The sequence below is a fragment of the Pseudomonas sp. ok272 genome (assembly GCF_900109995.1).
GTDB lineage: Bacteria > Pseudomonadota > Gammaproteobacteria > Pseudomonadales > Pseudomonadaceae > Aquipseudomonas.
This window is the reverse complement of the sequence record NZ_FOCB01000006.1, coordinates 1-230,686: the sequence shown is the minus strand read 5'-3', so window position 1 is coordinate 230,686 and position 230,686 is coordinate 1. Positions and strand designations below refer to the sequence as shown.

At 62.6% G+C, this 230,686-nt stretch carries 189 protein-coding genes, 2 tRNA genes, 2 pseudogenes and 1 riboswitch (1 of these 194 cut by a window edge); of the genes and pseudogenes, 95 read left to right on the top strand and 98 right to left on the bottom strand.

What is annotated here, in order from left to right; genetic code table 11:
- From BMW74_RS11810 to BMW74_RS11750, 13 genes are all read left to right on the top strand, one after another.
- Positions 1-1,113, top strand: partial view of a response regulator gene (locus tag BMW74_RS11810; protein WP_093419291.1) — the 3' portion only. 558 nt of this gene lie to the left of the window's left edge; 1,113 of the gene's 1,671 nt are visible here — the last part of the coding sequence; the start codon falls outside the window, past its left edge; it ends in the stop codon at positions 1,111-1,113.
- Between the two features lie 1,465 nt (positions 1,114-2,578).
- Positions 2,579-3,127 (top strand): methyl-accepting chemotaxis protein, encoded by a 549-nt coding sequence (locus BMW74_RS25715; RefSeq protein WP_371911751.1) that lies wholly within the window; start codon positions 2,579-2,581, stop codon positions 3,125-3,127.
- 277 nt (positions 3,128-3,404) lie between these two features.
- Positions 3,405-3,857, top strand: a complete 453-nt coding sequence (gene aroQ, locus BMW74_RS11800) for a type II 3-dehydroquinate dehydratase (RefSeq protein ID WP_093419268.1) — start codon at positions 3,405-3,407, stop codon at positions 3,855-3,857.
- 48 nt (positions 3,858-3,905) lie between these two features.
- The gene (gene accB / locus BMW74_RS11795) at positions 3,906-4,364 is read left to right on the top strand and encodes an acetyl-CoA carboxylase biotin carboxyl carrier protein (RefSeq protein WP_093419265.1); all 459 of its coding nucleotides are present in this window, start codon (positions 3,906-3,908) and stop codon (positions 4,362-4,364) included.
- A gap of 17 nt (positions 4,365-4,381) precedes the next feature.
- On the top strand, positions 4,382-5,740 hold the full coding sequence (gene accC, locus BMW74_RS11790) for an acetyl-CoA carboxylase biotin carboxylase subunit (protein ID WP_093419261.1): 1,359 nt from the start codon (positions 4,382-4,384) through the stop codon (positions 5,738-5,740).
- A 276-nt stretch (positions 5,741-6,016) separates the two neighbouring features.
- Positions 6,017-6,895, top strand: a complete 879-nt coding sequence (gene prmA, locus BMW74_RS11785) for a 50S ribosomal protein L11 methyltransferase (RefSeq protein ID WP_093419257.1) — start codon at positions 6,017-6,019, stop codon at positions 6,893-6,895.
- A gap of 30 nt (positions 6,896-6,925) precedes the next feature.
- On the top strand, positions 6,926-8,164 hold the full coding sequence (locus BMW74_RS11780) for a DUF3426 domain-containing protein (RefSeq protein WP_093419254.1): 1,239 nt from the start codon (positions 6,926-6,928) through the stop codon (positions 8,162-8,164).
- A 185-nt stretch (positions 8,165-8,349) separates the two neighbouring features.
- Positions 8,350-9,360: a tRNA dihydrouridine synthase DusB gene (gene dusB / locus BMW74_RS11775; protein ID WP_093419251.1), complete on the top strand. Its 1,011-nt coding sequence runs from the start codon at positions 8,350-8,352 to the stop codon at positions 9,358-9,360.
- A complete protein-coding gene (gene fis, locus BMW74_RS11770) occupies positions 9,357-9,677 on the top strand; it encodes a DNA-binding transcriptional regulator Fis (protein ID WP_003186237.1) in 321 nt (106 codons plus the stop codon). Before dusB ends, fis begins: the two co-directional genes overlap by 4 nt.
- Before the next feature lie 82 nt (positions 9,678-9,759).
- A complete protein-coding gene (gene purH, locus BMW74_RS11765; protein ID WP_093419249.1) occupies positions 9,760-11,367 on the top strand; it encodes a bifunctional phosphoribosylaminoimidazolecarboxamide formyltransferase/IMP cyclohydrolase in 1,608 nt (535 codons plus the stop codon).
- A 140-nt stretch (positions 11,368-11,507) separates the two neighbouring features.
- Entirely contained in the window at positions 11,508-12,803 is a 1,296-nt protein-coding gene (gene purD / locus BMW74_RS11760; RefSeq protein ID WP_093419247.1) for a phosphoribosylamine--glycine ligase, read from the top strand.
- 99 nt (positions 12,804-12,902) lie between these two features.
- Positions 12,903-15,680, top strand: a complete 2,778-nt coding sequence (locus BMW74_RS11755) for a hybrid sensor histidine kinase/response regulator (RefSeq protein WP_093419239.1) — start codon at positions 12,903-12,905, stop codon at positions 15,678-15,680.
- 61 nt (positions 15,681-15,741) lie between these two features.
- Positions 15,742-16,338, top strand: coding sequence for a MarC family protein (locus tag BMW74_RS11750; protein ID WP_093419236.1), 597 nt, complete (start codon positions 15,742-15,744; stop codon positions 16,336-16,338).
- Positions 16,339-16,443: 105 nt separating this feature from the next.
- Here the strand turns inward: BMW74_RS11750 and BMW74_RS11745 are convergent, their stop codons facing one another.
- The 7 genes from BMW74_RS11745 to cobG form a co-directional block, all read right to left on the bottom strand.
- Positions 16,444-17,130 carry a hypothetical protein gene (locus BMW74_RS11745; RefSeq protein ID WP_093419232.1) on the bottom strand — a complete coding sequence of 229 codons (687 nt, stop codon included), beginning with the start codon at positions 17,128-17,130 and terminating at the stop codon, positions 16,444-16,446.
- Positions 17,131-17,233: 103 nt separating this feature from the next.
- Complete coding sequence (locus BMW74_RS11740; protein ID WP_093419231.1) at positions 17,234-18,049, bottom strand: hypothetical protein; 816 nt, start codon at positions 18,047-18,049, stop codon at positions 17,234-17,236.
- A 107-nt stretch (positions 18,050-18,156) separates the two neighbouring features.
- On the bottom strand, positions 18,157-18,942 hold the full coding sequence (locus tag BMW74_RS11735) for a hypothetical protein (RefSeq protein ID WP_093419230.1): 786 nt from the start codon (positions 18,940-18,942) through the stop codon (positions 18,157-18,159).
- Positions 18,943-19,170: 228 nt separating this feature from the next.
- Positions 19,171-20,874: a precorrin-3B C(17)-methyltransferase gene (cobJ, locus tag BMW74_RS11730; RefSeq protein ID WP_093419229.1), complete on the bottom strand. Its 1,704-nt coding sequence runs from the start codon at positions 20,872-20,874 to the stop codon at positions 19,171-19,173.
- Positions 20,874-21,605 (bottom strand): precorrin-2 C(20)-methyltransferase, encoded by a 732-nt coding sequence (locus BMW74_RS11725; protein WP_093419226.1) that lies wholly within the window; start codon positions 21,603-21,605, stop codon positions 20,874-20,876. The genes cobJ and BMW74_RS11725 overlap by 1 nt, the downstream gene beginning before the upstream one ends.
- Positions 21,605-22,231, bottom strand: a complete 627-nt coding sequence (locus tag BMW74_RS11720; RefSeq protein ID WP_093419220.1) for a precorrin-8X methylmutase — start codon at positions 22,229-22,231, stop codon at positions 21,605-21,607. The genes BMW74_RS11725 and BMW74_RS11720 overlap by 1 nt, the downstream gene beginning before the upstream one ends.
- Positions 22,224-23,546: a precorrin-3B synthase gene (gene cobG / locus BMW74_RS11715; protein WP_371911749.1), complete on the bottom strand. Its 1,323-nt coding sequence runs from the start codon at positions 23,544-23,546 to the stop codon at positions 22,224-22,226. The genes BMW74_RS11720 and cobG overlap by 8 nt, the downstream gene beginning before the upstream one ends.
- A gap of 189 nt (positions 23,547-23,735) precedes the next feature.
- On the opposite strand from cobG, the gene cbiE reads away from it, so the two are divergent.
- The 21 genes from cbiE (at position 23,736) to ureC (ending at position 43,151) form a co-directional block, all read left to right on the top strand.
- Positions 23,736-24,953, top strand: coding sequence for a precorrin-6y C5,15-methyltransferase (decarboxylating) subunit CbiE (gene cbiE, locus BMW74_RS11710; protein WP_093419212.1), 1,218 nt, complete (start codon positions 23,736-23,738; stop codon positions 24,951-24,953).
- Entirely contained in the window at positions 24,950-25,675 is a 726-nt protein-coding gene (locus tag BMW74_RS11705; RefSeq protein WP_093419209.1) for a cobalt-precorrin-6A reductase, read from the top strand. Before cbiE ends, BMW74_RS11705 begins: the two co-directional genes overlap by 4 nt.
- 56 nt (positions 25,676-25,731) lie before the next feature.
- On the top strand, positions 25,732-26,061 hold the full coding sequence (locus BMW74_RS11700) for a type II toxin-antitoxin system RelE/ParE family toxin (protein ID WP_093419206.1): 330 nt from the start codon (positions 25,732-25,734) through the stop codon (positions 26,059-26,061).
- 9 nt (positions 26,062-26,070) lie between these two features.
- On the top strand, positions 26,071-26,394 hold the full coding sequence (locus BMW74_RS11695) for a helix-turn-helix domain-containing transcriptional regulator (protein ID WP_093419204.1): 324 nt from the start codon (positions 26,071-26,073) through the stop codon (positions 26,392-26,394).
- Positions 26,395-26,507: 113 nt separating this feature from the next.
- Complete coding sequence (locus BMW74_RS11690) at positions 26,508-26,909, top strand: DUF2946 domain-containing protein (RefSeq protein ID WP_093419202.1); 402 nt, start codon at positions 26,508-26,510, stop codon at positions 26,907-26,909.
- Between the two features lie 47 nt (positions 26,910-26,956).
- The gene (locus BMW74_RS11685; protein ID WP_093419195.1) at positions 26,957-27,436 is read left to right on the top strand and encodes a copper chaperone PCu(A)C; all 480 of its coding nucleotides are present in this window, start codon (positions 26,957-26,959) and stop codon (positions 27,434-27,436) included.
- Between the two features lie 72 nt (positions 27,437-27,508).
- Complete coding sequence (locus BMW74_RS11680) at positions 27,509-27,907, top strand: DUF2946 domain-containing protein (RefSeq protein WP_256562559.1); 399 nt, start codon at positions 27,509-27,511, stop codon at positions 27,905-27,907.
- Between the two features lie 92 nt (positions 27,908-27,999).
- Complete coding sequence (locus BMW74_RS11675; protein ID WP_093419192.1) at positions 28,000-30,132, top strand: TonB-dependent copper receptor; 2,133 nt, start codon at positions 28,000-28,002, stop codon at positions 30,130-30,132.
- Positions 30,133-30,275: 143 nt separating this feature from the next.
- Positions 30,276-31,658 carry a PepSY-associated TM helix domain-containing protein gene (locus BMW74_RS11670; RefSeq protein WP_093419175.1) on the top strand — a complete coding sequence of 461 codons (1,383 nt, stop codon included), beginning with the start codon at positions 30,276-30,278 and terminating at the stop codon, positions 31,656-31,658.
- Between the two features lie 224 nt (positions 31,659-31,882).
- Positions 31,883-32,305, top strand: a complete 423-nt coding sequence (locus BMW74_RS11665; RefSeq protein WP_093419172.1) for a hypothetical protein — start codon at positions 31,883-31,885, stop codon at positions 32,303-32,305.
- Positions 32,306-32,711: 406 nt separating this feature from the next.
- On the top strand, positions 32,712-33,977 hold the full coding sequence (urtA, locus tag BMW74_RS11660; protein ID WP_093419163.1) for an urea ABC transporter substrate-binding protein: 1,266 nt from the start codon (positions 32,712-32,714) through the stop codon (positions 33,975-33,977).
- A gap of 155 nt (positions 33,978-34,132) precedes the next feature.
- Positions 34,133-35,635 (top strand): urea ABC transporter permease subunit UrtB, encoded by a 1,503-nt coding sequence (urtB, locus tag BMW74_RS11655; RefSeq protein ID WP_093419153.1) that lies wholly within the window; start codon positions 34,133-34,135, stop codon positions 35,633-35,635.
- A complete protein-coding gene (gene urtC / locus BMW74_RS11650; RefSeq protein ID WP_093419149.1) occupies positions 35,635-36,714 on the top strand; it encodes an urea ABC transporter permease subunit UrtC in 1,080 nt (359 codons plus the stop codon). The genes urtB and urtC overlap by 1 nt, the downstream gene beginning before the upstream one ends.
- Positions 36,711-37,559 (top strand): urea ABC transporter ATP-binding protein UrtD, encoded by an 849-nt coding sequence (gene urtD / locus BMW74_RS11645; protein WP_093419146.1) that lies wholly within the window; start codon positions 36,711-36,713, stop codon positions 37,557-37,559. Before urtC ends, urtD begins: the two co-directional genes overlap by 4 nt.
- Before the next feature lie 336 nt (positions 37,560-37,895).
- Positions 37,896-38,594: an urea ABC transporter ATP-binding subunit UrtE gene (gene urtE, locus BMW74_RS11640; RefSeq protein ID WP_093419144.1), complete on the top strand. Its 699-nt coding sequence runs from the start codon at positions 37,896-37,898 to the stop codon at positions 38,592-38,594.
- A gap of 30 nt (positions 38,595-38,624) precedes the next feature.
- Positions 38,625-39,464: an urease accessory protein UreD gene (locus BMW74_RS11635; RefSeq protein WP_093419142.1), complete on the top strand. Its 840-nt coding sequence runs from the start codon at positions 38,625-38,627 to the stop codon at positions 39,462-39,464.
- Between the two features lie 157 nt (positions 39,465-39,621).
- Entirely contained in the window at positions 39,622-39,924 is a 303-nt protein-coding gene (ureA, locus tag BMW74_RS11630) for an urease subunit gamma (protein ID WP_093419140.1), read from the top strand.
- A 9-nt stretch (positions 39,925-39,933) separates the two neighbouring features.
- Positions 39,934-40,470: a GNAT family N-acetyltransferase gene (locus BMW74_RS11625; RefSeq protein WP_093419138.1), complete on the top strand. Its 537-nt coding sequence runs from the start codon at positions 39,934-39,936 to the stop codon at positions 40,468-40,470.
- A 3-nt stretch (positions 40,471-40,473) separates the two neighbouring features.
- A complete protein-coding gene (locus BMW74_RS11620) occupies positions 40,474-41,007 on the top strand; it encodes a GNAT family N-acetyltransferase (RefSeq protein WP_093419136.1) in 534 nt (177 codons plus the stop codon).
- Positions 41,004-41,309, top strand: coding sequence for an urease subunit beta (locus tag BMW74_RS11615; RefSeq protein ID WP_093419131.1), 306 nt, complete (start codon positions 41,004-41,006; stop codon positions 41,307-41,309). Before BMW74_RS11620 ends, BMW74_RS11615 begins: the two co-directional genes overlap by 4 nt.
- Before the next feature lie 141 nt (positions 41,310-41,450).
- On the top strand, positions 41,451-43,151 hold the full coding sequence (gene ureC / locus BMW74_RS11610; RefSeq protein WP_093419128.1) for an urease subunit alpha: 1,701 nt from the start codon (positions 41,451-41,453) through the stop codon (positions 43,149-43,151).
- Between the two features lie 5 nt (positions 43,152-43,156).
- Here the strand turns inward: ureC and BMW74_RS11605 are convergent, their stop codons facing one another.
- From BMW74_RS11605 to BMW74_RS11595, 3 genes are all read right to left on the bottom strand, one after another.
- Entirely contained in the window at positions 43,157-48,349 is a 5,193-nt protein-coding gene (locus tag BMW74_RS11605; protein WP_093419124.1) for a dermonecrotic toxin domain-containing protein, read from the bottom strand.
- A gap of 167 nt (positions 48,350-48,516) precedes the next feature.
- Complete coding sequence (locus BMW74_RS11600) at positions 48,517-48,819, bottom strand: chaperone modulator CbpM (RefSeq protein ID WP_093419109.1); 303 nt, start codon at positions 48,817-48,819, stop codon at positions 48,517-48,519.
- A 40-nt stretch (positions 48,820-48,859) separates the two neighbouring features.
- Complete coding sequence (locus tag BMW74_RS11595; RefSeq protein ID WP_093419106.1) at positions 48,860-49,804, bottom strand: DnaJ C-terminal domain-containing protein; 945 nt, start codon at positions 49,802-49,804, stop codon at positions 48,860-48,862.
- A gap of 297 nt (positions 49,805-50,101) precedes the next feature.
- Here BMW74_RS11595 and BMW74_RS11590 point away from each other — a divergent pair, with 297 nt between their 5' ends.
- The gene (locus tag BMW74_RS11590; protein WP_093419103.1) at positions 50,102-51,376 is read left to right on the top strand and encodes an Hsp70 family protein; all 1,275 of its coding nucleotides are present in this window, start codon (positions 50,102-50,104) and stop codon (positions 51,374-51,376) included.
- Positions 51,377-51,520: 144 nt separating this feature from the next.
- Here the strand turns inward: BMW74_RS11590 and BMW74_RS11585 are convergent, their stop codons facing one another.
- The 4 genes from BMW74_RS11585 to BMW74_RS11570 form a co-directional block, all read right to left on the bottom strand.
- Positions 51,521-52,534 carry an AI-2E family transporter gene (locus BMW74_RS11585; protein WP_093419081.1) on the bottom strand — a complete coding sequence of 338 codons (1,014 nt, stop codon included), beginning with the start codon at positions 52,532-52,534 and terminating at the stop codon, positions 51,521-51,523.
- Between the two features lie 226 nt (positions 52,535-52,760).
- On the bottom strand, positions 52,761-53,063 hold the full coding sequence (locus BMW74_RS11580) for a PsiF family protein (RefSeq protein ID WP_093419078.1): 303 nt from the start codon (positions 53,061-53,063) through the stop codon (positions 52,761-52,763).
- A 132-nt stretch (positions 53,064-53,195) separates the two neighbouring features.
- On the bottom strand, positions 53,196-57,476 hold the full coding sequence (locus BMW74_RS11575; protein WP_256562557.1) for a dermonecrotic toxin domain-containing protein: 4,281 nt from the start codon (positions 57,474-57,476) through the stop codon (positions 53,196-53,198).
- A gap of 319 nt (positions 57,477-57,795) precedes the next feature.
- Positions 57,796-58,578, bottom strand: a complete 783-nt coding sequence (locus BMW74_RS11570; RefSeq protein ID WP_093419075.1) for an AraC family transcriptional regulator — start codon at positions 58,576-58,578, stop codon at positions 57,796-57,798.
- Between the two features lie 95 nt (positions 58,579-58,673).
- On the opposite strand from BMW74_RS11570, the gene BMW74_RS11565 reads away from it, so the two are divergent.
- Complete coding sequence (locus tag BMW74_RS11565) at positions 58,674-59,561, top strand: DMT family transporter (RefSeq protein WP_093419072.1); 888 nt, start codon at positions 58,674-58,676, stop codon at positions 59,559-59,561.
- 116 nt (positions 59,562-59,677) lie between these two features.
- Here BMW74_RS11565 and BMW74_RS11560 read toward each other — a convergent pair whose 3' ends face one another.
- From BMW74_RS11560 to BMW74_RS11545, 4 genes are all read right to left on the bottom strand, one after another.
- Entirely contained in the window at positions 59,678-60,568 is an 891-nt protein-coding gene (locus BMW74_RS11560; protein ID WP_093419067.1) for an esterase/lipase family protein, read from the bottom strand.
- Between the two features lie 122 nt (positions 60,569-60,690).
- A complete protein-coding gene (locus tag BMW74_RS11555; RefSeq protein ID WP_093419057.1) occupies positions 60,691-61,437 on the bottom strand; it encodes a hypothetical protein in 747 nt (248 codons plus the stop codon).
- 71 nt (positions 61,438-61,508) lie between these two features.
- Entirely contained in the window at positions 61,509-62,327 is an 819-nt protein-coding gene (locus BMW74_RS11550; protein ID WP_139208402.1) for a hypothetical protein, read from the bottom strand.
- Between the two features lie 246 nt (positions 62,328-62,573).
- Positions 62,574-64,643, bottom strand: coding sequence for an AsmA family protein (locus BMW74_RS11545; RefSeq protein ID WP_093419044.1), 2,070 nt, complete (start codon positions 64,641-64,643; stop codon positions 62,574-62,576).
- A 386-nt stretch (positions 64,644-65,029) separates the two neighbouring features.
- On the opposite strand from BMW74_RS11545, the gene BMW74_RS11540 reads away from it, so the two are divergent.
- The 7 genes from BMW74_RS11540 to BMW74_RS11510 all read left to right on the top strand — a co-directional run bounded on the left by BMW74_RS11540 (position 65,030) and on the right by BMW74_RS11510 (position 70,281).
- Positions 65,030-65,485: a hypothetical protein gene (locus BMW74_RS11540; protein WP_093419042.1), complete on the top strand. Its 456-nt coding sequence runs from the start codon at positions 65,030-65,032 to the stop codon at positions 65,483-65,485.
- Between the two features lie 159 nt (positions 65,486-65,644).
- On the top strand, positions 65,645-66,277 hold the full coding sequence (locus BMW74_RS11535; RefSeq protein WP_093419040.1) for a TetR family transcriptional regulator: 633 nt from the start codon (positions 65,645-65,647) through the stop codon (positions 66,275-66,277).
- A gap of 288 nt (positions 66,278-66,565) precedes the next feature.
- Positions 66,566-67,066 carry an urease accessory protein UreE gene (gene ureE / locus BMW74_RS11530; RefSeq protein ID WP_093419038.1) on the top strand — a complete coding sequence of 167 codons (501 nt, stop codon included), beginning with the start codon at positions 66,566-66,568 and terminating at the stop codon, positions 67,064-67,066.
- On the top strand, positions 67,063-67,737 hold the full coding sequence (locus BMW74_RS11525; RefSeq protein WP_093419036.1) for an urease accessory protein UreF: 675 nt from the start codon (positions 67,063-67,065) through the stop codon (positions 67,735-67,737). The genes ureE and BMW74_RS11525 overlap by 4 nt, the downstream gene beginning before the upstream one ends.
- A gap of 23 nt (positions 67,738-67,760) precedes the next feature.
- Positions 67,761-68,375, top strand: a complete 615-nt coding sequence (gene ureG, locus BMW74_RS11520) for an urease accessory protein UreG (RefSeq protein WP_093419034.1) — start codon at positions 67,761-67,763, stop codon at positions 68,373-68,375.
- A 28-nt stretch (positions 68,376-68,403) separates the two neighbouring features.
- Positions 68,404-68,976, top strand: a complete 573-nt coding sequence (locus BMW74_RS11515) for a HupE/UreJ family protein (RefSeq protein ID WP_093419032.1) — start codon at positions 68,404-68,406, stop codon at positions 68,974-68,976.
- Between the two features lie 171 nt (positions 68,977-69,147).
- Positions 69,148-70,281 carry an AGE family epimerase/isomerase gene (locus BMW74_RS11510; protein WP_093419027.1) on the top strand — a complete coding sequence of 378 codons (1,134 nt, stop codon included), beginning with the start codon at positions 69,148-69,150 and terminating at the stop codon, positions 70,279-70,281.
- Between the two features lie 130 nt (positions 70,282-70,411).
- Here BMW74_RS11510 and BMW74_RS25205 read toward each other — a convergent pair whose 3' ends face one another.
- From BMW74_RS25205 to BMW74_RS11460, 9 genes are all read right to left on the bottom strand, one after another.
- Positions 70,412-70,573, bottom strand: a complete 162-nt coding sequence (locus BMW74_RS25205; protein ID WP_175479198.1) for a hypothetical protein — start codon at positions 70,571-70,573, stop codon at positions 70,412-70,414.
- 379 nt (positions 70,574-70,952) lie between these two features.
- On the bottom strand, positions 70,953-71,723 hold the full coding sequence (locus BMW74_RS11500; RefSeq protein ID WP_093419022.1) for an SDR family oxidoreductase: 771 nt from the start codon (positions 71,721-71,723) through the stop codon (positions 70,953-70,955).
- 831 nt (positions 71,724-72,554) lie between these two features.
- Positions 72,555-73,271: an ABC transporter ATP-binding protein gene (locus BMW74_RS11495; protein WP_093419018.1), complete on the bottom strand. Its 717-nt coding sequence runs from the start codon at positions 73,269-73,271 to the stop codon at positions 72,555-72,557.
- On the bottom strand, positions 73,268-74,140 hold the full coding sequence (locus BMW74_RS11490) for an ABC transporter ATP-binding protein (RefSeq protein WP_093419015.1): 873 nt from the start codon (positions 74,138-74,140) through the stop codon (positions 73,268-73,270). The genes BMW74_RS11495 and BMW74_RS11490 overlap by 4 nt, the downstream gene beginning before the upstream one ends.
- Positions 74,137-75,420 carry a high-affinity branched-chain amino acid ABC transporter permease LivM gene (gene livM / locus BMW74_RS11485; RefSeq protein WP_093419011.1) on the bottom strand — a complete coding sequence of 428 codons (1,284 nt, stop codon included), beginning with the start codon at positions 75,418-75,420 and terminating at the stop codon, positions 74,137-74,139. The genes BMW74_RS11490 and livM overlap by 4 nt, the downstream gene beginning before the upstream one ends.
- Positions 75,421-75,423: 3 nt before the next feature.
- On the bottom strand, positions 75,424-76,338 hold the full coding sequence (locus BMW74_RS11480; protein ID WP_093419008.1) for an ABC transporter permease subunit: 915 nt from the start codon (positions 76,336-76,338) through the stop codon (positions 75,424-75,426).
- Between the two features lie 278 nt (positions 76,339-76,616).
- Positions 76,617-77,750, bottom strand: coding sequence for an ABC transporter substrate-binding protein (locus BMW74_RS11475; RefSeq protein WP_093419005.1), 1,134 nt, complete (start codon positions 77,748-77,750; stop codon positions 76,617-76,619).
- A gap of 363 nt (positions 77,751-78,113) precedes the next feature.
- On the bottom strand, positions 78,114-79,397 hold the full coding sequence (locus BMW74_RS11465) for an L-pipecolate oxidase (protein WP_093418998.1): 1,284 nt from the start codon (positions 79,395-79,397) through the stop codon (positions 78,114-78,116).
- Positions 79,398-79,557: 160 nt separating this feature from the next.
- On the bottom strand, positions 79,558-81,048 hold the full coding sequence (locus BMW74_RS11460) for an L-piperidine-6-carboxylate dehydrogenase (protein WP_093418993.1): 1,491 nt from the start codon (positions 81,046-81,048) through the stop codon (positions 79,558-79,560).
- A 164-nt stretch (positions 81,049-81,212) separates the two neighbouring features.
- Between BMW74_RS11460 and BMW74_RS11455 the strand changes: the two genes are divergently transcribed.
- The 3 genes from BMW74_RS11455 (at position 81,213) to nadE (ending at position 84,381) form a co-directional block, all read left to right on the top strand.
- Positions 81,213-82,112, top strand: a complete 900-nt coding sequence (locus BMW74_RS11455; protein ID WP_093418990.1) for a LysR family transcriptional regulator — start codon at positions 81,213-81,215, stop codon at positions 82,110-82,112.
- A gap of 210 nt (positions 82,113-82,322) precedes the next feature.
- A complete protein-coding gene (pncB, locus tag BMW74_RS11450) occupies positions 82,323-83,549 on the top strand; it encodes a nicotinate phosphoribosyltransferase (RefSeq protein WP_093418986.1) in 1,227 nt (408 codons plus the stop codon).
- Positions 83,550-83,553: 4 nt separating this feature from the next.
- Entirely contained in the window at positions 83,554-84,381 is an 828-nt protein-coding gene (gene nadE, locus BMW74_RS11445; protein WP_093418982.1) for an ammonia-dependent NAD(+) synthetase, read from the top strand.
- A 145-nt stretch (positions 84,382-84,526) separates the two neighbouring features.
- Here nadE and azu read toward each other — a convergent pair whose 3' ends face one another.
- Positions 84,527-84,973, bottom strand: coding sequence for an azurin (gene azu / locus BMW74_RS11440; RefSeq protein ID WP_093418979.1), 447 nt, complete (start codon positions 84,971-84,973; stop codon positions 84,527-84,529).
- Between the two features lie 346 nt (positions 84,974-85,319).
- On the opposite strand from azu, the gene BMW74_RS11435 reads away from it, so the two are divergent.
- Together BMW74_RS11435 and BMW74_RS11430 are read left to right on the top strand one after the other, a co-directional pair.
- Positions 85,320-85,907: an LOG family protein gene (locus tag BMW74_RS11435; RefSeq protein WP_093418976.1), complete on the top strand. Its 588-nt coding sequence runs from the start codon at positions 85,320-85,322 to the stop codon at positions 85,905-85,907.
- A 68-nt stretch (positions 85,908-85,975) separates the two neighbouring features.
- Complete coding sequence (locus BMW74_RS11430) at positions 85,976-86,167, top strand: hypothetical protein (protein WP_093418972.1); 192 nt, start codon at positions 85,976-85,978, stop codon at positions 86,165-86,167.
- Positions 86,168-86,800: 633 nt separating this feature from the next.
- Here the strand turns inward: BMW74_RS11430 and BMW74_RS11425 are convergent.
- The 8 genes from BMW74_RS11425 to rnr all read right to left on the bottom strand — a co-directional run bounded on the left by BMW74_RS11425 (position 86,801) and on the right by rnr (position 96,581).
- Positions 86,801-89,107, bottom strand: a complete 2,307-nt coding sequence (locus BMW74_RS11425; RefSeq protein WP_093419414.1) for a YgiQ family radical SAM protein — start codon at positions 89,105-89,107, stop codon at positions 86,801-86,803.
- A 181-nt stretch (positions 89,108-89,288) separates the two neighbouring features.
- Positions 89,289-90,683, bottom strand: coding sequence for a replicative DNA helicase (dnaB, locus tag BMW74_RS11420; protein WP_093418969.1), 1,395 nt, complete (start codon positions 90,681-90,683; stop codon positions 89,289-89,291).
- A 134-nt stretch (positions 90,684-90,817) separates the two neighbouring features.
- Positions 90,818-91,264 carry a 50S ribosomal protein L9 gene (rplI, locus tag BMW74_RS11415; protein WP_027617542.1) on the bottom strand — a complete coding sequence of 149 codons (447 nt, stop codon included), beginning with the start codon at positions 91,262-91,264 and terminating at the stop codon, positions 90,818-90,820.
- Positions 91,265-91,283: 19 nt separating this feature from the next.
- Positions 91,284-92,177 carry a YybS family protein gene (locus tag BMW74_RS11410; protein WP_093418966.1) on the bottom strand — a complete coding sequence of 298 codons (894 nt, stop codon included), beginning with the start codon at positions 92,175-92,177 and terminating at the stop codon, positions 91,284-91,286.
- Between the two features lie 36 nt (positions 92,178-92,213).
- A complete protein-coding gene (rpsR, locus tag BMW74_RS11405) occupies positions 92,214-92,444 on the bottom strand; it encodes a 30S ribosomal protein S18 (protein ID WP_003171373.1) in 231 nt (76 codons plus the stop codon).
- 28 nt (positions 92,445-92,472) lie between these two features.
- Positions 92,473-92,895, bottom strand: a complete 423-nt coding sequence (gene rpsF, locus BMW74_RS11400) for a 30S ribosomal protein S6 (RefSeq protein ID WP_003217491.1) — start codon at positions 92,893-92,895, stop codon at positions 92,473-92,475.
- Between the two features lie 291 nt (positions 92,896-93,186).
- Positions 93,187-93,954: a 23S rRNA (guanosine(2251)-2'-O)-methyltransferase RlmB gene (gene rlmB, locus BMW74_RS11395; protein WP_093418961.1), complete on the bottom strand. Its 768-nt coding sequence runs from the start codon at positions 93,952-93,954 to the stop codon at positions 93,187-93,189.
- The gene (rnr, locus tag BMW74_RS11390) at positions 93,951-96,581 is read right to left on the bottom strand and encodes a ribonuclease R (RefSeq protein WP_093418957.1); all 2,631 of its coding nucleotides are present in this window, start codon (positions 96,579-96,581) and stop codon (positions 93,951-93,953) included. Before rnr ends, rlmB begins: the two co-directional genes overlap by 4 nt.
- Positions 96,582-96,806: 225 nt before the next feature.
- Here rnr and BMW74_RS11385 point away from each other — a divergent pair.
- The 4 genes from BMW74_RS11385 (at position 96,807) to BMW74_RS11370 (ending at position 99,913) form a co-directional block, all read left to right on the top strand.
- Positions 96,807-96,893 (top strand) — tRNA-Leu (locus BMW74_RS11385).
- A gap of 165 nt (positions 96,894-97,058) precedes the next feature.
- Positions 97,059-97,145, top strand: a tRNA-Leu gene (locus BMW74_RS11380).
- Positions 97,146-97,337: 192 nt separating this feature from the next.
- On the top strand, positions 97,338-98,348 hold the full coding sequence (locus BMW74_RS11375) for an extracellular solute-binding protein (protein ID WP_093418953.1): 1,011 nt from the start codon (positions 97,338-97,340) through the stop codon (positions 98,346-98,348).
- Entirely contained in the window at positions 98,348-99,913 is a 1,566-nt protein-coding gene (locus BMW74_RS11370) for an ABC transporter permease (protein WP_093418949.1), read from the top strand. Before BMW74_RS11375 ends, BMW74_RS11370 begins: the two co-directional genes overlap by 1 nt.
- 93 nt (positions 99,914-100,006) lie before the next feature.
- On the opposite strand, the gene BMW74_RS25710 is transcribed toward BMW74_RS11370, so the two are convergent.
- The 13 genes and pseudogenes from BMW74_RS25710 to BMW74_RS11310 form a co-directional block, all read right to left on the bottom strand.
- Positions 100,007-100,711, bottom strand: a complete 705-nt coding sequence (locus BMW74_RS25710; RefSeq protein ID WP_371911750.1) for a methyl-accepting chemotaxis protein — start codon at positions 100,709-100,711, stop codon at positions 100,007-100,009.
- A gap of 201 nt (positions 100,712-100,912) precedes the next feature.
- Positions 100,913-100,966: pseudogene (locus tag BMW74_RS25705) on the bottom strand (hypothetical protein); the annotation flags it as partial.
- A 1,112-nt stretch (positions 100,967-102,078) separates the two neighbouring features.
- Positions 102,079-103,368, bottom strand: coding sequence for an adenylosuccinate synthase (locus BMW74_RS11360; protein WP_093418940.1), 1,290 nt, complete (start codon positions 103,366-103,368; stop codon positions 102,079-102,081).
- Positions 103,369-103,422: 54 nt separating this feature from the next.
- Positions 103,423-104,610 carry an ATP phosphoribosyltransferase regulatory subunit gene (locus tag BMW74_RS11355; RefSeq protein WP_093418935.1) on the bottom strand — a complete coding sequence of 396 codons (1,188 nt, stop codon included), beginning with the start codon at positions 104,608-104,610 and terminating at the stop codon, positions 103,423-103,425.
- Positions 104,611-104,927: 317 nt separating this feature from the next.
- Positions 104,928-105,797 (bottom strand): protease modulator HflC, encoded by an 870-nt coding sequence (gene hflC, locus BMW74_RS11350; RefSeq protein ID WP_093418932.1) that lies wholly within the window; start codon positions 105,795-105,797, stop codon positions 104,928-104,930.
- Positions 105,797-106,963, bottom strand: a complete 1,167-nt coding sequence (hflK, locus tag BMW74_RS11345; protein ID WP_093418929.1) for an FtsH protease activity modulator HflK — start codon at positions 106,961-106,963, stop codon at positions 105,797-105,799. Before hflK ends, hflC begins: the two co-directional genes overlap by 1 nt.
- A gap of 96 nt (positions 106,964-107,059) precedes the next feature.
- Entirely contained in the window at positions 107,060-108,361 is a 1,302-nt protein-coding gene (gene hflX / locus BMW74_RS11340; RefSeq protein ID WP_093418925.1) for a ribosome rescue GTPase HflX, read from the bottom strand.
- Between the two features lie 12 nt (positions 108,362-108,373).
- Positions 108,374-108,634 carry an RNA chaperone Hfq gene (gene hfq, locus BMW74_RS11335; RefSeq protein WP_007902656.1) on the bottom strand — a complete coding sequence of 87 codons (261 nt, stop codon included), beginning with the start codon at positions 108,632-108,634 and terminating at the stop codon, positions 108,374-108,376.
- Positions 108,635-108,730: 96 nt separating this feature from the next.
- The gene (miaA, locus tag BMW74_RS11330) at positions 108,731-109,702 is read right to left on the bottom strand and encodes a tRNA (adenosine(37)-N6)-dimethylallyltransferase MiaA (protein WP_093418920.1); all 972 of its coding nucleotides are present in this window, start codon (positions 109,700-109,702) and stop codon (positions 108,731-108,733) included.
- Positions 109,702-111,597, bottom strand: coding sequence for a DNA mismatch repair endonuclease MutL (gene mutL, locus BMW74_RS11325; RefSeq protein ID WP_175479201.1), 1,896 nt, complete (start codon positions 111,595-111,597; stop codon positions 109,702-109,704). The genes miaA and mutL overlap by 1 nt, the downstream gene beginning before the upstream one ends.
- A gap of 8 nt (positions 111,598-111,605) precedes the next feature.
- Positions 111,606-113,048 (bottom strand): N-acetylmuramoyl-L-alanine amidase, encoded by a 1,443-nt coding sequence (locus BMW74_RS11320; RefSeq protein ID WP_218189036.1) that lies wholly within the window; start codon positions 113,046-113,048, stop codon positions 111,606-111,608.
- A 3-nt stretch (positions 113,049-113,051) separates the two neighbouring features.
- Positions 113,052-113,522 carry a tRNA (adenosine(37)-N6)-threonylcarbamoyltransferase complex ATPase subunit type 1 TsaE gene (gene tsaE / locus BMW74_RS11315; RefSeq protein ID WP_093418907.1) on the bottom strand — a complete coding sequence of 157 codons (471 nt, stop codon included), beginning with the start codon at positions 113,520-113,522 and terminating at the stop codon, positions 113,052-113,054.
- Positions 113,510-114,370: an NAD(P)H-hydrate dehydratase gene (locus tag BMW74_RS11310; RefSeq protein WP_093418902.1), complete on the bottom strand. Its 861-nt coding sequence runs from the start codon at positions 114,368-114,370 to the stop codon at positions 113,510-113,512. The genes tsaE and BMW74_RS11310 overlap by 13 nt, the downstream gene beginning before the upstream one ends.
- 63 nt (positions 114,371-114,433) lie before the next feature.
- On the opposite strand from BMW74_RS11310, the gene queG reads away from it, so the two are divergent.
- Entirely contained in the window at positions 114,434-115,498 is a 1,065-nt protein-coding gene (queG, locus tag BMW74_RS11305; protein ID WP_093418898.1) for a tRNA epoxyqueuosine(34) reductase QueG, read from the top strand.
- Positions 115,499-115,510: 12 nt separating this feature from the next.
- Here queG and BMW74_RS11300 read toward each other — a convergent pair whose 3' ends face one another.
- Entirely contained in the window at positions 115,511-116,122 is a 612-nt protein-coding gene (locus tag BMW74_RS11300; protein WP_093418893.1) for a trimeric intracellular cation channel family protein, read from the bottom strand.
- Positions 116,123-116,319: 197 nt separating this feature from the next.
- Positions 116,320-116,862: an oligoribonuclease gene (gene orn, locus BMW74_RS11295; RefSeq protein WP_093418888.1), complete on the bottom strand. Its 543-nt coding sequence runs from the start codon at positions 116,860-116,862 to the stop codon at positions 116,320-116,322.
- Between the two features lie 107 nt (positions 116,863-116,969).
- Between orn and rsgA the strand changes: the two genes are divergently transcribed.
- Together rsgA and BMW74_RS11285 are read left to right on the top strand one after the other, a co-directional pair.
- Entirely contained in the window at positions 116,970-118,001 is a 1,032-nt protein-coding gene (rsgA, locus tag BMW74_RS11290; protein ID WP_093418883.1) for a small ribosomal subunit biogenesis GTPase RsgA, read from the top strand.
- Positions 118,002-118,264: 263 nt separating this feature from the next.
- Positions 118,265-119,416 carry a sterol desaturase family protein gene (locus tag BMW74_RS11285; protein WP_093418879.1) on the top strand — a complete coding sequence of 384 codons (1,152 nt, stop codon included), beginning with the start codon at positions 118,265-118,267 and terminating at the stop codon, positions 119,414-119,416.
- Positions 119,417-119,608: 192 nt separating this feature from the next.
- Here the strand turns inward: BMW74_RS11285 and motB are convergent, their stop codons facing one another.
- The gene (gene motB, locus BMW74_RS11280; RefSeq protein ID WP_093418874.1) at positions 119,609-120,655 is read right to left on the bottom strand and encodes a flagellar motor protein MotB; all 1,047 of its coding nucleotides are present in this window, start codon (positions 120,653-120,655) and stop codon (positions 119,609-119,611) included.
- Between the two features lie 3 nt (positions 120,656-120,658).
- Entirely contained in the window at positions 120,659-121,510 is an 852-nt protein-coding gene (motA, locus tag BMW74_RS11275) for a flagellar motor stator protein MotA (protein WP_093418870.1), read from the bottom strand.
- 166 nt (positions 121,511-121,676) lie between these two features.
- On the opposite strand from motA, the gene BMW74_RS11270 reads away from it, so the two are divergent.
- The 16 genes from BMW74_RS11270 to asd all read left to right on the top strand — a co-directional run bounded on the left by BMW74_RS11270 (position 121,677) and on the right by asd (position 140,026).
- On the top strand, positions 121,677-123,209 hold the full coding sequence (locus tag BMW74_RS11270) for an HDOD domain-containing protein (RefSeq protein WP_093418867.1): 1,533 nt from the start codon (positions 121,677-121,679) through the stop codon (positions 123,207-123,209).
- A gap of 308 nt (positions 123,210-123,517) precedes the next feature.
- Positions 123,518-124,804 (top strand): lipopolysaccharide biosynthesis protein, encoded by a 1,287-nt coding sequence (locus tag BMW74_RS11265; protein ID WP_139208401.1) that lies wholly within the window; start codon positions 123,518-123,520, stop codon positions 124,802-124,804.
- Positions 124,805-124,972: 168 nt separating this feature from the next.
- Positions 124,973-126,022 (top strand): GDP-mannose 4,6-dehydratase, encoded by a 1,050-nt coding sequence (locus tag BMW74_RS11260; protein ID WP_093418858.1) that lies wholly within the window; start codon positions 124,973-124,975, stop codon positions 126,020-126,022.
- Positions 126,023-126,065: 43 nt separating this feature from the next.
- Positions 126,066-127,529 carry an exopolysaccharide biosynthesis polyprenyl glycosylphosphotransferase gene (locus BMW74_RS11255; protein WP_175479197.1) on the top strand — a complete coding sequence of 488 codons (1,464 nt, stop codon included), beginning with the start codon at positions 126,066-126,068 and terminating at the stop codon, positions 127,527-127,529.
- Positions 127,519-128,472, top strand: a complete 954-nt coding sequence (locus tag BMW74_RS11250) for a glycosyltransferase family 2 protein (protein ID WP_093418850.1) — start codon at positions 127,519-127,521, stop codon at positions 128,470-128,472. The genes BMW74_RS11255 and BMW74_RS11250 overlap by 11 nt, the downstream gene beginning before the upstream one ends.
- Entirely contained in the window at positions 128,469-129,308 is an 840-nt protein-coding gene (locus BMW74_RS11245) for an NAD-dependent epimerase/dehydratase family protein (protein ID WP_175479196.1), read from the top strand. The genes BMW74_RS11250 and BMW74_RS11245 overlap by 4 nt, the downstream gene beginning before the upstream one ends.
- On the top strand, positions 129,305-130,264 hold the full coding sequence (locus BMW74_RS11240; RefSeq protein WP_093418843.1) for a glycosyltransferase family 2 protein: 960 nt from the start codon (positions 129,305-129,307) through the stop codon (positions 130,262-130,264). Before BMW74_RS11245 ends, BMW74_RS11240 begins: the two co-directional genes overlap by 4 nt.
- Complete coding sequence (locus BMW74_RS11235) at positions 130,254-131,729, top strand: O-antigen ligase family protein (RefSeq protein WP_093418838.1); 1,476 nt, start codon at positions 130,254-130,256, stop codon at positions 131,727-131,729. The genes BMW74_RS11240 and BMW74_RS11235 overlap by 11 nt, the downstream gene beginning before the upstream one ends.
- The gene (locus BMW74_RS11230; RefSeq protein WP_093418833.1) at positions 131,726-132,961 is read left to right on the top strand and encodes a glycosyltransferase family 4 protein; all 1,236 of its coding nucleotides are present in this window, start codon (positions 131,726-131,728) and stop codon (positions 132,959-132,961) included. Before BMW74_RS11235 ends, BMW74_RS11230 begins: the two co-directional genes overlap by 4 nt.
- Complete coding sequence (locus BMW74_RS11225) at positions 132,958-134,082, top strand: acyltransferase family protein (protein WP_175479195.1); 1,125 nt, start codon at positions 132,958-132,960, stop codon at positions 134,080-134,082. The genes BMW74_RS11230 and BMW74_RS11225 overlap by 4 nt, the downstream gene beginning before the upstream one ends.
- A gap of 21 nt (positions 134,083-134,103) precedes the next feature.
- Positions 134,104-134,724, top strand: a complete 621-nt coding sequence (locus BMW74_RS11220; RefSeq protein WP_139208400.1) for a P-loop NTPase family protein — start codon at positions 134,104-134,106, stop codon at positions 134,722-134,724.
- Positions 134,725-134,769: 45 nt separating this feature from the next.
- The gene (locus BMW74_RS11215; protein ID WP_093418822.1) at positions 134,770-135,546 is read left to right on the top strand and encodes a polysaccharide biosynthesis/export family protein; all 777 of its coding nucleotides are present in this window, start codon (positions 134,770-134,772) and stop codon (positions 135,544-135,546) included.
- Positions 135,533-136,675, top strand: coding sequence for a glycoside hydrolase 5 family protein (locus tag BMW74_RS11210; protein ID WP_139208399.1), 1,143 nt, complete (start codon positions 135,533-135,535; stop codon positions 136,673-136,675). Before BMW74_RS11215 ends, BMW74_RS11210 begins: the two co-directional genes overlap by 14 nt.
- 12 nt (positions 136,676-136,687) lie before the next feature.
- Positions 136,688-138,205, top strand: a complete 1,518-nt coding sequence (locus BMW74_RS11205; RefSeq protein ID WP_175479194.1) for a GumC family protein — start codon at positions 136,688-136,690, stop codon at positions 138,203-138,205.
- Between the two features lie 125 nt (positions 138,206-138,330).
- Positions 138,331-139,146 (top strand): thiosulfate sulfurtransferase, encoded by an 816-nt coding sequence (gene rhdA, locus BMW74_RS11200; RefSeq protein WP_093418809.1) that lies wholly within the window; start codon positions 138,331-138,333, stop codon positions 139,144-139,146.
- Positions 139,147-139,165: 19 nt separating this feature from the next.
- Positions 139,166-140,026: an archaetidylserine decarboxylase gene (asd, locus tag BMW74_RS11195; RefSeq protein ID WP_093418805.1), complete on the top strand. Its 861-nt coding sequence runs from the start codon at positions 139,166-139,168 to the stop codon at positions 140,024-140,026.
- A 122-nt stretch (positions 140,027-140,148) separates the two neighbouring features.
- On the opposite strand, the gene serB is transcribed toward asd, so the two are convergent.
- The gene (gene serB, locus BMW74_RS11190) at positions 140,149-141,363 is read right to left on the bottom strand and encodes a phosphoserine phosphatase SerB (protein ID WP_093418801.1); all 1,215 of its coding nucleotides are present in this window, start codon (positions 141,361-141,363) and stop codon (positions 140,149-140,151) included.
- A 134-nt stretch (positions 141,364-141,497) separates the two neighbouring features.
- On the opposite strand from serB, the gene BMW74_RS11185 reads away from it, so the two are divergent.
- A complete protein-coding gene (locus BMW74_RS11185) occupies positions 141,498-143,042 on the top strand; it encodes an AhpA/YtjB family protein (RefSeq protein ID WP_093418798.1) in 1,545 nt (514 codons plus the stop codon).
- Between the two features lie 389 nt (positions 143,043-143,431).
- Here the strand turns inward: BMW74_RS11185 and BMW74_RS11180 are convergent, their stop codons facing one another.
- The 6 genes from BMW74_RS11180 to BMW74_RS11155 form a co-directional block, all read right to left on the bottom strand.
- The gene (locus BMW74_RS11180; protein WP_093418793.1) at positions 143,432-144,145 is read right to left on the bottom strand and encodes a PqiC family protein; all 714 of its coding nucleotides are present in this window, start codon (positions 144,143-144,145) and stop codon (positions 143,432-143,434) included.
- A gap of 178 nt (positions 144,146-144,323) precedes the next feature.
- The gene (gene parC / locus BMW74_RS11175; protein WP_093418790.1) at positions 144,324-146,588 is read right to left on the bottom strand and encodes a DNA topoisomerase IV subunit A; all 2,265 of its coding nucleotides are present in this window, start codon (positions 146,586-146,588) and stop codon (positions 144,324-144,326) included.
- 10 nt (positions 146,589-146,598) lie between these two features.
- Complete coding sequence (locus tag BMW74_RS11170) at positions 146,599-147,120, bottom strand: retropepsin-like aspartic protease family protein (RefSeq protein WP_093418785.1); 522 nt, start codon at positions 147,118-147,120, stop codon at positions 146,599-146,601.
- Positions 147,117-148,100, bottom strand: coding sequence for an esterase-like activity of phytase family protein (locus tag BMW74_RS11165; RefSeq protein ID WP_093418781.1), 984 nt, complete (start codon positions 148,098-148,100; stop codon positions 147,117-147,119). Before BMW74_RS11165 ends, BMW74_RS11170 begins: the two co-directional genes overlap by 4 nt.
- Positions 148,100-150,004: a DNA topoisomerase IV subunit B gene (gene parE / locus BMW74_RS11160; protein ID WP_093418777.1), complete on the bottom strand. Its 1,905-nt coding sequence runs from the start codon at positions 150,002-150,004 to the stop codon at positions 148,100-148,102. The genes BMW74_RS11165 and parE overlap by 1 nt, the downstream gene beginning before the upstream one ends.
- A 42-nt stretch (positions 150,005-150,046) precedes the next feature.
- A complete protein-coding gene (locus BMW74_RS11155) occupies positions 150,047-150,655 on the bottom strand; it encodes a YqiA/YcfP family alpha/beta fold hydrolase (protein ID WP_093418772.1) in 609 nt (202 codons plus the stop codon).
- 395 nt (positions 150,656-151,050) lie between these two features.
- On the opposite strand from BMW74_RS11155, the gene BMW74_RS11150 reads away from it, so the two are divergent.
- Positions 151,051-151,416, top strand: coding sequence for a DUF6124 family protein (locus BMW74_RS11150; protein ID WP_093418767.1), 366 nt, complete (start codon positions 151,051-151,053; stop codon positions 151,414-151,416).
- Between the two features lie 123 nt (positions 151,417-151,539).
- Here the strand turns inward: BMW74_RS11150 and cpdA are convergent, their stop codons facing one another.
- From cpdA to BMW74_RS11135, 3 genes are all read right to left on the bottom strand, one after another.
- The gene (cpdA, locus tag BMW74_RS11145; RefSeq protein WP_093418763.1) at positions 151,540-152,355 is read right to left on the bottom strand and encodes a 3',5'-cyclic-AMP phosphodiesterase; all 816 of its coding nucleotides are present in this window, start codon (positions 152,353-152,355) and stop codon (positions 151,540-151,542) included.
- Between the two features lie 99 nt (positions 152,356-152,454).
- Positions 152,455-152,907 (bottom strand): DUF1249 domain-containing protein, encoded by a 453-nt coding sequence (locus BMW74_RS11140; RefSeq protein ID WP_093418759.1) that lies wholly within the window; start codon positions 152,905-152,907, stop codon positions 152,455-152,457.
- The gene (locus BMW74_RS11135) at positions 152,898-153,515 is read right to left on the bottom strand and encodes an NUDIX domain-containing protein (protein WP_093418755.1); all 618 of its coding nucleotides are present in this window, start codon (positions 153,513-153,515) and stop codon (positions 152,898-152,900) included. The genes BMW74_RS11140 and BMW74_RS11135 overlap by 10 nt, the downstream gene beginning before the upstream one ends.
- A gap of 213 nt (positions 153,516-153,728) precedes the next feature.
- Here BMW74_RS11135 and BMW74_RS11130 point away from each other — a divergent pair, with 213 nt between their 5' ends.
- The gene (locus BMW74_RS11130; protein WP_093418750.1) at positions 153,729-154,469 is read left to right on the top strand and encodes an RsiV family protein; all 741 of its coding nucleotides are present in this window, start codon (positions 153,729-153,731) and stop codon (positions 154,467-154,469) included.
- On the opposite strand, the gene cytX is transcribed toward BMW74_RS11130, so the two are convergent.
- A complete protein-coding gene (cytX, locus tag BMW74_RS11125; RefSeq protein WP_093418745.1) occupies positions 154,438-155,730 on the bottom strand; it encodes a putative hydroxymethylpyrimidine transporter CytX in 1,293 nt (430 codons plus the stop codon). The two genes, BMW74_RS11130 and cytX, sit on opposite strands and share 32 nt — an antisense overlap.
- A gap of 151 nt (positions 155,731-155,881) precedes the next feature.
- Entirely contained in the window at positions 155,882-157,771 is a 1,890-nt protein-coding gene (gene thiC / locus BMW74_RS11120; RefSeq protein WP_093418738.1) for a phosphomethylpyrimidine synthase ThiC, read from the bottom strand.
- A 153-nt stretch (positions 157,772-157,924) separates the two neighbouring features.
- Positions 157,925-158,030: riboswitch (TPP riboswitch) on the bottom strand.
- A gap of 197 nt (positions 158,031-158,227) precedes the next feature.
- Here thiC and BMW74_RS11115 point away from each other — a divergent pair.
- Positions 158,228-159,661 (top strand): TolC family outer membrane protein, encoded by a 1,434-nt coding sequence (locus BMW74_RS11115; protein ID WP_093418732.1) that lies wholly within the window; start codon positions 158,228-158,230, stop codon positions 159,659-159,661.
- Positions 159,662-159,788: 127 nt separating this feature from the next.
- On the opposite strand, the gene waaA is transcribed toward BMW74_RS11115, so the two are convergent.
- Both waaA and BMW74_RS11105 read right to left on the bottom strand, forming a co-directional pair.
- Positions 159,789-161,069, bottom strand: a complete 1,281-nt coding sequence (gene waaA / locus BMW74_RS11110; protein WP_093418728.1) for a lipid IV(A) 3-deoxy-D-manno-octulosonic acid transferase — start codon at positions 161,067-161,069, stop codon at positions 159,789-159,791.
- Positions 161,070-161,092: 23 nt separating this feature from the next.
- Positions 161,093-161,983, bottom strand: coding sequence for a LysR family transcriptional regulator (locus BMW74_RS11105; protein ID WP_093418723.1), 891 nt, complete (start codon positions 161,981-161,983; stop codon positions 161,093-161,095).
- A gap of 103 nt (positions 161,984-162,086) precedes the next feature.
- Here BMW74_RS11105 and BMW74_RS11100 point away from each other — a divergent pair, with 103 nt between their 5' ends.
- The 4 genes from BMW74_RS11100 to BMW74_RS11085 all read left to right on the top strand — a co-directional run bounded on the left by BMW74_RS11100 (position 162,087) and on the right by BMW74_RS11085 (position 166,055).
- Positions 162,087-162,419 (top strand): DMT family transporter, encoded by a 333-nt coding sequence (locus BMW74_RS11100; RefSeq protein ID WP_093418719.1) that lies wholly within the window; start codon positions 162,087-162,089, stop codon positions 162,417-162,419.
- Positions 162,420-163,061: 642 nt separating this feature from the next.
- On the top strand, positions 163,062-164,237 hold the full coding sequence (locus tag BMW74_RS11095) for an NAD(P)/FAD-dependent oxidoreductase (protein WP_093418716.1): 1,176 nt from the start codon (positions 163,062-163,064) through the stop codon (positions 164,235-164,237).
- On the top strand, positions 164,234-165,046 hold the full coding sequence (locus BMW74_RS11090) for an aldo/keto reductase (protein ID WP_093418712.1): 813 nt from the start codon (positions 164,234-164,236) through the stop codon (positions 165,044-165,046). The genes BMW74_RS11095 and BMW74_RS11090 overlap by 4 nt, the downstream gene beginning before the upstream one ends.
- 43 nt (positions 165,047-165,089) lie before the next feature.
- Positions 165,090-166,055 (top strand): metal ABC transporter ATPase, encoded by a 966-nt coding sequence (locus BMW74_RS11085; protein ID WP_093418709.1) that lies wholly within the window; start codon positions 165,090-165,092, stop codon positions 166,053-166,055.
- Between the two features lie 72 nt (positions 166,056-166,127).
- On the opposite strand, the gene hldE is transcribed toward BMW74_RS11085, so the two are convergent.
- From hldE to BMW74_RS11070, 3 genes are all read right to left on the bottom strand, one after another.
- The gene (hldE, locus tag BMW74_RS11080) at positions 166,128-167,561 is read right to left on the bottom strand and encodes a bifunctional D-glycero-beta-D-manno-heptose-7-phosphate kinase/D-glycero-beta-D-manno-heptose 1-phosphate adenylyltransferase HldE (RefSeq protein WP_093418706.1); all 1,434 of its coding nucleotides are present in this window, start codon (positions 167,559-167,561) and stop codon (positions 166,128-166,130) included.
- A 186-nt stretch (positions 167,562-167,747) separates the two neighbouring features.
- Positions 167,748-169,556 carry a lipid A export permease/ATP-binding protein MsbA gene (gene msbA, locus BMW74_RS11075; protein WP_093418703.1) on the bottom strand — a complete coding sequence of 603 codons (1,809 nt, stop codon included), beginning with the start codon at positions 169,554-169,556 and terminating at the stop codon, positions 167,748-167,750.
- 15 nt (positions 169,557-169,571) lie between these two features.
- The gene (locus BMW74_RS11070; RefSeq protein WP_093418700.1) at positions 169,572-170,744 is read right to left on the bottom strand and encodes an O-antigen ligase family protein; all 1,173 of its coding nucleotides are present in this window, start codon (positions 170,742-170,744) and stop codon (positions 169,572-169,574) included.
- Positions 170,745-170,852: 108 nt separating this feature from the next.
- On the opposite strand from BMW74_RS11070, the gene BMW74_RS11065 reads away from it, so the two are divergent.
- On the top strand, positions 170,853-171,458 hold the full coding sequence (locus BMW74_RS11065) for a BUD32 family EKC/KEOPS complex subunit (protein WP_093418697.1): 606 nt from the start codon (positions 170,853-170,855) through the stop codon (positions 171,456-171,458).
- Here BMW74_RS11065 and BMW74_RS11060 read toward each other — a convergent pair.
- The 6 genes from BMW74_RS11060 to BMW74_RS11035 form a co-directional block, all read right to left on the bottom strand.
- Positions 171,444-172,544, bottom strand: a complete 1,101-nt coding sequence (locus BMW74_RS11060) for a glycosyltransferase (RefSeq protein WP_093418694.1) — start codon at positions 172,542-172,544, stop codon at positions 171,444-171,446. The genes BMW74_RS11065 and BMW74_RS11060 overlap by 15 nt on opposite strands.
- Positions 172,545-172,652: 108 nt before the next feature.
- Positions 172,653-173,609 (bottom strand): glycosyltransferase family protein, encoded by a 957-nt coding sequence (locus BMW74_RS11055; protein ID WP_093418691.1) that lies wholly within the window; start codon positions 173,607-173,609, stop codon positions 172,653-172,655.
- A gap of 84 nt (positions 173,610-173,693) precedes the next feature.
- On the bottom strand, positions 173,694-175,097 hold the full coding sequence (locus BMW74_RS11050; protein ID WP_093418688.1) for a PIG-L deacetylase family protein: 1,404 nt from the start codon (positions 175,095-175,097) through the stop codon (positions 173,694-173,696).
- Positions 175,098-175,104: 7 nt separating this feature from the next.
- A complete protein-coding gene (locus BMW74_RS11045; RefSeq protein WP_093418685.1) occupies positions 175,105-176,001 on the bottom strand; it encodes an antimicrobial resistance protein Mig-14 in 897 nt (298 codons plus the stop codon).
- Positions 176,001-177,131 carry a glycosyltransferase gene (locus tag BMW74_RS11040; RefSeq protein ID WP_093418682.1) on the bottom strand — a complete coding sequence of 377 codons (1,131 nt, stop codon included), beginning with the start codon at positions 177,129-177,131 and terminating at the stop codon, positions 176,001-176,003. Before BMW74_RS11040 ends, BMW74_RS11045 begins: the two co-directional genes overlap by 1 nt.
- Positions 177,115-178,872 carry a carbamoyltransferase family protein gene (locus tag BMW74_RS11035; protein WP_093418679.1) on the bottom strand — a complete coding sequence of 586 codons (1,758 nt, stop codon included), beginning with the start codon at positions 178,870-178,872 and terminating at the stop codon, positions 177,115-177,117. The genes BMW74_RS11040 and BMW74_RS11035 overlap by 17 nt, the downstream gene beginning before the upstream one ends.
- A 497-nt stretch (positions 178,873-179,369) precedes the next feature.
- On the opposite strand from BMW74_RS11035, the gene BMW74_RS11030 reads away from it, so the two are divergent.
- A complete protein-coding gene (locus tag BMW74_RS11030; protein ID WP_093418676.1) occupies positions 179,370-179,732 on the top strand; it encodes a DUF6124 family protein in 363 nt (120 codons plus the stop codon).
- A gap of 891 nt (positions 179,733-180,623) precedes the next feature.
- Here BMW74_RS11030 and BMW74_RS11025 read toward each other — a convergent pair.
- The 7 genes from BMW74_RS11025 to glnE form a co-directional block, all read right to left on the bottom strand.
- Complete coding sequence (locus BMW74_RS11025) at positions 180,624-182,066, bottom strand: lipopolysaccharide kinase InaA family protein (RefSeq protein ID WP_093418672.1); 1,443 nt, start codon at positions 182,064-182,066, stop codon at positions 180,624-180,626.
- Positions 182,066-182,818, bottom strand: a complete 753-nt coding sequence (locus BMW74_RS11020) for a lipopolysaccharide kinase InaA family protein (protein ID WP_093418669.1) — start codon at positions 182,816-182,818, stop codon at positions 182,066-182,068. The genes BMW74_RS11025 and BMW74_RS11020 overlap by 1 nt, the downstream gene beginning before the upstream one ends.
- On the bottom strand, positions 182,818-183,624 hold the full coding sequence (gene rfaP / locus BMW74_RS11015; protein ID WP_093418665.1) for a lipopolysaccharide core heptose(I) kinase RfaP: 807 nt from the start codon (positions 183,622-183,624) through the stop codon (positions 182,818-182,820). Before rfaP ends, BMW74_RS11020 begins: the two co-directional genes overlap by 1 nt.
- Positions 183,621-184,745, bottom strand: coding sequence for a glycosyltransferase family 4 protein (locus tag BMW74_RS11010; protein WP_093418661.1), 1,125 nt, complete (start codon positions 184,743-184,745; stop codon positions 183,621-183,623). Before BMW74_RS11010 ends, rfaP begins: the two co-directional genes overlap by 4 nt.
- Positions 184,745-185,806, bottom strand: a complete 1,062-nt coding sequence (waaC, locus tag BMW74_RS11005; protein ID WP_093418656.1) for a lipopolysaccharide heptosyltransferase I — start codon at positions 185,804-185,806, stop codon at positions 184,745-184,747. Before waaC ends, BMW74_RS11010 begins: the two co-directional genes overlap by 1 nt.
- Before the next feature lies 1 nt (position 185,807).
- Complete coding sequence (waaF, locus tag BMW74_RS11000) at positions 185,808-186,842, bottom strand: lipopolysaccharide heptosyltransferase II (protein WP_093418653.1); 1,035 nt, start codon at positions 186,840-186,842, stop codon at positions 185,808-185,810.
- A 303-nt stretch (positions 186,843-187,145) separates the two neighbouring features.
- On the bottom strand, positions 187,146-190,085 hold the full coding sequence (glnE, locus tag BMW74_RS10995; RefSeq protein ID WP_093418650.1) for a bifunctional [glutamate--ammonia ligase]-adenylyl-L-tyrosine phosphorylase/[glutamate--ammonia-ligase] adenylyltransferase: 2,940 nt from the start codon (positions 190,083-190,085) through the stop codon (positions 187,146-187,148).
- Positions 190,086-190,466: 381 nt separating this feature from the next.
- On the opposite strand from glnE, the gene aceE reads away from it, so the two are divergent.
- From aceE to msrA, 5 genes are all read left to right on the top strand, one after another.
- Entirely contained in the window at positions 190,467-193,112 is a 2,646-nt protein-coding gene (gene aceE / locus BMW74_RS10990; protein WP_093418647.1) for a pyruvate dehydrogenase (acetyl-transferring), homodimeric type, read from the top strand.
- Between the two features lie 11 nt (positions 193,113-193,123).
- Complete coding sequence (gene aceF / locus BMW74_RS10985) at positions 193,124-194,761, top strand: dihydrolipoyllysine-residue acetyltransferase (RefSeq protein WP_093418643.1); 1,638 nt, start codon at positions 193,124-193,126, stop codon at positions 194,759-194,761.
- 335 nt (positions 194,762-195,096) lie between these two features.
- A complete protein-coding gene (locus BMW74_RS10980; protein ID WP_093418639.1) occupies positions 195,097-196,470 on the top strand; it encodes an alkaline phosphatase D family protein in 1,374 nt (457 codons plus the stop codon).
- Positions 196,471-196,788: 318 nt separating this feature from the next.
- Positions 196,789-199,485: a sensor domain-containing phosphodiesterase gene (locus BMW74_RS10975; protein ID WP_093418635.1), complete on the top strand. Its 2,697-nt coding sequence runs from the start codon at positions 196,789-196,791 to the stop codon at positions 199,483-199,485.
- A 70-nt stretch (positions 199,486-199,555) separates the two neighbouring features.
- Positions 199,556-200,206, top strand: coding sequence for a peptide-methionine (S)-S-oxide reductase MsrA (msrA, locus tag BMW74_RS10970; RefSeq protein ID WP_093418630.1), 651 nt, complete (start codon positions 199,556-199,558; stop codon positions 200,204-200,206).
- Positions 200,207-200,390: 184 nt separating this feature from the next.
- On the opposite strand, the gene BMW74_RS10965 is transcribed toward msrA, so the two are convergent.
- The 8 genes and pseudogenes from BMW74_RS10965 to putP form a co-directional block, all read right to left on the bottom strand.
- Entirely contained in the window at positions 200,391-201,227 is an 837-nt protein-coding gene (locus BMW74_RS10965) for a 23S rRNA (adenine(2030)-N(6))-methyltransferase RlmJ (protein ID WP_093418625.1), read from the bottom strand.
- Between the two features lie 48 nt (positions 201,228-201,275).
- Entirely contained in the window at positions 201,276-202,028 is a 753-nt protein-coding gene (locus BMW74_RS10960) for a DUF4123 domain-containing protein (RefSeq protein WP_371911748.1), read from the bottom strand.
- A 46-nt stretch (positions 202,029-202,074) separates the two neighbouring features.
- Positions 202,075-202,467, bottom strand: coding sequence for a hypothetical protein (locus tag BMW74_RS10955; protein WP_139208395.1), 393 nt, complete (start codon positions 202,465-202,467; stop codon positions 202,075-202,077).
- A 74-nt stretch (positions 202,468-202,541) separates the two neighbouring features.
- Positions 202,542-202,928, bottom strand: a complete 387-nt coding sequence (locus BMW74_RS10950; protein ID WP_093418616.1) for a hypothetical protein — start codon at positions 202,926-202,928, stop codon at positions 202,542-202,544.
- A gap of 31 nt (positions 202,929-202,959) precedes the next feature.
- The gene (locus BMW74_RS10945; protein ID WP_093418611.1) at positions 202,960-203,349 is read right to left on the bottom strand and encodes a hypothetical protein; all 390 of its coding nucleotides are present in this window, start codon (positions 203,347-203,349) and stop codon (positions 202,960-202,962) included.
- A gap of 589 nt (positions 203,350-203,938) precedes the next feature.
- On the bottom strand, positions 203,939-204,166 hold the full coding sequence (locus BMW74_RS24770; RefSeq protein WP_139208394.1) for a hypothetical protein: 228 nt from the start codon (positions 204,164-204,166) through the stop codon (positions 203,939-203,941).
- A gap of 1,199 nt (positions 204,167-205,365) precedes the next feature.
- Positions 205,366-207,360 (bottom strand): annotated as a pseudogene (locus BMW74_RS10935) (type VI secretion system tip protein VgrG); the annotation flags it as partial.
- A gap of 236 nt (positions 207,361-207,596) precedes the next feature.
- Positions 207,597-209,081, bottom strand: coding sequence for a sodium/proline symporter PutP (putP, locus tag BMW74_RS10930; protein WP_093418596.1), 1,485 nt, complete (start codon positions 209,079-209,081; stop codon positions 207,597-207,599).
- 460 nt (positions 209,082-209,541) lie between these two features.
- Between putP and putA the strand changes: the two genes are divergently transcribed.
- Positions 209,542-213,495 (top strand): trifunctional transcriptional regulator/proline dehydrogenase/L-glutamate gamma-semialdehyde dehydrogenase, encoded by a 3,954-nt coding sequence (gene putA, locus BMW74_RS10925; RefSeq protein ID WP_093418591.1) that lies wholly within the window; start codon positions 209,542-209,544, stop codon positions 213,493-213,495.
- 240 nt (positions 213,496-213,735) lie between these two features.
- On the top strand, positions 213,736-215,538 hold the full coding sequence (locus BMW74_RS10920; protein ID WP_093418586.1) for an acyl-CoA dehydrogenase: 1,803 nt from the start codon (positions 213,736-213,738) through the stop codon (positions 215,536-215,538).
- 256 nt (positions 215,539-215,794) lie between these two features.
- Here BMW74_RS10920 and BMW74_RS10915 read toward each other — a convergent pair whose 3' ends face one another.
- Both BMW74_RS10915 and BMW74_RS10910 read right to left on the bottom strand, forming a co-directional pair.
- Positions 215,795-216,097, bottom strand: a complete 303-nt coding sequence (locus tag BMW74_RS10915) for a cell division protein ZapA (protein ID WP_093418581.1) — start codon at positions 216,095-216,097, stop codon at positions 215,795-215,797.
- A complete protein-coding gene (locus BMW74_RS10910; RefSeq protein ID WP_093418576.1) occupies positions 216,094-216,324 on the bottom strand; it encodes a hypothetical protein in 231 nt (76 codons plus the stop codon). Before BMW74_RS10910 ends, BMW74_RS10915 begins: the two co-directional genes overlap by 4 nt.
- 445 nt (positions 216,325-216,769) lie before the next feature.
- Here BMW74_RS10910 and BMW74_RS10905 point away from each other — a divergent pair, with 445 nt between their 5' ends.
- The 3 genes from BMW74_RS10905 to selO are packed head-to-tail and all read left to right on the top strand — an operon-like array spanning position 216,770 to position 223,409.
- The gene (locus BMW74_RS10905; RefSeq protein WP_093418573.1) at positions 216,770-218,512 is read left to right on the top strand and encodes a potassium/proton antiporter; all 1,743 of its coding nucleotides are present in this window, start codon (positions 216,770-216,772) and stop codon (positions 218,510-218,512) included.
- A 34-nt stretch (positions 218,513-218,546) separates the two neighbouring features.
- A complete protein-coding gene (gene mscK, locus BMW74_RS10900) occupies positions 218,547-221,897 on the top strand; it encodes a mechanosensitive channel MscK (RefSeq protein WP_093418569.1) in 3,351 nt (1,116 codons plus the stop codon).
- 48 nt (positions 221,898-221,945) lie between these two features.
- Positions 221,946-223,409: a protein adenylyltransferase SelO gene (gene selO, locus BMW74_RS10895; RefSeq protein WP_093418566.1), complete on the top strand. Its 1,464-nt coding sequence runs from the start codon at positions 221,946-221,948 to the stop codon at positions 223,407-223,409.
- A gap of 6 nt (positions 223,410-223,415) precedes the next feature.
- Here the strand turns inward: selO and BMW74_RS10890 are convergent, their stop codons facing one another.
- Both BMW74_RS10890 and BMW74_RS10885 read right to left on the bottom strand, forming a co-directional pair.
- Entirely contained in the window at positions 223,416-223,817 is a 402-nt protein-coding gene (locus BMW74_RS10890) for a helix-turn-helix domain-containing protein (RefSeq protein WP_093418563.1), read from the bottom strand.
- Positions 223,814-224,110 carry a type II toxin-antitoxin system HigB family toxin gene (locus BMW74_RS10885; RefSeq protein WP_093418558.1) on the bottom strand — a complete coding sequence of 99 codons (297 nt, stop codon included), beginning with the start codon at positions 224,108-224,110 and terminating at the stop codon, positions 223,814-223,816. The genes BMW74_RS10890 and BMW74_RS10885 overlap by 4 nt, the downstream gene beginning before the upstream one ends.
- Positions 224,111-224,730: 620 nt before the next feature.
- Between BMW74_RS10885 and BMW74_RS10880 the strand changes: the two genes are divergently transcribed.
- The gene (locus BMW74_RS10880; protein ID WP_093418554.1) at positions 224,731-225,252 is read left to right on the top strand and encodes an Hcp family type VI secretion system effector; all 522 of its coding nucleotides are present in this window, start codon (positions 224,731-224,733) and stop codon (positions 225,250-225,252) included.
- 133 nt (positions 225,253-225,385) lie between these two features.
- A complete protein-coding gene (gene trxC / locus BMW74_RS10875) occupies positions 225,386-225,820 on the top strand; it encodes a thioredoxin TrxC (RefSeq protein WP_093418549.1) in 435 nt (144 codons plus the stop codon).
- Between the two features lie 9 nt (positions 225,821-225,829).
- Here trxC and BMW74_RS10870 read toward each other — a convergent pair whose 3' ends face one another.
- Positions 225,830-226,600, bottom strand: a complete 771-nt coding sequence (locus BMW74_RS10870; RefSeq protein ID WP_093418545.1) for a ParA family protein — start codon at positions 226,598-226,600, stop codon at positions 225,830-225,832.
- Between the two features lie 212 nt (positions 226,601-226,812).
- Here BMW74_RS10870 and BMW74_RS10865 point away from each other — a divergent pair, with 212 nt between their 5' ends.
- Entirely contained in the window at positions 226,813-227,931 is a 1,119-nt protein-coding gene (locus tag BMW74_RS10865; RefSeq protein WP_093418542.1) for a cation:proton antiporter, read from the top strand.
- 4 nt (positions 227,932-227,935) lie between these two features.
- On the opposite strand, the gene BMW74_RS10860 is transcribed toward BMW74_RS10865, so the two are convergent.
- Complete coding sequence (locus BMW74_RS10860) at positions 227,936-228,826, bottom strand: LysR family transcriptional regulator (protein WP_093418538.1); 891 nt, start codon at positions 228,824-228,826, stop codon at positions 227,936-227,938.
- 119 nt (positions 228,827-228,945) lie between these two features.
- On the opposite strand from BMW74_RS10860, the gene BMW74_RS10855 reads away from it, so the two are divergent.
- The gene (locus tag BMW74_RS10855; protein ID WP_093418534.1) at positions 228,946-230,223 is read left to right on the top strand and encodes an MFS transporter; all 1,278 of its coding nucleotides are present in this window, start codon (positions 228,946-228,948) and stop codon (positions 230,221-230,223) included.
- Between the two features lie 36 nt (positions 230,224-230,259).
- Here the strand turns inward: BMW74_RS10855 and BMW74_RS10850 are convergent.
- Positions 230,260-230,686, bottom strand: a 427-nt coding sequence (locus tag BMW74_RS10850; RefSeq protein WP_139208393.1) for a type VI secretion system baseplate subunit TssF, incomplete at its 5' end; no start/stop codon positions are given.

The following is a 230,686-nucleotide window of genomic DNA, read 5'->3' as shown; positions in this document are numbered from 1 at the left end:
GCCGAAGCCCAGGCGGGGCTGGAGCAGAAACTGCCGCTGTTGTTCTTCAGCCTGCTGGAAACCGACACCCCGACCCGCCTGGCCGCCGTGCGCGCCGGTGGCCAGGAGTTCCTCACCGGCACCCTCGAAGCGTCGAGCCTGCTGGAAAAGATCGAGGTGCTGACCTGCGTCGCCCAGTACGAGCCGTATCGGGTGCTGATCATTGACGACTCCCGCGCCCAGGCCCTGCACACCGAGCGCCTGCTCAACAGCGCCGGGATCGTCACCCGCACCCTGACCGAGCCCATCCAGGCGATGGCCGAACTGGCGGACTTCCAGCCCGACCTGATCATCCTCGACATGTACATGCCGGCCTGCACCGGCACCGAACTGGCCAAGGTGATCCGCCACAACGACCGCTACGTCAGCGTGCCGATCATCTACCTGTCGGCCGAAGACGACCAGGACAAGCAACTGGACGCCATGAGCGAAGGCGGCGACGACTTCCTCACCAAGCCGATCAAGCCGCGCCACCTGATCACCACGGTGCGCAACCGCGCCGCACGGGCCCGCAACCTCAAGGCCCGGATGGTCCGCGACAGCCTGACCGGCCTGTACAACCACACCCACATCCTGCAACTGCTGGAAGACTGTAGCTTCCGCGCCCGTCGCGAGAACAAGCCGCTGAGCTTTGCCATGCTCGACATCGACCACTTCAAGCGGGTCAACGACAGCCATGGCCACCCCATGGGCGACCGGGTGATCAAGAGCCTGGCGCTGTTTCTCAAGCAACGCCTGCGCAAGACCGACTTCATCGGCCGTTACGGCGGCGAAGAGTTCGCTATCGTCATGCCCGATACCGATATCGAATCAGCCCACAAAGTGCTCGATGAGATCCGCCAGCGCTTTGCCGAAATCCACTACCCGGCCCAGCCCCAGGACCTGTGGTGCACCTTCAGCGCCGGCGTGGTGGACCTGCACGAGAATTGCGACAGCCTGATGATGGCCAGCCACGCAGACGAAGCGCTGTACCGCGCCAAAGATGCAGGACGCAATCGGGTGATGGCCGTGCGACAACCAAGGCAAAGTGCCAGCTTTTTAGCGGAATCCACTGAATCCGTCACAATGCTGTAACACCAACGCAATAACTTCAGGCGCTTACCATTCTGCCGTGGGCTGAACTGCGATGCGCCTGAAGTTGCTGACCAATCTCAATTCCCTGCTGTTAGTGGCGGTGTGCGTCGCACTCGGCGCCACCCTGTGGTGGTCGCAAAACGCCCTGGAGCGCCCTTACCGCTTGATGGAGCGCTACCTGGGCCTGGCGCAACAGTTCCAGAGCGAGGTGGCGCGCAACGTCGAGGACTATCTGGCCAGCGGCGACGCCCTGCGCCTGAGCAACGCGAGCCAGGCGCTCGCACGCCTGCAGACGGACCTCGACACACTGCCGCCCGAACTGGCAGCCAACCTGCGCCCCAGCCTCGCCAGCCTCGAAGCGTTCAGCAAGAGCGAACTGCTGGCCGCCGGCAAACTGGCGGGCGACCCGCAAGCCCTGCTGCTGTCGGCCGAGCGCGAGCTGGGCGCCAACCTCGACCAACTCAGTCAATACGCCTCGGGCGCCAACACCCCCGCGGCCACCGCGTACTTCCCGCCCCTGCTGGCGGCGGCGCTGCAGGTGGGCAAGCTGTCACTGGCCCGGGACAAGCTGGTCAGCAGCGGGCGCAGCGAACTGGCCGCCGATGTGGAACGGGAAGTGGCCAACATCCGCGCCCAGGCCGAGCGACTCGATGGCCTGCCGCTGCTGGGCGTCACCACGACCCAGGACGCCAACACCGACGACTTCGCCGCGCTGATGGGGCTGGAAAACACCGGCAACACCGTCCAGGAGGATGCCGGCACCGGCCTCAAGCGCGAACTGAACAGCCTGCTCAATCGCTACCCGGCGGAATTGGCTCGCACCCGCGAACAGATCCACAAACGCGCCGAACTCAGCGCCGCCACTCACCTGAAGATGGCCACCGTGCAACAGGCGATTGCCGGCCTGGAGCCGACGGTGCGGGCGCAGCACGGGAAAATCCAGCGTGAGGTGCGGTTGATGCAAGGGCTGATGATCGGCCTGATCCTGCTGATCGCCCTGCTGATCGACACCTTGCAACGGCGCCTGGCCCGCGTGCTGAGCAACCTCGCGCCGGCCCTGTCGACCTGGGCCGACGGTGACTTCGGCCGGGACATCCAACTGGGCGCGACCAACCGCGAACTGCATGACATCCAGGATTCCCTCAATCGCCTGCGCGCCTACTTGGTCGACCTGGTGGGCACCATCCGCCAGAACGCCGAGCACGTGGCGGGCAGCAGCCGCATCCTGGCGGACCTGAGCAACGACCTGCACCGCGGCGCCGAACACCAGGCCGGCGACACCGCGCTGATCCGTGACTCCCTGGGCGAGTTGGAGGCGACCATCCAGCAAGTGGCCGGTGACGCCAGCCAGGCCGCCGACGCCAGTCGCCATGCCGGGCTCGCGGTGGAACACGGGCAACACGTCATCGGCTTGAGCCTGACCGGCCTGCACGCACTGGTCGGCGAGGTCCAGGGCAACACCCAGATGATCGAGCACCTGGCACAAGAGTCGGCGACCATCGGTGGCGTCCTGACCGTGATCCGCGCCATCGCCGACCAGACCAACCTGCTGGCCCTCAACGCCGCCATTGAGGCGGCCCGTGCCGGGGAAATGGGCCGCGGGTTTGCGGTCGTTGCCGAAGAGGTACGCTCGCTGGCGCAGCGCACAGCAGGCGCCACCGCCGAGATCCAGACCCTGATCGCCGGCCTGCAACTGGCCGCCCGGCAATCGGTGGCGGGTATGCGCGCCCAGGTCGAGCACGCCGAGGCCACGGCCAACCAGGCCCAGGCGGCGGACGGCGCGCTGGACAAGATCGTCGGCGCAATCCAGACCATCGCCGACACCGCCGTGCGCATCGCCGCGGTCACCGCCCAGCAAAGTGGCGCGGTCAGCGAGATTCGCGATCACAGCGAACGGATCCATCAATTGGGCGGCGATAACCTGGTGCGCATCGGCGAAGGCCGCAGCCAGGGGGAAAACCTGCTGCTACTGGGTGGACAGTTGCGTACGGCGGTGCAGGCGTTCCGCGTCTGAGCTGATCCCAGTACCTGTGGGAGCGGGCTTGCTCGCGAAGAAGGCGGCACATTCAGCATTTGAGGCGGATGGCACACCGCCTTCGCGAGCAAGCCCGCTCCCACCAAGGTTCATGCCGAGTTCGCCCCAACACTGACCAAGCCCGGCCAAGCGGTCACATATCTAGCGCAATCCTCGGTCATCGTGCTGGCTATTGCAGAGAACTGGACAGTCACAAAGGCTTTGCGGCATAGTCGCCGGGTTCTGATAACTGCGCATAGATAACAAGGAACAGCCGATGGCGACCCTACTGGTTCTGCACGGACCCAACCTGAACCTGCTTGGCACCCGCGAACCGGGCGTCTACGGGGCCGTGACCCTGGCCCAGATCAATCAGGACCTGGAACAGCGGGCGCGCACTGCCGGCCACCATTTGCTCTACCTGCAAAGCAACGCCGAGTATGAATTGATCGACCGGATCCACGCCGCCCGCGATGAAGGCGTGGACTTTATCCTGATCAATCCAGCAGCTTTTACGCATACAAGTGTCGCATTACGTGACGCGCTGCTGGCGGTGAGCATCCCATTCATCGAAGTGCATTTGTCCAACGTGCACAAACGCGAAGCTTTCCGCCATCACTCTTACTTCTCCGACGTAGCGGTGGGAGTGATCTGCGGCCTTGGCGCCAGCGGTTACCGACTGGCCCTGGAGGCCGCGCTAGAGCAGCTCGAATTACAGGCAACAGCTTGAACAACAAGCGTTAAACGCCCCTGACCGACCCTTGGGAGTTGATGATTCATGGATATCCGTAAAGTTAAGAAACTGATCGAACTGCTGGAAGAGTCCGGCATCGACGAGCTCGAGATCAAGGAAGGCGAAGAGTCCGTACGCATCAGCCGCCACAGCAAGACCCCGGCCCAGCAGTACTACGCGCCGGCCCCGATGCAACAGGCTCCAGCCGCCGCTCCAGCCGCACCGGCTGCCGCTGCTGCACCTGCCGCGCCAGCCGCCCCAGTGCTCAATGGCACCGTGGCTCGCTCGCCAATGGTTGGCACCTTCTATCGCAAATCTTCGCCAACCTCGCCATCCTTCGTTGAAGTTGGCCAGACCGTGAAGAAAGGCGACACCCTGTGCATCGTCGAAGCCATGAAGATGATGAACCACATCGAAGCTGAAACCAGCGGTGTGATCGAATCCATCCTCGTCGAAGACGGCCAGCCGGTTGAGTACGACCAACCGCTGTTCACCATCGTTTGAACCGCGGAGAGCCTTTGATGACTGCGAAGTTGGAAAAAGTTCTGATCGCCAACCGCGGTGAGATCGCCCTGCGGATCCTGCGCGCCTGCAAAGAAATGGGCATCAAGACCGTCGCCGTTTACTCCAAGGCTGACAAGGAACTGATGCACCTGGGCCTGGCAGACGAATCCGTCTGCATCGGTCCGGCGTCGGCCACCCACTCCTACCTGCACATCCCGGCCATCATCGCGGCGGCTGAAGTGACAGGCGCCACCGCCATTCACCCAGGCTACGGCTTCCTCGCGGAAAACGCCGACTTCGCCGAACAGGTCGAGAACTCCGGCTTCGCCTTCATCGGCCCGAAAGCCGAAACCATTCGCCTGATGGGCGACAAGGTGTCGGCCAAGCACGCCATGATCGCGGCCGGTGTACCCACCGTTCCGGGGTCCGACGGCCCGCTGCCCGAAGACGAAGAAACCGCTCTGCGCATTGGTCGCGAAGTGGGTTACCCGGTGATCATCAAGGCCGCTGGCGGCGGCGGTGGTCGCGGCATGCGCGTGGTGCATAAAGAAGAAGACCTGATCTCTTCGGCCGCACTCACCCGCTCCGAAGCCGGCGCGGCGTTCGGCAACCCGATGGTCTACCTGGAAAAGTTCCTGACCAACCCACGTCACGTGGAAGTCCAGGTCCTTTCCGACGGCCAGGGCCACGCCATCCACCTGGGTGACCGCGATTGCTCGCTGCAACGTCGCCACCAGAAAGTTCTCGAAGAAGCGCCGGCACCGGGCATCGACGAGAAGGCTCGCCAGGAAGTCTTCGCCCGCTGCGTCAAGGCGTGCATCGACATCGGCTACCGTGGCGCGGGCACTTTCGAGTTCCTGTACGAGAACGGCGCGTTCTACTTCATCGAGATGAACACCCGTGTCCAGGTCGAGCACCCGGTATCGGAAATGGTCACCGGCATCGACATTGTCAAGGAGATGCTCAGCATCGCCGCGGGCAATAAGCTGTCGTTCACCCAGGATGACGTGGTCATTCGCGGGCACTCGCTGGAATGCCGGATCAACGCCGAAGACCCGAAGACCTTCATGCCAAGCCCTGGCACGGTCAAGCACTTCCACGCACCAGGCGGCAACGGCGTTCGCGTCGATTCGCACCTGTACAGTGGCTATGCCGTTCCGCCGAACTACGATTCGTTGATCGGCAAGCTGATCACCTACGGGGCAACCCGTGACGAAGCCATGGCGCGCATGCGCAATGCGCTGGACGAAATCGTCGTCGACGGGATCAAGACCAACATCCCGCTGCACCGCGACTTGGTCCGCGACGAAGGCTTCTGCAAAGGGGGCGTGAACATTCACTACCTCGAGCACAAGCTGGCTGCCGAGAAGCACTAAGCGCTCGTCAGCTAAACAAAGCCGCCTTCGGGCGGCTTTGTTGTTTTTGAAGGGCTGATTCGATGCAAATCACTGCAAACTCCTTGTGGGAGCAGCCCGCTCGCGATGACGGCGCCACCTCCGGCATCAATGGCGACTGACCTTGCGCCTTCGCGAGCAGGCTCGCTCCCACAATGCCTGCACCCTAAGCTCCCACAAGCGCCCTACTCTCGCGTAAACTTGCGCGCTTCTTACAGCCCGCTAGGCTGCAATCACTATTTTTCAAAGGTGCCCGCCATGCCTTGGCTGCAAGTCCGTCTCGCCATCAGCCCAGAACAAGCCGAAACCTACGAAGACGCTTTCCTTGAAGTGGGCGCCGTCTCGGTGACCTTCATGGACGCCGAAGACCAACCGATCTTCGAACCGGAACTCAACACCACCCCGCTGTGGGCGCACACCCACCTGCTGGCCCTGTTCGAAGGTGGCACCGAACCCGCACCGGTCCTGGCCCACCTTGAGCTGCTGACCGGCAGCCCGCTGCCTGAACACCACACTGAAGTGATCGAAGACCAGGACTGGGAACGCAGCTGGATGGACGGTTTCCAGCCGATGCGTTTCGGCCAGCGCCTGTGGATCGTCCCGAGCTGGCACGCCGCCCCTGAGCCGGACGCGGTCAACCTGCTGCTCGACCCGGGCCTGGCGTTCGGCACCGGTACCCACCCGACCACCGCGCTGTGCCTGGAATGGCTCGACGGCCAGGACCTCAAGGGCTGCAACGTGCTGGACTTCGGCTGCGGCTCGGGGATCCTGGCGATTGCCGCCTTGCTGCTGGGCGCCAAAGAGGCGGTCGGCACCGACATCGACGTACAGGCGCTGGAAGCCTCCCGCGACAATGCCGGGCGCAACCACATCGCCGAAGCGCTGTTCCCGCTGTACCTGCCCGAAGACCTGCCACAGGTCCCGGCTGACGTGGTGGTGGCCAACATCCTCGCCGGGCCCCTGGTGTCCCTGGCCCCGCAACTGTCGAGCCTGGTCAAGCCCGGCGGGCGCCTGGCGCTGTCAGGCATCCTCGCCGAGCAGGGCGAAGACGTCGCCGCGGCCTATGCCAAGGACTTCGACCTGGACCCCATCGCCAATCGCGATGGCTGGGTACGCATCTCCGGGCTCAAGCGCTAGAATGAGCGCCTGCCTAGACCGGATGGCCGCATGACCGACAGCTTCGTCACCCAGTGCCCGCATTGCCAGACCAGTTTCCGTGTCAGCCACGCTCAATTGAGCGTGGCGCGCGGGGTGGTTCGCTGCGGCTCGTGCCTGCAAGTGTTCAACGCTGCACGCCAGTTGCTTGAGCAACGCCTGGGCAAGGACGCTGTCGCGCTCACCACGCCACCGCCTGAGCAACTGCCGCCCGAGCAACGGGCGATCAGCCAGAAACAGTGGAGCGCCGCCGAGCTCGACCTGGACCACCTCGATCTCGATGAGGAACTGGCCAAGCTCGAACAGCGCGAGATCCAGCCCACCCAGGAATTCGGCCTGGAGCGCAAGCCCCGGGAAGACGCCCTGAGCGCCCATCGCGACAGCAGCGAAGGCGAAGAGCCATGGTCCGACAGCTTGTTCAGCGACTCGGCCACCGAGCGCGCCCAGGCCAGCTCGCAGGGCGAGCCGTCGATCGAGGAACCGTCCGGGTCTTCGCGCACCGAACCGTCACTGTCGATGGCGCCGGTCGATCTCGATGACGAGCCCGATGTGCCCTCATTGAGCCTCACGCCAAGCGCCGATGAACGGCAACCCGCCGGCCGTGACGAACGCCTCTGCGCGACCGCGGACGACCTCGATGATGCCGCGGACGACCCCGTCGAACCCACGCACAAAAAGCGTGCACGCAAAGACAGCGCCGCCCGTGACGAAGTGCTGCAGGAACTGGTCGACGACCCCCTGCAACTCGACTGGCAGAAGCGCCGCTCACCCTGGGGCCGCCGCTTGTTCTGGGGGCTGATGGTACTGCTGGCCGCCGCCGCGCTGGCCGGGCAATACATCGCCTATCACTTCGACGAACTGGCCCGTCAGGACCAATACCGCCCCTGGTTCCAACTGGCGTGCCCGCAGATCGGCTGCACGATGCCCTCCAAGGTCAACATCGCCTTGATCAAGAGCAGCAATCTGGTGGTGCGCAGCCATCCGGACTTCAGTGGCGCCCTGGTGGTGGACGCGATCATCTACAACCGGGCCGCCTTCTCACAGCCATTCCCACTGCTGGAGTTGCGCTTCGCCGACCTCAACGGCCACCTGATTGCCAGCCGCCGCTTCAAACCTGGCGAGTACCTCAATGGCGACCTGGCCAACCTGGTGGAAATGCCGTCGCAAACCCCGATCCATATCGCCCTGGACATCCTCGACCCCGGCCCCAAGGCCGTGAACTACAGCCTCAGCTTTCACTCGCCTGAGTGAATCGGTCAATCACGGGCCATTGACCGCGAATTCCGGCGACCCGGCGAGCCGAACCAAACTACTGGCAATAACCGATTAACTGTTCAGATTTTATCCAATTCAGCCTTTAACCCGTCATCGAGAGCGGGTATCATGCCAACCCTTTTTCGAACTCTCATGATCCGGCCCCACAACAGGGAAGTCCTATGTCGGCGGTACGCATCGGCCCATATACATTGCGCAACGGCTTGATCCTCGCCCCAATGGCGGGCGTCACCGACCAGCCCTTTCGTCAGCTGTGCAAGCGACTGGGCGCAGGGCTTGTAGTCTCGGAAATGGTCACCAGCGACATGAGCTTGTGGAACACCCGCAAATCGCGTCTGCGCATGATCCACGAAGGCGATCCCGAGCCACGCTCGGTACAGATCGCCGGTGGCGATGCCCAGATGCTCGCGGATGCAGCCCGGGCCAACGTCGAGTTGGGGGCACAGATTATTGACATCAACATGGGTTGCCCGGCGAAAAAAGTCTGCAACAAGGCTGCCGGCTCCGCTTTACTGAAAGACGAAGACCTGGTCACCGAGATCCTGCATGCCGTCGTGGCGGCAGTCGATGTGCCGGTGACCCTGAAGATCCGCACCGGCTGGGACCGGGCGAACAAGAACGGCTTGACGGTGGCGAAGATCGCCGAACAGGCAGGCATTACAGCGTTGGCGGTCCATGGCCGTACCCGCGCTGATCTGTACACCGGTGAAGCCGAATACGACACCATTGCCGCGATCAAGCGCGCCGTGTCGATCCCGGTATTTGCCAATGGTGATATCGATTCGCCAGAGAAGGCCCGGTATGTGCTTGATGCCACCGGCGTCGACGGCCTGCTGATAGGCCGGGCTGCCCAGGGGCGGCCATGGATTTTTCGTGAGATCGAGCACTTCCTGCTGACCGGTGAAAAATTGCCGGCGCCGGAGCTGATCGAGGTGGAACGTATTCTGCTTGAGCATCTGGCCGCACTGCACGCCTTCTATGGCGATGTCATGGGCGTACGTATTGCCCGCAAGCATGTCGGCTGGTATCTCGCAACCCTGCCGGGCGCCAGGGAGTTTCGCGCCCACTTCAATCGTTTGGATGGACCGCAAATACAATGCGCCTACGTTCGGGAGTTCTTCGCCGAACGTGACAAGAGCCTGACAGGGGACGGAAAAGGGGTGGCCGCATGACGATGATGACCGAGACTTTAGTGAGTGGAACAACACCCGTGAGCGACAACGTGAATTTGAAACAGCACCTCAATACGCCGAGCGAAGAAGGCCAGACCCTTCGCGGGAGTGTCGAGAAGGCGCTGCACAATTATTTCGCCCACCTTGAAGGCGCCGCCGTCACGGATGTGTACAACCTGGTGCTCTCCGAAGTCGAGGCTCCCCTGCTCGAAAGCGTGATGAACTACGTCAAGGGCAACCAGACCAAGGCCAGCGAGCTTCTGGGACTGAACCGAGGCACCTTGCGCAAGAAACTCAAGCAGTACGATCTGCTGTAAGCATTCAATCAAACCAGAAAGGCGCCCGCGTAAAACCGGTCGCCTTTTTTGCTGACTTCCTTTGCTTTTGATGGAAATTGAGATGACCGACCAGACTACCCGCCTGCCGATTCGCCGCGCTTTGATCAGCGTTTCCGACAAGACCGGAATCCTCGAATTCGCCCGGGAGCTCGAAGCCCTGGGCGTCGAGATCCTCTCTACCGGCGGGACGTTCAAGTTGCTGCAGGACAACGGCGTAGCCGCTGTGGAAGTCGCGGACTACACCGGTTTTGCCGAGATGATGGACGGCCGGGTGAAAACCCTGCACCCGAAGATCCACGGCGGCATCCTGGGTCGTCGCGGCATCGACGACGCCATCATGACCGAGCACGGCATCAAGCCGATCGACCTGGTAGCGGTCAACCTCTACCCATTCGAAGCCACCATCAACAAGCCGGGCTGCGACCTGCCGACCGCCATCGAAAACATCGATATCGGCGGCCCGACCATGGTCCGCTCGGCGGCCAAGAACCACAAAGACGTGGCCATCGTGGTCAACGCCAGCGATTACGCCGACGTCCTGCAGGGTCTCAAGGCCGGTGGCCTGACCTACGCCCAGCGCTTTGACCTGATGCTCAAGGCGTTCGAACACACCGCCGCCTACGACGGCATGATCGCCAACTACATGGGCACCGTGAACCAGGCCGCTGAAACACTCAGCACCGAAGGTCGCAGCGAATTCCCGCGCACCTTCAACAGCCAGTTCATCAAGGCCCAGGAAATGCGCTACGGCGAGAACCCGCACCAGAGCGCGGCGTTCTACGTGGAGGCCAAGCCTGCCGAAGTGGGCATCGCCACCGCGACCCAACTGCAAGGCAAGGAGCTGTCGTTCAACAACGTTGCCGACACCGATGCCGCACTGGAATGCGTCAAGAGCTTCATCAAGCCCGCCTGCGTGATCGTCAAGCACGCCAACCCGTGCGGCGTAGCCGTGAGCCCGGACGCTGAAGGCGGTATCCGCCAGGCCTACGAACTGGCCTACGCCACCGACACCGAGTCGGCCTTCGGCGGCATCATCGCCTTCAACCGCGAACTGGACGCCGCCACCGCCAAGGCCATCGTCGAGCGTCAGTTCGTCGAAGTGATCATCGCCCCGAGCGTCAGCGAAGAAGCCCGCGCCATCGTTGCCGCCAAGGCCAACGTGCGCCTGCTGACCTGTGGCGAATGGTCGGCTGACCGTGCACCGGCCTGGGACTACAAGCGCGTCAACGGCGGCTTGCTGGTCCAGAGCCGCGACATCGGCATGATCGGCAGCGCCGACCTGAAAGTGGTGACCAAACGCGCCCCGACCGAGCACGAGATCAACGACCTGATCTTCGCCTGGAAAGTGGCCAAGTACGTCAAGTCCAACGCCATCGTCTATGCCAAGAACCGCCAGACCATCGGTGTCGGCGCTGGCCAGATGAGCCGCGTGAACTCGGCGCGTATCGCCGCGATCAAGGCCGAACATGCCGGCCTGCAAGTGCAGGGTTCGGTCATGGCCTCGGACGCCTTCTTCCCGTTCCGTGATGGCCTCGACAACGCTGCCAAGGCGGGGATCACCGCCGTGATCCAGCCGGGCGGCTCGATGCGTGACAACGAAGTGATTGCCGCGGCTGACGAAGCCGGGATCGCGATGGTGTTCACCGGCATGCGCCACTTCCGTCACTGATCCAAATGTGGGAGCGGGCTTGCTCGCGAATGCGGTGTGTCATTTGACACATTCCTCACAGGCCCACCGCTTTCGCGAGCAAGCCCGCTCCCACATTTAAAAGCGCTCCTGCAGCGCCTACAGAATTTGAGGTTTATGAAATGAATGTTTTGATCATTGGCAGCGGTGGCCGTGAACACGCCCTGGCCTGGAAAGTCGCCCAGGACCCTCGCGTCCAAAAAGTTTTCGTCGCCCCCGGCAACGCCGGCACCGCCATTGAAGCCAAGTGCGAGAACGTCGCCATCGACGTCCTGGCCCTGGAACAACTGGCGGACTTCGCCGAGAAGAACGTCACCCTGACCATCGTCGGCCCGGAAGTGCCGCTGGTCGCTGGCGTGGTCGATCTGTTCCGCAGCCGTGGCCTGGACTGCTTCGGCCCGACCGCGGGCGCAGCCCAACTGGAAGGCTCCAAGGCCTTCACCAAGGACTTCCTGGCCCGCCACAAGATCCCGACCGCCGACTACCAGAACTTCACCGAAATCGAGCCCGCCCTGGCTTACCTGCGTGAAAAAGGTGCGCCGATCGTGATCAAGGCCGATGGCCTGGCCGCCGGCAAAGGCGTGATCGTCGCCATGACCCTGGCTGAAGCCGAAGACGCCGTGCGCGACATGCTCGCCGGTAACGCCTTTGGTGAAGCGGGTTCGCGCGTGGTGATCGAAGAATTCCTGGACGGCGAAGAAGCCAGCTTCATCGTCATGGTCGATGGCAAGAACGTCCTGCCGATGGCCACCAGCCAGGACCACAAACGCGTCGGCGATGCCGACACCGGCCCGAACACCGGCGGCATGGGTGCCTACTCTCCGGCCCCGGTGGTCACCCGCGAGGTGCACCAACGCGTCATGGACCTGGTGATCTGGCCGACCGTGCGTGGCATGGCCGAGGAAGGCAACGTCTACACCGGCTTCCTGTACGCCGGCCTGATGATCGACAAGGCAGGCAACCCGAAAGTCATCGAGTTCAACTGCCGCTTCGGCGACCCCGAGACCCAACCGATCATGCTGCGCCTGCAGTCGAGCCTGGTATTGCTGGTGGAGGCGGCACTCGCCCAGGCACTGGACAAGGTCGAAGCGCAATGGGACCCGCGCCCAAGCGTCGGTATCGTCCTGGCCGCTGGCGGCTATCCCGGTGACTACGCCAAGGGCACCGTCATTGCAGGCCTGGACGCTGCCGCCCGCCTGGAAGGCAAAGTCTTCCACGCCGGCACCGCACTCAAGGATGGCCAGGTCGTGACCGCCGGCGGCCGGGTACTCTGTGCCACGGCCATGGGCGCCAGCGTCGATGCCGCCCAACAGCAAGCCTACAAGCTGGCTGCCGAGATCAACTGGGAAGGCTGCTTCTACCGCAAGGACATTGGCTACCGCGCCATTGCCCGCGAGCGCGGCGAAAACCAGCAATAAGCTAGCCGTTCGGCCAGGCAAGGGCCCCAGGCCCTTGCCGTACTATTGCGGTGCCGCGCATAGTTACCATCTGGCACCAACCTACGAAGGGATTTCGCCGTGCGCTGGCTCAGGATTGCCGTAAGCCTCACTGTCACTCTGCTGACCCTGCTCTGCATGCTCCCGGCCCAGGCCGTGCAAGGCAGCGCGTGGTCCGTATTGCTCGACGAAACAGGTACCCTTCAACTGAGCGACCTTCGCTCGGCCCGCTACAACAATCAATTCAGCCCGATCGAACCCGACCAGATCACCGCGGCCGACCCAGGCGGTGCGCTATGGCTGCGCTTTCGGCTCAACCCGGGCCAACACGAACAACTGCTGCGCATCTTCGCCCCCGACCTGCTGCAACTGAACCTCTATGTGCTGGACGGCGATACGCTGGTCGAGCAAACCAGCAGTGGCAACGGCCAATCGCGCGCCGAACGACCACTGCCCAGCAGCGACTACATGCTGGCGCTGCCCCAAATCGACAAACCGCTCGACGTCTATCTACGACTGGTTTCCGAACACCAACTGCGCCCCTACATCACCCTGCAATCAGCCGTCATGGCGGCGGCCAATCAAAACCAGACCCTGATCTACGGCCTGCTGTTCGGCTTTATCGTGGTGCTGATCCTGCACAACCTCACACGCTACGCCTACTACCGTTCGCGAAGCTGCCTCTGGCTGGCAGCCTGCGAAGGGTTGCTGCTACTGGGCATGGCCCTGCTGCTGAACCTGGCGAATGATTGGTTGCCGGGCTGGTACGCACTGCGAACGCCTGGCGCCTACCTGGCGCTGCTAATGACGGCACCGTGCGGCCTGATGTTCGCCTACCGGTTCTTCGATCCGCTGGGCCCGCACCCCCTGAATAAACTGTTGCTGGGCGAGATCCTGCTGATCATCCTGTGCAGCCTGTTGCTACTGTTCGTCGACACCCTGCCCCTGAACCTCATGACCTACGCCCTGGTGGCACTGGCTGGCCTGAGCATGCTGTTCGTCGGCACCTACCATTGGCAAAAGGGTTACCGCCCGGCGCGCCTGTTTGCGCTGGCAATGGTGGTGTTCAACCTTGGCACGCTCATCATCCTGCCCGCCCTGCTGGGCCTGACCCTGGTCGCGCCGCACGTGCTGATCATGACCTTGCTGGCGTTCATCTGCCTGTGCGGCCTGTTGATGGGCGTCGCCTTGAGCGAGCGCCAGCGCGCCCTCACCGAAGAGCGCTTCAGCATCAGCCGCGACCTCGCCACCAGCAATGCCGAAATCAATGCCAAGGCCGAGTTCCTGGCCAAGATCAGCCATGAAATCCGCACCCCAATGAATGGCGTGCTGGGTATGACCGAACTGCTGCTGGGCACCCCGCTATCGGTCAAGCAGCGCGACTACGTACAAACCATCCACAGCGCGGGTAACGAACTGCTCACGCTGATCAACGAAATCCTCGACATCTCCAAGCTCGAGTCCGGCCAGATCGAACTGGACGATGTGCAGTTCGACCTCAACGCACTGGTCGAGGACTGCCTGAGCATCTTCCGCGCCAAGGCCGAGCAACAGAATGTCGAACTCATCAGTTTCATCCAGCCCCAGGTGCCGCGCGTCATCAGCGGCGACCCCACGCGCCTGCGCCAGACCTTGCTGAGCCTGCTGGAAAACGCCATGAAGAAAACCATGGAAGGCGAGATCCTGATCGTCGCCGCCCTGGATGAGCGCAGCAGCAAGCCGCGCCTGCGCATTTCCGTTCAGGACAGTGGCCAACCGATGAACGCGCAAGAGCGCGAGGCCTTGATGCACGCCGAGTTGCACAGCAAGAACTTCTTGTCTGCCACCCGCCTGGGCGGCAACCTGGGGCTGGTGATTGCCCGTCAACTGGTGCTGTTGATGCACGGCGAGTTCGGCATCAAGCAAGGCACCCACCAGGGCAACACCTTGTGGCTGACGCTACCCCTCGATCCGGAGCGCCTGGAGCACCCGACCTCCGACCTCGAAAGCCCGCTGCAGGGTGCCCGGGTGTTGGTGGTGGACGATAACGACACCTGTCGCAAGGTGCTGGTGCAGCAATGCAGCGCCTGGGGCCTGAACGTCAGTGCCGTGCCGTCCGGCAAGGAGGCCCTGGCCCTGCTGCGCACCAAGGCCCACCTGCGCGATTACTTCGACGTGGTCTTGCTCGACCAGAACATGCCCGGCATGACCGGCATGCAACTGGCGGCGAAGATCAAGGAAGACCCAAGCCTGAACCATGACATCCTGCTGATCATGCTCACCGGGATCAGCAACGCACCGAGCAAGGTGATTGCCCGTAATGCCGGGATCAAGCGCATCCTCGCCAAGCCCGTGGCCGGCTACACCCTCAAGACCACCCTGGCGGATGAGTTGAACCAGCGCAACAAAGGCCAGGCCAACAGCCACTCGCCGCCCGCCAACGTGCCTCCCGCCGTCAAGGTGCCCAGTGATTTCCGTATCCTGGTGGCCGAGGACAACAGCATTTCGACCAAGGTAATCCGCGGCATGCTGGGCAAGCTCAACCTGCAGCCGGACACCGCCAGCAATGGCGAGGAAGCCCTGAAAGCGATGAAAGCCCAGCGCTACGACCTGGTGCTGATGGATTGCGAGATGCCGGTCCTCGATGGGTTCTCGGCCACACAACAATTGCGCGCCTGGGAAGTCGGCAACCAACGCACCCGCACCCCGATTGTCGCCCTGACCGCGCACATCCTCGCCGAACACAAGGACCGCGCGCGCCAGGCCGGCATGGACGGACACATGGCCAAGCCGGTCGAGCTGTCGCAACTGCGCGAGCTGGTCGAGCACTGGGTCGCGGAGCGAGATAAGCTCAACCGGACAACGCGCCAACCTTCCTGAGCTGACAAGGGCAACCCCTGATAGACTCCAGGTCGACTTCCATCGCCAGCGAGCCCGCGCCATGCTCCACGTGTTGTTCAGCGTTTACCTGAAGATGTTGGTGCTCTACAGCCCGTTCTTCGTCTTGTCCTGCTTCATCAGCCTGACCCGTGGCTATTCCAACAAGGAACGTCGGCGCCTGGCCTGGAACGTCGCCCTCGCGACGCTCATTTCCAGCGTCCTGCTGTACCTGTTTGGCCGGGTCATCTTCAGCGTGTTTGGCATCACCGTGGACGCCTTCCGCATTGGCGCCGGCAGCGTGCTGTTCATCTCCGCCCTGGGCATGGCCCAAGGCAAGTCGGCGGTGCAGAGCGACAACGTGCAACAGGACGTGACCATCGTCCCCCTGACGATCCCGCTGACCGTCGGCCCCGGCACCATCGGCGCCCTGCTGGTCATGGGTGTCAGCCAGCCACATTGGGACGATAAACTCACCGCCATCCTTGGGATTGCCCTGGCCAGTCTCACGGTCGGCGTGGTGCTGTACCTGTCCAACCGCATCGAACGGATTCTCGGCGAACAGGGCTTGCAGATCGTCAGCCGGCTGATGGGCTTGTTTGTGTGTGCGCTGGCAGCGCAAATCATCTTTACCGGGATCAAGGGGTACCTGGTGCCCTGAGCGATCCGTAGGGCGACGACCGCCATGGCCAGCATGAACGGATAAGCGTTGCTTCAGCCTGATCAGCCGCTGGCTTTCTGTCCCGCGCCGAGGTTGAAGCACTGATCACTCAGGAAGCCTGGCGATTTCTCCATCCCCCCGACCTTCAAGGATCCTGAGCACCGTTTCTCTTTTAAACTCGGCATAGTCCTCATCCAGCCGAGCAACAAAATATTGCGTGGAGACCCCACCCCTGATATTGCCCAGCGCGAATTCCTGATTGAAGAAGTTGGACTCAATCGCGTCGCAGGTTGCCAGGTTGATTGTCACCATCTTCAATGTTGCGGGTTCGCTGACAATGCCGATGTGGACCCTGATGCGATTAACCGGCATTTCTCCATCAAGGGTTGCCTGCGCCAACTCGACTGAATGGCGAGTCAGTATTTTCAAGGCCGGGCTCTCAGCGCCCAGCGCCGAGGCCTGGCGCAGTAAAGACTCCAACATTGCCATTTCCGCAGGCGACAACAACGATGACAACTTAGCGTTGGCGAGGCCGCCAATGCTTACATATTGACTCGAGGATGAAGACGATTCCTTATCGCCCAGCCTGATTGAAAAGTCATATAGACAGAAGCGCAATACTTGAGCGTAACGCTCGTTCCACTCACTGAAATCCTTGAGCGCCGAGTATTTCGTACTCGAGGACATCTGTGCGTAGACCACCGATGACAGGATGTCTTCGCGACTCAAGGTCGGTAAGGATGTCGCACACGCCAACACACTGCCTGCGTTCACATAGCCCAGATGGGTCATAACGTCACTCCTTCAGTGGGCCAGGTGCCCAGCACCTGGCCCACAGCAAAATCAGATACCGAACTCTAGTTCCCGAGCGGCCTCAACCGCCGCATAAAACTGATCAGCTTCGGATACCGAACTCTAGTTCCAGGGCGGCGTGCACCGTGGCATAAAACTCATCAGCCTTGGCTTCTTTCCTCGGGGTGAAATCTTCTTCGGCAAACATGGTAAACACCCCATGTCCTTTGACCATGCTGAAGGAAGAGGTGGTGTGTTCGAAGAATGCATAATGCGCATTGCCGGACGCCATCGTGTAATGAACCGCGCCCACTACCAGATAAACATCATCATCCTTGCTTTCCGCCGCACTCATGACGCCGAAGTTGGAGCCATCGGCTTTCTTGCCATTTTTCTCATACAGCTTCAGGGCTTCCTTATTCTCCTTCAAACCTTTGATCGCCGCATCCGCACCCAACTTCATCGCGGCCCCCACCGTACCGCCTACACCGCCAATGGCCGCCCCGATAATATCCAGAACGACATTGGACATGGTCACGCTCGTGCTACTCGACGCTTCACTAATTGTCGGCTTGCTTAAGTGAGCCCAGCCCATGGCGTTCAATCCCTTGAGCATATAATCCAGCCGAAGCGCCGCGTCTTTTGGATGCGGATACTTAATCTGGGCAGTCAAGTCGGCAAACAGGAAGGTACGCTTGATAATTCTCTTGTGACGACGCTTCATGCCTTCAGGAAACGCGACCATCGTCGAATTCAGAACGGCCGCATTCAGCGTGTCTGTATCGGGAATACCGGCCGAACTCGAGCTGCTATACGCCGAAATCGGTTGGCGCAATACGGCCATGCTTTCATCAAAGCGCTCATTAATGAAGGCCATGCTTTCACGTTCATTCATTCGCGTAACAAATTCATGAGTCATCGTTTAATTTCCTTATATTGATTCAAGAGCCAACTCCGGCTCAGTGACAAACTAGTCAACCCACCTACGCACTTCAACAACCAAACCAATACAAAACACAACCTCCACTACGGCCGACTCAACAACTCAAGGCGCAAGTCGATTTCATTCATATCATCATCGTCAAGAATGCCTTCTATTTTTTCCCTGGTTTTCGCATAGGCGTCTCGATCCAGATTAAAACTCAGGTAGTTGTGTCGAAGCACCGCGGACCCTGCGCGCCATTGAAAGAACAGGAAGTCATCGACGTCCTGCTGGGCCTCTAATCGCGCATGATTAAACACCAGGGTAATCCGACCTTGACTGTCGCGCCCCGCCGGTATGGTTTGAAACGCTTTACCCCACAGGCTCGCCTTGGCGTATTCGAGCAACCCGGAGCGGTTTTTTTTCAGCGCTGTAAATGCCGCCAGACTATTGTCCAGCATCGGTTCACCGCCCAGCACCGCGACAGTATCGAGCATCTTCTGAGAAATATTGCTGGAGAAGTCCGTATAGCGTTTCTCACCCGGCTGACGATCCGTATACCAACCCACATGATTCAACGCCTTGCAGTACAGGTCCACCCAACTCGCTAAATCGCGACGTTCATCCTTATAACTGTCGCTCATCAACTGAGCGATTCTGACACTGTTTTTTATTTCTTTCTTTTCAGCCCGCGTCAGCCCCTCCATGTAACTCAAGAGCGTCCCGCCGAGTAAAACCGCACCGGCTGCACGGTCATCCGTTAAAAACGCCTGAACGCTGGCAGCCCGCTCTACTGGCTGACTGTTCGCCCCCGTCGCGGGCAACTTAATCGCGTCTAAAAACTCAAGCCGTTCTTTAACAGAAGGGACTATCCGCATGTCATAGGTCATGTCCAATCCTTTTATAATCCATCAGAATTAAATGATCTTTCCGCCGCCCGCCTGAATAACTTCCAGGCCCTCACGCGCGCAGACAAACTTGACATTAACTAATGAGGAACATCGCACAAACACAAAGTGTGTGTTATTTAGTAAACAACTCTCACACCCTGCCATGACGGGTGCCGGGGCGTTTGATCTTCCCCATAAAAAACGGCCTCAATCGAGGCCGTTGTTTATTCACGTCGCGGGCTTGGTTCCATACCACCGCGGGGTATAGACCCAACTACGCCCATCGGCACGCGGGAACACACAGGTGGTTGAAGAACCAATCAACACCATGGTGCGCATGTCCACCTGCTCCGGGGTCAATTGCCCAAGCGTTGTCACGCGTAGGGTCTGGCCTGGACGTCCGACATCACGCCCGAGCACCACCGGTGTCTCCGGCATGCGGTGGCGACGGACAATCGCCAGCGCCTGGCCCAACTGCCACGGCCGCGAACGGGAGATCGGGTTGTAGAACGCCAAGGCCAGGTCCGCCTGAGACGCCAGGTCCAGGCGCTTCTCGATGATCGTCCAGGGTTTGAGGTTGTCCGACAGCGACAGCACACAAAAGTCATGCCCCAGTGGCGCACCGGCCTGGGCGGCGGTCGCCAGCGAGGCCGAGACCCCCGGCAGGATCTCCAGGTCGACGCTGTGCCACGCCGGGTCGCTGGACTCATGCAGTGCCTCAAGCACCGCCGCCGCCATCGCGAACACCCCCGGGTCCCCCGACGACACCACCACCACCGAGCGCCCCGTGGCCGCCAGCTCAAAGGCGTGACGCGCGCGCTGCATCTCTTCGCGGTTGTCGGTGTTGTGCAGCACCTGATCGGCGCGGAAGGGGCCGGCCATGCGCACGTAGGTTTCGTACCCCAGTACGTCGTTGGCCCGGACCAACTCGGCCTTGACCGCAGGCACCATCAACTCGGCGGCGCCAGGGCCCAGGCCGATGACGGCCAGGCGACCCCGTGGACGGCCGATCCGCTGTAGATCGACGGGCTGCTGGGCCTGCGCAATGGCGAGCCCGTTATCCACCTGGACGCTCACTGACGACCCCAGTGCAGCACGCGCCCACTCACCGACCTCACCGGCACCCGGCGCAAACCGCAACGGTACGCCCAAGGCGTGCGCGGCCTCGTGCAACGCGGGGCTGGCCATCTGCTGCGCGCTGGCCAACAGGCACGCCAGCGACTGCACGGCGATGTTCGCCCGCTGCAGGGCCTGGCCGATGGCCGTGGCCAGGTCCGCCACCTCGGCGCTCACCGCCACCACCACGTTCTTCGGATAGATCAACAGTTCATGGGCCGCCGGCTCACGCACGTCACTGCCGATATGGATCGCCAGGCGCGCGTGGCCATCCTGCGGCAACTGCGCCTGGGCCAGCCACGGCGCATCGCCTTCGATCCGCACGGGCTCGCCGGCCAACAGGTCCGAGACGAAGCGCTTGCCCAGTTCCAGATCCCCCAGGGCATAGCCGCTGGGTGGATTGAGCAGACAGGTGCCAAACCGCAACTCGCCGCTGGTGGTGATCGCGGCATGAATGCCCAGGGCCTCGGCAATCTCCCGGGCCAGCCCATTGACCCCGCCCAGCCCACCGAGCAACGGCACCACCGCACTGCCATCTTCGGCCACGGCCAGCACCGGCGGCTCGGCGCCCTTTTCCAGTAGCAACGGCGCCAGGGTGCGGATGATGATGCCCGCCGCGCACAGCGCGATGATCGGCGTGTCCTGCTGATAGAGCGTACGCAGCGTCGCACCGAACTCAGGGTAAGTACGGTCCGCGCCGTCCACCCGCCCTGCCAGGCCGTGAATCAGGGCACCGGGATAACGGCGCTGGATCTGTTGCGCAGTCGCAAGGCTGCCATTGCCAAGAATGACAATCGCCGGAACGGGACGAGTCATCAGCCTTGCCACCTTTCGCCCGGGACGATGATCAACGAGAAGTAGGGCGACGACATCGGCTCGACCTGATCCAGCGGCACAATCTTCTGATTGGCCATGGTCGCGCGCTCGACGTACAGCGCTCGCTCGGCCAGGCCAAGTTCTTCGAGCACCTGGCGTACCTTGGGAAAGTTGCGCCCCAGCTTCATGATCACCGCCGCGTCGGCATCGGCCAGGCGTCGCTTGAGTTCTTCGTGGGGCAGCACACCGGACAACACCGACAGACTCTGGTTGCGATACACCAACGGCGCACCCAGCACCGAAGCGCCGCCCAGCATCGAGCACACGCCCGGCACGACCTGGGCCTCATAACGCTCGGCAAGGCGATCATGCAGGTACATGTAGGAGCCGTAGAAGAACGGGTCGCCTTCGCAGATCACCGCCACGTCACGGCCCGCGTCCAGGTGTTCGGCCAACTGCTCGGCGGCCGTGTCGTAGAAGTCGCTGATCACTTGCTCATAAGACAACGGCGGCGCCAGGGCTTCGGTGGTCACCGGGTACACCAGCGGCAACAAGGTTTGCGCGGTTTGCAGATGCGCTTCGATGATGCCGAAGGCATTGCCCTTTTTACCCTTGGCCACGAAGTACGCGACCACCGGCGATTCGCGCAGCAGGCGCAGGGCCTTGACGGTAATCAGTTCCGGGTCACCGGGGCCCACGCCCAGGCCAATCAAGCGTCCAGGTTGCTGCATCATTCAATCTCCATAGCGAGGGCGTTGACGGCGGCGGCGGCCATGGCGCTACCGCCCAGCCGGCCTTGCATGATGACGAACGGCACGCCACGGCTGTTGGCCGCGAGCGCGGCCTTGGATTCGGCGGCGCCGACAAAGCCGACCGGGAAACCGAGGATCAGCGCCGGCTTCGGGGCCCCTGCATCAAGCATTTCCAACAGGTAGAACAAGGCCGTCGGGGCGTTGCCAATCACCACCACGCTGCCTTCCAGGTGCGGGCGCCACAGTTCCAGCGCGGCGGCGGAACGGGTGTTGCCCAACTCACGGGCCAACTGCGGCACGCTGTCATCACGCAGGGTGCAGATCACCTGGTTGTTGGCCGGCAGGCGCGCGCGGGTCACGCCTTCGCTGACCATGCGCGCATCGCACAGGATCGGCGCACCGCCCGCCAGCGCCTCGCGTCCGGCCTGGCCGGCACCGGCGGAAAACTGCAGGCCATCGATGGCCTCGACCATGCCGCAGGCGTGGATCACCCGCACCGCGAGTTTCTCCAGGTCAGCCGGGATCCGGGACAGGTTCGCCTCGGCGCGAATGATCGCGAAGGAGTTGCGATAGATCTCCTGACCGTCGCGGATGTAATCAAGCATCAAGGGGGCTCCGTGGGTGGGCGTCAAGCAGTGCGCCAACCGCATCAATAGTGAGATTGCGTGCTCGCAGGGCACCGAAACCGGCATGGCCTGCATCGCGAAAATAGACGTCGTAGTGACCTGGACTGACCGCCAGCAAGGTCACGGGTGCGGTGTGTGCCGCCGCACAGGAACGCAAGCAGCCGGACAAATGAACCTGGCATGGCCCGCCGTGCACTTGCAGCCACGCGGCCAGGCGTTGCCCATCACCCTTGGTGTCCGCCAACCCCTTGGCACACCCCGCGGACCCGGTGCACGCCACCACATGGGCCAGGGCTTGATCGGTGCTGAGGATAAAGCCCAGATCGTGCAGCCGTTGGCTGAGGGCCGGGGCCTCTGCTTGGGCGATGTTCGGCAACAGCAGGCTTTGCCACGGGGTCAGGCGCAGGCTGGCGTCGCCATAGTCCTCGCTCAGGCGCGCCGCGCCCAGGAGCATCGACGCCTTCAGACGCCCCAGCGGCGGAACCGCCCCCACATGGACCAGGCCGTCCTGGCGCTGTGGATAACAGCCGATGTGCAGCCCCGACGGTGCCGGGCTGCGCTGCCAATGCTCGACGCCGTGCAACGGCACCCGCTCGGCCAGGGCCGCCAGCAGCGAACTCAATGAGCGCTCGGCCAGCACGTGACGCATGCGCGTCTGCTCCGGCCGTGCCAGTTCCAGAAACAGCTCCAGCACCGCCACCACCAGGGCATGGCCGTGCTCCAGCGGCACGGCAGCAGCCGGATGATCGGTTGGACAACCCGCCAGGCCGAACGCCCACCGCCACTGACCGTCACACTCAAACGCGCTCAACCACAGGTCATGGGGATGCTCAAGCATCGCCAGCGCCTCGCCGCCATCCAGTTGCACGGCGAACTTGGCCGACAGGTCATGCAAGCGCGCCTCCCCTTCAAGGGTGGCGAGCAAGCGTGCCGCGAGCGGACGGGTGTCCACGCGCATTTGCCGGTCGACCCCGGCCGCCGGGCTGAGCATCAGGTTGCGCACATCGTCGCCGGCCGCCGAACGCGGGCCCAATCCCGCCGCCAGCAGGCTTTCGATCAACGGGCGATGCTCACCGCGGATACCACGAATTTGCAGGTTGGCGCGGTTGGTCGCCTCGATCACGCCACCGGCAAACCGTTGAGCCGCGTCCGCAACCGCCACCGCCTGCGCCGCGCTGATCGAGCCACCGTTCAATTTGATCCGGCAGATGCCACCGTCGGCCGCCTGGACAATACGCAGCAACCCCGGGCAAGCCGAGGGGCGTAAGGCAGGGGATGGCAAGGGTGGGTTCACAGGCGCGACCGATGGCTGGGCGAAAGGCCGGTATTATGCCTGCTTTGCCGCAGCGCATGAAAAGCCTGCGTTGCCAGGCGAATCAATCCGACAGGCGTGCTACTCAATTCCCACGGCACGCTATCATGCGCGCCTTGGCCGACAGCGGCCCGCGAGAGAACTGGGATGGCAATCGAACAGAGAGGCAGCATGGAATCCTGGCTAACGGTCGTCGGCCTCGGCGAAGACGGCTTCAAGGGCCTGGGCAAACAGGCTCGACGTGCATTGCTGGGCGCCACCCGGATTGTCGGTGGCCAACGGCAACTGGACTTGCTGCCCGCCTGCATCCGTGGCGAGCGCCAGCGCTGGCCCAGCCCGTTTTCCCTGGAACCCGTGCTGGCGCACCGCGGCACGCCGGTGTGCGTCCTGGCCAGCGGCGATCCGATGCTGTTCGGCGTCGGCGCCAGCCTGGCACGCCAGGTGCCGAGTGCAGAAATGTCGATCATTCCCGCGCCCTCCTCCTGCTCCCTGGCCGCCGCTCGCATGGGCTGGCCGCTGCAGGACGTGGTCACGCTGTCCGTGGTGGCGCGCCCAGTCGCCGCCCTCAACGCCCAGCTGTTCAGCGGCGTGCGCCTGCTGGTGCTGAGCAACGACCGTCATAGCCCGGCCATGATCGCCGCCTTGCTGCGCGAACGGGGTTTCGGGCCAAGCCGCATCAGCGTGCTGGAACACCTGGGCGGCGACGCCGAGCGCCGGGTCGACGGGCATGCCGGCGACTGGTGTGATCCTCCGGTGGCGGACTTGAACCTGATCGCCATCGAGTGCCTCGCCGAACCCAACGCGCCGCGCCTGTCACGCCTGGCCGGCTTGCCCGACTCGGCGTTCCAGCACGACGGCCAATTGACCAAGCGCGACGTGCGCGCCATCACCCTCGCCCGCCTGGCCCCGGTGCCCGGCGAACTGCTGTGGGACGTCGGTGCCGGCTCCGGCTCGATTGGCATCGAGTGGATGCGCGCCCACCCCAGTTGCCGCACGCTGGCCATCGAGGCCGATGACGGGCGCCAACGATTGATCGAACACAACCGCGATACCCTCGGCGTCCCCGGCCTGCAATTGATCCGCGGCAGCGCGCCCCTGGCCTTGGCCGGGCTGGAACGACCCGATGCCATCTTCATCGGCGGCGGCGTCACCCGCGAGGGCGTGCTGGACGCCTGCTGGACCGCGCTCAAGCCGGGCGGCCGGCTGGTGGCCAACGCCGTCACCCTGCAAAGCGAAACGACCCTGATGGCCTGGCGCGAAACACACGGCGGCGAGCTGACGCGGATTCACATTGCCCAGGCGCAGCCGTTGGGCGACTTCGACACCTGGCGCCAGGCGCTGCCGATCACCTTACTGGACGTGGTCAAGCCACTGGACGCCGCACCATGAAACGCCTGCTGCTACTGGGCGGCGTCACCGAAGCCCTGGCGATCGCCCGCACCCTGGGCCCGCAGCACATCTACAGCCTGGCGGGCGTGGGCCGGGTGCCCAGCGACTTGAGCTGCCAAGTGCGCGTCGGCGGCTATGGCGGCGCCGAGGGCCTGGCCCAGTTCATCCAGGAACAAGGCATCGACCTGCTGCTCGACGCCACTCACCCCTACGCTGCGCAAATCAGCCACAACGCCGTCATCGCCGCCGACCGCTGCGCCATTCCGTGCTGGGCACTGCGCCGCCCGGCCTGGCAGCCCCAAGCCGGGGATGACTGGCGCGAAGTCAGCGACTGGGCTGAATTGATCCAGGCCTTGCGCGCGTTCCAGCGCCCGCTGTTCACCCTGGGCCGCGAACCACTGCAACACCTGGACGAAATTCCCCCCGAACAGTTCTGGACCCTGCGCGCCCTGGACGTTTACCCCGGCAACGCGCGCTGCGAAGTGATCGGCGCCCGCGGACCGTTCCACCTCGACGCCGAACGCGCCCTGTTCGAACGGCGCCGGATCGACGTCCTGATCAGCAAGAACAGCGGCAGCAGCGCGACCGAACCCAAGCTTGAAGTGGCCCGTGAACGCGGGCTGCCGGTGTTGATTCTCAAGCGGCCGGTGTTGCCGGGGGTTGGACGGGCGTTACAGACGCTCAACGAAACACTTGAAGCATTGGCAACCTTCCTTTCTTGAGGCAGGATCACTGGCTTGCATGATAAGTAACCTATTTGTTACCTTCAGGGCCGTCCGTGATCTCACTCGAAGAATACCTTCAGGACAACGACACACGTCCATTCGCACGCTGGTTCAACACCCTGGACACACAGGCGGCCGTGAAGGTGTCCAGCGCACTGATGCGGCTGGAGATGGGAAACACATCCAACATCAAATGGTTTGACGGCCTTGGTGAGTACCGCATCAACTGGGGACCGGGCTACAGAATCTACCTGGTGCAGGAAGGTAAGCGCCTGATCATTCTGTTTGGGGGCGGCAACAAGTCCACTCAGAAGAGGGACATCAAACAGGCAAAAATACTCTTGGCCGAATTTCGCGCCAGGAAAAGGCTGAAAGGAATATAAGGTAAGGCAATGGCTCTCACTCGAAGCTACAAGCATACGATTGCCGAGCGCGCTCAGCGCGACCCTGAGTTTGCCCAAGGTTTGTTGGATGAAGCTGCTACGCTGTTCCTCAATGGAGAACCGGAGATGGCTCGCATCATTCTTCGCGACTTGATCAACGCCACCGTCGGCTTCGAGGAGCTGGCCAAGGAAACATCAAAACCCAGCAAGAGCCTGCATCGAATGCTGTCCGCCAAGGGCAACCCGAGCATGGATAACCTGGCGGCTATATTTGCAGTGATACGAACCACGCTCGGTGTGGATATACAGGTGCATGCCGTACCTGCGCACTGACAACAGAACGGTTTGGGCTGCGTGCGACACCACACCGCACGCCGTCTTTTTACTTCTCCCACCCGATCAGGCTAAATACCCCACCTGATCATCCACCCCACCGGATATGTCCCATGTCCCGACAACGGCTCGCATTGGCCTGGATCGCCTGCTTCGCAGTGCTGTTCAATATGCTCGCCATGCCGTTGTCCGGTGCGATGGCCCAGGCGGCCAGTTCGGCGTCGGGCGAGCAGGTGTTGTGGGGCAGTTTCTGTACGTCCAGTGGCACCAAGATGGTGGCGATTTCCCTGGGTAAGCTTGAGCAGAACGCCCCCTCGAACGATGATCATTCCACCATGCAGCATTGCTGGTGCTGCTCGGGCTCCGCGCCCTTGGTGGCCTTGCCCGCGCATGTGCCGCAGTTGTACGTGGCCCACCTCCAACGCCAGCAAAGCCTGCTGCCCCCCAGCCTCGCCAGCCCCACGCCGCGCCAGCTATGGCCCAGCCTCAATCCTCGCGCTTCTCCCCTGGCCTGATTCGATTCGCACCTGAACTGCGCTTTCAATCACTCCGGAGAATTGCCATGTTGAAGCACCTCATCGTCCTGGCCGCGCTGCTGTTGCCTGCCTGCTTTGCCACTGCCCACGAATACAGCGTCGGCGAGCTGCAAATCGCCCATCCGTGGTCCCAGGAACTGCCTCCCAATGCCCCCACCGTGGCCGCGTACTTCGTGATCCACAACGCCGGCCAGGCCGACGACCGCCTGCTCAGCGTGACATCCCCCATCGCTGGCATTGCCCAACTGCACGAACACGTGATGCAAGGCGACCTGATGAAGATGCAACAGGTCGCCAGCGTCGAGGTCCCCGCCGGCGGCGAGCTCACCTTCGCACCGATGGCCTATCACGTGATGCTGCTGGAGCTCAAAGACCGCAGCCTGCTACGCGACGGCCAGCGGTTCCCGCTGACCCTGCACTTCGAGAAAGCCGGCAATGTGACCGTTGAGGTGGCCGTGCAAAAGCAAGCCCCCAGCGCCAGCGAAGCGCCCCAGCACGCTCACTAAGCCGGCCCTGAAACACCCGTGAACGCCCCGCGCTCACCCGGCGTCAAGCGCCCAGTTGCGCGCAGGACCTCATTGACGGTCGCCCGCGGCAGTTGGGTCAGCCTGTTCGCCATGCTGATGATCTTTATCGGTCCACTGATCTCTCAGTCGATGCCGATGGGTCAGCGCGCGCCCCTGTCCGCGACCCTGTCGATGAGCCTGGACATGGGCATGCCGGCCAGCGCCCATGCCGGACATGACGCGCCGGCCGCCGAACACTGCCCACCCCAGACCGATCACCATGCCCTCTGGGAAAAGTGCGGCTACTGCAGCCTGCTCTTCAGTTGCCCGGCACTGCCCGGCGGCCTGTCCCTGGCGACCTTCGCCACACCGCCCGGGCAGCCTTTCATCGGCGCCTCCCCCCACCTGGGCCACGCCCGGCAAACCGTCTTCCCCGGCGCCCGCTCCCGCGCCCCACCCATCGTCGCGTAAACACCCCCTCCACCCCACTGACACGGCCGACTGTTGAGAACGACAGCCACAGGCTGCTGGCCGTGTGTTGACGACTGACTGATGGAACCTTTATGTCCAGGTTTTCTGCTGACACTCGCCTGAGCGCTGCTCAGGCATCCTTTGCCCCGAGCGCACTGCGCGTTCGCCTCAAGCACGCCAGCGCCGTACTGTGCGGCGCCCTGCTTGCACCGCTGGCCTATGGGGACGATTCCTCGGCCGACCCTGGCCAGCACACCCAGGAACTGAGCCCGACGGTGATCACCGCCATCGCCCCGAGTTCGCCGCTGACCATCGTCACCAACCCCAAGGACCCGCGCCAACCGGTGCCGGCCAGCGACGGGGGCGACTACTTGAAGACCATTCCCGGCTTTGCCCTGGTGCGCAACGGCGGCACCAACGGTGACCCGGTGCTGCGCGGCATGTTCGGTTCGCGGCTGAACATCCTCACCAATGGCAGCATGCTGCTCGGCGCCTGCCCCGGTCGGATGGACGCGCCAACCTCCTACATCTCGCCCGAGACCTACGACACGCTGACCGTGATCAAGGGCCCGCAAACCGTGCTCTGGGGCCCCGGCGCCTCGGCCGGCACGGTGTTGTTCGATCGCGAGCCCGAGCACTTCGGTGAACTTGGCGCCCGGGTGAACGCCAGCGTCCTGGGGGGCTCCAACGGTCGTTTCGACAAGGTCGTGGACGCCGCAGCCGGTGGCCCCCGAGGCTACGTGCGGGTGATTGGCAACACCGCCCACGCCGATGACTACCGCGACGGCAACTACGACACCGTGCCGTCGCGCTATGACAAATGGAACGGCGATGTCGCCCTCGGCTGGACCCCCACCCCCGACACCCTGCTCGAACTGACGGCGGGCAAAGGCGATGGGCAAGCCCGCTACGCCGGACGCGGCATGGACGGTTCGCAGTTCCTGCGTGAAAGCCTGGGCCTGCGTTTCGAGCAGTCGAACCTCAGCGACGTGCTGGAGAAACTCGAAGCCCAGGTCTACTACAACTACGCCGATCATGTGATGGACAACTACACCCTGCGCACGCCGTCGGGCACCGGGATGATGGCCGGTCCCATGGCCTCCAACGTCGACCGTCGCACCCTCGGCGCCCGGGTCAAGGCCACCTGGCGCTGGGTCGACCTGCAACTGATCAGCGGCCTCGACGCGCAGACCAACGAACATCGCCAGCGCAGCGCCATGGGCGTGGACACCTACAAGGATGTACCGCGCACCCAGGACGCCGACTTCCACAACTACGGCGTGTTCGGCGAACTGACCTGGTACGCCGCCGACCGGGATCGCCTGATCAGCGGGGCCCGCCTGGACCGCGCCGCGGCCAAGGATTATCGGCAGACCCTCGGCAACGGGATGATGAGCAGACCCAATCCGACTGCCGACGACACCCGCGTCGACACCCTGCCCAGCGGCTTCCTGCGCTACGAGCACGACCTGGCCGACAGCCCGGCCACCCTGTACGCGGGCCTGGGCCATGCCGAACGCTTCCCCGATTACTGGGAGCTGTTCTCGCCCAAGTCCGGCCCGGCCGGTTCGCTCAACACCTTCGACGCGATCAAGCCGGAGAAAACCACCCAGCTCGACGTCGGCCTGCAATACAAGACCCGCGACCTCGAAGCCTGGGTTTCGGCCTACGTCGGTGAAATCCACGACTACATCCTCTTCGACTACACCCCGACGAGGATGGGCATGAGCACCTCGCGCGCGGAAAACATCAACGCGCGGATCATGGGCGGCGAACTGGGGGCGGCCTACAACCTGAGCGCCCAGTGGAAGGCCGACGCGACACTGGCCTATGCCTGGGGCAAGGACACCACCCACGACAGCGCGCTGCCGCAAATGCCGCCGCTGGATGCGCGCCTGGGCTTGACCTACAGCCAGGACAACTGGAGCACCGGCGCCTTGTGGCGAGTGGTCGCGGCGCAAAACCGCATCGACCCGAACAAGGGCAACGTGGTCGGCAAGGACTACGACAAGAGCCCGGGCTTCGGCGTGTTCTCCCTCAATGGCGCGTATCGCATCGACAAGCATTGGAAGGTCAGCAGCGGCGTCGACAACCTGTTCGCCAAGGCCTACGCCGAGCACCTGAACCTGGCCGGCAACGCTGGGTTCGGCTACCCGGCCAATGACCCGCAAGCGATCAACGAGCCGGGGCGTACGTTCTGGACCAAGGTCGACATGAGCTTCTAACGAGCACCGTCCTGTGGGAGCGAGCCTGCTCGCGAAGCGGTCATCACATTCAACATCCCTGTTGATGGATACAGCGCTTTCGCGAGCAGGCTCGCTCCCACAAGGGCTTCCACAACACCGATCCATGCCCTGCGGAGCACCTGATGAAACACCCCACACCGAACTTCTACAACCTGGCCTGGCGCTGGCATTTCTACGCCGGGCTGTTCGTCGCCCCGTTCATGGTGATGCTGGCCCTGACCGGGATCATTTACCTGTTCAAGCCACAGCTCGACCCGCTGATGTACGGCAGCTTGCTGAACGTGCAACCCGGTCATCACACCCTCGATGCCGACACCCTGCTGCGCCGGGTCGAACACGCCTACCCCAACGGCAAGGTCAGCCAATACTTGCCTGCGGTGAGTGCCGAGCGCAGCGCGCAGTTTGTGCTGAGCGATGGCGGACGCGAGCTCAACGTGTTCATCGACCCGTACCAGGGCGACGTCCTCGGCGAGCAGGATGCCAAGGACAACCTGCAAGCCATCGCCCGTGCCCTGCACGGCGAGTTGATGATCGGCACCCTCGGTGATCGCCTGATCGAGTTGGCCGCCGGCTGGGGCATCGTCCTGGTGGTGTCGGGCGTGTACCTGTGGTGGCCGCGCGGCAAGGGCGGTGCCGGCATTCTCTGGCCCCGCTGGCACACCCGCGGGCGGGCGCTGTGGCGCGACCTGCATACCGTCACCGGGTTCTGGGGCGCCGCACTGTTGCTGGTGATGTTGCTCAGCGGCATGACCTGGACCGGGTTCTGGGGCAAGCAATACGCCGCCGTCTGGAACCAGTTCCCGGTCGCGATGTGGACCGACGTGCCGCTCTCCGATCAGTCGGCCCGCAGCCTCAACACCGCCACCCGCCAGACCGTGCCGTGGGCGCTGGAAAACACCCCGCTGCCGATGTCGGGCGACCACGCCGAACACCGGGGCCACACCCCCGCCAGCACGGCGCCGGCAGCACCGGCCATCCGCCTGCAAGCGGTGCAAGACATCGCCCAGCGAGGCAACGTCGAGCGCGGCTACAGCATCACGTTCCCGACCACCGCCAGCGGCGTGTTCACCGTCGCCGTGTTCGCCGATGATCCCCGCAACGACGCCACGCTGCATGTCGATCAGTACAGCGGCAAGGTCCTGGCCGACGTGCGCTGGGAGCAGTACGGCAACGTTGCCCGCGCCACCGAAGTGGGGGTGATGCTCCACGAAGGCAAGATGTTCGGCACCGTCAACCAGATCATCGTGCTGCTGATCTGCCTGATGATCCTGTTCAGCGCCGTCAGTGGCGTGGTGATCTGGTTCAAGCGTCGCCCCCAGGGCACGTTCGGCATCCCGCCGCTGCGCCATGACCTGCCCACCTGGAAAGCCGGGGTGGTGATCATGCTGGCCCTGGCCGTCGTATTCCCCTTGGTCGGCGCGTCGTTGATCGTGGTCGGGTTGCTGGACCGATGGCTGCTGTCGCGCCTGGCTCGACGGGCCAAATCCGCGTCCGCTGCATCCTGAAACAACTAAGCAAAAGGCAGTGAGCGCTATACCGGCCGCTGCCACGCTTGATATCGACGGCACCTTGAAAAGTTTTGTTTTAAGTTAGCGCTGAATAGTCCGACCTATAAAACCCATACTGCCCACGCCCCGAATAGAGCACTTAGTTCCATTTGGAAACAGTAAGTAGTTTTATCTCCTACACACTATTCAATGCACTTCCTACAAAAACAACAGAGGTCACTATGCTGAAGAAACTCATCGCGTCCCTCGCGTTTATTTCGGCGCCCGCCTGGGCCCTCCAGCCGCCGTTTACCGGCCAGGACTACAGCGGCCGCTATACCTGCACTGGGATGGACAGCCATATCGGCGAGTACAAGGGCACGGTTGATATGAAACTGGTTCCTGAACAAAGTACCGGAGAATATGGCGCTTACGGTTTTACCCTGACCCTGGCCGACAGCTCACTCTATAACGGGTTCGCCGCCGAACACTTGAAGTCCCTGGCGGTCTACTTCGCCCATACCGATCCGGCATACAAGGACTATGGCGTGGGCATTGCGAAGATCAGTTCAACACCCGAAGGCAAAGTGTCCTTCAGCAAATACTATTACGGCCCTGAATATGAAGGCGGCGGTCATGGCATGGAGCACTGCATTAAGGATTGATCCAGCAGTGCCCATCTAACCCCACTCGGGTCCACGGCAAACACACCTCCGGTGTCAGGCCCGGATGCCTCGCTCCTACGGACTCAACCCAGGGCTCTGTGGGAGCGGGCTTGCTCGCGATGGCGTCAGCACAGTCAACATTGATGTTGAATGTTCCGGCTTCTTTGCGGGCAAGCCCCACCGTGTTGGGGTCTTGGCTCATGACTCGCCCCACGCCCTAATCTGAAGCACCCGCCCGCACCCACGCCCCCGATACGTCCCCTCATGGTGCGCCCTCCCCGGGCGCAGCCGCCCTGGCCTGATATTTCCCGCCGTTTGCCCAACCGGGCACAACCCTTGCTAAAGCCCCTTCAGTCGTCCGCATCTGCCTACCCAAAAAAATTCTAATGTTCATGGAGATCGCACAATGAAGCGTCGCAGCTTGATCAAGGCTTTCACACTCACGGCAGGCGTTGCCGCGATGGGCATGACCTGGACTGCCCAGGCCGCCGAGACCATCAAGGTCGGCATCCTGCATTCCCTGTCCGGGACCATGGCGATCTCCGAGACCTCGCTCAAAGACATCGCGCTGATGACCATCGATGAGATCAACGCCAAGGGCGGGGTCAACGGCAAGCAACTGGAGGCGGTGGTGGTGGACCCGGCGTCGAACTGGCCGCTGTTCGCGGAAAAGAGCCGACAGTTGCTGACCCAGGACAAGGTCGCGGTGGTGTTTGGCTGCTGGACCTCGGTGTCGCGCAAGTCGGTGCTGCCGGTGTTCGAAGAGCTCAATGGCCTGCTGTTCTACCCGGTGCAATACGAGGGTGAAGAACTGTCACCCAACGTCTTCTACACCGGCGCCGCGCCGAACCAGCAAGCGATCCCGGCCGTGGAATACTTGATGAGCGAGGAAGGCGGCAGCGCCAAGCGCTTCTTCCTGCTGGGCACTGACTACGTCTACCCGCGCACCACCAACAAGATCCTGCGTTCGTTCCTGCACGCCAAGGGCGTGGCCGACAAGGACATCGAAGAGGTCTACACCCCGTTCGGCCATAGCGACTATCAAACCATCGTCGCCAACATCAAGAAGTTCTCGGCCGGTGGCAAGACCGCCGTCATCTCCACGGTCAATGGCGACTCCAACGTGCCGTTCTACAAGGAACTGGCCAACCAGGACCTGAAAGCCACCGACGTACCCGTGATGGCGTTCTCGGTCGGCGAAGAAGAGCTGCGCGGCATCGACACCCAGCCGCTGGTGGGCAACCTGGCGGCGTGGAACTACTTCCAATCGGTGGAGAACCCGGTCAACCAGAAGTTCGTCGCCGACTGGAAAGCCTACGCCCAGCAACACAACCTGCCGGGCGCCGACAAGGCGGTGACCAACGACCCGATGGAAGCCACCTATGTCGGCATCCACCTGTGGGCGCAGGCCGCCGAGAAAGCCCAGTCCACCGACGTCGACAACGTCCGCGCAGCCCTGGCCGGGCAGACCTTCGCCGCGCCGTCGGGCTACACCCTGACCATGGACAAGACCAACCACCACCTGCACAAGCCCGTGATGATCGGCGAGATCCAGGGCGACGGTCAGTTCAATGTGGTGTGGCAGACCGAAGGCCCGATCCGCGCCCAGCCGTGGAGCCCGTACATCCCGGGCAACGACAAGAAGCCCGAGTATGCGGTGAAGAGCAACTGAGCCATGGGGTCCGGGCACCGGCTCGGACCTAACACCGATCCCTGTGGGAGCGAGCCCGCTCGCGAAGGCGGCGGCCCATTCAACGTCAATGTGACTGACCTACCGCATTCGCGAGCAAGCCCGCTCCCACACTGTCCGCGTCAAGGCGACTCTCTATGCCCACTGCCCTCTACCGCATGCTTGTCACCCTAGCCCTGCTGCTGCCATTGGCCGCCCTGGCCGGCGACAGCGAAGACTTCCTCGCCGCCACCCCGGCGCAACAGGCCAGCCTGCTGCAAGCCTGGGCCGCACAGCCCGAGCCGGCGCGCGTCGAACTGATCAACGCCTTACAGCAAGGGCAGTTGAGCGTCGATGGCCAGCCCAAGACCCTGCGCCTGAACAATCGCCTGCGCGGCTTGATCGACACCGCGCAGGCCAGCCATCAACTGCTGGCCGCCGACGCCAGGTTACGCTTGGCCGCGGCGCAGCACCTGCTAAAAAGCGCCACGCCGAGCCAACTGACGTTCCTCGGCCAGCGCCTGGCCAACGAAGCTGACCCCAGTGTGCACGCGGCCCTGAGCCTGGCCCTGGCCAACCTGCAACTGGTGGACCGCGACCCGGCGGTACGCCTGGCCGCCGTGCGTCTGCTCGGTGAGACCGGCGAGCCGTCGGCCCGCCCCCGCCTGGAAGGCCTGCTGGCGCCCGGCGTGGAAAGCGATGCCGGGGTGCTCACCGCCGCGCAAACCAGCCTGGCCCAGGTCAAGCGCAAGCTGTTGCTGGGCGAGTGGCTCGGCCAGGCCTTCAGCGGCCTGTCCCTGGGCTCGATCCTGCTGCTGGCCGCCCTGGGGCTGGCCATCACCTTCGGCCTGTTGGGGGTGATCAACATGGCCCACGGCGAAATGCTGATGCTCGGGGCCTATTGCACCTACGTAGTGCAGTTGCTGTTCCAGCGCTTCGCGCCCACGGCCATCGAGTTCTACCCGCTGCTCGCCCTGCCGGTGGCCTTCTTCGTCACCGCCGGCATCGGCATGGCCCTGGAGCGCACGGTGATTCGTCACCTCTACGGCCGGCCGCTGGAAACCCTGCTGGCCACCTGGGGCATCAGCCTGATGCTGATCCAATTGGTGCGCCTGGTGTTCGGCGCGCAGAACGTCGAAGTGGCCAACCCGGCGTGGCTCTCCGGAGGTCTGCTGGTGCTGCCGAACCTGGTGCTGCCCTACAACCGTCTGGTGATCATTGCCTTCGCCCTGTGTGTGGTGGTCCTCACCTGGCTGCTGCTGAACAAGACCCGCCTGGGCCTGAACGTGCGCGCCGTCACCCAGAACCGCCCCATGGCCGCCTGCTGCGGCGTGCCCACCGGGCGCGTCGACATGCTCGCCTTTGGCCTGGGCTCGGGCATCGCCGGCCTCGGCGGCGTGGCCCTGAGCCAGATCGGCAACGTCGGCCCGGACCTGGGTCAGAGCTACATCATCGACTCATTCCTGGTGGTGGTGCTCGGGGGCGTCGGTCAACTGGCCGGCAGTGTGTTCGCCGCGTTCGGCCTGGGGGTCGCCAACAAGATCCTGGAGCCGCAGATCGGCGCGGTGCTGGGCAAAATCCTGATCCTGGCGCTGATCATCGTGTTCATCCAGAAACGCCCGCAAGGCCTCTTCGCACTCAAAGGACGGGTAATCGACTGATGAACCAGCCACTCATGCTGACGGCCACGCAAAAGGCCGGTCCCAAGGTGACGACTGCGGTGGGCGTGGTGATCCTGGCCCTGCTGCTGGCCTTGCCGCTGCTGTCGTTGTTGCCCGCCGCCAACCCGCTGCACGTGTCGGCCTACACCCTGACCCTGGTGGGCAAAATCCTCTGCTACGCCATCGTCGCCCTCGCCCTGGACCTGGTCTGGGGCTACGCCGGCCTGCTGTCCCTGGGCCACGGCCTGTTCTTCGCCCTCGGCGGCTACGCCATGGGCATGTACCTGATGCGCCAGGCCTCGGGCGATGACCTGCCGGCATTCATGACCTTCCTGTCGTGGTCCGAGTTGCCGTGGTACTGGCGCGGCACCGACCACTTCCTCTGGGCGATGTGCCTGGTGGTGCTGGCGCCGGGGCTGCTGGCGCTGGTGTTCGGGTTCTTCGCCTTCCGCTCGCGGATCAAGGGCGTGTACTTCTCGATCATGACCCAGGCCCTGACCTTCGCCGGCATGCTGTTGTTCTTTCGCAACGAGACCGGGTTTGGCGGCAACAATGGCTTCACCCACTTCCGCACCATTCTGGGTTTCGGCATCACCGAGCCCGGCACCCGCGCCGCGTTGTTCGTCGCCACCGTGGCGCTGTTGGTGACCAGCCTGTTCATCGGCTGGCGCCTGGCCCGGAGCAAGTTCGGCCGGGTGCTGACCGCCCTGCGTGACGCGGAAAACCGCCTGATGTTTTGCGGCTACGACCCCCGAGGCTTCAAGCTGTTCGTCTGGGTCCTGAGCGCGGTGCTGTGCGGCTTGGCCGGGGCGCTGTACGTGCCGCAAGTGGGGATCATCAACCCCAGCGAGATGTCGCCGACCAACTCCATCGAGGCCGCCGTGTGGGTGGCCCTGGGCGGGCGCGGCACCTTGATCGGCCCGCTGCTGGGGGCCGGCGTGGTCAACGGCATGAAGAGCTGGTTCACCGTGGCCTTCCCCGAGTACTGGCTGTTCTTCCTCGGTGCGCTGTTCATCCTCGTCACCCTGTACCTGCCCAAGGGCGTGATCGGCCTGCTGAAGAAAAGGGGTGAATCATGAGAATCACGGCAACGGCGGATTTCATGCTCGAACCGAACAAAGACCAAGGCACCAGCCGCGAGGCCATCGGCCTCGGCCAGGTCGCAGGCCCCGGGCTCAACACCCGCCATGGCACGATCCTGACCCTGGAGGACATCAGCGTCAGCTTCGATGGCTTCAAGGCCCTCAACGCCCTGAACCTGTACATCGGTGTCGGCGAACTGCGCTGCATCATCGGCCCCAATGGCGCCGGCAAGACCACCCTGATGGATGTGATCACCGGCAAGACCCGTCCCAGCCACGGCAATGCCTGGTTCGGCGAGACCCTGGACCTGACCCGCCTGAGCGAGGTGCAGATCGCCCAGGCCGGGATCGGCCGCAAGTTCCAGAAGCCGACGGTGTTCGAAGCCTTGAGCGTGTTCGAGAACCTGGAGCTGGCGCAGCACACCGACAAATCGGTGTGGGCCAGCCTGCGGGCGCGCCTGAGCGGCGAACAGCGCGACCGCATCGACGAGGTGCTGGAGACCATCCGCCTGAGCACCTCCGTGCACCGCCCGGCGGGCCTGTTGTCCCACGGCCAGAAGCAGTTCCTGGAGATCGGCATGCTGCTGATGCAGGACCCGCAATTGCTGCTGCTCGACGAACCGGTGGCGGGCATGACCGACGCCGAGACCGCGTTCACCGCCGAACTGTTCACGTCCCTGGCGGGCAAGCATTCGCTGATGGTGGTGGAACACGACATGGGCTTCGTCGGCGCGATTGCCGACCACGTCACCGTGCTGCACCAGGGCAGCGTGCTGGCCGAGGGATCACTTGAGCAGGTGCAGGCGGATGAGCGGGTGATCGAGGTGTATCTCGGTCGCTGAGTGGAATGGCGATTGCACTTATGTGGGAGCGGGCTTGCTCGCGAAAGCGGTGCATCAGCGCCCCCACTGTTGAATGTTAATTCGTATTCGCGAGCAAGCCCGCTCCCACCCTGGTCCACGGCGAACACCCATCCCGTGTCAGGCCCGGATTCCTTGTAGGAGCGAAGCTTGCCCGCGAAGGCGGTAAGTCTGGCGACATCGATGTTGAATGGGCTGGCCGGTTCGCGGGCAAGCCTCGCTCCTACGGGCTCAACCCAGATTCCTGCCCGCGATGGCGGTGACGAGCTGCATGGCTAAGACAGTTGCTCCCACAAGGGGGTTGAGGAGAGATTGAACATGCTGCAGGTCAACCAGTTGCACCAGTACTACGGCGGTAGCCACATCCTGCGGGGCTTGAGCTTCGAGGCCAAGGTCGGCGAAGTCACCTGCCTGCTCGGGCGCAACGGCGTGGGCAAGACCACCCTGCTCAAATGCCTGATGGGCCTGCTGCCGGCCAGGGAAGGCGCGGTGACCTGGGAGGGCCAATCCATCACCGCGGCCAAGCCCCACCAGCGGGTCCACGCCGGCATTGCCTACGTGCCCCAGGGCCGGGAAATCTTCCCCCGGCTGACCGTGGAAGAGAACCTGCTGATGGGGCTGTCACGCTTCTCGGGGGTCGAGGCCAAGGCCGTCCCGGGGTTCATCTACGAGCTGTTCCCGGTGCTGCGGCAAATGCAGCAACGCCAGGGCGGCGACCTTTCCGGCGGACAGCAGCAACAGCTGGCGATCGGACGCGCCCTGGCCAGCCGCCCACGCCTGCTGATCCTCGATGAACCCACCGAAGGCATCCAGCCCTCGGTGATCAAGGAGATCGGCGCGGTGATCAAGACCCTCGCGGCGCGTGGCGACATGGCGATCCTGCTGGTGGAGCAGTTCTACGATTTCGCCGCCGAGTTGGCCGATCAGTACCTGGTGATGTCCCGGGGCGAAATCATCCAGCAAGGCCGCGGTGAAAACATGGAGGCCGAGGGTGTGCGTGGACTGGTTACGATCTAGTCTCAAGCACCCTGGCGATCATTCGAACACATGAACCGACCTGCCCCGACTGCCGTTTTCGCCCCCAACTGGCATGCCGAACTGGAACTGGGCTACGCCCGATTCGACCACACCACGCGCCCGGTCCAGCGCCGGCACAAGGGTCCGCTGCGGGTGCAAAAACATCTGTATGCCGAAGGCCCCGAGGTGTGCCAGCACATCATCGTCCACCCCCCGGGCGGGATTGCCGGGGGCGACCGCCTGGACATCGCGGTCAACGTCGGTGCGCAGGCCTGGGCGCAACTGACCAGCCCCGGCGCCGCCAAGTGGTACCGCGCCGCCAGCCCGGCCTACCAGCAACTCGACCTGACGGTGGCCGCCGGCGCAACACTGGAGTGGCTGCCCCAGGAAACCATCGTGTTCAGCGGCGCCCAGGCCGAACTCTGCACCGCGATTGACCTGCACGGCGATGCCCGCTTGTGCTACTGGGACGTGGTGGCGCTGGGGCGGCCGGCCAGCGGCGAACGCTTCGAGCATGGGCACTTGCAAGCCCGGCTCGACATTCGTCGCGACGGCCAGTTGCTCTGGCACGAACGCCAGCGCATTGTCGGCGGTGACGGCTTGCTCGACTCACCGATTGGCCTGGACGGGCAACCGGTGTTTGCGACGTTGCTGGTAACCGGCGCAGTCGACAGTGAGCTACTGGAGCGTTGCCGTTCGTTGCCCCATGCGGTGCGCGGTGACCTGAGCCAATTGCCGGGGCTGTTGGTGGCGCGCTGCCTGGCCAGCGAAGCGTTGGTGGCCAGGGCCTGGTTGATTGACTTATGGACGCTGCTGCGCCCAGCCTTGCTGGGCCGCGAGGCGCTTGCACCACGGATATGGAGCACGTGAATCGCTATTGCTCCTGTGGGAGTGGGCTTGTTCGCGAAGCGATGGGTCAGTCACGGTGATGTTGACGGTGCCGGCACCTTCGCGAGCAAGCCCGCTCCCACAAGGGATGTGTGTGTCCCGATTGCCCTTTTTTACTGCCCTTGATGGACGCTGAACGATGGACCTGACCCCACGCGAAAAAGACAAGTTGTTGATCTTCACCGCCGGCCTGGTGGCCGAGCGGCGGTTGGCCCGTGGCGTGAAGCTCAACTACCCCGAAGCCATGGCCTATCTCTCGGCGGCGCTGCTCGAAGGCGCTCGTGACGGGCGCACCGTGGCCGAGTTGATGCACGTTGGCACCACGCTGCTGAGCCGCGAACAGGTGATGGAAGGCATCCCGGAAATGATCCCCGAGATCCAGGTCGAAGCCACCTTCCCCGACGGCACCAAACTGGTCACCGTCCACCAACCCATCGCCTGAGGCCGCGCCATGCCGTATCACATCCGCGACGCCCTGCCCGCCGACCTGCCGGCGATCCGCGACATCTACAACGACGCCGTGCTCAACACCACGGCGATCTGGAACGAACACGCCGTCGACCTGGACAATCGCCAGGCCTGGTTCAACGCCCGGCACGCCCAGGGCTACCCGATCCTGGTGATTGTCGACGCCGACCACCAGGTGCTCGGCTACGCCTCGTTCGGCGACTGGCGGCCGTTCGACGGCTTTCGCCACACGGTCGAGCACTCGGTGTACGTGCGCAGCGACCAACGTGGCCATGGCCTGGGCCCACGCCTGATGACGGTGCTGATCGAGCGCGCCAGAGACGGCGGCAAACACGTGATGGTCGCCGCCATCGAAAGCGGCAACGCGGCCTCGATTCGCCTGCACGAACGGGCCGGGTTTGTCATCACCGGGCAGATGCCGCAAGTGGGCACCAAGTTCGGGCGCTGGCTGGACCTGACCTTCATGCAACTGACCTTCAACCCCGGCACAGCCCCGCCCACCGTCGACCTGGAGTCATAGCCGATGAACACTGCCCAGTTGCGTCTCGTCAACACCGAGAGCTTTGCCCACTATCGCCAGGGCTTGGTCGACTTGCTGTTCGATGCCGTCAGGCATGGCGCCTCGCTTGGTTTCATGGCCGACCTCGACGACAGCCAGGCCCGCGCCTACCTCAATACGGTCCAGGCCGACCTGGCGAACGGCAGCCTGCTGCTGTGGGTGGTGGTGGATGACGAGCGGGTGGTGGCCAGCGTGCAATTGGGCCTGTGCCAGAAAGCCAACGGGCGTAATCGCGCCGAGGTGCAGAAGTTGCAGGTGCTGCACCAGGCGCGGCGGCGTGGCTTGGGCCAACAGTTGATGGGCGTCCTGGAGCTTGCGGCCCGCCAGCACCAACGCGGCCTGCTGTACCTGGACACCGAGGCCGGCTCAGCCGCCGAGGCGTTTTATCAGTCCCTGGGCTACACCCGCATCGGTGAGCTGCCCAACTACTGCCAAAGCCCGGACGGCCACTACACGCCGACCGCCATTTACTTCAAGACCCTGGGGCAACCGGCATGATTCCTGGCCAATACCAGATCCAGAGCGGCGACATCGAACTCAACGTCGACCGCCGTACGGTGCGCCTGCACGTGGCCAACAGCGGCGACCGGCCGATCCAGGTCGGCTCGCACTATCACTTCTTCGAAACCAACGACGCCCTGGCCTTCGACCGCGCCGCCAGCCGGGGCATGCGCCTGAACATCCCGGCCGGCACCGCCGTGCGCTTCGAGCCGGGGCAACGCCGCGAGGTGGAGCTGGTGGACCTGGCCGGGCTGCGGCGGGTGTTTGGGTTTGCCGGCAGGGTGATGGGCGACCTTTGATTGATAGGGCGCCTGTACCCGCCTCTTCGCGAGCGGGCTCGCTCCCACAGTTGATCGCATTTCCTTGTGGGAGCGAGCCCGCTCGCGAATCTGTGCGCAACGCGAATCGTCCCCAACTCAATTAAATCTCAAGGCAATCGAATGAAGATCTCCCGTCAAGCCTACGCCGACATGTTCGGCCCCACCGTCGGCGACAAAGTGCGCCTGGCCGACACCGAGTTGTGGATCGAGGTCGAGCAGGACTTCACCACCTACGGCGAAGAAGTGAAGTTCGGCGGCGGCAAGGTGATCCGCGATGGCCAGGGCCAAAGCCAATTGCTCGCCGCGCAGGTGGTGGACACGGTGATCACCAACGCCTTGATCATCGATCACTGGGGCATCGTCAAGGCCGACGTCGGCCTCAAGGATGGGCGCATCGCGGGCATCGGCAAGGCCGGCAACCCGGACATCCAGCCCAACGTGACCCTCGCCATCGGCGCCAGCACCGAGGTGATCGCCGGAGAAGGCATGATCCTCACCGCGGGCGGCATCGACACCCACATCCACTTCATCTGCCCGCAGCAGATCGAAGAGGCGCTGATGAGCGGCATCACCACCATGATCGGTGGCGGCACGGGCCCCGCCACCGGCACCAATGCCACCACCTGCACCCCGGGGCCGTGGCACCTGGCGCGCATGCTCCAGGCCGCCGATGAGTTCGCGATGAACCTGGGCTTCACCGGCAAGGGCAACGCCAGCCTGCCCGGGCCGTTGATCGAGCAAGTCGAAGCCGGGGCCATTGGCCTCAAACTGCACGAGGACTGGGGCACCACCCCGGCGAGCATCGACAACTGCCTGAGCGTGGCCGACCAGTACGACGTGCAGGTGGCCATTCACACCGACACCCTCAACGAGTCCGGCTTCGTCGAAACCACCCTCGCCGCCTTCAAGGGCCGCACCATCCACACCTACCACACCGAAGGCGCCGGGGGCGGCCACGCACCGGACATCATCAAGGCCTGCGGCCTGCCCAACGTGCTGCCCAGCTCCACCAACCCGACCCGGCCGTTCACCCGCAACACCATCGATGAACACCTGGACATGCTGATGGTCTGCCACCACCTGGACCCGAGCATCGCCGAGGACGTGGCCTTCGCCGAAAGCCGCATCCGCCGCGAGACCATCGCCGCCGAAGACATCCTGCACGACCTCGGCGCGTTCTCGATGATCAGCTCCGACAGTCAGGCCATGGGCCGCGTCGGCGAAGTCATCACCCGCACCTGGCAGAGCGCCGACAAGATGAAGAAACAACGCGGACCACTGCCCGGCGATGGCCCTGGCAACGACAACTTCCGCGCCAAACGCTACATCGCCAAGTACACCATCAACCCGGCCATCACCCACGGCATCAGCCATGAAGTGGGCTCGATCGAAGTGGGCAAATGGGCGGACCTGGTGCTGTGGCGCCCAGCGTTCTTCGGCGTCAAACCGACACTGATCCTCAAGGGCGGCGCCATCGCCGCAAGCCTGATGGGCGACGCCAACGCCTCGATCCCCACCCCGCAGCCGGTGCACTACCGCCCCATGTTCGCCAGCTTCGGCGGCTCACGACACGCCACCAGCCTGACCTTCATCAGCCAGGCAGCGCTTGACGCAGGCGTGCCAGAGGCCTTGGGCTTGAAGAAAAAAATCGCGGTGGTCAAGGGCTGTCGTAGCGTGCAAAAGACCGACCTGATCCACAACGACTACCTGCCCGCCATCGACGTCGACCCGCAGACCTATCAGGTCAAGGCCGACGGGGTGCTGTTGTGGTGCGAGCCGGCCGAGACGCTGCCGATGGCCCAGCGTTATTTTCTGTTCTGAATCACTCAGCCCGCGTGGCGTTCCGGCCTGGGAACCGGCGTGCGACCCATATCCTTATCGGTCAACGTGCGCAGGATGGTTTGGCGTTCCTCTCCCAGCCGGGCCATGTCCTCGTAAAACTCAGGGTCGCTCATCCGCCGGCCAGGGATGAACGTGCCCGGCAACATGCCCAGCACCTCGGCTGACGCCTGGATCGTATTGCGCAGTTGCTGCTGCTCAATCGAAGATAAATCCGAGCCGTCAGCCAAGGCCTCCTGTGCATCGAACAGGTTGATCAACGCCTCGTTCTTGGCATTGACCACCTCGAACGCATCGGGGTGCGTCTCTTCCACAAATTCAACCCAGAAGGGTTGCTCAAGGATGTTGTCACGCAGCAAGTCGCCCTGCTCCAGCACCAGCACACGGTTGTAGGCTTCATTGACCATGGTGGGTGTCACGTCCGGCTCTTCGAACATCATGCTCTCAGACTGCCAGGGCAAGTCCAGCCGGCCGGCGAGCTGGGTCACGTACGCCAGGTGAATCTCTACCTCATCGATAGAACGCACAGGATTGCCTTGCGGGTCACGGTGGGGAATCAGATTCCCATCCGCATCGTAGGCGGGAAACTTGCGGCCTTGCTCCAGCAGGTCGGCCACCCTGGCATGGGCAATCCGACCCAGCTCATCCAGGCGGGACTTGCCCTTGGCCAGCTCCAGAAACTCCAGCTTCATCAACCCCAGATCGGGTAGCGTGCGGGCTTCATACACCATCACCTCGACCCCCATGGCATTGAACAACTGCGCACCGGCATCAACACAGGTCGTAGGGGCCGCGGCCATTTCAAACAGCTTTTCACGCAAGGCGGTGTCCTCGGCCATCGCCTCCAGCATGCGCCACACCTTGATGGTCAGGTTTTCCTGGAAGGCCAGGTCGAGCGCATCAGAGGAGTCGCTCAACTTTCGCAGCTCATCAAAAAACGGTTCGGCCCCCAGCGACTCTTCAACGGCATCCCAGACGGGCTGTCTCTCCAGCCACTGCTCAGGTGTCAAGCCCTTCATCCAGTGGGCACTGTCCTGGGTTCCCCGGACCGGGAAGCGCCGCTCAGGGTCCAGGCCAACAGACTCAATATAAAGCTTGAGTTTGCGCAGGACCTCAGGCGACAAAAGCTCCCGGGACACCATGGTTCTGGCCAGGATCTGCGCCCTGTCGGAGCCCGGCGCAACATCAGGGATCTGGGTGATGGCGTTGGACGTCATGTCCAGGACGAACCCGCGTGGCCTGGGTCTGGCAAACACCCCGACGGGCCACCGATCAATGCCCGTGCTCGCCATGTACAGCCCTCGCAGGTTTACCATCTGGCTGATGTCCAGGACCTTGCCCAGCGGGTTGCCCTCAACGGTGATTGCTTCAAGGTGGCGCAGTCCCCTGATGTGCACAACGTCCTCTTCGGTCAAGACCACCTGGTTTTCCGCCATGCCAAAGAACTCAAGTCGCGGCATGTGTCGAATCGCATCCGGCAACCGGGTCAATTGATTCTCCTCGATGTCCAGGAACCGCACGCCACGAAAGTTCGATAAGAAACCTGCACTGGCATCCGTCAGCCCGACGTCCCCCAGTACCAATTTAGAGACGGAATCGACGTGACCCGACAGGTCAGGCAGGGTTTCCAGCAGAGGTCCCAGCGCCCGGCCCTTGAGCACAAGGGTCTGTCCTCGGTAGTCGCCATGAGCGTCGAAATCCTGTGTCCCGCTCAATTGCTTGGCCTCCCTGAGCGCGTCACAAATCTTGCGCCGGGCAAGCAAGGCCCGGCGGGTTCGCGGACCTTCGAGGAGCCAGTGGTTGATCACGTGCTCGAACGCCTTGTGGTCGGCTTCCAGATCCTTAAGCCAGCGGTCGTCGGTCAGGTCCCGACCTTCCAGGAACTCGCTCATTTCTTGCTCGGAGATGGTGGGGTAAAGACTGCGAACCCGCTCTTCGATGATCAGCCGCCAATTTCCCCGCTCCGGCGCTTGTCCTACCCCGCGCCCACTCAGCGGATAACCCCGTCTACCACCTGACAAACGTCGCGGTCGCCGGAAGAATGACTGACGCACAGGTCGCATGCCCAACACCTGGCGCAACGCTTTGTGCGGCAACGCATGTTGCACAATAAAACGGTGCAACTGCTCGCCCTGGCCCACATGAGGCAGGCCGATCGCGGCGCGCTGGGCGTCCGGCAAGGCATGCTGGAGCGAGCCGTAGAGTCCGTTGATGCCATGCAACTGATTGCCCTCGCCATCGAACGCCTGATATTGCCCAGGCGCTGTCTGCACGATCACTTTACGGTTGTCGATCCCTTCAGGGCCGCGACTGGCGCGCAGTCTGCCGCTGACCGAACCTTCACGGGTCTCGATGCGCACGTTGTCCTGCCAGCCGGGCAGCCGGTCCAGGGTATTGAGTACCAACGCCTCGGTATCCGCGCTCACCAATTCCGGCAGGTACAGGCCTTCGTAAGCCTGCGCCAGGCGTACCTGCGCCTGCAGCTCGCGCGCCTTTTGGGCCACGCGTAGGGGCAGGCGCTGGCGGGCGGGGATGGCCTGGTGCTCAGCGGGTGTGGCCTCGTTCAGCGCCTCACGGGCCATGCGTGTTGTCAGCTTGTTGAAATCGCGCAGCACCACACGGACCGTAGCCTCGGCCAACACCTGCCGATTGCTGCTCAAACTGGTGAACAGACGTAGGCGGCATTGCTCTGCGCGGGCGATCAGGTGCTCGGTCAACGCAACCGTTCGCGACTCGGCATTGGGGGCGACAGACCGCAGGAGCAGCCGGTTGAGTTGATCCTCACTGAGGCTGTCAACCACCCGGGCGGGCAGACCGCCGTTACGCAGTTCGGCTTGGCTGATACGGATCGGGTCAGGGTCCAGGCGGTCCCCCTCGTGATACTGCAGCGGCGCCTCCTCGGCCCGCTCATTGAATACCTCAATGCCCCGGCCGGCCGGCCATTCGGGCAACTCAACCATCAAGATCGCGGCATACCCGGCCAGCTCGTCAGACATTCGCCCCAGAGCAATCTGCTCACCGACCTTGCACGCATTGTCATAGGCCCGAAACCGGCGCGCCGTCTCCAGCAACAGCGAGGGCGTCGGTTCGCTCTCGGTGTGCAGCCGGCGCAGCCAATCGTCGTCGACGTCACTGACCCGGCGAATCTGTTCCAACTGCTCATCACTGAAGCCATCCACCACCGCCCCCAGGCGGCGCATCAGCGTCGCGCCTTGCCACGTCCGAGGCCGATCGGCTTCATCCACCCAGGCCCCATCGCCGTTATGCCGGACCAGGGGTTGATAGGCCTCTGAGCGTGTGGGGTGTTGAATGCGATAGGTGTCGCCGGCAACTTCCTCGCCGAGCACAAAGTACTTACCCTCCAGCGGCAACACCGACCGACCATTGTGCTGCAACAACCCGTTGGCATCCGGGCTGCCCCAGTCGGGCAACGCGAGCGTCTGCTCATAGGGCTTGAGTTCGGGCTTCCACAGGCGGGTCTTGCCATTCGGCAGGAGGACGGCCTTGAGGTTCTCAACAAAGGGCGAGCCCACGACATGGAACGCCACCGAACCGCCCGCTAGCATCGCCAGGTTTTCCACCACATCGGTGATGTGCGACCAACCGGCCTCCCGGTCGCCTTCACTGAGTTCAACCGCGCCCTCCAGCACCTCGTACAGCAACTGCCCCGCCGTGGCCAGCATCATCACGGCCCCCAGTGGCGGCACCACCATTGACATCGTACCCACCGTCAGCAGGCCGATACTCAGGTAATGGGACAACCGTCGCGAACGGTTGGCGGCGTCGGTGCTCGCCGTAGGAATCGCCTGGGTGCAGGCATCCTCGAACAGCCGGTCACGCATGCCTTCATACAGTTCGTTCCACAGGTCGACCTCTTCCCAGAGGCCCTTCATCGAGTCGGCATTGATGTGCAGGTTCGGCCCCTCCAGTGGCACCCGGAGGGTATGCCGGGGATCACCCAGGATCGAGTCGAGGGAGGACAACACCAGATCCGGCACCAATAGGCGGGCCCATAATGCTCCCTGCTCGGAACGCAACCAGCGAAACAGCCAAGGCTCGGCCGGCGCATCCACCACGGTCTCGGTGAATCGACGGTAGTAGTAGGGGCGGTCTTTTTGCGCGACAAAGCGGCTGAAGAACACTTGGTACTGCGCCGGTCCCGCCAGCGCCCGGCGGTTCGGCGTGGACTGCGGATACCGGGTGAGCTGGCGGGTCAGGGCCTGGCGAAAGGCGTCGAAGGACGCGTAGCGCTTGATCGGGTGCTCGGGGTCGTCGGGGATGTAGGCGATGATCCAGTCCGAATACTGGTACTTCACGCAGGGATCGATGATCACGCAGCCGCGCAGGTGCAGGTTCATCAGGCACGGGGTGCGATACCAGACCTGTTTGTCACCGAGCATGATGCGCTTCTCGCCGGCGGCGACGCGCATCAACAGGTCATAGTCATCCTCGCCGATATCGCCCGTGAACAGCGCCAGGCGGGCCGCCGCCTTGAAGGCGTCTTTCTGGTGCGCCAGGTAGCGGGCACGCAAGTAACCTTGCGACACGACATCATCCGGGCGCATCAGGGCGCTCAGGTGTTTTTGATACTGCCCGCCCAAGTCCAGGGTGCGGCACAGGCGGGCGAACTCATCGATTTTGAGGCGAGTCGAGTGGGCCTGGAAATGCCCCAACGCGTTGGGCGCGGTGATGAAACCGGACGCAACGTTGAAGTAATCGGCCTCGGCTTCCGATGCTTCGAAATTGTTCAGCGCCGCCTGTAACAGGGAAAAAGTCTTGACCCGATACCCGCTCGTGCGGCGGCCAAAGCTATCGTCTACCGGGACATACAGGCGCAAGTGCACCTGGTCCACGTCCAGCACATGGCCCGCCTCGGCCAGCGCCGCCGTCAGCAGGGGCCCGGCGAACGCCTCGACGTCCTGGACCTTGCGCATCAGGGTATCCAGCGCGTTTTGTGAGTGACACTGGGTGTCCAGGTCGCTGTTGAGCACTTCGCGTTGCGCGTCGTTGAGCGCGGCGTACCAGTCGGGAATGTGCGGGCGCGTTTGCTTGAGCGCCAGCCGGCGTTGCGGCGAGGCCTTGATCAGGCACTCGGGCACCGCGTTCTTGATGAATTCATAATGCTGCCCCTGCGCGCCGGACGCAGAAGAAGGCAAGTGGTCGTTGGGTAAATCGGACATGGACGAAGGCCTCGATAAGTTATCAAGGCCTCAACTTACGCAGCGGGTGTTGAGCGCAGGCGGTAACTATCTATGACCGCCGACCCCACTACTGTTCTCGACATTCAAACAGCCCGTGGCGAGCACCCTCGCTCGCCACGCGTGTTTCTTCGATATCGGGACGCCCCCTACCCCACCAATCGCCCCAGGCGCTGCTTGAGCATCTGGTTCTCGGCGCGCAGGTGCTGCACTTCTTCAAGCAGGTCCAGCGCCAGGGCGACGCCTTCCCATTCCAGTTCCAGGTCCTGGCGCAGCTTGGCCGCGCGTTTGGCGAGCGCCAGCTCAACATCGTTGAAGCGCCAGTCTCCGGGCGCGGTGCCCTGAGGTTCGAGGATCCCGTGTTCGACGATCTCGATCACGTAGAGGTCTGGTAGTTGGCTCGCCTCGCAGAATTGGGCCATATCCAGTTGAACGATCAGGGGACTGCTCATACTCGGTCACTCCAGGGTTCTGGAACTCAAATGTATTCGATCAAAAGTGCTCGCGCGGGTTGAACGCGGCCTTGTTGGCCAGTTCCTGCCACAGCGCCTTGACCTCCTCGTCGCCGCTCTTGGGCATGACGGCCTTGAGCTGCACGAACAGGTTGCCGCGCTCGCCGGCCTTGTTCAGCAGGCCGTGGCCCTTGGCGCGCATGCGCTGGCCGTTCTGGCTGCCGGCCGGGACTTTGAGGTTGATCTTGCCCGTCAGGGTCGGCACGGCCACCTCGGTGCCCAGCGCCAGTTCCCACGGCGCCAGCGGCAAGGTGATGATCAGGTCCTGGCCTTCGACGTCGAACTTGGGGTGCGGCGCAAAGCGAATGGTCAGGTACAGGTCGCCACTGGCACCGCCACCGATACCCGGTGCGCCCTGGCCCTTGAGGCGGATGCGCTCGCCATCGGTCACGCCCGCCGGGATCTTCACGTTCAGGCTCTTGGTGGTGTTGCTGACGTGCTGGCCCGCTGCGTTGTACTGCGGCACCTGGAAGCTGATCTTCTTCGACTCGTTGGCCAGGCTCTCTTCGAGGAAGATCGGCAGCTCCATTTCCACGTCTTGTCCCCGTCGACCGGCACTGCGGCCTGACTGTCCGCCACCAAAGCCCGGGCCACGGTTACCGAAGATCGAACTGAAGAAGTCCGAGAAGTCGCCGGTGTCCTGGCCACCGCCACCAAAGCCGCCACGGCTCTGCCAGCCCGGTGGGCCCTGGAACGGTTGGCCATGCTGGCCGTATTTGCGCAGGTCGTCGTACTCGGCGCGCTTGTCGGCGCTTTTCAGCGCTTCATAGGCTTCCGAGGCGTCCTTGAATTTTTCCTCGGCGTCCTTTTCCTTGCTGACGTCAGGGTGGTATTTACGGGCCAGCTTGCGATAGGCGGCCTTGATCGTCTTGTCGTCAGCCGTCGGTTCCACGCCGAGAATCTTGTAATAGTCTTTGAAGTCCATCGCTCGAGTCACCATCCGTTATCGATATCGTGCCACGGGCCGGCATGCACCTGTGGGTGGCAGCCAGCTTGTCCGATCGCAAGGTTGTGATCGGGTCGCACGTAAGAAGTTTATCGGCAGCCGGGAAGCGAATCTGATGCGTCGCGCGCGTGGCTGCCAGCCATGCCTGTAAGTTTGGGGGGAAAGGATAGTCTTTCAAGTCACCCATCACCTTGAATTTAGCGGATAACCGGCCTTCGATTCTGTGGCGTCGTGACATACACTGCGCGGCCGTTTTTTAACCGGAACTTGAAAGACATGAAAAACGCCTCCCCGGCCCGTGCCTGCGGCATCGACTTCGGCACGTCCAACTCCACCGTCGGCTGGCTGCGCCCTGGCATGGAAACGCTGATTGCGCTGGAGGATGACAAGATCACCCTGCCGTCGGTGGTCTTCTTCAACATCGAAGAGCGCCGCCCGGTGTACGGCCGCCTGGCGCTACACGAGTACCTGGAAGGCTATGAAGGGCGCCTGATGCGCTCGCTCAAAAGCCTGCTGGGTTCCAAGCTGATCAAGCACGACACCAGCGTGCTGGGCACGGCAATGCCCTTCAAGGACCTGTTGGGGCTGTTCATCGGCCAGTTGAAGCAGCGTGCCGAAGCCACCGCTGGTCGGGAGTTCGAGGAAGTGGTGCTGGGCCGCCCGGTGTTCTTCGTCGATGACGACCCGATGGCCGACAAGGAAGCCGAAGATACCCTGGTGGACGTGGCGCGGGCCATTGGCTTCAAGGACGTGTCGTTCCAGTACGAGCCTATCGCGGCGGCCTTCGACTACGAGTCGACCATCGAGAAAGAAGAGTTGGTGCTGATCGTCGACATCGGCGGTGGTACGTCCGACTTCTCCCTGGTGCGCCTGTCGCCCGAGCGCCGCGACCTCGACCATCGCCAGGATGACATCCTCGCCACCGGCGGCGTCCACGTCGGCGGGACCGACTTCGACAAGCAACTGAGCCTGCAGGGTGTGATGCCGTTGTTCGGCTACGGCAGCCGGATGAAGAGCGGCGCCTACATGCCGACCAGCCACCACATGAACCTGGCGACCTGGCACACCATCAACGCGGTGTACGCGCAAAAGTCCAAGATTGCCCTGGGCAGCATGCGCTATGACATCGAGGACACGGGCGGCATCGATCGCCTGTTCAAGCTGATTGAAGAGCGCGCCGGGCACTGGCTGGCGATGGAAGTCGAGGAAACCAAGATCCAACTGACCCACGCCGACAACCGCCACCTGCTGCTGGATCGCATCGAACCGGGCTTGAGCGTGGAGTTGAGCCGCGCGCTGTTCGAATCGGCCATCGACGGCTTGCTCGAGCGCGTGCGCAACAGCGTGAACCAGTTGCTCATCGACGCCAACGTGCGGGTCGATCAAGTGGACACGGTGTTCTTCACCGGCGGTTCAAGCGGTATCCCGGCGCTGCGCAACAGCGTCTCGGCGATGCTGCCCAACGCCCGCCACGTGGAAGGCAACATCTTCGGCAGCATCGGCAGCGGCCTGGCGATCGAAGCCATGCGCCGGTACGGGCCGCAGGAGTGATCTGACATCTGCGGCGCGGCCTTCGCGAGCAAGCCCGCTCCCACACTGGATCTCCTGTGCACACAATAGGTGTGAACACTACCGATCAATTGTGGGAGCGGGCTTGCTCGCGAAGGGGCCCTATCAGCCGATACAAACCCCGAATCAAACCATCCCCGCCTGCTTCAACTCACTCTTCAAATACGCGTAGTAAATCGGCCCTGCCACCACCCCCGGCAGGCCGAACGCGGCTTCGAACACCAGCATCGCCAGCAGCAACTCCCACGACTTGGCACTGATCTGCCCACCGACGATCCGCGCATTGAGGAAGTACTCAAGCTTGTGGATAACGATCAGGTAGCCCAGCGCCGCCACCGCCACCCAGATCGACAGCGACAGGCCGACGATGGTGATCAGGGTGTTGGAGATCAGGTTGCCAATCACCGGCAGCAACCCCAGCAGGAAGGTCAGCACGATCAGGGTCTTGGTCAGCGGCAGGTGAATGCCGAACATCGGCAGGACCACGGCCAGGAAGATCCCGGTAAAAAAGGTGTTGAGCAGGGAGATCTTGATCTGGGCGAAGACGATGTTGCGAAACGCCTGGACCAGCAGGTGCAAGCGATCGAACAGCGCAGCGGCCAGGGGTTTGCGCTTGGTCACGTCCGGGACGCGCTGCAAGGCGATGATCGCCCCCAGCACCATGCCGATCAGCAGGGTGACGAACATGTGCGCGGCGTCTTTGCCCACCAACTGCAGGTCGCTCAGGTGCTTGCTCAGCCATTCGCCGATGGCCAGGCGAAACTCAGCCGCGCTGGCCGGCAGGTACGCATCGAGGAACGGCGGCAACTGGCCTCGCGCCTTGTCCACCACGCCCATGAACTTGTCCAGGGACGCCCCGGGGTTTTCCGCCTCGTGCAGCAGAAAGCTGATGGCCCCGGCAAAGACCAGCGCCAATGCACTGACCACCAGCGTGCCGAGCAACGCCACGGCCAGCCAGCGGGCACGCCGCCCTTCGATCAGTCGTTGCAGTTGCGGGGTGAGCATGTTGACCAGCTCGAACACCAACAACCCGGCCAGCAGGCTGGGCAACAACCGCAGTGGCAGCACCAGCAGCAAGCCGCCAAAAATAATCACCCAACTGACGACCAGCAACACATGACGCTCTGAAAACGTTGGCATACAGCCTCAAAACATACGGCGCGAAAGGATTGGCAGTCTGCCAGCGTTCCCGTGTGAGCACTAGGGATTCAAGTCGTGCGTTGTCTGGACCGGCCGCTTCGCGGGCAAGACCGCTCCCACGCTGGGCCGGTGCCAGACACAAAAACGTGCCCCAGCCAGGGCCCCTGTGGGAGCGGGCCTGCCCGCGAAGGGGCCCGCCCATTCAACAGGCACTGGGCGACATGGATTACTTTTTCAGGCAGGTGCTCATAAAGGTTTTACGCGCATCGCCGGCCAGCGCCTGGGTCTTGGCCGTGGCGTTACAGTCTTTCATCTTCTGTTGCTGTGGGGTCAGGACCTTGGCGTCATTGGCGGCCGGGGCGGCCTTGAGGCAGGTGCTCATGAACGCTTTGCGTTCGTCGCCCTTGAGCGCCTTGGTGGTGGCGTCAGCGTTGCAGGTGGTCATCTTGTTCTGTTGCGCCGTGGCGGCGAAGCCTTGGGAGCACAGCAGCAGGCCCATCATCAACAGCGGGATGCGCAACATCTTCATGGAGTCGTCTCCTGGTTGCCACGCCGAGGGGTGTGGCTTATCCAGCAGTGTAGACAAAACCTGTTACATCCAGACATCGAAAAACACCGGGCGGCGCACTCAACGAGCGGGCCGCCCCGGTTTCACCCTGTACTACACGGGTTTGATCGCTGCAAAGTAATGCTCATAAGCCTCGATTCGTCGCTCGATCAGCGCCATGTCGAGCCGCTCGAACGACACCTGCGGTTGCCCCGGCTCGGCATAAGCCACCCCCAGTTCCTTCAACGACGTCCATTGGACATAGCCGCCCTTGAGGTGCAGCTTGGGGATCTTGATCGCCCGCAGGACGGTGTCGTCCGAGCCCCGAGGCGGCGTCGACGCGGGGCCGGGCGGTGCGTCGTCGATGAACCGATACGCGTCGATGGCAGGCCCAGGGTCGAGGCTCACCACCGGCTCCGGATCGAAGGAGAAGTACCCTTCGCTGGACAGGTGCGCGACGGGGAACTCCGGCCAGGAATCCGCTACGACCAACTGCTCGGGCTGGCTCAGGTCGCCGATGACTACGTATTGATGGTCAAAATCGGAGGCCCTGACGATATGGATCGCGGCCGTCCTGGGCTCGCTGGCCAAAATCGAGAACGTCACTTTCGAGTTTTCCGAGCAGTTGCCGCCCTTGATCTCGATCGCCGCCTGGGCCGCTTCGGCAATGCTCAGCTCGGCCGTGGGCAAGCCGGTGACCAGGTCGACCTTCCTGAGGTGCTTCAGCTTGGCGATGGCCGAGCCCCCCTTCTCCCAGATACTCGGCAGCTGGTTGCCGGACAGGGGCAAAAGCTCCTTGCTGCGCGTGATGGCGCGCTGTGCCTGCTGCAAGTTGACCATCACCTGCGGCTCCACGGCGATGACTTTACCCACCGCCGGCGGGGTCTCGCCTATCACACTGGCATAGTGGTACAAGTCTGCACTGGCATTCACCGCCGGCTCACCCGTCGTCGCCCCTTGCCGCCACGCGGCGTATTCCTCGGCACGCCCGGTCTTCTCCAGGTAACGCGCGGTCATCGCCCATTCCCGGGTGTCACTGGACAGGGGCATCGGCTGTTGCTCGAACATCTCGTCCAGCAGCTCGAAGAACGACTCCGGCGACAACAGCCGGTTCAAGTCGGGGAGCAGCTCGACGCTTTGTCGCAACTGTGCCAACGCCAACGGATTGCCGGCCAGGTCGTGGAACGACCACTCCAGCGCATAGAACCCCTGAATCGAAAAACGCTCGTGTATCAACCCAAGCCCATCCAGGTAGTTGGCCCTGACCTCGGCGGGCACCGGGGCACCTCCATAGGCATAAAACAGCAGGTTGTCCCAGGATTGCTGGAGGCTGTCGAGCACTTGCACCGGCGCCCCACCTCGCAGGCGAAGCAGGCGCGGATCATAGGCCGGAGGCGGCGGGGCCGGGTGACGACCAAGGATGCCCGGCAGTTGCTCACGCGCCAGCAGGTGTTCACGCACGGCTGACTTGAACCCCTGCACCTCATCGGCGCGCAGGTTCAAGCCCCTGAGTTCGGCTGGCGGCAACGCACGCAAAATCGCCTCGTGGAAGTCCGCGGTCACCCCCAGGGTGTTGCCCTGCTCATCGCAGACCGTGAAGCGCTGGTCCGCCTCCGCGACAATCGTGCGCGTAAGCCGGGCATCCGCCCCGCCAATGCGGTCCATCAGCCAACCATCGCGCTCGTAGTGCCGCACCTCGATGCGGATGTCCGCGGGCCAGCCCGGCAGGTTTTCCAGCGAGTGCAGGACCAGCTTGTCGGTATCGAAACTCTCGACCGAGCTCAGGTAGACCCCTTCATACGCACGAGCCACCCGGACTTCATCCAGTGCATAGGACGCCAACCCCTTGAGGCGAGGCGGCAGATAATCCTGGCTGAGCGCCTGCAGCTCCTCGGCGCTGGCCAGCTCCAGCAACTCTGCCGCAACGACCCCCGGCAGCCCGGGCACGTGGGCGCACACGGTTTGCACCCGCGCGCCCCACCGGGCTTCGTGTTCGGCGTAGCGGCGCTCGAACAATTCAGTACGACGACGCCTGGCCCGCCGCGCCAGCTCGGCCCGAAGTAGCTGGGCATGGTGCTGATTGGTGGTCACCGTTGCGCCGAGTTCACGCTCCATCAAGTGCTGGGTCTGCCCTTCGTCCAGGTGTGTGAGCAAGGTTCTGAGCACGTCGTTCTCGACCAGGCTGTCTTCATATATCCGCTGCGCCGGAACGTCGGCCGAGCCGATTTCCCCGCGCACCGTTTGGCCATCGCGCGCGATCAGTTGCACGCGCGTTTCAGCGGGCCACAGGCCATCGAGCAACTGCAGTTGCATCAGGGCGTCGGCTTGCAGGAACTGCTCGGGGCGCTCGCTCGCCAGTTGCGTGATGAAGGCCTGGACCTGCTGATCGATGCGCAGTCGCGTCACCGTATCGCTGAGCAACGGCAGGGGTGGTTCATTGTTGAGGTACATCCGGCGCAGCGCCTGGACCGAAGCATCGCTGATCAGGCGCAGGTCGTCGAACGAATCGCCCAAGCCCTCCACTGAAGGCCCCAGCCTGGCCATCAGTGTGCGCTCATCCCATTGCGCGGGCCGTTCACCTTCGATCACGAAGGCACCGGCGTTGTTGCTTTGGACCGCTGGCTGATACGCCTCTGGCCGGGAGGGGTGCAGCACGCGATGCAGCTCACTGTGCGGGTCCTTTTGCAGTGCGTAGTGCCGCTCGTCCACGCGTAGGACCGGTTTGCCCTGGTGCTGGTGCAGCCACTGGGCGTCCGGCTTCGAATCGGCGGGCAGCCCCAGGCCCTTGTGCTCGTAGGGACGCAGGTCGCGCGTCCACAGGCGCTGTTTGCCGTTGGCCAGGGTGACGGGCTGCGCGCCCTCGATCAACGGTGACAGGCGGGCAACCACTTGCGTGCCTACCGCGACGGCACCGCCAAAGGCCGCCAGTTGCGCCAGGCTCTGGACCACACTGAGCAGGCTGTCGCTGGCTTCCAGGTACTCTCCCCAGGAAAAATCCATCACCCCTTCAATGACCTCGCTGGCGAGTTGGTACGCGGTGTAGGCCAGCATCAGTTCGCCCAGGAACGGCACAAACGGTGTCACCACCAACAGCGCCACATTGAAGACCTCGAGCAACATGCCTTCAAGGTTGTCGATCCACGCCCAGTAGGCGTCGCTGTCGGCATCGGCCGTGGAAATGGCCAGTTCGCGCGCGTCATTGAGGATCTTGTTTTGCTGCTCCTCGTAGAGATAGACCCATAGGTTGCCCTGGAAGTGATGACCGTTTTCGTCCCGGAACGGTATGGCGCTGTAGTGCAAGCTGGGATGGTCTACCGGGGTGGCGCGCCAACTGGGCAAATCGACCCCGGGCTCCTGCTCGTGCCAGGTCACACGGTTCAGGCGCTGGTTCAGGTCGGCAAAAAAATACCCACGCTTTTTATGTTCAATGAAGCGGCTGAAAAACTGTTGGTAGCTGGGACCGCCCGATTGCCCGGCCCGGACATCGCGCAGTTGTCGTGTCAACTCGCTCAAAAACGCATCCGCGCTGGGGTATTCCTTCAGCGGATGCTCGGGGTCATGCGGCACATAGGCAATGATTCGGCGCACACCGCGGGCACGCGCATCCACATCAGGGCCGATCAGGACAATGCCGGTCAAGCGCGTGTCCATCATCGTCAGGTGATGAAACCGCACGGCTTTGCCGTCCAGCGTCAGCCCTTTGACCCCCTGGATAATGCCTTGCATGAGCCGGTAGGCATCCGGGCCGATGTCCTTTTTGACCAGGGCTATTTGCAGGGCGGCGGCGAGCGCCGTTTTCTGGCTATGGATAATTCGGTGTTCCAGTACGCCTTGGGCCAGGCCATTGGCGGGCAGCAGGTAGTTCTCCAGGTAAGTGCGATAGCGGGCGCCGATATCCAGTTCACGGCAGAGGTTCTTGAACTGCTCGATGGACATCTTGTCCCGTGTGTTTTTTATTGCAAAGCGTCCACGGGCATCCGGCCGAGTTATAAACTCCGAGCCTTCAAGAAATGTTTCCGAACTGGAGAAGTTATGCAACGCCGCATCCAGCAGAGAAACCGTCCGACTGCGCGCCCCCCTGACAATATCGAAGGACCACGAACGACGACTGGCAGAGGTATATAACTTGACGAATGTTTCCCTGATATCGTCTTCAACGCCATATTGTTGTTTCAACGCATGCCGAAGTAGGGGCTCGGCAAACCCATAGGCATCTTTCAAGCCGGCGAACATCTTGTCGACATCATTCTGCGCCGACCAACTGTTCTCGATGGCTTGCGCCAGGCCTAGATGCTCCGCTGGGGAGGCGTTTCGTGCCCATTCTGGAATGGACGCCGCCCTGGCCCTCAACGCTTCGAGCCGATCCACGTGCGCACGGATCAGCCAGTCAGGCACTGCACTTTCTATCAACGCGTGATGCGCACTCACGGGGGGGGCTTGAGTCGCCGACAAACTATCTTCCGGTCTAGATAACATTGATGAAGCCTCGTACGAAATAATTAAGTCATCTACCGATCCTTCATTAACTTTCGCTGACAGACCTTTAACAACTTATCTGCGCGTCAACTAACAACAGTAGATCCCTTAAAAAGCGTACAGCGACATGCCCGCTGAAAATAAAACCTAATTCGCCTTAAATCGTACGAAACTTCCCGGCGACACTCCGAATTCATCCCCCCGCGATACCACTTAACTCACCGAGTATCGCCATTACTCAAAGAAACTTATGCCGGCGATACTGCTCTGGCGTACACCTCGCCTGGCGTACAAACATGGCGATAAACGCCGACGACGTGCTGTAGCCCATGTCGAATGCGATTTCCTGGATGCTGCGTGTGCTGTCCAACGCCTCGATCGACGCCACAAAGCGCAGGCGCTGACGCCATTCGCCGAAGCTCATGCCCAGTTCCCGGACAAATTGCCGGGCCAGGGTCCGCTCGCTGACGTGGATGCGCTCGGCCCAGTGCGCCAGGGGCCGGTTGTCACCCGGGGCGGCCTGCAGGGCTTCGAGGATGCCGAGCAACCCCGCGCTGTGGGCATACGGCAGGTAGCACTCATGCACCGGGGCTTGCTGGAGTTGATCCACCAGCACCTGCGCCAGGCGCACGTCGGCGTCGCGCTCGGGGATCTTCACGTCGCGAGCGGCGAAGTCCTTGAGGATCGCCTTGAGGATGTCACTGATCGCCAGGGTGCAGGCGTGCGGCGGCAAATCGCGGCAGATCGGCGGGGCCAGGCAGACCGCTCGATAATGGATCGGCTGGGCACTGTAGAAACTATGCTCAGTGCGCGGCGGAACCCACAGGGCATACTGCGGCGGGGACATAAAGCGGCGACCGCCGATGTCCATGCGCAGCACACCGTGGGCCGAGTACTCCAGGGTGCCCCATGGGTGGCGGTGCGCCGGGGCGAAGCGGTGCGCATCGAAGTCGGCATAGCGAAAATACACCGGGGCCGGCAGTTCACTGAACTCCAGCAGGTCAATGTGTTGGCGGGTCATGTTGTCCGGATAGCGAGGCCATTTGTCTGGAACAAAGTATAGGCTTTGATCCAGACAGAGGATAATCCCCCTTCATTAACGTTCAGGTTTACCCCATGCAATACGCTTATCCGCTGCTGGCCATCTTCATTTGGGCTGGCAACACCGTGATCACCAAGATGTCGGCCGGGGTGATCTTCCCCGCCGAGATCGGTTTCTACCGCTGGCTGCTCGCCGGCCTGCTGTTCACCCCCTTCATGCTCAAGCCCGTCATCAGCCATTGGCCCAGGATTGCCCCCAACCTGGGCAAGATCTTTATCCTCGGCGTGCTCGGCATGGCGGTGTATCAAAGCCTGGCGTACTTCGCCGCCAACCTGACCTCGGCCACCAACATGGGCATCATCCTGTCGCTGATGCCGTTGATGTCGCTGGCCATGGCGATCATCAGCCTCGGTCAGCGCCTGACCGCCGGGGCTCTGGTCGGTGCGGTGCTGTCGTTCAGCGGCGTGCTGGTCGTCGTTTCCTCCGGCAGCCTGGCGGCGTTGCTGGAGCACGGGGTCAACCTGGGTGACGCGATGATGTTGATCGCCACCCTGGCGTATGCGATCTACAGCACGCTGCTGAAAAAATGGCAGCTGCGCCTGCCGCCCCTGGTGCTGTTGTACTTGCAGGTGCTGGTGGCGGTGGTGGTGCTGTTCCCGCTGTTCGTCTTCTCGCCCAAGGTCGGGCCGACCCTGCAGAACATTCCGCTGGTGCTCTATGCCTGCCTCCTGGCGTCGATGATCGCCCCGCTGGCCTGGATGCAGGCCGTGGTGCGCCTGGGCCCGAGCCGCACCACCCAGTTCTTCAACCTGCTGCCGGTGATGACCGCGCTGATTGCCGCGCTGGTGCTGCATGAGCAGTTGGCGTGGTTTCATCTGGTGGGCGGGATGCTGACGCTGGGCGGGGTGATCGTGTCGGAGCGTTGGACTACCGTGCTGGGCCGTAAGGTCAGTATTGCCTGATCGGAGGCGTTCGCCGGCAAGCCGGTCTCGTCCCCACAGGAGATGATGTGTACGACACGCATCCAATGTGGGAGCGAGCCTGCTCGCGAAGAACGATGATGCGGTCGCTGTGAGGTTCAGACCCCCGCCGCCTTCAACCGCAGCGCATGCTCGACAAACAGGCGCACCGGATCAGCGCCCTTGCCCACCAAGCCCAGCGACTGATTGACGATGTCCAGATGGTCCAGCGGGTAGTCGTCGCCGATCACCGTGCCCAGGTGCGAGCTGTAGCGCCCGACCATGCCATCACACTGCCCCACCTCGCGCACGAAGGTCCTGGCGAACCACTGGCAGCTACGGTTGCTGACGTCGAACCGGTTGCCGCCACGGTCAGTCTTGCCCGGCTGCAAAGTGCCGGACCAGGAGTAATAGCGCACACCCTCGACCGATTCCGGCCCGTGGCCACCCCAGGTTGGCGGCAAGCCCTGTGGATAACCATGATTGAACAACGCCACGCCGTGGGTGGTCAGCGCGTGGTGCGAGGCACGCACATCCACCGGCCACCCGCGTCGTCGATGGCCGGTTTCCAGCACCCCCATCAACCCGGCAAGCCCCTGCAGCACCGCGCCCAATACCCGGCCCCGCACGCTGCCATGCGGGTAGCGTTCTAGCAAATAGTCCGCCAGCTCCGAGCCCTGATTGGGGCCTGCCACCGACGTCACCGAGGCCACCAGGTCCGGGCGCTTGGCGGCGGCGTAGCGGGCGGTCAGCGCGCCCTGGCTATGGCCGATCAGATTGACCTTGGCGACTCCGGTCTCACGCACGATCGCCTCGATCTGCTGCAACAGCTGTTCACCACGCACCTCGTTTGCATTGAGCGGCGACACCTGCACCGCAAACACCACGGCCCCACCCCGACGCAACGCAGGAATGATCCCGTACCAGTACGGGTACAACAGCAGGCGGACGAAACCGAACCAGCCGGGGACCAGCACCAGCGGGTAGCGTGTGGCAGTGTCTTGCGACATAGGTCAACAACCTTGTGATCCGTGAGAAGTCAGGAGCGAGAAACAAGGGGTCGGTCACCCGCATCGCAATCACACATGACACCGTCGCGACAAGTCGATGCCCCCTGTCCATGCCCGCGACACTAGTCGTGCAAATCTTCACGCTTATCTGCGACACATTCCGAGCACAGATCAATGATTCGCTCATCCGTCATATCCGCAAGTGCCTCGAGTACTTTCTCGCGAATTTTACTTCTCTCATACCCGCGCTTATCCAACGAGTACTGCGCCACCTCAACACTGACCTTGCCGACGATATCCTGGCCCGCAAACGCCTGATTGAGAAAATCATCCGCAACCGCTTCAGACGTTTTGAAATAGATAAGGATCGAGTAAGTCACCAGTTCCGCAACCAGTAAATTAATCTGCAGCACAATCGTTGAGCACTGAGCACTCGTTTTGTTCTCTGCCTCTCCCTCGGTCTCCGCACCATCGTTAGACACTGCGCTTTCCCGAAACATCGCCCAAGCGTCCTGCGTAGCCGATGTTTGTTCAATACGCGCCAGCACCTGCCCAAATGGCTTAGCCAAGCTCGCCCCAAACACGTCAGAGACACTTTTTTTAAGCAGTTCAATTAACACCACGGTCTCTTTGCGTCCCGGCACTACATCAACGCTTCGGTAACGACTACGACTCCATTTCAGGTTAATCATCGACTTGGTGTAATGTCCCCCCCAGCGTTCCGTATCGACAAACTTGTTCTGCATGGCGTTCGCATACCCCCCGGAGAAAAGCAGCGAATTCAGTGCATCACTCTTCCACGGCTGCGACACATCAGCCGAAACAGACAACAGACTGCCGGCCATCAGCAAAAGATCATCCTTGTGCATTTTAATTCTCCGTACAACCCACTCTGAACGCGGACTACCCTTCGAGCAATCCGCTTCAAATACTTAATCAATCAAGCTTTTTTTGGAAGTTTGGCGCCCTTGAAAAACGCCTCGCTGTCCATATCAAGTGCCTCATGTATAAACTCTCGATTACGCTCATGTAGGCGCATATTGAGTTCTACCATGGCGGCGGCTTTTTTCATTTTGATCGAACTTACGTTCCACTTCCAAAACCAGGCACCCCCCTGCTGCGTACTCAGCTCGCAATCCATCGCCAGCAAAGAGGTGATCGCAGTGCCCTTGGCAGACTGCAAGCAGGGTAAAATCCTGAAGTCAGCCGACTTACCGTTCTTACTATTATTATCAAACAAAGTAACCAGCTCACCATCGGACTTCATTGTATCAAAAGCACTGCCCAACAAACTCAGCATCGCGGGTGCGTTCCTTCCCGCGACAGCCTTGATGACGTCCATCACAACGACGTCCATCGTTATATTGGTTCTTCTTTCCACATGTTCCATATACTTATAACTTGGCATGTACCAGCCACAATTCCTCATGGCGAGAGCGTATTTGTTATGCCAACCGATAGGGTCATTCTTTAGGTCGGCGTTACCCTCAGCGTAAAGTTCAGCGAAGGCCACACTGTCCATCGCCGCCTGTGAGTTTTCATCGGAAAGATTATCTGCAAACGCCACGCCCACCGGGGCATCTTTTCCCAACAGCAGATCCGGGTCGTCAACCTTGTCCTCCTGAGTGGAACTAAATCTGCTAATTTGCGGCTTTTTGGGTGCGAGCACGAGCGTGTCAAAAAAGGCCCGACTTTCGTCGGCAGTAGGCATTAAAATTTCCATATGAATTCTCTTAATTAAGTGGCTATTGACTTTCAATTCCAGCCTCTTGGCTGGCACTGTTAATTTAGCCACTCCCCCCTACATGTTCCACCCGACATATATGACATACCATTACCAAAGAACGCCATCTACCTGAACAACTCCAAACTAACAAATAACAACTACCTACAACTTTCAGCGACACTTACTCGCACGCCCCATAATGAGAGAGCGAACAACGCACCCCTAACAAACTATTACCCAAGAATAAAAACCTTAAGCCGGCCGCTCAAAAAGTTCATCTCACCCGCTTACCGTCTTCGGCGCTTTACCCGCCTTCATCTGCTCCAGCAGCGGTGCACACTGGTTAGGCTCGCCGCCGCTGGGCGCCACCAACGCCAGCAGGCCCGCCGCCGGACCGGCGATCACCCCCAGGGCGACCATGCCGGCGCCCCGCAGCATCAGCGGCACGCCCTTGACCCCCGCATCCGGCTTGATGAACGGCCCGCGCACATACAGCGGCGAGCGCAGTGAAATCAGGCGCCAGCCCTTGGACTCGGGGGTGATGGTCAGGTCCAGCTGTTCGGTGGCCAGGTTGGCCGTGCCGTCGATGTAGACGATGGCGTTCTCGGTGTCGAACACAAACAGCTGCGAGGTGGCCAGGCCGGTCTTGATCCTGAAGTCCGCGGCTGCGCAGTTAATCTTCACGTCCTTGTCGCCAAAGATCTTGCCCACTAGGTAGTTGCCGACGTTGAGCCCGGCCAGTTCCATCAGTTCACGGCTGATTGCACCGTCGTTGATCAGCATCTTGAGGTTGCCGTTGGCACTGCCCAGCAACGCTGCCACCGAGTTGCCCGTGCCGGCGATGTCGGCGTCGCCGTTGAGTTCACCGAAGCTGGTTTTCATCGGTTCGAAACCGGGGAGCAACTGCTTGAGCTTGAAGCCTCGGGCCGTCAGCTTGGCCTGCCCTTGCAACGGCACCGTGCGGCCGTCGAGGCGGATCTGCGCATCCAGCTTGCCGCCCGCCACGCCAAAACGCAGGGGTGTCAGGCTCAGTTGGCCATCGGTCAGGACTAGGTGGGTGTAGAGGTCGGTGAACGGCAGTTTTTCACTGTGAACGATGCGCTTGCCGGTGAACTCGACATCGGCGTCCATGTCGCGCCAGCGCTCGGTACGGAACGCCTCCACGGGCAGTACCTTGTCCGCCGGCTGCTTGCCCATCCCGCCCCGGGCCTGCTGCTTGGCATTGGAGTCGGCGCCGATCAGCGGCGCAAGGTCGGCGAACAGCAGTTGATTAGCGACCAGCGCCCCACCGAGCTTGGGCCGTGGCTGGCTGGCGGTGTAGGCCAGGTTGCCGTGGATATCACTGCCGCCGATGGTGCCGTTGAAATCGTCGTAACGGAACGTCGCACCGCCAACCGCGTGTAGGTTGGCGATCAAGTGACCGTCGGTGGCATAGGGTGGCGAATCCGGCAGGGTGACGCCGGTCAAGGGATAGAGGTTGCCCAGGCTGCTGCCGGCCAGTTTCAGGCGCAGGTCCAGGGCACCGAGGGCCAGGGGATCGGTCAGGGTGCCGGCCAGTTCGACGCGGCTGTCGGCGATCTTGACCTGGGCCTGCAAGGGAAACGGTTTGGCGGCGTCCTGCAACGCCAGCAGTCCGCCCATCTTGCCCTCACCGCTGAGCTTCTGGCCGTGGTACTGGCCTTTGACCTTGAGCGCAAAGGCGTAGTCCTGTGGCGCACTGCCCTTCTCCAGGGTTTTCTTGGCCGCCTTGTCCCCCACGATGTCCGCGAACGGCACCGGCTTACCCAGGGGATCGATCAGCACGTCGAGTTGGGTTTTCAGGGACTGGTCGTCAAGGGTCACATGCCCCTTGTCGAAACCGATGGCGCCGATCTCCACCACCCAGCTGGAGGGCGCAGCGTTCGGGTCCTTGGGATCGAAGGTAAATGTCCAGTTGGCGCGGCCGTCGACCAGGCGTTGCAACTGGGCATTGGGTTCGGTGAGGTCAATACGTGGGATGACCACGCGCTGGGCCAGCAGGGCCAGGGGCGAGACACGCAACTCCACCCGTTTGAGGCTGACCATCTGCGGCTGCTTGGACCACGGCGGGTTGCCCAGGCTCAGGTCCTCGGCCACCACGTGCGGCCACGGCACCCAGGCGCGCCAGCCGCCCTCGTCCAGCTCGCGCTGCCAGACCACCGCGAGGTTGCCATTGATGGCGAAAGGTCGATGCAGTTCTTCGGAGACTTTGGTATTGAGCGCCAGCTTGATCCGGTTCCAGTCGAAGAACGCGATGATCAGCACCAGCACGGCCAGCAACAGCGCCAGGCAAGCGAAGGTCCAGGCGAGGATTCTACGAGGGCGCGTCATTGCATAAAGCTCCTTGGGACCTGTCGGTGCGCCAACGGAGACGCCCGTCATAAACGGTAGGCCATAAATCGGCCCGCTATGAACACTACGACTGGCGAATGGCCCGCAAGGTTTAAAAAAACGCCGATTCAGACACAAAAAGTCGAATTTCCTGACCGATTCGCCAGCTTTGCGTTACCGACCCCGCACGTTTTTCACGCAGTGGTGGGTCGAAAATACCCACATCAGTGCAAAATCCCCTTCCGGAAACACCCGTTCTAGAGCCTTCGCGCTGAACAATCAATTCTGTTGATTATTACCATTGTCTTTATGAACTTTTATATCAATTTATCGAGAGTAGCATTGCCTCCGTACCCACTTTATCGCCCCCCCAAGGAGCAACCGCCATGAAACGCCAATTACTGCTGAGCTTGACCCTCTCGATTCTGGCCGCCAACGCCTATGCCTTGCCCGCCGCCGAGCAAACCACCCCACAAGTCAAAGCCGAACACGCCGTGTTCAGCCAGACCCTCGCCGCTGATGGCTACGACCGTACCGGTTCCGCGACCCTCGCCGCTGACGGCTACGACCGCACCGGTTCCGCGACCCTCGCCGCTGACGGCTACGACCGCACCGGTTCCGCGACCCTCGCCGCTGATGGCTACGACCGCACCGGCTCCGCGACCCTCGCGGCTGATGGCTACGACCGTACCCCACAAGGCCAGACTGTTGCCGAAGGTGGCCGTGATCGCCTGGAAGAGAAAGGCCTGGTTGAAGATGGCTACAGCCGCACCCCACAAGGTCAAACCGTTGCCGAAGGTGGTAGCGACCGCGTGATCGAACGCAACAACGCTGTGAGCTGAGTCCATGGCGGCCTTGGAAAAAGCCCGATCCTCAGGATCGGGCTTTGACGTTGTGGAATCCCGCGCAATCCCTCGCCTGACCCCCTGATTGAAGTTCGACGCCAGCAAAGACGATTTGCTAGAGTGCGCCGCTGTCCCTGATTAGAAGTCCGCCGCCTGATGCTGCCCCGCGCCGAACAGAAACAACAGACCCGCCTCGCCTTGATGGACGCAGCCCGCCATCTGATGGAGTGCGGCCGAGGATTCGGCAGCCTGAGCCTGCGTGAAGTGGCGAAGACCGCCGGGATCGTCCCCACCGGTTTCTACCGGCACTTTACCGACATGGATCAGTTGGGCCTGGAACTGGTCAGTGAAGTCGACCAGACCTTCCGCGCCACCCTGCGCCTGGTGCGCCACAACGAATTTGTCATGGGCGGGATCATCGACGCCTCGGTGCGCATCTTCCTCGATGTCGTGACCGCCAACCGTTCGCAGTTCCTGTTCCTCGCGCGCGAGCAATACGGCGGTTCGCTGCCGGTGCGCCAGGCCATTGGCAAGCTGCGCGAGGACATCAGCTCGGACCTCGCCGCCGACCTGTCGCGGATGCCCAAGCTCCAGCACCTGGACTTCGCCGGCCTGTCGGTGATGGCCGACCTGGTGGTCAAGAGTGTGTTCGCCACCCTGCCCGACATCATCGACCCACCCGTCGACGCCCTGCCCGAGCACCTGACCCCACAGGCGAAAATCACCCAGCAACTGCGCTTCATCTTTATTGGCCTGAAGCATTGGCAGGGGTTGGGCAGTACCGAGTAATTGTCATTTAGACATCATGCCCTGTGGGAGCGAGCCTGCTCGCGATGGCGGTGTATCCGTTACAGCGGAGCCGGCAGACAGCCCGCTTTCGCGAGCAGGCTCGCTCCCACGAGGTACTTTTCACAGCTTCAATTTGGTGCGCCCTAGAACGCTGCCGCACCATCTTCATCCAAGCGCCCACCTCATGTTGAGAGTCAGGCCACGTACTGACGGCTTTTTCCTACACGCCCCCCAATTGGCAAGCCCCTTGCTCTAGCCCCTGCATCGTCATTTGCAGGAAGCCTTGCCATGCTGGTGATTCATCGCCGAATCGCGCCTCAACCCGTCTGGGCCGCCGAGTTGCACCTGAACTTCGACGCCCGCAGCAAAAGCCGCCTGCGCTGTTTCAGTGCCGAGGGGGAAGACGTCGGGTTGTTTTTGGAGCGCGGCCAGCCGCCGCTGCATGACGACGAATGCCTGCAGGCAGAGGACGGCCGCACCGTGCGCGTCTGCGCCCGCCCCGAACAGTTGCTGCACGTCACCTGTGCCAATCCCTTTGAACTGACCCGCGCCGCCTATCACCTGGGTAACCGTCACGTTGCCCTGCAAGTCGGTGACGGCTGGCTACGCCTGCTGGATGACTACGTGCTCAAGGCCATGCTCGAACAACTCGGTGCCCAGGCGCAGAGCCTCGAAGCGCCGTTCCAGCCGGAACACGGCGCCTATGGCGGTGGTCATCATCATTCGCGCCATGGTGAAGAAGCCTTCAACTACGCCCCCAAGCTGCACCAGTTCGGCGTGCGCCCATGAACCCGGCCTGGGCGCTGTTGCGCCTGGCCAGTCCGCAACTGCCGATTGGTGGCTACAGCTATTCCCAGGGCCTGGAAATGGCCGTGGACAACGGTCGGGTGCACGACCCGCGGTCGGCCCGGCGCTGGATCGGCGACCAGTTGCTGCTCAATCTGGCGCGCTTCGAAGCCCCGCTCCTGCTGGCCCATTGCACCGCCGCCGCCCATCTGGACTGGCCCCGGTTGCAGCGCTGCAGCGAGGAACACCGCGCCAGCCGGGAAACCCGTGAGTTGCATCAGGAAAGCCGGCAGATGGGCTATTCCCTGCAGCAACTGCTCAACGGCCTGCCGGAACTGGATCCCCCCGCCCGGGCCTTTCTCGATCAACACCGCGAACCGCACCTGGCCCTCGGCTGGGCCCTGGCCGCGCGCGCCTGGGGGATCAATCCCGACGATGCCCTGGCCGCCTGGCTGTGGAGCTGGCTGGAAAACCAACTGGCGGTGCTGATGAAAACCTTGCCCCTGGGCCAGCAAGCCGCGCAACGCCTGACCAGCGAATTGCTGCCGCTGCTGCAACAGGCCCAGCACGACGCTACCCGGATCGACCCCCACTCTTACGGCAGCGCTGCGTTTGGCCTGTCCCTGGCGAGCATGGCCCATGAGCGCCAATACAGCCGCCTGTTCCGTTCCTAGGGCCTGTTACTTTGGAGAATCACATGAACACCCAACCCCTGCGTGTCGGCATCGGCGGCCCCGTCGGCTCCGGCAAGACCGCCCTGACCCTGGCCCTGTGCCTGGCCCTGCGCGAGCGCTACAACCTGGCCGTGGTCACCAACGACATCTACACCCGCGAAGACGCCGACTTCCTGGTGCGTCACCAGGCCCTGGCGCCGGAACGGATCATCGGTGTCGAGACCGGTGGCTGCCCCCACACGGCGATTCGCGAAGACGCCTCGATCAACCTCGAAGCGGTGGACCAACTGAACCGGCGCTTCCCCGGCCTGGACCTGATCCTGGTGGAGTCCGGGGGCGACAACCTGTCGGCCACCTTCAGCCCGGAACTGTCGGACCTGACGATCTACGTGATCGACGTCTCGGCCGGCGACAAGCTGCCGCGCAAGGGCGGGCCGGGGATCTGCAAGTCAGATTTGCTGGTGATCAACAAGATCGACCTGGCGCCGCTGGTGGGCGCGTCGCTGACGTTGATGGACAGCGACACCCAGCGCATGCGCAACGGCAAGCCGTTTGTGTTCAGCAACCAGAAAACCGGCCAGGGCCTCGACGCCATCATTGCCTTCATCGAGCGCCAGGGCTTGCTGACCGCCGCCTGATCAACTTATCCACAAGGAAACCCCATCCATGTCACGCAAACACCTCTTGGTCGCCGCCGCCCTGCTCCTCAGCCCCGCGCTGGCCTTCGCCCACCCCGGCCACGGCGACAACGGCCTGCTGGCCGGCATCAGCCACCCGCTCGGCGGCCTGGACCACTTGCTGGCGATGCTCGCCGTGGGCCTGTGGGCCGCGCAACAACAAGGCGCGGCGCGCTGGGCCCTGCCCTGCACCTTTGTCGCCAGCATGCTGATGGGTGGCCTGCTGGGTTTTGAAGGATTGAACTTGCCTGCCCTGGAAGGCGCAATCGCCGCCTCGGTGCTGGCCCTCGGGCTGGCCGTGGCCCTGGCAGTGCGCCCGCCGCTCGGCCTGGCAATGGCCGCCACGGCGTTATTCGCCCTGTGCCATGGCGTCGCCCATGGCCTGGAGTTGCCGGACATGTCCAGCCCGTGGACCTACGCGACGGGCTTCATCGCCGCCACGGCGCTGCTGCATGCCGCCGGCTACGCGGTGGTCCGCACGTTGCCGCGCGCGGCGGCGCCATTGGTGCGGGTCGCGGGAGCGGCTTCGGCGGCGACCGGGGTCTGGTTGTTGGCAGGCTGAGTTGTTTGTGGCCTGGGCGGGCCTCATTCGCGAGCAGGCTCGCTCCCACCAGGGATTTGCGTTGAACACCTGTGGGAGCGAACCTGCTCGCCAAGACCGCCCAACAGACACCACATCACCCAGGCCTGCTACCATATCGCGCCCATACTCCTGCCGTGACGACGCCAGCCCATGCCCCATGCTCCTCGCTCTGCCTCCCAGCCTGAACTGAGCGCTGTTTTTGCCTCAGTCCACCAGCATTTTCGGGACGTGATCGTGCCGCTCTGGCAAGGCCCGGGCTGGAACGCGGACATGGCGCTGCCCTATGAGGCACTGGACGCCGAGCACCAGCCATTGCCACCACAGCGCTACCGCGCCATGGCCTGCGCCCGGCAGTTGTACCTGTTCGCCAGCCTGATCGGCGAAGTTCCAACCGCACAGGAGCGCGCCGGCGCGTTGTTCCGCTCGTTGCAGCAGCACTTCCACGATGCCGAGCACGGCGGCTGGTTCTACAGCATCGACGCCCAAGGTGCGCCCCTGGACCTGCGCAAAGACCTCTACACCCACGCCTTCATCCTGTTCGCCTGCGCCCACTACTGGGCCAAGGTGCGCGAACCGCTGGTCGAATCAGCGCTCAACGCCGCCCTGCACGTCATCGCCCAACGCTTTGCCACCGGCGACGGCCTGTACGAAGCCAGCCTGGATCGCGACTGGTCGTCACTCGACTGCGGGCCGCTGCAAAACCCGCTGATGCACTTGGCCGAAGCGTTCCTCGCCACCCTGTCCGTACGTGATGACGCTCAGGTGTCCACCGCCCTGGCCGCCCTGTGCACAGCGATGCAGCAACGCTTCATCGACGCCAGGCACGGGGTGATGATGGAGAAACCGCTGGGGGCTGTGGATAACTGGTTCGAGCCCGGGCACCAGTTCGAGTGGTTCTTTCTGCTGGACTCATCCAGCGCCCTGCGCGGCTCAGCCCTTCACACCTCGCTGAGCCGCGCCTTCGCCTTCACCGAGCAACTGGGCGTCGACCCACAGACCGGCGCCGTCGCCGCCATGCTCGACCTCGAACAAGGCGGGCGCTTGCGTGATGGCACCCAACGCATCTGGGCCCAGGCCGAATACCTGCGCGCCCTGACCTTACGCCCCGACAGCGAAGCGGCGCTGCAACGCCAACTGAACGCCCTGCAACAGCGCTTCCTGCACCCCGACGGCTGGTACGAATGCCTGGACACCACCGGCACCGTCAGCCGACGCGACATGCCGTCGACCACGCCCTACCACTTGGCGACCTGCTACCGCGGGCTGGCTGAGTATCTTCGTTAACTGAACGAATGCCTTCGCGAGCGGGCTCGCTCCCACAAGGGATCGGGTGCATCCGCAAGAGGTAGGTTGGCTGGCGGGCCGTCTTCGCCGGCAGCCGGTCTCGCCCCCACAATGAATCAGGGTACATCTGCTAGAAACAAGTCGGCTGGCAGGCCGTCTTCGCGACGGTGCGGCGATCCGACAAGCCCGCGCCCACCAAAAGCAAATTCACCACCACCACCACCACCACCACCACCACCACCACCACCACCACCACCACCACCACCACCACCACCACCAAACGCCCAGCCACCCGACTCCGCCCTTCACCACTCAACAGGCCGAGCGTTAGCTCGCCTGAAGCTCTTGATCTTGATCCACCCGCCCCGTCGGCAGGCTGAGCGGAGGTATTCATCTGGGGACTGGCGCGCAGCGCCGTTCGACGCAGTCGAACACATCGCAGGGAGGTGCAGCGAAGCAAACCGGAGAGCGATGCCCCCGGATGGATACCGTAGCGAAGGAACCCCGAGCCTTAGCGAGGGGCCGAACGCTCGGGGCAAAGCCTTTTGGTTACTTTTTGGCGTTTGAAAAAGTGACCCGCCGTAAGGGCGGAACCGCCAGCAGCCATGACCGCAGCAACGGATATGCCCCCCAACCGCCAGAGCTAGGCCGCCTTCGCCGGCAAGCCGGTCTTACGCCTTGCCACCACTGCGATCAATCGCAAACCCACCCCAGGTCTGACTCACCGGCATCAACTCCAAACGGTTGATATTGATGTGCGCCGGCGCATTGAGCACCCAGAAAATCGTCTCGGCGATGTCCTGCGGCTGGATCGGCTCGGCGCCAGCATAGGTCGCGTCATAGCGGGCCTGATCCCCGGCGAAACGCACCAGCGAAAACTCACTCTCACACAAGCCTGGCTCGATATTACTGACCCGCACACCCGTGCCTTGCAGGTCGCAGCGCAGGCTCAGGGAGAACTGTTTGACGAACGCCTTGGTCGCGCCATACACGTGGCTGCCAGGGTACGGATAATTGCCCGCCACAGAACCCAGGTTGATGATCCCGGCACCGCGACCATGGGCGATCAGGCGTGGCAGCAACAGACGAGTGCTGAACATCAGGCCCTTGATGTTGGTGTCGACCATGGTTTCCCAGTCGTCCAGGTCGCACGTGGGCGCCGGGTCCACGCCCAGGGCCAGGCCGGCGTTGTTGATCAGCCCGCGCAGGGTGGCGAACGACGGCGGCAGGGTGGCAATCGCCGCCTCCATGGCCTTGCGGTCACGCACGTCGAGCACCAGGCCATGGACCTCGGTCTGCTGCGACAGCTCGGCACACAGCGCGTTGAGGCGTTCTTCACGACGACCGGTCAGCACCAGTTTCCAGCCGGCCTCGGCGAATCGACGGGCACAGGCTTCACCAAAACCGGAGGTCGCGCCGGTGATAAACAGGGTGTTGGACATCGTGTTCTCCTGAGCGATGGCTGACGGCCAGCCATTGGAATAGAAATCAGCGGCCAGCATGCCCGGCCACGCTCACGGCGGCAACCTCGCGACAACTGTACAAAAAACGCACAATCCAGCGCAGACCCTATCCGCCGTGGCTCGCAGCCAACTGCGCGCACGTTATCCACAGGCCGGTCCACAGTCTTTGGGGGCAAGTGCAAAACCGTAAAGTCCTTTACCCACAAGGCTTTGCGAGCATCTTGAGAAGTTTTTTACTTGACCCTCGTGGGCCTGCCGTGTTGCCCCGCCCATTCACCGGGCAGGAGACGTGCGCCAAGTGATGGCTTGAAGCCTTTAACGGCGGTACTTTGCCGAGTCTTTCCAGAGTTTAACCACAGACTTATCCACAGGCTGGCGGGGTCGTTTCGGGTTGCACCTTGGGCCGAATAAAGAGGTTGACATCCTGGCCACTCCATCGACCAAAAACGCCTGATCAAAAAACAACCATCAGCTTGTAAGCCCCGGCTATAAAGGCCTGCAGCGAGTTGCACCCACGTTACCCACAGCCAGTTCCACAGCAAACGGGGACAAGTCAAAGCTGTGGAAAAACAGCCATTTGCAGCGTCTTTATGTCGCGCCTTAACAGCTTGCGGAATTTGTTGTCCACAATTTCCCCCGCACCTCTGTGGGAGCGAGCCTGCTCACGAATACGGCAGGTCGGTCACATTGATGTTGAATGAGGTACCCGCTTCGCGAGCAGGCTCGCTCCCACAGGGTTGGGCACTATCGTGGAGGCGTAAAAAACCCCGGCGATTGCGCGCCGGGGTTGTGGACCGTTTCAGCAACGGCTCAATGCCCGCCCAGGTAGGCGTTGCGCACCTCCTCGTTCACCAGCAACTCCTTGCCGGTGCCGCTGAGGCGGATCTGCCCGTTGACCATCACATAGGCCCGGTCGGACAGCTTGAGCGCGTGGTTGGCGTTCTGCTCCACCAGGAAGATGGTCATGCCGGTCCCCGCCAACTCACGCAAGGTGGCGAAGATCTGCTTCACCACGATCGGCGCCAGGCCCAGGCTCGGCTCGTCCAGCAGCAGCAACTTGGGCCGGCTCATCAGGGCGCGGGCAATGGCGAGCATTTGCTGTTCGCCACCGGACATGGTCATCGCCCGCTGGTTGCGCCGCTCCTTGAGCCGTGGAAACAGCTCGAACATGCGCTGCATGTCTTCGTCCACATGCTTGTCGCCAATGGGGATGGTACCCATCTGCAGGTTTTCCTCGACCGTCATGTCGGGGAACACCCGCCGCCCTTCCGGCGACTGGGCGATGCCGTGGGAGGCGATGTAGTGGGACGATTTGTGAGTGATGTCCACGCCTTGGTAGATGATCTGCCCATCGGCCGCCCGCGGCTGGCCGAAGATCGACATCAGCAGCGTCGACTTGCCGGCGCCGTTGGAGCCGATCAGGCTGACGGTCTCCCCTTCGTCGATGTGCAGCGAGACTTTCTTCAGCGCCTGGATCGGCCCGTAGAACACGTCCAGTTCCTTGAGTTCGAGGATTCGCTGGCTCATACCACCTCCTCTTCATCGGCGCCCAGGTAGGCGGCGATCACCTTGGGATCGTTGCGGATCGCCTCGGGACCTCCCTCGGCGATCACGATGCCGTGGTCCAGCACCACGATGTGATCGGAAATGCTCATGACCATGCCCATGTCGTGTTCGATCAGCACCACGGTCAGATCGTGCTCGTCGCGCAGCAGCCGGATCATCGCGCTCAGCGCTTCGGTTTCTTGAGGGTTGAGGCCGGCGGCCGGTTCGTCGAGGCAGATGATCTGCGGGCGGGTGCACATGGCGCGGGCGATTTCCAGGCGCCGTTGCTGGCCGTAGGACAACTCACCGGCCAGGCGGTTGGCGCAGTCCACCAGGTCGACCACTTCCAGCCAATAGAAGGCATGGTCCAGCGCGTCGCTCTCGGCCTGGCGGTAGCCCTTGGTGTTGAGGATGCCGGCCAACATGTTGCGGTTGACCCACATGTGCTGGGCCACCAGCAGGTTTTCCAGCACCGACATTTCCTTGAACAGGCGGATGTTCTGGAACGTGCGCGCCAGGCCGGCGCGGTTCACCAGGTGGGTGCCGCCGAACATTTTGTAGTACAGGCGACTGGCGAAGTTTTTCGGGCGGACGAAGTCCGTGAGCCTGAACGACTCGCCCAGGAGCTGGATGACGTTGGTCTTCTCGCCCCGGGCATTGAGTTCGATCCGCCCACCGGAGGCCTTGTAGAACCCGGTCAGGCAGTTGAACACCGTGGTCTTGCCGGCGCCGTTGGGGCCGATCAGGGCAAAGATCGAATTGCGATGGACCTGAAGGCTGACGTCGCTCAGGGCCTTGATGCCGCCGAAGTGCATCATCAGTTTCTCGACAGACAGAACGACTTCGCTCATGGCGCCACTCCTTTGCGCGGGGTCACGCCAGTGCGGCTGATCCGGATCAGACCACGCGGGCGCCAGATCATCATCAACACCATCAGGATGCCGAACAACAGCACCCGGTACTCGGCGAAGCTGCGCAGCAGCTCAGGCGCGACGGTCAAGACGAACGCGGCGATGACCACGCCGATGGTCGAGCCCATGCCCCCGAGCACGACAATCGCGAGGATCAGCGCCGACTCGAAGAAGGTGAAGGACGTCGGGTTGACGAAGCCCTGGTAAGTGGCGAAGAACACCCCCGCCAGACCCGCCGTCGACGCGCCCAGGGTAAACGCCGAGAGTTTCACCAGCACGTGGTTCAGGCCCATGGAACGGCAGGCGATTTCATCTTCGCGCAGCGCTTCCCAGGCGCGGCCGACCGGCATGCGGGTCAGGCGATGCTTGATGTACAGCACCGCCAAGACCACCAGGAACAACACGGCGTAGATGAAGTAATACTTCACGTCCGGGTTATAGACGGTGCCGAAGAATTCATGGAACGGCACGCCGCCCTCCTTCGCCCGCTTGCCGAACTCCAGGCCGAAGAACGTCGGCAGCGGCGCCGGCATGCCGTTGGGGCCGCCGGTCAATGACAACCAGTTGTTGAGGATCAGGCGGATGATCTCGCCAAAGCCCAGGGTGACGATCGCCAGGTAGTCGCCGTGCAGGCGCAGCACCGGGAACCCCAGGATGCACCCGGCCAGTGCCGCCGCGATGGCCGCCAGCGGCAAGACGGTCCAGAACCCCAGCCCGAGGTATTGATACCCCAGCGCCAGGCCATAGGCACCGATGGCATAGAACGCCACATAGCCCAGGTCCAGCAGGCCCGCCAGGCCAACCACAATGTTCAGTCCCAACCCCAGCAACACGTAGATCAACCCGAGGATGACCACGCCCAGCAGGTAGGAGTTGGAGAAGAACGGGAAGACCACCGCGATGACGATCACGATGGGGATGATCCAGCGCAGCCGCGACTTGTAGTCCGGCGCCAACACATGCACCCCGGAGCCGGTGTTCTCGAAGCCGTCGAGGATCCGGCGGCCCTTGCTGGTTTGCAGGAACAGGCTCAGGGCAAAGCGCCCGGCCATGACCACCGCAATGATCCAGGCCACGCGCTTGGGTTCCAGGTTGAAGCTGTAGCCATCGAGGACGATGCCGACAATCGGACCGAAGACGATCAAGGCAATCAGGCCGGCAAGAATCGCGTCAACCAGGCTTTTTTTGATATCGATGCTTTTATGAGTGGTTGAGGACATCGCTTACACCTTCGACACAAGAGGACGGCCCAACAGGCCTTGGGGTCGAAAGACCAGGACGAGCACCAGCAGCGAAAAGCTGAACACGTCCTTGTAGTCCGAGTTGACTAGGCCGGAGAACAGCGATTCGGAGATTCCCAGGATGATGCCGCCGAGCATCGCGCCGGGCAGCGAGCCGATGCCGCCCAGTACCGCGGCGGTGAAGGCCTTGATACCAATGACGAAGCCGGCGTAGAAGTCGAAAGTGCCGTAGTTCATGGTGATCAGCACGCCGGCCAACGCCGCCATGGCCGCGCCAATGACGAACACGTAGGAAATCACCCGGTCGGTGTTGATCCCCAGGATCGACGCCATCTTGCGGTCTTGCTGGGTCGCGCGGCACATGCGGCCGAGCTTGGTGTACTTGATGATGTAGGTCAGCAGCGCCATGCCGGCGAAGGCCGCCACCAGGATGAAGATCTTGGTGTAGGTCAGCTGCACGAAGCCGGTGCCGATGTCGATGCGCCAGGCGCCGGTCAGCAGGGTAGGCACCCCTTGTTGCTTCGCGCCCTGGGCGATTTGTGCGTAGTTCTGAAGGATCAGGGAGATACCGATGGCGCTGATCAGCGGTGCCAGCCGGGTGGAGTTGCGCAGCGGTTTGTAGGCGATACGCTCGATGACCCAGCCATACACCCCCGTGACGATGACGGTGAAGACCAGTGTGCCGAGCATCAGCAGCGGGAAGGATTCAATACCGAAGTAAGCCAGCAGAGCCAGACTGATTGCCGCCAGGTAAGCGGAAATCATGTAAACCTCGCCGTGGGCGAAGTTGATCATGCCGATGATGCCATAGACCATTGTGTAGCCGATGGCGATCAGGCCATAGACCGACCCGAGGGTCAGGCCATTGACCAGTTGCTGCAGGAAAATACCATCCATAACGCAATCTCACGCAGTGAGAGCGCGCACACCTGGGGCACCGCACGAGCCATCAAAGACGCGTGCAGGTATCAACGTGTGCGTCTCTTGGAAGACAAACAGACACAAGGCAACCTCAGTCGTTGCTGGACACTCAAGCGAGCACGGTGTCCATCACAGCGACATCCCAGTGTGGGAGCGAGCCTGCTCGCGAATTCGGCGCGCCAGCCAACATTACGGCTGACGGTGTTGCCCTCTTCGCGAGCAGGCTCGCTCCCACACCAGACCTGGGGTTCATGTCACTTCTGTTTTTCGAGCTGATGGTATTTACCGCTCGCGTCCCACTGGTAAACCACATAGTCGGAGACTTTCAGGTCGCCCTTGCTGTCCCAGGCTTTCTCGCCCATGACGGTTTTCACCGGGTGAGCCTTGAGCCACTTGGCGGCGTCTTCGCCTTTGTTGGACTTGGCGCCATTGAAGGCGTCGGCCAGGGCCTGGACCGAGGCGTACGCGTACAGGGTGTAGCCTTCAGGCTCAGTACCGGCCTTGCGGAATTGCTCCACCACCGCCTTGCTCTCTGGCAACAGGCGCGGGTCGGCGCCGAAGGTCATCAGCACACCGTCAACGTATTGCGGGCCGCCAGCGGTGGTCACCAGTTCGTCGGTGACGACACCATCGTCAGACATGAACTTGACGTCCTTCAGGCCCTCGGTGCGCAGTTGCTTGACCAGCGGACCGGCTTCCGGGTGCAGGCCACCGAAGTAGACCACGTCGGCACCGGCGGCACGGATCTTGGTCACCAGGGCGCTGAAGTCTTTTTCGCCACGGGTCAGGCCCTCGTAGATCACCGGGGTCACGCCGCGCTTGATCAACTGTGCCTTGGTCGCGTCCGCCAGGCCCTGGCCATAGGTGTCCTTGTCGTGGATGACTGCGACTTTCTTGCCCTTGAGCACATCGACGATGTAGTCGCCGGCCACGATGCCTTGTTGGTCGTCACGCCCGCACATGCGGAACATGGCGCTCAGGCCGCGCTCGGTGACTTGGGGGTTGGTGGAGCCTGGCGTGATCGCAATCACCCCGGCCTCGTCATAGATTTCCGAGGCTGGAATGGTCGAGGACGAACAGAAGTGCCCGACCACACCCGCCACCTTCTGGTTGACCAGGTCCTTGGCAACGGTCACGGCCTGTTTCGGCTCGCAGGCGTCATCGCCCTTGACCAGCACGATCTTCTCGCCATTGACGCCACCCGCTGCGTTGACGGCATCCGCTGCCGCCTGAGCACCTTTCATGTACTGCTCGCCAAATGCCGCGTTGGCACCTGTCATGGGTCCCGCTACGCCGATCTTGATGTCAGCCTGAGCAAATGCAGAAACACCCAGCGCCGTTGCCACGGCGAGGGCCAGAAAGCCTTTCTTGTAAAACGTCTGGGACATGAGGTGGTGCTCCAAGTTTTTTATAGTTGGCACTGCGACGTCACTCAATGCTCAGAGCAAGGGCCGTGCCATTGGTTTTTTATTCTTGAACACGTTGCTGCCTGATTGTTTTGTCGACGGTTTCGGGCCCTTTTCCATGGGGCGTGCAACCGTCTGGAACGCGAAAGGTAAAACCATTGTTTTTTAAAGGCGCAACCTGCGCGTGCCAGCATTGCAACCATTGGCAGAAACGACGTGCAACCCATCTGTAACAGCCCGCGTCACCGAACTGCACACTGCTGGTGCAGGAACTGCTACAACCCGCACCACTACAGGCTAGTCGCAACCTGGAAAACTGCTGCCCGTCGGCACAAATAGCCCTGTTCAAATGACAATTCGTAGGCATTGGCCCGCGTGATAGAGGGAGAAACCGACCTCGTACAGGCAACTGCGTACACCCACCCCGGCCAACGGCTGCATGGGCGCGAAAGGTATCGGCAAGGCCTGGGGGTCGCCGTGACACAGGTAGTCGGCAAACGCCTTGCCGACTACCGTGCCAGTGGTCACGCCACGGCCGTTGTAGCCGGTGACCGCGACCAGGCCGGGGGCCGGTTCGAACAGGCGCATCAAGTGGTCCGGGGTAAAGGCGATGCAGCCGGTCCACGTACACTCCCACTCCACCGGCTTGAGGTACGGAAAGTAATGCTGCTGCACCCGGTCGGCCCACGCCTTGAGGAACCACGCCGGTTTTTGATTGCCGTTGCCCAGGCTGCCGAGCAACAAGCGGCCCTCCTGGTCGCGGCGGATGCTGCTCAAGACCTGGCGGGTGTCCCACGAACCCTGCCCACCCGGCAGAATGCGTTGGGCCGCGTCATCGGTCAGCGGCCGGGAGGCCACCTGGTAGTAGTAACCGGGGAAGAAGTTACGCCGCAATTCGGTCCAATCGCCCTCGGTATAAGCGTTAGAAGCGATCACTACTTGCTCGGCCAGCACCGAACCACCCGCCGTTTGCACCGACCAACGCTGGCCCTGGCGCTCCAGGCGGGTAACCGCGCTGTGATCGAACAAACGGCCACCCAGGTTCACTGCGGCATTGGCCAACCCGGTGGTGTAGGCCATCGGGTTGAGCGTGCCGGCACGCCGATCAAGCAACGCGGCAGCAATCTTTTGCGTGCCGGTGGCTTGCTCGCAGGCGGCCCCGGTCAACAGTTCGACCGGCGCGCCACGGCGCTTCCATTGTGCTTCGCGACTGCGCAAATCCGCTTCACCGCGGGCGTTGTGGGCCATGTGCAAGGTGCCTTCGCGACGCAACTGGCAGTCGATGCCGTACTTGTCGACCAGGCTGAACACCAGGGCCGGTGCGGCGCCGAGCATGCGGTTGAGCTGGCTGCCAACCGCCGTGCCAAACCCGGCTTCGATGTCGTCCGGGGGGATCCACATGCCCGCATTCACCAGCCCGACATTGCGTCCCGAGCCCCCTTGCCCGCAGCGCTGGGCTTCGAGCACACACACCCGCTTGCCCTGCTCCAGCAAATGCACGGCCGCCGACAACCCGGTAAACCCGGCGCCGATCACGCAGACATCCGCCGTGACCTCGCCACTGAGCGCCGCCCGGTCAGGCCGTTGCGGCGTCAGTTTTTCCCATAAGCATTCGTCCAGTAACGGCATTGCCAGACTCCGATCAGAAACCTAATCAACACACCATTAAGTGTGGGAGCGGGCTTGCCCGCGAAGACGTCGGCACAGCCAACATAGACATCGAATGTGATGGCCTCTTCGCGGGCAAGCCCGCTCCCACAGGGGATTTTCATAGGTTCAAGGGATGGGTTTAATCGAAGGTAATCCCCTGCGCCAACGGCAGTTCCAGCGAATAGTTGACGGTGTTGGTCTGGCGGCGCATGTAGCCGCGCCAGGCGTCGGAGCCGGACTCGCGGCCGCCACCGGTTTCTTTCTCGCCACCAAACGCGCCGCCGATTTCCGCGCCGCTCGGGCCGATGTTGACGTTGGCGATCCCGCAATCGCTGCCCACCGCCGACATGAACTGCTCGGCCTCACGCACGTCCGTGGTGAAGATGCACGAGGACAAGCCTTGTGGCACGCCGTTGTTCAGGCGCAGCGCCTCGGCGAACTCGGTGTAGCCGACCACGTACAGGATCGGGGCGAAGGTTTCGCTGCACACCACGTCGCTTTGCTCAGGCATTTCGACGATGGCCGGCGACACGTAGTAGGCGTTGGGGAACGTCTCTTCCAGCTGGCGCTTGCCGCCGAACACCCGGCCGCCTTCGCTCAGGGCTTGCTCCAGCGCGTCCTGCATGGCGTCGAAGCTGTGCTTGTCGATCAGCGGGCCGACCAGGTTGCCTTCCAGCGGGTGGCCGATGCGCACCTTGGCGTAGGCCGTCTTGAGGCGAGCGACGATCTCTTCCTTGACCGATTCGTGGGCAATCAGCCGGCGCAAGGTGGTGCAGCGCTGGCCGGCGGTGCCGACGGCGCTGAACAGGATCGCCCGTACGGCCATGTCCAGGTCGGCGCTGGGGCCGAGGATCATCGCGTTGTTACCGCCCAGCTCCAGAATGCTGCGGGCAAAGCGCGCGGCGATTTTCGGCGCCACCTCGCGGCCCATGCGGGTGCTGCCGGTGGCGCTGATCAAGGCCACGCGCGGATCGTCCACCAGCGCGGCGCCGGCATCGCGGCCGCCGATGATCACTTGACTCAAGTACGGCGGCGCATCGCTGAAATTCTTCAGCACACGCTCGAACAGTGCCTGGCAGGCCAGCGCGGTGAGCGGGGTTTTCTCCGACGGTTTCCAGATCACCGGGTTGCCACACACCAGGGCCAGCGTGGTGTTCCAGGCCCAGACCGCGACCGGGAAGTTGAACGCACTGATCACCCCGACCACCCCCAGCGGATGCCAGGTCTCACGCATGTGGTGGCCCGGACGCTCGGAGGCGATGGTCAAGCCGTACAGTTGGCGAGACAGGCCGACGGCGAAGTCGCAGATGTCGATCATCTCTTGCACTTCACCCAGGCCTTCCTGGGTGATCTTGCCGGCTTCCCACGACACCAGCTCGCCGAGGTCAGCCTTGTATTCACGCAACACTTCGCCGAACTGGCGCACCAGTTCGCCGCGACGCGGCGCCGGCACCTTGCGCCACAGCTCGAACGCATGCTCGGCACGCGTGACCTGCTGCTCGACTTCGGCGGCCCCTTGCCAGTTCACCGAGGCGATCACACTGCCGTCGATCGGTGAATGCACCGGCGTTTTGCCGTTCTGGTACTGGGCCGGGTTCACCCCCAAGCGATCGAGCAATGCGGCAACCATGGGTCACTCCTTCAACAGATAAGACATAAAGTTCGCCGCCCTCTGACGCGCGGCTTCAGGCCATTAGTTGTAGCTGCCCCGAGACTTGCCAACAAACGACGATTAGGCGAGATATCATTCCCTTTATTCATGCAAAGCGTTGCAACAAGAACAAAGGACTCCCGATGCTGAATAAACGCCACTTGCCGTCCATCACTGCCTTGCAGTGTTTTGAAGCGGTCACCCGCCACCTGAGCTTCACCCGCGCCGCCGAAGAGTTGAACCTGACCCAGAGTGCCGTGAGCAAGCAGGTCGCGCAACTTGAGGAGCTGCTGCAGCACCTGCTGTTCCGTCGGGTGCGGCGCCGCCTGCAAATGACCCCGGCCGGTGATTTGTACCTGGTAGAAGTCCGAAAGATCCTTACCCAGGTCGAGATGTCGACCCATTACCTGCGCTCCTACGGCGGCGAGACCGAAGTCCTGCGGGTGTCGACGCCACCTACCTTCGGTGCGCGCTGGCTGGTGCCACGGCTCAAGGGCTGGCGCCTGCGCCATCCGCACATCCACCTGGACCTGTGCGCCGAGCAGGAGGCCGATGAGTTACTGCAAGGCGGCAGCGACCTGGCGTTCTACTTCGGCCAGGGTTCCCGGCCGGGCACCGAGTGCCTGAAGCTGTTCGGCGAAGAACTGGTCGCAGTGTGTTCCCCTGACAGCCTGCCGACCCAGCCCTTCACCGATCCAACCCAACTGACCGACCTGGTGCTGCTGCAAATCGCCTCGCGCCCCCAGGCCTGGCACGACTGGTTCGACAGCCAGGGCCACTCGACCGAACACAGCTACCATGGCCCGCGCTTCGACACCTTCTACATGTGCATCCGCGCCGCCCAGGTCGGCTGTGGCGTCGCCCTGCTGCCAAGGTTCCTGGTGGAAGAAGAACTGGCCGACGGCAAGCTGGTGATCGCCTGGCCGCACGCCATGTCCAGCACCGACGCCTATTACCTGGCCTACCCGGAACACTCGGCCGGCGTCCCCAAGGTGCGGGACTTCGTGAAGTGGATGCTGGAGCAGATCGATGACCCGAGCTGACCATCTAGCCCCTGTGGGAGCGGGCTTGCCCGCGAAGGCGCCGGGTCAGTCAACATTGGTGCTGGCAGTGCCGACCTCTTCGTGAGCAAGCCCACTCCCACACGGCCCCTTTGCCTTAAAAATCACTGGCAATCACCACCGCCGATATGCGCCACTACGCCCATTCATTGAAACTGCGTGAAGGCTGCGGCCAGCCTGGAGATACCCGTTATGAGCGAGAGCGTATTTGGCGATCGCATCGTGCAGAACCTGCTCGACACAGACTTCTACAAGCTGACGATGATGCAGGCGGTGCTGCACAACTACCCCAACGTGGAAGTCGAATGGGAGTTCCGCTGCCGTAACAGCGAGGACCTCAAGCCTTACCTTGCAGAGATCCGCTTCCAGATCGAGCGCCTGGCCGAGTTGAGCCTGAGCGCCGACCAACTGAGCTTCCTGGAGCGCATCAGCTTCCTCAAGCCGGACTTCCTGCGCTTTCTCGGGCTGTTCCGCTTCAACCTGCGCTACATCCACACCGGCATCGAGAACGGCGAGCTGTTTATCCGCCTGCGCGGACCGTGGCTGCATGTGATTCTGTTCGAGGTGCCACTGCTGGCGATGGTCAGTGAGGTGCGCAACCGCTATCGCTACCAGGCAATCGTCCTGGGACAGGCCCGCGAGCAGCTGTATCGCAAGTTCGACTGGTTGTCGGCCAACGCCAGCAGCGACGAATTGTCCGAACTGCAGGTGGCCGATTTCGGCACCCGCCGGCGGTTTTCCTACCGCGTACAGGAGGAAGTGGTGAACGTGCTCAAGCATGACTTCCCCGGACGCTTCGTCGGTACCAGCAACGTGCACCTGTCCCGCGAGATGGACATGAAACCGCTGGGCACCATGGCCCATGAGTGGATCATGGCCCACCAGCAACTCGGTCCACGACTGATCGACAGCCAGATCGCCGCCCTCGACTGCTGGGTGCGCGAGTACCGTGGCCTGCTGGGGATTGCCCTGACCGACTGCATCACCACCGACGCCTTTCTCGGCGACTTCGACCTGTTCTTCGCCAAGCTCTTCGACGGCCTGCGCCATGACTCCGGGGATCCGATTGCCTGGGCCGAAAAAGCCATCGCCCACTACCACCAGCTCGGTATCGAGCCGCTGAGCAAGACCCTGGTATTCTCCGACAGCCTGACGCTGCCCAAGTCGCTGGAGATCTTTCGCGCGTTGCGCGGGCGGATCAATGTCAGCTTCGGTATTGGTACCAACCTGACCTGTGACATTCCCGGTGTCGAACCCATGAGCATCGTGCTTAAAATGACCGCCTGCAATGGCCAGCCCGTCGCCAAGATCAGCGACGAGCCCGGCAAGACCCACTGCAAAGACCCGAATTTCGTCGCCTATTTGCGACATGTGTTCCAAGTACCTGCCGCCCTCTCTGGCAACTCAAGCAAGGAGTGAATTCATGCAAGCCGTACAGCGTGAGATTGCTGAACAGCTCAAGGTCCAACCGCCCTTCACCGGCCACGCAGCCCTTGAGGCCGAAATCGCCCGGCGGATCGCCTTTATCCAGGACTGCCTGGTCAATTCCGGGCTCAAGACCCTGGTGCTGGGCATCAGCGGCGGGGTCGACTCGTTGACGGCCGGCCTCCTGGCCCAGCGCGCCATGCGCCAACTGCGCGATCGCACCGGCGACACGGCCTACAAGTTCATCGCCGTGCGCCTGCCGTACGACACCCAGTTCGATGAGCACGACGCCCAGGCCGCGGTGGACTTCATCGCCCCCGACGAGCGCCACACCGTCAACATCGGCCCGGCGGTGAAAGCCCTGGCCAATGAAGTCGCGGCCTTTGAAGGCAAGCACGCGGTGTCGGTGGACTTCGTGCTGGGCAACACCAAGGCGCGGATGCGCATGGTCGCCCAATACACCATCGCCGGCGCCGCCCATGGCCTGGTGATCGGCACCGACCATGCCGCCGAGGCCGTGATGGGGTTCTTCACCAAGTTCGGTGACGGCGCCTGCGACCTGGCGCCACTCAGCGGCCTGGTGAAGAACCAGGTCCGGGCGATTGCCCGGGATTTCGGCGCACCGGAATCGCTGGTGGAAAAGATCCCCACCGCCGACCTCGAAGACCTGTCGCCCGGCAAGCCGGATGAAGCGTCCCACGGCGTGACCTACAGCGAGATCGACGCCTTCCTGCACGGCCAGCCGGTGCGTGAAGAGGCGTTCAGGATCATCTGCGACACCTATCGCAAGACGCACCACAAGCGGGTGATGCCGTTTGCGCCGTGATTGACGTGCGGCCATGAAAAAACCCGCTGGGGAGTGATCCCCAGCGGGTTTTTCTTTGGCCGTCAGCCGTGTGTCGAGGCTGACGTCGTCTTCGCGAGCAAGCCCGCTCCCACAAGGGCGGCGTGAATCCTCGCGGTGTGCCTGATTACTTCAGGGTCACGGAGCCTTTCATCATCGCGATGTGGCCAGGGAACGAGCAGAAGAAGCTGTAGGCTTCGCCGGCTGTCAGCTTGGACACGTCGAAGGTCACCGAGTCTTTCTCGCCGGCACCGATGATCTTGGTGTGGGCGATGATGCGCGCATCACCTTCTGGCAGATAGCTCTTGTCGATGCCGGCGGCCATGCCCGCGGTGGCGATCGGCTGCATGTCAGCGGTTTTGCTGATCACCAGGTTATGACCCATGACGTTCTTCGGCAAGCTGCCGGAGTGAGTCAGCTCGACGGTGAAGGTCTTGCAGCTCTTGTCGATGGTGATGTCCTTGGTGTTGAAGGACATCTGATCAGTCGAATCGACAGTGACCTTGCATTCCGCAGCCAGCAATTGGCCGCTGGCCAGTGTCAGCAGGGATGCAGCAACAAGTTTGGTGAACATGGTGAATCTCCAAGGCAGGGTTAACAAAAAGACGCAAAGACGGAAGACTGCCTGAAATCTTCGCAAGTTCCTATGATACGCGTCAAAAAGTGTATACACATTCCACGCTATGACACTTATCGAAACAATCTACCGGCCAAATACCCCGCGACGGCTTAAGATCGGGCTTATCGCCCCCCCTGACGGAGTCCCGATCATGTCCCTCAATACGCTGTTGTGCAGTTTGCTCGCCGCCTACGCCTGCGGTGCCAGTGGCACCGGTGAAGAAGCGCGCCGCGAGGATTAATCCTTGGAGCGCTAGCGTCGTGCTATTACCCTTGGCGCCTCACTGACCACGGAGCATGGCATGTCTTTAACCTCTGTTTGTGTATTCTGCGGTGCCAGCACTGGCACTCATCCAGCCTATAAAGAAGCGGCCATCGCCCTGGGCCAGGCATTGGCCCGACGCAAGCTGACCCTGGTGTACGGTGGCGGCGCGGTGGGCTTGATGGGGATCGTCGCCGACGCTGCCCTCGCGGCCGGTGGTGAGGTGGTCGGGATCATCCCGCAAAGCCTGATGGACAAGGAGATCGGCCACAAAGGCCTGACGCGCCTGGAAGTGGTCGACGGCATGCACGCCCGCAAGGCGCGCATGGCCGAGCTCAGCGATGCCTTTATCGCCCTGCCCGGTGGCCTGGGGACCTTTGAAGAGCTATTCGAAGTCTGGACCTGGGGCCAACTTGGCTATCACGGCAAGCCGCTGGGCCTGCTGGAAGTGAACGGTTTCTACAGCAAACTCAGCGCATTTCTTGATCACGTCGTCGGCGAAGGCTTCGTTCGCGGCCAGCACCGTGACATGCTGCAATCCAGCGAATCGCCACAGGATCTGCTGGACGCGTTGGATGCCTGGCAACCGGTTGTCGCACCAAAATGGGTCGGGCAAAATCCCGGCTAACCCCTAGCCCCGGTTTAAAGGCAGAATACGCGCCGCTCAACCTCACCTTCGACCCCAGAGGATCGCCCATGGCTAAACCTAATTACTCCTTCGCCAAACGTCAGAGAGACTTGGCCAAGGAACAGAAGAAAGAGGAAAAGTTGCAACGCAAGAAAGCGGCAGCCGACGAAGAAGCCGGCATCGCGAGCCCGGATGCAGAAGGCGAAGTGATTGCCGATGACGTTGTTGAAACACCGAAAGACCAGGCGCCAGACGCCTGAGACCCTCCGGGTTTGAGACTCCAATCAAACCCATCGAATGCTGCTCCTTGTGAGCGCGAGCCTGCTTGCGAAGTGTCCGGGACATCCAACACCTGTGTTGACTGTACCGGCGCCTTCGCGAGCAGGCTCGCTCCCACAGGCTGGGTGGTGTGGCGCAGATAGCATTTACTCCCGTGATCCTTGTGGGAGCAACTGTCTTAGCCTTGCCGTTCGTCACCGCCATCGCCGGCAAGCCGCTCTCGCTCCCACAGGGATGAATCCGTAGGAGCGAGGCTTGCCCGCGAACCGGCCAGTCCATTCAACATCCATGTCGTCAGGTTTACCGCCTTCGCGGGCAAGCCTCGCTCCTACAAGGCATTCGGGCCTGACACGGGATGTGTGTTCGCCGTGGACCCTGTGTGGAGCGGGCCTGCCCGCGAAGAGGCCGGCACAGTCAACATCAATGCCCGCTGACACCCCGCTTTCGCGAGCGGGCTCGCTCCCACAGGGAATTCGGGTCGGACACCGGATGTGTGTCACGCCGTCGATCAGGGTGGGGCTTGCCCGCGAGGGGCCAGTGACGCCCCCCCCCTTTTAGCCCTGAACGCAAAACGCCAACCCGAAGGTTGGCGTTCTGTTCAGCTCAGGCGAAGCCTAGCGCGGTACGACCGGCTTGCGGGTGGGCTTGGGGCCCTTGCCCTTGGCCGCATCCTTACGGTCCTTGGCGGCCTGCTGGTTGCGGGCGAATGCCGCCGCCTTGGCTTGCTCACGCTTGTCCCACGGATTACCGCCATCACTGGCACGCGGCGGCAAGCCGGTGTGCTGGGTGAGGATCTTGGTGGTTTTTTCCTGGGCCGCGACTTTATGGCTGCCGGCGGGCGTCGAGTTCTTGCGACGAGCGCTCTGGTAGCTGTCGGTGGCCGGCTGGTGCAGCGGGATCAACTGGTTCTTGCCCGGCCCGATCAGGTCGGCACGGCCCATGCGCGTCAACGCTTCTCGCAGCATTGGCCAGCCTTTCGGGTCGTGGTAGCGCAGGAACGCCTTGTGCAGGCGGCGTTGCTCTTCGCTCTTGACGATGGTGACGCCGTCGCTCTTGTAGGTGACCTTGCGCAGCGGGTTCTTGCCCGAGTGGTACATGGCCGTGGCGGTGGCCATTGGCGAGGGGTAGAACGCCTGCACCTGGTCGGCGCGGAAGCCATTGCCCTTGAGCCACAGGGCCAGGTTCATCATGTCTTCGTCGGTGGTGCCCGGGTGGGCGGCAATGAAGTACGGAATCAGGTACTGCTCTTTCCCGGCTTCCTTGGTGTACTTCTCGAACATGCGCTTGAACTTGTCATAGCTGCCAATGCCCGGCTTCATCATTTGGTTGAGCGGACCTTCCTCGGTGTGTTCCGGGGCGATCTTCAGGTAGCCACCGACGTGGTGGGTCACCAGTTCCTTGACGTACTCCGGCGACTCGACTGCCAGGTCGTAACGCAGGCCGGAGGCGATCAGGATCTTCTTCACACCCGGCAAGGCACGGGCACTGCGGTACAACTGGATCAGCGACGAGTGATCGGTGTTCAGGTTCGGGCAGATGCCAGGGAACACGCACGACGGCTTGCGGCACGCGGATTCGATTTCCGGGGTCTTGCAGGCGATACGGTACATGTTCGCGGTCGGGCCGCCGAGGTCGGAGATGACGCCGGTGAAGCCTGGCACCTTGTCGCGGATCTCTTCGATCTCGCGAATGATCGACTCTTCGGAGCGGTTCTGGATGATCCGGCCTTCGTGCTCGGTGATCGAGCAGAAGGTGCAGCCGCCGAAGCAGCCACGCATGATGTTCACCGAGAAACGGATCATGTCGTACGCCGGGATCTTCTCCTTGCCGTACACCGGGTGCGGGACCCGTGCGTAAGGCATGCCGAACACGTAGTCCATCTCTTCGGTGGTCATCGGAATCGGTGGCGGATTGAACCAGACATCGACCTCGCCGTGCTTCTGGACCAAGGCCCGGGCGTTACCGGGGTTGGTTTCCAGGTGCAGCACGCGGTTGGCGTGGGCGTAGAGCACCGCATCACCGCGAACCTTCTCCACCGATGGCAGGCGGATCACGGTCTTGTCGCGGGTCATCCTGGGGCTGGCCAGCAGTTGCACGACCTTGGCTTCGTTCGGGTCTTCGACCGGGCCTTTTTCTTGCTCGATGGCGCAGGCCTGGGTGTCCTGGGTGTTGACGTACGGGTTGATGATCTTGTCGACCTTGCCCGGACGGTCGATGCGCGTGGAATCGACTTCGAACCAGCCCTGGGGCGTGTCACGGCGAATGAACGCGGTACCGCGCACGTCGGTGATGTCTTCGATCTTGTGCCCGTAGGACAGGCGCTGCGCCACCTCGACAATGGCCCGCTCGGCGTTGCCGTACAGCAGGATATCGGCGCAGGCGTCGATCAGGATCGAGTTGCGCACCCGGTCCTGCCAGTAGTCGTAGTGGGCGATGCGGCGCAGGGACGCTTCGATGCCACCGAGGACAATCGGCACGTTCTTGTAGGCTTCCTTACAGCGCTGGCTGTACACCAGGCTCGCGCGATCCGGACGTTTGCCCGCCATGCCACCGGGGGTGTAGGCGTCATCGGAACGGATCTTCTTGTCGGCGGTGTAGCGGTTGATCATCGAGTCCATGTTGCCGGCCGCGACGCCGAAGAACAGGTTCGGCTCGCCGAGCTTCATGAAGTCGTCTTTGGACTGCCAGTTCGGCTGGGCAATGATCCCGACGCGAAAGCCCTGGGACTCCAGCAGCCGGCCGATGATTGCCATGCCGAACGATGGGTGATCGACATAGGCATCACCGGTGACGATGATGATGTCGCATGAATCCCAGCCGAGCTGATCCATCTCCTCCCTGCTCATGGGCAGGAATGGCGCTGGCCCGTAACATTCGGCCCAGTACTTTGGATAGTCAAATAACGGCTTGGCTGCTTGCATCATGTCGATAACCGGTGTTGGCTTTCATGGAATTTCGCGGGCGCGGAATATAGCACAAATTTTGACCAATTCCGACTGCAATGGTCGGAAATGAGCGGATCCCCATTCGCGGGCAAGCCTCGCCCCTACAGGTCTCACATTATCTGTAGGTGCGAGGCTTGCCCGCGAAGAGGCCGGACGCTTACTCGTCGTCGAAGTTATAGCTACCCGGCGCCAGGTTTTCAAAGCGGGTGTACTTACCGATGAACGCCAGCCGCGTCGTGCCGATGGGCCCGTTACGCTGCTTGCCGATGATGATCTCGGCGATGCCCTTGTGCTCGGTTTCGGGGTGATACACCTCGTCCCGATACACGAACATGATCACGTCGGCGTCCTGCTCGATCGCTCCGGATTCACGCAAGTCGGAGTTGATCGGGCGTTTGTTCGGACGTTGCTCCAGGGATCGGTTGAGCTGCGACAGCGCGACCACCGGGCAATTGAACTCCTTGGCCAAGGCTTTCAGGGATCGGGAGATCTCGGAAATCTCGTTGGTCCGGTTATCGCCACCCGAACCCGGGATCTGCATCAACTGCAGGTAGTCGATCATGATCAGGCCGACTTCGCCGTGCTCACGCACCAGGCGACGGGTCCGGGCACGCATCTCCGAGGGGCTGATGCCGGCGGTGTCATCGATGAACAACTTGCGGTCGTTGAGCAGGTTGACCGCCGAGGTCAGGCGCGGCCAGTCATCGTCTTCCAGGCGACCGGCACGGACCTTGGTCTGGTCGATCCGGCCGAGCGACGACAGCATACGCATGATCAGAGATTCACCTGGCATCTCCAGCGAGTAAACCAGTACGGCCTTCTCGCTGCGCAGCACGGCGTTCTCCACCAGGTTCATGGCGAAGGTGGTCTTACCCATCGACGGACGACCGGCGACGATGATCAGGTCCGACGGCTGCAGGCCACTGGTCATGCCATCGAGGTCGGTATAGCCGGTGGACAGGCCGGTGATGGCGTTGTCGGTGTTGAACAGGGTGTCGATGCGGTCGATGGCCTTGGTCAACAGCTCGTTGACGCCCACCGGGCCGCCGGTTTTCGGCCGTGCCTCGGCAATCTGGAAGATCTGCCGCTCGGCTTCGTCGAGGATCTCTTCGGCGGAGCGACCTTCAGGGTTGAACGCACTGTCGGCAATCTCGGTGGCGATGCCGATCAGTTGGCGCAAGGTCGCGCGCTGGCGAACGATCTGCGCATAGGCCTTGATGTTGGCCACCGACGGCGTGTTCTTCGCCAACTCGCCGAGATAGCCCAGGCCACCCACCTGCGAGGTCTGGCCTTCCTTGTCCAATTGCTCGGCCAGGGTCACCACGTCGATTGGCGAGTTCTGGTCGGCCAGCTTGGCGATGGCCCGGAAGATCAGGCGATGGTCATGACGATAGAAGTCACCGTCCGACACCTGATCGAGCACGCGCTCCCAGGCGTTGTTGTCCAGCATCAAACCACCGAGCACAGCCTGTTCGGCCTCGATGGAATGGGGCGGCACTTTCAGCGCGGCGGTTTGCAGGTCGTATTGCTCAGGAGCGGAGATATCGTTCATGGCCACTTGGGTTCTTTAAAAAGCAGGGTTTGTAGAATTCAGGAACCGCAGAAAGACAAAGGGCACGACCTGTAAACAGGATCGTGCCCGATGTTACCGACAAGCACCCGAGGGTGCCAGCCGACAAGTGCTGCTTAAGCTGCTACCACGACAACGCGTACGGTGGCTTCAACTTCAGCGTGCAGGTGCACGGCTACGTCGAATTCACCTACGTTGCGGATGGTGCCGTTCGGCAGACGAACTTCGCTTTTTGCCACTTCAACGCCAGAGGCGGTCAGTGCATCAGCGATGTCGTGAGTACCGATCGAACCGAACAGCTTGCCTTCGTCACCGGCGGTGGCAGTGATAGTCACTTCCAGCTCAGCCAGTTGGGCAGCGCGGCTTTCAGCCGAAGCTTTTTTGTCTGCTGCGGCTTTTTCCAGCTCAGCGCGACGCTCTTCGAACGCAGCCAGGTTGGCAGCGGTCGCAGCGGTCGCTTTGCCGTAAGGCAGCAGGTAGTTACGACCGTAACCGGCCTTAACGTTCACTTTGTCGCCCAGGTTGCCCAGGTTGGCGACTTTTTCCAGAAGGATCAGTTGCATGTGAAAATCCTCTTAACTTTTAACCTTCACCGTTCGCGCTATCGACGTCTTTCGGCGTCAAACGACCGCGAAAATCAATCAGGCTGTCGACAATGGCCAAGACCACCAGCAACGGATAGATCAGCTGCATGAACAGCAACAGCGTTACGTACAACCCCACCAGCCAAAACTTGGCCAGTCGCTTTTCAGCCACCAGCCCATGAATCAGGGCCAGCCCGGCGAACACCAGCGGTACGCTGCACAACGGCGTCAACATGGCCATCTGGGCGCCGAAGTTCGGTCCCAGAAGCATGCACGCCAGCAGCAACATCGCTGGCCCCAGCGGGATTCGGATGGCGCGAAACTCGCGACCAAAACCACCGGGGTTGTACAACAACGCCTGCCAGTAGCGCCCGACAATCAGGCTCAGCACACTGACGATTTGCAACAAGGCCGCTATCAGGCCAGTCAGGACCGGGGCAATCAGGGCGGCGAGACGCGCTCGCTCCTCTACCGACAATTGCTGGTAGAGGTCACCAAGGGCCAGCGGCAGGATCTTTACCAGTTCCTGGGACAGCACCTCGATGTGAGGGCGGTAAACCGCACCCAACACCACTGAAAACACCACGCCTATCGCTACGCTGGCAAGCAGCGTGCGACTCCAGGATTCACTGGCGCGTAAAACCAACGCCAGTGCCGAGGACCCCAACAGCACCATGAGTGCGCGTGGATCTTCGGAATACAGCCACCAGATCAAGGCCGGCAATACCCCCAGAGCAAGGACGCCCAAGGCATCCTTGAATCCGCGCCGCAGCAGCACAAGGCTCCCCGCGGCAGCACCCAACCAATACAACAACGGCAATGCCGCGCATCCAGCCACTACGAGAGTGGCCTGCATACGGCCGCGCATGATGAACTCAGCTATGGCACGCATACATTCAATCCTTTGCTACGTGTCGACTGCCCGGTCTCAGCGGCCGTGGCTGTCGGTGTAGGCCAGCAGGGCCAGGAAGCGGGCGCGCTTGATAGCGGTGGCCAGCTGACGCTGATAACGAGCTTTGGTACCGGTGATGCGGCTTGGAACGATTTTGCCGGTCTCGGATACATAAGCTTTCAGGGTATTGAGATCTTTGTAATCGATCTCCTTAACCTCTTCAGCGGTGAAGCGGCAGAATTTACGACGACGGAAGAAACGTGCCATTTGATAGGCTCCTTAAAAGGTCCGTGGATTACTCGTCAGCGTTATCGCTGTTGTCGCTGTCATCACTATCAGCGCTTTCAGCGCCTTCGTGCTCAGGACGGTCGCGACGCTCACGGCGCTCACTGCGGTTTTCTTCAGCCTTGAGCATCTCGGATTGGCCGGTAACGGCTTCTTCGCGACGGATGACCAGGTTACGGATCACTGCATCGTTGTAGCGGAAGTTGTCTTCCAGCTCGGCCAGGGCCTTGCCAGTGCACTCAACGTTCAGCATCACGTAGTGAGCCTTGTGAACATTGTTGATTGCGTAGGCCAGTTGACGACGGCCCCAATCTTCCAGACGGTGGATTTTGCCGCCGTCTTCTTCGATCAGCTTGGTGTAACGCTCTACCATGCCGCCGACTTGCTCGCTTTGATCCGGGTGGACCAAAAAGATGATTTCGTAATGACGCATGAATGCTCCTTACGGGTTGTAGCCTGCCGCTCAAAAGCGGTCAGACAAGGAGTGAATGACACTTATGGACTTGCTGGCGAAAGACACATGTGTGCCTGCCGTCACAGCAAGGGGCGCAATTGTAGAGAAGGGCCGGGAGCGGCGCAAGGTAATTGGTGATTATTTGAGCAATCGCCACACCACAAACGACTGTGGGAGCGAACCTGCTCGCGAAGGCGTCGTGCCGGTCGACATCACTGCCGACCGACCGCCTTCGCGAACACATTCGCTCCCACAGGGGTTACAACCGGCTCAGGACTTCTTGGCAGAAGCCTTGGCCTTGACGCTACGCTGGCGCTGGGCCTCGAACAGGCACACGCCAGTGGCGACGGACACATTGAGGCTGCTGACGCTACCGACCATCGGCAGGTGCACCAGGTAGTCGCAAAGATCGCGAGTCAGGCGGCGCATGCCACTGCCTTCGGCACCCATGATCAGGATGGTCGGCCCGGTCATGTCCTGGTCATAAATATTGACCTCGGCCTCGCCTGCCGTACCCACGACCCACAGCCCGCGCTGCTTGAGCTTTTCCAGGGTGCGGGCCAGGTTGGTCACCGCCACCAGCGGAATCACTTCCGCCGCGCCGCAGGCTACTTTTCGCACGGTCGGGGTCAGGGTCGCTGACTTGTCCTTGGGCACGATCACTGCCAGCGCACCGGCCGCATCGGCCGAACGCAGGCAAGCGCCAAGGTTGTGCGGGTCGGTCACGCCGTCGAGCACCAGCAACAGTGGCGCGCCTTCGGTGCGATCCAGCAACTCGTCGAGCATCGCCTCGCCCCAGACCTGGCTCGGACTGACGTCCGCCACCACGCCCTGGTGCACGCCCTCAACCCAGGCATCCAGCTCACGGCGCTCGGCATTGCCGACGGCCACACGATTTTCGTTGGCCAGATCAATCAGCGTCTGTACCCGCGGATCACTGCGCCCTTCGGCCAGCCAGATCTGCTTGACGCGCTTGGGGTGGTGACGCAGCAACGCTTCTACGGCATGCACGCCATAGATTTTTTCCAACTGACTCATGACTTGGCCTTAGGTTTACGCGCCCCACCACTTCTGGCTGGGGCCGAGCCCGCTTTGGGCGGGCCTTTACGATGTTTACTCGGTTTGGCTGGCTTGCCGCCGGAGGCCGTTTCAGGCGCCGACCGCCCGGTCTTTCCCCCAGACGCCGCTTTACCACCGCTTTTCGCTTCGGCCAGCAACGCCTGCTTCAGTTCACGACTCTTGCGCACTTCGGCGTTTTTCGCCGCTGCATCGCTAGGACGATAGGCTTCGACCGCCTTTTCCTTCGCCGGACCACGACGACCGGATTTGGCCGAAGCAGGCTCGGCAGCTGTCTTGGCAGCAGGCGCCGATGTTTGCGTGTCGCGCTTCTTGCGGCCAATCGGCGCGCTGATGGTTTTCTCGGCCATCTCGAAGTCGATCTTGCGCTCGTCCAGGTCAACCCGCATTACGCGCACTTCAACCGTGTCGCCCAGGCGGAAGCTGCGACCGGTCCGCTCGCCCGCCAGGCGATGGTGCACAGGGTCGAAGTGGTAGTAATCGCCCGGCAAGGCGGTCACATGGACCAAGCCTTCGACGTAGATGTCCGTCAACTCGACGAACAGGCCAAAACCGGTCACCGCAGTAATCACACCCGGGAACGATTCGCCTACGCGGTCCTTCATGAACTCGCACTTGAGCCAGTTCACGACGTCACGCGTGGCTTCGTCGGCACGGCGCTCGCTCATCGAGCACTGCTCGCCGAGTTGCTCCAGCGCCGCTTCGTCGTACGGATAGATACGCGCTTTCGGGATGGCCATCGCACCAGCCCGCTTGACGTGCGGGGTCTCGCGCTTGGAGTGGATGACGCTGCGAATCGCCCGGTGCGTGAGCAGGTCCGGGTAGCGGCGAATCGGTGAGGTGAAGTGGGTATAAGCTTCGTAGTTCAGGCCGAAGTGGCCCTGGTTGTCAGCGCTATACACCGCCTGGCTCAACGAGCGCAGCATGACGGTCTGGATCAGGTGGAAATCCGGACGATCCTTGATCCCGGCCAGCAATGCCTGGTAGTCCTTGGGCGACGGGCCATCCTTGCCTTTGTGCAGGGACAGGCCGAGTTCGCCAAGGAAGGCGCGCAGTTTTTCCAGGCGCTCCGGTGGCGGACCATCGTGGACGCGGTACAGCGCCGGGATTTCGTGCTTCTTCAGGAACTCAGCCGTGGCCACGTTGGCCGCCAGCATGCATTCCTCGATCAACTTGTGGGCATCGTTACGCACTGTCGGCCGAATTTCGGCGATCTTGCGCTCGGAGCCGAAGATGATCCGGGTTTCCTGGGTTTCGAAGTCAATCGCGCCACGGACATGACGAGCCGCCAACAACACCTTGTACAACGAGTAGAGCTGCTTGAGGTGTGGCAGAACCTCGCTGTACTCGCCACGAAGCTGACGCCCCTCGGTGAGTTTCGGGGTTTCCAGCATCGCGCTGACCTTGTTGTAGGTCAGGCGGGCGTGGGAATGGATCACCGCTTCGTAGAAGCAGTAGTCGGTCATCTCGCCCGACTTGGAGATGGTCATCTCGCAGACCATGGCCAGGCGATCGACATGCGGGTTCAGCGAGCACAGGCCGTTGGACAGCTGCTCAGGCAGCATCGGGATCACGCGCTCGGGGAAGTACACCGAGTTGCCGCGAACCTGGGACTCGTCGTCCAGCGCCGAACCAATCTTCACGTAGCTGGAAACGTCGGCAATTGCCACGTACAACTTCCAGCCACCGGAGAACAGGCGCAGCTTGCCTGGCTTGGATTCGCAATAGACCGCGTCATCGAAGTCGCGCGCGTCTTCGCCGTCGATGGTGACGAACGGCAGGTGACGCAGATCGATGCGTTTCTCTTTGTCTTTATCTTCGACTTCCGGCTTGAGCTTGGCAGCTTCTTTGAGCACCGCTTCAGGCCAAACGTGGGGAATGTCGTAGGTACGCAGGGCGATATCGATCTCCATGCCCGGCGCCATGTAGTTGCCCACCACCTCGACCACATCGCCTTGCGGCTGGAATCGCGGTGTTGGCCAGTGCGTGATCTTCACTTCGACGAACTGACCGATCTTGGCGTTGGCGTTGCGGCCCGGGGTGACCAGCACTTCCTGCTGGATCTTCGGGTTGTCGGCAACAACGAAGCCAATACCGCCTTCTTCGAAGTAGCGACCAACGATGGTCTCGTGGGCACGGGACACCACTTCGACGATCACGCCTTCACGACGACCACGACGATCCAGGCCGGAAACCCGCGCCAGCGCACGGTCGCCATCGAACACCAGGCGCATTTGCGCCGGGCTCATGAACAGGTCGGCGCTGCCATCGTCCGGCACCAGGAAGCCGAAGCCATCACGGTGACCGCTGATGCGGCCCAGGATCAGGTCGAGCTTGTCGACCGGCGCGTAGGTACCGCGACGGGTGTAAATCAGTTGAGCGTCGCGCTCCATGGCGCGCAGGCGGCGGCGCAGGGCTTCGACCTGGTCTTCTGTGGTCAGACCAAACTCTTCGACCAGTTGCTCGCGGGCAGCAGGCGAACCACGATCAGCGAGGTGCTGAAGGATCAGTTCGCGGCTAGGAATAGGGTTTTCATATTTTTCCGCTTCACGAGCGGCCTCGGGATCGAGGGACTGCCAATCGGCCATTAGAGAGTTTTCACCTTGTCTATATGCGGGTTAGTTTGGCATAGGCGTAATGAAACGGGAAATTTCAGGTAGCCAATGCCCCTAAATGCCCTTTCCAGCCCTATTAAAGATGCCGCTCGGCACCACTCGCGAAATTTTCCAGGTTTTTTTGATACCAGGGGTTTACAGTTAAAAAGACGCTCCGTATAGTGCGCGCCATCGACGACGCACAACGTTGCCGATGTTGCCCAGATGGTGAAATTGGTAGACACGCCAGCTTCAGGTGCTGGTGACCGCAAGGTCGTGGAAGTTCGAGTCTTCTTCTGGGCACCAATTCAGAGCTTGAGATTAGTACAATTTCAGGACTCACACAAAAACCCGCGAAAGCGGGTTTTTGCATTCTAAGCGTTTGATTTATTAAAACTAAATCAGGGGTTTACAGATCAAAAGACGATCCGTATAGTGCGCCACATCAACAGCGGCAACGTTGCTGATACTGCCCAGATGGTGAAATTGGTAGACACGCCAGCTTCAGGTGCTGGTGACCGCAAGGTCGTGGAAGTTCGAGTCTTCTTCTGGGCACCAATTAAAACTCAAGGTCTTGGCCTTGAGTCTCACAAAAACCCGCGAAAGCGGGTTTTTGTGTTTCTGCCCGTTAAAAACCTATGGACTCACCCCTCTAGCAAACTCCGAACTACCTCGCAAGGCGCACTTGAGAAACAATATCGTTTATCATTGTTGCAAGATTTTGCAATGCGACCGTGAGGAACCCCGTCAATGATGTTTCGAAATACCCTGCGCCGTGGCCTGACCTTCACCCTGCTTGGCCTGGCACTTGCCACGCCGCTCACCCACGCGGCCGACGCCGTGTCCCTGACGCTCTACAACGGTCAGCACAAGGAAGTCGGCGATGCGGTCGCCAAAGCGTTCGAAGCCAAGACCGGAATTCGCGTCAACGTGCGCAAAGGCAGCAGCAACCAGCTTGCCAGCCAAATCGTCGAAGAAGGCGAGCGCTCCCCTGCCGACGTGATCTACACCGAAGAATCCCCGCCCCTGAACAAACTGGGCGAACAAGGCCTGCTGGCCAAGACCGATGACGCGACCCTCGCCGTACTGCCCAAGGAATACGTAGCCGGCAACGGCACCTGGATCGGCGTCACCGCCCGGGTTCGCGTCGTGGCCTACAACCCAAAGCTGGTCGATGAGAAAGACCTGCCCACGTCAGTGATGGACTTCGCCGACCCCACATGGCAAGGCAAGGTCGGCTTCGTCCCCACCAGCGGCGCCTTCCAGGAACAAGCCGTGGCAATCATCAAAGTCCACGGCCGGGACGCCGCCGAGGAATGGCTGACCGGCCTGCGCGCCTTCGGCAAGACCTACAGCAACAACATGGTCGCCCTCAAAGCCGTGGAGAACGGCGAAGTCGCCACCGTGCTGGTCAACAACTACTACTGGTTCGCCCTGCAGCGGGAAAAGGGCCAGCTTGATTCCAAGCTCTATTACTTCACCGGCGGCGACGTCGGCGGCCTGATTACCGTGTCCAGTGCCGCCGTGCTCAAATCCAGCAAGCACCCAAAAGAAGCCCAGCAATTGCTCGCCTACATGGCCAGCGAAGAAGGCCAGCGCCTGATCACCCAGACCACCGCCGAGTACCCACTGCACACAGGCATGGCGTCGAATCGCGGGCTCAAGCCGTTCAGCGAGCTGCAGGCGCCAAACGTGACGCCGGCCGACCTTGGCAACGCCGAAGAAGCACTGGAGCTGGAACGTGAAGTTGGCCTGAACTGATGAACGCCACCCTGCCCGCCACTGCCTCATCGGCAGGCTACGTCCCGGGGCGCAAACGGCCATCGATCTGGCTGCTATTGCCGGTGCTGTTGCTGGTCGGTCTGAGCGTATTGCCCCTGCTCTACGTGGGACTCAAGGCCTGGCAGGCAGGCTGGGCCGAAGCCGTGCATTTGTTGTGGCGGCCCTACGTATTCGGCCTGCTGCGCAATACCCTGCTACTGATGTTCGGGGTCACGGCCGCCTGCGCGGTGATCGGCCTGTCGCTGGCCTGGTTGCTGGAACGCAGCAACCTGCCCGGCCGGCGCTTGTGGGGCGTGATCCTGTGCCTGCCGTTCGCCGTCCCGGCGTTTGTCAGCAGCTTCACCTGGGTATCCCTTAGCGCCAGTTTCGAAGGCCTGGGCGGGGCGATCCTGGTGATGACCCTGTCCAAATACCCGCTGGTGTTCCTGCCGGTGGCCGCGACGCTGCGCAACCTTGATCCCTCCCTGGAGGAATCGGCCCGCACCCTGGGGCTAAACCGTTGGGGCGTGTTCTTCAAGATCACCCTGCCCTTGCTCTGGCCCTCGCTGCTGGCCGGCGCCCTGTTGATTGCCTTGCACATGCTGGTGGAGTTCGGCGCACTGTCGATCATCGGCCTGCAAACCTTCACCACTGCGATCTATCAACAGTTCGAGCTGGAGTTCAGTAACGCCAACGCCGCCATGCTCTCGGCCGTGCTGCTGGCGCTGTGCCTGATGCTGCTGTGGCTTGAGTTACGCGTGCGCGGCAAAGGCCGCCACGTCCGCATCGGCCAGGGCGCCGCCCGCCGGGCGGAACAGGTCCGGCTGGGCGCCTGGGCCGGCCTAGGCCAGCTTTATTGCCTGGCGCTGGCGATCATCGGCAGCGGCATTCCCCTGGGGATGCTGGCGTACTGGCTGGCGGTCGGCTCCTCGGCAGCCTTTCCGGTGGCCGCAATCAGCGAAGCCCTGCTGTCTTCGCTGGCGTTGTCCCTGGGCGGCGCGGCGCTGTGCCTGGTGCTGGCGGTACCGGTCGGCCTGCTGGTGGTGCGCTACAAGGGCCGCCTGGCGCTGTGGGCCGAACGCCTGCCGTACTTGCTGCATGCTCTGCCTGGATTGGTGATTGCGCTGACCCTGGTGTATTTCGCCCTGCACTATGTGCCCGTGCTGTACCAGACCTCGGGACTGCTGCTGATCGCCTATGCGCTGCTGTTCCTGCCACTGGCCCAGGCGCCGATTCGCACCGCACTGAACAAGGCCGCACCGCAACTGGAGGAGGCCGCCCGCACCCTTGGTGCCTCGTCATTCAGCGCCTTTGTGCGAGTGACACTGCCGATCATCTTCCCGGCGTTGGGCGCCGCCTTTGCCCTGGTGTTCCTGGATGCGATGAAGGAGCTGACGGCGACCTTGCTGCTCAGCCCGACCGGGCTCAACACCCTGGCAACCGAGGTGTGGGCGCATACCGCGAATGTCGAGTTCGCAGCAGCGGCGCCCTATGCGGCGTTGTTGATTCTGGTGTCGGGGTTGCCGGTGTATCTGCTGACCACCCGGATGTACCTGAGTCGCTGAAGCTGTTCGCGGGCAAGCCTCGCTCCTACGCGTAATACACGCCCCTGCGGGAGCGAGACCGGCTTGCCGGCGAAGCGGCCTACCCAGGCGACATCAAGCCCTGAACTGCCCCAGGCTCGCCTTCAACTGCGCCGCCAACCCATCCAGCACCTTGCCACTGGCCGTGGTCTGCACCACGGCTTGCGCGGCTTTCTCAGCCTGCGCATGAATGGTCTCCACCCGCCCACGCACCGCCTGCGCCCCCTTGGCCTGATGCGCTGCAGCCTGAGTCGCCAGGCCGATTGCCGCATGCACCTGCTCGACCGACGACTGCACCGACTGCTGCAGGCGCGCACTGTCGCGCAACACCAGCAACCCCTCGCTGGCCTGGCGTCCCGCCTGGCCAATCACGGACACCGCTTCGCGGGCGCCCTGCTGCAAGGCACCGATATGAGCCTGGATGTCACCGGTCGAGCGCTGGGTCTTGCTCGCCAGCGCTCGCACTTCGTCAGCCACCACGGCAAAGCCACGCCCGGTTTCACCAGCTCGCGCGGCCTCGATGGCGGCGTTCAGGGCCAGCAGGTTGGTTTGCTCAGCAATCCCGTGGATCACCTCCAACACCACTTCAATCTGCTCGCTCTGTTGCGCCAGGCGCTCAATGACCTTGGCCCCGGTCGCAACCTGGCCAGCCAACGCCTCGATCAAGTTACCGACCTGGGCCGAGGTGCGGGTGTTTTCATCGGTGGCCTGGCGAATATCCACGACCTGCTGCAACGCTGCCTGCATCGCCTGGCTCTCGGCCTGGGCCTCATCAGCCATCTGCGACAACGCTTGCAGGCTCTGCGCCACCTCATCACGCTGGGACGCCGCAGCCGCATCGGCACCCGCATTACGCTGGGTCATGGCGCCGATTTCCACGCCGGTGCGCTGGGCCACATCCCCGGCCTCACGAACGATGGGCTGCAACTTATCCACAAAGCGATTGACGGCCGATGCCATATCGCCGATCTCGTCATTGCTGTTGATCTGCACGCGCTTGGTCAAGTCGCCCTCGCCCGCGGCCAGATCGTCCATGGCCACGATCAACAGCTTCAAGCGCGTCACCACCCGCCGCCCAAGCACCACCGCTAGCAGCAGCAACACCCCACAGCCCACCAGGGCCAACGCCAGGCCAATTCTCCAGCGCAAGGTAGCGGCAGCCTCCTGCACGGTGCTGGCGGTATTGGCCTTCATTTCACCGGCCGTGGACTGGGCCGACTGCAGGCGCGAGCGCATGGCGGTCGAGCTGTCCGCTGCCGCCCCCTTGAGGCTGTCGCCCACCAATTGGTCGCTGCTGGCGATCAACCCTGAGAAGCGCTTGTCGAGCGCCAGCAAGTCCGCTTCGACCGACGCCGTGGAGACGCCCATCAGGACTTTGCCGATTTCCACGCCATTGGGGTTGATCGAGGCCTCGACGTAATACACCGACGGGTCGTTCTTCGCCGCATCCAGTACCTTGTCCAGCGCCCGCTCGCCCTGGCCCTTTTCCAGCAGGGCCCGGTTGATCGGGTTTTCCCGGTTCAGGTAGCGGGTCAGGTGCTGTCCAGTGGCATCGTCATACACCACGAACAACACGCTGGGATTGCGCTGGGCACGCCGGGCGAACTCGGACAAGGCCGGAACGTCGTTATCCCACATGGCACGCGGCGCGACGGACGCCAGGAGCTGTGCCATGTCACCGGCCGAATCCTTGAGGTTTTTTTCCAGGGCCTCACGCAGTTGCGCCTGCTCTTCCTCAAGCCGCGAGGACAAACCGGCCGTCAAGCGCTGGCGAGTACTGGTCGACAGGCTATCGAGGCTGGAGGTGACTTCGCGCTCGGCCTGCTCCAGTTCGCTGGAGAGTTTCTGGCTGTCGACACCCAGGCGAACGCCCAGATCCGCCTCCAATGCCGTCACCGTGCTTCGTGTCAGGGCAACCGCCACGAGCACTTGCACCAAAAGGGCGATACCAAGGGTAACGAACACCGGCCGCAGTAAACGACTTTGTAACAGTGAAAGAACGGCTGACACTGTAAATCCCTCTACTTTGACGCCATTAAATTGATGGCACTCTAGAAGCAGAATCCACAGCAAGGGTCGTGCCGTTCAGCAGGCAGAAACGACAAAGGGCCCTATCAAGGGCCCTTCGTTTTTACATCAACAGCGGGTTAAGCGAACGGGTGACGCAACACGATGGTTTCGTTGCGGTCCGGACCGGTCGAGATAATGTCGATCGGTGCACCGATCAACTCCTCAACGCGCTTGATGTAGGCACGGGCGTTAGCCGGCAGCTCTTCCAGGGTTTTGGCACCCACGGTCGACTCGCTCCAACCCGGCACTTCTTCGTACACAGGCTGCAGGCCCACGTAGCTGTCCGCGTCAGTCGGGGCGATGTCATTGCCTTCCGCATCTTTGTAGCCGATGCAGATGTTGATGGTTTCCAGGCCGTCGAGTACGTCCAGCTTGGTCAGGCAGATGCCCGAGATGCTGTTCACATCGATAGCGCGACGCAGGATAACCGCGTCGAACCAACCACAACGGCGAGCACGGCCGGTCGTCGCGCCGAACTCGTGACCTTGCTTGGCCAGGTGCGCGCCGACGTCGTCGAACAGCTCAGTCGGGAACGGGCCCGAACCAACACGCGTGGTGTAGGCCTTGGTGATGCCCAGGATGTAGTCCAGGAACATCGGACCAACGCCCGAACCGGTCGCCACGCCACCGGCGGTGGTGTTGGAGCTGGTCACGTACGGGTAGGTGCCGTGGTCGATGTCCAGCAACGAACCCTGGGCGCCTTCGAACATGATGTCCTTGCCCGCGCGACGCAGGTCGTGCAGCTCGGCAGTCACGTCCAGCATCAGCGGCTTGAGCAGCTCAGCGTATTCCTTGCACTCGGCCAGGGTCTTGTCGAAGTCGATGGCCGGCTCTTTGTAGTAACCCACCAGCATGAAGTTGTGGTAATCCACCAGCTCACGCAGCTTGTCTTCAAAGCGCGGCATGTTGAGCAGGTCGCCAACACGCAGTCCACGACGCGCAACCTTGTCTTCGTAGGCCGGGCCGATGCCGCGACCGGTGGTACCGATCTTCAGCTCGCCACGGGCCTTTTCACGGGCCTGGTCCAGCGCCACGTGGAAGGACAGGATCAGCGGGCAGGACGGGCTGATACGCAGGCGCTCGCGCACCGGTACGCCTTTTTCTTCCAGCTTGATGATCTCGCGCAACAGGGCATCGGGTGCAACCACCACGCCGTTGCCGATCAGGCACTGCACGCCTTCGCGCAGCACGCCCGACGGGATCAGGTGCAAGACGGTTTTCTCGCCATCGATCACCAGCGTGTGGCCAGCGTTGTGGCCACCTTGGTAGCGCACTACGGCAGCGGCATGTTCGGTCAGCAGATCAACGATCTTGCCTTTGCCCTCATCACCCCATTGGGTGCCCAGGACTACGACATTCTTACCCATAACACTTGTCCTCATTCGCGCAAACTTGGTGCCGGCAGCGGCCGGCAGGAAAACTCAAGAAGCCAGCGGCAATACTTGCCAAAGCCCGTTCTGCTGAATCAATTGCCGGTCGCAGTCCGCATCACGGGCGGCGGCCAATGGTTGCCCAGGCAATGCCTGGACGACACGCTGACCCTCACTGCGCAACTGGCAAACCTGCTGCCAGAGTGCCGCATCCGTACTGTCAGGCATCCAGATACCGCCAGACGGTAGCTCGATCTCAGCACGCCCCAGGGTCACCAGGGTTTTCAAATCGGTGGAGAAGCCAGTCGCCGGACGGGCGCGACCGAAGTCGGCGCCGATATCGTCATAGCGACCGCCCTGGGCGATGGACTGGCCAACGCCCGGTACAAACACCGCGAACACCACGCCGGTGTGGTAGTGATAGCCGCGCAACTCGCCCAGGTCGAAGTACAGCGGCAGCTGCGGGAAACGCACCGACAGACGCTCGGCAATCGCCAGCAAGTCGTCCAGCGCCGCCAACACCGGCGCCGGCGCATTGGCCAGGCGAACACGGGCAGCAGTCAGCACTTCGCGACCGCCACACAGGTCGACCAACGCCCGCAACATGCCCGACAACTCGGCAGGCAAGCCTTCGGTCAAGGTAATGACTTCGTCTATGGCCTTGCGCTGCAGGGCGTCGAACAACTGCTGCTCGACCTCACCGGACAACCCGGCGGCGCGCGCCAAGCCACGGTAGATGCCTACATGACCGAGGTCCATGTGCACATCCGGCACATCCGCCAGTTGCAGCATAGCCAGCATCAGGCTAATCACTTCGACATCGCTGCTCGGGCTGGCGTCGCCGTACAACTCGGCACCCAACTGGATCGGGCTGCGTGAGGACGACAAGGCCCGCGGCTGCGCATGCAGCACGCTGCCGGCGTAGCACAGGCGGCTCGGACCTTCGCGACGCAGGGTATGCGCGTCGATGCGCGCCACTTGCGGCGTGATGTCGGCACGGAACCCCATCTGCCGGCCCGTTTGCGGGTCGATCACCTTGAAGGTGCGCAGATCCAGGTCCTGGCCCGCGCCGGTCAGCAGGGATTCCAGGTACTCGATATGGGGAGTCACGACAAACTCGTAACCCCAGCTCTGGAACAGATCCAACACCTGACGGCGCGCCACTTCAATGCGCGCCGCCTCTGGTGGCAGTACTTCTTCGATGCCATCTGGCAGCAGCCAGCGGTCTACCGTTGCCATTACGCCATTCCCCTATGATCCGGGCGACCAACCGTCTAGCCGGCCTTGAGTGAAGCAGAAAATGTCTGACTCATACGCATAAGTCGCGCCCAAGAGCGACGCGGCGATTGGCCTGATTCCGGCCTCGCCAAACATTTCCCTCGAAAAACCTGTCGAGTCGTTCAACCCGATATCTTGCATCAGCCCGCGCAATCAAACGTGCAGACGCAAAAAAGCCGGGAATTTCCCGGCTGCCGCATCATACACACGTTTTCCCAAAGGATCACCCCGCCAGAGGTTTTAGCTGCCAGGCGGGGGTCCCAGGGATCAGTGTTGGATCAAGGCTTGGACTTTTCCAGGTAACGGAAGAAGTCGCTGCTTGGGTCTAGGACCAATACGTCGGATTTGTTCGCGAAGCTTTCACGGTAGGCACGCAGGCTACGGTAGAACCCGTAGAACTCCTGGTCTTGACCGTAGGCCTTGGCATAGATCGCTGCGGCCTGGGCATCACCATCACCGCGAACCTCTTCAGATTCACGATAGGCTTCAGCCAACAGCACGCGGCGCTGACGATCGGCATCGGCACGAATGCCTTCTGCCAGCTCGTTACCCTTGGCGCGGTGCTCACGAGCCTCACGCTCACGCTCGGTGCTCATCCGCTCGAACACGCTGCGGTTCACTTCCTTCGGCAAGTCGATGGCCTTGACCCGGACATCGACCACTTCGATGCCCAGCTCTTTTTCTGCCATCGCGTTCAGCGACGCGGTGATATCCGCCATCAACGCATCACGCTCACCGGAAACCACCTCGTGCAGGGTGCGCTTACCAAACTGGTCACGCAGGCCCGATTCCAGACGACGTGCAAGACGCTCGTCAGCAATCTGCTTGAGGCCGGAGGTTGCGGTGTAGAAGCGCTCGGCATCTTTCACGCGCCACTTGGCGAAGGCATCGACCATCACGGCTTTCTTTTCCAGCGTCAGGAAGCGCTGTGTCGGTGCATCCAACGTCATCAGGCGTGCGTCGAACTTACGCACCTGGTTAACGTAAGGCACTTTCACATGCAGGCCTGGCTGAACATCTGCCTGAACCACACGACCGAATTGCAGCAACACCGCACGCTCGGTCTGAGCCACGATGTAGAAGCAGTTCCAGCCAACCAGTACGACAACGACGCCAACAATCAGGGCGATCAGCGATTTATTGCTCATCAGCGGGTCTCCCTTGTGCGCGTTTGCGGCTGATCAGTGACGTGCGGCGCAGTGTCCGTGTTGTTACCGGATGCAGCCGAGCTGGTGACCGGCGCATTGCTGCCCGAACTGTTCTGGATCATCTTGTCCAGCGGCAAGTACAGCAGATTGCTCTGGCCGTTCTTGTTGCCGGTCACGAGAACCTTGCTGGTGTTGCTGAAGACTTCCTGCATGGTGTCCAGGTACAGGCGCTGACGGGTAACTTCAGGTGCCTTGCGGTACTCGGCCACCAGCTTGGTGAAGCGGTCTGCCTCACCCTTGGCACGCGAGACGGTTTCGTCACGGTAGCCGTTGGCGTCTTCAATGATGCGCTGGGCCTGACCACGCGCTTCCGGCACGACGCCGTTGGCGTAGGTTTCAGCCTGGTTGCGCGAGCGCTGCTCGTCTTCACGGGCACGGATCACGTCATCGAAGGCTTCCTGGACTTCACGCGGTGCGGCTGCGTTCTGTACGTTGACCTGGGTAACGGTGATACCGGTGCGATAGGTGTCGAGGAAGCGTTGCAGGCGTTCCTTGATTTCGCTGGCCATCAATTCACGGCCTTCGGTCAGCACCTGGTCCATGGCGGTAGAACCCACCACATGGCGCAGGGCACTGTCGGTCGCTTGTTGCAGGCTGACTTCCGGCTGGTCGACGTTCAGTACGAAGTCCTGCAGGTTGCTGATCTTGTACTGCACGGTCAGCGGCACTTCGACGATGTTCTCGTCTTCAGTCAGCATCTGGCCCTGCTTGGTGTACGCACGCTCACGCGTGACGTTTTCCATGTACTTCTTGTCGATCGGCGGGAAGTAGATGTTCAGACCCGGGCCAACGGTTTCGTAGTACTTGCCGAAGCGCAGCACCACGGCTTGCTCCTGCTCGTCGACCACATAGACCGCGCTGTACAGCCAAACGGCCGCCAGCACGACGAGGCCGATGCCGAGCAGGCCATAACCGCCGCCCTTGCTCGAACTACCGCCATCGTCACCACGTTTCTTACCACCACCGAACAACCCATTCAGGCTTTCCTGCAGCTTTCGGAAGGCCTCGTCGAGATCCGGTGGCCCCTTGCGGTCGCCATTATTGCGGCGTTTACCACCCCAAGGATCCTGATTATTCGAGTTGCCACCCGGCTCATTCCAAGCCATAGCGCTCTCCATCTGATAAAGCAAAGACGCACCCACGGCGCGCCGACCAATGCTACAGAATGCCTGTCATAGCGGCACAACCGCTTTTTCAGGCTTTTATTGCAAAGTGTGTTGCTCGATGAATTCCAGCGGTTGCATTCCTTCGCGACTCACCAGCCGATTGAGTTCGACCCGTGGCAAACGAACGGCAAGCAGACTGGTGCCTTCTTCGTCGTGTTCTTCTTTCTGTACGGCGCCCAACTCGAAGAACTGAGCCCGCAGTCGAGCAAAACGCTGTGGCAAGCGCAAGGTGCCGACAAACAAATCGTCACCGAGCAATTCCGCGATTGCCTGCTTGAGCAGGTCCAGCCCCTGGCCATCACGGGCCGACAACCAGACCCGCTGCGGCTTGCCATCGGCATCGCGCTGGATCTGCGGCTCAACACCCTCAAGCAAATCGAGTTTGTTGTATACCTCCAGGATCGGCAAGTCTTGCGCGCCAATCTCACCGAGCACCACCATGACCTGTTCGATCTGGGCCATGCGCTCCGGCTCATGGGCGTCAATCACATGCAGCAGCAGGTCGGAGTTGCTCGACTCTTCGAGCGTAGCCCGAAATGCCTCGACCAGCTTGTGCGGCAAGTGACGAATGAAGCCTACGGTATCGGCCAGGACGATGGGGCCCAGGTCATCGAGTTCGAGCCGGCGCAAGGTCGGGTCGAGGGTGGCGAACAACTGGTCAGCGGCATACACGTCAGACTCGGTCACCGCGTTGAACAGTGTCGATTTGCCGGCGTTGGTATAGCCCACCAGGGAAACCGTCGGGATATCGGCCCGCTTGCGTCCGCGACGAGACTGCTCGCGCTGGCTGCGGACTTTCTCCAGTCGCCCCTTGATCTGCCGCAGGCGAACCCGCAGGAGACGCCGGTCGGTTTCCAACTGGGTTTCACCCGGACCGCGCAGGCCAATACCGCCTTTCTGGCGCTCAAGGTGAGTCCAGCCGCGTACCAGCCGCGTACTCATGTGCTCAAGCTGGGCCAGTTCGACCTGGAGCTTGCCTTCATGGGTGCGGGCGCGTTGGGCAAAGATATCGAGGATCAGGCCGGTACGGTCAATCACGCGGCACTCGAACGCACGCTCGAGATTGCGTTCCTGACTGGGCGTGAGGATGTGATTGAAAATCACCAGATCAGCCTGCTCGGCTTTGACTTGGTCGCGTAACTCTTCGACCTTGCCGCTGCCAATCAGGTATTTGGCGGTTGGCCGATGACGCGGCACGTTAATAAACGCGACGGTCTCGGCGCCGGCCGACATTGCCAACTCCTGAAACTCCTGCGGATCTTCGCGCGCCTCAGGGTCCTGACCATCCAAGTGAACGAGAATGGCTCGTTCCCCACCACCGTGGCGCTCAAAGAACAAAGGAGACTCCTATCAGGCGTTACCTGGCTCAGCGTCACCCGCTTCCGATTCGGTTGCGCTAGGCAGACGAATTGGACGAACCGGTACCACTGTCGAGATAGCGTGCTTGTAAACCATCTGGCTGACGGTGTTTTTCAGCAGGATAACGAACTGGTCAAAGGACTCGATCGTGCCCTGCAGTTTGATCCCGTTGACCAAGTAGATGGAAACCCCAACTTTCTCTTTACGTAAAGTATTCAAGTAAGGGTCTTGTAGCGAATGCCCTTTTGACATGTGCCGCACTCCTTTAAGGATTCAATAATAAAAAATAGGTAATTCAGAAAGCTTTCAGCCGTCACACCCCCAAGGATAGACGGCAATTGCAGGGACTCAGCTCAATATGGAGACCGATCCCAAGTATTTCAAGGCGCGTGGCAGATTGTCGCAATCGAGGCTGTCGAGCCAATGTAAATCAGCCCAACTGCGCAGCCAGGTGAACTGTCGCTTCGCCAATTGGCGCGTGGCAATGATCCCACGCTCCTGCATCTCGACTGACGTCAGCTTGCCATCCAGGTAATCCCAGACTTGTCGGTAGCCTACAGCGCGTATAGACGGCAACCCTGAGTGCAGGTCACTTCTCTTACGCAGGGCTACGACCTCGTCAATGAATCCCTGTTCCAACATTTGTGTGAATCTTTGTTTAATGCGGTCATGCAGTACCTGACGATTTGCCGGGGCAATCGCCAAGTTTGCGACAGTATAGGGCAATTGTGGCCGACCCGAAGCGCCTGCTTCGGTACTTTGCGCAGATTGTCGTGCGCGAAGCTCGGTCATGCTCTGGCCGCTGACCCGATAGACTTCCAGCGCCCGGCTCAGGCGCTGCGGGTCGTTGGGGTGGATTCGCGCCGCCGACACGGGGTCGATGACCGCCAATTGGTCGTGCAAGGCCTGCCAGCCAAGGCGCGCGGCCTCGTCTTCGATTTCGGCGCGCACCAGCGGGTCGGCAGCCGGCATGTCCGCCAGGCCATCCACCAGAGCCTTGTAATAGAGCATGGTGCCGCCCACCAGCAGCGGGATCTTCCCCCGCGCGGTGATCTCGGCCATGGCTTGAAGGGCATCGCGACGGAAGTCCGCTGCCGAATACGCCTCGGCAGGGTCGAGAATATCGATCAGGCGATGGGGAAACTCGGCCAGCAACGCTTTCGAGGGCTTGGCGGTGCCGATGTCCATGCCGCGATAGACCAGCGCCGAATCGACACTGATCAGCTCGCAGGGCAGCACCTTGGTCAATTCGATGGCCAGGTCGGTCTTGCCCGCAGCGGTCGGGCCCATCAGGAAAATCGCTGGAGGAAGAGAGCTCATCAACGACCGCGCAGGAACAGTTTGTCCAGATCGTCCAGCCCCAGTTGGGTCCAGGTCGGTCGGCCATGGTTGCATTGACCGCTGCGCTCGGTGTTTTCCATGTCACGCAGCAGGCCGTTCATTTCCGGCAGGGCCAGGCGCCGGTTGGCGCGGATCGCGCCGTGGCAGGCCATGGTGCCGAGCAGCTCGTTCAAATGGGCCTGGATCCGGTCGCTGGTGCCGTACTCCATCAGGTCCGCCAGGACATCCTGCACCAGCCGGTTGGCTTCGGCTTGCTTGAGCAGCGCCGGAATCTGCCGGATAGCCAGGGTTTCCGGGCCCAGGCGCTGCAGCTCGAAGCCCAGGCGCTGGAACCAACTGACGTGTTCTTCGGCGCAATCGGCCTCGCGCTGGCTGACCGCCAGCGATTCAGGCACCAGCAGCGGCTGGCCGCTCAAGCCTTCGCTGGCCATCGCCACTTTCAGGCGCTCGTACATGATCCGCTCATGGGCCGCGTGCATGTCCACCAGCACCAGGCCCTGGGCGTTCTCCGACAGGATGTAGATGCCCTTGAGTTGTGCCAGGGCGTAGCCCAGCGGCGGGATATCGCCCTGACCGTCTGGCAGTGCCGCCGCATTGGCCTCGGGCAGCGGTGCGAAAAACTCGCGATAGGCCGCCTGCGCTTCAGCCACCGGCACACCCGATGATGACGAACGCGGGACGTACTGATAACCGGCACCCGCGCCCGAACCCGGGGCGTTGAAGCTCGGCTGTGCCGGCGACCGCTCCAGCAGCGCATTGGCCGCCAGGCGCATTTCCCCTTGCGGGCCAAACTCCCCCGCCTCGGCGCCGGTTGGGCGAACCATCCCCGTCACCGCGGCTGGCGCGGCCAGTTGGTCTTCGGGACGCACATCGCCCAGGGCACGGTGCAACGTACCGTAGAGGAAGTCGTGCACCATGCGTCCGTCGCGAAAGCGCACTTCGTGCTTGGTCGGGTGCACGTTGACGTCGACCGCCGCCGGGTCGACTTCGAAAAACAGCGCAAAGGTCGGATGGCGACCGTTGAACAGCACATCGCGATAGGCCTGGCGCACGGCGTGAGCCACCAGTTTGTCGCGCACAGCGCGGCCGTTGACGAAGAAGTACTGCATGTCTGCCTGGCTGCGATTGAACGTCGGCAACCCGACCCAGCCCCACAAATGCAGGCCATTGCGCTCGATTTCTATCGGCAGCGCCTGCTCAAGAAAGCCCGCGCCGCAGATCGCCGCCACGCGCCGGGCACGGGCCGCATCATCGTGGGCCTCGTGCAGGCTGAGGATGGTCTTGCCGTTGTGGCGCAGGTGAAAGGCCACATCAAAGCGCGCCAGGGCCAGGCGCTTGATCACTTCTTGCAGGTGATCGAACTCGGTCTTCTCGGTCTTGAGAAACTTGCGCCGCGCCGGGGTGTTGAAGAACAGGTCGCGCACTTCCACCGACGTGCCCACCGGATGCGCCGCTGGCTGTACCCGAGGCGCCATGTCGCGGCCTTCGGTCTCAACCTGCCAGGCCTGGTCGGCATCGCGCGTGCGTGAGGTCAAGGTCAGGCGCGCCACCGAACTGATAGACGCCAGGGCCTCACCACGAAAGCCCAGGCTCATCACCTGTTCGAGGTCTTCCAGGTTGCGGATCTTGCTGGTGGCGTGACGGGCCAGGGCCAACGGCAGGTCATCGGCCGGGATGCCGCGACCATCGTCGCGCACCCGCAGCAGCTTGACGCCGCCCTGTTCGACATCCACGTCGATGCGCTTGGCGCCGGAGTCGAGGCTGTTTTCCAGCAACTCCTTGATCACCGAGGCCGGACGCTCGACCACCTCGCCGGCGGCAATCTGGTTCGCCAATCGCGGGCTGAGCAGCTCGATACGACCCGTGTTGCTGATCATCTCGTTCATTCCTTGGCCGCCAGCTCAGTGCCGGGGATATTCAAGTGCTGGCCGATCTTCAGCTCATCGGTCTGCAGGCTGTTGGTACTGCGCAGCGTCGAGGCCGACACTTGGTAACGTACCGCGATCATCGCCAGGGTTTCGCCAGGGCGCACGGTGTGGTCCCTCGGGCCCTGGGCGATCTTGCCGGAGTCACGCAGCCAGGCAATGTAGGTGCCCGGCGGCGGGTTTTGCTGGAAGAACTGCCGCACGCCGCTGCTGATGGACCGCGCCAGCGCCTGCTGGTGGCTGGCCGCCGCCAGTTTCGAGGCTTCGTTGGCGTTGGAGATGAACCCGGTTTCCACGAGGATCGACGGGATATCCGGCGACTTCAGCACCATGAACCCGGCCTGCTCGACACGCTGCTTGTGCAGCGGCGTGACCCGGCCAATGTTGCTCAAGACCTTCTGTCCGACATTCAGGCTGGAGGTCAGCGACGCGGTCATTGACAGGTCGAGCAACACACCGGCGAGCATCCGGTCCTTGTCGTCGAGGCTGACGTTGCCCGCACCGCCGATCAGGTCGGAACGGTTTTCACTGTCCGCCAGCCAGCGCGCGGTTTCGGACGTGGCGCCACGGTCGGACAGGGCGAACACCGAAGCGCCGAACGCCGCTTTCGACGGCGCGGCATCGGCGTGGATCGAGACGAACAGGTCGGCGCCCTTCTTGCGGGCGATCTCGGTACGGCCGCGCAACGGGATGAAATAGTCGCCGGTACGGGTCAGTTCGGCGCGGAAGCCTTTCATCCCGTTGACCTGGCGCTGCAGTTCACGGGCGATAGCCAGCACCACGTCTTTCTCGCGCTGACCACGGGAGCCGGAAGCGCCTGGGTCTTCGCCGCCGTGACCGGCATCGATGACCACAACAATGTCGCGTTTGCCGGCCGGTGCCGGAGGCAGCTTGATCGCCGGTGCCACCGGTGTGACCGGCACGGCGGGCACCGTGGCCACCGTGGGTGCCGGGGTTGACGTCGGGGTTGGCACTGGCGCGGCATCGGCCGCGTTGTCGAACAGGTCGACCACCAGCCGGTTGCCATACTGCGCGTTGGGCGGCAGTACGAAGCTTTTCGGGGTCACGGCTTTTTTCAGGTCGATAACCACCCGCAGGTCGGTCGGCGTACGTTGCGCCGAGCGCATGGCGGTAATCGGGGTATTGGCGGTAGCGATGTTCAGCGGCGCACCCAGCACGGCGCCATTGATATCGATGACCAGACGGTCCGGGGACGTCAGGGTGAAAACACTGTGCTGGACCGTACCCGACAGGTCAAACACCAGTCGCGTGTTGTCCGGCGCCCGCCACAGGCGAACGCTGTTGACCTTTGTTGTCGCGGCCACCGCGTCGACGGCCAGTGCCGTAAGCATCATTCCTACGACAGCCAGCACCGCGCGAAAGCGCATACCAATCCCCATCATTTATTTGAATTCCAATGCCAAAGCGTTGCACCAGGACTCGCCACGCGAGCTTTGGGGCAGCAGTTTCAGCGAACGCCCGCTGTCTTGTGGGGTAATGGTAATGGTCAGGTCAGGCTTTGGCAAAAAGCCTGCCCCCTTCTGGGGCCACTCGATCAGGCACAGCGCGTCGTCTTCGAGGTAATCACGGATGCCGAGAAACTCCAGCTCCTCCGGGTCGACCAGGCGGTAGAGGTCGAAGTGGAAGGCGCGGATCTCACCGATCTCGTAGGGCTCGACCAGGGTGAACGTCGGACTCTTGACCGAGCCGACATGCCCCAACCCGCGAATAATGCCCCGCGACAGGGTGGTCTTGCCCGCGCCCAGGTCACCGTCGAGAAAGACGATGCCGTGCCCTTGGGTGACTTGGGCAATACGGGTGCCCAACGCGACCATGGCGTCTTCATCGGCCAGATACAGGGTTACTTCAGACACGGTGTTTGCTCCTCCAGCAACTGACGAATGGCGGGGATCACATCACTGGCCGCCAGCCCCCGGCCCAATTTTGCTTCACGCTCCCCGGCCACGGCATGCAGCCAGACCGCCAGGGCCGCTGCATCGAATGCCGCCATGCCCTGGGCCAGCAACGCGCCCACCACGCCGGCCAGGACATCGCCAAAACCGGCCCCCGCCATGGCCGGATGACCGCGATCACAGCGCACGACCTGCCCATCGGGGCCCGCAACCAGGCTACCGGCGCCCTTCAACACCACCACGGCATTAAATCGCGTGCTCAATGCGCGCGCCACGGTAAGGCGATCGGCCTGAACCTCAGCTGTCGAGATCCCCAACAACCGCGCAGCTTCCCCCGGGTGCGGGGTGATCACGCTGCCCGAGGGCAGGCTGACGCTGCCCTGGGCCAGCAGGTTCAAGGCATCGGCGTCCCAGACTTGCGGCAACGGCGCATTGGCCGCCGCCGATAACAGGCTGCGCCCCCAGGCGCCCTGCCCCAACCCCGGCCCGACCACCAGCACCGACGCCTGCCCCAGCACGCCCATCAACTGGTTGGCCGAGGAGGTGCCAAGCACCATGACTTCCGGCAATCGCGCCAGCGCCGCGGGCACATGTTCGCTGCGGGTCGCCATGGAGACCAGCCCCGCCCCGCAGCGCAAGGCGCTGTGCGCGCTGAGCACAATGGCGCCGCCACAGCCGCGATCACCACCGATCAGCAGCACATGGCCAAACTGGCCTTTGTGGGCGTCGAGCGAACGTGCTGCCAGCGTCGGCAAATGGGCGGGGTCCAGTGACTGAACGTCGGGAAAATGGTGTTTTGTCTGCGGCATGCGTCTTCGGGCTCCGATGTCTGGCAGAATTATACGCACCTCAGCCCCGGTTTCTCTTGTCTCATGCCTGCAATTACCACAGACCTGCCTGCCCTCGCCCAATCGATCAAGGATTGGGGCCGCGAGTTGGGCTTCCAACAAGTCGGCATCAGCGGCCTGGACCTGGCCGAACATGAGCAACACCTGGCGCGCTGGCTCAACGCCGGCTACCACGGCGAGATGGACTACATGGGCGCCCATGGCAGCAAACGCTCACACCCCGAGGAGTTGGTGCCGGGCACTGTGCGGGTGGTGTCGCTGCGCATGGACTACCTGTCCGGCGACACGCAGATGGCCAAGATGCTGGCCCAGCCGGAAAAAGCCTACGTCTCGCGCTACGCCCTGGGCCGTGACTACCACAAGCTGATCCGCAAACGTGTCCAGCAACTGGCGGAGAAAATCCAAGCCGCGATCGGCCCATTCGGCTACCGGGCGTTCGTCGACAGCGCCCCGGTGCTGGAGAAAGCCATCGCCGAACAAGCGGGCCTGGGCTGGATCGGCAAAAACACCCTGGTGCTGAATCGCAAGGCCGGCAGCTATTTCTTCCTCGCCGAACTGTTCGTCGACCTGCCGCTGCCGGTCGATCCGCCCCACGCGGGCGAACATTGCGGGCGGTGCAGCGCATGCCTGGACATCTGCCCGACCAATGCCTTCGTCGGGCCTTATGTGCTGGATGCGCGGCGCTGCATCTCCTACCTGACCATCGAACTCAAAGGCGCCATTCCCGAGGATTTACGGCCGCTGATCGGCAACCGGGTGTTCGGTTGCGATGACTGCCAGATCGTTTGCCCGTGGAACCGCTTCGCCCGTCCGTCCGGTGAAAGCGACTTCAAACCGCGTCACAACCTGGATAACGCCGGGTTGGCGGAATTATTCATGTGGGATGAAGACACATTCCTCAGCAACACCGAAGGCTCGCCACTGCGCCGGGCCGGGTACCAGAGCTGGTTGCGCAACCTGGCCGTGGGCCTGGGGAACGCGCCCTCGACGATCCCGGTGCTCGAAGCGTTGAAGGCGCGCCGCGAACACCCCTCGGAGCTGGTCAGGGAGCATGTTGCCTGGGCCCTGAAACAGCACGGGGTAGTTTAGCCGCGGGCGGAGCTACTGCTCGTCGTTATAGACGAACTTGGGCATTTCCCAGTGGAAGCGGATCGCCAGCAGGCGCAGCAGGAAGCCACCGAACAAGGTGATCAGAATCGCCTGCTCGCCGGGCAACTCCAGGTACAGGCAGAACATGTAGCACCAGGCTGCTGCGAACGAGACGCTGGCGTAGAGTTCACGACGAAAGATCAGCGGGATGTCGTTGCAGAAGATGTCGCGCAGGATGCCACCAAACACCCCGGTGATCACCCCGCTGACGGAGGCCACCAACATGCCATGGCCCATTTCCAGGGCGGTCATGCAGCCGATCAGGGTAAACGCCACCAACCCTACGGCATCGAGCACCAAAAACAACGAGCGCAGATGACGCATCCAGCGGGCGGCGAACACCGTGACCATTGCTGCCACGGTGGTCAGCACCAGGTATTCCGGGTGCTTGACCCACGTCAGCGGGTAGTGTCCCAGCAGCACATCACGCACTGAACCACCGCCCAGCGCCGTGATGCAGGCGATCAGCACCACGCCGAACCAGTCCATCCCGCGACGACCGGCAGACAGGGCGCCGGTCATGGCTTCGGCAGTGATAGCAATCAGGTAGAGCATCAACAACATGGTGGCGGTCCTTGCAGGAAGGCGCGCAGTCTAGCCATTTCGGATCCGCACCAGAAGAGGGCGTTGACGAATGCCCGGTTGCCTCACGCGTTCAGCGCCAGGGAAATTCATTCGCGAGCAGGCTCGCTCCACAGGGGCGGTGATGGCCTGGCGGGCGCGAGCCTGTTGCGACGGCGTCCACCAGAGACGCCACGGCCTCAGAACTTGATGAAGTGCTTGCGGTAGTGCTGCAGCTCGGCAATCGACTCACGGATGTCGTCCAGCGCCAGGTGGGTGTTGCCTTTGGTGAAGCTGTCGCGAACGTCCGGAGCCCAGCGCGCCGCCAGCTCCTTGAGGGTCGAGACGTCCAGGTTGCGGTAATGGAAGTAGCTTTCCAGGGATTTCATGTGGGTAAAGAGGAAGCGTCGGTCCTGGCAGATGCTGTTACCACAGATCGGCGACTTGCCCTTGGGCACCCATTGCTCCAGAAAGGCGATGGTTTGCGCCTCGGCCTCGGCCATGCTGATACGGCTGTCGCGCACCCGCTGGGTCAGGCCCGAGCCGCCGTGCTGGCGGGTGTTCCACTCGTCCATGCCGGCCAGGATCTCGTCGCTGTGATGAATGGCGATCACCGGGCCTTCGGCCAGGGTGTTGAGATTGCTGTCGGTGACGATGGTCGCCATCTCGATGATGACGTCGGTGTCCGGGTTCAGACCGGTCATTTCCAGGTCGATCCAGATCAGATTCTGTGGGTTTTGCATGTATGGGCTCCTGAGCAGTGTTGCGCAGTTTAGCCTAGAGGACTCGCCGGGCGTGCTAAACTCGCGGCCGTTTTACCTAATCGCTGCATTATCGACACGGAACACCCATGGCCAAACGCCAACTCAATCGTCGTCAAAACTGGCGCATCGAAAAGATCCAAGGCGAACGCGCTGCCCGCGCCGCCAAACGCGAATCCAGCGCCGTGCAAGCGCTGGAGGGCGGTGACCTGGGCCCTGAGCAAACGGGCCTGGTGATCGCTCACTTCGGTGTGCAGGTCGAGGTCGAGGCCCGCGAAGGCGAATGCGCCGGCCAGGTGTTCCGCTGCCACCTGCGCGCCAACCTGCCAGCACTGGTCACCGGCGACCAGGTCGTCTGGCGGGCCGGCAACCAGGGCATCGGCGTGATCGTCGCGCAACTGCCGCGCCACACCGAGCTGTGCCGACCCGACAGCCGTGGTCAGCTCAAGCCGGTGGCCGCCAACGTCGACATGATCGTCATCGTCTTCGCCCCGCTGCCCGAGCCCCATGCCAACCTGATCGATCGCTACCTGGTAGCCGCCGAACACGCGGGCATCCGGCCGTTGCTGCTGCTCAACAAGTTCGACCTGATCGACGAGCAGAACGCCCCGGCGCTCAATGCGCTGCTGGCGGTCTACCGCACCCTGGGTTATCCGGTGCTGGAAGTCTCGGCCCACCACGGCAACGGCATGGAACAGTTGCAACAGCAACTGGACGGGCGCATCAGCGTGTTCGTCGGCCAGTCCGGCGTCGGCAAGTCATCGCTGGTCAACAGCCTGCTGCCGGAAGTCGAAACCCGCGTCGGCCCGCTGTCCGAGCTGTCTGGCCAGGGCACGCACACCACCACCACCGCACGCCTGTTCCACTTCCCCGGTGGCGGCGAGTTGATCGACTCCCCGGGTATTCGTGAGTTCGGCCTGGGTCATGTCAGCCGCAGCGATGTCGAAGCCGGCTTCATTGAGTTCAACGACTTGATCGGCACCTGCCGCTTCCGCGACTGCAAGCACGACCGCGAACCCGGCTGTGCCCTGCTCAAGGCCCTGGAAGAGGGTCGCGTGCAGCAACAACGCATGAACAGCTACCGCTCGATCATCGCCAGCCTGCCTGAGACCAGCTACTAAACAGGCAGCCCGCGTCCCGCCGCTTAGCGGCGGCGTGGGCCGCACTGTTCATCCCGCCCAGTGGTCCCCCGCTATCAAACTCAAGCGTTTTTTGTAGGACTTTTCCCCTACAACAGCAGGACTCGTCTCTTTATCGCCGGACAGCTTGCTGCCCCGAAAAATCGCCCTACATTACGCCCCTCTTCAACGCTGCCAACCCAACACAGCGTCGAGCACTCGATACGCGCCTGCTCATTTGATTCTAGGGACACGGAAAACAAGCGATGCAACGACTCAAATCCTACTTTCGCCGCCATGGCCACGCCCCCTTCATACCGGGCGAGGGCCGAATCAGCGGCTACATCAGCGCCACACTCGGACTGCTGAGTCTGCTGGCGGTATTGTGCTTCCTGTTTCCCGAATGGTTGACCACGGCTGAACTGCGCAATGTCTACAACGAGCAGTTTGCCCGGGCGACGCTGCTGGTTGGCCTGTCGCTGTCATTCAGCCTGGCCATCCTGAACATTTTGCTCAATCAACGAAAACGCCTGGGCATCACGGCGATTGTCGCCTCGGGGCTGGCAGTGTTGCTCGGCGGGACCGGTATACCGCTCGACCCCATCAACGAGTCCCCCTACTCGCTGGGCCTGGACTGGTTCGTGCTGGCCTTGCTGATTTCAGCCATCGTGTTCATTCCGCTGGAAAAGCTCTACGCCAAGGACCCTCAGCAAAACATCCTCCGGCCACAATGGCGCACAGACCTGGCTTACTTTTTCGTCAGCCACATGCTGGTGCAGTTCATCTTGATCTTCATCACCGCCTCGGCAAGCTATATGGCCGGCTGGGCGGTCTCAGACGATCTGCAAGCCCGCGTGCAAAGCCTGCCGCTCGTCGTACAGTTTTTCCTGGCGGTGTTGGTGGCCGACCTCGGCCAGTACTGGTTGCATCGCCTCTATCACGTGGTGCCCGTATTGTGGCGCATCCACGCAGTGCACCACTCAAGTACCGCGATGGATTGGCTCGCCGGCTCGCGGGTTCATTTCCTGGAGATATTGTTGACGCGCACGGCCGTACTGGTGCCTTTGATGCTGCTGGGGTTTGACGCTCAAGCGCTGAATGCCTATGTGACGTTCGTTTGGGCCCAGGCGGTGCTGGCTCACGCCAATATCCGCATAAATGGAGGCTGGCTGGAATACATCCTGGTCCTGCCGCGCTATCACCACTGGCACCATGCCCGGCACAAGGATTACATCTACAAGAACTACGCCATTCACCTGCCGTTCATTGACATGCTGTTCGGCACCTTCAAGTTGCCACCCAAGGAATGGCCAACGCGCTACGGCGTTTTCGGCAATGCCTTGCCGGACGGTATCTTGCGCCAGCATCTCTACCCCTTTCAAAAGCCAGCCCCGAAAACCACCCCCCCGAATGCCTGACGCCCGCCAGTTAAGGCACTCAACCTGTGGGAGCGAGCCTGCTCGCGATGAGGTCGCTCAACATCAATGTTGGCTGACCCACCGCCATCGCGAGCAGGCTCGCTCCCACAGGGGGGTCGTTTAACGGACGGGGATGAGCACCGCAGACAAGCCCCACAAAAAAGCCGACATCGCTGTCGGCTTTTTTGTGGGTCACTGCTTGGGCGGCTCGCCCGGTTTGGCAGCGTCCGGTTTGGGTAGCGGGTCGTCGAACAGGTTCAAGCGCTCACGCAGCTCATGGGCCGGCAGCGGTTGCTGGTCCGCCGGCAAGGCGTGCGGGTCGAGCGGTGTGGCCGGCACTTCGCCCGGCGCGCCCTGCCCTTGCGTCGCCCCCGGCTTCTCGGGCTCGGCGCCCTGGGAACCTTCGATGGCGCGCTGGGCCTTTTTGGTCAGCACCACGATGTCGATGCGACGGTTGACCGGGTTCAGCGGGTTCTCGCGATCGAACAACGCCGACGAGGCATAACCCACCACCCGCGCCACTTGATCCTCCGGGTAGCTGCCCGCCACCAGGGCGCGGCGCGCGGCATTGGCGCGATTGGCCGAGAGTTCCCAGTTACCGAAGTCGCCGGCGCCCGAATACGGCTGGGCATCGGTATGGCCGCTGATGCTGATCTTGTTCGGCACCGCCTTGATGGTGTCGGCCATGGCCAGCAGGATGTCTTCGAAGTACGGCTTCAGGCGCGCGCTGCCGGAATCGAACATCGGGCGGTTTTCCGAGTCGATGATCTGGATGCGCAAGCCATCGGAGGTGATTTCAAAGAGGATCTGGTCCTTGAACTTCTGCAGCTGCGGGTTCTCTTCGACCTTGTTCTGCAACTCTTGCAGCAACAGCTCCAGGCGTTCGCGCTCGACCTGCTCAGCCATGCCTTCGACTTGATCGGCGTCGACCCTCACCTTGTCCGGCTGCGGCTGGGACTTGACCTCGGGATTGAGGGTGGTGTCCGGCGCCAGCTCCGGCGAGCCACCCAGGTCAATGATGTAGGGCGTGCCGCTTTCGGAGAAGCCGATCGGGTCCTTGAAATACCCGGAGATGGCAATTTTCTGTTCCGGGGTCGCCGTGGACAGCAGCCACAACACCAGGAAGAACGCCATCATTGCCGTGGCAAAGTCGGCGAAGGCGATTTTCCAGGAGCCTCCGTGATGCCCACCGGCAATGCGCCTGACGCGCTTGATGATTATCGGCTGATTGTTTTCCATGCCTTAACGACCGCGAACCGCTTGTTCCAGCTCGGCAAAGCTCGGACGGTGCGCCGGGTATAGCACCTTGCGCCCGAACTCCACCGCCAGCGACGGCGGCATGCCGGAAGCCGAGGCCACCAGGGACGCTTTGATCGCTTCGTATACGTTCAGCTCTTCCTTGGCATCGTGGGCCAGGGAATGGGCCAGCGGGCCGAAGAAGCCATAGGCGGCGAGAATACCGAAGAAGGTCCCCACCAACGCCGCACCCACGTGCAAACCGATGGACTTCTGGTCGCCCTCGCCCAGGGAGGCCATGGTCACCACGATCCCCAATACGGCCGCGACGATACCGAAACCGGGCATGGCGTCGGCGACGCCGTTGACGGCGTGGGACGGGTGATCCAGGTCTTCCTTAAGGCTGTACAGCTCCATGTCGAACAGGCCTTCCAATTCGTGGGGAGCCATGTTGCCGGACGACATGATGCGCAGGTAATCGCAGATGAACGCGGTCATGCGTTCGTCCTTGAGGACCGCCGGGTACTTGGCGAAGATCGGGCTGGCAGAGGCGTCTTCAATGTCGCCTTCAATCGCCATCATCCCTTCGCGGCGGCTTTTGTTGAGGATCTCGTAGATCAGGCCCAGCACTTCCAGGTAGAAGGTGTGGGTGAAACGGGTGCTGAACATGCTCAGGGATTTCTTGAGCACGTGCATCGTCATATAGCCGGGGTTGGCCTGGAGGAATGCACCCAGTGCCGCACCACCGATGATCAACACCTCGAAGGGTTGGATCAGGGCGGCGATCTTGCCGTGGGACAGCACGTACCCGCCAAGCACGCTCGCGAATACGACGATGATGCCGATAATTTTAGCCATAGATAAAAGGTACTTACTTAAGTCGGGTTCAAGGTCATATTCGGAGGTTAAAAAATCTCTTCTTCTGCTTATCGGCAAAACTGCGCCAGACTATAGGCAGTTATGGCGAAAAGCCAATTTGGCCCATTGCGGGCGTGTTCGCAGCCACCGGTGGTCCAGCCCAACCATGCCTACTGATACCAACGCTCCAACACCGCGACCGACCACCCTCCAGGGCTGGGTCAAGCTGCTCGACAGCGTGGCCTTGCCCGTGCCACAAGCCAGTCACGACCAGGTGTGCCGGGCCATCGCCAACAGTCGCAGTTCCATGCGCGACATCGCCGAACTGATGCAAGGCAGCCCGGCCCTGGCCTTGAGCGTCATCCGCGAAGCCAACCGACACGCCCAGACCGACATGAGCGAGCCGTGCGAGAACCTTGAGGTGGCGATCAGTCGCCTGGGGCTGCAGCGCACCGAGGCGTTGCTGGCCCGCCTGCCGGCGATGCCGCAGCAGGACATCCCGCCCGCCCTGCGCCAATTGCAGCTGATCAGCCAACACGCCACGCAACAGGCCAACGGCTTTTTCGCCAGTCGCCTGGCGCGGCTGTGGCAGGACATTCATTGGGGCAGCCTGCTTTTCCTTGCGCCGCTGTGGCCACTGGCACTGAAGTTCCCCGAGCTCCTGGAGGAATGGGAACTGCGAGTTATCCACAAGGGCCAGCCCGCCCGCCAGGTAGAACACCAACTGTTCGGCGTTCGCCTGCTGGAACTCTGCCAGGCCCTGGTGGAGCTCTGGCGCCTGCCGATCTGGGTTGCCCAGGGCTATCGCCTGCTGCTGAGCGAGCAACGGGAGCTGGCCAAAGTCCTGCGCATCGCCCGCGACGCCGATCATCCGTTGCGCCAACAGAACCGCCTGGACGACGATCCAACGCTGCGCCGCTGGCTCAACCAACCCGCCAATACCGTGTTGCTGGCCAACGGCCTGGCGCTCTCGGCGCAACACGCCTGGGACAGTCCCCACACGCTGCGCTGGCAGTTGTTGACCAGCCTGTACCTGCAAATGCCGCTGGACGACGTGCAACAGCAACAACACCAGCAAGCAGCCCACAGTGCCCGCCAACACGCGATGCCCGACCTCTGGCACCCCGCCGAGTCGCTGCTCTGGCCCTGGGGCGAGCAGCGCGTCCATCGCGGCTTGCTGCCCGCCGCCGCGCCGACCGCCGAAGACCTGGCCAAGTGGCGCCAGCACTGCGCCGCGCTGCTGGTGGAGCCCAGCCGGTTCACCAACGCCATGCACCTGACCACCGCCGCGCGTGATGCGCTGGTGGCGTGCGGCATGCGCCGGGGCATGATCCTGATGGCCGACCGCAGCCAGAGCAACCTGCGGGTGCACCAACTGTTCGGCCTGCCCCAGGAGGCGGCGACGCTCAACCTGTCCGTCAGCCAGAGCAGCGTGCTGCAACGCCTGCTCGCCCAGCCCGCGCAACTGCGCCTGACACCGGCCAACAACGCCCAGTTCTCGGCCCTGCTGCCGAACCCGCTGCGGGCACTGTTCGGCGGCGAACACCTGTTACTGCGTTCGCTGGCCAACAATGGTCGGGTGATCATGCTGCTGGTGGCCGACCAGGGTGGCGGGCCGCTGGCGGACATCAGCGTGCAAGCTTTCGGCAAAACCGCACAGTGCATCGAAAAGGCCCTGCACAGCTTTAGCGCACGCTAACGACACATTTAGTAACTTCCCGACAGCGCATTTGCCAATCCGGCAATCCGAGACTAATTATTACTCTCGGCAGATCATCCTGTGCAGCCAACCTAGTGTCCTGTCTTGGAAATACGTTACCTTTTTGACGAGCATCTGTTGCTGCCAGGCAAGGCGCCGCGACGAGTCATAGCAGGGCTATGGCGAGGAGTGGCAACGCAGCATGGCGGCGACAGGTGCCGTCAAAAGGGAACAGCTTATTTCCGAGACAGGACACTAGCTACGACGGGAAGTGAAACGCAAACAGTCCACTTCCAAGGGCAAAAGCTATGTCTGGTAGTCATTCATGGGCACAGTTGAGTCGTCGTGGACACGGCGTTTTCTGGGTCATCGGCGGCCAGGCCGCGCAGAGCCTGGCCAGCTTCCTCACGGGCCTGGTGCTGGGCCGTTGCGTCTCGCAAGAAGCGCTGGGCGCCTACGCCCTGGGCCTGAGCTTCTGTTTCCTGATCATTTCGTTGGGCGATACGCTGATTGCCACGCCCTATACCTACCTGCGCGCCAGCCGCGAAGGGGAACCGCACACCCTGTTCGCCAGCGCCTTGTGGGGCTCCGCGGCGCTGGGCCTGGTGGTGGCGCTGGTGCTGACGGTGTTGCACCTGATGGGTGCGGGACTGCCGGCCGAGCTGTGGCCCGCCTTGCCGCTGGCGGTGATGGGGCTGGTGATGCGCGAGTTCTTGCGCCGGCACTTCTACGTGATCAACCGCTCCGGGCACGCCATGGTCCTCGACCTGACCAGTGCCGCCGGCCAACTGTTGGCACTCGGCGTACTGGCCTGGGGCGGATGGCTCAGCGCCGCCTCGGTGTTCTGGGCCATTGCCGGGGTTTCGGCCCTGTCCTTTGCACTGAACCTGGGCAAAGCACAGGCCTCATTCTTCTGGCCGCCCCTGCGGATGCTGGCCACGCAATGGCGAGCCTTTCTGGGTTACGGAGGGTGGCTGGTGGCCGGCGGACTCTGCCACGTGGCCAGCGTGCAACTGTATCCCTGGCTGGCCCTGCTGGGCGGCGGCCAGGCGATGGTCGGCCTCTATGCAGCGTGCATCGCGGTGACGAACCTGATCAATCCGCTGCTGATCGCGCTCACCAACCATTTCCGTCCACGCTTCATTGCGCACTATCAAGAGGCAGGCCAGGAAGGATTCATGCGTTATTTGCTGCTGCGGTCGCTGCCGTTCCTGCTGCCGGCCCTGGCCTTCGTGATGCTGGCAGGGTGGGCGGGCGGACCGTTGCTGGGCGTGCTGTATGGCAAGGAGTTTAGCGTCGGCGCCCCGGCACTGGTGTACCTGGCGTTCGGGTTGATGGCGGTGGCCGCCGCCGCACCGATCCAGCTGGGGCTACTGGCCTTGCGGGCGCCGGTCAGCAACCTGTTCTACCACGGCACCAACCTGGGCGTATTGGTGGTGCTGGCGTTGATCTGGCACGACCGATTGTCGCTGCAGCTGCTGGCTCAGTTCTACTGTGGCGCGAATGTTGCCGGCCTTTTGATGCTAGGCATCCTGTTTCAGGTGAGCGCAAAAAAAACTAATCGCGTCACTGGCGAAATGCCGGCGAGTGACTAGAGTCACCCGCTACGGATAATGGCTAATAAACATCAAAACGCCACATTTCCGTCATTGTCACCGAGGTTTCATGCAACAAACTTATTGACCCTTGATCTGCGCAGTAGGGGTCACCTGATCGTTTCGACGTTTTATCTGACTTAGGTTTTTGACCAAGGAGTTAGCGTCATGCGCAAGATAGTAGTAACTGGCGGCGCCGGCTTCGCAGGGTCTCATATTGTCGACGAGGTTTGCCGGCATTTCTCTGACGCCAAAGTTGTGGTCTTCGACAAGATGACCTATGCCGGCGATGTACGCAACATCTCTCATCATTTATTCGCCAACCGTGTCCAGTTGCTGGTGGGCGATGTCGCCGACCTGGAAATGTGCCGCCGGGTGGTCAAGGATGCTGACCTGGTGATCCATGCGGCGGCCGAAAGCCATGTGGACAACTCCTTCGGCAACTCCCTGGAGTTCACGCGCACCAACGTCCTGGGCACCCATGCCCTGATGGAGGCCTGCCGACAGGAGAAGGTCAAGAAGATCGTCCACGTCAGCACCGACGAGGTCTACGGGCAGGTCATGGAGGGGGCCGCCAGTGAAAACGAAGTCTTGCGCCCCACCAACCCTTACTCGTCCTCCAAGGCTGCGGCCGAGATGATCCTGCAGGGGTACTTGCAGTCCTACCACGAACCCATCGTGATCATCCGGGCCAACAACCTCTATGGCATCCGCCAGTTCCCGGAGAAGATCATCCCGCGCTTCATCTGCCACATGCTCACCGAGCGCAAGCTGACCTTGCACGGCAATGGCACGAACCGTCGTCACTACCTCAGTGCACAGGATTTTGCCGAGGCGGTGGTCTTCGTCGCCGAAAGGGGTGAAGTCGGCGAGGTCTACAACATCGGCACCACCGAGGAGTACACCAACCTGCAAGTGGCCGAGCTCATCAGCCAAGCCTTCAACAAACCTTCGCGCGAGGTCATTACCTACGTGCCTGACCGGCCGTTCAATGATGGTCGTTACTCGGTGTCCTGGGACAAGCTCATGCACATGGGCTGGAAGCCGAAAAACAACCTGCGCGATGACATCGAGATGTTAGTGGACTGGTACCGCAACAACTTCGAGCGCTACCCGGAGCTGTTTGGCGACTTGCCTGCAGCGCCGTTGAGCGCGGTTGCAGGCTTGGGCCTGGCGCCCGAACTCGTCAATGGACTCGCCAAGGGCATGAGTTCCTGACTCGGGGTTGTTGATGCCCCGGCAGTTGGGGCGAGGATGTTCCATGTCTATTAGCGAAACGCTCTCCGGGTCCGGCCAGGACGCGCAAGCGCGGGGCGCTCGTGCTCAAAAACGAGCACGGCGCTTCGATGCCCCGGCGTTGGCCGGCCTGGAAGTGCTCCTGATCCGGCTGAGCCGGGTGCTGGCCGCGCTGGTCGTGACCCTGCTGCTCAGCGGTTACTACGAGTTGGTCACGGGCCAATGGTGGGCCGATGTCTGGGCCGTCGGGTTCGTGGTGGTCTGTGCCTCGGCGATCATGCCGGTGCGTGTCTACAAAGGCTTTTCGTCACCGGATCGCAAGGCACTGCGCCGGGTCAGCTCGGTGCTCAACGGCGCGTTGGTGACACTGCTGGTGGTCGCGTTCACGTGGATCGGCCAGTTGCAGATGCTCTCGCCCTGGTACTACCTGGGATTGTTCATCGCCCTGGCGCTGTTCACGCAGGTGGCCGGTCAGCACGTCACGCGCTACACCCGGACCTGGGACCGCAAGCTGCGCCTGGTCATCGTCGGCGCTGGCGAACAAGGGGTGGCGATTGCGCGCTACCTGACGGCACGGGAGCCGGAAATCGTCGTGATCGGTTTCATCGACGACCGCAGCTCGCGCATTGACGCCTCGACCCTGCCCTTCCCGCTGCTTGCTGGCGGGACCGCGCAGTTGGACTTGCTGCCACCGGACATCGACGGGGTGATCATCGCCCTGCCCAACCAGGCCGGCGACCGCGTCAGCTCGCTGGCCACACGCCTGCGCGGGGAGATGGGCAACGTCTACCTCGCGCCCGAGGAGCCGGTGCTGGGCCACCCGTTCCTCAGTCGCCCCCACAGCGGCCCCGGCAACATGCTGTTGCTGGGCATGAACCCGCTACCCATCGAAGGACGCCTGATCAAGCGGCTGTTCGACATCGTGTTCTCGGCCACCGTGCTGTTGCTGTTCCTGCCGTTCGGCCTGGTGCTGGCCGCGCTGATCCGCCTGGAGTCGCCCGGGCCGGCGCTGTTCACCCAGGGGCGTTATGGGCTGCGCAACCGGTTGTTCCAGATCTATAAGTTTCGCAGCATGCGCTTCGACCCCACACCCGGTGAAATCAGCCTGAACCAACGCCAGGATGCCCGGGTCACGCGCATCGGCAATTTCATCCGCCGCACCAGCCTCGATGAGTTCCCGCAGTTCATCAACGTGCTGCTGGGCGACATGTCGGTGATCGGCCCGCGTCCTCACCCACCGGGCGTCAAGGCCGGTGACCGGACCTACGAGAAAGTGGTGGTGGACTTTGTCGAGCGCTACAAAGTGCGCCCCGGCATTACCGGCTGGGCCCAGGTCAATGGTTCACGGGGCAACACCTTCACCGAAGAGTCGCTGACCGAACGCTTCGTCTATGACGTGCAGTACATCCAGAACTGGTCGCCCGAGCTGGACCTGTGGATCGTGATCCGGACCGTCTTTGGTGGCTTGGGAGGCAAGAATGCATTCTGAGTCCCTCCCTGTCGCCAGCCTCGCGTCGCGCACCAGCGTCATCGTCCTGACCCTCGATGCCCAGGTGCACCTCAAGGCCCTATTGCCGGCCCTGGCCGCCTTGAAACAAGCCCCCCGGGAAGTGCTGTTCATCGACTCCGCGTCCACCGACCTGACGCCGGCGATGATCGAAGCGGCGGGCCATCGGCTGATGACGATCAAGCGCAGTGACTTCGGTCACGGCAAGACCCGCAACCTGGCACTGGATGTGTGCGCGGACAGCGAATACCTGGTGTACCTGACACAAGATGCCTGCCCCCAGGGCGATGACTGGCTGCAACAGTTGCTCAAGCCGTTCGCCGACCCGCAGGTCGCCCTGGTCTACGGCCAGCAGTTGCCGCGCCGGGAGGCCACCGACACCGAACGCTTCGCCCGCGAATTCAATTACCCGGACCAACCGGAACGCACCACCCAGGCCGACATCGCGCGCCTGGGGATCAAGGCGGTGTTCTGCTCCAACTCCTTCGCCGCCTATCGGCGCACTGCGCTGGAGGCGATCGGCGGGTTCCCCACGCAGTTGCCCCTGGGCGAAGACATGGCCGCCGCCGCACGCCTGCTCGGCAAGGGCTATGCCCGGGTCTACGAACCCGCGGCCCAGGCCGTGCACAGCCATGACTACAGCATCCGCGAGGAATTCAAGCGCTACTTCGACATCGGCACCCTGATTGCCATGGACCGCGAGTTGAGCCAGGCGCGCCTGGCAACCTCCGGCGAAGGCCTGCGGTTCGTCAAGGTCGAGATCCAGGCCGCCCTCACGCGCGGTCAACCGCTGGCCATCCTTTCGATCCTGATGCGCACCGCCGGCAAGTTCCTGGGCTACTGGCTCGGCGAACGCTACCGCCTGGTGCCGCTGGCATGGCGCCGACGCATGAGCATGCATTCACTGTTCTGGAACCAGCCATGAGTATCGTCGTCGTCGGGGACACCAGCCTGATCGCCCAGGCCTTGCGCCAGCGCGAACACACCGCACACTGGCACTTCATCGGCCACCGCGAAGCGCTGACGGGCAGCGCCTGGCTCAAGGATGTCAGCCAGGTGCTGAACCTGGCCTACAACCCGGCCCTGCGCACCGGCTACGAGCCCGCCCTGGATTTCGAGCTGGCCCTGGCCCGACGCATCGAGCCGTTGCCCCACGTGCGCTACATCATGGCCAGCTCGCGCCTGGTGTACGGCCCTGCGCCGAAAGACCAGGCCCTGCGCGAATCCCAGGAACCGCACCCGGCGACCCCCTACGCGGTCGGCAAACTGATCACCGAGCGGGCGTTGACGCAGATGCTCGGCGAACGCCTGAGCATCGTGCGCATGAGCAACATCTTCGGCTTTGAGCTGGATGAAAGCCGCCGCAACTTCCTGGCCATCGCCTTGCGCAGCCTGCTCAACCAGCAGCGCATCGTGCTGGACATGAGCCCCTTCGTCGAACGCGACTTCCTCCCGGTCGAGGTCCTCGCCAGTTGGCTGCCACGCATCGTCGAGGACCCGCAACCGGGGCTGTTCAACCTTGGCGCCGGCATCGGCACCGCCACCGGGCGTCTTGCCCAATGGCTGATCGAAGGCTTTGGCGGGGGCGAACTGCTGGTGACTAACCTGCGTGAGTTCGACCCATTCTGGCTGGACATGGGCAACACCCGCAGCACTTACGGCATCCCGGGGCTGACCGCCGCGGCCCTTAAGCAGCATTGCCATGCGCTCGGCGCCCGCCTGCGCGAAACCACCCGATTGACCCAGGGGTTGGCGCGATGAAGACGCTCACGGTGTCCATCGTCAACTACCGCACGCCGCAACTGGTGGTGGAATGCGTGGCCTCGCTCAAACGCTTCCCGCCCAGCCGGGCGACGCTGGCGATTGCCGTGGTCGATAACGCCTCGGGCGATGACAGCGTGTCGCTGATCGCCCAACACTGCCCGGACATTCAACTGATCGCCTCGCACCACAACCTCGGCTTCGGCGGCGGCAACAACCTGATCCTGCGCGGCTTGCGCAGTGACTACGTGCTGTTGCTCAACAGCGATGCCCAGGTCGAGGCCGGCACCCTCGACCGGCTGATCGAGGTGCTGGAACAACAACCGAGCGTAGGCGCGGTCAGCGGCCGGGTGGTCAACGCCAGCGATGGTGCCGACCAGGATTTCCCCTGCCGCTTCCCCAGCCTGACGCAGATGCTCAAGCGCATGCTCACCGGCCCGCAGTTCCCGGCCAACGGCCAGTCGGCACCGATCCGGCTTGAGCGCCTGCACGGCGCCTGCATGCTGATCCGGGGCGAGTTGCTGGAAAGCGTCGGGCTGTTTGACGAAGGCTTCTTCATGTACGACGAAGACGTCGACTGGTGCGTACGGGCGCGCAAGGCCGGCTGGGAGCTGCTGCTGGTGCCCGAGGCGCGCATCCTGCACCACGGCGGCAGTTCCTCCGGACGCGCACCCAGTGGCCAGCGCAGCCAGGCCCCCAGTGAAACCGCGCTGCGCATGCGTTATGAGCTGCGCCGCAGCCGCTACCGGCTGTACCGCAAGCACCGCAGCCTGGGCGAAGTGCTGTTGCTCAAGTTGCTGACCGACCTGGTGATGCTGGCCGCCAGCGCCAGGACGCTGCTGGCGGCGCTGCTGCACCCGGCGCGGCGCGAGGAAGCGCGGGCCTTGCTGCGGGCCAACGCCCGCGTCATGTCGATCAACCCCCTGCGCATCGAGGTGGCCGAACATGGCGTTTGAGCCCTCGCCGTACGAACCACTCGACGACCGGACGCAACGCCGGGGCGTGGTGCTGGCTGGAGTGCTGGGATTGCTGGTGGCGTTCACCACGGTGTACATGCCGCTGGCGGGCATGGCGTTGTCCCTGGCGTTCGGCGGTGTGTTGCTGCTGGCGCGCCGGCCGCAATGGTTGTTGCTGGGGTTTGTGATCAGCCTGGCGATCCCCATCCAGAAAAGTGTCGGCGGCATTCCCCTCAACGCCGCCGACGCCATCGTCGTGCTCTGGGCGCTGCTCTGGCTGTTCATGCTGCAACGCCCCGAGGCCCCGCACCTGGGACGGATGCGCGTGCCGTTTCTAGTCCTGGCGATCACGCCGTTCCTGATCGCCGTGTTGCTCTCGCAGCTGGGCTCCATCACCCCCGGCTCCAGCATCAAGCAGTCACTGCGCATCGTCGAATGGTTCGTGTTGTTGCCGGTGTTGCTGATGGTGTTCCGGCCCAATCAACGCTTCTGGCGCTTCGCGGCGATCACCCTGATCTGCGTCCCGGCATTCTTTGCCATCGACGGCCTGGTGGAGTTCGCCACCCATGGCCACACCCTCACCGGCATGCTGGGCATCCCGGTGCCCGGCCCTTCCGGCGACGAACCGGCGATTCACCACACCTACGACATTTCGGGGCGGGCCGGCAGCTCGTTTGGCGGGGCGCAGGGCCTGGCCATGTACCTGGTGATGATGCTGAGCGTGGCCGTGGCCCACCTGCTGAAATCGCCCACCCCGGGGCTGCGAGTCCTGGCGGGCCTGGGAATCGTCATCGGCATCGCCGGGCTGATCGTCGCCGAGTCCCGGGGCGGGTTACTCGGGGGGCTGGCGGCCGTGTTGGCGATCTGCCTGATGCTGCGTCCCCAGCTGTGGAAACTGCTGGTGCTGGGGCTGATCGCGGTGGCCGTGATCGCGCCCATCGGCCTGGGCCTGTGGCCCAGTTGGGACGGCACCCTCAGTGGTTTGGTCCCGGGACGGCCGGATGCGGTGCTGGACCGCCTGACCATCTGGGGCGTGGTGCGCGATGTGTGGTTCGACAACCCGCTGATCGGGGTCGGGCTGGGTAACTTCCGCGATGAGTTCTATGCCCGGGGCGTCACCCTCAACGTCGAACTCGGCTACCAGTCCACTCACGCCCACAACACCTACCTGGAACTGCTCGCCGATACCGGCGCCCTGGGATTGCTCAGCTACCTGGCCTTCATTGTCATGGTCTTGCGCCAATTGATCCGGCGCTGGCGCCGCAGCGTGGGCGGCCCGGGCGACACCTTCACCCTGGCGGCCGTGGGCACCCTGACCGCGTACTGCGTGTTTGCCATGGTCGACATGCTCCTGCTGCAAAACATGCACTTCACCCTGGTGCTGCTGCTGAGCCTGGGCCTGACCGACAGCACCGCGCGCGCCCTCGGGCTGACGGGCGTCAAGACTCAAGAGGATGCCGGATGAAGATCATGCTGCTGGTCGAGGAACTGGGTATCGGTGGCCTGCCCAACTACGTGCTGGACCTGGCCCGGGCGCTGAACGCCCAGGGCGACCGGACCCTGGTCGCGCACCAGGGCACGCAGGTCCCGGCGCACCTGGATTGTGCCGGCGTGGAGTTGCTCGGCCTGGGCGATGTGCCGTCGCCCGACCACGCCCTGGCACGCATTCAAGCCTGGGGGCCGGACCTGGTGCATGTGCACCTGTGCAGCGACAGCGACCTGTTGGCGGCGTTGCTCGACAGCGGCCTGGCGCTGATGCGCTCGTTCCATGACTACACCTCAATGTGCCTGCGCCGGGGGCGGCGACGCTTCTCCGGGGATCGTTGCCAGCGGCCACTGGGCTGGTCCTGCGCCTTGAACGGCTGCCTGATCGGTCCGCCGCAACCCGGTGGCCGCCTGCCGCGCCTGATGGACCTGGCGGGCAAGATCAACGAGCGCGGCATGTACCAGCGTTTTCGCGCCGCCGTGGTCGGCAGCCAGCACATGGGCCGGGTCCTGCGGATCAATGGCTTCAGCGATCAGCGCATCCATGTGGTGCCTTACTTCAGCCGCTTCGACCAACAGGCCCAGCAGCCGCAGCCCGGCGGCAAGCCCGCGCTGCACGGACGCCCCTTGCAGTTGCTGTTCGCCGGCCAGGCCGTCAAGGGCAAGGGCCTGGAGGTGCTGGTCAGGGCGCTGGGCGAGGTCACGGGGGACTGGCGCCTGGTCGCGCTCAGCAGCGGCCCGCGCCTGGCATCGGCACAGGCGCTGGCCGAGAAGCTGCAACTGAGCGCACGCATCACCTTCATCGACTGGCTGCCCCCGCAGGAACTGGCCAAGCACTACCGCGCCGCGGACCTGTTCGTCCTGCCTTCGGTGTGGGACGACCCCGGCCCCCTGGTGGGCATCGAAGCCATGGCGTTCGAGACCCCGGTGCTGGCGTTCGCCGTCGGCGGCATTGCGGACTACGTACGCGATGGCCAGACCGGCCTGCTGGTCACCGATGTCAGCGCCAAGGGCCTGGCCGCGGGCGTGCAGCGGGCGCTGGATGCACCCGAGTGCCTGGCGCCCCTCGGCCAGGCCGCACGTGAATGGGTCAAGCACCACCACAGCCGCGACGGCCACCTGCGCGCCTTGCGCCAGTTGTATCAACAGTGTGCAGACCCCGTACACGCCCATCCCTCGCTGGGGTTGATACCCGGGAGCCTGAACGTATGAGTACCGTGTTACGGCAGTTTGCCGGGTTCTACAGCAAGGCGATTGCGCCCTGGGCCGTGGCCCAGGGCGAACTGCTCAGCGTCCAGCGCTTGCGCGGGCTGGCGGTGCTGATGGTGTTGCTGGTGCATGTCGAAGACATCGGTCGCAAGCTGCCGGTGATGACCGACTTCCACAGCACCTACGCCCTGCGCGTGGGCTACTCGGCGCCGGACCTGTTCTTCGTGATCAGCGGCTTCATCATGACCTACGTGTCGGCGAACGGTACCTTCCGGCCCAAGCGCTGGGTCCTGAGCCGGGTGTTCCGGATCGTGCCCCTGTACCTGCTCTTTACCGGGCTGGTGGTGCTGATGTGGCTGTACAACCCGAACATGACCATGGGTTCAGGCAGTCACGACTGGGCCAGCGTCGTGAAGTCCCTGCTGATGCTGCCGCAGTCCGGGCTGCCGATCCTGTTCGTGGGCTGGACGCTGGAACATGAAATCGTGTTCTACACCCTGGTGTTCCTGGTGCTGCGCTTCAGCACCATCAACGCCCTGCCGTGGCTCATGCTGACACTCTCGGTGCTGGCCCTGGGCAAATGGGCGCTGCGGGTCTACGGCGGGTTCGACTTCTGGGACTACCACCTGTTTTCCCTGTTCATCATTCAATTCACCATCGGCGTCGGCGTGTTCAAGATCTATGAGCGGGCCCGGGCCTGGGGCGTCTGGCCGCCGTTCCTGGCCGGCTGTGGGTTTCTGTTGTTGGCGTCGATCTTCGCCGACTCAGGGCTGCTCAACCGTGAACAGCCGATCCGGGTCCTGAGCTTCGGCCTGGCCTATGGCGCCTTCATGCTGGCCGGGCTGACCCTGGAATGGCAGCGGCGCAGCAACGGTTATGCGCCCAAGCACCGCGACTGGATGGTGCTGATCGGCGATGCCTCCTACGCGATCTACCTGACCCATCCCTTCGTACTCGCCAGTTTCGGCAAGTTGTTCCGCGTGGTCAGCGTCACGCCCCTCGGTGCTGCCGGCGTGGTGATCCTCGCCGGCCTGACGACGATTGGCGTGGGCTATGCCGTGCATGTGTTGCTGGAAAAACCCGTCATCGAGATCGGCAAGCGAATCACCCGAGCCATTGCATAAGCAACCAAGGAAAAATCAATCATGAATGCAATCAGTCATCCCATCGTGCCCTCCTCGGGTGTAGACGAGGCAAGGCTGAGATTTCCGATGCAGGAGATCATGGCCAGGGTCCTGCGCGACGCCAGTGACGAGGCGCTCACGCAACTGATGTTCATCGGCGTGGCGCGCAAGGTCGGCACCACCTTTGTCGCCCAGCAGGCCGCCAGCCACCTCGCCGCCGCCTTTGGCAGCGTGCTGGTGATTGAAGTCAGTGCCAATGCCGACGACCGCGAAATGCTCGCTGGCGATCTGAAGCGCCTGCGGGTACCGAACCACTCCGTGGTGCGCATCAGCCTGTCGGTCAACAGTTGCCTGAAGCTGCTGGGCCATGGCGGTGAATCGCCGGCGGCACTGGCCCAGCGCCTGCGCGAGCACTTTGACCTGGTGCTCTGGGACATGCCGTCACCGACCTTCGCGCCGGTGTCGATTGTCGCTGCGCGCCACATGGATTCGATTGTGCTGGTCGCACAAGCCAATAAAAGCCGGCGCCATGCCGCCAAGTACGTCTGCGACCGCCTGCAGGACAGCGGCGGCAATGTGCTGGGCGTGGTGCTCAATCGCACACTTAACTTTATTCCCGAGTGGTTGTATCGCTGGTTGTAAGCCGGGCGATGGGAAAAGAACTTCATTTTGGGGATAAGAAAAAACATGGCGATCAAGGACTGGTTTGGGGCGAGCGCGAAGTTTCTGGTGTCAGCGGTACTGGTGGGGGGCCTGCTGGGTGGCTGCACAACGATCAAGACCGAGCAGATGCCGGGGGCCGAAGGCCTGCCCTTGCTCGGTGAGGATGGGGTCGTGCCGGGCCTGCAGTACCGCATCCGTCCCGGTGATGACCTGGACATCAAGTTCTACACCGCCAAGGATTACGACGAATCGACCCCCGTGCGTCCCGATGGCTACATCAGCATGCAACGGGTCGACGACATCAAGGCCGCGGGGCTGACGCCCAATGAGCTGCGCCGGGTCATCAGCGAGCGCTACACCGGCAAGGTCAGCGATCCGAGCGTGTCGGTGATGGTCAAGTCCTTCAAGGGCTTTCGCGTCTACATCGGCGGCGAAGTGGCCAAGCCCCAGGTCATCCCCATGGATGGCGGCATCACGGTCATGCAGGCCATCTACCGCGCCGGCGGCTTGCGCTACACCGCGCACCCCGACTCCGTGGTGCTGATCCGCAAGTCGCCCAACGGCGAGCCCAAGAGCTATCACCTGGACTTGAGCGACAAGGCCATCGAACTGGGCAAGAACGACATGGCCGTGGCCCTGAGCCCGTACGACGTGATCTACGTCCCGCGCTCGCCGATTGCCAACGCCAACCTCTGGGTCCAGCAATACATCACCGACCTGCTGCTGTTCAAAGGGATCAACTTCGGCTTCTCGGTCAACCGCAACTACAACAGCGGGGATAGCTCGGATGGCTCCTTCTAATCCGCGCCGCAGGCGCTGGAGCAGCCTGCTCCTGGGGTTGCTCGCCTGCTTGCTGGTGCCCCTGGCCCAGGCCGGGATGACCTACGGCATCAATGCCAAATGGGGCGGTGGCGGCTACGACGAACTGCTGGCGCGCTTTGCCAAGGCGCGTTCGCTGGGCGTCACGCAGGTGCGCATCGACTGGGAATGGCGCCTGGTCGAAGGCAAGAAAGGCGTCTACGACTGGGCGCCCATGGACACCCTGGTCAAGGCCGCCGCCGACCAGGGTATCGAGTTGCTGCCCATCGTCCATTACGCACCGGACTGGGCACTGCCGTTGCTGGCGTTCAAGTCCAGCGGCACCTTCGAGCTGGCGCCCTCCAGCGACGCCTACGACAACTTTGCCGCCTTCGTGAAGGCCTGCATCGAGCGCTACGGCCCTGGCACCCCAGCGGGGATCACCTACTGGCAAATTTGGAACGAGCCCAACACCCCGCAATTCTGGGGCCCATCCCCCAATGCCAAGGACTTCGTCAAACTGATGAAGGCCGTCAGCAACGCCGTGGCCGAGCAGCGTTCGCGCATCAAGCTGGTGCACGCCGGGATCTCGCGCAATGACATCACCTACCTGTGGATGCTCTGGGACGTGGATGCGTCCTACGGCAACTACTTCGACATCCTCGCGGTGCACCCTTACCTGTTCAACAAGAACGCGACCGGCATCAACGCGCCCCAGGACATGGACGCCGACGAGAGCAGCCTGGCCGCCATGGGTTTTGTCGGCAGCAAGGAAAACAACACCTACCTGGGCAAGCTCTTCAACCTGCAACTGTTCATGACCCTCAAGCAGGCCAGCAAGCCGATCTGGGTCACCGAGCTGGGCTACGTGGTCGCCGCGCCGCCCCTGGGCGTGACCGAGGAGCAACAGAGCGCCAAGACCCAGGCCACGCTGGACTACATCAACCAGCACCTGAGCGGCCAGCGTTTCGGCAAGGGCCTGCGCGGCGACCTGGCGGCCGATGTCGAGCGGGTCTACTGGTTTTCACTGGAGGACTACGAGTCCCCCGACGGCCTGGGTAACTTCGGCCTGATTCGCGCAGACGGTACCGAGCGGCCTGCCGCTGCCGTGTATCGCCAATACGCCCAATAAGAGGGGATGACCATGACTATCCGCGACATTCTTAACATTCTCTTCAAGCGACGTAACGTAGCGATCAGCTTCTTCCTCGCGGTCCTGATCGGCGGCTTTGCCGGGCTCAAGCTGTACCCGGCGACCTACGACGCCACCGCCCGGTTGCTGGTGCGCCTGGGCCAGGAAGACATCTACATGCCGGTGCTGAGCAGCAGCCAGTTCCGTACGCCAATGATGTCGGTGGTGCGCGAAGAACAGTTGCACTCCGAAGCCGAGATCATCACCAGCGAAGGCCTGTCCGAACAGGTGGTCGACAAGCTGACGCCGCAAGTGCTGTTTCCCGGCATCGACGTCGACCACCCGTGGTACACGCCCAAGGGTTGGTTGCAGATGGCGACGAGTGCCTACGCCGGTATCGAGCGCTTCTTCTTCCCGCAATCGGGGGTGCGCGACATTCGCACCAAAGCCATCCTGCGCCTGCAGGATGACTTGAGCGCCGAGCCGGTCAAAAGCTCCAACATCATCGAGGTCACCCTCAAGAGCAAATCGCCGCAGGCCGCGGCCTTGGGGGTCAACGAACTGGTCAAGCACTACCTCACCGAACGGGTCCGGGTGTACCAGCGCGAACAGACCGGCTTCATTTCCGCCCAACTGGAGGAGCTTGACAGCCAGATCAAGGGCATCGAACGCGACCTGGAGCACTTTCGCAACGATCGCCAGATCATGGATGTCGACCTGCAACGCAGCATGCAGATCGAGAAGCTCAAGGACGCGCGCAAGAACATCGACACCACGGCCTTGATGGTCGGCCAGACCGAACGGCAGATCGACGTACTGCGCAAGCAGTTGACCGGCTTGCCGCAGGTGACCGAACTCGACGGTCAGCAGGGCTCCAACAGCTACGCCCTGAGCGAGATGAACAAGCAACTGACCGACCTCAAGCGCCAGGAGGCCGACACCATCGCCCGGCTGTCGCCCACCGACCCGAAGGTCGCCTCACTGCGTGAGCAGATCCAGGTGGTCGAGCGCGGCATCGCCGAACAGCGCGGCCAGCGCGACACCAACTCGCGGCGCGGGATCAACCCGCTCAACGCCCGGGTGCGCGACGACTTGATGAAAAACGAGTCGGCCCTCGCCGGTTACCGCCAGGCCTTGACCACCCTCAAGGAACAAGAAGCCGCGGACATCGCCCGCCTCAACGAAATCAACACTGTCGAGGCCCAGTTCAAAGAGCTGGAGCAGAAACTCGGCGTGCTGCGCGACAGCCGCAAGCTGTACCTGGAAAAGCTTGAGGAAACCCGCTTCCTCAACGAGCAAGCCAGCTCGCAGATCGGCAACGTCTCGGTGGTGAGCTGGGCGACCGTCAACACCAAACCGGTCAGCCCGAAACTGTGGATGGTGTTGATTGGCGTGCTGGTCGGTGGCCTGCTCGGCGGGATCGGCCTGGCGTTCGTGGTCGAGTTCTTCGACGACAGCCTCAAGTCCGATTCGGACGTCAACCGCTACCTGGGCTTGCCCGTGATCGCCAAGGTGCCCAACCTGGGATGACGCCACAGGTCGGGCCCACGGGTGGGCCCGACCGTCCCTTCTGCGCGCCCATCCGTGCATTGATCACAAGCCGTCTGTAAGTGCTTGCGCTACAATCGTCTCCCTTTGTGCTCTGGAGACCTCACATGCCTGACTTCTCTGGCTTGGCGCTGGTGATCGAGCCCGGCGACCTGCTCGCCCGCCTCGACGCCCGCGACCTGATCCTGGTGGACCTGACCAGCAGCGCCCGCTATGGCGAAGGGCACATCCCCGGCGCGCGCTTTGTCGACCCCAAGCGGACTCAACTGGGCCAGCCTCCGGCACCCGGCTTGCTGCCGTCGCAGACCGCGCTCGAAGCCCTGTTCGGCGAACTGGGGCACCACCCGGATGCGGTCTACGTGGTGTACGACGACGAAGGCGGCGGTTGGGCCGGGCGCTTCATCTGGCTGCTGGACGTGATCGGGCATAAAAACTATCACTACCTCGACGGTGGCCTGCTGGCCTGGATGGCTCAAGGCCTGGCGCTGTCGACACAGGCCCCGGCCGCCGTCGGTGGCCCGCTGGCGCTGACCCTGCACGGCGAGCCCACCGCCACCCGCGAATACCTGCAAAGCCGTCTCGGCGCCGCCGACCTGGCGATCTGGGATGCACGCGGGCCGCTGGAGTACTCCGGCGAGAAGGTGCTGGCAGCCAAGGGCGGGCATATCCCCGGCGCCATCAATTTCGAGTGGACCGCCGGCATGGACCCGGCACGTCAACTGCGGATCCGCACGGACATGCCACAGATCCTCGAACAACTGGGCATCACTAAAGACAAAGAAATCATCACCCACTGCCAGACCCACCACCGCTCTGGCTTTACTTATCTGGTGGCCAAGGCCCTCGGTTATCCGCGTGTCAAAGGCTACGCCGGCTCCTGGGGCGAATGGGGCAACCATCCCGACACGCCTGTCGAGCACTAAGTTTTTTTAAGGACCGTTAATGAAAAAGCGTTTGTTTATCCTCAGTCAGTACCTGCTGCCCCACCACCTGCTGTCACGCCTGGCCGGCTGCATTGCCGAATGCCGTGTGCGCTGGTTCAAGAATGCCTTCACCGCCTGGTTCGCCAAGCGCTATCAGGTGGACATGTCCCAGGCGCTGGTCGAAGACCTGACAGCCTACGAGCACTTCAACGCCTTCTTCACCCGCGCCCTCAAAGACGGCGCGCGGCCACTGGACCCGACGCCGGGCGTGATCCTCAGCCCCGCCGACGGTGCGGTCAGCCAACTCGGCCCGATCGAACACGGTCGCGTGTTCCAGGCCAAGGGCCACAGCTTCAGCGTGCTGGAACTGCTGGGCGGCGATACGGCCAATGCCGCGCCGTTCATGGGCGGTGATTTCGCCACCATCTACCTGTCGCCCAAGGACTACCACCGCGTGCACATGCCGCTGGCCGGCACCCTGCGCGAAATGGTCTACATCCCGGGCCGGATCTTCTCGGTCAACCAGACCACCGCTGAAAACGTGCCCGAGCTGTTCGCCCGCAACGAGCGCGTCGCGTGCATCTTCGACACCGAACGCGGGCCAATGGCCGTGGTGCTGGTGGGCGCGATGATCGTGGCCTCGATCGAGACCGTGTGGGCCGGGCTGGTAACACCGCCCAAGCGCGAGCTGAAAACCTGGCGCTACGACGAAGCCGCCCGTGCGCCGATCCACCTGGAAAAAGGTGCCGAACTGGGTCGCTTCAAACTGGGCTCGACCGCCATCGTGCTGTTTGGCCCGGATCAAGTGCAGTGGGCCCAAGACCTGGCGGCAGGTTCGCCCGTGGTGATGGGCCAGGGCCTGGGCGCGCCAAAGGCCTAAAGCTTACGCAGCCCCCCTGTGGGAGCGGGCTTGCTCGCGAAGAGGCCGGAACATTCAACATCAATGTTGACGGTACTGGCGCCTTCGCGAGCAAGCCCGCTCCCACGGTCGTCATGGGTGTTTCAAAGCTGCCCGTCGCGGTCCCTGAACCCCAACAGGTACAACACGCCATCGAGCCCCAGGGTGGAAATCGCCTGCTTGGCCGACTGCTTGACCAGTGGCTTGGCGCGGAACGCCACGCCCAGGCCGGCAATCGCCAGCATCGGCAAGTCATTGGCGCCATCGCCGACCGCAATGGTCTGCTCCAGGCGCAAACCTTCCTTGTGCGCCAGTTCACGCAGCAGATCAGCCTTGCGTTGGGCGTCGACAATCGGCTCGACCGCCACACCCGTGACCTTGCCATCCACCACTTCCAGCTCGTTGGCGAACACGTAGTCAATCCCCAGCTTGGCTTGCAGCTGCTTGGCAAAGTAAGTGAAGCCACCGGACAGGATCGCGGTCTTGTAGCCCAGGCGCTTGAGTTCGGCGAACAACGTCTCGGCGCCTTCGGTCAGGCGCAGGGACGCGCCGATCGAGTCCAGCACGCTGACGTCCAGGCCTTGCAGCAACGCCAGGCGTTCCTTGAAGCTGGCACGGAAATCCAGCTCGCCGGCCATCGCCCGCTCGGTGATCTGCGACACCTGGTCACCCACGCCGGCGGCCTTGGCCAACTCATCGATGACTTCGGCCTCGATCAGCGTCGAGTCCATGTCGAACACCGCCAGGCGACGGTTGCGCCGGAACAGCGAGTCTTCCTGGAACGCGATATCGACGTTCAGCTCCTGGGCCACGCTGAGGAACTCGGCGCGCAGGGCCTGCGGATCGGCCGCTTCGCCGCGCACGGAAAACTCGATGCAACCCTTGCCCTGGTCGGCCGGCGTGTCCAACGGCATGCGACCCGACAGACGGTCGATATGGTCGATGTTCAAGCCGTACTTGGCGGTGATCGAACTCACGCGCTGCAACTGCTCGGCCGTCACCTTGCGCGTCAGCAAGGTGACGATGTGGCGTTTCTTGCCCTGTGCACCGACCCAGTGCTGGTAGTCCGCCTCGGACACCGGCGTGAAACGCACCTGCTGGTCCAGCTCGTAAGCCTTGAACAGGATGTCCTTGAGCACCGAAGAACCCTGCTCGGTGTCGGGGATCTCGACCAGAATGCCGAACGACAACGTGTCGTGGATCACGGCCTGGCCGATGTCGAGAATGGTCACGCCACCCTGGGCCAAGACACCGGTAATGGCCGCCGTCAGACCAGGTCGGTCGACTCCCGTGATGTTAATCAGGACGATTTCGCGCAAGGCGCACCCCCGCAAGTGGAAAAAAACCGCATTCTACCCACTTTCAGTGACCATCGGGCACAGCGAGCGCTTTGCCGGTCTGGGGGCTATCGCTATACTGCGCCTCAACTTAACGGACAAAAGAGCCGCGCTCAGTGAACCGGCCTACGCCAGTCAAAACCGATAACTTCTTCCTGCTGATCTTCCGGGCACTGCGCCATCGCCGTGTACCGATTGCATTGCGCATCGCCAGCCATAACGTGATCCTGGTCGCACTGGCCCTGGTGATCTACGCCTGCGTGATGGGCCTGCAGTTCAAACAGGCCATGCACGAACAGGCCGACGCCCTCGGTCAGAGCCTCACGACCCAGACGGCGACCTCCGCCACGGAGCTGTTGGTGTCCAACGACATCCTCAGCCTCAACGTGCTGCTCAACAACCTGACCAAGAACCCGCTGGTGGCCCACGCGGCGATCTATAGCGTGGACAACCGGATCCTCGCCGAGTCCGGGCAGCGCCCCAAGCACAGCCTGCTGAGTGAAGCCGCGGGCATGTACGAGAGCAAGATCACCTTCCAGGACGTGACCGCCGGCCAACTGCGCATCAGCCTGGACATGGAACAGTTCCAGCAGCCGATGACCATCAGCCTGCAAAGCATGGGCATCCTCAGCGCCATCCTGCTGGCCTTGTCCCTGGCCCTGAGCTTGCGCCTGGGGCGGCATATATCCACCCCCTTGCTGCAACTGCGGGTGTGGCTGCGCGACATCGACGAAAACACCCCGGCCACGGACCGCCAGGACGAAATCGGTGACCTGGCCCGCCAGTTGCACACCAGCTTCGCCCCGGAACGCATCGAGCCCGAGCCTGCGCCTGCGGCGGAACCCGACGTCGACGACTACGACGACGAAGACACCGAGCCCACCTTCGAGATGCGCAGCCTGCGCGACCCGAGCTTCGACGAGAGCGCGCCGATCGCCAGCCTCAAGGCTGCGCCCCGTCACCGGGTGAGCGCCGAAGAAGACGAGACAGACGACGAGGAAGACCCGTTTGCCGACCTGCGCGACAGCGACACCAGCGTTGCCGTCGTCAAGCCGCAAGCCAAGCCCGCAGTCCCGGACCAGCCGCAGCACAGCGCGGTATTGGCCGTGCAACTGGGTGCCCAGGACCAACTGCGCCGCCTGCCCCGCGCCCGCCTGACCGAGCTGCTGGACCGTTATCGCGACTGCCTGGACCAGGCCGCCTCGCTGTATGAAAGCGAGTTGCACACCCTCAACGACGGCAGCACGCTGATGCTGTTCCACAGTGAAGACAGCGGTGAGGATTACCTGACCAACGCCATTTGCTGCGGCGAGTTGCTGCGCGCCCTGGGCCATCAGTTGCAGATCGAAGTGGCCGACAGCGGCATCACCCTGCAATTGCAGTTGGGCCTGACCTTGGGCGACGACCTGTTCGGCCTGAGCCAGATCGACCTGCTGCTGGCCGAACCGGCCCAGGACGCGCTTGCCCTGTCCCAGCACAGCCGCAACCTGCTGCTGGTTGAGCGCAAGATCAGCGACGACGTCCTGATCCGCCAACGCGCGCGCATCCGCCCCATCGCCAGCCCCGAGGGCGCGTGCTGTGTCGAGCGTCTGATGGAGCCTTACCCTTCGATGCTGGAGCGCCAACTGGCCCGCATGCACGAGACCCGCGCCAAGAGCTGAGCCCCACCTGGCAAGCAAAAGCCCGCTGACGATCACTCGTCAGCGGGTTTTTTGTTGCCTGTGCTGGTCTCTTCGCGGGCAAGCCCGCGCCCACCCTGGTCCACGATGAACACCCATCCCGTGTCAGGCCCGGATTTCTTGTAGGAGCGAGGCTTGCCCGCGAAGGCGGTAAACCTGACGACATTGATGTTGGATGGACTGGCCGGTTCGCGGGCAAGCCTCGCTCCTACAAGGAATTGAGCTGCTCCCCGGATGTGTGTGTGTGTGTGTGTTCGCCGTGGACCAGGGCGGGCTTGCCCGCGAAGAGGCCCGCCCAGGCCATAGCGATCCAGCCCCCGCAGGCACAACAAAGCCCGCACAAGGCGGGCTTTGGGTGACGTCATCGCGGATTAGAAGCGAAACACTTCCATATCGGTACGAATCGGCGCCGCCATCGGGATCTTGGGCTGTTGATCCTGCTCAGTGCGCGCCGCCGGCTTGGCCGGCGCGGTCTTGCGTGGTGCCTCGACAATCGGCGGCTGGTTGGCCAGCGGCTTGAGCGCCACCGCCAACTGCTCGGCCAGTTGCTGCAACAACGCACCCTGGGCCTGGACCTGCGCCGCCGTGCTCCCGGCATGCGGCGCTTGCAGGTGAATGATGCGGTTGTCCCGCACCTGGCCGCGACGGTCAATCAGGCGCCACTGGGCATCGAGGACCGCCGGCTGCGTCTCGCCCGAGTCCAGGCGAGTGATCGACAGCAGCACCTGCACATCCGGGGTGAACCCCGCGGTTGCCGGGGCCAGTACCACGCGCTGGCTGTCCAGGTGACCCGCGACCTGGCGCAACAGCAACTGATTGATGTCCGACGACAAGCTGCCGGCCCAGCGGCCATCGGTCGCGGCTTGCAGGCTGCCATCGGGCTGGCGTTGCAGCAGGGTTTCGCGTTGCAGGTAATCGGCAATCGATACCGGCCCCAACACCACCGCCATGCCCGCGCCTTGTGCAGGCTGAGCCGGGTTACCGCTGTCCAACTGATACAGCGACACCGGCTGGTGCACGCTGCAACCCGCCAGGCCAAGCAGGCCCGCGAGCAACAAAATTAGAGGAAGGCGCAGAACAGTCATCATCCCATCCAGGTGGCGACCAGCAGGGTCTGCCACAGTGAAAATACTCAATAAATATGAAGAACGCCCGACCATGCCGGCGCTTGAACGGCCATATCATCCGTGAATATGCGGTACGACTCCAGCGCGAAAGCGCCGATCTACTGGTTAAATCGCAGATCGGGCGCTCTACGGCCGCTTAATTGGGAGTTTCTACCAACAACGCATCGACCCGCTGGAAGCCTCGCGGCAACTTGTTGCCGCGACGTCCACGCTCGCCCTTGTAGTGCTCCAGGTCGTCGGCCTTGAGCGACAGCGTGCGCTTGCCGGCCTGCAACACCAGGGTCGCGCCTTCGGGCAGTACCGCGATGTCGGTGACGTACTCCTCGCGAGCCGCCACGCGTTCGCCGGGGATACCGATGATCTTGTTGCCCTTGCCCTTGCCCAGTTGCGGCAGGTCGCTGATCTTGAAGATCAGCAGGCGACCTTCGGTGGTCACCGAAGCCAGCCAGTTCTCCTCGCGGTCGGCCACCGGACGCGGCAGCATCACCTTGGCGTTGTTCGGCAGGCTCAACAACGCCTTGCCCGCCTTGTTCTTGGCTTGCAGGTCTTCACCCTTGACCACAAAACCGTAGCCGGCGTCGGAGGCGATGACGTACAAGCTGTCGTCCTCGGGCATCAGCACACACTCGAAGGTCGCCCCCGGTGGCGGCGTCAGGCGGCCGGTCAATGGCTCGCCCTGGCCACGGGCCGACGGCAAGGTGTGCGCCGGTACCGAGTAACTGCGACCGGTGGAGTCGATAAACACCGCGAACTGGTTGGAGCGCCCCGCCGCCGCCGTCTTGAAGCCATCCCCGGCCTTATAGGAAAGCCCGGTGGCGTCGATCTCGTGCCCCTTGGCCGAGCGTACCCAGCCCTTTTCCGACAGCACGACGGTCACTTTTTCATTCGGCAGCAAGTCGTGCTCGGTCAGCGCCTTGGCTTCGGCGCGCTCGACGATCGGCGAGCGGCGATCGTCGCCATAGGTTTCGGCATCCTTGATCAGCTCGGTGCGCACCAGCTTCTTGAGCTTGGCTTCGCTGCCCAACAGGGCTTGCAGCTTGGCTTGTTCCTTGAGCAGTTCGTCCTGCTCGTCGCGCAACTTCATCTCTTCCAGGCGCGCCAACTGGCGCAAGCGGGTGTCGAGGATGTAGTCGGCCTGGATCTCGCTCAGGGCAAAACGCTCGATCAGCTTGGCCTTGGGATGCTCCTCGGTGCGGATGATGTGGATCACTTCGTCCAGGTTGAGGTAGGCGATCAACAAGCCGTCCAACAGGTGCAGGCGACGCTCGACCTTGTCCAGGCGGAACTGCAGGCGCCGGCGCACGGTGCGCACGCGGAACTCCAGCCACTCCACCAGCAACGCGCGCAGGTTCTTGAGCTGCGGCTTGCCATCCAGGCCAATGATGTTGATGTTGACCCGGTAGCTCGACTCCAGCTCGGTGCTGGCGAACAGGTGCTGCATCAGCGCGTCGTGGTCGATCCGGCTGTTGACCGGGATGATCACGATGCGGCATGGATTCTCGTGGTCCGACTCGTCGCGCAGGTCCGCCACTTGCGGTGCCTTGGACGGTTTGGCCTGCATCATCGCCGCGATCTGTTCCAGCACCTTGGCGCCAGACACCTGGTGCGGCAACGCGGTGACGATAATGTCGCCGTCCTCGATGTGGTACACGGCGCGCATACGCACCGAGCCACGGCCGGTTTCGTAGATCTTCAGCAGGTCCGCGCGCGGGGTGATGATCTCCGCCTCGGTCGGGTAGTCCGGGCCCTGGATGTGCTCGCACAACTCCTGGACCGTGGCCTTGGGTTCATCCAGCAGGCGCACGCACGCCGCCGCGACTTCGCGCAGGTTGTGCGGCGGCACGTCGGTGGCCATGCCCACGGCGATGCCAGTGGTGCCGTTGAGCAGGATGTTCGGCAGGCGCGCCGGCAACACCAGCGGCTCGTCGAGGGTGCCATCGAAGTTCGGGCCCCAGTCCGCCGTGCCCTGGCCCAGCTCGCTGAGCAACACTTCGGAGTAACGGGACAGACGCGCCTCGGTGTAGCGCATGGCGGCGAAGGACTTCGGATCGTCCGGCGCACCCCAGTTACCCTGGCCGTCCACCAGCGTGTAGCGATAGCTGAACGGCTGGGCCATCAGCACCATGGCTTCGTAGCAGGCCGAGTCACCGTGGGGGTGGAACTTACCGAGCACGTCACCGACGGTACGCGCCGATTTCTTGTGCTTGGAGTCAGCGTCCAGCCCCAACTCGCTCATGGCGTAGATAATCCGCCGCTGTACGGGCTTGAGGCCGTCGCCAATATGCGGCAAGGCCCGGTCCATGATCACGTACATGGAGTAGTTGAGGTAGGCATTTTCAGTGAAGTCGGCCAGTGAGCGGCGTTCTACGCCGTCCAGGCTGAGTTCCAGGGAGTCGCTCATGCGGGCCTCATCAGTTCGTTGTCTGGCGCAGCAGCATGGTGCCGCCGCGCTGGGTAAATTCAAGTTTCTTAAGGGCGCTCATGCCCAGCAGCACTTGTTCGCCGCCAAGCCCGGGTGCCACCAGGGCGCGCACGTCGTGCAAGACAATGTCGCCCAACTTCAGTTGATCCAGGCGCGTGCGATAACCCTGGCTGCGGCCATTGGCCGTGCTCAGGGTCACCGGTGCGCCTGGCTCCAGGTTCAGGCGCTGGGCCAGGCCGGCCGGGATCGACACATCCGTCGCCCCGGTATCGAGCATGAAACTCACCGTCTGGCCGTTGATCTGGCCATCGGCGACAAAATGCCCCTGGCCATTGATCGCCAGCTTCACTTCGATAAACCCCTCACCCTGTTGCGAACTGACGTGGGTGTTGGGGTTCGCTTGATGTTGCTCCCAGGCTCCGAAAAAACGGGTCGCCAGGAACAACCCGGCGCACCAGGCCAAGATCAGCATCACGCGACCCGCGCGCCGCCCCGGGGCCTGCTGGCTCATGGCTGGGCACTCCAGCCACCGGCCGGCGCGGCGAAGCGCCAGACAATCGAGCGGGTCTCGCCATCGGCGCGAGCGCCGTTGTTGTTATCGACGCCAAGCCAGGCACCGTCCTGGTCGATCACCATCGCCTCGGTCAAGCCGAAGGCCTGTGGATAACGGCGCTGGGGCTGCAAGGCTTGCTCGGCGAACGACCAGCACTGCTCGACCTGGGCGCTCTGTGCATCGCGGCGGCAGATTTCGTAGGCGTTGCGTTCCAGGGTGAACAGCTTGCCCTCGAACCACGCCAGGTCGGCAAAGTCGCGGGAGACCGACTTGGCGCCGGGAAACTGTGGCGGCTGCTTCTGCGTGCCCGCTTCGCTCAACAGCACGCAAGGACCGTCGCACGCCCACCCCGACGGCGTGCGCGTGATCGACAGCACACCGCGCCGTTGACGCTCGGCCGCCAGCCACAGGCGATTGCCTTCGGGGTCGACGGCGATGCCTTCGAACAAAGCGTTGAAACGCAGCAACATACCGCTGGCGCGCGCTTCACGGACCAGCGACGGCGTGATCTTCAGCCACGTCGCGGGGCCGCTCGGCGGCACTTTCAGCACCGCCGCGTGCGCTTCGCTGACGACGTAGCGGTTACCGGCCTGATCGCAGGTGATGCCTTCAAAATCCAGGTCGCCACCGCGCACGAACGACGCCGCCCAGGTGCGCGAATTCATGCTCCAGGGCAGGCCGCTGTCAGGCACCTGCGGCACCTCGATGCGCACGGTTTCGGCCAGCCAGACGTTCTCGCGGGTATCCAGGCGATAGAGGCGGTCGTCGTCGCGGTCAGAGACCGTCCACAACTCCCCGCCACACAGCGCCAACCCCGACAGATTGCCGCCGCGCATGCCCTCCACGGCGTGCTCGGACACCAAGGCCAACTGCGGCGCCGCCTGGGCGAGCGCCGAACTTGCCAGGAGCATCCCTGCCAGGACCCACCCTTTGTGCATCAGGCCAGGACCTCGGCCAGGTTGCCCTTGGACTCCAGCCACGACTTGCGATCACCGGCGCGTTTCTTGGCCAGCAGCATGTCCATCATTTCCGAGGTGGCGTCAAAATCTTCCAGCGTCAGTTGCACCAGGCGCCGCGTGTTCGGGTCCATGGTGGTTTCACGCAGTTGCGGCGGGTTCATTTCACCCAGGCCCTTGAATCGCGTGACCTGCGGCTTGCCGCGTTTCTTCTCGGCCACCAGGCGGTCGAGGATGCCATCGCGCTCGGCTTCATCGAGGGCGTAGTAGATTTCCTTGCCCAGGTCGATGCGGTACAGCGGCGGCATCGCCACGTAGACGTGACCGGCATCCACCAGCGGGCGGAAGTGCTGGACGAACAAGGCACAGAGCAAGGTCGCGATGTGCAGGCCGTCGGAGTCGGCGTCGGCGAGGATGCAGATCTTGCCGTAGCGCAGCTGGGCGATATCGGCCGAGCCTGGATCGACACCGATGGCCACGGCGATGTTGTGCACTTCCTGGCTGGCCAGCACTTCGCTGCCGTCCACTTCCCAGGTGTTGAGGATCTTGCCGCGCAACGGCAGGATCGCCTGGAACTCCTTATCCCGCGCCTGCTTGGCCGAACCACCGGCGGAGTCACCTTCGACCAGGAACAGCTCGGAACGCATCGGGTCCTGCCCGGCGCAGTCAGCCAGCTTGCCCGGCAGTGCCGGCCCCGCCGTGATGCGCTTGCGCTCGACCTTCTTGCTGGCCTTGAGACGACGGCCGGCGTTGTTGATCGCCAACTCGGCCAACAGCATGCCGGTTTCCGGGTTGGCGTTGAGCCACAGGCTGAACGCATCCTTGACCACGCCGGAGACAAACGCCGCCGCCTCGCGGGACGACAGGCGCTCCTTGGTCTGGCCGGAGAATTGTGGCTCCTGCATCTTCATCGACAACACAAAGGCGATGCGTTCCCAGACGTCTTCCGGCGCCAGCTTGACCCCGCGCGGCAACAGGCTGCGGAACTCGCAGAACTCGCGCATGCCATCGAGCAAGCCCTGGCGTAGGCCGTTGACGTGGGTACCGCCCTGGGCCGTCGGGATCAGGTTGACGTAGCTTTCCTGGACACTGTCGCCGCCTTCGGGCAGCCATAACAGCGCCCAATCGACCGCTTCTTTATTACCGGCCAGGCTGCCGCAGAACGGCTCATCCGGCAGGCGCTCGAACTCACTGACGGCATCCACCAGGTACGAGCGCAGGCCGTCTTCGTAATGCCACTCGACCTTCTCGCCGGTGGCCTTGTCTTCAAAACTGACCAGCAGCCCCGGGCACAACACGGCCTTGGCCTTGAGCACGTGCTTGAGGCGGCTGATGGAGAATTTGGGGGAATCGAAGTACTTCGGGTCCGGGGCGAAAAACACGCTGGTGCCGGTGTTGCGCTTGCCCACGGTGCCGACCACTTCCAGCTCGGTCTTCTTGTAACCGTCGGCGAAGGTCATCTGGTATTCGTTGCCGTCGCGCTTGACCCGCACCCGCACTTGCGTCGACAGGGCGTTGACCACGGAAATACCCACCCCGTGCAGACCGCCGGAGAACTGGTAGTTCTTGTTGGAGAACTTGCCGCCGGCGTGCAGCTTGGTGAGGATCAGCTCGACACCCGAGACACCTTCTTCGGGGTGGATATCCACCGGCATGCCGCGACCATCGTCGCTGACTTCCAGGGAATGGTCAGCGTGGAGGATGACCTGCACGCAGGTGGCATGCCCGGCCAAGGCTTCATCGACACTGTTGTCGATGACTTCCTGGGCCAGGTGGTTCGGCCGACTGGTGTCGGTGTACATGCCAGGGCGCTTACGCACCGGGTCGAGGCCCGAGAGGACTTCGATGGCGTCTGCGTTATAAGAGCTAGCGCTCGGAGTGGCCATGGGGTCTCGTCGTCCGTCATTCATGAAATAGGGGGCAAGGCTTCACAGTGCCGTGAAATCAATCGCCTGGTACACATCTGCGCCAATACCGGCAAAACTCAACAAGGCCGGCAATTGCTCGGCAAACCCCTGGAAGCTATGGTCGCCACCGGCCTGGATGCGCAAGGCACAGGCTCGGTAATACTGTTGGGCGAGGCGATAGTCCAGCGTTTCGTCGCCGGTCTGCAACCACACCTGATACCGCTGCGGATCCTGGGGCGCCGGCACTTCCAACTCGGCCAGGGCCGCTACGTGGTCGAGGGTCAACTCCCAGGTTTCATCGGTGTACAGGTTCTTCTGCATCCCCAGGTAACCGTCGAACCGGCGATGCGGACTGACGGCGGGGTTGACCAGCAAGGCCTTGAGGCCGTGGCGCTCGGCCAAGTAAGTGGCATAGTAGCCGCCGAGTGAGCTGCCGACCAGCAGTGGCCGACCCAGCTCGGCAATCGCCCGCTCAAGCTGGCCAATAGCCTCACGCGGGTGATGATGCAAGGCCGGCACCCGCAACTCATCCCCCAGGCCCAGCCGCTGCATCACACCGACCAGTTGACTGGCCTTCTTCGACGAAGGCGCACTGTTAAAACCATGGATATAGAGAACCGAACCCGACATGCGAACCCCTGCACCGTGAGACAAAAAGCCGCAGTTTACAGGGAGACGAATGGGGTGGGGAGAAACTGCGGATGAGGAAATCGATGTAGGAGGCGGGAAGCGTCCGACATGTTTTTCGGGTTGTTGCTCGGAAGGTGGGGGCTTAGGCTTTTCGGGTCGCTGTCTCTTCAGCGGCCGGGCGTCGCGGCCCGGATCAATCAAGGCGCATGGCGCCATCATTTCCTTTCAGTTGGCGTCTTTTTATCGTCTACTGCTTTGCGTTATGGCGGCTGTGCGCGGGATACCTTCGGGTATGCCGGGTTCCTTGATTCCCGGTCCGCGAACCTGCGTACAGTTGCCACCTTCAATCGCGTCGCGGCGATCAGTGGCAGCTCCGCTAATCAAGGAGCACCACCATGCACAAAGTCACCCCCAATCCCCCCGAAACCCTCAGCGTTTCACCCTACGACGCCAACGACCCGAAAAAACTCAACGACGCCGCCGAGCGCGCGCTGGACCACTACCTCAAGCCGCCGAGCGCCCAGGCCAATCGCCCCACCCAGGCGCCCTCGACCATCTTCACCGTGCTTCCCGACCTCGACAACGAAACCCTACTGGCCCACGCCTCAGAAACCCTGGCGGCGGTGAATGTGATCGCCAGCGACCTGGCGTTTGAGCTGGAAGGCCCGCACCGGCATGTGGCCCTGGCGATCCAGCAGATGATTTCACTGGGGCACCTGCTGGTGGAGCGGACACTGGATAACTACGACCAGCCGAAGTAACGCCCAAGAAAAAGGCGACAACCGCAGGGTCGTCGCCTTCTCGAGAGCGGTGCAATGCTTGAGGCCGCCTTCGCGACGGTGCGGCGGTCCGACAAGCCCGCTCCCACAAGAGCCAGGTCGGGACTAATACCCGGCAGCCCCGTAATCCACCGTGAAATCAAACCCCGTCACCCGCTCCACCCCCGTCTCCAATCGCCCATCCGCCCACAACCGCAACCAGCGATACCCCGGCGCCAACCCATCCACCCGAAAATCCTCACTGCGCGGCTCAAACTGAATACACGTCGAAGGCGAAGCCAACAACCGCACCCCATTGCGCACCTGATCAACCTCCTGATGCACATGCCCCCACAACACCCCGCGCACCTGCGGAAAACGATCCAGCACCGCAAACAACGCCTCCGGATTGCGCAAGCCAATCGGCTCCATCCACACACAGTCGATCGACACCGGATGATGATGAAAGCACACCAAATGATGCCGCTGCGGCGCCTCACTCAAGGCCTGGGCCAGCAACTGCAACTGCTCGTCCTGAAGAAACCCCGGCACCGAGCCCGGCACCGCTGAGTCGAGCAAGGTGATCCGCCAGCTGCCAACATCCACCACTGGCTCCAGCAACTGACTCTGCACCGCCGCCTGGCGCATGACCTGGGGTTCATCGTGGTTACCCGGAATCCAGCGCGCCGGCGCATCGATCTGCCCACTCAGCTGGCGAAACTGCTGGTAAGACGCCAGCGTACCGTCCTGGGACAAATCCCCCGTGGCGATCAGTAAGTCGACCTGCGGCTGTTGCGCCAACACCAACTCGACCACCTTTTGCAGGCTGTCACGGGTGTTCATGCCCAACAGCGTGCCGTCGGCCTCGGCATACAAATGGCTGTCGGACAGCTGCACCAGCAGAACGGGATCGTTGGCGGTCAGTGTGGATACGCTCGGCAAGGCGTTCTCCCAAGGCTCAATCAGGACAATTGGATGAATGGCGCGATTATGCTGGGCAACCGTGAAAGAACAAAGCCTGGAACCGGATCCAGTTCACATCTAGCGCACAGCCTCGTACTCATGCCCGCATGCCAGGCAATGGCTCAGCCATTCACCCAGGAACACATTGAGCTGGGCCTTCTCGTCGGGCTGGTGCATCAAGGCGTTGGGGTAAGGATAGATGCTGCGAAAACGTCGTGCATGCTGGGCACTGACAACCTCGGCCATGCGCGCATCGTGATAGACCTGCACCTCCAGTTGCGGCACCGGCAGCCACGGCAGACTGTGCTCCTGGCCGACGCGCAAGGTGGTGGTGTAGGGGCAGGCCATCAGCACTTCCAGGGTCAGCACCCCGAGCATTTGCTCACCCTGGGTCACGGCAATGCGCCGCGCTGCGGGGTCATGGCGCATGTCCGGCAACAAGCGCAACAGGCGCGCATAGTTGGCTTCGCACGCACTTTGCAGCCCGACCAGGTCGACCCGATAACGGTCGCGTTGTTTGTTTACGACCATAGCCCCCTCACTTCAACGCGGTTCAAAGCCAGCCATTGCAAGGCAATGATGCTCGCCGCGTTGGAAATCCGCCCATCACGCACACCCTGCAGGGCTTCTTCGTAGTCCCAGACCGTGACGCGAATGTCTTCCGCTTCCTCCACCAGTCCGTGCAGCCCACCCGCCCCGCTGCTGTCACAGCGCCCCAGGTACAAGTACACATATTCGGTACTGGCGCCGGGCGATGGAAAGTAATTGAGCATCGGCCACAGCGCGGTGATCGCCAGTCCAGCTTCCTCCTGCGCTTCGCGATGAGCAACTTCTTCTGGCTGCTCGTCCTTGTCGATCAGACCGGCGACCAGCTCGATCAGCCACGGCGGATCGACCTTGCCCAGCGCGCCGACGCGAAACTGCTCGATCAGCACCACTTCATCGCGCACCGGGTCGTAAGGCAGCAGGCACACCGCATCGTGGCGCACGAACAATTCGCGGCTGATTTCACGGCTCATGCCACCGCCGAACAGCTCATGGCGCAGGTGCACGCGGTCCAGTTGGTAGAAGCCCTTGTGGCAGGTATCCCGGCGCACGACGTCGACGGCGGTCGGGGTCGCTTTGGCAAAGTCTGTCATCTCAATCCTCGTCTACCGCAGGTTCGTTACGAGGTTGGGACCTCGACTTCGCGCCATCCTAACTCGCCCGCAGCCTTTGATGCAGCCCCTTTGCCGACAGCGGGATAGACGGCAAGGCTGTTAAGCTCTCTAATTAGCTTAGTGCGAACTGACCGCCGCGCAGGCAGTCGAAGCCGGTAACTTTTGCCCCTCATCGCTCCATGAAGGACGCCCATGTCACTCCTGAAAATCGCCTCCGTGGCCTGTATCGCTCTCACCCTCGGGGCCTGCCAGAGCCTGTCCGGCGCCAAGCCTCCACTGCCATTGACCGCCGATGCCTCGGAACAGATTCAGCCCGGGTGTCACACCGCCGACTGCCCGCTGGTCAATATCGACACCGTACATTTTCCTTCCGAGCCGGTACTGGATCGCCTCGTCGAGCAACGCCTGTTGCAGATGGGCCGTACCGTTGCGGGTGCACCGCTGCCGCCGTCGCTCAAGGCCTTGCGCGAACAGTTCCTCAAGGACCCGGCGCAGCGCAACAGCCTGTACCTGCAAGCCAAGGTACGTGAACAACATGACGACCTGGTGCTCATCGAAGTGTCGAGCTACCTGGACACCGGCGGCTCCAGCGGTATACCGGGGCGCGGTTTCATCAACTATTCGCGGTCATTGCAAAAGGAACTGACCCTGGGCGACATGCTGTTGCCAGGGCAGGACGTGGCCTTCTGGAAGACCGTGCAGGTCGCCCATAACAGTTGGCTGATCAATTCGAAGCTGGACCGCGACCCGGACTTTATCAAAACCTGGCCCTTCCAGAAGACCCCGAACGTCGCCTTGACGCGCGCCGGGGTGGTGCTCAAATACAACCTGGAGACCATCGGGCCGAAATCGCAGGGGCTGGTCGAGATCACCATCCCCTACGCTCGCCTCAAGGGCCAGATCAAGCCCGAGTGGGTGCCCGAGCAACGCTGAATACGCGACCCAGCAGCAGTTGCAGCAACCCTGCCACCACCAGTGCCGGCAGGGTGGCACCCAGCTCCGGATAGAGGTTGGCCAACAGGTGATAGGTGCTGACCCCACCCAACCACGCCAACAGGGCCGGCCAACGCAACGCCGCCGATGCCACCTGGGCGCTGCGCTGGCGCAGGATGAAGTGATCCACCAGCACCACGCCGAACAGCGGGGCGAACACCGAGCCAATCAGCAGCAGGAAGTTCTGGTACTGGGCCAACGGCGCCAGCAGGGCGATCAGGGTGCAGAGCACGCCAATGGCCAGGGCCAGGTGTTCGACTTTCAGGCGCGTCAGCATCGAGGTGGACACCGCCGCCGAGTGAATGTCGGCAAAGGCGTTTTCCGACTCGTCGAGCAGGATCAGCAGCAGGGGAATCCCCAGGCCCGCGCCGGCCAGCGCCAGCAGCAAGGCGTTGACTTCACCGCTCGGGGCGAACGCCAGGGTGTAGGCCACGCCCAGGCTCATCAACCAGAAGTTACCGATGAAGAAGCCCAGCGCCGTACCGCCGAACACGTTCTTGGCCCGCTTGCCGAAGCGCGAGTAGTCGGCGATCAGCGGCAGCCACGACAGCGGCATGGCGATGGCGATGTCAAAGCCCACGGCGAACGGCATCGAACCATCGCCGGCCTGGGCCCACAACGCGCCCAGGTCAGCCTTGGCGAACAGGTTCCAGGTCAGCCAGATGCACGCCGCCAGCAGCAGCCAGATGCCCCACTTGCGCAGGATCTGACGCACGAAGGTCAACGGTCCGCTGACCGCCAGCAAGGTTGCCAGGGCCCCGAAAAATAGCGTCCACAGCATTGGGTTGGCGCCCAGGCTGCCTTCGCTGAAGGCCCGGGCCCCCAACACGCTGGCCGCATCGCGCATCACGATGATTTCGAACGAGCCCCAGCCGATCAGTTGCAGCAGGTTCAACAGCGCGGGCACGCTCGCGCCGTGTTTACCCAGGCTGAGCTTGAGCGCGGCCATGGCCGACAGGCCGGTGTCGCTGCCGATCACGCCCACGCAGGCCAGCAGCAGGACGCCCACCAGGGTGCCGAGGAAGATCGCCAGCAACGACCCCGACAGGCCCAGGCCCGGCGCAAGCAACGCGCCGGTCTGCAACACCATCAGGCCGATGCCCAGGGAGAACCACAAAGAAAACAAGTCACGACCGCCGAACACACGCTTGTCGGCGGGCACGGCGATGTCGGGGGAATAGGTGCTGGGTTGAATGCTCAAGGGGGTTATCTCAGAGGGGCATGTGTTGTTTTTTTGATCGCTATCGCGAGCAGGCTCGCTCCCACAAGGGATCTGTGGCGCTCACCAATCCCCTGTGGGAGCGAGCCTGCTCGCGAAGACGGCAGTGCAAGCACCGCCGTCCCGGGTCAGATCAAACCTTCTTGTACAACTGGCTACCTTCCTGCCTGAAGCGCTCGGCCTGTTCGGCCAGGCCTTGGGCGACGTCCACGTCGACCGCTTCGATGCGCTGGTTGGCCGCGTACTCACGGACTTCCTGGGTGATCTTCATCGAGCAGAACTTCGGCCCGCACATGGAGCAGAAGTGCGCGACCTTGGCCGAGTCCTTGGGCAGGGTTTCGTCGTGATAGGCGCGCGCGGTGTCCGGGTCCAGGCCGAGGTTGAACTGGTCTTCCCAGCGGAACTCGAACCGCGCCTTGCTCAAGGCGTTGTCGCGGATCTGCGCGCCCGGGTGGCCCTTGGCGAGGTCGGCGGCGTGGGCGGCGATCTTGTAGGTGATGATCCCGGTCTTCACGTCATCCTTGTTCGGCAAGCCCAGGTGTTCCTTGGGCGTCACGTAGCAGAGCATGGCGCAGCCGAACCAGCCGATCATGGCCGCTCCGATGCCCGAGGTGATGTGGTCGTAGCCCGGCGCGATGTCGGTGGTCAGCGGGCCGAGGGTGTAGAACGGCGCCTCGTCGCAGCATTCGAGCTGCTTGTCCATGTTCTCTTTGATCAATTGCATCGGCACGTGGCCCGGGCCTTCGATCATGCATTGCACGTCGTGCTTCCAGGCGATCTTGGTCAACTCGCCGAGGGTCTCCAACTCACCGAACTGCGCCGCGTCGTTGGCGTCGGCAATCGAGCCAGGACGCAGGCCATCGCCCAGCGAGAAGCTGACGTCGTAGGCCTTCATGATTTCGCAGATGTCTTCGAAGTGGGTGTAGAGGAAGTTTTCCTTGTGGTGCGCCAGGCACCACTTGGCCATGATCGAGCCGCCACGGGAAACGATCCCGGTCACGCGCTTGGCGGTCAGCGGCACGTAGCGCAACAACACGCCGGCATGGATGGTGAAGTAGTCCACGCCCTGCTCGGCCTGTTCGATCAGGGTGTCGCGGAACAGCTCCCAGGTCAGGTCTTCGGCCGCGCCGCCGACCTTTTCCAGGGCCTGGTAGATCGGCACGGTGCCAATCGGCACGGGCGAGTTGCGGATGATCCACTCGCGGGTTTCATGGATGTGCTTGCCGGTGGACAGGTCCATGACCGTGTCCGAGCCCCAGCGAATGCCCCACGTCAGCTTCGCCACTTCTTCTTCGATGGACGAACCCAGGGCGCTGTTGCCGATGTTGCCGTTGATCTTCACCAGGAAGTTACGGCCGATGATCATCGGCTCCAGTTCGGTGTGGTTGATGTTGGCCGGGATGATGGCGCGGCCCCGGGCGATCTCGTCACGCACGAATTCGGGGGTGATGATCTTCGGCACGCTGGCGCCAAAGCTGTGGCCGGCGTGTTGCTGGTCCAACAGGCCGGCGGCGCGGGCCACTTCCAGCTTCATGTTCTCGCGGATGGCCACGTATTCCATCTCGGCGGTGATGATGCCTTGGCGCGCGTAGTGCATCTGGCTGACGTTGGCCCCGGCCTTGGCCCGGCGCGGGTTGTTGACGTGGGCAAAGCGCAGCTTGGTCAGCTCGGCGTCGGCCAGGCGTTCCTGGCCGAAGTTGGAACTCAGGCCCGCCAGGCGCTCGGTGTCGCCACGGGCGTCGATCCACGACGAACGCACATCGCCCAGGCCTTTGCGCACGTCGATGATGACGTTGGGGTCGGTGTAGGGGCCGGAGGTGTCGTAGACCACCACGGGTGCATTGATTTCGCCGCCGAAGTCGGTCGGGGTCACGTCCAGGCTGATTTCGCGCATCGGCACGCGGATGTCCGGGCGCGAACCCTGGACATAAATCTTTTGCGAGCGGGTAAAGGGCTGCACCGATTGTTGATCGACCTTGGCCGATTCACTCAGGTGGGGCGCATTTTTTAGTGTTGTGGTCATCACGGGCTCTCCAGACAGCATCCAGGCAGTGGATTGTCGGAGCAGAACCTGAGAGGCACGGACGCACCAGGACTGGTGCTGTGCATCGTCACTCGGGCGTTCGATGGTCGAACGACAAAAAAATCCCGGACGAAGCACAAGAGGACTCGCCGGGTGACGAGAAATCTTGTTCCCTACGCAGGCGCTAACCTGATCAGGTTCAACGGGATCCGAAATTATTCGATCTCAGCCTCATAGCAAGGCACCCCGACAAGAACGGCGCCAGTCTAGACATAACCGACCTGGAACGCCAACCCCGGTGCAATCAGCGTGATGAATGGCGCAAACGTCGGTTTGTTGCCCCGGACTCGCCCTACTACACTCGCATGCCAGCACTGTGCCTTGACGCTGTAGGGCTTGCGCCGTAAGTTTGGGCGCTTGAATTATCGTCGTACTTTCATTTCTAGGGATTGGCTCATGCTGCGAAAACTCACCTTGGCGCTCGCTGTGTCATGTGCCGTCAATGGAATGGCCTGGGCCGAAAACGTGACCCTGTCGACCAAGACCGACCTGGTCAGCGTCTATCAGGAAGCGGTCGACAACAACGCCGACCTGGCCGCCGCCCGCGCCCAATATGGCGCGCAAAAGGAAGTCGTGCCCCAGGCGCGCGCCGGCCTGCTGCCCAACCTGTCGGGCAGTGCCGAAATGGCCAACGTGCGCACCGACATCGATACACCGTCGGCCATCGCCAACCGCAGCGCGCATTTCTATCAGGCGACCCTGGCCCAGCCACTGTTTCGCGCCGACCGCTGGTTCCAGTACCAGGCCGCCAAGGACATCAACGAACAAGCGGCGCTGCAACTCTCGGCCACCGAGCAGAACCTGATCCTGCAGACCGCCCAGACCTACTTCAACGTGCTGCGCAGCCAGGACAACCTGGCCTCGACCAAGGCCGAGGAAGCGGCGTTCAAGCGCCAGTTGGACCAGTCCAACGAGCGCTTCGATGTCGGTCTGTCGGACAAGACCGACGTGCTGCAATCGCAAGCCAGCTACGACACGGCGCGGGCCAACCGGATCCTCGCCCAGCAGCAGGTGGATAACGCCTTCGAAGCGCTGATCACCCTGACCAACCGCCAGTACAACTCGATCCAGGGCATCGTGCACACCCTGCCGATCCTGCCGCCGTCGCCGAACGACGCCAAGGCCTGGGTCGACACCGCGTCCCAGCAGAACCTCAACCTGCTGGCCAGCAACTACGCGGTCAGCGCCGCCGAAGAGACCCTCAAGCAACGCAAGGCCGGGCACGCCCCGACCCTCGATGCGGTGGCCCAGTACAAGGTCGGCGACAACGATGCGATGGGGTTCGCGAACCCCAACTTACTGCCCCAGGCCTACAGCGGCAGCGTCTCGCAGAGCACCATTGGCCTGCAGTTGAACATCCCGATCTACAGCGGCGGGCTGACCAGCTCGCAAGTGCGCCAGTCCTATTCCCAGCTCGACCAGAACGAGCAGCAGCGTGAGTCGCTGCGCCGCCAGGTGGTGCAGAACACCCGCGACCTGCACCGCGCGGTGAACAGTGACGTCGAGCAGGTGCAAGCGCGCCGCCAGTCGATCATCTCCAACCAGAGCGCCGTGGAAGCCACGGAAATCGGCTATCAGGTCGGGACGCGCAACATCGTCGACGTGCTCGACGCCCAGCGCCAGCTGTACACCTCGGTGCGCAACTACAACAACAGCCGCTACGACTACATCCTCGACAACCTGAGCCTGAAGCAAGTCGCCGGCACCCTGAGCCCGGGCGACCTGCAAGACCTCAAGCGCTACCTCAAGGCCGACTACAACCCGGACAAGGACTTCCTGCCACCGGACCTGGCCAAGGCCGCAGCGGAGCAACTCAAGGCGCGGCCTTGAGGTAACAGCCAAAAACCTGTGGGAGCGGGCTTGCTCGCGAAGCGGCCGTATCAGTCGACATCGATGTTGGCTGATCCAGCGCTTTCGCCGGCAAGCCGGCCTCGCGCCCACAAGTGTTAGCGGTGGTTCAGGACTTATCGATCAGTCTTCCCAACCCATCCAGCAAACGCTGCAACGCGCCCTGGTTGGTGCGCATCACCTTCAATCCCGCCTCGGCCATGCGCTGGGCATCGCGTGGCAACTCGAACAGGCGCTGCACCTCAACGGCCAGCCCCGACGCATCATCGACCTCGACCAACGCCCCGGCACTGCGCAATTGCGCGGCGATCTCCAGGAAGTTGAACAGGTGCGGCCCGCAGATCACCGGCTTGGCCAGCGCTGCCGGCTCCAACAGGTTGTGGCCGCCATTGGGCACCAGGCTGCCGCCGACGAACGCGCTGTCGGCCAAGGCGTAGAGAAACAGCAACTCGCCCATGGTGTCGCCCAGCAGCACCGCGGTATCGGCGTTGACCGGCGCGCCGCTGGAACGCCGGACAGTGCTGAAGCCCTGCTGCTGGCACAACTCGAACACCGCATTGAAACGCTCGGGATGACGCGGCACCAGGATCAGCAATGCGTCCGGGTGGCTGGCGAGCAACTGCCGATGGGCCGCCAGCACCACCTCGTCCTCGCCATCATGGGTACTCGCGGCGATCCACACCGGACGCACCACCGCCTGCCAGTGCTCGCGCAACTCAGCGGCGCGCTGCAGCAGGTGCGGGTCGACCGTCAGGTCGAACTTGATCGAGCCGGTCACTTCCACCGTTTCCGGCCGCGCGCCCAATTGCCGGAAGCGCTCGGCTTCGGCCTCGGTCTGCACCGCGAACCAACTCATCTCGGCCAGCATCGGCCGGGTCAGCTTAGGGAAGCGGCCATAGCCCTTGGCTGAACGCTCGGAGAGCCGGGCATTGGCCAGCGCCACCGGGATACCGCGCTTGGCGCACTGGTGAATATGGTTGGGCCACAGCTCGGTCTCCATGATCACCGCCAGCGTCGGCTGGACCCGCTCAAGAAACCGCGCCGCCGCGCAGGGCAAATCGTAGGGCAGGTAACAGTGCTGGATGCGCGGTTCATCGGCGAACAAGGCGTGAATCCGCTCCGAACCGGTGGGGGTCATGCAGGTCACGGTGATCGGCAGTTGCGGATACCGCACCAGCAAGGCGCGGATCATCGGTGCGGCAGCGATGCTCTCGCCCACCGACACCGCGTGCACCCAGATGCCGCCGGTTTTCATCACCGGCAAACCGAGGGAGAAACGCTCGCCAATGCGCTTGGCGTAGGCCGGTGCCTTGCGCGAACGCAGCCACAGGCGGATCGCTACCAGTGGCAGCCCCAGGTAAAACAGCGCGGTGTACAGAGTTCTATTCATGGCGGCGGAGTTTATCGGCTTTTTCAGCCGGTGGCCTGCAACTGCTCGGCAAAACGTTCGGCCAACCACCGCGCGGCCGGCCCCAGGGTCTCGTCGCGGCGCCAGACCAACTCCACCACCAGCGCCGGCGGGGTCCATTCACTGACCAATTCGACCATCTGCCCCTGGTACGCCGGGTACTGCACCACATGCCGCGGCAGCCAGCCCCACCCCAGACCGCGCATCACCCATTCGGCCAACACGTAGAAACTGTCGGCGCGCCAGACTTGCGGGCTGGCCTGCTCGCTGCCGGGGTAGACGCTGGAGTGCGTGGCCATCAGCAACTGCCGATGCTGGGCCAGTTGCTGGCAATCCACCGCCCCGCCCGCCGCCAGCGGATGACCGACACCGCAGACGGTAACCATCTCGACACTGCCCAGTACCCGCCGCTCCAGGGCTTCGGGAATGTGCTCGTGATAGAACAGCAGTCCCAGGTCGGCCTGGCGCTCCACCAGCTTGCGGGCCACATCGCCCTGGGCCGCGCTCGCCAATTGCACCTCCAGGCTGGGGAATTGCTCGGCCAGTGCCTGCAGGCTATCGAGCACCGGCTGGTAGGGCATCGCCTCATCCTGGGCCAGACGCAGGCGCGCCTCCTGCCCCTGCATCAACGCCCGCGCCCGCCCATTGAGGCGCTCGCACTGACGCAGCACCTCCCGCGCCTGCTCCAGCAAGGCACTGCCGGCTTCGGTCAGGCGCGGTTGGCGGCCGCTACTGCGCTCGAACAGACTCACCCCCAGATCCGCCTCCAACAGCGCAATCGCGTTACTGACGGCTGATTGCGCCTTGCGCTGATCACGCGCCACCGCCGAAAACGAACGCTGCTCGGCAACGCTGACGAACAACTGCATCTGCTCCAGGTTCCACTGAATAGTCATCGCCCAACCCATCTTAAAATCGGATAGGTAATGACTTTACCCCATCTAGGGAACCGCTAAAATGCCGACCCAAGAAAGAGACCGTTCACACGAGGATTGACCCATGAACGCTTACTACTACCTGGCTATCGCCATCTGCGCCGAAGTGATTGCCACCGTATCGATGAAAGCGGTCAAAGGCCTGAGCACGCCGATTCCCCTGGCGCTGATCATCATCGGCTACGGCATCGCCTTCTGGATGCTGACGCTGGTGGTGCGCACCATCCCGGTGGGTGTGACCTACGCCATCTGGGCCGGCCTGGGCATCGTCATGGTCAGCATCGCCGCGCTGTTCATCTACGGCCAGAAACTCGACCTGCCAGCCATACTCGGCATGGGCTTGATCGTGCTCGGGGTGGTGGTGATTCAGCTGTTCTCCAAAACAGCCGGGCACTGAGCACCAGGCCCACAGCACCTCAGTGGGCGCGAGAGCGGCTTGCCGGCGAGAGCAATCTGCCAGCAGGCATTGAGTGTGAATGTGCCGACGTCTTCGCGAGCAAGCCCGCTCCCACCAAAAGCAAAGTCACCCCCAAACTCCCAGCCACCCCACTCCGCCTTCACCACTCAACAGGCCGAGCGTTAGCTCGCCTGCCGCTCTTGATCTTGATCTGGCTTTTGATCCACCCGCCCCATCGGCAGGCTGAGCGGAGGTATCCCTCTGGGGACTGGCGCACAGCGCCGTTCGACGCAGTCGAACACATTGCATGGAGGTGCAGCGAAGCCAACCGGAGGGCAATGCCCCCAGAGGGAGACCGTAGCGAAGGAACCCCGAGCCTAAGCGAGGGGCCGGACGCTCGGGGCAAAGCCTTTTGGTTACTTTTTGGCGTTTGAAAAAGTGACCCGCCGTAAGGGCGGAACCACCAGCCGCCACACCCGCAGCAACGGATATGCACACCACCCGCCATCGCCGGCAAGCCGGTCTCGCTCCCACAACCCCCACCCCCACGATCCTCGTTGCAACCACACTTGATCGCCAGCAAAACCTGCGATCCTCCAGTCTGTATACTGCGTCCCTAGTCTTGAACGCAGAGGTCGCCCCATGTCATCCGTTATCTCCACCGACATCTTGATCGTCGGCGCCGGTGTCGCCGGCCTCTGGCTCAACGCACGCCTGCGGCGCCTGGGGTTTGCCACCGTCCTGGTAGAACAAGCGACCCTCGGCGGCGGGCAAAGCGTAAAGTCCCAGGGCATCATCCACGGCGGCGCCAAATACGCACTGCACGGCGCCCTGACCGGCGCCTCGGAAGCCATTGCCGACATGCCGCGCCGCTGGCGCGAAGCCATCGCTGGCGACGGTGAACTGGACCTGTCCGGCGTCCGCCTGCTGTCCGAAGCCCACTACCTCTGGTCCCCCGGCACCCTGGCCGGCAACCTCACCAGCTTCTTCGCCAGCAAGGCCGTGCGCGGCCGAGTCGACCAGGTCAAGGGCGAGCAATTGCCGCCGGCCCTGCAAGACAAACGCTTCAAGGGCAAGGTCTATCGCCTGGCCGAGTTGGTCATCGACGTGCCCAGCCTGATCGAACGCCTGGCCACCCTCGCCGGCGACGGCCTGCTGGCCGGGCAAACCATCGAGCCGCTGCTGGAGAACGACGAGCTGGTAGGCCTGCGGGTCGACGGGCGTGAGATCCGCGCCCAGCGCATCGTCCTCAGCGCCGGCGCCGGCAATGCCGAGTTGCTCGCCACCCTGGGCCTGAGCCAGCCGGCCATGCAAACCCGACCGCTGCACATGGTGCTGGTCAAGGGCCCCAGCCTCAAGCCGCTGTACGCCCATTGCCTGGGCGGCGGACCAAAGCCGCGCATCACCGTGACCACCCACCCCGCGGCCGATGGCCAATGGGTCTGGTACCTGGGCGGTGACATCGCCGAGGCAGAAGGCGTGGCCCGCACCCCCGAAGCACAAATCGCCACGGCCCAGAAAGAACTGGGCAACCTGCTGCCGTGGGTCGACCTCAGCCAGGCGCAGTGGGCGACGTTGCGGGTTGATCGCGCCGAACCCCTGCAGTCGGGCCTGAGCCGCCCGGACAACGCCTTCCTCGCCGAACAGGATCGCCTGCTGGTCGGCTGGCCGACCAAACTGGCGCTGGCCCCCGACTTTGCCGACCGGGTGCTGGCCGCCCTGGAACGTGATGGCATCCAGCCGAGCCATCCCGCGCCCCTGCCGGACCTGCCCAAACCACCGCTGGGCGTGCCGGCCTGGGAGCAACTGCTGCCATGAGCCACGCCACGCTGCACGACCTGCATCGCCCCCTGGGCAGCACTGGCCTGCGGGTCTCGCCCCTGGGCCTGGGCACGGTGAAGCTGGGCCGCGACCAAGGGGTGAAGTACCCCAACGGTTTCCAGATCCCCGATGACGATGAAGCGCGCAGGCTGCTCACGCTGACCCGCGAGCTGGGCATCAACCTGATCGACACGGCTCCCGCCTATGGCCGCAGCGAAGAACGCCTTGGCCCGCTGCTGCGCGGTCAACGCCAGGACTGGGTGATTGTCAGCAAGGTCGGCGAAGAGTTCGACAACGGCCAGTCGCGCCACGACTTCAGCGCCGCGCACACACGGTTCTCCATCGAGCGCAGCCTGCAACGCCTGGAAACCGACTTCATCGACCTGGTGCTGGTGCACTCGGACGGCAACGACCTGGCAATCCTCAACGACTGCGAGGTCTACCAGACCCTCGCCGCACTCAAGGACGAAGGCAAGATCCGCGGCTTCGGCTTTTCCGGCAAGACCGTCGACGGCGGTTTGAAAGCCCTGGAGCAAGGCGACTGCGCCATGGTCACCTACAACCTCAACGAACAAGCCGAGCGGCCGGTCATCGACTACGCTGCTGCCCACGGCAAAGCCATCCTGGTGAAAAAAGCCCTGGCCAGCGGCCACGTGTGCCTGAGTCCCGGGGTGGACCCGGTACGCGCCAGCTTCGAGTTGTTGTTTGCCCAACCGGGCGTCGCCAGTGCTATTGTCGGCACCATCAATGCGCTGCACCTCGCCCACAATGTGGCGACCGTTGCTCAAGTCCTAGCCAGTCGATGAACAGCCGGCCCGGCGGCTGATCCCGACGCCAGAAGGAGCTGACATGCCGCGAACGCTGATCAGAAAGAACCCCAGCAACTTCAAAACCCTGCCGCTGTACGTCGAAGCAACGCCCGAAGGCCTGAGCTATCAGAGCGTCGGCATGCCGCTGAATTTTTCCCAGACCCTGCAGCGCCGGCGGCCAGTCACCGTGACCAACCCGGAGCACTTTGCCCTGGAACTGGCCAACCTTGGCGTCTCGGTCCGCCTGACCCTGCATTGGCAAGGCCGTGACTACTGGGTGCTGGTGCGCCAGCGCCGCCAGGACCGGGGCGATGTGGTGCTGAAGTTGATTTCCGGCTACGTACCGGCCCACGAACTGAACCTGCCGCTGCACACCGCCATCCAGGAGATCGCCGAGGAATGCCTGCTGGAGACCCCGGAAGGCTGGCTCGGCGGACGCTTCAACGACACCTGGCTGCCGGCGCCCTATGCCAGTGCCCTGCATTACCGCGAGGCCATGCCGTTTCGCCTGACGCCCGAGTCCGGCGCCGCCCGCCCGGTACGCTGCGCCAACCTGCCATTGATCGAGCGCCCACGCGCCTATGTGCACCTGCCCACGGCCTCCTTGCAGTTGATCTATGACTTGCGCCTGGACGTGCCCAAGCAGGCCTTGTCCCTAAGCCTGTTTCACGTCGATGAACGCCTGGAGGGGGATCAACTGGTCGCACGCCTGGACCGCAAGCGCCCGGACTTGTACCTGATGCCGCTGGAAAATGGCCAGCCACTGCCACAGCTGTTCACCCTCAAGAAGGATCAGTTGTACCCCGCGAGCACGCGCGGCCTGTACCTGGCCGAGAGTTTTGCCCGGCAGGAAGGCTGGCTGGTGCGCGATGAGCGGATTCGCTGGAAGGATTGGCTGGTCCAGCAAGGCCTGAGCCCGGCGCAAACGCCCTCGGGCTTGAGCCGCTTGACCGGCAAGGCCAGGCAGTTGCTGAAGAAAATGGTGCCGGGTAAGGCTGGGGGATAAGTCGGCCCTGAACCCCACACAACACCACTGTGGGAGCGAGCAGGCTCACTCCCACAGATGAGTGTTGTGGGGTTACTGGGCTTTGTCGGTCTTGCGGATCTTCTCGACGATGGCCGTGGTCGAGCTGTTTTCCACCAGCCCCAGCACCTTCACGGTGCCGCCGTAGGCGCTGACGATGTCGGCGCCGACCACTTGGTCGATCCCGTAGTCCCCGCCCTTGACCAGTACGTCCGGCTTGATCTGTGACAACAGGTTTTCCGGGGTGCCCTCCGGGAAGCTGATCACCCAGTCGACAGCGCCCAGGCCTGCCAATACCGCCATGCGCCGGTCGACGCTGTTGATCGGACGCCCCGGGCCTTTCAAGCGGCTGACCGAGGCATCGTCGTTGACCGCGACGATCAAGCGATCGCCCTGGGCCCGCGCCTGCTCAAGGTAGGTCACGTGGCCGGCATGGAGGATGTCGAAGCAACCGTTGGTGAACACGATCGACTCGTTATGCGCACGGGCATCGTCGACGGCCAGCAGCAGTTGCTCAAGGCCCAGTACACCGCGCTCGGAGCCTTCCTCACGCTGGATCGCGCGACGCAGTTCCGGGGCGCTGATGGACGCCGTCCCCAGCTTGCCCACCACGATGCTCGCCGCCAGGTTGGCCAGGGCCACGGCGTGGGGCAGCTCTTCGCCAGCGGCAATCGCTGCCGCCAGGGTCGAAATCACCGTGTCACCGGCACCGGTCACGTCGAACACTTCGCGGGCCCGCGCTGGCAGGTGCAACGCCGGATGATCCGGGCGCAGCAAGGTCATGCCGTGTTCGCCACGGGTTACCAGCAGCGCGCCGAGATCCAGCTCGTGCATCAGTTTGGCGCCCTTGCTCACCAGGTCGTGCTCATCGATGCAGCCACCGACGATGGTTTCGAACTCGTTGAGGTTCGGGGTGATCAGGCTGGCGCCGCGATAGATCGAGAAGTCCTTGCCCTTGGGGTCGGCCAGCACCGGAATGCCACGGCTGCGGGCGGCCTGGATCAGCGCCTGATGGTTCTTCAGCGCGCCCTTGCCGTAGTCGGACAACACCAACACCTTGACGCCGTCCAACAGGCCATCGACCTCGGCGCCCAGCGCCAGGGCGTCAGTGGCGAACGGTTCTTCGAAGTCGATCCGCAGCAGTTGCTGGTGCCGGCTCATGACCCGCAGCTTGACGATGGTCGGTTGATGCTTGATGCGCTGGAACCACGCCCGCACACCGGCACCTTGCAGGCTGTTGCACAGGCTGTCGGCGGCTTCGTCGTCGCCGGTCACGCCCACCAGGGTCGCGGGTGCGCCCAGGGCAGCAATGTTCAACGCCACGTTGGCGGCACCGCCCGGGCGGTCTTCGATTTGATCGACCTTGACCACCGGCACCGGGGCCTCAGGAGAAATCCGTGAGGTACCACCATGCCAATAACGGTCGAGCATGACATCGCCGACCACCAAGACAGTGGCTTGATCGAATCGCGGCATGGACAACTTCATGGTGCAACCCACATACAAAATGAACAGGGGCGCGATATTAGCACAGGGTTGGCGCAGCCTCGTTCTACCGCTTCATCGGGGCTGTATCACGTCGTTAAATTGGTTGTTTTTTAAACAAAAACCCCCGAATGCATTGCACATCCGTGGCGCCTGGCCGGGTGAGCGAAGCCCACCCGGCACAGGTGATCAGGTGATGCCGACCCGCGCTGGTTCATCCAGGCCCATGGCGTGCAGGCGCGAGTAGTAGCCGCCCTGCGCCAACAACTCGGCATGGGTGCCGCGCTCGACAATCTCACCGTGGTCCATCACCAGGATCATGTCGGCCTTCTCGATGGTCGACAGGCGGTGGGCGATGACCAGCGTGGTGCGGCCCTTCATGACTTTGTCCAGGGCGGCCTGGATATGGCGCTCGGACTCGGTGTCCAGGGCCGAGGTCGCCTCATCGAGGATCAGCAGCGGCGCGTTCTTCAACAGGGCCCGGGCAATCGCCAGGCGCTGGCGCTGGCCACCGGAGAGCAGCACGCCATTCTCGCCGACTTCGGTGTCCAGGCCTTGCGGCAGCTCGGCAATGAAGTCCATCGCGTAGGCATCTTCGGCCGCTTTCTCGATGTCCGCACGCGGTGCGCCCGCCAGGTCGCCGTAGGCAATGTTGTTGGCCACGGTGTCATTGAACAGGGTGACGTGCTGCGTGACCTGGGCGACGTGCTTGCGCAAGTTGCGCAGGCGGTACTCTTCGATTTCCACGTCATCGAGCAGGATCTTGCCGCTTTCGTGGTGGTAGAAACGAGGGATCAGGCTGGCCAGTGTCGACTTGCCGCTGCCGGAGCGCCCAACGAGGGCAATCATCTGCCCAGGCGTTGCGCTGAAGCTGATGTCCTTGAGCACTTCGCGGTCGGTGCCGGGGTAGGTGAAGCTCAGGTTCTGCACGTCCAGGCGACCGCTGACGCGCTCGCGCTCCACGGTGCCGTTGTCGACTTCCGGCTCGACGTCCAGTTGCTCGAAGATGCTTTCGGCACCCGCGACGCCCTTCTGGATGGTCGAGCTGACTTCCGACAGCTGGCGGATCGGCTTGGGCAGCAGGCCCGCCGCCGTGATGTAGGCCACCAGGTCACCGGCCGTCGCATCGCCACGCAGGTACAGCACCAGGAACATCAACGCCGCCATCGCGGTGTAGATCACCAGTTGCAGCGCCGGGGTGTAGATGGCGCTGGTGCGGGTCATGCGCAGTTGCTTATCGGTGTTGCTCTGGCTGGCCTTGGCGAAACGCTTTTCCTCGTAGGCTTCGCCGCCGAAGCTGCGCACCACGCGATAGCCCTGGATGGTCTCGGAGGCGACGTGGGTCACGTCCCCCATCGCCACCTGGATACGCTTGCTCTGCTTGCGGAATTTCTTGCTGGTGTTGCCGACCATGAAGGAGATCACCGGCAGGATCGCCAGCATCACCAGGGTCAACTTCCAGTTCATCCAGATCAGGTAGGCGAACAGGAACACCACGGTCAGGCCTTCGCGAATCACCACCTTGATTGCATCGGTGGCGGCACCCGTGACCATGGTCACGTTGAAGGTGATACGGGAAATCAGGTGACCCGAATTGTGGGTATCGAAGTAGCGGTTGGGCAGCACCAGCAGCTTGTTGAACAACTCGACGCGCAGGTCGTGTACCAGGCCCAGGGAAACCTTGGCCAGGTAGTAGTTACTCAGGAACGAACCCAACCCCTGCCATGCCGCGATCAGGATGATCAGCAACGGCACGGCGACCAGCAGTTGCAGGTCCTGCAAGTAGGGAACATTGGGGAACAGCACTGCCTCGGGATCGCTCAAGCCGTCGACGAAGTACTTGAGAATGCCGGCGAGCATCGGCTGAGTGGAGGCAAAGATGATGAAGCCCACGATACTCAACAGGAAAATGCCCACGTAGGGTTTCACATACCCCAGCAGTCGAAAGTAGATCTTCAGGCTTGAATCCTGTTCCGCTTTGGGCGGTGCTGCACTCATCGTCGAGCTCACTTCTTAGGTAGAACGCGGAATTTTATCACAGGCTGTGTATTTGGCCTGTGTCCATACCAAAACGCTGGCCAAGCCTACCGGTAGCCAACTGATAAACCACTCGGCTCGCGGGCTGCCACTGATACTGGCGGCATCGAACTGCATGGCCAGTAGCGAGAACATCCAGATCCCCATCACACCTTGCCCATACAGGGTCTCCCGGGCACGCCAGGCGCCCATCAGCACCGCCAGCCAGGCCAGGCACCAGAGCAACATCCCCGGCACCCCGAGTTCGATGGCGATGTGGGTGAACAGGTTGTGCGAATGGTCGAAATGAGTGTTGTCGGCCACCACCGTGTAGGCAGACCCCAGGCCCAGGCCTTGAATCGGATGCTCGGCAATCATCTGCAGGCTCGCCATCAGGATCTGTGGCCGGAACGAAGTGCCCCGGGCCATGACCAACGGTTCAAACAACCAGAACGCCACCATCGCCAGCATCAGCGCGGACGCCGCGATCAGGCGGCTGTGACGGTGGCGGCACCAGATCGGCATGGCGACAGCCGTCAACAGCAGTGCCAGCGCCGCGCCCCGACTTTGCGACAGCACGACAAAGCCGGCGAGCAGCGCCAGCGCCACGACCCACACCGCCTGTAACAAACGGTGGCGCGGTATCCAGTGCGCCAACCAGACCGCCGCCACCCCGAGGACGTAACCACCGAGAATCGGGTGGTCCAGTTCGCCCACGCCTCGGAGCCGGGCCGTCCACAGATTGCCGTCGACCCCATAGAATTTGATGATTGCCACCAGCGCGGCCAGCGCCAAACCCAGGCCACCCCACTGCATCAAGCGGATGACGCGCTCGGGACGGGCATTGGCCAGGATCGGAAAGAACAGCAAGAACACGATGATGTACAGCGCGCGCTTGGCGCCTCGGCCGGCGTCGTCATCATGGGTCCAGAGCAACGAGATCATCGCCCAGGTCCCCAGGCCCAGCACCGCCAGGCACAGCAGGCGCTGCCCGTTCCACAGCTCAAGCATCCGGGCCCGGGCCGGCCAGACCAGGAGCAATGTCGGCAACCAGAGAAACGCAACCAACCCTTGCTGATACACCTTGTTCGAGGGAGCAAATGCGATGGCCAGCAAAAACCACAATAGACCTGTCGCCATCCAGACCCTTGCCCAACGTGTTTCCTGCATCTACTTGCTCCTGCGAGTAATCCATCGACCAAATATGGCATGGTGAAAGCATTCACTTTTCGGCATCATTGCCGGTCAATACGCCCCATTTCTAACAAGGCTTCCTACATGCAATGCTCCCGGCTGCCCCAAGCCGCATTAAATCAAATGGTTGAAGGCGCAAGGGTACTAGAAGCCGACAGCTTCGGCCCGAAAGTCTTCCTTCTATCGGACGGGAACATCCTTAAACTGTTTCGCCGCAAGCGCCTGTTTTCCTCGGCCTTGCTACGTCCTTACTCGAAACGCTTTATCGACAACGCCGTGCAACTCGAAAAGCTGGGCATCCCGACCCTGCACACCCTGCAGCTCTATCAACTGCAAACGCCGGGCATGACCGCCGTGCTCTACCGTCCGCTGCCGGGTGAAACCCTGCGCCAGATCGCCAAGCAGGACGGTTTCGACTGGAACCAGGCCTTGCCGGCACTGAGCACCTTCATCCGCCAACTGCACAGCGCCGGCGTCTACTTCCGCTCGCTGCACCTGGGCAACATCGTCATCACCCCCGACAACCAGTACGGGCTGATCGATGTGGCGGACATGCGCTTCGTGCGCGGCCCCCTGCCCTCGTACCTGGTCAAACGCAACCTGCAACACTTCGCGCGCTATATTGATCGCGAGCACCTGAACGAGAGCTTTCCGATACAGGCATTGGCACAATCCCTACTGCCGGCATGACAACAGCTCCCGGGCAGCCTGGCTGAATGAACGCCACGCGCTGTCCGGCGACAGCGCCGCGTATTGCGCCAGCGCGACCGGCTCGGGAGCGGCGTGCAGTGCCTGCACCAGCGCCGCGTGCCAGGCGTGGGCATCGGCCATCGCCACATAGCGCCCCGCCTCGCCCAACTGCTCGCGGAACACCGCCAACTCGCTGCACAACACCGGCACACCGGCCAGCACCGCTTCCTGCAGCGCCAGGCCCAGGCCTTCCTCAATCGAGGGAATCGCCACCCAATCGAACGCCCGGTACAAATTGGCCGCATCGTCCAGATACCCTGGCAGCAGCACCTTGCCGTGCAAACCGAGCCGCTGGATCTGCGCCTGCAGCGCCGGGCGTGCCTGACCCTCACCGAGAATCACCAGTTGCAGGCGCGGGTGCTCGGTCAACGCCTTGGCAAACGCATCGATCAAGCAGGCAAAGCCCTTGCCATTGACCAGGCGCCCCACGGCGCCGACCACTGGCGTGTCATCGAGTGGCAGTTGCAGGCGTGTGCGGGCCTGCTCGCGCGTCAGCAGGCGGCTGCGCGAGGCCACCGGGTCCAGCGCACAACCCAGCGTGAGCACCGGCACCTGCAGGTCGGCGACCAGCCTGTCGGCCAAGGTCTGGGAGACCGCCGCCACCATCAGTTGCGCGGCACTGAACTGCGCAAACAACGCGCGATCCGGCGCCCTGAACCGGGTTTCCCCGTGAAACAGCACGACGGCCCGCACCTGCGGCAGTTTCTTGAGTTCCGGCAACAATGCGCGAGCGGCGCCCAGGCCATCGAGCAGCACGACCTGCGCCCCGCTGTCATTGAGGGCCTGATAAAACCGCGCCTGCATTCGCGAGCGCAACAAGCCCCACACATGCTTGCCCTTGAGCTTGCTGGAGGTCAGATGCCACATCCGGGTCTCACCGATCGCCGCACCGCCATCGGCATTCCCCTGCAACAACCAGGTCTTGATCGGCGTTGCGCCGTCCACCTGCTCCAGCACCTGGCGATGAACCTTGTGGACCGAGGCAAAGGCCGGGCCCGAGGACCACATGACATTGAGGATAGTCATTGAGCACCCAGCCTTTTGTCGTCACGGCGGATAGCGCTGATAAACCCTGGTCGGGTCGGGTACTGGTCGGTGATCATTTCAAGTGCTTTCAATCTTGGGTCACGTCCCTCAAATGCCCAGTTTCAGGCGTAGCCGTTCGATCAGGCTCAAGGGTGCACGCGGGCGAAGCGCCGGTTGCAACTCTTGGACAATCCGTTCGCCGACCCGGGCAAAACTGAACTGGCTGACCGCCAGGTCCCGGCCGTTACGGGCAATGCTCAAGGCAAGCTCCGGCTCTGCGCGCAACCTTGCCAGCTTTTCCTGCAAGTGGGCAATGTCGCGATAAAACACTATGTTGTGCATATCCTTGAGCCCCAGCGCCTGACTCTCTGCCTCGCCCTGATCGAAAGCCAGCAGCACACAGCCACAGGCCATCGCCTCGAAGTTCTTGATCATGAACTCGCCCATGCCAACGTCGGCACTGACGAAAAAGCGAATGCGGTTGAGCGTGTCGCAGTACTCGTCCCCCGACTTGGTGCGGGTGACCACCAACGGCTCGACACTCGCCAACTCATCCAGCAACGCCTTGCGACCACTGTAGGCCACGCTGTTGGTGCTGCCGACGAACGCCAGTTCGATATCGCGCTCGCGCCCTTGATCCTGCAGCAAACTCTGATCATAGCCCTTGGGCACGAATACCGCGTCGAAGCCTTCCTCGCGCAAGCGCTGGCTGACCACAAAACCCGAACTGATGACCCGCGCCCACGGCAAACGGCGATAGTGCGCGCTGAACTTGCCGGTGTACTTGCAGGGGATGTAGTTCTGGTAGGCGTCGTGTTCGAGGATCACCAGGTTGGGGATCGTGCGGATGAAGCTCACCTGGCGGATTTCCTGCTTGAAGCGCAGGAAGAACACGATGCGGTCGTAGCGCGACACATCGACTTCACGTCGAAAGTAGCGCCGCAGGTTGCGCTGCTCATCACTGCTGAGCCAGCGCAGGTCGCAGTCGCAATGCGCGGCCACACCGTCATACAAGCGGTCCAGAATGGCCCGCTGTTCTTTCTGCACCAGAAATAGAACCTTCATCGTTGTCCTTTACGCACCGGGCACTTGAAAAAAACGCAGAGCTTAACGTGCTGATTCAATTTGAATACAGCTATCCATATCCAGTTACAAACGCCAGAACAGTTCGTGCCGGCGTACCGCCTTGCGGAAGAACTCGTTCTCGCCATACGGCGAACGCCGACGCCCCGCCAACAGGCGCTGCAAGCACCGGCGCACGCGACGCTTGAGCGGCGCCCGCGGCTGCAGGTCGTGCATCATCCCCAGGGCCATGGCCTTGTCCCGTTGCTGCTCCAGCGACAGGGTCAGACAATACGGCTGCATCGCCTGCGCCGAGTCAAACATCGGCGGCAGGGCGATCCCGGCCCCCGAGTCACCCATGGGCCAGCGATCATTGTCATGCAGGTGGTTCGCATAGCCGAGCAGTGTCGTCGGCTGCCACGCCAGGCCGTTCAGGGCCTCCAGCACCGCTTGCTGCGCGCAGATATGGTCAGGGTGCGGATCGAGGGCGGGGCTTGGCAACACGATCACCTCGGGGCGCGCCTTGAGCAGTAGCGCGCGCAGGTCCGCCAGGAGGTTGTTCCAAGTCGGCTGGCCATCGTGATCCGCCGGCAACAGGAACGGATTGAGCTGGCGGAACGGGCGGATATCGAGCATCTCGGCTTCGCGCGACGCGACAGGTTGGTTCGGCGCAGCCTGCATGGCCGGCAACTGCAGGCAGAAGTAACCCAGTTGCACGCAGTGTTCCGGGGGCACGCCGGCCCAGCGCGGCACGGCGATGCTGTCCCATGCCCGCAGGCGGCCCTTGAGCCGCGACGCCTGGACCTTGTCCAGGCCCATCTGTTGATAGTGTTCGGCTTCGATTTCCCCGGCGGTCAGGGTCACGATCCAGGCCTCGGATGCCTGACTGTACAGGCCAAACGCGGCCAGTTCGGCATCGTCGGCGTGGGGCGCAATCACCATCACGCGCTGGCGGCGGTAGTCCGGTTGCTCGATCGACCACAGCACCGGCTCACCGAGCAATCGACAGAACCGCGCGCGCAAGCGCAGTTGGCCCTGGGACAACGCCTGGGCCTGGCCACTGAGATTGAGATAGCGCAGGCCGTTCACACCGCGCTCGAAGGTTTGTCGGTCGGGATTGTCGCCACCGGCCAGCTCCACCACGGGGTCGATGAAGCGCCCCAGCCACGTACTTTTGACCCGCAGCGCCAGGATCAGCGTGGTGTCGTCGCCCAGGATCACGCTGTCGTCCAGCAACAGCCGGCCTGCGTCCAGGCGCACCTTGGGTTGTGGGGTGAACGGCGGGAAACTGTACTGGTAGTCGTCCCCGGGGGAATAAAACAGGTGATCGGCCAACCACGCCTCATGGCCGACCCAGGCCAGGACCGCCAGCAGCAGCGGCAGCCACCAGGCCACCAGCACACCGACGCCAATCAACCCGAACAAGGTGACCAGCAGGCCAATGCGTTTGTTACGCCGGTGACGCTTGAGCAGTTGCTGTTTGCGGCTCATGGGGGGCTCATACACTGAAGACCGGCACAGGATTGCACCAACGGTCCTTATATTCACGGTCGGCGCGACCAAACGAGAAGCGCAGCGGTTTGTCGATGGCGCGGGCCTGTTCCCAGGCACTTTGGGTGTTGAGGAAGCTCAGGACGCTGCCCGGGCTGAACTCGCGGGTTTGCGGGTCAACACCGCCGTTGATGTACTCGACGCTGATCCACTGCGGCGCTTCAACCCGGTACACCAACTGGATGGCAATCGGGGCGTCGTTCAAAAAGACCACAGAACCGATCAACAGTTCGCGCAGCAGTTCGACAACCTCGGCCATGCGTGCCGCGCCAGTGGCCGCAAAGCCCCAGCGGCGCTGGAACAGGTCGCAGTAGATCGCGGCCAGTTCAACGCTGGTGAAGTCGCTGACCGGGCGCACCACACCGCCCGCCTCTTCCAGCAAGCGCAGTTCGCGCCGCTGGTTGTAGCGAAACTTCTTCGACAGTTCTTCAGGGGTGCGGGCCATCGCCAACTGTTCGGCTTGCAGCTTGAGGCCGGTAAAACGGCCTTCATTGAGTGCCGACAGATAGCGGGCGCGATGGCGCAACGGTGCCTGGGCATTGGCGGCGGCGGGCAGGATCAACTCGGCGTTGCCGAGGTCGAACAGGCCTTTCTTGCCGTGGCGCTTGAGCACGTCCTTGGACAACGCCAGGTCGCGCCCCCAGGTCGGGATCGCGGCTTGCAACTCGCCGCCCTGCTCCCAGGCCAGGTAACGCACCGGGATGCCGGCCAACTGCGCCAGGCGCTCGACCACCATTGGATGAGTGGCGACGCTGCCACCAAAGCGCTGCCAGGCAGTGCTGTAGGTGGACGCATCGACCACGGACCAGCCACGTTCGCGCCAGCCTTGGAGTCGATTGAGCATCAGTCCCTCGCCGTCAGTTCGATGACCGCCGGCAAGCGCCAGAATGCATCCCGTACCGCACGGTCCGAGAAACGCTCGCGCACCCGGTCCAGCATCAGCTCGGCACACTGGCGACGCTGCTGCGCCTCCATCCCGGCCAAGTGGAGCAAGCCTTGCGCCAGGTGTTCGGCATCGCCCAGGGGGAACAGGATGCCGACGCCTTCGACCACTTCCTTGGCCCCGCCGCATGCGGTTGCCAGCAACGGCACGCCAGCGGCCATGGCTTCGAGCAGCACCATGCCGAACGGTTCGTGATCGGAGCTCAAGGCAAACACATCGAAGGCCCGGAAATAACGTCGTGCATCCGGCACCTGACCGAGAAACAGCACCCGATCGCCGATCCCCAGTTCGCGGGCCAGTTCCTTGAGGTCCTGGTCCAAGCGGCCGGTGCCGAGGATCGCCAACTGGCTATCCGCCGGCAGGCGCGGCAAGGCCAGGGCAAAACCGCGCAGCAGGGTGGCCTGGTCCTTGTCCGGGTGCAGGCGCCCGACGTTGCCGACCACCCAGGTATCCGGTGACAGGCCCAGTTCAGTGCGCGCGTCATCGAACGACACCTGGCTGGCTTGCAAGGCGTCGAGATCGATGCGGTTGTACAGGGTTTGAATCCGCTCCGCCGGCCACGCGGGCAGGCAGCGGCGCATGTCGTCGCGCACCGCATCGGAGACCCCGAGCAGGCTCAGGCGCTGACGGAAAATATGCGCGAACAGCTTGCGCGTACGCCGTTGGTAATCACCAAAGGCGTGGTGCACGCCAATCACCGGCAACCGGGTGCCGAGCAAGGCGATGTAGATCGGTTTGAAGCGGTGGGCGATGCAGAAGCTGAAGTTACGCGACTGGGCGATCTTGCGCAGATCGGCAATCGCGCCCAGCTTCAGGCCACGAATGGCCTTGGAGCTGTACTCCATGAACAACACTTCATCGCACGCACACGCCGCCGCGACTTCGGCATCGGCGACCCCGGTGAGAAACACCGTGGTCACGCGATAGCCGGAGCCTGCGAACAGGCTGGCGTACTGCCGGGCGCAGTCCAGGAACGGCCCGTCATAGCCGTGGCAGAACTGCAGCACATGGCGCTCAGCCGAGCGTGTCATAAGCGTCCGCGCCGTCTTTGACCACCAGAATGTCTTCCATGATCAGATACTGCAGATCGGAACCGAAGAACATGTTCAGGGCATCGGTCGGCGAGCAGATCATCGGCTCGCCGCGACGGTTGAGCGAAGTGTTCAGCGACACACCGTTGCCGGTCAGCACTTCCAGCGCCTTCATCATGTCGTAGTAGCGCGGGTTGTACTCGCGCTTGAGCACCTGGGCGCGGGACGTGCCGTCTTCGTGGACGACTTCCGGCACGCGGGCCTTCCACTCCTCAGCCACTTCGAAGGTGAAGGTCATGAACGGCGCCGGGTGATCGATCTTGATCATCTGCGGCGCGACAGTGTCGAGCATCGACGGGCAGAAAGGCCTCCAGCGCTCGCGGAACTTGATCTGGTGGTTGATCCGGTCAGCCACGCCTACGGCGCTCGGGCAACCAATGATCGAACGACCGCCCAGGGCACGTGGACCGAACTCCATGCGGCCCTGGAACCAGGCCACCGGGTTGCCGTCGACCATGATCTTGGCGATGTTTTCCGGCATGTTCTCAAGCTTGCGCCACGTCGGTGCACTGGGGTGACGGGCACAGGCGGCAATCACGTCTTCGTTGGTGTAGGACGGGCCGAGGTAGACGTGTTCCATCTTCTCGACCGGCACGCCGCGCGCGTGGGACACATAGGCCGCCGCGCCCACCGCAGTGCCGGCATCGCCGGACGCCGGCTGGACGAACAGCTCCTTGACGTCATCGCGGGCGATGATCTTCTGGTTGAGCTTGACGTTCAACGCACAGCCACCGGCGAAGGCCAGCTTGCCGGTTTCCTTGAGCACGTCGCCCAGGTAGTAGTCGATCATCTGCAACGACAGCTTCTCGAACAGCGCTTGCATGCTGGCGGCGTAGTGGATGTACGGCTCGTCGGCGATATCGCCTTCGCGCTTGGGACCCAGCCACTCGATCAGCTTGGGCGAGAAGTAGAAACCCTTGCCCTTCTCTTTGTAACGACGCAGGCCGATGACGTTGGCGTATTCGGTGTTGATCACCAACTCGCCGTTTTCGAACGAGGCCAGGCGCGAGAAATCGTACTTGCTGGCATCGCCATACGGCGCCATGCCCATGACCTTGAACTCGCCGTCGAGCATCTCGAAACCGAGGAACTCGGTGATCGCCCCGTACAGGCCGCCGAGGGAGTCAGGGTCGAAGAATTCCTTGATCTTGTGGATCTTGCCGTTCTCGCCGTAACCGAAGAAGGTCGTGGCGTACTCGCCCTTGCCGTCGATCCCCAGGATCGCGGTTTTCTCTTGGAAACCGGAACAGTGGTAAGCGCTGGAGGCGTGAGCCAGGTGATGCTCGACCGGCTCGATCTTGATCTTCTTCGGATCGAAGCCCAGTTGCTCCAGGCACCAGACGATCTTGTTGCGATAACGCTTATAGCGACGGTTGCCCATCAGGATCGCGTCAAGCGCGCGGTCCGGGGCGTACCAGTAGCGCTTGGCGTAGTGCCAGCGGGCCTCGCCGAACAGACTGATCGGCGCGAACGGAATCGCGACCACATCCACGTCCGAAGGCTTGATACCCGCCTGCTCCAGGCAGAACTTCGCCGATTCGTAGGGCATGCGGTTCTTTGCATGTTTATCGCGTACAAAGCGCTCTTCTTCAGCGGCCGCGACCAGCTTGCCGTCGATATACAGCGCTGCGGAAGGATCATGGCTAAGGGCGCCGGACAGGCCAAGAATCGTCAATGCCACAGGGGTCTAGCCTCTTTAGTCTGCATGCAGGCGACACGCGCCTGGAAATAAGTGTGTCCCTGCACCAAGGCAAGAAACAGCTAAAGGGCGGGATTATAGCGTAAAGACGACGGGAATGACCCAGAGGTTGTTTGACGCATCAGCCCCCATCGCCACCCACACCCGCCAACTGTTTAACCAACCCGCAATAGACGTAGAAGCATCCGACATGGTTTTCAGGTTGTCGCTCGGAAAGTGCACGCCTAGGCTTCGGGGGTCGCTGCTGATTCAGCGGCCGGGTTTAGCGACCCGAACAGGTATAGGTGCTACAGCGTTCAAAAACTTTGTTGCAGGTGCTTTTTTATGCCCGCAATATCGCGTCTTGGCGGCTGTGCGTGGGAGATCCTCGGATCTGCCGGGCTCCTATACCCCCGGTTCGCTAACCTGCGTACAGTCGCCACCATTACTTGTTTAGCGACAGGTCTTGGTGGCTCCCACTCAGGTATAGGAGCACCATCATGTACAAAGTCACCCCCAATCCCCCCGATACACCCAGCGTTTCACCCTACGACGCCATCGACTCCAGAAAACTCAACGACGCCGCCGAACGCGCGCTGGACCACTACCTCAAGCCGCCGCGCCAGAAGAATCAGCCCGCCAAACCACCCTCCAGCATCTTCGCCGTACTGCCAGAGCTCGACAACGAAACCCTACTGGCCCACGCCTCGGAAACCCTGGCAGCCGTGAACGTGATCGCCAGCGACCTGGCCTTTGAACTGGAAGGCTCGCACCGGCATGTCGCCCTGGCGATCCAGCAAATGATTTCATTGGGACACCTGCTGGTGGAGCGGACACTGGATAACTACGACCAGCCGAAGTAACGCCCCAAAAAAGGCGACAACCGCAGGGTCGCCGCCTTTTCGAGAGAGGTGCAATGCTTGAGGCCGCCTTCGCCGGCAAGCCGCCCTCGCTCCCACAGTTTTTGGATTGGGGGACATCCGCCAGAGATAGGTCGGCTGATAGGCCGCCTTCGCGAGCGGGCTCGCTCCCACAGTTTTTGGATTGGGGGACATCCGCCAGAGATAGGTCGGCTGATAGGCCGCCTTCGCCGGCAAGCCGCCCTCGCTTCCACAGTTTTTGGATTGGGGGACATCCGCCAGAGTCAGGTCGGCTGATAGGCCGCCTTCGCGACGGTGCGGCGGTCCGACAAGCCCGCTCCCACAGTTTTTGGATTGGGGGACATCCGCCAGAGATAGGCCGGCTGTCAGACCGCCTTCGCAGGCAAGCCAGCTCCCACCAAAAGCAAACCCACCACCAGACTCCCGCCGTTCTGCCCTTCACCACTCAACAGGCCGAGCGTTAGCTCGCCTGCCGCTCTTGATCTTGATCTGGCTTTTGACCTGCCCGCCCCATCGGCAGGCTGAGCGCAGGTGTCCCTCTGGGGACTGGCGCGAAGCGCCGTTCGACGCAGTCGAACACATCGCGTGGAGGTGCAGCGAAGCCAACCGGAGAGCGATGCCCCCAGAGGGATACCGCAGCGAAGGAACCCCGAGCCTTAGCGAGGGGCCGAACGCTCGGGGCGAGACCTTTGCTTCCTTTGGGGCGTTTGCCAAAGGGAGTCGACCGTCAGGGCGAAACCACCAGCCGCCACACCCGCAGCAATGGATATGTACACCACCCGCCAGAGCCAGGTCGGCTGTCAGGCCGCCTTCGCGACGGTGCGGCGATCCGACAAGCCCGCTCCCACAGGTTGGATGGGGGGACAGCCAGAACTAGACCGCCTGCCTAGGCAACCGCTGATCAATCACCCGATACAACGCCGACCCTTCAGGCCAATTACGCATAAACCGCGCCCGATCCCGCGCATACGCCGGCGCAAAACTCCCCAGCGAGCCGTGCTGACACATCGAATCCAGATCAATCAACGACCAGCGATCCCCAGCCCAAAACAGATTGTGCCCCTTGAAATCCCCATGACTGATCCGCTCAGCGATCAACTCGGCAAACAACCGATCCAGCGCCAGTAACTCAACCTCCGGCGCCTCGCCACTCTCAACATAGGGCGCAAAACGCTCAATGATATCCGGCCCCGACAAGTGCTCGGTCACCAGGTAAGCCCGACCGCGCAACCAGAGAAAACGCGTCTCCAGCACCGCCAGCGGCTTGGGCGTGGCAATCCCCAGGAACCCCAGGCGATTGCCTTCGCGCCATGAATGCCAGGCGCGGCTCGGGCGCCAGAAACGCTTGAGCCAGTGGGCAAACCCCTTGATGTTGTAGCGCTTGACCACCAACGTGCGCCCCGCCACCTCGACCTTGCCCACGCTCGCCGCGCCGCCGGTCTTGTACAGATGGCCCTGGTCGAGCAACGCGTCAGCCTGCGTCAGCACCGGCAGCATGGCCGCCTCTTCTTCGCGACGAATCGCGCGCAGGCCGAACGCCCCGCGCTGCACGCTGAACAGCGAGCACTCGCGCCCCACCTTGATCAAAAAGTCCTTGAGCCGCCAGCGACGCACCTTGTCCACCTGCGCTTGCAGGGCTTCGAGGGGTAATGCGTGCTCACCGTTACTCAACAGGTAATGCACCAACAGCTCTTCGGTGAACGGTTCCAGGGACGTGGGCAACTGGGCAAAAAACACCCCGAGGTTGTCCAACACCTTTTGTCGCGACAGCGGCTGGCCTGGCGTTTCACCGTGGATGCCGGCGCCATCGATCAGGTACAGCTTGCCGCCATGGCGCAGCAGGTTGTCCAGGTGCAAGTCGGACTGCCACAGGCCTTTGCGGTGCATCTGGCCAATCGCGGCCAGCGCCTCGGCCAGCACCGCCACCTGTTCATCCGCCAGCACCGGCAGCTCTTCGACCTGTTTCCAGGCATCGCCCAGGCTCTGCGCCTCTTCCAGCAGTTCGAACAGCAACCAGCCACCCTCGCCGTCTTTCAGGCCATCGGCCAGCAACAACGGGGTGGTCAAGCCTTGTGCGGCCAACAGGCGCACGCCGTCCAGCTCACGCTGGAAATGCCGCGCGGCCTTGCTGCCCACCAGCAACTTGGCCAGCACCGCCCGCCCGCGCCAAACCCCGGCGCCGACGTAGCGCTGCCCCGGCAGTACCCGCAGCAGGCTGAGCAATTGCAACGAGGCTGGGCCCGCCGCATCGGCCAGGTCGATACTCAGCGGCAGGCTCGGCGTGCGCCCCAGGCGTTGCAGCTCGGACAAACGCATCAGCGGTTCCCCTTGTGGCTGCGCCGGGCGGACAGGCGTTGCAGCCAGGCGTCCACCAGCGAACCGTCGAGGGGCTGATCCAGATAAGCCGCCAGCAGGGTCCGCACGTTGTCGGTGCTCCAGATCGGCGCTCGGCGCAGCAACGGCTCCAGGTCCTTGACCCGATCACGCCAGCCGAACAGCAGCGGCCGGGTTTTCTCCAGGTCGATCAACTGCGCGCGATAGCCGTCGCCGGCCGGCTGCATGAAGAGGTGCTTGGGGTAGAAGCAGCCATGCACCCGGCCCGCCGCGTGCAGTTGCCGCGCCAGCAGGCCGCAGGCGCGCAGCAGGGCGGCCTGTTGTCCGGCGTCGAGCTGGGGCCACTGTTGCAGCAAGGCGTCGAGGTCGTCCCAACCATCGAGGGCACGGGTCACCAGGATGGCCCGGACGTCGCCGTCGACCTTGCGCTGGCCAAAGAACACCGCTTCCAACGCCGGGATGCCCAACTTCTGATAGAGGCTGATGTTGCGGAACTCGCGGGCGAAACTCGGCTCGCCCAACGGCCGCTGCAGGGTGCGGGTCAGGTAGTTGCTCTGGCGCTTGAGGTAGTAGCCGTGGCCGTCCAGGTCCAGGCGGTACACGCTGCTCCAGCCGTCGCCCAGGGTGTTGGGCTCATCCACCGCATCAAGCTGCCGGGCCCACAGGCCTTCGAAGGTGGCCAGACCATGGCGCTCGAACAGTTCGCGGTCGCCGGGAGCCAGGAAATCAGTCATCAGAGTGCGTCCCCATAGCGCTGTTTACGCTCATACAGCTGGTTGGCCTTGCCATCGAGCCAGGCCAGCAACCCGGCTTCTTCCGCCAGGATCTGGCGCAGCGGCTGCTGGAAGTAGCCCTTGAGAAAGCGCAGCTTGTCGCGGCGCGTCAGGCCGATGTCCAGCGCGGAAAAGTACAGCGCCGCCAGGTCCTTGTTGCGCCAGCGCCGGGTGATCGTGGTGCGGGTCTGGGCGCGGTGCAAGTCGATGAGCGACAACTTGAAGTCGTCGGCCGTGACCGGCTTGTCGGTGTGCAGCAGGAAGTGGCAGATGTAGCAATCACGGTGGTTGACTCCGGCACGGTGCATCATGCCGGTCATGCGCGCCACCTCGGCGATCAGCGCCCGCTTGAGCCGTGGTGCGGGCGCCTGCTTGAGCCAATCGATGCTGAAGTCTTCCAGGCTGACGGTCGGCGCCAGTTCCTCGGTGACGATGAACGAATGCTGGTCGGCCGGGTTGCGGCCTTTCTCGCCATAGGCCACGGCGGTCATGGTCGGTACGCCGGCCTGGTGCAGGCGTTGGATCGCCCGCCACTCCTGGCCCGCGCCGAGGACCGGCAACTTGGCGGTGAGCAGGTTCTTGACGATCTCGCCCCAGCCAATGCCCCGGTGAATCTTCACGAAGTAGCCCTTGCCGGCCACTTCGGTGCGCAGGGTACGGCGCGCTTCAAGCTCGCGGTACACCTCGCCCTCCAGGCCTTCGACTGCGCTGAACGCATCGCGCCCGGCCCACAGGCTCTTGAACGGTTCGGCCAGAATCAACTTCATCGCTGTGGCTCCGCCAGGATCACATCCGCCGCGTGCTGCGGCATGCTGTAGAGGTCGGCCGTGTCGGCGAAGGCCAGGCCGTTGCGGCTCCAGGCCGCACGCGCTGCATCATCGCTCAACATGGTCGTCAGGTACTGCGTCAGTTGCGCCTGTTCGAACGGCTCGTCCAGCACCAGGCCGCAATCGGCTTGCTGGATGTAATGGGCGTAGCCGCAGACCGCGCTCACCAGCACCGGCAAGCCGGCCACCAGTGCTTCGAGCAATACCGTGCCGGTGTTTTCGTTGTACGCCGGGTGGATCAACAGGTCGGCGCCCAGCAGGAAGCGCGGGATGTCACTGCGCCCCTTGAGGAACTGCACGCTGTCGCCCAGGCCCAACGCGGCGCTCTGCAGCTGGAATACCTTGGGGTCGTCCTGGCCAATCACCAACAGCCGCGTGCGTTTGCGCAGTTGCGCCGGCAGCGCGGCCAGGGCCTTGAGGCTGCGGTCGACACCCTTGGTCTTGAACCCGGAGCCGATCTGCACCAGCAGCAGCTCGTCGTCCTTGAGGTTGAACTCGGCGCGGAACCCGGCGCGAATCTCGTCGGCATTCGCCGGGCGGCGGCGGTCCTGGGCAATGCCCGGGGGCAGCAGGTGGAAGCGTTCCAGCGGCGTGTCGTAGTGCTTGATGAACAGCGGCTGCTGGACCTCGGAAATCATCAGCACTTGGGTCTTGGCGTCCTTGGCGAACACCGCCCGCTCATACTCGGCGAAGTGGCGATAGCGGCCAAAGCTGCGGTACAGCGAGTGACGCAGGTTCTGCGCCTTGTCTTCGAAGCAGCCGTCGGCGGCGTAGTAGACGTCCAGGCCCGGCATCTTGTTGAAGCCGATCAGTCGATCCACCGGACGCTTGGCCAGGTCCGCCGCCATCCAGGCGCTGAGTTTCTCATTGCGCCGATGGTTGAAGAACGCCTTGACCGGCGCCACCCGCACTTCGAATCCCGGCGGGATGTCGCCTTCCCAGATCAGCGTGTAAACCCGGATTTGATGCCCGCGCTGCTGGCATTCCAGGGCAATGCGCATGAAATCACGCTGTAACCCGCCAAACGGGAAATATTTGTACAGGACAAATGCCAATTGCATCAGCGCAGCTCCTCAGCCATTAACAACGTGCTCAGTCGGCTCGCGACACGCTCGGGGTTCAGGCGAGTGAAGCACAATGGCCACTCGCGCTTGAGATCGAACCGACGCTGATCAACGGGCGTCGGCTGGTAGGTACATTTCTTCGACATACACGGCGCGCAGGCGAAGTCGCTCGCCAGGTGCACCTGGCTCTTGCCGTAGGCGCCGGTCAGGCCCGGATTGGTCGGGCCGAACAGCGAAATCGTCGGCACATCCAGCGCGGCGGCCAGGTGACCGAGGCCGGTGTCCACCGCCACGCAGGCTTGCGCGCCGGCCAACACCTTGGCCACGCCGGCCAGGTTGAGCTTGGGCAGCACTTCGGCGTTGCGCAGGCCTTGGGCAATGCGCTCGGCACGGGCTTTCTCGACCGGATTGCCCCACGGCAGCTTCACCGCCATGCCCATCTGACCCATGCGTTCGGCCAGTTCGCGCCAGTAGGCTTCGGGCCAGTGTTTGGTGTCCCAGGTGGTGCCGTGCAGGAACAGCACGTACGGGTTCTTGCGGGGCAACTCCACCAGGCGTTCGACGTTCAGGCCGTAGTCGCCCATGCCCTTGGGCAGGTCGTAGCCCAGCGCCACGGCGAACAATTGGCGCAAGCGCTCCACCGCATGTTGCCCACGGGCCACGGCCAGGCGCCGCGAGTAGAAGCGCGCCGCCATCGGCTCACGGGCCGAGTGTTTGTCCAGGCCAGCCACCGGGGCCCGCACATAGCGCGTCAGCCAGGCGCTCTTGAGCAGGCCCTGGGCGTCGATCACCAGGTCGTATTGGTTGGCCCGCAGGCTTTGCTTGAAACGCCCCCACTCACCACTCTTGAGGGTCTGCCAAATGTTCTTGCGCCAGCGGCGGATCGCCACCGGAATCACCTTGCCCACGGCCGGGTGCCAGGTGGGAATCTCGGCAAAGCCCTCTTCCACCACCCAGTCGAAGGTGATGCCGGGGATGGCCCGCGCCGCGTCGGTCAACGCGGGCAACGCGTGAATCACATCGCCCAGGGATGACGTCTTGATCAACAGTACCCGCAACTTAACGAACCTCGACCGCTGAGCCCTGCAACCGCTGCAAGGCATCGTTCACCGGCGCTGGCATCAGTTGACGCAGGCAGTTGTAGTGGCCGAAGCGGCAGGTGCGGTCAAAGCACGGGCTGCATTCGATACCCAGGCGCACGATCTCGACGTGTTCGGCCAACGGCGGGGTGAACCCCGGCGACGTCGAACCGTAGATCGCCACCAGCGGCCGGTTCAGCGCGGCGGCCACGTGCATCAGGCCGGAGTCGTTGGACACCACGGCATCGGCGCAGGACAGCAGGTCGATGGCTTCGGCCAGCGACGTGTCGCCGCTGAGGTTCGAGGCCTCTTCACGCAGCCCCGGGATCAGCCGCGAGCGGATGTCTTCGCCCACCGCGTGATCGTTCTTCGAACCGAACAGCCAGACCTGCCAGCCTTCGCGGATCTTCGCCTCGGCCACCTTGGCGTAGTGCTCGGACGGCCAGCGCTTGGCCTCGCCGAACTCGGCGCCGGGACACAGCGCCAGCACCGGGCGGTCCAGGCTCAGGCCGAACTTGGCCAGCGCCGCCTCGCGGGTCACCGGGTCGATTCGCAGGCTCGGGCGTGGATAGGGCTTGGGCAACTCGGCGCCCGGCTCGAAGGCCAGGGCCATGAAGCGCTCGATCATCAGCGGGTAGCGTGCTTTGTCCAGGGTGCGCACGTCGTTGAGCAGGCCGTAGCGGAACTCGCCACGCCAGCCGGTGCGCGTGGGGATGCCGGCAAAGAACGGCACCAGCGCCGACTTCAGCGAGTTGGGCAGCAGGATCGCCTGGTCGTACTGGCCGGCCAGGGACTTGCCGATGCGCCGCCGCGTCGCCAGCTCCAGCGCACCGTGGCCGAGCGGGAAGCTCAAGGCCTGGCGCACTTCGGGCATGCGTTCGAGGATCGGCCGACTCCACTCGGGGGCCAGCACGTCGATTTCGCACTGTGGATGACGCTGCTTCAGACACACGAAGAGTGTCTGCGCCATCACCATGTCACCGACCCAACTGGGCCCAACGATCAGAATTTTCATAGTTATCCACAAACGAACAAAGGAGGCATTGGCCTCCCTGCTTCGAAAAACACTGTGGGAGCGGGCTGGCTCGCGATGGGGTGATTACCTTCAACACGGCTGTTGACTGACACTCCGCTCTCGCGACCAGCTCGCTCCCACATGGGTATTGGTGCACCGGTGTAGCCAAAACACTGCACATCAACGGTGGGAGCGGGCTTGCTCGCGAAGAGGCCGTGTCAGTCGACATCACGGGCGCCTGACACAACGCATTCGCGAGCAAGCCCGCTCCCACCAGAGTATTCCAGGGCTGCCACTACTGTTTCAGCTTAACCCCAACTCACGCCAGATCCGCAACACCTGCCGGCGCTCGTCGACGAACTGGTCCCCTGTCACCACCCCGGCTTCATTCTGCAGCGCCTGGCGGTGAGCCGCGGCGCGGTAGGCTTTGTAGACCTCGCGCAACAGGCTGGCATCGGCCGCAGGCATCAGGCCTTCGTGCTCCAGCTCTTCCAGGATGCGGATATTGTCGGTCCAGCGCAGCAGTGGCGGATGGCTTTGGGACCACGCCAAAGCGGCGTATTGCACCATAAATTCAATATCGACGATACCTCCGGCGTCCTGCTTGAGGTCGAACGGCGCCGCGGCTTCAAAGGCGTTGGCAGCGGTGCCGGCCGCGGTGGCCTTGGTGCCCAGGTTGTCGCGCATCTTGGCGCGCATCTCGCTGACCTCCTGGCGCAGCTTGGGCAGATCCCGTGCCCGACCGAGGACCTTGGCGCGGACTTTCTCGAAGGACTGGCCGACATCCTGGCTGCCCACCAACACCCGTGCACGGACCAGCGCCTGGTGCTCCCAGGTCCAGGCTTCGTGTTCCTGATAGCGTTCGAACGCCCCGACGGAGCTGACCAACAAGCCCGAGGCGCCGGACGGCCGCAGGCGCATATCGACTTCATACAACTGGCCGGAGTTGGTCTGGGTGGTCAGCAAGTGGATGATGCGCTGGCCCAGGCGGGTAAAGAACTGCGCACCGTCGATAGGCTTGGGCCCGTCGGTTTCGGCTTGCGGGTCACCGTCGTGGATGAACACCAGGTCCAGGTCCGATCCATGGCCCAGCTCCAGGCCACCGACCTTGCCGTAGCCAACGATCACAAAACCCGGGTCACACAGCGTGCCGTCAGGGCGCTGGGGCGAGCCGTACTTGGCCGCCGTCTGGCGCCAGGCCAGGGCCAGCACTTGTTCGAGGATGGCCTCGGCGAGCCAGGTCAGGTAATCACTGACTTTCATCAGCGGCAGGCTGCCGGCGATTTCCGAGGCGGCGACGCGCAGGCGGTGCGCCAGCTTGAAATGGCGCAGGGCTTCCATCTGCTGCTCCAGGTCATCCTCGGGGATGCGGGTCAGGCGCTCGCGCAGTTCGGCGGCCAGCTCCGGGGCCAGCGGCGGCTTGAACAGCCGGCCTTCATTGAGCAACTCATCCAGCAACAGCGGGAAGCGGGTGATCTGCTCGGCGATCCACGGGCTCGCCGCACACAGGGTCAGCAGCCGCCGCAGCGCGCTGGGGTTCTCGGTGAGCAGCACCAGGTACGCCGAACGCCGCGCCACCGCTTCCACCAGCGGCAACACGCGCTCCACCACCAGGTCCGGGTTGGCGTGCTCCACCGCCTGGGCCAGCAGGCGCGGAATAAAGGCATCGAGGCGCTCGCGGCCCAGACGCTGCATCGCTCGCAATTGCGGGCTACCGCGCAACCCCGCCAGGGCCTTGAGCGCCTTGGGGCCGTCAGCAAAGCCGGCCTCTTGCAGCTGACGGCAGGCCGCCTCTTCGTCCTGGGCCTCTTCCCACAGCGGCAACCATTCGCCACCGACCACCACTTCGCCTTCTTCGCCCTCGTCCTCGTCGGGATCGGCAATCACCTGGCGGAAGTGCCAGTCGACCCGGCCCCGCCAGTACATCAGTTGCGCGTGGAACGCCGGCCAATCGTCGAAGCCCATCATAAAAGCTATGCGCGCCTGGTCCACCTCGTTGTCCGGGAGCATTTGCGTCTGCCGGTCGGCGATCGCCTGGATCGCATGCTCGGTGTAGCGCAGGTACTCATAGCCCTGGCGCAACTCGTCAATCACTGCCGGCGGCAGATAGCCCTGCCCTTCCAGCGTGCTGAGGACTTTCAACAGCGGGCGCTGCTGCAAGCTCAGGTCGCGGCCACCGTGGATCAGTTGGAAGGCCTGGGCGATGAACTCCACCTCGCGAATGCCACCGGCGCCCAGCTTGATGTTGTCGGCCATGCCCTTGCGCCGCACTTCCTGTTGGATCAGCTGCTTCATGGTGCGCAGCGCTTCGATGGCGGAAAAGTCCAGGTAACGCCGGTAGACGAACGGGCGCAGCATGTCGAGCAACTGCGCGCCCGCCACCTGATCGCCGGCCACCACCCGCGCCTTGATCATCGCGTAGCGTTCCCAGTCGCGGCCCTGGTCCTGGTAATACTGCTCCAGCGCATTGAAGCTGAGCACCAGCGAGCCGGACGAGCCGTACGGACGCAGGCGCATGTCGACGCGGAACACAAAGCCGTCGACGGTCATCGGGTCCAGGGCCTTGATCAGCCGCTGGCCCAGGCGAATGAAGAACTCCTGGTTGTCCAGCGCGCGCTTCACGCCCACGGTTTCCCCGCCTTCGGGGTAGGCGAAGATCAAGTCGATGTCCGATGACAGGTTGAGCTCCACCGCCCCCAGCTTGCCCATCCCCAGGACCACCATGTGCTGCGGCTCGCCACTGCGCCACCCGGTCGGGGTGCCGAACTGCTGGCAGTGGCGCAGGTACAACCATTGATAGGCCTGGTCGATGCTGGCGTCGGCCATGTCGGAAAGGTCACGACAACTCTGGATCAGGTCGGCCTGGCGGGTCAGGTCGCGCCAGATGATCCGCACCTGCTGGCGAGTGCGCTGGCGGCGCAGCACGCGGCCCAGTTCATCGTCGGTGGCGGCCGCCTGCACGGCGCCGGCAAGCTGTGCACACAGCTCACCGTCGGCCAAGGGTCGATCCAACTGGCCGGACGCGACCAGCTCCAGCAACATCAACGGGTCACGCACGCATTGTTCAATGACGAAGTCGCTGGCGGCGCTGACCCGGGCAAAATCGGCCCAGCGCTGGGGTGTCCAGGTGGACAGGCCATGGTCGTCATCCAGGGTTTGCACGGCGGCGCGCAGCGACTGCTCGGCGCGGCTGACCAACGGCAGGAGAATGGCGGGCAGCGGGGCAAGCGAAGGGAGGCTCATGGTCTATCCTTGATCGGCGTAGAGGAGGCGGTCTGTAGTGAACCCATCAAAAGCACTACGCAAAGGACTGTCGAACAAAGGTTAGAAATAGCTGAGATCTCAGTATTTTTGGCAGCGGGCATCAAACTTCCACCTGTCTCGGTTAGCTAAAGACCAACAGTAACGATTATCCTCACAACACAGCAGGAGGCCATAAGCCGCTCTTCTGTAGTTTTACTACTCGTCTATACATTCGAAAGGCTGAAATGCCCGGAGATTTGTAGTAAAACTACACGCCGCCGGACCAACTTCGGCATTCCAAGAATTCATAACGTCTGCCCACAAGGCCAGTCGCTCACTCAGGCAACCGATTCTGGTAGCCTTTCCGCCCTGGAGCAAGCCATGCAAGACCTCGATCCCGTCGAAACCCAGGAATGGCTGGACGCCCTGGAATCGGTTCTCGACAAAGAAGGCGAAGACCGCGCGCATTACCTGATGACCCGTATGGGCGAACTCGCGACCCGCAGCGGCTCGCAACTGCCTTACGCCATCACCACGCCGTACCGCAACACCATCCCTGTGACCCACGAAGCACGCATGCCTGGCGACCTGTTCATGGAACGCCGCATTCGCTCGTTGGTTCGCTGGAACGCGATGGCCATGGTGATGCGCACGAACCTGAAAGATTCTGACCTGGGCGGTCACATCTCCAGCTTCGCCTCCAGCGCAACCCTGTATGACATCGGCTTCAACTATTTCTTCCAGGCCCCGACCGACGAGCACGGCGGCGACCTGATCTACTTCCAGGGCCACACCTCGCCAGGCGTCTACGCCCGTGCGTTCATGGAAGGTCGCATCACCGAAGATCAAATGAACAACTTCCGCCAGGAAGTCGACGGCCAGGGCCTTTCGTCCTATCCGCACCCTTGGCTGATGCCTGACTTCTGGCAGTTCCCGACGGTCTCCATGGGCCTGGGCCCGATCCAGGCGATCTACCAGGCGCGCTTCATGAAGTACCTGGAAGCCCGCGGTTTCATCCCTGAAGGCAAGCAGAAAGTCTGGTGCTTCCTGGGCGACGGCGAGTGCGACGAGCCGGAATCCCTGGGCGCCATCTCCCTGGCCGGCCGCGAGAAGCTGGACAACCTGATCTTCGTCATCAACTGCAACCTGCAGCGCCTCGACGGCCCGGTTCGCGGCAATGGCAAGATCATCCAGGAACTCGAAGGCGTGTTCCGTGGCGCCCAGTGGAACGTGACCAAAGTCATCTGGGGCCGTTTCTGGGACCCACTGCTGGCCAAGGACGTCGACGGCATCCTGCAACGTCGCATGGACGAAGTCATCGACGGCGAGTACCAGAACTACAAGGCCAAGGACGGCGCGTTCGTCCGTGAGCACTTCTTCAACTCGCCGGAACTCAAGGCGATGGTTGCCGACCTGTCCGACGACGAGATCTGGAAGCTCAACCGTGGCGGCCACGACCCGTACAAGGTCTACGCGGCGTACCACGAAGCGGTCAACCACAAAGAACAACCGACCGTCATCCTGGCCAAGACCATCAAGGGCTATGGCACCGGCGCCGGCGAAGCGAAGAACACCGCGCACAACACCAAGAAGGTTGATGTCGAAAGCCTGAAGCTGTTCCGCGACCGCTTCGACATCCCGGTCAAGGACGAAGAGCTGGAGAACCTGCCGTTCTTCAAACCAGAAGCCGGCAGCGCCGAAGCGCGCTACCTGAGCGAACGCCGCACCGCACTGGGTGGTTTCGTGCCACAGCGCCGCGCGCAGAGCTTCAGCATTCCGACCCCGCCGCTGGACACCCTCAAGGCGATCCTCGACGGCTCCGGCGACCGCGAAATCTCCACCACCATGGCCTTCGTGCGGATCCTCGCGCAGCTGGTCAAGGACAAGGACATCGGCCCGCGCATCGTCCCGATCATCCCGGACGAAGCCCGTACCTTCGGTATGGAAGGCATGTTCCGTCAGTTGGGCATCTACTCGTCCGTCGGCCAGCTCTACGAGCCAGTCGATAAAGACCAGGTGATGTTCTACAAGGAAGACAAGAAGGGCCAGATCCTCGAAGAAGGCATCAACGAAGCAGGCGCCATGAGCTCCTTCATCGCGGCCGGTACGTCGTACTCCAGCCACAACCAGCCGATGCTGCCGTTCTACATCTTCTACTCGATGTTCGGCTTCCAGCGTATCGGTGACCTGGCCTGGGCTGCCGGCGACAGCCGCACCCGTGGCTTCCTGATCGGCGGCACCGCCGGGCGTACCACGCTCAACGGCGAAGGCCTGCAACACGAAGACGGTCACAGCCACATCCTGGCCGCGACCATCCCGAACTGCCGCACCTTTGATCCAACCTACGGCTATGAGCTGGCGGTGATCATCCAGGACGGCATGAAGAAGATGACCGAAGAGCAGCAGGACGTTTTCTACTACATCACCGTGATGAACGAGTCCTACCAGCAGCCCGCCATGCCGGCCGGCGTGGAAGAAGGCATCATCAAGGGCATGTACCTGCTCGAGGAAGACACCCGCGAAGCGGCGCACCACGTACAGCTGATGGGCTCCGGCACCATCCTGCGTGAAGTCCGTGAAGCGGCGAAGATCCTGCGTGAAGAGTTCAACGTCGGCGCTGACGTGTGGAGCGTGACCAGCTTCAACGAACTGCGTCGCGATGGCCTGGCCGTCGAGCGCAGCAACCGCCTGCACCCGGGCCAGAAGCCTAAGCTGAGCTACGTCGAAGAGTGCCTGGCCGGCCGTAAGGGTCCCGTTATTGCCTCCACCGACTACATGAAGCTGTTCGCCGAGCAGGTCCGCCAGTGGATTCCTTCCAAGGAATTCAAAGTCCTGGGCACTGACGGTTTCGGCCGCAGCGACAGCCGCAAGAAACTGCGTCATTTCTTCGAAGTCGACCGTCATTTCGTGGTGTTGGCAGCCCTGGAAGCACTGGCTGACCGTGGTGACATCGAACCTAAGGTGGTGGCCGAGGCTATCGTCAAGTTCGGTATCAACCCGGAAAAACGCAACCCACTGGACTGCTGAGGAGAGACCCTGTGAGCGAACTCATTCGCGTACCTGACATCGGCAGCGGTGAAGGTGAAGTAATTGAACTGTTTGTGAAGGTCGGCGACACCGTCGAAGCCGACCAGAGCATCCTGACCCTGGAATCGGACAAGGCGAGCATGGAAATCCCTGCTCCCAAGGCCGGCGTGGTCAAGAGCCTGAAAGTGAAGCTGGGCGATCGCCTGAAAGAAGGCGACGAACTGCTGGAGCTGGAAATCGAAGCTGGCGCTGCGCCGGCACCTGCGCCAGTTGCGGCGGCGCCTGCTGCGGCTCCGGCGGCGGCCGAACAGCCTGCTGCTGCGGCCCCGGCCCCGGTGGCGGCACCCGCTGCAGCTACTGTCCAGGACATCCATGTCCCGGATATCGGCTCGTCGGGCAAGGCCAAGATCATCGAGTTGCTGGTCAAGGTCGGCGACACCGTCGAGGCTGATCAGTCGCTGATCACCCTGGAGTCCGACAAGGCCAGCATGGAGATCCCATCGCCGGCTGCCGGCGTGGTGGAAAGCATCGGCGTGAAGCTCGAAGACGAAGTCGGCACTGGCGACTTCATCCTCAAGCTGAAAGTCACGGGCGCTGCGGCACCTGCTGCAGCGGCTCCGGCTCCGGCTGCTGCTGCGGCTGCACCAGCCCCTGCTGCGGCGGCACCGGCTCCCGCGCCGGCGGCCAAAGCCGAGGCCGCACCGGCTCCGGCCGCGGCTCCGGCACCCAGCGGTGCCAAGGTCCACGCTGGCCCGGCCGTGCGTCAGTTGGCGCGCGAATTCGGCGTCGAACTGAACGCCGTCAGCCCAAGCGGTCCACACGGCCGCGTGCTCAAGGAAGACGTGCAGGTTTACGTCAAGGCCATGATGGTCAAGGCCAAGCAAGCCCCGGCCGCAGGCGCAACCGGCGGTGCCGGTATTCCGCCGATCCCGGTCGTGGACTTCAGCCGCTTCGGTGAAACCGAAGAAGTGCCGATGACCCGCCTGATGCAAATCGGCGCGTCTAGCCTGCACCGCAGCTGGTTGAATATCCCGCACGTCACGCAATTCGACTCGGCGGATATCACCGAGCTGGAAGCGTTCCGTATCGCCCAGAAAGCCGTGGCGGAAAAGGCCGGCGTCAAGCTGACCATCCTGCCGCTGCTGCTCAAGTCGTGCGCGCACCTGCTCAAGGAACTGCCGGACTTCAACAGTTCGCTGGCCCCTAGCGGCAAGGCGATCATCCGCAAGAAGTACGTCAACATCGGCTTTGCGGTCGATACGCCGGACGGCCTGCTGGTCCCTGTGATCAAGAACGTTGATCAGAAGAGCCTGCTGCAACTGGCTGCCGAAGCCGCTGCGCTGGCCGCCAAGGCCCGCGACAAGAAGCTCACGGCCGACGACATGCAAGGCGCCTGCTTCACCATCTCCAGCCTCGGCCACATTGGCGGCACCGGCTTCACGCCGATCGTCAACGCGCCGGAAGTGGCGATCCTCGGTGTCTCCAAGGCAACCATCCAGCCCGTCTGGGACGGCAAAGCCTTCCAGCCGAAGCTGATGCTGCCGCTGTCGCTGTCCTACGACCACCGCGTGATCAACGGCGCCGCTGCGGCCCGTTTCACCCAGCGTCTGAGCAGCCTGCTGAACGACATCCGCACCATCTTGCTGTAACCCACAAGCGGCCCGCCCTCACCGGCGGGCCGCTTGGCTCGACGATTTCCGAGCGCCACGCTCGTACCTCAACCCCGCCCATTTGGCGGGGCTTTTTTTGCCTGCGATTTGCCCCCAGCCCTGCGCCGCGACTAAACGGCGAGCTGAACCTGCAACCTCTCCCACACCCAACGACTGTCAAACCTACAGACCAGGCTTATTCGTACTACAGCAACAGTCCGCTGGCTCATCGGTATTTATTGCCGGCCGCCCCATAGGATTGGTCTCGGGAAACAGGGCTGGTTAGTGACCCAACCACTAAAACCTCAAACGTTATATTTCGAATGGATTCGACTATGCACACACCAACTGTCGGGCCGATTATTGGCCATACCACCCTGGATCAAGTTCGTATTTTTCTACGGGGAGACTGGCAAAAAAACACCCCGGTCTATGCCGGCATCCGTTATCGCCGTGCCGGAACAACACCGTGGTCCGACGGTAAGTTTGTCGAACTAACCGCGCTTCGCGACATGACGGGGGTTATCACACTTGAGCACCTGTCCAGCGATACTCACTATGAATACCAGGCCGGCTGGTTCAGCAGTCCAGTAGCGCCCTCGGCCCCGCATCCACCCACCCGGCCATGGCCCGCGCCGGTCTACTCGTTTCGTACGGCCTCCCGCCAAACCACCACGCCGCGCGCCTACATCGTGGGCTCCTGCCGCTATTTGCGCATGACCCTGGGGGTCGCGACTCTGCCCGCCAAAGGCGACAGGATCTTCGCGGCCATCCATCGCCTGGCACAAGCCACCTCGCCTCCCGCCAGTGCCCTGGTCATGACCGGCGACCAAGTGTATGTGGACGACTTGAACATTTTCGGCCCCGACCTTGAATACAAGGCAATTACCAAGAAGTATCAAGCCGCCTTTTCCCAACCCAATATCCGGGCACTCATGGCGGGCACTTCGACGTACATGATCCTGGACGATCATGAAATAGAAGATAACTGGCCGGCCAAGGCCGGCAACCAGGGGGCCGCGCTCTATCGCAATGCCATGGCGGCGTATGACATCTATCAAGCCAGTCATGGTCCGGGCCATGAACGCTTAGCTGACGGGCAACTTTCCCGCGAACTAAAGCACTATTGGTATCAGTTCGCGCACGGCGATATCGCCTGGTTTGTCACCGACAGCCGAACCCGGCGCAACCTCAGCGCGGGTGATCGACGCATCCTCGATGCAGAGCAGGAACACGCCCTGCTCGAGTGGCTGGTCGATAGCCCGGCGCGGGTCAAGTTGGTGGTGACCAGCGTGCTGTTCTTCCCCGACTGCGCACGCAACGACCACGACGCCTGGCAGGCCTTCCCCGCGCAGCGCCGGCGCATCCTCGAGACACTGCGGGCGCACAAGCTCAAGAACGTGGTGTTTGTCAGCGGCGACATCCACGGTTCGCTGACCAGTTGCCTGCGCCACCGCCAGGACCCGGACTTCGAGCTGCACACCATCGTCTCCTCCCCCCTGTGCAACAGCGCCCTGCTGCCCTACGCCAAAACCTCGACGTTCATCCTCGATCAACCGCTGGATGGCGACTATCACCACGAATTGACCAGCAAGGTGATCAGCCAAGACAACTTCGCCCACCTGGTGATCGACACCCAGAAGATTCGGGTGACCTTCCACGACGTGGCGGGCAAAGCCCTGCAAGCGGTCGACATCCCGTTGCGCTGAGTGAGCCCGCGCCTCTACGCCCGAACGCTACGCTAACCCTGTGGGAGCGAGCCTGCTCGCGAAGACGGCCATACATTCAACACCCCTGTTGACGGGCCTATCGCGTTCGCGAGCAGGCTCGCTCCCACAAGGGGCTGATCCACGGACACTGGAGCGACCGTGCCCCTTCAGAAATCGCGCCGCCTGCCGACACATTCTTATAGCACTTGGCCTTCATCCTCACTTGTCAGTGGGTCCGCCATGATGCAACCTTGCCGCAGGCAACAGTACAGAGGCGCGAGCCCGGCGCGTTCCGCATTTTCGAAGCGAGTTTCCTCCATGAAAAGCCATCCCGATGCCGCCAGCCGAATGGCGGCCGAGGTAGTGACGCAGTTGCCTGTGCCTTCGCGGCTCGGCATGCTGCGTTTCGAACGGCTGAATGAAGCAAGCTGGGCCCTGTTGTTTCTTGATCCCAACTGCGAACGCCAATTCGGCTTGCCCGCCGTCGAACTCTGCGCCCTGATCGGCTCGCCCTACGCCAGCCTGATGGAGCCCGAGGCCCGCTATCAGCTGCACGACGCGATCCAGCAGCAGTTGACTCAACACCCCAATTACCTGATCCGCTACACCCTGCACACCGCCAACGGCGCGTTGAACCTGCTGGAGCTGGGCGAAGCCTACAAGCAACACAACCGTCACCTGCTGCGCGGCTACCTGTTGGTGGTCGATGAGCTGTTCGCAGGCGATGATCCGCTGTCGCAGGCCCTCGACCTGGAAACCCAGAACTCGCGCCTGCAAATCGCCCTCGAACTGAACCAGCACGCCCAGCAGGAACAACTGCTGCACCTGGAGCGCGTGCGCGCCCAGCAGGCGCTGATTCTGTTGCTTACCCGCCAGCGCTACAGCACCGGCAACTCATTGCGCGAAGCCGCCGAGCTGATCACCCGCAGCGCCTGCGATATCTACGAGATCGACAGCGCCAGCCTGTGGAACCTTGAAGACCGGCAACTGGTGCCGATTTCCGCGTATCACCGCGCCTCCGGGGAACACCGCATGCCGGACGTCATCGACGCCAGCGGCTTCCCCGACTACCTCGAAGCGCTGCACACCAGCCGCGCGATCGATGCCCACAACGCGATGCGCGACCCACGCACCCGGGAAATGGCCGAGAGCCTGCGCCCCCGGGACATCAACGCTCTGCTGGATGCCAGCATCCGCGTCGACGGCCAGGTGGTGGGCGTCTTGTGCCTGGAACAGACCGGCACCACCCGGGCCTGGCAGTCAGATGAAATCGCCTTCGCCGGCGAGTTGGCCGACCAGTTCGCACAGGTCATCAACAACCACAACCGGCGCGCCGCCACCAGCGCCCTGCACCTGTTCCAGCGGGCCGTGGAACAAAGTGCCAACGCGTTCCTGCTGGTCAACTGCGACGGCGTGGTCGAGTACGTCAACCCCAGCTTCACCGCGATCACCCAGTACAGCACCGAAGAAGTCCACGGCCATCGCCTGTCGGAACTGCCGGCCCTGGAAAACCTCAGCGAGTTGCTGTTCGACGCGCCGTCCAGCCTGGCCAAGAGCAACAGTTGGCAGGGCGAGTTCAAGAGCCGACGCAAGAACCTGGAACCCTACTGGGGCCAACTGTCGATCTCCAAGGTGTATGGCGACAACCGTGAGCTGACCCATTACATCGGCATCTACGAAGACATCACCCAGACCAAACTCGCCCAGCAACGCATCGAGCGCCTGGCCTACACCGACAACTTGACCAACCTGGGCAACCGTCCCGCGTTCATCCGCAACCTCGACGAACGTTTCGCCCGCGACAGCGACAGCCCGATCTGCCTGTTGCTGGTGGACATCGACAACTTCAAGCGCATCAACGACAGCCTCGGCCACCAGACCGGCGACAAACTGCTGATCAGCCTCGCCCGGCGCCTGCGCAATAGCCTGAGCCCGGGCGGCAGCCTGGCGCGCTTTGCCAGCAACGAGTTCGCGGTGCTGCTGGACGACACGACCCTCAAGGCCGGCCAGCAGGTCGCCAGCCAGTTGCTGATGACCCTCGACAAACCGATGTTCGTCGACAACCAGTTGATCAGTGTCACCGGCTCGGTGGGCGTGGCCTGTGCGCCGGTGCACGGGCGCGACCCGCAGACCCTGATGCGCAACGCCGGCCTGGCGCTGCACAAGGCCAAGGCCAACGGCAAGCACCAGGTCCAGGTGTTCACCGAGGCCCTGAATGCCGAGGCCAGCTACAAGCTGTTCGTGGAGAACAACCTGCGGCGCGCCCTGACCCAGAACGAGCTGGACGTGTTCTACCAGCCCAAGCTGTGCCTGCGCACCGGCCGCCTGCTGGGGATGGAAGCGCTGCTGCGCTGGAACCACCCGGAAAAGGGCATGATCCGCCCCGACCAGTTCATCAGCGTGGCCGAAGAGACGGGCCTGATCATCCCGATCGGCAAGTGGATTGCCCGCCAGGCCTGCCGCAAGAGCATCGAGCTGCGCGCGGCGGGGCTGGGCAACTTGCAGGTGGCGATCAACCTGTCGCCCAAGCAGTTCTCCGACCCGGACCTGGTGTCCTCGATTGCCAGCATCCTCAAGGAAGAGCAACTGCCCGCGCACCTGCTGGAACTGGAGCTGACCGAAGGCTTGCTGCTGGAAGCCACCGAAGACACGCACTTGCAACTCGACCAGCTCAAGCGCCTGGGCCTGACCCTGGCCATGGATGACTTCGGCACCGGCTACTCGTCCTTGAGCTACCTGAAGAAGTTCCCGATCGACATCATCAAGATCGATCGCAGCTTCATCCACGAGATCCCGGACAACCAGGACGACATGGAAATCACCTCGGCGGTGATTGCCATGGCGCACAACCTCAAGCTCAAGGTGGTGGCCGAAGGCATCGAGACCGCCGAGCAACTGGCGTTCCTGCGCCGCCATCGCTGCGACGTTGGCCAGGGCTACCTGTTCGACCGGCCGATTCCCGGCGAGGAGCTGATCGACAAGCTCAAACGCTACCCGCGCGGTTCAATCGACTGACAGCGCTGTAACACTCGGGCACACTGGCGGTCTGATTTTTTACATCCCCTACCTGACTGGAGGACTGATCATGGTCTTGCGCTCGGAAATCCTGGTGAACAAAAACGTGCTGCCTACCCAAGAACAAGCCCTGCCTGGTCGCGAAACCCCGATGACCGTGCCGGAGAAACACTTCGTCAACAAAGACCAATACATGCTCGGCCCCTTCATCGGCAACGTCGAGTTCGCGATGTTTGGCCTGGGCTGCTTCTGGGGCGCGGAACGCAAGTTCTGGCAGCGCCAGGGCGTGGTCAGCACGGCCGTGGGCTATGCCGGTGGCTTCACGCCAAACCCGACGTATGAAGAAGTCTGCTCCGGCCTGACCGGCCACACCGAAGTGGTCTTGGTGGTGTATGACCAGGACGAGATCAGCTACAAGGAGCTGCTGGCGATGTTCTGGGAACTGCACAACCCGACCCAGGGCATGCGCCAGGGCAACGACATCGGCACCCAGTACCGCTCAGTGATCTACGCGGTCAAGCCGGAGCAACTGGAAGAAGCCCAAGCCAGCGAAGCGCTGTTCCAGGCGGAGCTGACCAAGGCGGGCCTGGGCACCATCACCACCGAGATCGAACAAGCTCCGACTTTCTACTACGCCGAGGCCTATCACCAGCAATACCTGGCGAAGAACCCACAAGGCTACTGCGGGATCGGCGGCACCGGCGTGACCTGCCCGATCTAAGCCCCGACATCGTCCCCACCGGGGATTGAGGTCCGACGCGGGCTTTGTGTTCGCTGAAGACCAACCTGTGGGAGCGGGCTTGCTCGCGAATGCGCAATGTCAGACAGCATATGCAGTGACTGATACTCCGCATTCGCGAGCAAGCCCGCTCCCACATTGGCGCTGTGCTTGTTTTGAAATCTATTTACTCGGCAATCAACCAATCCATCTGCCAGCCACCCTGGGTTTGGCCGAGCTTCTGTGCCAGCCACGGCAGCAGTTCACGCAACTCTTCCTCCAGCCCCCACGGCGGATTGGCAATCGCCAGGCCCGAGCCATTCAGGCTGGCGGGCGTATCCAGCGGATGCACCAACAACTCCACGCGCAGCAACTTCGGCGCGCCGGTCCCGGCCAGGTCCTGATAGAAACGACGCAGCAGGCGCTGATCCTTCACCGGGTACCAGATCGCGGCCACGGTCTGGCGCATCCGGCCAATCGCCTCCTTGAGCGACGCGGCACAACGCTGCATCTCGTCGAGCTTCTCGAACGGCGGATCGATCAGCATCAAGGCGCGCTTTTCCGGCACCGGCAACAGTGCGCGCGGCACATGCCAGCCCTCGCCCAGGTGGACCTTGACCCGACGGTCGCCCTTCATGTTGTCCTTGAGCAGCAGGCCATCATCGGGGTGCTTCTCGTTGAGCAACACCCGGTCCTGCGGGCGGGTCAGGCGCCGCGCCAACTCGGGCGAGCCCGGGTAGTAGCGCAACTGGCCATCCGGGTTCATCTCATGCAGCACCTGCATGTAGTCGGCCGCCAGCACCGGCAGGTCCGGCTCGCCCCACAAACGCGCAATGCCTTCCAGGTACTCACCGGTCCGGTTGGCCTGATCGCCCTGCAAGTCATACAGGCCGATGCCGGCGTGGGTATCGAGGTAGGCGAACGGCTGCTCCTTGCGCGACATCAGGGCGATGAGGCGGGTCAAGGTCAGGTGTTTGAACACGTCGGCATGATTGCCGGCGTGGAAGGCGTGACGATAATTCATGGCTGCTCCTGCGAAGGAGGCGAAGTTTACCCTGTACCGCGCTCAACGTCAGGGGTTACACCCCGAGCGGTCGCACTCCTGGCCCAGGTAATCGGCCAGCGCCTGCTTTGTGTCGCCCGATGCAGCGCCTCCCGCCACAAACCGCGCCACCTTGCGCCGCAGCACGACCTCGGGAAACGCCTCGAACAGGTCCGGGCGATCCTCACTGAGCCAGGTGATCAAATTATTGATGTGGGTGGTGGGGTCCTGCGCGCCCAAACGCGCCAGCAGCGACGGCGGCACCTGCCACCATGGCGACGGCCGCGTGGTGTGCGTCGCGCGACCACCGATGCCCTGCGCCTGCCCATTGATCAGGCAACGCCCCACCAGGGGCAGCAATTCAGCAGCATCGACCTCATCAGACGCCAGGATCGGCAGCACATAACGCCCGTCCCAGAAGCGAAAAAACACCTCATCCCCCGTCGGCAACAGCACCTTGGTCAGGCTTCGAAACTGCTCGACCAACGCCTCCTGTGTGGCCGTCGCCACAAACAACCACCCCCAGTCCCGCGCCTCGGTGCTGGCCACCCAATCAAGAAAGCCACTGCCCGCGTCGACCCGCACGACATAGGGCATCGCCTCGGCCCATTGCGCATACGGCGTATCACCCCAAATGGGACTCGGCGCCTGCGTACCATGGGACAACTGCCAGGCCTTCAGGGGCTTGGCAGCGCTGGCGCTGCTGAACAGGGTGAAGAGTTGCTCCCCGTCAGAGAGGGGGTGATGGCGTAGCCAGTTATCAGGCGTTTCAATAGGCATCATAAGTACTCACTCAGGATTTAATATTGGTATTGTTGAAGGTGTTCTACTACTTAAGCCATCCCATGTATTTATCAACAATATAAAATACAGCCAGCACAAATGCCCCCGCATATGACACACCATTTAAAAATCTTATAAACCGAAGAAGCCCACGGGGGAAATTTCGATAATCCTCCTCACTCAGCTCGCCCCCTCTAATTGAGCGCCCTGGAAAAGTCAAGTAAGCCCCTACACTAATCAACATAAAATAAACACCATATATGCCCATCTTCATAAATGGCTTCCGTATTTCTATGCCCGGGGAGTTACGAAGCGCGGTCAATATTACGTCCATCTTAAATAGCGCGAGATAAATCAGCCCAAAGATAAAAATAAAGCCAAGCAAGAAAAACAATCCGCCTGCGATGAGCACAAAGGCAACTTCATTTGGGTCTCTCACTGGTAAATCACCTCGTAAATAATTCCACCCCCCTCCTACGCCCAAGCTCCCACCAACAAACCCTCCTCCAGAAACTAATACCAACCCATGTACACACTAACAACATAAAAAACAAACAATGACAAACACCCTAAAAACGCCAACGCATAAATGAATCTTATTTGCTTCATTAATTTGCTAGGAAAATTTAAGTAGTCCTCCTTAGCGAGCGTTCCAGTCTTTATGGCTTGCGTAGAAAAGATCAAAAAATAAGCAACACTAATCAACAAAAAATGAACACCTAGAAAACCACCATTCAACAAATGCTTTCTGAACTCTACACCAGAAGAATTGCGCAAAGCGTTCATGATCCGATCCATCTGAAAATAAGCAAGATAGATTTGCCCGAGCACGAAGCTAAAACCAAATAAAAAGAATGCGCCTCCCACAACAGAGACAAATAATAACTCATCTTTATTCATCAGCTATACGGCCCCTCATAGAAGCGCACCACTACTTAACCCACCCCATCCACTTGCCAAACCCGACCACTACAAACAACATCCCTCCAACAACAAGACATAGCCAATAGGTCACTTTGATTTGTCGCTTCAGATCTGCCGGAAAATTTTTATAGTCGCGGCTATCAAGCCCCCCGGACTTCAAAGCCCGAGAATGGAAAGCGAGCACACTTGCGACACTGATAATAATAAACATTCGAGAGACGGGATCACTGCCCATGCATGATTTACGCAGACGCAAAAACTCGCTATTACTCAACCCTTCAAGTATTTCAGACATTCTAAAATAGGAAAAAAACAAAAAAACGATTGTTATGATTAACATTAATAAAAAAAGCCCTCCCAAGCACACAGCAAACACAACTTCAGCATCACTTCGCATTACGCCCCCTCATCGACAGGTTAGTTGAGACACTCCTCATCAGCGCCCACATAATCACTGCCCGCTCCAGATTTCCGACCCAACCTCGGCATCCCGCGCCGCCCCAACCCAGGCTGACCTTCCGCACAACATCAGCAGCGCTTCTTTGCGGGTGTATCACCTTGCTCAATCCAACCTAAATAACGCCCTACAACAATATAAAAAAAGAAATAACTCCGAGCACCAACATCAAACAAGTCGGAATTCTTATCAGCCTCTTCAACCCCTCCGAAAACAACGTGTAATCCCTATAATCAATCCATCCGCGCTTCAACGATTGATGCTGAAAAACCAGCATAGAACCAACGAAAATTATAAATAAGTACCTACTCACTGGGCCATACCCAAGATGCCATTCTTTAACTGCGACAGCAGGCGATCCACTAAAACCTCTAAAAATATCTTCGGCACGAAAATAAGCTATATATAAAAGAACAAACATCACTATCAGAATCAACAGTGCGCCACACCATAAAAATATCGTTTCAGATTCGCCTCTCACCTCACCGCCTCATATTGAGGCTTGCAGTACCTAGACCTATGACCACGCTCACTTCATCCACCCCATATATTTCATAACACTAAAATACACAACCGCCAAAAAAACACCCACATAGGCGACACCATTTAAAATCTTTATAAACCGAAGAAGCCCTCGGGGAAAACTTCGATAATCCTCTTCACTCAGATCACCAATCTGAATTGATCTCCGTGAAAAACCCAAGTAAACCACCACAGCAATCATCATAAAGTAAACACCATACACGCCCGTCTTCATAAATGGCCTCCTCACTTCTATCCCCCGAGAGTTACGAAGCGACTTAAGTATTGTCTCCATTTTAAATAGCGCGAGATAAATCAATCCAAATATAAAAATAAAACCAAGCAAAAATATCAAACCGCCCACGACGAGCACAAAGATAACCTCATATGGGTCTCTCATTGATAAATCGTCTCATAAACAATCTCACCTAGTTTGTCCCCTAGTGCCGCTCCAGCCTCCCCACCAACATAAGTTCCAGCCCCAACTAAAACCAATGCGCAGACAGCACCCCCGACACCAGCAGTACCGACACCTATCCCCACACAAACCCCTAGACCAGCCCACCCACCGAGTGAACCTAGTGTCGCCCCACCACCAAACTTCCCCACCTCCGTAAACTTCACCTTCCGACAAGCCTCTTCCGTGCCCACCCGGCAAGTTTCCTTGACCTTCAACCCCGACCCTGCGGCTCCCATCCCGATTCCCACCCAGCCTCCAAGCTTGATCACCTTGCTCGCCTTGCTCACCCCATCGATATGGGTGGCGTAGCCCGGCATCCCGCCCGCCGTGCCGGCCTTTTTCCAGTGATGCACCAGGCTTTTGGTGGAGATGCCCAGTGCGTGCTTGAGCTTCTGGTGCTCGGGAATGCCCACGCCTTTGCGCACCAACGGTCCCAGGCTGCTATCCAGTTGTTTCAGCAGCGCTGCACGCTGCTTGAGAAAGTCATCACCCTTGAGCGCTCCGTGGGTGTTGAAGGTGTGTATGTGCAGGTCTTCTATTTGCTTGAGGGTGGTGCTCAGCTTCGACAGGTGCTCGCCGAACATCGCGGCCCCGATGCCAATGGAGGTTGAGCCCTGCATCAGAAACGACTCAATCTCGTCGTGATGGCGGGCCATGAACTCCGCCTCGGCGTCCGTCAACGGCTCCAGTGCGGCGTCGACCTTTAGCGCGGCTTCCATCAGCAGGGCTTCTTCGCGGGTGCATTGGGTGTTGCGCGGGTCGCTGAGGACCAGCAATTGGCCGGGTTTGGCGTAGTTGCCCAGGTGTGGATTGAGTTGGCGGAACTTCGCCAGCACCTCGGGGCTGGCCTGTTCAAACAGCAGCGACTCCATCGCCGCCCGGGGCATGGCGTGGCTGACGAGGTGGAAGCCCGGCTCGATGTCTGTGCTCGCCGACGTCTTGGCCGTTCCGGTCGGTGTGGTCGGACTCGGCGTTGCACACAGGCCGTCCTTGCAGCGCTCGCACTCTTCACAGAACGGCGCGGCGCTTTGCAGGTTGAGCAACTGCGCCGGGCCGAGGGTGGCCGGTTCCGAGGTCGCCATGGCCTCGGGCAGACCGGGCATCGCGGGCGCGGCCCGGCGCAGTGGCATCGCCGAGCCACCCACCTGGATCGGCGTGCTGCTGAAGATCCCCGCGGCGCTGATGCTGATCCAGTTCCCGCCCGCCTGGATCGTCGCGTGGGTGCCGCCGTCGATCACCACCTGCTGCCCGGCACTCAGTTGAATCCGTTGGCTGGCATGGGACGACTGGCTGCGGACCCGGATGTGCCGGTCACCGCTGACCTGCAGGTGATCGTCCTGGCGCAACTCGGTACGGCGATGGCCGTGGGTGAGGCGGTGTTCCTCGTCCTTGAGTTCATGCTGGTCCAACCCTGTGACCAGCACACTGCGCTGATGGTCGACCTGCACGTGCAGGTCGTTGCGCACGTGCTGGGTCCAGTTGCGCTCGGCCCGCAGGTAGATTTCCTCGGCGCCCTTGCGGTCTTCGATCCGGACTTCGTTGTAGCCACCGCCGCCGGGGCTGCTCTGGCTACGAAAGATACTGCGGGTCTGGCTCGCTGGCAGGTCGAGCGGCGTCCGGTTCTCGCCATTGGGCAGGCAGCCCATGATCAGTGGCTTGTCGGGGTCGCCATCGACAAAGCCGACCAGCACTTCCATGCCGACCCGTGGGATCAGCACCGTGCCGTAGCCGTCATGGGCCCAGCCACTGGCGACCCGCAGCCAGCAACTGGACGCTTCGTCGGGCTTGGCCTGGCGGTCCCAGACGAATTGCACCCGGACCCGCCCATACGGATCGCAATCGATTTCGCTGCCCGGGCGCCCCTTGACCACCGCGTGCTGGTAGCCCACCGCCCGGGGCCGATGTTCGAACAAGGGCGGGCGGAACGGTATGTCGAACGGCGTGGCCAGGAACGTATTGCGATAGCCCTGGAAGCCCTCGCTGTCGGCGGTCTCTTCCAGCACTTGCGGCTGGCGTCCGTGATGCTCGACGGTGGTGATCAGCCACGGGGCGTTCCATGCCTGGCGTGGATGCTCGGCCAATGACAGCACGTACCCGGCGGCCAGCGCGGGTTGATCGCTGGCACCTTCGGCCTGGCAGAAGTCGGCACCGTGACGCTCCAGGGCCAACTGCGCCAGGCTCCAGCCACGGTCACGGTCGGTGAACTGGCCGGGGTAGTGGAAGTCTTCCAGGCGCGGCTGACGCTCACCCTCTACTGCGCTGTGCAGCATGATCCCGGGCTTCTCAAAGTCGTAGTCGCGCAGGGCAACCGCGCTGGTCCGGGTTTCCAGGCGCACCTGCAAGCGCTTGATGGTGGGCTCCGGGGCCAAGGTGCTGTCTGGCAGGTACAGCGTGGGTTGCGCCAGGCGGGGGAACACCGCCTGATCATCACCGAACACCAGCAAGTGGCCATCTGCGCGGTGCTGGAAGTGGTAGTGAATGCCGATCTCGGCGCACAACCGCTGGATGAACGCCAGGTCGCTCTCGGCGTATTGCACGCAGTACTCGCGCACCGGGTACTTACGAGCGAGGCGCAATGCAAAGGCATCACCGAGGATGCCGTGGCGCTTCAACACCTGCTCGATGATCTGCGGGACGCTCAAGCCCTGGAAAATACGCTGGTCGATTTGCCCTGACAGGTACGCCAGCCGGGGCACCAGGCTGAGGTGATAGTGGGTCTGGCGATGGCCGCTGTCGCCCTGGGCCACGCGATACACCTGGCCATGGACACCCGCGCCGGCGTCGCCAAAGCCCAGGAACGCCTGGCGATGCAGGAGCGCATCGAGGTCCAGGTCCGGGCGATCGCTGACCAGTTCCAGGTCGAAACGGTACGGCTGGCTGATCGTTTCCCTGCCCGTGAAGCCAAGCACCTTGAGTTGATCCTGGGCGCCTTCGAGGGTCAACGTGAAACGCGATTGATTGGCGGGCATGAAGGGTCGGCGCCTCTACGGAAGGGGAGGCGGCGATTCTGCATGAGGGGTCTGGGCCGTTGACCGGAGGGCAGCAAATTCAGATTTGCCCTTCTGCTTTAGAGACCTTTCCTTCAAAAACTGAAGCCTGAGACTACATACAACCCTCAATACCTGGCCAAAAAAAACGGCCCGCAACCAAAAGGCTGCGGGCCGTTCTTTGTATCAGCGAGGGATCAGCCCATGGGCTGCGAGCCTCACTTGTTCAGGTGAAAATCCTTCTCGGCCGCCGCAAAGCGCTGCAGCATGCCCGCCGTTGGCGTGCCTTGCTTGCTCACCAGGTAAATCGCCAGGCTGGCAAAGATGAAGCCTGGGATGATTTCGTACAGGCCAAACAGGGCAAAGTGCTTCCAGACGATCACGGTCACAGCACCGACCACGATACCGGCCAGGGCGCCATTACGGGTCATGCCTCTCCACAGTACCGAGATCAGGACCACCGGACCAAAGGCAGCACCGAAGCCGGCCCAGGCGTAGCTAACCAGGCCCAGCACGCGGTTTTCCGGGTTGGCCGCCATGGCGATGGCAATCAGCGCAACGGCCAGCACCATGGCGCGACCGACCCATACCAGCTCAAGCTGGGAGGCGTTCTTACGCAGGAAAGCCTTGTAGAAGTCTTCGGTCAGGGCGCTGGAGCACACCAACAGTTGGCAGCTCAGGGTGCTCATCACTGCGGCCAGGATGGCCGACAGCAGGACACCGGCAATCCACGGATTGAACAGCAGCTTGGCCAGTTCGATGAACACACGTTCGTGGTTCTCGGTCACGGGAGCGGCGAGTTCCGGGTGCGTCGAGAAGTAAGCGATACCGAAGAAGCCCACGGCAACCGTACCGGCCAGGCACAGGATCATCCAGGTCATGGAGATACGTCGCGCCTTGGCAATCGACTTCACCGAGTCGGCGGCCATGAAGCGCGCCAGGATGTGCGGCTGGCCGAAGTAGCCCAGGCCCCAGCCCATCAGCGAGATGATGCCGATGAAGCTCGTGCCCTTGAGCATGTTGAAGTTGTCAGGGTTCTGCGCTTTGATCGCCAGGAACGTGGTATCGACGCCGCCAGTGGCCAGCAGCACGATGATCGGCGTCAGCAACAGGGCGAAGATCATCAGCGTGGCTTGCACGGTGTCCGTCCAGCTCACTGCCAGGAAACCACCGATGAAGGTGTAGGCAATGGTCGCCGCAGCACCGGCCCACAGCGCCGTCTCGTAGGACATGCCGAAGGTGCTTTCGAACAAACGAGCACCGGCCACGATGCCGGAGGCGCAGTAGATGGTGAAGAACACCAGGATCACGACGGCCGAGATGATGCGCAGCAGGCCGCTCTTGTCTTCAAAGCGGCTGGAGAAGTAGTCCGGCAGCGTCAGTGCATCGCCGTTGTGCTCGGTCTGCACCCGCAGGCGCCCGGCAACGAACAGCCAGTTCAGGTAGGCACCGATGATCAGGCCAATGGCAATCCAGCTTTCCGACAGGCCCGACATGTAGATCGCGCCCGGCAAGCCCATCAACAACCAGCCACTCATATCGGAGGCGCCAGCGGAAAGCGCGGTCACGACGCTGCCCAGGCTACGGCCACCGAGAATGTAGTCGGAAAGGTTGTTGGTGGAGCGATAAGCCATCAGGCCGATCAGCACCATTGCTGCGATGTAGATCACGAACGTGATCAGGGTTGGGTTACTAGCAGTCATTCAATTTCGCCCTGGCTTTGTTTTTATGTCGCTGCGGTCTGTAGACCCGTCGCCAAACGATGTCGTTTGAAGGACGTTCGGGAGATCCGCGCATTTATGACTGATGTTTCCCCAGGAAAGCCATCAGCCGATGCACCGCCTTGTGAGCGGTTGCACTTTGTGGCGCGGATGCTATTCAACAAAGCAAACAAGGTGCAACCAATTTTCTTCGAATAAGTTGCACCTAGTCGGAAATATTTCTCAATGACGCCTTTTTGCTGCTTTTCGGCGCAAAAACCCATGGCGCCCCACCTGAAACACGCCAAGAAGACGTGACAAGGAGATAGAAGAGTTTATTTCCTGACGAGCTGCGGATTTTTCCGACAAAAAGGGGTTGCACCCGGTTGCACCTCATTCAGTGCACGGCTAATCTTGCCGCCAGCTGATGCCACGCAATCGTGGCAAACATGAGGATAAAAACATGGCTACCACCACCCTTGGGGTCAAACTCGACGACCCAACCCGCGAACGCCTGAAAGCCGCCGCGACCTCGATTGATCGCACGCCGCACTGGCTGATCAAGCAGGCGATCTTCAATTACCTGGAGAAACTCGAGGGTGGTGCAACCCTGACTGAACTGAGCGGCGCAGCCCGCCCGGACACTGATGACAGCGCCGAGGCCCCCGCCGACCACGCGCACCAGTGCTTCCTGGAGTTCGCCGAAAGCATCCTGCCGCAATCGGTCCTGCGCGCCTCGATCACCGCCGCCTACCGTCGTCCGGAACCCGAAGTGGTACCGATGCTGATGGAGCAGGCGCGACTGCCGGCCGCGATGGCCGAAGCCACCAACAAGCTCGCCGCCTCGATTGCCGAGAAGCTGCGCAATCAGAAGAGTGCCGGTGGTCGTGCAGGCATCGTGCAAGGCCTGTTGCAGGAGTTTTCCCTGTCGTCCCAGGAAGGCGTCGCCCTGATGTGCCTGGCCGAGGCGCTGCTGCGCATCCCCGACAAGGGCACCCGCGATGCACTGATCCGCGACAAAATCAGCACCGGCAACTGGCAGCCGCACCTGGGCAACAGCCCATCGCTGTTCGTCAACGCCGCCACCTGGGGCCTGCTGCTGACCGGCAAACTGGTCGCCACCCACAACGAAGCCGGCCTGACCTCGTCCCTGGGCCGCATTATCGGCAAGAGCGGCGAGCCGATGATCCGCAAGGGCGTCGACATGGCCATGCGCCTGATGGGCGAGCAGTTCGTCACCGGCGAAACCATCGCCGAAGCCCTGGCCAACGCCAGCAAGTTCGAATCCAAGGGCTTCCGCTATTCCTACGACATGCTCGGTGAAGCCGCACTGACCGAACATGACGCACAGAAGTACCTCGCGTCCTACGAGCAAGCCATCCATTCCATCGGCAAGGCTTCCCACGGCCGTGGCATTTATGAAGGCCCGGGCATCTCGATCAAGCTCTCCGCCCTGCACCCACGCTACAGCCGCGCCCAGTACGAGCGCGTGATGGACGAGCTGTACCCGCGCCTGCTGTCGCTGACCCTGCTGGCCAAGCAATACGACATCGGCCTGAACATCGACGCCGAGGAAGCCGACCGCCTGGAGCTGTCGCTGGACCTGCTGGAGCGCCTGTGCTTCGAGCCGCAACTGACCGGCTGGAACGGCATCGGTTTCGTGATCCAGGCCTACCAGAAGCGTTGCCCGTATGTGATCGACTACGTGATCGACCTGGCACGCCGCAGCCGTCATCGCCTGATGATCCGCCTGGTGAAGGGCGCGTACTGGGACAGCGAAATCAAGCGCGCCCAGGTCGACGGCCTGGAAGGCTACCCGGTCTACACCCGCAAGGTGTACACCGACGTTTCCTACATCGCCTGCGCACGCAAGCTGCTGTCGGTGCCGGAAGTCATCTACCCGCAGTTCGCCACCCACAACGCCCACACCCTGTCGGCCATCTACCACATCGCCGGACAGAACTATTACCCGGGCCAGTACGAGTTCCAGTGCCTGCACGGCATGGGTGAACCGCTGTACGAACAGGTTGTGGGCAAGGTTTCCGAAGGCAAGCTGAACCGTCCGTGCCGCGTGTACGCTCCGGTTGGCACCCACGAAACCCTGCTGGCGTACCTGGTGCGTCGCTTGCTGGAAAACGGCGCGAACACCTCGTTCGTCAACCAGATCGCCGACCAGTCCATCTCGATCCAGGCGCTGGTGGCCGATCCAGTGGCCAGCATCGAGCAGATGGCCACGCTGGAAGGCGGCTTCGGCTTGCCACACCCGCGCATCCCGCTGCCGCGTGACTTGTATGGCAGCGAACGCGCCAACTCGGCCGGCATCGACCTGGCCAACGAACACCGCCTGGCGTCGCTGTCCTGCGCCCTGCTGGCCACGGCCCACAACCACTGGAAAGCCGCGCCAATGCTCGGCTGCCCATCGAGCAGCGAAACCCCGGCACCGGTGCTGAACCCGGCGGATCTGCGCGACGTGGTCGGTCATGTACAAGAAGCCACCGTCGAAGACGTCGACAACGCGATCCAGTGCGCCCTCAACGCCGCACCGATCTGGCAGGCCACCCCGCCCGCCGAGCGTGCCGCGATCCTGGAACGTGCCGCTGACCTGATGGAAGCCGAGATCCAGCCGCTGATGGGCCTGCTGGCCCGTGAAGCCGGCAAGACCTTCGCCAACGCCATCGCCGAAGTGCGCGAGGCGGTGGATTTCCTGCGCTACTACGCGGTGCAGGCCCGCAACGATTTCAGCAACGACGCCCACCGCCCACTGGGTCCGGTGGTGTGCATCAGCCCGTGGAACTTCCCGCTGGCCATTTTCAGCGGCCAAGTCGCCGCCGCCCTGGCCGCCGGCAACCCGGTCCTGGCCAAGCCCGCCGAACAGACCCCGCTGGTCGCAGCCCAGGCTGTGCGCCTGCTGCTCGAAGCCGGTATCCCTGAAGGCGTGCTGCAACTGCTGCCGGGCCGTGGCGAAACCGTCGGCGCTGGCCTGGTGGGCGATGAACGCGTCAAGGGCGTGATGTTCACCGGCTCCACCGAAGTGGCGCGCCTGCTGCAACGCAACATCGCCGGGCGTCTGGATGCCCAGGGCCGACCGATTCCGCTGATCGCCGAAACCGGCGGGCAGAACGCGATGATCGTCGACTCCTCGGCCTTGACCGAACAAGTGGTGATCGACGTCGTCTCGTCGGCCTTCGACAGCGCCGGCCAGCGTTGCTCGGCCCTGCGCGTCCTGTGCCTGCAGGAAGATTCGGCAGACCGTGTGATCGAAATGCTCAAGGGCGCCATGGCTGAATGCCGCCTCGGCAACCCAGAGCGCCTGTCCGTGGACATTGGCCCGGTGATCGACGCCGAAGCCAAGGCCGGCATCGACAAGCACATCCAGGGCATGCGCGACAAAGGTCGCAACGTGTACCAGGTGGCTATCGCCGATGTCGAAGAGGTCAAGCGCGGCACGTTCGTCATGCCAACCCTGATCGAACTGGAGAGCTTCGACGAGCTGCAACGGGAGATCTTCGGCCCGGTGCTGCACGTGGTGCGCTACAACCGCAAGGACATCGATCAACTGATCGAGCAGATCAACGCTTCCGGCTACGGCCTGACTCTGGGCGTGCACACGCGCATCGACGAGACCATCGCCAAGGTGGTCGACAACGTCAATGCCGGTAACGTCTACGTCAACCGCAACATCGTGGGCGCCGTGGTCGGTGTGCAGCCGTTCGGTGGCGAAGGCCTGTCGGGCACGGGCCCCAAAGCCGGTGGTCCGCTGTACCTGTACCGCCTGCTGTCGACGCGCCCGAGCGATGCCATCGAGCAATCCTTCGCCCGTGGCGATGCCGACAACGCACCGGACGTCCGTCTGCGCGATGCCATGCGCCAGCCACTCAATGCCCTGCAAGCCTGGGCTGACAGCCAGCAACTGAGCGACCTCAGCGCCCTGTGCGTGAAGTTCGCGGCACAATCGCAAAGCGGCATCACCCGCACCCTGGCCGGCCCGACCGGCGAGCGCAACAGCTATGCGATCCTGCCCCGTGAACACGTGCTGTGCCTGGCGGACATCGAAGGCGACCTGCTGACCCAACTGGCGGCGGTCCTGGCCGTCGGTGGTTCGGCGGTGATGCCGGAGAGCGAGTTGAGCAAGGCGCTGCTGGCCCGTCTGCCAAAAGAAGTGCAAGCGCGCATCAAGCGGGTGGCCGACTGGACGAAGGATGAGGTGGTGATCGACGCTGTGTTGCATCACGGTCACTCCGACCAGTTGCGTGCGGTCTGCCAGCAAGTCGCGACCCGTGCCGGCGCTATCGTCGGGGTTCACGGCCTGTCCCAGGGCGAAACCAACATCGCCCTGGAACGCCTGGTGATCGAACGCGCGTTGAGCGTCAACACCGCTGCGGCGGGTGGTAATGCCAGCTTGATGACCATCGGCTAAACCCTGGCCGGGAGCCTGCAATGGGCTCCCGGCTTGCACACAATCTGTGGGAGCGGGCTTGCTCGCGAATGCAATCTGTCAGTCGAGGCTCATGCTGACTGGTACACCGCTTTCGCGAACAAGCCCGCTCCCACAGTTGATTAGCGCTGCCAGCACACCACCATCACGCCCATCAATCTTACTGTTCACCCCACCCTCCCCAGCTCTAGACTCGGCCCATTCCCAACAAGGTAGGCCGCCATGTCCGAGACGCTGCTCAGTTCCCGCAATCTGGCTTTCGAGCTGTATGAAGTCCTCGATGCCGAGGGCCTGACCCAGCGCGCGCGATTCGCCGAGCACAACCGCGAAACGTTTGACGCCGCCATTGGCACCGCACGCAGCATCGCCGAGAAGTTCTTCGCCCCGCACAACCGCAAGGGTGACGAGCACGAGCCGCGCTACGAAGAGGGCCAGGCGATCCTGATCCCGGAAGTCAAACCGGCAGTGGATGCGTTCCTCGACGCCGGCTTTCTCAATGCCGCGCGCAGCTTCGAAGCCGGTGGCATGCAGCTTCCAACCTTGCTGTCGCAAGCCTGCTTCGCGCACTTCCAGGCGGCCAACGCGGCGACCACGGCGTACCCGTTCCTGACCATGGGCGCGGCCAACCTGATCGAAAACTTCGGCAGCGATGAGCACAAGCGCCTGTTCCTGCAACCGATGATCGACGGCCGCTTCTTTGGCACCATGGCCTTGACCGAACCCCACGCGGGCTCGTCGCTGTCAGACATCCGCACCCGCGCCGAACCGGCCGCCGACGGCAGCTATCGCCTCAAGGGCAACAAGATCTTCATCTCCGGTGGCGATCACCCGCTGGCGGAGAACATCGTGCACATGGTGCTGGCCAAGCTGCCGGACGCACCGGCCGGGGTGAAGGGTATTTCGCTGTTTATCGTGCCCAAGTTCCTGGTCAACGATGATGGCAGCCTGGGCCCGCGTAACGACGTGCTGCTGGCCGGGTTATTCCACAAGATGGGCTGGCGCGGCACCACGTCAACGGCGCTGAACTTCGGCGATAACGGGGCGTGTGTCGGCTACCTGGTGGGCAAGCCGCACCAGGGCTTGAGCTGCATGTTCCAGATGATGAACGAGGCGCGGATTGGCGTCGGCATGGGCGCGGTGATGCTCGGCTACGCGGGTTACCTGTACTCGCTGCAGTACGCGCGCGAGCGCCCGCAGGGTCGCCTGCCGGACAACAAGGAGCCCAACACCGCGCCGGTGGCGATCATCCAGCACGCTGACGTCAAGCGCATGCTGCTGACCCAGAAAGCCTACGTCGAAGGCGCGTTTGACCTGGGTTTGTATGCGGCGCGGCTGTTCGATGACACCACCACCCTGGACACCCCAGCCGAACGCCAGCAGGCCCATGAGTTGCTGGACTTGCTGACCCCCATCGTCAAATCCTGGCCCTCGGAGTTCTGCCTGAAAGCCAACGAACTGGCGATCCAGATCCTCGGCGGCCACGGCTACACCCGCGAGTACCCGGTGGAGCAGTACTACCGCGACAACCGCTTGAACCCGATCCACGAAGGCACCCACGGCATTCAGTCGCTGGACCTGCTGGGGCGCAAGCTGGCGCAGAACGGCGGTGCCGGGCTCAAGCAGTTGATCCGCCTGATTGCCACGACCGGCGCACGGGCCCAGGCCTTTGATTCATTGACGCCGCTGCGCGAACCACTGGAGACGCTGGTGGCGCGCCTGCAAGCGGTGACCATTGGCCTGCTGACGGACCTGGCCCAGGGCAAGGTCAGCCAGAGCCTCGCCAATTCGGCCCTGTACCTGAAGGCATTCGGGCACACGGTGATCGGCTGGCGCTGGCTGGAGCAGGCGATTCGCGCTGAGGAAGGGTTGGCCAAGGGCAATGCGGCGGATGTCGACTTCTATAAGGGCAAGCTGCAAGCCGCGCGCTACTTCCTGACCTGGGAAGTACCGGCGTGCCACCACGAACTGGCGATTCTTGAGGCGCGGGATGATGTGTGTTTGACGATGCGGGATGAGTGGTTCTGATCACACAGTCGCAGCGTTGCTGAATACCTTTCGCCGGCAAGCCGGCGAAGGCATCGCTCAACTTGAACCCGCCAACCACCATCAGGATGCTGACCAGCAGGGCGGTGCCCATACTCAGGATCACGTGTCATTGCATACTGCGTCGCCAGAACTGCATGGAGCACCCCAAAAGAGTAAGAGGCCGAAACACAGCAACAGCCGTGCCGATTGTATGCAAAACAATCGACAATTTACTCTTTGGTTGTATTCAGTTGACTCAGAGCGGCTTGATGGTCTTGGCGATCACTTCAACCGTGGCGCTGACTTGCTCTTGGTAACGGTCGAGTTCGCGCTGGTGGCGCTTTTGCATGTCCAACTGCTGCGAACACAAGTTCATGGCGGCCAGCACCAGCAGCTTGTCGCCGATCAGCGTCGGGTATTTCTTCTTGGTGTCGGCCAAGACCGCTTTCAACATCAACGCGGCGTCCAGCAGGGTCTGCTCTTCCCCGGCCGGCGCCTTGATCGAGTAGTCCTCACCCATGATGGAGACGACTTTCACTCCGTCGGCACCTTGTCTCATGCGCTCACAGGACCGGCGCTCACACGCTCAACCAGGGCTTGAATGCGGGCGGCGGCGGCGCCCTGCTTTTCTTCCTGTTCCATCAGGCTCAGTTGCAGGCTTTCGTTTTCGTCCTTGGCCAGTGCCAGTTCGGCGCTCAGGCTGGCGTTAGTGCCGAGCAGTTCCTGGTTCTGTTGCACCAGGTCACTGACCAGTTGTTCCAATTGGCTTAGGGATGCTTCCAACATTTTGATTTTCCGGGCATTTTCAAAGGGCGCGTACGATAAAGAAAAGTCACCACAGGCGCCAGGGTTATTACGGCGTAAAGCCTTGATTTACCTGGCGGCGACCTTGCTTGCGAGTGTTAAAGACTGTGAATGCGCCATCTGGTTCCAGGCAGTTCGTCAGTCACTGGATAACGACCTGCACCTATAGAGGTAAACGACACGAGGGTGTGTCGATACAGCCTGTAACCATGAAGGGGCGGACGTGCTCGCGAAATCGCTGTGTCCGTCAACGTATCGGGCGACTGATCGACTGCATTCGCGAGCACGCCCGCGCCCACTTAAGGCCTGCGTTGCAGCGCCCACAGCTTTTTTGACAGCATCACAATTCAACAGGTTAGAATCGCCGGCACGCGGGCTGCATGCTCAGTTCGCGCCCGCTTTTTTTCAGCTTCCCGGAGTACGGCCTTTGAATGCAACGACCATCAACAGCCTGTTCTTGATCGGCGCGTTGCTGGTAGGTGCGAGCATTCTGGTGAGCTCACTGTCGTCCCGCCTGGGCATCCCGATCCTGGTGATCATCCTGGCCGTGGGCATGGCTGCCGGCGTCGATGGCGGCGGCATCATTTTCGATAATTACCCCACGGCCTATCTGGTCGGCAACCTGGCCCTGGCCGTGATCCTGCTCGACGGCGGCTTGCGCACGCGGGTCTCAAGCTTTCGCGTGGCGCTCTGGCCGGCGCTGTCCCTGGCCACGGTCGGGGTGCTGATCACCACCGGGCTGACCGGCATGGCAGCCGCCTGGCTGTTCAACCTGAACCTGATGCAGGGCCTGCTGATTGGCGCCATTGTCGGCTCGACCGACGCGGCCGCGGTGTTTTCGCTGCTGGGCGGCAAGGGCCTGAACGAACGGGTCACCGCCAGCCTGGAGATCGAATCGGGCAGCAACGACCCGATGGCGGTGTTTCTCACCGTGACCCTGATCGACATGCTTGCCAGCGGCCAGACCGGCCTGCACTGGAGCCTGCTCGGGCACTTGGTGCGCGAATTTGGCATCGGCGGCCTGATCGGCCTGGGCGGTGGCTGGCTGATGCTGCAGATGGTCAATCGGATCAACCTGGCCACCGGCCTGTACCCGATCCTGGTGATCGCCGGCGGCCTGCTGGTGTTCGCCCTGACCAACGCCCTGCACGGCAGCGGCTTCCTGGCGGTGTACTTGTGCGGCCTGGTAATCGGCAACCGCCCGGTGCGCAGCCGCCACGGCATCCTGCATATGCTCGACGGCATGGCCTGGCTGGCGCAGATTGGCATGTTCCTGGTGCTGGGCCTCCTGGTCACGCCCCATGACTTGCTGCCCATCGCGCTGCCGGCACTGGGCCTGGCGCTGTGGATGATCCTGTTCGCCCGCCCGCTGTCGGTGATCGTCGCCCTGCTGCCGTTCAAGGCGTTTCATGGGCGGGAAAAGGCGTTCATTTCCTGGGTGGGCTTGCGCGGTGCGGTACCGATCATCCTGGCGGTGTTCCCGCTGATGGCCGGGCTGCCGAACGCCCAACTGTTCTTCAACCTGGCGTTCTTCATCGTGCTGGTGTCGCTGCTGGTGCAGGGCACGAGCCTGCCGTGGGTTGCCAGGCTGTTGAAGGTGACCGTCCCGCCGGAGCCCGCCCCCATCTCCCGCGCGGCCCTGGAAGTGCACGCCACCAGTGAATGGGAGCTGTTCGTCTACCGCCTGGGTGCGGAAAAGTGGTGCATCGGCGCGGCCCTTCGTGAGCTGAAAATGCCCGAGGGCACTCGCATCGCGGCCCTGTTTCGCGGTCAGCAACTGCTCCATCCGTCGGGCAGTACGGTGCTGGAGGTCGATGATTTGCTCTGCGTCATTGGCCATGAACACAACCTGCCGGCGCTGGGCAAGCTCTTCAGCCAGGCACCGCAACGCGGCCTGGACCTGCGCTTCTTCGGCGACTTCGTGCTCGAAGGCGACGCCCAGTTGGGCGCGGTTTCGGCGCTGTATGGGCTGCAGCTCGAAGGGGTCGACCCGGACATGCCACTCGGGCGTTTCATTACCCAGAAGGTCGGCGGTGCGCCAATCGTGGGCGACCAGGTGGAATGGAACAACACCATTTGGACCGTGGCGGTGATGGACGGGAACAAGATCGCCAAAGTGGGCGTCAGATTCCCCGAAGGAAGTCGCCCGGGTCCCGGGTTGTTCCTCTAAACTGTTTTTTTCGCTACGTTCTCGATTGGACTCTATGTCAACCCTGCGCACATTTCTCGCCATCGCCCTGCTGGGGCTGAGTCTCTCCGTCGGCACCCTGCAAGCGGCTGAACCGCCGTCTGCCGATTCGGTGCAAAAGAGCCTGGACAAGATTGCCGAACGCAAGCTGCCCGAGGCCGATCAAAAGGCCCTGCAAACCGTGTTGCAGCAGACGCTGGCGCAGTTGACCAGCAAGGACGACTACGACACGCGCCTGAGTAACCTCAAGCAGCAGTTGAGCACCGCGGCCAAACAGAACGTCGACAACCAACGTGAGTTGGATCGTCTCAAGGCCAGCAAGCCGACCCCCATCGAACAGCGCTATGGCAACCTCGCCGTACCGGCGCTCGAACAAATCCTCACCGAGCGCAGCACCCAGCAAAGCGACCTGCAAAAGGCCCTGGCCGATGCCAACAGCCTGCTCATCACCGCCCAGACGCGCCCCGAACGCGCACAAGCCGAGATCGCCAGCAGCCAGACGCGCATCCTGCAGATCAACAATATCCTCAAGTCCGGCAAGGACAGCGGCAAGACCATCACCAAGGAGCAGCGTGACCTGCTCAATGCCGAACTGGCGGCGCTCAACGCGCTGATCCCGTTGCGCCGCCAGGAACTGGCCGGCAACAGCCAGTTGCAAGACCTGGGCAACAGCCAGCACGACCTGTTGCTGGAGCGCTCGGATCGCATCGAGAAAGAGATCCAGGACCTGCAGACCCTGATCAACCAGAAGCGCCTGGCCCAGTCCCAGGAGACGGTGACCCAGCAATCCATCGAAGCGCAGAAGGCCGGCGGCAGCAGCCTGCTGGCCAATGAGAGTTCGGCCAACCTGAAGCTCTCCGACTACCTGCTCAGGAGCACCGACCGCCTCAACGAACTGACCCAGCTCAACCTGCAAACCAAGCAGCAACTCGACAACGTGACCCAAAGCGACGCCGCGCTAGACGAGCAGATCAGCGTGCTCAAGGGCAGCCTGCTGCTGTCCAAGATCCTCTATAAACAGAAGCAAGCCCTGCCGCGCCTGCGGGTCGACCGCAACCTGGCCGACCAGATTGCCGACATCCGCCTGTACCAGTTCGAGGTCAACCAGCAGCGCGAGCTGATCAGCAACCCCGAGACCTATGTCGACAACCTGCTGGCCACCCAGCCACCGGACCAGGTCACCCCGCAACTGCGCAAGACCCTGCTGGAACTGGCCGTCACCCGCGCCGACTTGCTGGAACGCCTGAACCGCGAGCTGAGCGCCCTGCTCAACGAATCCATCACCCTGCAACTGAACCAGAAGCAACTGCTGACCACCGCCTCGAACCTGCGGGCCACCCTCGACGAGCAGATGTTCTGGATCCCCAGCAACAAGCCGCTGGACTGGGAGTGGTTGCGCACGGTGCCGACGCGCCTGGAGCGACAGGTCGACACCTTGCCCTGGGCCTCCAGCCTCAGCGAACTGAGTGACGGGCTGATCCAGCGCCCACTGCTGTTCACCCCGCTGGCGTTGCTGATCGGCTTCCTGCTGTGGCGCCGCAAGTACCTGTACGCCCGCCTGAACAAGGTTCACCAGGACATCGGCCACTTCAAGCGTGACAGCCAATGGCACACGCCCCAGGCGATCCTGATCAACGTGTTGCTGGCCATGCCGCTGGCCCTGGCCCTGGCCTTGTGCGGCTATGCCTTGCAGATCGATGCCCGGGGGCAGAACGCCAACCTGGGTGCCGCGCTGTTGCAGGTCGCCCAGGCCTGGCTGGTGTTCTATACCGCCTATCGGATCCTCGCACCGGGGGGCGTGGCGGAACTGCACTTTCGCTGGGAAAAGCCGCAAGTGGAGTTCCTGCGCAGCTGGATCCGGCGCCTGGGCATGGTGGTCATTGCCCTGGCCGCCATCGTCGCCGTCGCCGAACTGCAACCGGCGGCACTGGCCGACGACGTGCTCGGCATCGGCGTGGTGCTGACCTGCTACGCGTTGATGGCCTGGCTGCTCAGCCGCCTGCTGCTCAACAGTCCGGCGCACAACAATACGTCGTTGTTTCGCAAGGTCGTCGGCGTGCTGTTCACGGCCCTGCCCATCGCCTTGTTCGTGGCCGTGTGCTTTGGTTATTTCTACACCGCGCTCAAGCTCAGCGATCGCCTGATCAATACCCTGTACCTGCTGATGTTCTGGCTGGTGATCGAAGCCACCTTCGTGCGCGGCCTGGCGGTCGCGGCGCGCCGCCTGGCCTACCAGCGGGCCCTGAGCAAGCGCCAGGCGGCCAAGGAAGCCGGCGACGGTGAAACCATCGTCGAAGAGCCGACCCTGGACATCGAAAAGGTCAACGAACAATCCCTGCGCCTGATCCGCCTGGCGCTGCTGGGTGGCTTCATTGCCGCGCTGTACTGGGTCTGGGCTGACTTGATCACAGTGTTCTCGTACCTGGACAACATCACCCTCTACGAGTACACCAGCGGCACCGGCGTCAACATGAGCATGGTGCCCATCAGCATCGGCGACATGCTTGGGGCGCTGATCATCATCGGCATCACCCTGGCCCTGGCTCGCAACCTGCCGGGCCTCTTGGAAGTGCTGGTGCTGTCCAAGCTGGACCTGGCGCAGGGCAGCGCCTATGCCACCACCACCCTGCTCACCTACGTGATTGCCGGCGTGGGCTTTGTCACCACGCTGTCGGCCCTCGGCGTCAGTTGGGACAAGTTGCAATGGCTGGTCGCCGCGCTCTCGGTGGGCCTGGGCTTTGGTATGCAGGAGATCTTCGCCAACTTCATCTCCGGGATCATGATCCTGTTCGAACGCCCGGTACGGATCGGCGACACCATCACCATTGGCAACCTGTCGGGCACCGTCAGCAAGATCCGCATCCGCGCCACCACCATTACCGACTTCGACCGCAAGGACATCATTGTCCCCAACAAGACGTTCATCACCGGGCAACTGATCAACTGGTCACTGACCGACACCGTCACCCGGGTCACCCTCAAGCTCGGCGTGGACTATGGCTCCGACCTGGACCAGGTCAAGGAACTGCTGCTCAAGGCCGCCCGCGAAAACCCGCGGGTGCTCAAGGAGCCCGAGCCCCACGTGTACTTCCTGAACTTCGGTGAAAGCACCCTGGATCACGAGCTGCGCATTCACGTGCGCGACCTGGGCGACCGCAACCCGGCGATCGACGAGATCAACCGCTTCATCAACCGTGAGTTCAAGAAGAACGGTATCAACATCTCTTTCCGGCAGATGGAGATCTACCTCAAGAACGCCCACGGCAGCGAGTACAAGCTCGTACCGATCGAGGACGAGAACCGGACCATCGCCGCGCCCACCACCGACAATCCGTCGCAACACCCCCCGGCGGCCAAGCTCGACTAAGTGGCCTTTCCCCAGCAGAATGCTCGGACATTCTGCTGGAGATGGCCGTTGAAAGCCCTCGACGAACTGACCTTCGACAACCGCTTCGCTCGCCTGGGCGACGCGTTCTCAACCCATGTGCTGCCCGAGCCCATCGACGCACCCCGGCTGGTGGTGGCGAGCCCCGCCGCCATGGCCCTGCTCGACCTCGACCCGGCCGTTGCCCAGAGCCCGGTGTTCGCCGAGTTGTTCGGTGGCCATAAGCTGTGGGCCGAAGCCGAGCCACGGGCGATGGTCTATTCCGGGCACCAGTTCGGTTCCTACAACCCGCAACTGGGTGACGGCCGCGGCCTGCTCCTGGGCGAGGTCTACAACCAAGCGGGCGAACACTGGGACTTGCACCTCAAGGGTGCCGGGCAAACGCCTTACTCACGCATGGGCGACGGTCGTGCGGTGCTGCGCTCGTCGATCCGCGAGTTCCTGGCCAGCGAGGCGCTGCATGCCCTGGGCATCCCGAGCAGCCGTGCACTGTGCGTGATCGGCTCCGACACCCCGGTGTGGCGCGAGAAACAGGAGCGCGCGGCGATGGTCCTGCGCCTGGCCCCCAGCCACGTGCGCTTCGGCCACTTCGAATACTTCTACTACACCCAGCGCCCCGAGCAGCAAAAAGCCCTCGGCGAACACGTGCTGGCGATGCACTTCCCCGAATGCCTCGAGCAACCGGAGCCGTACCTGGCGATGTTCCGCGAGATCGTCGAGCGCAACGCCGAGCTGATCGCCAAGTGGCAGGCCTATGGTTTCTGCCACGGGGTGATGAACACCGACAACATGTCGATCCTGGGCATCACCTTCGACTTCGGTCCGTTTGCCTTCCTCGACGACTTCGACGCCCACTTCATCTGCAACCACTCCGATGACCAGGGCCGCTACTCATTCAGCAACCAGGTGCCCATCGGCCAATGGAACCTCAGCGCGCTGGCCCAGGCCCTGACACCGTTCATCAGCGTCGAAGCCCTGCGCGAGACCCTCGGCCTGTACTTGCCGCTGTACCAGGCCCATTACCTTGACCTGATGCGCCGCCGCCTGGGATTCATCACCGGCGAGGAGGGGGACCAGGCGCTGGTGGAACAACTGCTGCAACTGATGCAAAACAGCGGCGTCGACTACAGCCTGTTCTTCCGCCGCCTGGGCGACGAACCGGCCGAAACGGCCGTGGCCCGCCTGCGCGACGACTTCGTCGACCTCCAGGGCTTCGATGCCTGGGCCCAACGCTACTGCGCGCGGGTTGCCCTGGAACACGACGGTGACGAACCGCAACGCCGCACGCGCATGCACGCGGTCAATCCGCTGTACATCCTGCGCAACTACCTGGCGCAGAAGGCCATCGATGCGGCCGAACGTGGCGACTACGCCGAGGTTCGCCGCCTGCACCAGGTGCTGAGCAATCCCTTCGAGCAGCAACCGGGAATGGACAGCTACGCCGAGCGCCCACCGGAGTGGGGCAAGCATCTGGAGATCAGTTGTTCGTCGTGAAGGGGTTCAGATGAAGGTCTCTACCGACACACCAAAACGCTCGGCCAACCAGCGAATCTGTCGCAGGTTGAGCTGACGTTTTCCACTGAGGACCTCCGAGACCACCGACTGCGCGCCAACACCGGGCAGGTCACTTTGAGTCAGGCCGTGCTCATTCATCAGGTAGCGCAGCACATCGACACCACTGGCTTGAGGCATGGGCCGGTGGTGTTGATCGTAGGCTTCAATCCAGTCACTGAGAATGTCCACCAGACTCATCAGCGGGTGCGACTCGTCTTCGCCGATCAGATCCAACAGCTCATCCAGGGCCTTGACCAGCACATCGTAATCAGCCTCGTTCTTGGGTTTGCGCAGCAACGGCGACACAAAGTGCCAATGCTCGGCGACTTGCTTGATCAGAACGCTCATCGACGCCCCTCCTTCCATTTGCCTTTGTCATATTCACGGTGATCCAGCACCTGTTTGATATACAACCGTTGCACCTTGTATTGCACCACGGCGATCAAGCGCAATTTGTTGCCACCGATATTGAACACATGCAACGACCCGACCTTGTCGGTTGCCGGGAACAGCGCTTTCATCTGCGCAAAATCACCCGGACTATTACGCTTGATCAGCCGATACCATTGATCCAATGCACTGGCTGAATGTGGCCATTGCTCCTTGCCCTCCCAAACGCGTCTCTCGGTAATCACACGTATGCAACATCCTTATCGCACTTTGATATAGAGATTAATCATTGCTTACCAGTATCGCAATTCGCTATATCCGCACTCAGACCAGTGGCACGGCTTGCGCATTGCTTGAACCAGCGTAGAAGACAGGACCTACCCGACCCCAGGCACATGTGTGAGTGCCTGTGACAACGAACACTCGAACCCGACGAGCTGCACATGTACTTCTGCGCCCCCCCCTACCGCAATACTGTTCACTAAGGTCATCTCGACATTTAAACAGTCCGTGGCGAGCGAGCTTGCTCGCCACGAGTGTTTCTTCGATATCGGGACGCCCTTAAGTGAACAGCATTACCCTCCTACCGAGCCATTTGTTGCGCAACAACCTGTGCATAAGTCTGTTGATATCTAGCTGTGACCCTTTATCCACAGCCCCCTAAAGCCACTGCGCATATTCCTGCCAGGCACCGCGCAACGACTCGCACATAATCCCGCGAATCCATTGCTCAAAAAACCACCAATTCCACCTATCCAATTGATTTTAATAGACTATTAATAAATGGCATGGCCTTTGAACTCAGTTTGGCAACCCCACGGGCAACACCCGCCCCACGGGCCCTAAATTGATTGCGCTAAGGAAAATACCCATGGCAACACCTGCCTACATGTCCGTCATTGGCACCAAACAAAAACTGATCACCGCCGGCGCCTTCACCGCTGACTCGGTGGGCAACACTTATCAGGAAGGTCACGAAGACCAAGTGATGGTCCAGGGCTTCAGCCATGAAGTGATCATCCCGCGCGACCCGCAGTCGGGCCAACCCACCGGCCTGCGTGTACACAAGCCCGTCAGAATCACCAAGGTGTTCGACAAGTCCTCGCCGCTGCTGCTCGCCGCCCTGACATCCGGCGAGCGACTGGAGGAAGTCACGATCAAGTGGTACCGCACCTCGGCTGCCGGTGCCCAGGAGTACTACTACACCACCACCCTGGAAGACGCGATCATCGTCGATATCAAGGGCTACATGCACAACTGCCAAGACCCGGCGAACATGCACTTCACCCACCTGGAAGACGTCGAGTTCACCTACCGCAAAATCACCTGGACCCACGAGGCCTCCGGCACTTCGGGCTCCGATGACTGGCGCTCCCCCGTCGCTGCGGGCTAAGTCGGCTCGGCATTGAGCCGATAAAATGGGCGACCCGTGGGTCGCCCATTTTTATTGCGGGTCACCGTACACCTTGATAATCCGCGCCGCCGACTCCAGATTGGCTGCATTGCCCACTGTGCGGAGCCCCTCCATGTCTGAAGCCCTCCTGATCCCCTGCCCCCATTGCAACGGGCTCAACCGCATCCCCGCCGAGCGCCTGGGCGACCAACCCAAATGCGGGCGCTGCAAAGCGTCGGTGCTGTCAAATAAGCCTTTCGACTTGAAACAAGGCGATTACGCCAGCCAGATCAAGGGTGATCTGCCGTTGCTGGTGGATGTGTGGGCCGACTGGTGCGGCCCCTGCAAGTCCTTTGCGCCGGTGTTCGAACAGGCCGCTGCACAGTTGCAGGGCAAGTGTCGGCTGGCCAAACTGGACAGCGAGGCCAACCCACAACTGTCGACACAACTGGGGATTCGTTCGATTCCGAGCCTGATCCTGTTCAAGAACGGCCGGGAAGTGGCGCGCCAGAGCGGCGCCTTCCCGCTACCGCAATTGCTGGACTGGCTGCGCAGCCAGGGGATCTGACGACCCTTCTCAGGAATGTTCCAGCAGGTTGTGCAACTCGACGAACTGCTGGGTCAGCTTGTGGCGCGGGTCGAGATGGATCAGCGGCATATTGGCCTGGTGCGACTCGCGCATGCGCACTGAACTGCCCAGGTACACCGGCAGCACCGGCAGGCCTTCGGCGATCAACTCGTCGAGGATCTGCTGCGGCAGGCTCGCCCGAGCCTGGAACTGGTTGACCACGATGCCTTCCACTTGCAGGTCTTCATTGTGGTCTTCCTTCAACTCTTCGATTTCCGCCAGCAGGCCATACAGGGCCTGGCGGGAAAAGCTGTCGCAATCGAAGGGAATCAACACCCTATCAGCCGCGATCAACGCCGATACCGCGTAGAAGTTCAAGGCCGGCGGAGTATCGAGGTAAATCCGTTCGTAATCTTCGGACAGCTCATCGAGCAACTTACGCAGCTTGTTGATCTTGTGCTTGGCCTCAAGCTTGGGCTGCAAGTCCGCCAGCTCCGCCGTGGCCGTGATCACGTGCAGGTTGTCGAAGGGCGTTTCGTAGATATCGACCTGATTTTTCTTGGAGAACGGCCCGGACGACAGGGTCTGCTTGAAAAAGTCGGCAATGCCCATCGGAATATCATTGCCGGTCAGGCCGGTGAGGTACTGCGTGGAGTTGGCCTGGGCATCAAGATCCACCAGCAAAGTGCGATAGCCCTCACTGGCGCTGACCGCCGCCAGGTTGCAGGCAATACTGGACTTGCCCACGCCACCTTTCTGATTGAACACCACACGCCGCATGTCAAAACCTCCGTGTATCAAAGATATGCCCGAGTGTAGTAGCCGATGCCGCTGGTTAGCTACCTCGAAGGCCAATGGACTACATGAGCAGATGCAATCTCTACAAAACAATCTGCGATTTCACACCTGTATTTGCTGCACGCCCGTCGCACCGGGATAATGCCCGGCACTCGGCCACAGGGCCATCGTCACCCGCCAAGGAAGCCTGCTGCATGATGATCGCCCTGTTCTGGCTGATGGCCCTGGCCCTGTTCGCCATCGCGACCCGCATCGGCCAGCGCCTGGGCTTGATTCCCATCGTCAGTCAGTTGCTGCTGGCGACCTTCGGCCTGCCGTTGTTGATGGTCTTCTGGATCGAGCCGCACTGGCAGTTGAGTGGCGCCGAACTGGTCTCGCCCACTTGGTTGAAAAACCTCTACAGCCTGGGTTTCGCCCTGTTGCTGGGGCACATTCTCAGCGATGTGATCGACCTCAAGCTGGACCGCCAGAGCCTGAAGATCGCCCTGCCAAGTTTCAGCATCCCGTTTGCCTGCGGCCTGGCCACCGCGCTGTGGCTACTGCCCAGCCAGCCGTGGCTGAGTTCCCTGGCCGTGGGCCTGCTGTTCGCCATCACCGCCATTCCGGTGCTGTACCTGTACCTGCGCCACATCGACTACCCGCCGGCCGCAACCCGGCGCCTGGTGCAGACAGCGATCCTCATCGACCTCACCTGCTGGAGCCTGTTCGCCCTCGCCCAGGGTAGCCTGCACCTGAGCAGCCTGTTGCTGCCTCTGGCCGGGGCGTGCCTGCCGCTGCTGCTGCGCGGGCTCGGCTTGCGCCAACCGTTGCTCCACAGCCTGGGCTTCTTCGCCCTGCTGGTGCTGGCCGAGCACTACACGCTCAACGCGCTGATCCTCGGCATTGGCTACGTGCTGTGTATGGCCGCGCTCAAGCTACCGCTGGTGCTGCCGCTCAGCGCGCGCTGGATGAGCTGCTTGCAGAATGCCATCGCCATCCCGCTGATCCTGACCTTCGGCATCGTGCAGATCGACGTGCACAGCGCCCTGGACAGCCTCGGCTGGACCCAACTGGCGGCGCTGCTGGTGTTGCCCATCGCCAGCAAGTTGCTGGGCAACTGGATCGGCCTGGGGTGGGCCGGCGCCTCGTTTGCCGGGGCCAGTCGCTGGCGCGAGAGCGTGCTGCTCAATATTCGCGGCTTGAGCGAGATCATCTTTCTCAACCTGCTGCTGCAACAACAGCTCATCAGCCCGGCGCTGTACTTCGCGCTGATGCTGATGGGCCTGCTCGCGACGTTGCTGCCGGCATTGGCTGGCCTGCACCGAAACCGGTAACTGCCTACGCGAGCTTACGTGTCAGCAACTCGACAAACGCCTTGGCCATCGGCGACTTCTGGTCCTTGCGCTGGACCAGCCACACCGCCGACATCGCCTGTGGGTCGAGCAAGGTCCGGTAGACCACGCCGTCGATGCGGATCCGCTGGTAGGACGCCGGCAACACCGACACCCCAAGCCCCGCCGCCACCAGGCCGATGATGGTCATGGCCTCGCCGGCCTCCTGGGCGAAGTGCGGGCTGAACCCGGCATCCCGCGACAGGCTCAACAACTGGGCGTAGAGCCCGCTGCCGTAGCTGCGTGGGAAGAAGACGAACGGCTCGTGGGCCAGGGCCGAGAGGAATAGGCCCGCTTCGCTGCCCTCCGACAGCGGGTCCTTGGCGCTGAGCACCGCCACCAGCGGCTCACGCGTCAACTCGACCACCTCCAGCGAATCCGCCAGTGGCAAGGGGCGCATGATGCCGACCTGGATCGACTCATCCACCAGCGCCTCGGCCACCTGGGTGCTGCTCATTTCCTTGAGGTTCAGGTGCACCGCCGGGAAACGCTGGCGAAAGGCGAAGATTGCCTGGGGAATGGTGGAGTTGAACGGCGCCGACGAGGTGAAGCCGATCTTCAACTCCCCCAGCTCGCCGAGTTGGGCACGCCGCGCCACGTCCGCCGCCTTGTCGACCTGGGCCAGCACCAGACGCGCTTCCTCCAGGAACAAGCGACCGGCCTCACTGAGCTCGACCCGACGATTGGTACGTTCGAACAAGCGGGCGCCGAGCTCTTGCTCCAGCACCTGGATCTGCTGGCTCAGGGGTGGTTGAGAAATGCCCAGCACCTGTGCGGCGCGGCCAAAGTGCAGTTCTTCGGCGACGGCGATGAAGTAGCGCAGGTGGCGCAGTTCCATGAAAACTCCATTAGGTCGCAAAACCTCTTAATCAGGTCGAACAATATATTGGATAGAACCATTAGCCAGCTATATGCTTTTTTCATTGCCCGCCCGGCCGTGCTCCCCCGAGGTCCCCTGTGAAAACTGCTGTCGCCCCACTCGCCCATGAGTTGCCCCCCATCGCCCAGGACGAAGTGCTCGCCCAACGCAACGACTCGTACATCGAAAAAGGCACGCCGATGTTCATGCGCACGGTGCTGGCGCTGTTCTCTGGCGGCTTTGCCACGTTCGCCCTGCTGTACTGCGTGCAACCGATGATGCCGCTGTTCTCCCGCGAGTTTTCGATCAACGCCGCGCAGAGCAGCCTGATCCTCTCGGTGGCCACCGGCATGCTCGCCATCGGCTTGTTGGTTACCGGGCCCATTTCCGACCGCATCGGCCGCAAGCCGGTGATGGTCGTCGCCTTGTTCGCCGCCGCGCTGTGCACCATGGCCAGCGCCGTGATGCCGACCTGGGAAGGGATCCTGGTGATGCGCGCCCTGACGGGTTTATCGCTGAGCGGGCTGGCAGCGGTGGCCATGACCTACCTGAGCGAAGAGATCCACCCGCAACACATCGGCCTGGCCATGGGCCTGTACATCGGCGGCAACGCGATTGGCGGGATGAGCGGGCGGCTGATCGTCGGCGTGTTAATCGACTTCATTAGCTGGCACGCGGCGATGCTGGTGATCGGCGGCCTGGCGTTGATCGCCGCGGCGGTGTTCTGGAAGGTCCTGCCGCCCTCGCGCAACTTCCGCTCGCGCTCCCTGCACCCGCGCAGCTTGCTGGACGGCTTCACCCTGCACTTTCGCGATGCCGGCCTGCCGCTGCTGTTTCTCGAAGCGTTCGTGCTGATGGGCGCCTTCGTCACCCTGTTCAACTACATCGGCTATCGCCTGCTGGCCGCGCCGTACCACCTGGACCAGGCGTTCGTCGGCCTGCTGTCGGTGGTCTACCTGTCGGGTATCTACAGCTCGGCGAAGATCGGCTCGCTGGCCGACAAACTGGGCCGGCGCAACGTGCTGTGGGGCACCATCGTGCTGATGCTCGTGGGCCTTGCCGTGACCATGCTCACGCCGTTGCCGCTGGTGATCCTGGGCATGCTGATCTTCACCTTCGGCTTCTTCGGCGCGCACTCGGTGGCCAGCAGCTGGATCGGCCGCCGCGCCACCAAGGCCAAGGGCCAGGCCTCGTCGCTGTACCTGTTCAGCTACTACGCCGGCTCCAGCATCGCCGGGACCGCCGGCGGAGTGTTCTGGCACCTGGGCGGCTGGACCGGCATCGGCCTGTTCATCGCTGGCCTGCTGCTGATTGCCCTGCTGGTGGCGTTGAAGCTGGCGAAGTTGCCGACGCTGGCGGAGGCGGCAAAGGCCTGAGCTCGCACCGGGGCTCAGCGGCAGGATCGACGGCGCTCAGCCGGGAATGCGCTGACTGTGTTGCTCGCTCCACCGCAGGCACTTTCCCGTCGGTTGCAGGATCAGCGTGAGCTGGGTGAACAGGTGAATGTCGGCATACAAGCCAAAGAAGCGATTGAGCATTTCGCCAAACAGGCTGATGTCGCCCTCGCCACAAAAACCGTTGGCGTCCAGGGTGACTTCGATGTCCACCCCGCGCAGCAAAAAGCCCTTCTCGAAGCGTTGGATCAGGTGATGACGCACCTCGACGATCGCCGCCAGGCGCCGACGATTCAGCTCGCTGCCGGTCCAGTCGTACAGCGCCAAGGTGCCGCGCAGCACTTCGGCGTTGTCGAGCATCGGCAGGAAGTTGGAGCCCAGGTGGCTGAGCACCCGCCAGTGGAAGCGGTCGCGATTGGGCGGGTAGCACGGCTGGGTCGGCGCG

Excerpts from the sequence above, each read along its gene's own strand:
- BMW74_RS25715 (WP_371911751.1), top strand. The coding sequence starts at position 2,579 with ATGATCGAGCACCTGGCACAAGAGTCGGCGACCATCGGTGGCGTCCTG.
- aroQ (WP_093419268.1), top strand. The coding sequence starts at position 3,405 with ATGGCGACCCTACTGGTTCTGCACGGACCCAACCTGAACCTGCTTGGC.
- accB (WP_093419265.1), top strand. The coding sequence starts at position 3,906 with ATGGATATCCGTAAAGTTAAGAAACTGATCGAACTGCTGGAAGAGTCC.
- accC (WP_093419261.1), top strand. The coding sequence starts at position 4,382 with ATGACTGCGAAGTTGGAAAAAGTTCTGATCGCCAACCGCGGTGAGATC.
- prmA (WP_093419257.1), top strand. The coding sequence starts at position 6,017 with ATGCCTTGGCTGCAAGTCCGTCTCGCCATCAGCCCAGAACAAGCCGAA.
- BMW74_RS11780 (WP_093419254.1), top strand. The coding sequence starts at position 6,926 with ATGACCGACAGCTTCGTCACCCAGTGCCCGCATTGCCAGACCAGTTTC.
- dusB (WP_093419251.1), top strand. The coding sequence starts at position 8,350 with ATGTCGGCGGTACGCATCGGCCCATATACATTGCGCAACGGCTTGATC.
- fis (WP_003186237.1), top strand. The coding sequence starts at position 9,357 with ATGACGATGATGACCGAGACTTTAGTGAGTGGAACAACACCCGTGAGC.
- purH (WP_093419249.1), top strand. The coding sequence starts at position 9,760 with ATGACCGACCAGACTACCCGCCTGCCGATTCGCCGCGCTTTGATCAGC.
- purD (WP_093419247.1), top strand. The coding sequence starts at position 11,508 with ATGAATGTTTTGATCATTGGCAGCGGTGGCCGTGAACACGCCCTGGCC.
- BMW74_RS11750 (WP_093419236.1), top strand. The coding sequence starts at position 15,742 with ATGCTCCACGTGTTGTTCAGCGTTTACCTGAAGATGTTGGTGCTCTAC.
- BMW74_RS11745 (WP_093419232.1), bottom strand. The coding sequence starts at position 17,130 with ATGACCCATCTGGGCTATGTGAACGCAGGCAGTGTGTTGGCGTGTGCG.
- BMW74_RS11740 (WP_093419231.1), bottom strand. The coding sequence starts at position 18,049 with ATGACTCATGAATTTGTTACGCGAATGAATGAACGTGAAAGCATGGCC.
- BMW74_RS11735 (WP_093419230.1), bottom strand. The coding sequence starts at position 18,942 with ATGACCTATGACATGCGGATAGTCCCTTCTGTTAAAGAACGGCTTGAG.
- cobJ (WP_093419229.1), bottom strand. The coding sequence starts at position 20,874 with ATGACTCGTCCCGTTCCGGCGATTGTCATTCTTGGCAATGGCAGCCTT.
- BMW74_RS11725 (WP_093419226.1), bottom strand. The coding sequence starts at position 21,605 with ATGCAGCAACCTGGACGCTTGATTGGCCTGGGCGTGGGCCCCGGTGAC.
- BMW74_RS11720 (WP_093419220.1), bottom strand. The coding sequence starts at position 22,231 with ATGCTTGATTACATCCGCGACGGTCAGGAGATCTATCGCAACTCCTTC.
- cbiE (WP_093419212.1), top strand. The coding sequence starts at position 23,736 with ATGGAATCCTGGCTAACGGTCGTCGGCCTCGGCGAAGACGGCTTCAAG.
- BMW74_RS11705 (WP_093419209.1), top strand. The coding sequence starts at position 24,950 with ATGAAACGCCTGCTGCTACTGGGCGGCGTCACCGAAGCCCTGGCGATC.
- BMW74_RS11695 (WP_093419204.1), top strand. The coding sequence starts at position 26,071 with ATGGCTCTCACTCGAAGCTACAAGCATACGATTGCCGAGCGCGCTCAG.
- BMW74_RS11690 (WP_093419202.1), top strand. The coding sequence starts at position 26,508 with ATGTCCCGACAACGGCTCGCATTGGCCTGGATCGCCTGCTTCGCAGTG.
- BMW74_RS11685 (WP_093419195.1), top strand. The coding sequence starts at position 26,957 with ATGTTGAAGCACCTCATCGTCCTGGCCGCGCTGCTGTTGCCTGCCTGC.
- BMW74_RS11675 (WP_093419192.1), top strand. The coding sequence starts at position 28,000 with ATGTCCAGGTTTTCTGCTGACACTCGCCTGAGCGCTGCTCAGGCATCC.
- BMW74_RS11670 (WP_093419175.1), top strand. The coding sequence starts at position 30,276 with ATGAAACACCCCACACCGAACTTCTACAACCTGGCCTGGCGCTGGCAT.
- BMW74_RS11665 (WP_093419172.1), top strand. The coding sequence starts at position 31,883 with ATGCTGAAGAAACTCATCGCGTCCCTCGCGTTTATTTCGGCGCCCGCC.
- urtA (WP_093419163.1), top strand. The coding sequence starts at position 32,712 with ATGAAGCGTCGCAGCTTGATCAAGGCTTTCACACTCACGGCAGGCGTT.
- urtB (WP_093419153.1), top strand. The coding sequence starts at position 34,133 with ATGCCCACTGCCCTCTACCGCATGCTTGTCACCCTAGCCCTGCTGCTG.
- urtC (WP_093419149.1), top strand. The coding sequence starts at position 35,635 with ATGAACCAGCCACTCATGCTGACGGCCACGCAAAAGGCCGGTCCCAAG.
- urtD (WP_093419146.1), top strand. The coding sequence starts at position 36,711 with ATGAGAATCACGGCAACGGCGGATTTCATGCTCGAACCGAACAAAGAC.
- urtE (WP_093419144.1), top strand. The coding sequence starts at position 37,896 with ATGCTGCAGGTCAACCAGTTGCACCAGTACTACGGCGGTAGCCACATC.
- BMW74_RS11635 (WP_093419142.1), top strand. The coding sequence starts at position 38,625 with ATGAACCGACCTGCCCCGACTGCCGTTTTCGCCCCCAACTGGCATGCC.
- ureA (WP_093419140.1), top strand. The coding sequence starts at position 39,622 with ATGGACCTGACCCCACGCGAAAAAGACAAGTTGTTGATCTTCACCGCC.
- BMW74_RS11625 (WP_093419138.1), top strand. The coding sequence starts at position 39,934 with ATGCCGTATCACATCCGCGACGCCCTGCCCGCCGACCTGCCGGCGATC.
- BMW74_RS11620 (WP_093419136.1), top strand. The coding sequence starts at position 40,474 with ATGAACACTGCCCAGTTGCGTCTCGTCAACACCGAGAGCTTTGCCCAC.
- BMW74_RS11615 (WP_093419131.1), top strand. The coding sequence starts at position 41,004 with ATGATTCCTGGCCAATACCAGATCCAGAGCGGCGACATCGAACTCAAC.
- ureC (WP_093419128.1), top strand. The coding sequence starts at position 41,451 with ATGAAGATCTCCCGTCAAGCCTACGCCGACATGTTCGGCCCCACCGTC.
- BMW74_RS11605 (WP_093419124.1), bottom strand. The coding sequence starts at position 48,349 with ATGTCCGATTTACCCAACGACCACTTGCCTTCTTCTGCGTCCGGCGCG.
- BMW74_RS11600 (WP_093419109.1), bottom strand. The coding sequence starts at position 48,819 with ATGAGCAGTCCCCTGATCGTTCAACTGGATATGGCCCAATTCTGCGAG.
- BMW74_RS11595 (WP_093419106.1), bottom strand. The coding sequence starts at position 49,804 with ATGGACTTCAAAGACTATTACAAGATTCTCGGCGTGGAACCGACGGCT.
- BMW74_RS11590 (WP_093419103.1), top strand. The coding sequence starts at position 50,102 with ATGAAAAACGCCTCCCCGGCCCGTGCCTGCGGCATCGACTTCGGCACG.
- BMW74_RS11585 (WP_093419081.1), bottom strand. The coding sequence starts at position 52,534 with ATGCCAACGTTTTCAGAGCGTCATGTGTTGCTGGTCGTCAGTTGGGTG.
- BMW74_RS11580 (WP_093419078.1), bottom strand. The coding sequence starts at position 53,063 with ATGAAGATGTTGCGCATCCCGCTGTTGATGATGGGCCTGCTGCTGTGC.
- BMW74_RS11570 (WP_093419075.1), bottom strand. The coding sequence starts at position 58,578 with ATGACCCGCCAACACATTGACCTGCTGGAGTTCAGTGAACTGCCGGCC.
- BMW74_RS11565 (WP_093419072.1), top strand. The coding sequence starts at position 58,674 with ATGCAATACGCTTATCCGCTGCTGGCCATCTTCATTTGGGCTGGCAAC.
- BMW74_RS11560 (WP_093419067.1), bottom strand. The coding sequence starts at position 60,568 with ATGTCGCAAGACACTGCCACACGCTACCCGCTGGTGCTGGTCCCCGGC.
- BMW74_RS11555 (WP_093419057.1), bottom strand. The coding sequence starts at position 61,437 with ATGCACAAGGATGATCTTTTGCTGATGGCCGGCAGTCTGTTGTCTGTT.
- BMW74_RS11545 (WP_093419044.1), bottom strand. The coding sequence starts at position 64,643 with ATGACGCGCCCTCGTAGAATCCTCGCCTGGACCTTCGCTTGCCTGGCG.
- BMW74_RS11540 (WP_093419042.1), top strand. The coding sequence starts at position 65,030 with ATGAAACGCCAATTACTGCTGAGCTTGACCCTCTCGATTCTGGCCGCC.
- BMW74_RS11535 (WP_093419040.1), top strand. The coding sequence starts at position 65,645 with ATGCTGCCCCGCGCCGAACAGAAACAACAGACCCGCCTCGCCTTGATG.
- ureE (WP_093419038.1), top strand. The coding sequence starts at position 66,566 with ATGCTGGTGATTCATCGCCGAATCGCGCCTCAACCCGTCTGGGCCGCC.
- BMW74_RS11525 (WP_093419036.1), top strand. The coding sequence starts at position 67,063 with ATGAACCCGGCCTGGGCGCTGTTGCGCCTGGCCAGTCCGCAACTGCCG.
- ureG (WP_093419034.1), top strand. The coding sequence starts at position 67,761 with ATGAACACCCAACCCCTGCGTGTCGGCATCGGCGGCCCCGTCGGCTCC.
- BMW74_RS11515 (WP_093419032.1), top strand. The coding sequence starts at position 68,404 with ATGTCACGCAAACACCTCTTGGTCGCCGCCGCCCTGCTCCTCAGCCCC.
- BMW74_RS11510 (WP_093419027.1), top strand. The coding sequence starts at position 69,148 with ATGCCCCATGCTCCTCGCTCTGCCTCCCAGCCTGAACTGAGCGCTGTT.
- BMW74_RS11500 (WP_093419022.1), bottom strand. The coding sequence starts at position 71,723 with ATGTCCAACACCCTGTTTATCACCGGCGCGACCTCCGGTTTTGGTGAA.
- BMW74_RS11495 (WP_093419018.1), bottom strand. The coding sequence starts at position 73,271 with ATGAGCCAGCGAATCCTCGAACTCAAGGAACTGGACGTGTTCTACGGG.
- BMW74_RS11490 (WP_093419015.1), bottom strand. The coding sequence starts at position 74,140 with ATGAGCGAAGTCGTTCTGTCTGTCGAGAAACTGATGATGCACTTCGGC.
- livM (WP_093419011.1), bottom strand. The coding sequence starts at position 75,420 with ATGTCCTCAACCACTCATAAAAGCATCGATATCAAAAAAAGCCTGGTT.
- BMW74_RS11480 (WP_093419008.1), bottom strand. The coding sequence starts at position 76,338 with ATGGATGGTATTTTCCTGCAGCAACTGGTCAATGGCCTGACCCTCGGG.
- BMW74_RS11475 (WP_093419005.1), bottom strand. The coding sequence starts at position 77,750 with ATGTCCCAGACGTTTTACAAGAAAGGCTTTCTGGCCCTCGCCGTGGCA.
- BMW74_RS11465 (WP_093418998.1), bottom strand. The coding sequence starts at position 79,397 with ATGCCGTTACTGGACGAATGCTTATGGGAAAAACTGACGCCGCAACGG.
- BMW74_RS11460 (WP_093418993.1), bottom strand. The coding sequence starts at position 81,048 with ATGGTTGCCGCATTGCTCGATCGCTTGGGGGTGAACCCGGCCCAGTAC.
- BMW74_RS11455 (WP_093418990.1), top strand. The coding sequence starts at position 81,213 with ATGCTGAATAAACGCCACTTGCCGTCCATCACTGCCTTGCAGTGTTTT.
- pncB (WP_093418986.1), top strand. The coding sequence starts at position 82,323 with ATGAGCGAGAGCGTATTTGGCGATCGCATCGTGCAGAACCTGCTCGAC.
- nadE (WP_093418982.1), top strand. The coding sequence starts at position 83,554 with ATGCAAGCCGTACAGCGTGAGATTGCTGAACAGCTCAAGGTCCAACCG.
- azu (WP_093418979.1), bottom strand. The coding sequence starts at position 84,973 with ATGTTCACCAAACTTGTTGCTGCATCCCTGCTGACACTGGCCAGCGGC.
- BMW74_RS11435 (WP_093418976.1), top strand. The coding sequence starts at position 85,320 with ATGTCTTTAACCTCTGTTTGTGTATTCTGCGGTGCCAGCACTGGCACT.
- BMW74_RS11430 (WP_093418972.1), top strand. The coding sequence starts at position 85,976 with ATGGCTAAACCTAATTACTCCTTCGCCAAACGTCAGAGAGACTTGGCC.
- BMW74_RS11425 (WP_093419414.1), bottom strand. The coding sequence starts at position 89,107 with ATGCAAGCAGCCAAGCCGTTATTTGACTATCCAAAGTACTGGGCCGAA.
- dnaB (WP_093418969.1), bottom strand. The coding sequence starts at position 90,683 with ATGAACGATATCTCCGCTCCTGAGCAATACGACCTGCAAACCGCCGCG.
- rplI (WP_027617542.1), bottom strand. The coding sequence starts at position 91,264 with ATGCAACTGATCCTTCTGGAAAAAGTCGCCAACCTGGGCAACCTGGGC.
- BMW74_RS11410 (WP_093418966.1), bottom strand. The coding sequence starts at position 92,177 with ATGCGTGCCATAGCTGAGTTCATCATGCGCGGCCGTATGCAGGCCACT.
- rpsR (WP_003171373.1), bottom strand. The coding sequence starts at position 92,444 with ATGGCACGTTTCTTCCGTCGTCGTAAATTCTGCCGCTTCACCGCTGAA.
- rpsF (WP_003217491.1), bottom strand. The coding sequence starts at position 92,895 with ATGCGTCATTACGAAATCATCTTTTTGGTCCACCCGGATCAAAGCGAG.
- rlmB (WP_093418961.1), bottom strand. The coding sequence starts at position 93,954 with ATGAGTCAGTTGGAAAAAATCTATGGCGTGCATGCCGTAGAAGCGTTG.
- rnr (WP_093418957.1), bottom strand. The coding sequence starts at position 96,581 with ATGGCCGATTGGCAGTCCCTCGATCCCGAGGCCGCTCGTGAAGCGGAA.
- BMW74_RS11375 (WP_093418953.1), top strand. The coding sequence starts at position 97,338 with ATGATGTTTCGAAATACCCTGCGCCGTGGCCTGACCTTCACCCTGCTT.
- BMW74_RS11370 (WP_093418949.1), top strand. The coding sequence starts at position 98,348 with ATGAACGCCACCCTGCCCGCCACTGCCTCATCGGCAGGCTACGTCCCG.
- BMW74_RS25710 (WP_371911750.1), bottom strand. The coding sequence starts at position 100,711 with ATGGCTGATGAGGCCCAGGCCGAGAGCCAGGCGATGCAGGCAGCGTTG.
- BMW74_RS11360 (WP_093418940.1), bottom strand. The coding sequence starts at position 103,368 with ATGGGTAAGAATGTCGTAGTCCTGGGCACCCAATGGGGTGATGAGGGC.
- BMW74_RS11355 (WP_093418935.1), bottom strand. The coding sequence starts at position 104,610 with ATGGCAACGGTAGACCGCTGGCTGCTGCCAGATGGCATCGAAGAAGTA.
- hflC (WP_093418932.1), bottom strand. The coding sequence starts at position 105,797 with ATGAGCAATAAATCGCTGATCGCCCTGATTGTTGGCGTCGTTGTCGTA.
- hflK (WP_093418929.1), bottom strand. The coding sequence starts at position 106,963 with ATGGCTTGGAATGAGCCGGGTGGCAACTCGAATAATCAGGATCCTTGG.
- hfq (WP_007902656.1), bottom strand. The coding sequence starts at position 108,634 with ATGTCAAAAGGGCATTCGCTACAAGACCCTTACTTGAATACTTTACGT.
- miaA (WP_093418920.1), bottom strand. The coding sequence starts at position 109,702 with ATGAGCTCTCTTCCTCCAGCGATTTTCCTGATGGGCCCGACCGCTGCG.
- BMW74_RS11320 (WP_218189036.1), bottom strand. The coding sequence starts at position 113,048 with ATGGGGATTGGTATGCGCTTTCGCGCGGTGCTGGCTGTCGTAGGAATG.
- BMW74_RS11310 (WP_093418902.1), bottom strand. The coding sequence starts at position 114,370 with ATGCCGCAGACAAAACACCATTTTCCCGACGTTCAGTCACTGGACCCC.
- queG (WP_093418898.1), top strand. The coding sequence starts at position 114,434 with ATGCCTGCAATTACCACAGACCTGCCTGCCCTCGCCCAATCGATCAAG.
- BMW74_RS11300 (WP_093418893.1), bottom strand. The coding sequence starts at position 116,122 with ATGTTGTTGATGCTCTACCTGATTGCTATCACTGCCGAAGCCATGACC.
- orn (WP_093418888.1), bottom strand. The coding sequence starts at position 116,862 with ATGCAAAACCCACAGAATCTGATCTGGATCGACCTGGAAATGACCGGT.
- rsgA (WP_093418883.1), top strand. The coding sequence starts at position 116,970 with ATGGCCAAACGCCAACTCAATCGTCGTCAAAACTGGCGCATCGAAAAG.
- BMW74_RS11285 (WP_093418879.1), top strand. The coding sequence starts at position 118,265 with ATGCAACGACTCAAATCCTACTTTCGCCGCCATGGCCACGCCCCCTTC.
- motB (WP_093418874.1), bottom strand. The coding sequence starts at position 120,655 with ATGGAAAACAATCAGCCGATAATCATCAAGCGCGTCAGGCGCATTGCC.
- motA (WP_093418870.1), bottom strand. The coding sequence starts at position 121,510 with ATGGCTAAAATTATCGGCATCATCGTCGTATTCGCGAGCGTGCTTGGC.
- BMW74_RS11270 (WP_093418867.1), top strand. The coding sequence starts at position 121,677 with ATGCCTACTGATACCAACGCTCCAACACCGCGACCGACCACCCTCCAG.
- BMW74_RS11265 (WP_139208401.1), top strand. The coding sequence starts at position 123,518 with ATGTCTGGTAGTCATTCATGGGCACAGTTGAGTCGTCGTGGACACGGC.
- BMW74_RS11260 (WP_093418858.1), top strand. The coding sequence starts at position 124,973 with ATGCGCAAGATAGTAGTAACTGGCGGCGCCGGCTTCGCAGGGTCTCAT.
- BMW74_RS11255 (WP_175479197.1), top strand. The coding sequence starts at position 126,066 with ATGTCTATTAGCGAAACGCTCTCCGGGTCCGGCCAGGACGCGCAAGCG.
- BMW74_RS11250 (WP_093418850.1), top strand. The coding sequence starts at position 127,519 with ATGCATTCTGAGTCCCTCCCTGTCGCCAGCCTCGCGTCGCGCACCAGC.
- BMW74_RS11245 (WP_175479196.1), top strand. The coding sequence starts at position 128,469 with ATGAGTATCGTCGTCGTCGGGGACACCAGCCTGATCGCCCAGGCCTTG.
- BMW74_RS11240 (WP_093418843.1), top strand. The coding sequence starts at position 129,305 with ATGAAGACGCTCACGGTGTCCATCGTCAACTACCGCACGCCGCAACTG.
- BMW74_RS11235 (WP_093418838.1), top strand. The coding sequence starts at position 130,254 with ATGGCGTTTGAGCCCTCGCCGTACGAACCACTCGACGACCGGACGCAA.
- BMW74_RS11230 (WP_093418833.1), top strand. The coding sequence starts at position 131,726 with ATGAAGATCATGCTGCTGGTCGAGGAACTGGGTATCGGTGGCCTGCCC.
- BMW74_RS11225 (WP_175479195.1), top strand. The coding sequence starts at position 132,958 with ATGAGTACCGTGTTACGGCAGTTTGCCGGGTTCTACAGCAAGGCGATT.
- BMW74_RS11220 (WP_139208400.1), top strand. The coding sequence starts at position 134,104 with ATGAATGCAATCAGTCATCCCATCGTGCCCTCCTCGGGTGTAGACGAG.
- BMW74_RS11215 (WP_093418822.1), top strand. The coding sequence starts at position 134,770 with ATGGCGATCAAGGACTGGTTTGGGGCGAGCGCGAAGTTTCTGGTGTCA.
- BMW74_RS11210 (WP_139208399.1), top strand. The coding sequence starts at position 135,533 with ATGGCTCCTTCTAATCCGCGCCGCAGGCGCTGGAGCAGCCTGCTCCTG.
- BMW74_RS11205 (WP_175479194.1), top strand. The coding sequence starts at position 136,688 with ATGACTATCCGCGACATTCTTAACATTCTCTTCAAGCGACGTAACGTA.
- rhdA (WP_093418809.1), top strand. The coding sequence starts at position 138,331 with ATGCCTGACTTCTCTGGCTTGGCGCTGGTGATCGAGCCCGGCGACCTG.
- asd (WP_093418805.1), top strand. The coding sequence starts at position 139,166 with ATGAAAAAGCGTTTGTTTATCCTCAGTCAGTACCTGCTGCCCCACCAC.
- BMW74_RS11180 (WP_093418793.1), bottom strand. The coding sequence starts at position 144,145 with ATGACTGTTCTGCGCCTTCCTCTAATTTTGTTGCTCGCGGGCCTGCTT.
- parC (WP_093418790.1), bottom strand. The coding sequence starts at position 146,588 with ATGAGCGACTCCCTGGAACTCAGCCTGGACGGCGTAGAACGCCGCTCA.
- BMW74_RS11170 (WP_093418785.1), bottom strand. The coding sequence starts at position 147,120 with ATGAGCCAGCAGGCCCCGGGGCGGCGCGCGGGTCGCGTGATGCTGATC.
- BMW74_RS11165 (WP_093418781.1), bottom strand. The coding sequence starts at position 148,100 with ATGCACAAAGGGTGGGTCCTGGCAGGGATGCTCCTGGCAAGTTCGGCG.
- parE (WP_093418777.1), bottom strand. The coding sequence starts at position 150,004 with ATGGCCACTCCGAGCGCTAGCTCTTATAACGCAGACGCCATCGAAGTC.
- BMW74_RS11155 (WP_093418772.1), bottom strand. The coding sequence starts at position 150,655 with ATGTCGGGTTCGGTTCTCTATATCCATGGTTTTAACAGTGCGCCTTCG.
- BMW74_RS11150 (WP_093418767.1), top strand. The coding sequence starts at position 151,051 with ATGCACAAAGTCACCCCCAATCCCCCCGAAACCCTCAGCGTTTCACCC.
- BMW74_RS11140 (WP_093418759.1), bottom strand. The coding sequence starts at position 152,907 with ATGGTCGTAAACAAACAACGCGACCGTTATCGGGTCGACCTGGTCGGG.
- BMW74_RS11135 (WP_093418755.1), bottom strand. The coding sequence starts at position 153,515 with ATGACAGACTTTGCCAAAGCGACCCCGACCGCCGTCGACGTCGTGCGC.
- BMW74_RS11130 (WP_093418750.1), top strand. The coding sequence starts at position 153,729 with ATGTCACTCCTGAAAATCGCCTCCGTGGCCTGTATCGCTCTCACCCTC.
- thiC (WP_093418738.1), bottom strand. The coding sequence starts at position 157,771 with ATGACCACAACACTAAAAAATGCGCCCCACCTGAGTGAATCGGCCAAG.
- BMW74_RS11115 (WP_093418732.1), top strand. The coding sequence starts at position 158,228 with ATGCTGCGAAAACTCACCTTGGCGCTCGCTGTGTCATGTGCCGTCAAT.
- waaA (WP_093418728.1), bottom strand. The coding sequence starts at position 161,069 with ATGAATAGAACTCTGTACACCGCGCTGTTTTACCTGGGGCTGCCACTG.
- BMW74_RS11105 (WP_093418723.1), bottom strand. The coding sequence starts at position 161,983 with ATGACTATTCAGTGGAACCTGGAGCAGATGCAGTTGTTCGTCAGCGTT.
- BMW74_RS11100 (WP_093418719.1), top strand. The coding sequence starts at position 162,087 with ATGAACGCTTACTACTACCTGGCTATCGCCATCTGCGCCGAAGTGATT.
- BMW74_RS11095 (WP_093418716.1), top strand. The coding sequence starts at position 163,062 with ATGTCATCCGTTATCTCCACCGACATCTTGATCGTCGGCGCCGGTGTC.
- BMW74_RS11090 (WP_093418712.1), top strand. The coding sequence starts at position 164,234 with ATGAGCCACGCCACGCTGCACGACCTGCATCGCCCCCTGGGCAGCACT.
- BMW74_RS11085 (WP_093418709.1), top strand. The coding sequence starts at position 165,090 with ATGCCGCGAACGCTGATCAGAAAGAACCCCAGCAACTTCAAAACCCTG.
- hldE (WP_093418706.1), bottom strand. The coding sequence starts at position 167,561 with ATGAAGTTGTCCATGCCGCGATTCGATCAAGCCACTGTCTTGGTGGTC.
- msbA (WP_093418703.1), bottom strand. The coding sequence starts at position 169,556 with ATGAGTGCAGCACCGCCCAAAGCGGAACAGGATTCAAGCCTGAAGATC.
- BMW74_RS11070 (WP_093418700.1), bottom strand. The coding sequence starts at position 170,744 with ATGCAGGAAACACGTTGGGCAAGGGTCTGGATGGCGACAGGTCTATTG.
- BMW74_RS11065 (WP_093418697.1), top strand. The coding sequence starts at position 170,853 with ATGCAATGCTCCCGGCTGCCCCAAGCCGCATTAAATCAAATGGTTGAA.
- BMW74_RS11060 (WP_093418694.1), bottom strand. The coding sequence starts at position 172,544 with ATGACTATCCTCAATGTCATGTGGTCCTCGGGCCCGGCCTTTGCCTCG.
- BMW74_RS11055 (WP_093418691.1), bottom strand. The coding sequence starts at position 173,609 with ATGAAGGTTCTATTTCTGGTGCAGAAAGAACAGCGGGCCATTCTGGAC.
- BMW74_RS11050 (WP_093418688.1), bottom strand. The coding sequence starts at position 175,097 with ATGAGCCGCAAACAGCAACTGCTCAAGCGTCACCGGCGTAACAAACGC.
- BMW74_RS11045 (WP_093418685.1), bottom strand. The coding sequence starts at position 176,001 with ATGCTCAATCGACTCCAAGGCTGGCGCGAACGTGGCTGGTCCGTGGTC.
- BMW74_RS11040 (WP_093418682.1), bottom strand. The coding sequence starts at position 177,131 with ATGACACGCTCGGCTGAGCGCCATGTGCTGCAGTTCTGCCACGGCTAT.
- BMW74_RS11030 (WP_093418676.1), top strand. The coding sequence starts at position 179,370 with ATGTACAAAGTCACCCCCAATCCCCCCGATACACCCAGCGTTTCACCC.
- BMW74_RS11025 (WP_093418672.1), bottom strand. The coding sequence starts at position 182,066 with ATGCGTTTGTCCGAGCTGCAACGCCTGGGGCGCACGCCGAGCCTGCCG.
- BMW74_RS11020 (WP_093418669.1), bottom strand. The coding sequence starts at position 182,818 with ATGACTGATTTCCTGGCTCCCGGCGACCGCGAACTGTTCGAGCGCCAT.
- rfaP (WP_093418665.1), bottom strand. The coding sequence starts at position 183,624 with ATGAAGTTGATTCTGGCCGAACCGTTCAAGAGCCTGTGGGCCGGGCGC.
- BMW74_RS11010 (WP_093418661.1), bottom strand. The coding sequence starts at position 184,745 with ATGCAATTGGCATTTGTCCTGTACAAATATTTCCCGTTTGGCGGGTTA.
- waaF (WP_093418653.1), bottom strand. The coding sequence starts at position 186,842 with ATGAAAATTCTGATCGTTGGGCCCAGTTGGGTCGGTGACATGGTGATG.
- glnE (WP_093418650.1), bottom strand. The coding sequence starts at position 190,085 with ATGAGCCTCCCTTCGCTTGCCCCGCTGCCCGCCATTCTCCTGCCGTTG.
- aceE (WP_093418647.1), top strand. The coding sequence starts at position 190,467 with ATGCAAGACCTCGATCCCGTCGAAACCCAGGAATGGCTGGACGCCCTG.
- BMW74_RS10980 (WP_093418639.1), top strand. The coding sequence starts at position 195,097 with ATGCACACACCAACTGTCGGGCCGATTATTGGCCATACCACCCTGGAT.
- BMW74_RS10975 (WP_093418635.1), top strand. The coding sequence starts at position 196,789 with ATGAAAAGCCATCCCGATGCCGCCAGCCGAATGGCGGCCGAGGTAGTG.
- msrA (WP_093418630.1), top strand. The coding sequence starts at position 199,556 with ATGGTCTTGCGCTCGGAAATCCTGGTGAACAAAAACGTGCTGCCTACC.
- BMW74_RS10965 (WP_093418625.1), bottom strand. The coding sequence starts at position 201,227 with ATGAATTATCGTCACGCCTTCCACGCCGGCAATCATGCCGACGTGTTC.
- BMW74_RS10960 (WP_371911748.1), bottom strand. The coding sequence starts at position 202,028 with ATGATGCCTATTGAAACGCCTGATAACTGGCTACGCCATCACCCCCTC.
- BMW74_RS10950 (WP_093418616.1), bottom strand. The coding sequence starts at position 202,928 with ATGAATAAAGATGAGTTATTATTTGTCTCTGTTGTGGGAGGCGCATTC.
- BMW74_RS10945 (WP_093418611.1), bottom strand. The coding sequence starts at position 203,349 with ATGCGAAGTGATGCTGAAGTTGTGTTTGCTGTGTGCTTGGGAGGGCTT.
- BMW74_RS24770 (WP_139208394.1), bottom strand. The coding sequence starts at position 204,166 with ATGAAGACGGGCGTGTATGGTGTTTACTTTATGATGATTGCTGTGGTG.
- putP (WP_093418596.1), bottom strand. The coding sequence starts at position 209,081 with ATGACTGCTAGTAACCCAACCCTGATCACGTTCGTGATCTACATCGCA.
- putA (WP_093418591.1), top strand. The coding sequence starts at position 209,542 with ATGGCTACCACCACCCTTGGGGTCAAACTCGACGACCCAACCCGCGAA.
- BMW74_RS10920 (WP_093418586.1), top strand. The coding sequence starts at position 213,736 with ATGTCCGAGACGCTGCTCAGTTCCCGCAATCTGGCTTTCGAGCTGTAT.
- BMW74_RS10915 (WP_093418581.1), bottom strand. The coding sequence starts at position 216,097 with ATGAGACAAGGTGCCGACGGAGTGAAAGTCGTCTCCATCATGGGTGAG.
- BMW74_RS10910 (WP_093418576.1), bottom strand. The coding sequence starts at position 216,324 with ATGTTGGAAGCATCCCTAAGCCAATTGGAACAACTGGTCAGTGACCTG.
- mscK (WP_093418569.1), top strand. The coding sequence starts at position 218,547 with ATGTCAACCCTGCGCACATTTCTCGCCATCGCCCTGCTGGGGCTGAGT.
- BMW74_RS10890 (WP_093418563.1), bottom strand. The coding sequence starts at position 223,817 with ATGAGCGTTCTGATCAAGCAAGTCGCCGAGCATTGGCACTTTGTGTCG.
- BMW74_RS10880 (WP_093418554.1), top strand. The coding sequence starts at position 224,731 with ATGGCAACACCTGCCTACATGTCCGTCATTGGCACCAAACAAAAACTG.
- trxC (WP_093418549.1), top strand. The coding sequence starts at position 225,386 with ATGTCTGAAGCCCTCCTGATCCCCTGCCCCCATTGCAACGGGCTCAAC.
- BMW74_RS10870 (WP_093418545.1), bottom strand. The coding sequence starts at position 226,600 with ATGCGGCGTGTGGTGTTCAATCAGAAAGGTGGCGTGGGCAAGTCCAGT.
- BMW74_RS10865 (WP_093418542.1), top strand. The coding sequence starts at position 226,813 with ATGATGATCGCCCTGTTCTGGCTGATGGCCCTGGCCCTGTTCGCCATC.
- BMW74_RS10860 (WP_093418538.1), bottom strand. The coding sequence starts at position 228,826 with ATGGAACTGCGCCACCTGCGCTACTTCATCGCCGTCGCCGAAGAACTG.